The 230,686-nt window shown below is 46.6% G+C and carries 182 protein-coding genes, 8 tRNA genes, 6 rRNA genes and 5 pseudogenes (2 of these 201 cut by a window edge); 127 read left to right on the top strand and 74 right to left on the bottom strand.

Annotation, left to right across the window (positions count from 1 at the left end):
* Positions 1-691, top strand: the 3' end of a protein-coding gene (locus DBK98_RS01510) for a FimB/Mfa2 family fimbrial subunit (RefSeq protein WP_033572506.1). 968 nt of this gene lie to the left of the window's left edge; the window shows 691 of its 1,659 coding nt (coding positions 969-1,659); its start codon lies off the left edge, out of view; the stop codon is at positions 689-691.
* Positions 692-705: 14 nt separating this feature from the next.
* Entirely contained in the window at positions 706-1,089 is a 384-nt protein-coding gene (locus DBK98_RS01505) for a hypothetical protein (RefSeq protein WP_005782415.1), read from the top strand.
* Between the two features lie 194 nt (positions 1,090-1,283).
* Here the strand turns inward: DBK98_RS01505 and DBK98_RS01500 are convergent, their stop codons facing one another.
* Positions 1,284-3,503 carry a beta-N-acetylglucosaminidase gene (locus DBK98_RS01500; protein ID WP_005811185.1) on the bottom strand — a complete coding sequence of 740 codons (2,220 nt, stop codon included), beginning with the start codon at positions 3,501-3,503 and terminating at the stop codon, positions 1,284-1,286.
* Between the two features lie 121 nt (positions 3,504-3,624).
* Here DBK98_RS01500 and yaaA point away from each other — a divergent pair, with 121 nt between their 5' ends.
* The 10 genes from yaaA to DBK98_RS01450 all read left to right on the top strand — a co-directional run bounded on the left by yaaA (position 3,625) and on the right by DBK98_RS01450 (position 13,221).
* The gene (gene yaaA, locus DBK98_RS01495) at positions 3,625-4,398 is read left to right on the top strand and encodes a peroxide stress protein YaaA (RefSeq protein ID WP_005811183.1); all 774 of its coding nucleotides are present in this window, start codon (positions 3,625-3,627) and stop codon (positions 4,396-4,398) included.
* A gap of 5 nt (positions 4,399-4,403) precedes the next feature.
* Positions 4,404-4,964, top strand: coding sequence for a sugar O-acetyltransferase (locus tag DBK98_RS01490; protein ID WP_032536209.1), 561 nt, complete (start codon positions 4,404-4,406; stop codon positions 4,962-4,964).
* A 685-nt stretch (positions 4,965-5,649) separates the two neighbouring features.
* A tRNA-Val gene (locus DBK98_RS01485) sits at positions 5,650-5,724 on the top strand.
* 29 nt (positions 5,725-5,753) lie between these two features.
* Positions 5,754-5,828 (top strand) — tRNA-Val (locus DBK98_RS01480).
* Positions 5,829-5,878: 50 nt separating this feature from the next.
* Positions 5,879-5,953, top strand: a tRNA-Val gene (locus tag DBK98_RS01475).
* Positions 5,954-6,121: 168 nt separating this feature from the next.
* Positions 6,122-8,008 (top strand): beta-galactosidase family protein, encoded by a 1,887-nt coding sequence (locus DBK98_RS01470; protein ID WP_032536208.1) that lies wholly within the window; start codon positions 6,122-6,124, stop codon positions 8,006-8,008.
* Between the two features lie 227 nt (positions 8,009-8,235).
* Positions 8,236-9,582: an adenylosuccinate lyase gene (purB, locus tag DBK98_RS01465; protein ID WP_032536233.1), complete on the top strand. Its 1,347-nt coding sequence runs from the start codon at positions 8,236-8,238 to the stop codon at positions 9,580-9,582.
* An 81-nt stretch (positions 9,583-9,663) separates the two neighbouring features.
* On the top strand, positions 9,664-11,064 hold the full coding sequence (locus DBK98_RS01460) for a pseudouridine synthase (protein ID WP_032536207.1): 1,401 nt from the start codon (positions 9,664-9,666) through the stop codon (positions 11,062-11,064).
* A 107-nt stretch (positions 11,065-11,171) separates the two neighbouring features.
* Positions 11,172-12,575, top strand: coding sequence for an asparagine--tRNA ligase (gene asnS, locus DBK98_RS01455; RefSeq protein WP_005782430.1), 1,404 nt, complete (start codon positions 11,172-11,174; stop codon positions 12,573-12,575).
* 157 nt (positions 12,576-12,732) lie between these two features.
* A complete protein-coding gene (locus DBK98_RS01450) occupies positions 12,733-13,221 on the top strand; it encodes a DUF4488 domain-containing protein (protein ID WP_005782431.1) in 489 nt (162 codons plus the stop codon).
* Between the two features lie 82 nt (positions 13,222-13,303).
* Here the strand turns inward: DBK98_RS01450 and DBK98_RS01445 are convergent, their stop codons facing one another.
* The gene (locus DBK98_RS01445; protein WP_005811169.1) at positions 13,304-13,540 is read right to left on the bottom strand and encodes a hypothetical protein; all 237 of its coding nucleotides are present in this window, start codon (positions 13,538-13,540) and stop codon (positions 13,304-13,306) included.
* A gap of 18 nt (positions 13,541-13,558) precedes the next feature.
* Here DBK98_RS01445 and rplM point away from each other — a divergent pair, with 18 nt between their 5' ends.
* The 4 genes from rplM (at position 13,559) to tsf (ending at position 16,482) form a co-directional block, all read left to right on the top strand.
* Positions 13,559-14,020, top strand: coding sequence for a 50S ribosomal protein L13 (rplM, locus tag DBK98_RS01440; RefSeq protein WP_005782434.1), 462 nt, complete (start codon positions 13,559-13,561; stop codon positions 14,018-14,020).
* Positions 14,021-14,026: 6 nt separating this feature from the next.
* A complete protein-coding gene (gene rpsI, locus DBK98_RS01435; RefSeq protein ID WP_005782436.1) occupies positions 14,027-14,413 on the top strand; it encodes a 30S ribosomal protein S9 in 387 nt (128 codons plus the stop codon).
* 117 nt (positions 14,414-14,530) lie between these two features.
* Entirely contained in the window at positions 14,531-15,367 is an 837-nt protein-coding gene (gene rpsB / locus DBK98_RS01430; RefSeq protein ID WP_005782438.1) for a 30S ribosomal protein S2, read from the top strand.
* Positions 15,368-15,489: 122 nt separating this feature from the next.
* Complete coding sequence (gene tsf, locus DBK98_RS01425) at positions 15,490-16,482, top strand: translation elongation factor Ts (protein WP_005811164.1); 993 nt, start codon at positions 15,490-15,492, stop codon at positions 16,480-16,482.
* A gap of 136 nt (positions 16,483-16,618) precedes the next feature.
* On the opposite strand, the gene DBK98_RS01420 is transcribed toward tsf, so the two are convergent.
* Complete coding sequence (locus tag DBK98_RS01420) at positions 16,619-16,969, bottom strand: translation initiation factor (RefSeq protein ID WP_005782442.1); 351 nt, start codon at positions 16,967-16,969, stop codon at positions 16,619-16,621.
* A 176-nt stretch (positions 16,970-17,145) separates the two neighbouring features.
* Here DBK98_RS01420 and DBK98_RS01415 point away from each other — a divergent pair, with 176 nt between their 5' ends.
* The 4 genes from DBK98_RS01415 (at position 17,146) to DBK98_RS01400 (ending at position 19,985) form a co-directional block, all read left to right on the top strand.
* Positions 17,146-17,808 carry a redox-sensing transcriptional repressor Rex gene (locus DBK98_RS01415; RefSeq protein ID WP_005811161.1) on the top strand — a complete coding sequence of 221 codons (663 nt, stop codon included), beginning with the start codon at positions 17,146-17,148 and terminating at the stop codon, positions 17,806-17,808.
* Between the two features lie 3 nt (positions 17,809-17,811).
* Positions 17,812-18,426, top strand: a complete 615-nt coding sequence (locus tag DBK98_RS01410) for a fumarylacetoacetate hydrolase family protein (RefSeq protein ID WP_005821969.1) — start codon at positions 17,812-17,814, stop codon at positions 18,424-18,426.
* 39 nt (positions 18,427-18,465) lie between these two features.
* Positions 18,466-18,945 carry a 2-C-methyl-D-erythritol 2,4-cyclodiphosphate synthase gene (gene ispF / locus DBK98_RS01405; RefSeq protein ID WP_005782445.1) on the top strand — a complete coding sequence of 160 codons (480 nt, stop codon included), beginning with the start codon at positions 18,466-18,468 and terminating at the stop codon, positions 18,943-18,945.
* A gap of 74 nt (positions 18,946-19,019) precedes the next feature.
* Positions 19,020-19,985, top strand: a complete 966-nt coding sequence (locus tag DBK98_RS01400) for a metallophosphoesterase family protein (RefSeq protein ID WP_175413959.1) — start codon at positions 19,020-19,022, stop codon at positions 19,983-19,985.
* On the opposite strand, the gene DBK98_RS01395 is transcribed toward DBK98_RS01400, so the two are convergent.
* Entirely contained in the window at positions 19,982-20,842 is an 861-nt protein-coding gene (locus DBK98_RS01395; RefSeq protein ID WP_032536206.1) for a hypothetical protein, read from the bottom strand. The two genes, DBK98_RS01400 and DBK98_RS01395, sit on opposite strands and share 4 nt — an antisense overlap.
* Positions 20,843-21,872: 1,030 nt before the next feature.
* Here DBK98_RS01395 and mnmA point away from each other — a divergent pair.
* The 8 genes from mnmA to DBK98_RS01355 are packed head-to-tail and all read left to right on the top strand — an operon-like array spanning position 21,873 to position 29,575.
* A complete protein-coding gene (mnmA, locus tag DBK98_RS01390) occupies positions 21,873-22,961 on the top strand; it encodes a tRNA 2-thiouridine(34) synthase MnmA (protein ID WP_032536232.1) in 1,089 nt (362 codons plus the stop codon).
* Positions 22,962-22,984: 23 nt separating this feature from the next.
* Positions 22,985-24,340 (top strand): S8 family serine peptidase, encoded by a 1,356-nt coding sequence (locus DBK98_RS01385; RefSeq protein ID WP_005811149.1) that lies wholly within the window; start codon positions 22,985-22,987, stop codon positions 24,338-24,340.
* A 3-nt stretch (positions 24,341-24,343) separates the two neighbouring features.
* On the top strand, positions 24,344-25,588 hold the full coding sequence (xseA, locus tag DBK98_RS01380) for an exodeoxyribonuclease VII large subunit (protein ID WP_032536205.1): 1,245 nt from the start codon (positions 24,344-24,346) through the stop codon (positions 25,586-25,588).
* A gap of 8 nt (positions 25,589-25,596) precedes the next feature.
* Entirely contained in the window at positions 25,597-25,809 is a 213-nt protein-coding gene (gene xseB / locus DBK98_RS01375) for an exodeoxyribonuclease VII small subunit (protein ID WP_005782452.1), read from the top strand.
* Between the two features lie 45 nt (positions 25,810-25,854).
* Complete coding sequence (locus tag DBK98_RS01370) at positions 25,855-26,874, top strand: branched-chain amino acid aminotransferase (protein ID WP_005782453.1); 1,020 nt, start codon at positions 25,855-25,857, stop codon at positions 26,872-26,874.
* A gap of 11 nt (positions 26,875-26,885) precedes the next feature.
* Positions 26,886-27,692, top strand: coding sequence for an MBL fold metallo-hydrolase (locus tag DBK98_RS01365; protein WP_005811144.1), 807 nt, complete (start codon positions 26,886-26,888; stop codon positions 27,690-27,692).
* Between the two features lie 9 nt (positions 27,693-27,701).
* Positions 27,702-28,460: a tRNA (guanosine(46)-N7)-methyltransferase TrmB gene (gene trmB, locus DBK98_RS01360; protein ID WP_005782457.1), complete on the top strand. Its 759-nt coding sequence runs from the start codon at positions 27,702-27,704 to the stop codon at positions 28,458-28,460.
* Between the two features lie 8 nt (positions 28,461-28,468).
* Entirely contained in the window at positions 28,469-29,575 is a 1,107-nt protein-coding gene (locus tag DBK98_RS01355; protein ID WP_005782459.1) for an Mrp/NBP35 family ATP-binding protein, read from the top strand.
* Between the two features lie 90 nt (positions 29,576-29,665).
* On the opposite strand, the gene DBK98_RS01350 is transcribed toward DBK98_RS01355, so the two are convergent.
* The 7 genes from DBK98_RS01350 to DBK98_RS01320 all read right to left on the bottom strand — a co-directional run bounded on the left by DBK98_RS01350 (position 29,666) and on the right by DBK98_RS01320 (position 38,926).
* A complete protein-coding gene (locus tag DBK98_RS01350) occupies positions 29,666-31,567 on the bottom strand; it encodes a thioredoxin domain-containing protein (protein ID WP_032536204.1) in 1,902 nt (633 codons plus the stop codon).
* Positions 31,568-31,606: 39 nt separating this feature from the next.
* Positions 31,607-33,328 carry a M56 family metallopeptidase gene (locus DBK98_RS01345; RefSeq protein WP_032536203.1) on the bottom strand — a complete coding sequence of 574 codons (1,722 nt, stop codon included), beginning with the start codon at positions 33,326-33,328 and terminating at the stop codon, positions 31,607-31,609.
* 20 nt (positions 33,329-33,348) lie between these two features.
* The gene (locus DBK98_RS01340; protein ID WP_032536202.1) at positions 33,349-33,714 is read right to left on the bottom strand and encodes a BlaI/MecI/CopY family transcriptional regulator; all 366 of its coding nucleotides are present in this window, start codon (positions 33,712-33,714) and stop codon (positions 33,349-33,351) included.
* A gap of 275 nt (positions 33,715-33,989) precedes the next feature.
* A complete protein-coding gene (locus DBK98_RS01335; RefSeq protein WP_005782471.1) occupies positions 33,990-35,240 on the bottom strand; it encodes an ABC transporter permease in 1,251 nt (416 codons plus the stop codon).
* A complete protein-coding gene (locus tag DBK98_RS01330) occupies positions 35,240-36,421 on the bottom strand; it encodes an ABC transporter permease (protein ID WP_005782473.1) in 1,182 nt (393 codons plus the stop codon). The genes DBK98_RS01335 and DBK98_RS01330 overlap by 1 nt, the downstream gene beginning before the upstream one ends.
* Entirely contained in the window at positions 36,418-37,410 is a 993-nt protein-coding gene (locus tag DBK98_RS01325) for an HlyD family secretion protein (RefSeq protein WP_005782476.1), read from the bottom strand. Before DBK98_RS01325 ends, DBK98_RS01330 begins: the two co-directional genes overlap by 4 nt.
* Before the next feature lie 61 nt (positions 37,411-37,471).
* Positions 37,472-38,926, bottom strand: a complete 1,455-nt coding sequence (locus DBK98_RS01320) for a TolC family protein (RefSeq protein WP_005811132.1) — start codon at positions 38,924-38,926, stop codon at positions 37,472-37,474.
* A 583-nt stretch (positions 38,927-39,509) separates the two neighbouring features.
* On the opposite strand from DBK98_RS01320, the gene DBK98_RS01315 reads away from it, so the two are divergent.
* Genes DBK98_RS01315 through DBK98_RS01305 form a run of 3 tightly spaced genes read left to right on the top strand, consistent with a single transcriptional unit; the run spans position 39,510 to position 43,593 of the window.
* A complete protein-coding gene (locus tag DBK98_RS01315) occupies positions 39,510-42,077 on the top strand; it encodes an outer membrane beta-barrel family protein (protein WP_032531349.1) in 2,568 nt (855 codons plus the stop codon).
* Positions 42,078-42,116: 39 nt separating this feature from the next.
* Positions 42,117-42,671: an RNA polymerase sigma-70 factor gene (locus tag DBK98_RS01310; RefSeq protein ID WP_032531348.1), complete on the top strand. Its 555-nt coding sequence runs from the start codon at positions 42,117-42,119 to the stop codon at positions 42,669-42,671.
* The gene (locus DBK98_RS01305; RefSeq protein ID WP_032536201.1) at positions 42,652-43,593 is read left to right on the top strand and encodes a FecR family protein; all 942 of its coding nucleotides are present in this window, start codon (positions 42,652-42,654) and stop codon (positions 43,591-43,593) included. The genes DBK98_RS01310 and DBK98_RS01305 overlap by 20 nt, the downstream gene beginning before the upstream one ends.
* A 124-nt stretch (positions 43,594-43,717) precedes the next feature.
* On the opposite strand, the gene DBK98_RS01300 is transcribed toward DBK98_RS01305, so the two are convergent.
* Positions 43,718-44,590: a hypothetical protein gene (locus DBK98_RS01300; protein ID WP_005782494.1), complete on the bottom strand. Its 873-nt coding sequence runs from the start codon at positions 44,588-44,590 to the stop codon at positions 43,718-43,720.
* A 186-nt stretch (positions 44,591-44,776) separates the two neighbouring features.
* Here DBK98_RS01300 and mdh point away from each other — a divergent pair, with 186 nt between their 5' ends.
* From mdh to DBK98_RS01280, 4 genes are all read left to right on the top strand, one after another.
* Entirely contained in the window at positions 44,777-45,718 is a 942-nt protein-coding gene (gene mdh, locus DBK98_RS01295; RefSeq protein ID WP_005782497.1) for a malate dehydrogenase, read from the top strand.
* A 103-nt stretch (positions 45,719-45,821) separates the two neighbouring features.
* Positions 45,822-49,103: a S41 family peptidase gene (locus DBK98_RS01290; RefSeq protein ID WP_032536199.1), complete on the top strand. Its 3,282-nt coding sequence runs from the start codon at positions 45,822-45,824 to the stop codon at positions 49,101-49,103.
* A gap of 234 nt (positions 49,104-49,337) precedes the next feature.
* The gene (locus tag DBK98_RS01285) at positions 49,338-49,712 is read left to right on the top strand and encodes a BlaI/MecI/CopY family transcriptional regulator (protein ID WP_032536198.1); all 375 of its coding nucleotides are present in this window, start codon (positions 49,338-49,340) and stop codon (positions 49,710-49,712) included.
* Between the two features lie 3 nt (positions 49,713-49,715).
* Positions 49,716-51,905: a M56 family metallopeptidase gene (locus tag DBK98_RS01280; protein WP_033572503.1), complete on the top strand. Its 2,190-nt coding sequence runs from the start codon at positions 49,716-49,718 to the stop codon at positions 51,903-51,905.
* A gap of 95 nt (positions 51,906-52,000) precedes the next feature.
* Here the strand turns inward: DBK98_RS01280 and DBK98_RS01275 are convergent, their stop codons facing one another.
* The 6 genes and pseudogenes from DBK98_RS01275 to DBK98_RS01250 form a co-directional block, all read right to left on the bottom strand.
* Positions 52,001-54,037: a BNR-repeat neuraminidase N-terminal domain-containing protein gene (locus DBK98_RS01275; protein ID WP_032536196.1), complete on the bottom strand. Its 2,037-nt coding sequence runs from the start codon at positions 54,035-54,037 to the stop codon at positions 52,001-52,003.
* A 7-nt stretch (positions 54,038-54,044) separates the two neighbouring features.
* Positions 54,045-54,419, bottom strand: a complete 375-nt coding sequence (locus DBK98_RS01270; protein WP_005811122.1) for a hypothetical protein — start codon at positions 54,417-54,419, stop codon at positions 54,045-54,047.
* Positions 54,420-54,455: 36 nt separating this feature from the next.
* Positions 54,456-56,075, bottom strand: a pseudogene (locus tag DBK98_RS01265) (RagB/SusD family nutrient uptake outer membrane protein).
* Between the two features lie 22 nt (positions 56,076-56,097).
* Positions 56,098-59,538: a TonB-dependent receptor gene (locus tag DBK98_RS01260; RefSeq protein WP_005811117.1), complete on the bottom strand. Its 3,441-nt coding sequence runs from the start codon at positions 59,536-59,538 to the stop codon at positions 56,098-56,100.
* Between the two features lie 184 nt (positions 59,539-59,722).
* Positions 59,723-60,691: a FecR family protein gene (locus tag DBK98_RS01255; RefSeq protein ID WP_032536195.1), complete on the bottom strand. Its 969-nt coding sequence runs from the start codon at positions 60,689-60,691 to the stop codon at positions 59,723-59,725.
* A 73-nt stretch (positions 60,692-60,764) separates the two neighbouring features.
* Complete coding sequence (locus tag DBK98_RS01250; RefSeq protein WP_032536194.1) at positions 60,765-61,331, bottom strand: RNA polymerase sigma-70 factor; 567 nt, start codon at positions 61,329-61,331, stop codon at positions 60,765-60,767.
* A gap of 1,397 nt (positions 61,332-62,728) precedes the next feature.
* Here DBK98_RS01250 and DBK98_RS01245 point away from each other — a divergent pair.
* Positions 62,729-64,024: a site-specific integrase gene (locus DBK98_RS01245; protein WP_014299601.1), complete on the top strand. Its 1,296-nt coding sequence runs from the start codon at positions 62,729-62,731 to the stop codon at positions 64,022-64,024.
* Positions 64,025-64,115: 91 nt separating this feature from the next.
* Here the strand turns inward: DBK98_RS01245 and DBK98_RS01240 are convergent, their stop codons facing one another.
* From DBK98_RS01240 to DBK98_RS01220, 5 genes are all read right to left on the bottom strand, one after another.
* Positions 64,116-64,433 (bottom strand): helix-turn-helix domain-containing protein, encoded by a 318-nt coding sequence (locus DBK98_RS01240; protein WP_008640967.1) that lies wholly within the window; start codon positions 64,431-64,433, stop codon positions 64,116-64,118.
* A 1-nt stretch (position 64,434) separates the two neighbouring features.
* Positions 64,435-64,728: a helix-turn-helix domain-containing protein gene (locus tag DBK98_RS01235; protein WP_008640965.1), complete on the bottom strand. Its 294-nt coding sequence runs from the start codon at positions 64,726-64,728 to the stop codon at positions 64,435-64,437.
* An 80-nt stretch (positions 64,729-64,808) separates the two neighbouring features.
* A complete protein-coding gene (locus DBK98_RS01230) occupies positions 64,809-65,048 on the bottom strand; it encodes a hypothetical protein (protein WP_025813736.1) in 240 nt (79 codons plus the stop codon).
* A 25-nt stretch (positions 65,049-65,073) separates the two neighbouring features.
* Positions 65,074-66,954, bottom strand: coding sequence for a P-loop NTPase fold protein (locus DBK98_RS01225; protein WP_032535401.1), 1,881 nt, complete (start codon positions 66,952-66,954; stop codon positions 65,074-65,076).
* Between the two features lie 78 nt (positions 66,955-67,032).
* Positions 67,033-67,548: a hypothetical protein gene (locus DBK98_RS01220; protein ID WP_225481482.1), complete on the bottom strand. Its 516-nt coding sequence runs from the start codon at positions 67,546-67,548 to the stop codon at positions 67,033-67,035.
* 162 nt (positions 67,549-67,710) lie between these two features.
* Here DBK98_RS01220 and DBK98_RS01215 point away from each other — a divergent pair, with 162 nt between their 5' ends.
* From DBK98_RS01215 to DBK98_RS01175, 9 genes and pseudogenes are all read left to right on the top strand, one after another.
* Entirely contained in the window at positions 67,711-68,685 is a 975-nt protein-coding gene (locus DBK98_RS01215; RefSeq protein WP_014299604.1) for an ArdC family protein, read from the top strand.
* A gap of 71 nt (positions 68,686-68,756) precedes the next feature.
* Positions 68,757-69,407 carry a hypothetical protein gene (locus DBK98_RS01210; RefSeq protein WP_014299605.1) on the top strand — a complete coding sequence of 217 codons (651 nt, stop codon included), beginning with the start codon at positions 68,757-68,759 and terminating at the stop codon, positions 69,405-69,407.
* A 42-nt stretch (positions 69,408-69,449) separates the two neighbouring features.
* Entirely contained in the window at positions 69,450-69,659 is a 210-nt protein-coding gene (locus tag DBK98_RS01205) for a hypothetical protein (RefSeq protein ID WP_009041245.1), read from the top strand.
* Positions 69,660-69,662: 3 nt separating this feature from the next.
* Positions 69,663-69,857, top strand: a complete 195-nt coding sequence (locus DBK98_RS01200) for a hypothetical protein (RefSeq protein WP_008640960.1) — start codon at positions 69,663-69,665, stop codon at positions 69,855-69,857.
* A gap of 22 nt (positions 69,858-69,879) precedes the next feature.
* Entirely contained in the window at positions 69,880-70,428 is a 549-nt protein-coding gene (locus DBK98_RS01195; protein ID WP_009041244.1) for an SLOG family protein, read from the top strand.
* A 143-nt stretch (positions 70,429-70,571) separates the two neighbouring features.
* Positions 70,572-72,284 carry a ParB/RepB/Spo0J family partition protein gene (locus DBK98_RS01190; RefSeq protein WP_014299606.1) on the top strand — a complete coding sequence of 571 codons (1,713 nt, stop codon included), beginning with the start codon at positions 70,572-70,574 and terminating at the stop codon, positions 72,282-72,284.
* Positions 72,285-72,393: 109 nt separating this feature from the next.
* Positions 72,394-72,998 (top strand): annotated as a pseudogene (locus tag DBK98_RS01185) (hypothetical protein).
* The gene (locus DBK98_RS01180; protein ID WP_009041240.1) at positions 72,995-73,216 is read left to right on the top strand and encodes a hypothetical protein; all 222 of its coding nucleotides are present in this window, start codon (positions 72,995-72,997) and stop codon (positions 73,214-73,216) included. Before DBK98_RS01185 ends, DBK98_RS01180 begins: the two are co-directional and overlap by 4 nt.
* Positions 73,217-73,593: 377 nt before the next feature.
* Positions 73,594-74,037, top strand: coding sequence for a JAB domain-containing protein (locus DBK98_RS01175; protein WP_009041239.1), 444 nt, complete (start codon positions 73,594-73,596; stop codon positions 74,035-74,037).
* A gap of 149 nt (positions 74,038-74,186) precedes the next feature.
* Here the strand turns inward: DBK98_RS01175 and DBK98_RS01170 are convergent, their stop codons facing one another.
* From DBK98_RS01170 to DBK98_RS01085, 18 genes are all read right to left on the bottom strand, one after another.
* Entirely contained in the window at positions 74,187-75,035 is an 849-nt protein-coding gene (locus DBK98_RS01170; protein WP_025813742.1) for a hypothetical protein, read from the bottom strand.
* A 34-nt stretch (positions 75,036-75,069) separates the two neighbouring features.
* Positions 75,070-75,891 (bottom strand): hypothetical protein, encoded by an 822-nt coding sequence (locus tag DBK98_RS01165; protein ID WP_025813744.1) that lies wholly within the window; start codon positions 75,889-75,891, stop codon positions 75,070-75,072.
* Positions 75,866-76,327, bottom strand: a complete 462-nt coding sequence (locus DBK98_RS01160) for a DUF3872 domain-containing protein (RefSeq protein WP_009291495.1) — start codon at positions 76,325-76,327, stop codon at positions 75,866-75,868. The genes DBK98_RS01165 and DBK98_RS01160 overlap by 26 nt, the downstream gene beginning before the upstream one ends.
* A 22-nt stretch (positions 76,328-76,349) precedes the next feature.
* Positions 76,350-76,931 (bottom strand): conjugal transfer protein TraO, encoded by a 582-nt coding sequence (locus DBK98_RS01155; protein ID WP_009041276.1) that lies wholly within the window; start codon positions 76,929-76,931, stop codon positions 76,350-76,352.
* A 3-nt stretch (positions 76,932-76,934) separates the two neighbouring features.
* The gene (gene traN, locus DBK98_RS01150) at positions 76,935-77,873 is read right to left on the bottom strand and encodes a conjugative transposon protein TraN (protein WP_009041277.1); all 939 of its coding nucleotides are present in this window, start codon (positions 77,871-77,873) and stop codon (positions 76,935-76,937) included.
* Positions 77,874-77,910: 37 nt separating this feature from the next.
* The gene (gene traM / locus DBK98_RS01145) at positions 77,911-79,287 is read right to left on the bottom strand and encodes a conjugative transposon protein TraM (protein WP_009041278.1); all 1,377 of its coding nucleotides are present in this window, start codon (positions 79,285-79,287) and stop codon (positions 77,911-77,913) included.
* 9 nt (positions 79,288-79,296) lie between these two features.
* Entirely contained in the window at positions 79,297-79,467 is a 171-nt protein-coding gene (locus DBK98_RS01140; protein ID WP_162470352.1) for a hypothetical protein, read from the bottom strand.
* Positions 79,468-79,752, bottom strand: a complete 285-nt coding sequence (locus tag DBK98_RS01135; RefSeq protein WP_009041279.1) for a TraL conjugative transposon family protein — start codon at positions 79,750-79,752, stop codon at positions 79,468-79,470.
* A 5-nt stretch (positions 79,753-79,757) separates the two neighbouring features.
* Positions 79,758-80,381 (bottom strand): conjugative transposon protein TraK, encoded by a 624-nt coding sequence (gene traK, locus DBK98_RS01130; RefSeq protein WP_005647497.1) that lies wholly within the window; start codon positions 80,379-80,381, stop codon positions 79,758-79,760.
* A 49-nt stretch (positions 80,382-80,430) separates the two neighbouring features.
* On the bottom strand, positions 80,431-81,435 hold the full coding sequence (gene traJ / locus DBK98_RS01125; RefSeq protein WP_009041280.1) for a conjugative transposon protein TraJ: 1,005 nt from the start codon (positions 81,433-81,435) through the stop codon (positions 80,431-80,433).
* A gap of 49 nt (positions 81,436-81,484) precedes the next feature.
* Positions 81,485-82,114 carry a DUF4141 domain-containing protein gene (locus DBK98_RS01120; protein ID WP_009291497.1) on the bottom strand — a complete coding sequence of 210 codons (630 nt, stop codon included), beginning with the start codon at positions 82,112-82,114 and terminating at the stop codon, positions 81,485-81,487.
* A gap of 4 nt (positions 82,115-82,118) precedes the next feature.
* The gene (locus DBK98_RS01115; protein ID WP_009291498.1) at positions 82,119-82,481 is read right to left on the bottom strand and encodes a DUF3876 domain-containing protein; all 363 of its coding nucleotides are present in this window, start codon (positions 82,479-82,481) and stop codon (positions 82,119-82,121) included.
* Positions 82,482-82,697: 216 nt separating this feature from the next.
* Positions 82,698-85,199 (bottom strand): TraG family conjugative transposon ATPase, encoded by a 2,502-nt coding sequence (locus tag DBK98_RS01110; RefSeq protein WP_014299613.1) that lies wholly within the window; start codon positions 85,197-85,199, stop codon positions 82,698-82,700.
* Positions 85,196-85,519, bottom strand: a complete 324-nt coding sequence (locus DBK98_RS01105; RefSeq protein WP_005647508.1) for a DUF4133 domain-containing protein — start codon at positions 85,517-85,519, stop codon at positions 85,196-85,198. Before DBK98_RS01105 ends, DBK98_RS01110 begins: the two co-directional genes overlap by 4 nt.
* Positions 85,520-85,529: 10 nt before the next feature.
* Positions 85,530-85,829, bottom strand: coding sequence for a DUF4134 domain-containing protein (locus tag DBK98_RS01100; RefSeq protein ID WP_005647510.1), 300 nt, complete (start codon positions 85,827-85,829; stop codon positions 85,530-85,532).
* Positions 85,830-85,847: 18 nt separating this feature from the next.
* Complete coding sequence (locus tag DBK98_RS01095) at positions 85,848-86,435, bottom strand: DUF4122 family protein (RefSeq protein WP_009291501.1); 588 nt, start codon at positions 86,433-86,435, stop codon at positions 85,848-85,850.
* A 19-nt stretch (positions 86,436-86,454) separates the two neighbouring features.
* Positions 86,455-86,859, bottom strand: a complete 405-nt coding sequence (locus tag DBK98_RS01090; protein ID WP_032536711.1) for a DUF3408 domain-containing protein — start codon at positions 86,857-86,859, stop codon at positions 86,455-86,457.
* A complete protein-coding gene (locus tag DBK98_RS01085; RefSeq protein ID WP_014299615.1) occupies positions 86,840-87,619 on the bottom strand; it encodes a ParA family protein in 780 nt (259 codons plus the stop codon). The genes DBK98_RS01090 and DBK98_RS01085 overlap by 20 nt, the downstream gene beginning before the upstream one ends.
* 509 nt (positions 87,620-88,128) lie before the next feature.
* Between DBK98_RS01085 and DBK98_RS01080 the strand changes: the two genes are divergently transcribed.
* The 17 genes from DBK98_RS01080 to DBK98_RS00995 all read left to right on the top strand — a co-directional run bounded on the left by DBK98_RS01080 (position 88,129) and on the right by DBK98_RS00995 (position 108,420).
* Complete coding sequence (locus DBK98_RS01080) at positions 88,129-88,347, top strand: hypothetical protein (RefSeq protein WP_239650945.1); 219 nt, start codon at positions 88,129-88,131, stop codon at positions 88,345-88,347.
* Positions 88,348-88,394: 47 nt separating this feature from the next.
* Positions 88,395-88,823: a conjugal transfer protein MobA gene (gene mobA, locus DBK98_RS01075; protein WP_009291504.1), complete on the top strand. Its 429-nt coding sequence runs from the start codon at positions 88,395-88,397 to the stop codon at positions 88,821-88,823.
* A complete protein-coding gene (mobB, locus tag DBK98_RS01070; protein ID WP_009291505.1) occupies positions 88,820-90,115 on the top strand; it encodes a conjugal transfer protein MobB in 1,296 nt (431 codons plus the stop codon). The genes mobA and mobB overlap by 4 nt, the downstream gene beginning before the upstream one ends.
* A gap of 22 nt (positions 90,116-90,137) precedes the next feature.
* Positions 90,138-92,144, top strand: a complete 2,007-nt coding sequence (mobC, locus tag DBK98_RS01065; RefSeq protein ID WP_009040563.1) for a conjugal transfer protein MobC — start codon at positions 90,138-90,140, stop codon at positions 92,142-92,144.
* Positions 92,145-92,484: 340 nt separating this feature from the next.
* Positions 92,485-92,844, top strand: a complete 360-nt coding sequence (locus DBK98_RS23075) for a hypothetical protein (RefSeq protein ID WP_014299618.1) — start codon at positions 92,485-92,487, stop codon at positions 92,842-92,844.
* Positions 92,845-93,303: 459 nt separating this feature from the next.
* Positions 93,304-95,595 carry a hypothetical protein gene (locus DBK98_RS01055; protein ID WP_025813751.1) on the top strand — a complete coding sequence of 764 codons (2,292 nt, stop codon included), beginning with the start codon at positions 93,304-93,306 and terminating at the stop codon, positions 95,593-95,595.
* A gap of 22 nt (positions 95,596-95,617) precedes the next feature.
* Positions 95,618-96,856, top strand: coding sequence for an OmpA family protein (locus tag DBK98_RS01050; protein WP_025813753.1), 1,239 nt, complete (start codon positions 95,618-95,620; stop codon positions 96,854-96,856).
* Between the two features lie 564 nt (positions 96,857-97,420).
* Complete coding sequence (locus DBK98_RS01045; protein WP_025813754.1) at positions 97,421-98,581, top strand: OmpA family protein; 1,161 nt, start codon at positions 97,421-97,423, stop codon at positions 98,579-98,581.
* A gap of 85 nt (positions 98,582-98,666) precedes the next feature.
* Positions 98,667-99,359 carry an MIP family channel protein gene (locus DBK98_RS01040; protein ID WP_008766545.1) on the top strand — a complete coding sequence of 231 codons (693 nt, stop codon included), beginning with the start codon at positions 98,667-98,669 and terminating at the stop codon, positions 99,357-99,359.
* Positions 99,360-99,441: 82 nt separating this feature from the next.
* A complete protein-coding gene (gene mscL / locus DBK98_RS01035; protein WP_008760197.1) occupies positions 99,442-99,864 on the top strand; it encodes a large-conductance mechanosensitive channel protein MscL in 423 nt (140 codons plus the stop codon).
* 125 nt (positions 99,865-99,989) lie between these two features.
* Positions 99,990-100,277 (top strand): HU family DNA-binding protein, encoded by a 288-nt coding sequence (locus tag DBK98_RS01030; RefSeq protein WP_008760198.1) that lies wholly within the window; start codon positions 99,990-99,992, stop codon positions 100,275-100,277.
* A 176-nt stretch (positions 100,278-100,453) separates the two neighbouring features.
* Positions 100,454-101,146 (top strand): SIMPL domain-containing protein, encoded by a 693-nt coding sequence (locus tag DBK98_RS01025; RefSeq protein ID WP_008640895.1) that lies wholly within the window; start codon positions 100,454-100,456, stop codon positions 101,144-101,146.
* A gap of 125 nt (positions 101,147-101,271) precedes the next feature.
* Entirely contained in the window at positions 101,272-101,499 is a 228-nt protein-coding gene (locus DBK98_RS01020; protein WP_008766541.1) for a hypothetical protein, read from the top strand.
* Positions 101,500-101,804: 305 nt separating this feature from the next.
* Positions 101,805-102,992: a clostripain-related cysteine peptidase gene (locus DBK98_RS01010; RefSeq protein WP_025813761.1), complete on the top strand. Its 1,188-nt coding sequence runs from the start codon at positions 101,805-101,807 to the stop codon at positions 102,990-102,992.
* Positions 102,993-103,337: 345 nt separating this feature from the next.
* A complete protein-coding gene (locus DBK98_RS01005; RefSeq protein ID WP_009040569.1) occupies positions 103,338-104,858 on the top strand; it encodes a DUF4099 domain-containing protein in 1,521 nt (506 codons plus the stop codon).
* Positions 104,859-104,947: 89 nt separating this feature from the next.
* Entirely contained in the window at positions 104,948-107,050 is a 2,103-nt protein-coding gene (locus DBK98_RS01000) for a type IA DNA topoisomerase (RefSeq protein ID WP_128900035.1), read from the top strand.
* A gap of 239 nt (positions 107,051-107,289) precedes the next feature.
* Positions 107,290-108,420: a YhcG family protein gene (locus tag DBK98_RS00995; RefSeq protein WP_009040571.1), complete on the top strand. Its 1,131-nt coding sequence runs from the start codon at positions 107,290-107,292 to the stop codon at positions 108,418-108,420.
* A gap of 136 nt (positions 108,421-108,556) precedes the next feature.
* Here DBK98_RS00995 and DBK98_RS00990 read toward each other — a convergent pair whose 3' ends face one another.
* The 11 genes and pseudogenes from DBK98_RS00990 to DBK98_RS00940 form a co-directional block, all read right to left on the bottom strand.
* Positions 108,557-109,042 (bottom strand): dihydrofolate reductase family protein, encoded by a 486-nt coding sequence (locus tag DBK98_RS00990; RefSeq protein WP_009040572.1) that lies wholly within the window; start codon positions 109,040-109,042, stop codon positions 108,557-108,559.
* Positions 109,043-109,456: 414 nt separating this feature from the next.
* Positions 109,457-109,816 carry a helix-turn-helix domain-containing protein gene (locus DBK98_RS00985; RefSeq protein WP_008640871.1) on the bottom strand — a complete coding sequence of 120 codons (360 nt, stop codon included), beginning with the start codon at positions 109,814-109,816 and terminating at the stop codon, positions 109,457-109,459.
* On the bottom strand, positions 109,791-111,917 hold the full coding sequence (locus DBK98_RS00980; RefSeq protein ID WP_033572504.1) for a bifunctional DNA primase/helicase: 2,127 nt from the start codon (positions 111,915-111,917) through the stop codon (positions 109,791-109,793). The genes DBK98_RS00985 and DBK98_RS00980 overlap by 26 nt, the downstream gene beginning before the upstream one ends.
* Entirely contained in the window at positions 111,880-112,290 is a 411-nt protein-coding gene (locus tag DBK98_RS00975) for a helix-turn-helix domain-containing protein (RefSeq protein WP_008640869.1), read from the bottom strand. Before DBK98_RS00975 ends, DBK98_RS00980 begins: the two co-directional genes overlap by 38 nt.
* A gap of 234 nt (positions 112,291-112,524) precedes the next feature.
* Positions 112,525-113,358, bottom strand: a pseudogene (locus DBK98_RS00970) (RteC domain-containing protein).
* 211 nt (positions 113,359-113,569) lie between these two features.
* The gene (locus DBK98_RS00965; protein ID WP_033572505.1) at positions 113,570-116,824 is read right to left on the bottom strand and encodes a fimbrial protein; all 3,255 of its coding nucleotides are present in this window, start codon (positions 116,822-116,824) and stop codon (positions 113,570-113,572) included.
* Positions 116,825-116,860: 36 nt separating this feature from the next.
* Positions 116,861-118,273 carry a DUF5042 domain-containing protein gene (locus DBK98_RS00960; protein ID WP_032536714.1) on the bottom strand — a complete coding sequence of 471 codons (1,413 nt, stop codon included), beginning with the start codon at positions 118,271-118,273 and terminating at the stop codon, positions 116,861-116,863.
* Positions 118,273-119,187, bottom strand: a complete 915-nt coding sequence (locus DBK98_RS00955) for a FimB/Mfa2 family fimbrial subunit (protein WP_025813765.1) — start codon at positions 119,185-119,187, stop codon at positions 118,273-118,275. Before DBK98_RS00955 ends, DBK98_RS00960 begins: the two co-directional genes overlap by 1 nt.
* Before the next feature lie 194 nt (positions 119,188-119,381).
* Positions 119,382-120,815, bottom strand: coding sequence for a hypothetical protein (locus DBK98_RS00950; RefSeq protein ID WP_009040576.1), 1,434 nt, complete (start codon positions 120,813-120,815; stop codon positions 119,382-119,384).
* 55 nt (positions 120,816-120,870) lie between these two features.
* The gene (locus DBK98_RS00945) at positions 120,871-122,373 is read right to left on the bottom strand and encodes a hypothetical protein (RefSeq protein WP_009040577.1); all 1,503 of its coding nucleotides are present in this window, start codon (positions 122,371-122,373) and stop codon (positions 120,871-120,873) included.
* 55 nt (positions 122,374-122,428) lie between these two features.
* A complete protein-coding gene (locus tag DBK98_RS00940) occupies positions 122,429-123,040 on the bottom strand; it encodes a DUF3575 domain-containing protein (protein ID WP_005823195.1) in 612 nt (203 codons plus the stop codon).
* 493 nt (positions 123,041-123,533) lie between these two features.
* Between DBK98_RS00940 and DBK98_RS00935 the strand changes: the two genes are divergently transcribed.
* A complete protein-coding gene (locus DBK98_RS00935; RefSeq protein ID WP_025813768.1) occupies positions 123,534-124,379 on the top strand; it encodes an AraC family transcriptional regulator in 846 nt (281 codons plus the stop codon).
* 578 nt (positions 124,380-124,957) lie between these two features.
* On the opposite strand, the gene DBK98_RS00930 is transcribed toward DBK98_RS00935, so the two are convergent.
* The 10 genes from DBK98_RS00930 to DBK98_RS00885 form a co-directional block, all read right to left on the bottom strand.
* Positions 124,958-126,172 (bottom strand): site-specific integrase, encoded by a 1,215-nt coding sequence (locus DBK98_RS00930; RefSeq protein ID WP_014299629.1) that lies wholly within the window; start codon positions 126,170-126,172, stop codon positions 124,958-124,960.
* A gap of 373 nt (positions 126,173-126,545) precedes the next feature.
* On the bottom strand, positions 126,546-127,562 hold the full coding sequence (locus DBK98_RS00925) for a hypothetical protein (RefSeq protein ID WP_009291521.1): 1,017 nt from the start codon (positions 127,560-127,562) through the stop codon (positions 126,546-126,548).
* A gap of 41 nt (positions 127,563-127,603) precedes the next feature.
* Positions 127,604-129,940: a TonB-dependent receptor gene (locus tag DBK98_RS00920; RefSeq protein ID WP_032536716.1), complete on the bottom strand. Its 2,337-nt coding sequence runs from the start codon at positions 129,938-129,940 to the stop codon at positions 127,604-127,606.
* Between the two features lie 97 nt (positions 129,941-130,037).
* Positions 130,038-130,370 (bottom strand): hypothetical protein, encoded by a 333-nt coding sequence (locus tag DBK98_RS23070; protein ID WP_008640858.1) that lies wholly within the window; start codon positions 130,368-130,370, stop codon positions 130,038-130,040.
* Between the two features lie 106 nt (positions 130,371-130,476).
* Positions 130,477-130,998, bottom strand: coding sequence for a ParB/RepB/Spo0J family partition protein (locus DBK98_RS00910; RefSeq protein WP_005798034.1), 522 nt, complete (start codon positions 130,996-130,998; stop codon positions 130,477-130,479).
* Positions 130,999-131,003: 5 nt separating this feature from the next.
* Positions 131,004-132,284, bottom strand: coding sequence for a DUF3440 domain-containing protein (locus DBK98_RS00905; RefSeq protein ID WP_005798037.1), 1,281 nt, complete (start codon positions 132,282-132,284; stop codon positions 131,004-131,006).
* Positions 132,281-132,685 carry a hypothetical protein gene (locus DBK98_RS00900; RefSeq protein WP_005798039.1) on the bottom strand — a complete coding sequence of 135 codons (405 nt, stop codon included), beginning with the start codon at positions 132,683-132,685 and terminating at the stop codon, positions 132,281-132,283. The genes DBK98_RS00905 and DBK98_RS00900 overlap by 4 nt, the downstream gene beginning before the upstream one ends.
* 412 nt (positions 132,686-133,097) lie before the next feature.
* Positions 133,098-134,702 (bottom strand): RagB/SusD family nutrient uptake outer membrane protein, encoded by a 1,605-nt coding sequence (locus DBK98_RS00895; RefSeq protein WP_009291524.1) that lies wholly within the window; start codon positions 134,700-134,702, stop codon positions 133,098-133,100.
* A 19-nt stretch (positions 134,703-134,721) separates the two neighbouring features.
* Positions 134,722-137,718: a TonB-dependent receptor gene (locus DBK98_RS00890; protein ID WP_008766550.1), complete on the bottom strand. Its 2,997-nt coding sequence runs from the start codon at positions 137,716-137,718 to the stop codon at positions 134,722-134,724.
* Positions 137,719-137,805: 87 nt separating this feature from the next.
* The gene (locus DBK98_RS00885) at positions 137,806-138,270 is read right to left on the bottom strand and encodes a beta-barrel fold lipoprotein (protein ID WP_012055839.1); all 465 of its coding nucleotides are present in this window, start codon (positions 138,268-138,270) and stop codon (positions 137,806-137,808) included.
* Between the two features lie 1,249 nt (positions 138,271-139,519).
* On the opposite strand from DBK98_RS00885, the gene DBK98_RS00880 reads away from it, so the two are divergent.
* From DBK98_RS00880 to DBK98_RS00785, 20 genes are all read left to right on the top strand, one after another.
* Positions 139,520-141,048 (top strand): 16S ribosomal RNA (locus tag DBK98_RS00880).
* 155 nt (positions 141,049-141,203) lie between these two features.
* Positions 141,204-141,280 (top strand) — tRNA-Ile (locus tag DBK98_RS00875).
* Positions 141,281-141,306: 26 nt separating this feature from the next.
* A tRNA-Ala gene (locus tag DBK98_RS00870) sits at positions 141,307-141,383 on the top strand.
* A gap of 150 nt (positions 141,384-141,533) precedes the next feature.
* Positions 141,534-144,421: ribosomal RNA gene (locus DBK98_RS00865) — 23S ribosomal RNA — on the top strand.
* An 89-nt stretch (positions 144,422-144,510) separates the two neighbouring features.
* Positions 144,511-144,621 (top strand): 5S ribosomal RNA (gene rrf, locus DBK98_RS00860).
* Together the 16S, 23S and 5S rRNA genes with 2 tRNA genes alongside form the textbook arrangement of a ribosomal RNA operon.
* A 304-nt stretch (positions 144,622-144,925) precedes the next feature.
* Positions 144,926-145,372 carry a hypothetical protein gene (locus tag DBK98_RS00855; RefSeq protein WP_032538256.1) on the top strand — a complete coding sequence of 149 codons (447 nt, stop codon included), beginning with the start codon at positions 144,926-144,928 and terminating at the stop codon, positions 145,370-145,372.
* 139 nt (positions 145,373-145,511) lie between these two features.
* Positions 145,512-146,324, top strand: a complete 813-nt coding sequence (locus DBK98_RS00850; protein ID WP_005783005.1) for a MotA/TolQ/ExbB proton channel family protein — start codon at positions 145,512-145,514, stop codon at positions 146,322-146,324.
* Positions 146,325-146,351: 27 nt separating this feature from the next.
* Complete coding sequence (locus tag DBK98_RS00845) at positions 146,352-146,957, top strand: biopolymer transporter ExbD (RefSeq protein ID WP_005783007.1); 606 nt, start codon at positions 146,352-146,354, stop codon at positions 146,955-146,957.
* A gap of 12 nt (positions 146,958-146,969) precedes the next feature.
* Positions 146,970-147,620 carry a biopolymer transporter ExbD gene (locus DBK98_RS00840; RefSeq protein ID WP_005783009.1) on the top strand — a complete coding sequence of 217 codons (651 nt, stop codon included), beginning with the start codon at positions 146,970-146,972 and terminating at the stop codon, positions 147,618-147,620.
* Positions 147,621-147,649: 29 nt separating this feature from the next.
* Positions 147,650-148,465 carry an energy transducer TonB gene (locus DBK98_RS00835; protein WP_005783011.1) on the top strand — a complete coding sequence of 272 codons (816 nt, stop codon included), beginning with the start codon at positions 147,650-147,652 and terminating at the stop codon, positions 148,463-148,465.
* 2 nt (positions 148,466-148,467) lie between these two features.
* The gene (locus DBK98_RS00830; protein ID WP_022011258.1) at positions 148,468-149,415 is read left to right on the top strand and encodes a PstS family phosphate ABC transporter substrate-binding protein; all 948 of its coding nucleotides are present in this window, start codon (positions 148,468-148,470) and stop codon (positions 149,413-149,415) included.
* Positions 149,416-149,434: 19 nt separating this feature from the next.
* Positions 149,435-150,868, top strand: coding sequence for a lipopolysaccharide assembly protein LapB (locus DBK98_RS00825; protein WP_032535920.1), 1,434 nt, complete (start codon positions 149,435-149,437; stop codon positions 150,866-150,868).
* Positions 150,869-151,197: 329 nt separating this feature from the next.
* On the top strand, positions 151,198-152,052 hold the full coding sequence (locus DBK98_RS00820; RefSeq protein ID WP_032530226.1) for an ATP-binding cassette domain-containing protein: 855 nt from the start codon (positions 151,198-151,200) through the stop codon (positions 152,050-152,052).
* A complete protein-coding gene (locus DBK98_RS00815; protein ID WP_005811100.1) occupies positions 152,049-152,861 on the top strand; it encodes a hypothetical protein in 813 nt (270 codons plus the stop codon). The genes DBK98_RS00820 and DBK98_RS00815 overlap by 4 nt, the downstream gene beginning before the upstream one ends.
* A 15-nt stretch (positions 152,862-152,876) precedes the next feature.
* Positions 152,877-153,245 carry a GntR family transcriptional regulator gene (locus tag DBK98_RS00810; protein ID WP_005811098.1) on the top strand — a complete coding sequence of 123 codons (369 nt, stop codon included), beginning with the start codon at positions 152,877-152,879 and terminating at the stop codon, positions 153,243-153,245.
* A gap of 14 nt (positions 153,246-153,259) precedes the next feature.
* Positions 153,260-154,060: a hypothetical protein gene (locus DBK98_RS00805; RefSeq protein WP_005811096.1), complete on the top strand. Its 801-nt coding sequence runs from the start codon at positions 153,260-153,262 to the stop codon at positions 154,058-154,060.
* A 338-nt stretch (positions 154,061-154,398) separates the two neighbouring features.
* On the top strand, positions 154,399-155,922 hold the full coding sequence (locus DBK98_RS00800) for a hypothetical protein (RefSeq protein WP_005811094.1): 1,524 nt from the start codon (positions 154,399-154,401) through the stop codon (positions 155,920-155,922).
* A gap of 127 nt (positions 155,923-156,049) precedes the next feature.
* A complete protein-coding gene (locus DBK98_RS00795) occupies positions 156,050-156,391 on the top strand; it encodes a transposase family protein (protein ID WP_005811092.1) in 342 nt (113 codons plus the stop codon).
* 25 nt (positions 156,392-156,416) lie between these two features.
* Positions 156,417-157,370 carry a transposase gene (locus DBK98_RS00790; RefSeq protein WP_005811090.1) on the top strand — a complete coding sequence of 318 codons (954 nt, stop codon included), beginning with the start codon at positions 156,417-156,419 and terminating at the stop codon, positions 157,368-157,370.
* Between the two features lie 174 nt (positions 157,371-157,544).
* Positions 157,545-159,242, top strand: coding sequence for an IS1182 family transposase (locus DBK98_RS00785; protein ID WP_081977103.1), 1,698 nt, complete (start codon positions 157,545-157,547; stop codon positions 159,240-159,242).
* Here DBK98_RS00785 and DBK98_RS00780 read toward each other — a convergent pair.
* A tRNA-Met gene (locus tag DBK98_RS00780) sits at positions 159,229-159,301 on the bottom strand. The two genes, DBK98_RS00785 and DBK98_RS00780, sit on opposite strands and share 14 nt — an antisense overlap.
* A gap of 239 nt (positions 159,302-159,540) precedes the next feature.
* Between DBK98_RS00780 and DBK98_RS00775 the strand changes: the two genes are divergently transcribed.
* From DBK98_RS00775 to DBK98_RS00765, 3 genes are read left to right on the top strand one after another with little or no spacing between them, the layout of a single operon-like run.
* The gene (locus DBK98_RS00775; protein ID WP_005783024.1) at positions 159,541-160,137 is read left to right on the top strand and encodes a TetR/AcrR family transcriptional regulator; all 597 of its coding nucleotides are present in this window, start codon (positions 159,541-159,543) and stop codon (positions 160,135-160,137) included.
* Between the two features lie 12 nt (positions 160,138-160,149).
* Entirely contained in the window at positions 160,150-160,896 is a 747-nt protein-coding gene (fabG, locus tag DBK98_RS00770) for a 3-oxoacyl-[acyl-carrier-protein] reductase (protein WP_005783025.1), read from the top strand.
* Positions 160,897-160,904: 8 nt separating this feature from the next.
* Entirely contained in the window at positions 160,905-161,579 is a 675-nt protein-coding gene (locus tag DBK98_RS00765) for an RluA family pseudouridine synthase (protein WP_005783026.1), read from the top strand.
* Positions 161,580-161,642: 63 nt separating this feature from the next.
* Here DBK98_RS00765 and DBK98_RS00760 read toward each other — a convergent pair whose 3' ends face one another.
* From DBK98_RS00760 to DBK98_RS23530, 3 genes and pseudogenes are all read right to left on the bottom strand, one after another.
* Positions 161,643-161,840 carry a hypothetical protein gene (locus DBK98_RS00760; protein WP_005783028.1) on the bottom strand — a complete coding sequence of 66 codons (198 nt, stop codon included), beginning with the start codon at positions 161,838-161,840 and terminating at the stop codon, positions 161,643-161,645.
* A gap of 300 nt (positions 161,841-162,140) precedes the next feature.
* Positions 162,141-163,061, bottom strand: a pseudogene (locus tag DBK98_RS00755) (sigma-54 interaction domain-containing protein); the annotation flags it as partial.
* Between the two features lie 54 nt (positions 163,062-163,115).
* Positions 163,116-163,487, bottom strand: a pseudogene (locus DBK98_RS23530) (response regulator); the annotation flags it as partial.
* A 90-nt stretch (positions 163,488-163,577) separates the two neighbouring features.
* Here DBK98_RS23530 and DBK98_RS00750 point away from each other — a divergent pair.
* The 16 genes from DBK98_RS00750 to rodA all read left to right on the top strand — a co-directional run bounded on the left by DBK98_RS00750 (position 163,578) and on the right by rodA (position 192,307).
* The gene (locus DBK98_RS00750; protein ID WP_005783032.1) at positions 163,578-164,417 is read left to right on the top strand and encodes a peptidylprolyl isomerase; all 840 of its coding nucleotides are present in this window, start codon (positions 163,578-163,580) and stop codon (positions 164,415-164,417) included.
* Between the two features lie 5 nt (positions 164,418-164,422).
* Complete coding sequence (locus tag DBK98_RS00745; RefSeq protein ID WP_370539148.1) at positions 164,423-165,670, top strand: M16 family metallopeptidase; 1,248 nt, start codon at positions 164,423-164,425, stop codon at positions 165,668-165,670.
* On the top strand, positions 165,667-166,992 hold the full coding sequence (locus tag DBK98_RS00740; protein WP_005810956.1) for an MATE family efflux transporter: 1,326 nt from the start codon (positions 165,667-165,669) through the stop codon (positions 166,990-166,992). The genes DBK98_RS00745 and DBK98_RS00740 overlap by 4 nt, the downstream gene beginning before the upstream one ends.
* Before the next feature lie 3 nt (positions 166,993-166,995).
* A complete protein-coding gene (locus DBK98_RS00735; protein ID WP_005810954.1) occupies positions 166,996-169,305 on the top strand; it encodes an ATP-binding protein in 2,310 nt (769 codons plus the stop codon).
* 102 nt (positions 169,306-169,407) lie between these two features.
* Positions 169,408-173,952, top strand: coding sequence for a translocation/assembly module TamB domain-containing protein (locus DBK98_RS00730; RefSeq protein ID WP_032535410.1), 4,545 nt, complete (start codon positions 169,408-169,410; stop codon positions 173,950-173,952).
* Positions 173,953-173,979: 27 nt separating this feature from the next.
* On the top strand, positions 173,980-176,331 hold the full coding sequence (locus DBK98_RS00725) for an outer membrane protein assembly factor (protein WP_005810951.1): 2,352 nt from the start codon (positions 173,980-173,982) through the stop codon (positions 176,329-176,331).
* 126 nt (positions 176,332-176,457) lie between these two features.
* The gene (locus DBK98_RS00720; RefSeq protein ID WP_005783042.1) at positions 176,458-177,360 is read left to right on the top strand and encodes a hypothetical protein; all 903 of its coding nucleotides are present in this window, start codon (positions 176,458-176,460) and stop codon (positions 177,358-177,360) included.
* Between the two features lie 872 nt (positions 177,361-178,232).
* On the top strand, positions 178,233-180,626 hold the full coding sequence (locus DBK98_RS00715; protein WP_032535408.1) for a TonB-dependent receptor plug domain-containing protein: 2,394 nt from the start codon (positions 178,233-178,235) through the stop codon (positions 180,624-180,626).
* A gap of 166 nt (positions 180,627-180,792) precedes the next feature.
* Positions 180,793-182,748, top strand: coding sequence for an ABC-F family ATP-binding cassette domain-containing protein (locus DBK98_RS00710; protein WP_032535407.1), 1,956 nt, complete (start codon positions 180,793-180,795; stop codon positions 182,746-182,748).
* Positions 182,749-182,763: 15 nt separating this feature from the next.
* Positions 182,764-184,797 (top strand): M13 family metallopeptidase, encoded by a 2,034-nt coding sequence (locus DBK98_RS00705; protein ID WP_005810940.1) that lies wholly within the window; start codon positions 182,764-182,766, stop codon positions 184,795-184,797.
* A 151-nt stretch (positions 184,798-184,948) separates the two neighbouring features.
* Positions 184,949-186,472, top strand: a complete 1,524-nt coding sequence (purH, locus tag DBK98_RS00700) for a bifunctional phosphoribosylaminoimidazolecarboxamide formyltransferase/IMP cyclohydrolase (protein ID WP_005810937.1) — start codon at positions 184,949-184,951, stop codon at positions 186,470-186,472.
* A 73-nt stretch (positions 186,473-186,545) separates the two neighbouring features.
* Positions 186,546-187,568: a rod shape-determining protein gene (locus tag DBK98_RS00695; RefSeq protein ID WP_005792050.1), complete on the top strand. Its 1,023-nt coding sequence runs from the start codon at positions 186,546-186,548 to the stop codon at positions 187,566-187,568.
* A 102-nt stretch (positions 187,569-187,670) separates the two neighbouring features.
* The gene (mreC, locus tag DBK98_RS00690; RefSeq protein ID WP_005783073.1) at positions 187,671-188,516 is read left to right on the top strand and encodes a rod shape-determining protein MreC; all 846 of its coding nucleotides are present in this window, start codon (positions 187,671-187,673) and stop codon (positions 188,514-188,516) included.
* Positions 188,513-189,010, top strand: coding sequence for a rod shape-determining protein MreD (gene mreD, locus DBK98_RS00685; protein WP_032535406.1), 498 nt, complete (start codon positions 188,513-188,515; stop codon positions 189,008-189,010). The genes mreC and mreD overlap by 4 nt, the downstream gene beginning before the upstream one ends.
* Before the next feature lie 2 nt (positions 189,011-189,012).
* The gene (gene mrdA, locus DBK98_RS00680; RefSeq protein ID WP_032535405.1) at positions 189,013-190,869 is read left to right on the top strand and encodes a penicillin-binding protein 2; all 1,857 of its coding nucleotides are present in this window, start codon (positions 189,013-189,015) and stop codon (positions 190,867-190,869) included.
* A complete protein-coding gene (rodA, locus tag DBK98_RS00675) occupies positions 190,850-192,307 on the top strand; it encodes a rod shape-determining protein RodA (protein WP_022011752.1) in 1,458 nt (485 codons plus the stop codon). The genes mrdA and rodA overlap by 20 nt, the downstream gene beginning before the upstream one ends.
* Here the strand turns inward: rodA and gldH are convergent.
* From gldH to metF, 4 genes are read right to left on the bottom strand one after another with little or no spacing between them, the layout of a single operon-like run.
* Complete coding sequence (gene gldH, locus DBK98_RS00670) at positions 192,302-192,772, bottom strand: gliding motility lipoprotein GldH (RefSeq protein ID WP_005783084.1); 471 nt, start codon at positions 192,770-192,772, stop codon at positions 192,302-192,304. The two genes, rodA and gldH, sit on opposite strands and share 6 nt — an antisense overlap.
* On the bottom strand, positions 192,750-194,207 hold the full coding sequence (ricT, locus tag DBK98_RS00665; RefSeq protein WP_005810923.1) for a regulatory iron-sulfur-containing complex subunit RicT: 1,458 nt from the start codon (positions 194,205-194,207) through the stop codon (positions 192,750-192,752). The genes gldH and ricT overlap by 23 nt, the downstream gene beginning before the upstream one ends.
* 16 nt (positions 194,208-194,223) lie before the next feature.
* A complete protein-coding gene (locus DBK98_RS00660; RefSeq protein WP_005783087.1) occupies positions 194,224-195,333 on the bottom strand; it encodes a DNA polymerase III subunit delta' in 1,110 nt (369 codons plus the stop codon).
* A 3-nt stretch (positions 195,334-195,336) separates the two neighbouring features.
* Positions 195,337-196,290: a methylenetetrahydrofolate reductase [NAD(P)H] gene (metF, locus tag DBK98_RS00655; RefSeq protein WP_032535404.1), complete on the bottom strand. Its 954-nt coding sequence runs from the start codon at positions 196,288-196,290 to the stop codon at positions 195,337-195,339.
* A 724-nt stretch (positions 196,291-197,014) separates the two neighbouring features.
* Between metF and DBK98_RS00650 the strand changes: the two genes are divergently transcribed.
* The 6 genes from DBK98_RS00650 (at position 197,015) to rrf (DBK98_RS00625) (ending at position 204,692) form a co-directional block, all read left to right on the top strand.
* Positions 197,015-198,136 (top strand): ISAs1 family transposase, encoded by a 1,122-nt coding sequence (locus DBK98_RS00650; RefSeq protein WP_032535402.1) that lies wholly within the window; start codon positions 197,015-197,017, stop codon positions 198,134-198,136.
* A 1,450-nt stretch (positions 198,137-199,586) separates the two neighbouring features.
* Positions 199,587-201,117, top strand: a 16S ribosomal RNA gene (locus DBK98_RS00645).
* 155 nt (positions 201,118-201,272) lie between these two features.
* Positions 201,273-201,349: transfer RNA gene (locus DBK98_RS00640), tRNA-Ile, on the top strand.
* Positions 201,350-201,375: 26 nt separating this feature from the next.
* A tRNA-Ala gene (locus DBK98_RS00635) sits at positions 201,376-201,452 on the top strand.
* Between the two features lie 149 nt (positions 201,453-201,601).
* Positions 201,602-204,492: ribosomal RNA gene (locus tag DBK98_RS00630) — 23S ribosomal RNA — on the top strand.
* Positions 204,493-204,581: 89 nt separating this feature from the next.
* Positions 204,582-204,692 (top strand): 5S ribosomal RNA (rrf, locus tag DBK98_RS00625).
* A 276-nt stretch (positions 204,693-204,968) separates the two neighbouring features.
* On the opposite strand, the gene DBK98_RS00620 is transcribed toward rrf (DBK98_RS00625), so the two are convergent.
* Positions 204,969-205,841, bottom strand: a complete 873-nt coding sequence (locus DBK98_RS00620; protein ID WP_005781629.1) for an NAD kinase — start codon at positions 205,839-205,841, stop codon at positions 204,969-204,971.
* 132 nt (positions 205,842-205,973) lie between these two features.
* Here DBK98_RS00620 and DBK98_RS00615 point away from each other — a divergent pair, with 132 nt between their 5' ends.
* The 19 genes from DBK98_RS00615 (at position 205,974) to DBK98_RS00525 (ending at position 226,119) form a co-directional block, all read left to right on the top strand.
* Positions 205,974-206,687, top strand: a complete 714-nt coding sequence (locus DBK98_RS00615; RefSeq protein ID WP_005781628.1) for a pyridoxine 5'-phosphate synthase — start codon at positions 205,974-205,976, stop codon at positions 206,685-206,687.
* Positions 206,687-207,409 (top strand): MotA/TolQ/ExbB proton channel family protein, encoded by a 723-nt coding sequence (locus DBK98_RS00610; protein WP_005808670.1) that lies wholly within the window; start codon positions 206,687-206,689, stop codon positions 207,407-207,409. Before DBK98_RS00615 ends, DBK98_RS00610 begins: the two co-directional genes overlap by 1 nt.
* 70 nt (positions 207,410-207,479) lie before the next feature.
* The gene (locus tag DBK98_RS00605) at positions 207,480-207,902 is read left to right on the top strand and encodes a biopolymer transporter ExbD (protein WP_005808668.1); all 423 of its coding nucleotides are present in this window, start codon (positions 207,480-207,482) and stop codon (positions 207,900-207,902) included.
* Complete coding sequence (locus DBK98_RS00600) at positions 207,899-208,741, top strand: cell envelope integrity protein TolA (RefSeq protein WP_005808666.1); 843 nt, start codon at positions 207,899-207,901, stop codon at positions 208,739-208,741. The genes DBK98_RS00605 and DBK98_RS00600 overlap by 4 nt, the downstream gene beginning before the upstream one ends.
* 69 nt (positions 208,742-208,810) lie before the next feature.
* The gene (locus DBK98_RS00595; protein WP_005808664.1) at positions 208,811-209,362 is read left to right on the top strand and encodes a DJ-1 family glyoxalase III; all 552 of its coding nucleotides are present in this window, start codon (positions 208,811-208,813) and stop codon (positions 209,360-209,362) included.
* A gap of 4 nt (positions 209,363-209,366) precedes the next feature.
* Positions 209,367-210,029, top strand: coding sequence for a 2-C-methyl-D-erythritol 4-phosphate cytidylyltransferase (locus DBK98_RS00590; RefSeq protein ID WP_005808662.1), 663 nt, complete (start codon positions 209,367-209,369; stop codon positions 210,027-210,029).
* Positions 210,029-212,125: an ATP-dependent DNA helicase RecG gene (gene recG / locus DBK98_RS00585; protein WP_005808660.1), complete on the top strand. Its 2,097-nt coding sequence runs from the start codon at positions 210,029-210,031 to the stop codon at positions 212,123-212,125. Before DBK98_RS00590 ends, recG begins: the two co-directional genes overlap by 1 nt.
* A 218-nt stretch (positions 212,126-212,343) precedes the next feature.
* Positions 212,344-212,808, top strand: a complete 465-nt coding sequence (gene ndk, locus DBK98_RS00580; protein ID WP_005781616.1) for a nucleoside-diphosphate kinase — start codon at positions 212,344-212,346, stop codon at positions 212,806-212,808.
* A 23-nt stretch (positions 212,809-212,831) separates the two neighbouring features.
* Positions 212,832-213,713: a M23 family metallopeptidase gene (locus DBK98_RS00575; RefSeq protein WP_005781615.1), complete on the top strand. Its 882-nt coding sequence runs from the start codon at positions 212,832-212,834 to the stop codon at positions 213,711-213,713.
* Between the two features lie 104 nt (positions 213,714-213,817).
* Complete coding sequence (locus DBK98_RS00570) at positions 213,818-214,360, top strand: DUF1599 domain-containing protein (protein WP_032536753.1); 543 nt, start codon at positions 213,818-213,820, stop codon at positions 214,358-214,360.
* Positions 214,350-215,693: a BT_3928 family protein gene (locus tag DBK98_RS00565; RefSeq protein ID WP_005808654.1), complete on the top strand. Its 1,344-nt coding sequence runs from the start codon at positions 214,350-214,352 to the stop codon at positions 215,691-215,693. The genes DBK98_RS00570 and DBK98_RS00565 overlap by 11 nt, the downstream gene beginning before the upstream one ends.
* 40 nt (positions 215,694-215,733) lie before the next feature.
* Positions 215,734-216,489, top strand: a complete 756-nt coding sequence (tpiA, locus tag DBK98_RS00560) for a triose-phosphate isomerase (protein ID WP_032536754.1) — start codon at positions 215,734-215,736, stop codon at positions 216,487-216,489.
* Positions 216,490-216,581: 92 nt separating this feature from the next.
* Positions 216,582-217,031, top strand: a complete 450-nt coding sequence (locus tag DBK98_RS00555; protein ID WP_005781608.1) for an SPOR domain-containing protein — start codon at positions 216,582-216,584, stop codon at positions 217,029-217,031.
* A gap of 2 nt (positions 217,032-217,033) precedes the next feature.
* Positions 217,034-217,618: a GTP cyclohydrolase I FolE gene (gene folE / locus DBK98_RS00550; protein WP_005821937.1), complete on the top strand. Its 585-nt coding sequence runs from the start codon at positions 217,034-217,036 to the stop codon at positions 217,616-217,618.
* Between the two features lie 123 nt (positions 217,619-217,741).
* A complete protein-coding gene (locus DBK98_RS00545; protein ID WP_005781604.1) occupies positions 217,742-218,314 on the top strand; it encodes an RNA polymerase sigma-70 factor in 573 nt (190 codons plus the stop codon).
* A gap of 125 nt (positions 218,315-218,439) precedes the next feature.
* Complete coding sequence (locus tag DBK98_RS00540) at positions 218,440-219,375, top strand: FecR family protein (protein ID WP_032536755.1); 936 nt, start codon at positions 218,440-218,442, stop codon at positions 219,373-219,375.
* Positions 219,376-219,536: 161 nt separating this feature from the next.
* On the top strand, positions 219,537-222,917 hold the full coding sequence (locus DBK98_RS00535) for a TonB-dependent receptor (protein WP_032536756.1): 3,381 nt from the start codon (positions 219,537-219,539) through the stop codon (positions 222,915-222,917).
* 16 nt (positions 222,918-222,933) lie between these two features.
* Positions 222,934-224,541, top strand: a complete 1,608-nt coding sequence (locus tag DBK98_RS00530; RefSeq protein ID WP_032536764.1) for a RagB/SusD family nutrient uptake outer membrane protein — start codon at positions 222,934-222,936, stop codon at positions 224,539-224,541.
* 51 nt (positions 224,542-224,592) lie between these two features.
* Positions 224,593-226,119, top strand: coding sequence for a sulfatase (locus tag DBK98_RS00525; protein WP_005808646.1), 1,527 nt, complete (start codon positions 224,593-224,595; stop codon positions 226,117-226,119).
* A 135-nt stretch (positions 226,120-226,254) separates the two neighbouring features.
* Here DBK98_RS00525 and dnaG read toward each other — a convergent pair whose 3' ends face one another.
* The 3 genes from dnaG to DBK98_RS00510 form a co-directional block, all read right to left on the bottom strand.
* Positions 226,255-228,258 carry a DNA primase gene (gene dnaG / locus DBK98_RS00520; protein WP_032531406.1) on the bottom strand — a complete coding sequence of 668 codons (2,004 nt, stop codon included), beginning with the start codon at positions 228,256-228,258 and terminating at the stop codon, positions 226,255-226,257.
* Positions 228,259-229,000: 742 nt separating this feature from the next.
* Positions 229,001-229,774, bottom strand: coding sequence for a prephenate dehydrogenase/arogenate dehydrogenase family protein (locus DBK98_RS00515; RefSeq protein WP_005781592.1), 774 nt, complete (start codon positions 229,772-229,774; stop codon positions 229,001-229,003).
* A gap of 15 nt (positions 229,775-229,789) precedes the next feature.
* A protein-coding gene (locus tag DBK98_RS00510) for a bifunctional 3-deoxy-7-phosphoheptulonate synthase/chorismate mutase type II (protein ID WP_005808636.1) crosses the window boundary here: on the bottom strand, positions 229,790-230,686 show its 3' portion. The gene runs 165 nt beyond the window's last position; 897 of the gene's 1,062 nt are visible here — the last part of the coding sequence; its start codon lies beyond the right edge, outside the window; it ends in the stop codon at positions 229,790-229,792.

The following is a 230,686-nucleotide window of genomic DNA, read 5'->3' as shown; positions in this document are numbered from 1 at the left end:
TGAAAATCCGGATATTGCTGTGGCTTCTGCACCTTCGAATGCTCTGAAAGTGGAGTTGACGGATGAAGACACGGATTTGCCCTGTATTGTGGCCGACGGTGAATACCGTATGGCATCGTCTAATAATGTATTCAGCCTATATGGAAAAACAGGTGTGACTACATCGGCGACGGGCGTAGATATTTGTACCGTATATTCCAGCCGTGGTGTTCAGCCGGTTCTGACCCTACCTGCCGATTGTAATTGGCTGGCCAATCTGTCTGCACAAGCTTTAGGAAGTAATAAGTATAAAATAACAGGGGATTTTACCTCACTGGCCAATAGTGCCGTATCTACAACCTTGACTATGACGTGTGATAATCTGTCTCAGCCGGTTCGTGTCAGTTGGAATCCCATTATATCGGACCAGAAAGATACCGATTCGTTTGTTTTCGATTTGGTTGGTTCAACCGACCGTAACTGGACGGTCCGGGTATTGAATCCGACGTCTGCCGGCTGGCTCTTTCTGCACCCATCCGCCGCATCTCCCGGAGCATTTCCGGGAGACGGTATGGTGTCGGAACTCAGTAGCAAATATAGTTCGCATGCTTATTTGCACGTAGCTTTCGGAGCGAACAGGAGAGGGACTGTACTGATGACTTCCGCCTCCGGCGGGGAAACTGTAGCCCGTAAGATAGTAGTTATTCAATAGAACGTTGCGGTAGTATGACCCTGGAAGAGATATTGCAAATAGAAGCACAGAATGTTGATTGTATTTTCCTGTATCAGGAAGAAGGAGCATGGTATGCCTATGAACATTCTGCCTTTTATTGTTATTCTCTTCTGGGCATACTTGATATAGACTGGTTGCCCTGTCCGGACGGAACTACTTCCGGACGAAAAACAATCAGGGTGCGTGTTTCCGAACCGGATAAGTTTTTATGTACACCTCTATTGCGTCTGATGCGGAAGCGTAAAACTGAATATGTTGTTTTATGCAAAATTTCGTGTGGAGGTTTTTACTACTGGCGGGAACAGCAGCAAATGAAATTTCGTGTATTACAGGAAAGAGAAAGCTCTTGTACGAAGGTAAATGAACATGCTGAATGATTAATCTTATCCTCTGTAGCCTTGAAAAGGCAGCTTTTTCACGAGCATACTCTTTGTATGCTATCTTTAGTGATATTCATCGGTATAGCCTGTGAAGGCTGTTGATGAATTATTGTTTGTTTTGTTTGTGTGCGCCCCTTCCGTATTTTAGCGAAAATACCGGAAGGGGCTTTTTACACAGATTGAATAAGTTTTTATTTGTCCAGAGTAATGATAAAACGGCGAAGATAAACTTCTTGTTCCGTATTGCCGGTATTGCTGAAACGGACAGCTTTCACCGGAGCTTGTTTCAGGTTAAGCGTGATCCGGTTCTTTTCCTGTTTGAAGTCAGCTTTTTGCCATTCTTTGCCATCGGCTGAAACTTCAAGTCGTCCCCAGGCGGCTACATCCGGTTTGCCGAAATCTATATCCAGGCTCTGTCCCGGATAGGCTTGATCCAGTTCGATGGTCAACGTACGTCCCGCTCCCCATTTGATTACTTCGTTGGCAGGCGATACCAATATACGGTTTGTTTTGATCTGTAACGGCTGATTGCGTAGTTGCTCTACGTCACTCGTCAGTTTGTGAGGCATATAGTCCGTTGCGGCATCCAGCTGCGTACCGTTTTGCTTGTTATAGCGTTCGGTCACCGTAGTGAACGTTTGGTCGATCAGTGGTTTGATCACTTTAGTTGCTGTTTTTACACCCGGCTGGTAAGGGTTTTGGTTATAAGTCTGGTCCACTTGGAACATCTGTTGTTGCAGTGCTTTCACATGGCGGTACTTCCGGATAAAAAGTGAGTTGTCGCCTTCTTTGTAAGCTTTGACCATAGACAATACTTCTTGTCCGGTTTCACCCAATAATTTGAATTGACGGAGCCAAGGCATCATTTCTGCAATCAAAGGTTGGTTTTCGGTGTTGGTCATCAGAATATCACCGGACTCTGTCATCTTGCCGAAGGTTGCTTTCAAGGAGTTGAAGTCTGCTTCGGTATACGAGCCGTTTTTCAGATAGCTGTCGAGAAAAAGCTTAGCTACAGGCTGTAATTCAACCGATTCGTCCCGGCGGTATTTATGTCCGTTCGGACCCAGGTCAGAGTTGTGTGCGGCGAAGAATTCCAGTTCCTCCGCAGCACTCGGCAAAATGGTGCGTATGGCATCTTTCCATGTCTGTTCGCTGTCATATTTTTCCGGATTCCATGCATAACTGGCTACACTGTAAATTGCTATTTTAGATGCTTCGGCATGTTCCATCGGGTTGGTGACGAAGCCTGACATCTGATCGGCAATCTGGGTGTCGTTGCCGTAAACCGGTCCGAGCAGCAAATGGTCGCGTACGTAATCGGATACCGGAAAATTCCACCAGATATACGCCGGGCGCTTGATGCGCTTGTTGATCCAGGCAATACCATCTTTGGTTATGTCGGAAATCACACGGTCGCCCGTCCACATAATCTGGATAGAAGGGTTCAGTTTTTCACCCAAAGTAGTCAGGTAATTACCTTTCGGGTTCGACCAGCTTTTGTTATATTCGGTAGGGCACATGACCAGCGGGGTAACGTCCGGTTTGGCCTTTACAAATTTCTCGTCAATGTAGTTCAGTAGTTCAGCCTGTTTGTTCGGGTTGGTTCCTTCCCCCGAAATATCATCGAAGAATACTGCGAACGAACGTACTCCCAGATCATACATCTTCTCGAATTTAGCCAGCAGCAGATCACGGTCTTCCTGATTCCATTTGATATCTTGTCCCGGGTGAATGGCCCATACAAAGTCCACTTCGTTTTCATTGGCCACTTTTACTAACTCCTGTAACTGAAGCGCCTCTTTTTCCGGATAAGGCAAACGCCAGTTGGGGGAACTGTGATACGGGTCGTCTTTAGGACCATAGATATAGGTATTCATCTTATTTTCTCCGTAGAATTTCAACTGACGGAGACGGGCTTCGTGGCTCCATGGAGTTCCATAGAATCCTTCGACTACACCGCGGAAGCGGATGGAAGGATAGTCCTTGATTTCAACTACAGGCAATTGGTTATTGTTCAGCAGTTGTGATAGGGTTTGCAAAGCATAGAAGGTTCCCCGTTCGTCTTGTCCGGCCAATACGATTTCTTTGTCGTTGACAGCTAAATAATATCCTTCTTTCTGATTGGGAATTTGCCGGGCGAATTTACGGATAGCTTTATCCCCTTTTTCACCGATATAGATGCGAATTCCGTCCTTATCTGTCTTTTTTCCGGCAAGTAAAGCTTTCAGTGCACTGACGGCATGCGGGTTTGCTTCTGTTTCTCCGACAATCAGATAGGTATCCGGCAGACTCAGAGCCTGCGTTTCCGAAAGAATCTGTTGTGGTTGTGGTTGAATACTTGTGTTCTGGGCCGAAGCACTGACGCCCAAAAGGAGCCAGGCTCCCAGTAAGTAGAGTCGTTTAATCTTCATTTTAGGTAAAATGTTAGTTTTTCAGGTTTTAGTGACAGTACAAAAGTAAGAAAAAAAGTGTATACTCCCGTTTTTCTATTAATTTTGTTCCTTTGAAACATTGAAATAAGGAAAGAAGTCTATGCTGATACTTTTATCTTGCGCCAAAACCATGAGTGACGTTTCGAAAGTGAAAACGCCTCTCACCACATTTCCCCGCTTCCGGAAGGAGGCAGCGGAGGTCGCTTTGCAAATGTCTCAATTCTCTGTCGGAGAGTTGGAGCGCCTGTTGCGGGTAAATGCTAAGATTGCTGTTGAGAATTATAAGCGCTATCAGGACTTTCATTCCGAAGCGACTCGGGAGCTGCCTGCGCTGTTGGCTTATACCGGGATTGTTTTTAAAAGACTTTCTCCCAAAGATTTTTCGGATGAAGATTTCCGATATGCTCAGGACCATTTGAGGTTGACTTCGTTTTGCTATGGGCTGCTGCGTCCTCTCGACGTGATTCGACCTTACAGGCTCGAAGGAGATGTCCGATTGCCCGAACCCGGTACCCGAACCATGTTTGAGTATTGGAAGCCGGTTCTTACCGACTTGTTTATAGAAGATATTAAAAAAGCCGGTGGGATACTTTGTAATCTGGCGAGTGACGAGATGCGGGGACTTTTTGATTGGAAACGGGTGGAGAGAGAGGTCCGTGTGGTGACTCCTGAGTTTCACGTCTGGAAAAACGGGAAACTGGCTACAGTAGTGGTCTACACTAAAATGTCGAGGGGAGAGATGACCCGTTACATCCTGAAAAACCGGATAGAATCCGTTGACCAGTTGAAAACATTTGCTTGGGAAGGATTTGAGTTCAACGAACAGCTTTCGGATGAAAAGAAATATGTATTTACGAACGGAAAAACAGAATAATCCAAATGACTGAAATAGAAAAAATGCGTAGTGGCGAACTGGCTGATATGTCAGCACCCGAGTTGCAGGTACGGTTTGAGCATGCTAAAAAGTTATTGGCACAGATGTGGGGACTGAGTACGTATGACGATACTTACAGGGAGTTACTTGAGGAGCTGGTGCCCGACCTTCCGCCTACCTCTGTTATTTGCCCGCCTTTTCATTGTGACCATGGTGACGGCATCCGTCTGGGCGAACATGTATTTGTTAATGCCAATTGTATCTTCCTTGACGGAGCATTCATCACTATCGGAAGTCATACACTGATAGGTCCGTGTGTGCAAATCTATACTCCACATCATCCGATGGACTATCTGGAACGCCGTAATCCCAAGGAATATGCTTATCCGGTTACTATTGGTGAAGATTGCTGGATTGGGGGCGGAGCGGTCATTTGCCCTGGGGTGACGATAGGTGACCGTTGCGTGATTGGAGCCGGTAGCGTGGTTACAAAAGATATACCGGATGATTGTGTGGCGGTAGGCAATCCCGCACGTGTTATTCGGCGGCAGGCATCGGACGGATAACCTAAGTTAGGTTCTTCTTCAAAATTTGGTAGTAAGTTTTCTTTTACTCATGGAAATCTAATTCAGTTTTCGGAAGTGTAAGCCCTCGTTTATAGTTGATAAAAAAGCAAGTATCCCGGCTTTCCTCCGAAGAGTCCATCCGTGAGATGAAGAAGCGAATTTTAGAATAAACCATCTGAAAATCAATATCTTTAAAAAGTAAGATTTCTATCCTCAAAACTTTGTTTTAACACAGAGTTAAAGCTTGTTCTTTGGATGTGAATAACAAGTTCTTTAAATGCAAAAGACTTGTTATTTACGCATAAGAACCTGACAACCTGCAAAAGGCGTTAACAATGTTAATTGAAGAAAGGTATAAGGATGAAGATACCGGTCCGGACGGCGTAAATTCACTTCCGAGACTTGAGCAATCTTATTCAGCCGGTGTCTGTTTTTTCCTATTAAAGCAAGCAAAAAGGACAATTATCAACTTGAAAATAAAGAAATAAAGAATTTACCACCTAATTTGAAGAAGAATCCTATAGTTACTGAGAAAACAAACGAAGTAAAACAAAATGGATTCTATTGTTTGAAAAACAGAGACTTACTGATGATGTTGGAAACTTTTTGAAAAAAAAGATCGTAAATAATTTGTAGATTTCGAGAAAAGCGATACCTTTGCATCGCTTTTAAAAGGAAAGTGTACGGGCGTTTAGCTCAGCTGGTTCAGAGCATCTGCCTTACAAGCAGAGGGTCGGCGGTTCGAATCCGTCAACGCCCACAGCCGAACACTTTCGAAGAAGAATATATGGGCGTTTAGCTCAGCTGGTTCAGAGCATCTGCCTTACAAGCAGAGGGTCGGCGGTTCGAATCCGTCAACGCCCACATTGAAAAGAGATTCAATTTTGCTATATATTCTTTGAGAAAGATACATCGGGCGTTTAGCTCAGCTGGTTCAGAGCATCTGCCTTACAAGCAGAGGGTCGGCGGTTCGAATCCGTCAACGCCCACAACATAGAGTCCTTGCAGAATATTTCTGTGAGGACTTTCTTTTTTATGGCTGATCTGGTTGCGGTGTATTAATTCAAGTTATTTTTTATAAGAAAACGACGGGAAAGTTGGTGAAAAAGTGATTTATTTCTTTACTTTGCTTCATCAACAAACCTATTAATGCTACCATGCGAACAAAATCTATTTATTTACTTTTGCTATTGGCTATCATGCCATTATGTGCATTCTCGCAGTCAAAGTCTGCGTTTGAAATCAAAGACGGACATTTCTATCGTAATGGAAAAGTGACACCTGTTCTTTCTGGTGAAATGCACTATGCCCGTATCCCTCATCAATATTGGCGTCATCGTTTACAGATGATGAAAGGTATGGGGTTGAATACGGTTGCGACTTATGTTTTCTGGAATCTTCATGAACCGGAGCCGGGGAAGTGGGATTTTACCGGTGACAAGAATTTGGCCGAGTTTATAAAAACAGCCGGTGAAGAGGGAATGATGGTTATTTTACGCCCCGGCCCTTATGTTTGTGCCGAGTGGGAATTTGGCGGCTATCCCTGGTGGCTGCAGAATGTGAAAGGAATGGAAGTCAGGAGAGATAATCCGGAGTTTCTGAAATATACAAAGGCATATATTGACCGGCTTTATAAGGAAGTGGGCGATTTGCAGTGCACAAAAGGTGGCCCGATCGTGATGGTGCAGTGTGAGAACGAGTTTGGTTCGTACGTTGCCCAACGAAAAGATATACCTTTGGAAGAGCATCGTGCTTATAATGCCAAAATTAAACAGCAATTGGCTGACGCAGGATTTAATGTACCCTTGTTTACCTCTGATGGCAGCTGGCTTTTTGAAGGCGGAGCTACACCGGGTGCCTTGCCTACAGCGAATGGCGAAAGTGATATTGAGAACTTGAAAAAGGTGGTTAATCAATATCATGATGGTAAGGGACCGTATATGGTTGCTGAGTTCTATCCGGGTTGGTTGTCGCATTGGGCGGAACCGTTTCCACAGGTGGGTGCTTCCGGAATTGCACGTCAGACCGAGAAATATCTGCAGAATGACGTATCTTTCAATTTCTATATGGTGCATGGAGGAACTAATTTCGGCTTTACAAGTGGTGCTAATTATGATAAGAAACGTGATATTCAGCCGGATCTGACCAGTTATGATTATGATGCTCCTATCAGTGAAGCTGGTTGGGTGACTCCGAAGTATGATTCAATCCGTAACGTGATCAGAAAATACGTTAAATACACGGTCCCCGAGGCTCCGGCTCCAAATCCGGTTATTGAGATCCCCTCTATCAAATTGACCAAAGTTGCTGATGTATTGGCATTCGCCGAAAAGCAAAAGCCGGTGTCGGCCGATACTCCTTTGACTTTTGAGCAGTTGAATCAAGGGTATGGATATGTGTTATATACCCGTCATTTTAATCAACCTATCAGTGGAACGCTTGAGATACCGGGACTGCGTGACTATGCGGTTGTGTATGTGGATGGAGAGCAGGTAGGTGTGTTGAACCGGAATACCAAGACTTATTCAATGGAGATTGAGGTGCCGTTTAATGCTACTTTGCAGATACTGGTTGAAAATATGGGACGTATTAATTATGGTAGTGAAATTGTGCATAATACCAAGGGTATCATTAGTCCGGTCAAGATAGCGGGTAAGGAAATTACAGGTGAGTGGGATATGTATCAGTTGCCGATGAGCGAAATGCCCGACCTGGCAAAACTGAAAGCTGATGCACATGCGAATGTGCCTGCTGAGGCCGCAAAACTGAAAGGTTGTCCGGTGCTTTATGAAGGGACCTTTACGTTGGATAACGTCGGAGATACATTTATCGATATGGAAAATTGGGGAAAAGGTATCATCTTTGTAAATGGTGTCAACATCGGGCGCTATTGGAAGGTGGGACCGCAGCAAACCCTTTATATCCCGGGAGTGTGGTTGAAGAAAGGAACAAATAAGATTGTTATTTTTGAACAATTGAATGAAGTTCCTCAGGCCGAGGTGAAGACGGTGAAGACACCGGTGCTGATGAAACTGAATAATTGATGATGAATGATTGACGGACTGTGATCGACACGGAATAATAAGTGATCAGCGATAAATGAGGAACGGTGAACTGCTTGCGGCAATATTATAATGCGGGCTGTTCACCGTTTGTCATAGATCACTCATCGTTATTTTAGTCTCTTTTATACAAACTTTCTCACTCCTTATGCCTTATAACTCAGGAAAAAGAGTTAATTTTGCAACCTGATAATTATCTAAACGACAATATGAAACTTGATTTACTTACGGCCATATCTCCGATTGACGGCCGATATAGAGGCAAGGCTGAAGCTTTAGCGGCATATTTTTCCGAATATGCGTTGATTAAATACCGCGTGCAGGTAGAAGTAGAGTATTTTATTACTTTGTGTGAACTTCCGTTGCCGCAACTGAAAGGAATTGATAAGAGTGTGTTCGAGTCATTACGCAATATCTATCGTAATTTTACGGAAGCCGATGCACAGCGCATTAAAGAGATTGAAAGTGTGACTAATCACGATGTAAAGGCCGTAGAGTATTTCCTGAAAGAAGAGTTTGATAAGTTAGGCGGGTTGGACAAATACAAGGAATTTATCCATTTCGGACTGACCTCGCAGGATATTAACAATACTTCAATTCCTCTCTCTATCAAAGAGGCGTTGGAGCAGGTTTATTATCCGCTGATTGAGGAACTGATTGCTCAGTTGAAGACATATGCTGCCGAATGGGAAACTATTCCGATGCTTGCCAAAACTCACGGTCAGCCGGCATCTCCGACACGCTTGGGTAAAGAAGTCATGGTTTTTGTTTACCGATTGGAACGCCAGTTGGCAACTCTGAAGGCATGTCCTGTAACAGCTAAGTTCGGTGGTGCAACCGGAAATTATAATGCACACCATGTGGCTTATCCCGAATATGATTGGAAAGCATTCGGAAATCGCTTTGTTGCAGAGAAACTGGGATTGGAACGCGAAGAATATACAACACAGATTTCAAATTATGATAACCTGTCGGCTATCTTCGATGCCATGAAACGTATTAATACGGTAATGATTGATATGAACCGTGACTTCTGGCAGTATATCTCAATGGAATATTTCAAGCAGAAAATCAAGGCCGGAGAGGTAGGATCGAGCGCAATGCCGCATAAGGTGAATCCGATTGACTTTGAAAATGCGGAGGGTAACTTGGGTATGGCTAATGCTATTCTGGAACACCTCGCAGTGAAACTTCCCGTATCACGTTTGCAGCGTGACTTGACGGATTCTACCGTATTGCGTAATGTAGGTACTCCGTTCGGACATATTGTGATCGCTATCCAGAGTTCGTTGAAGGGATTGCGCAAGCTGTTGCTGAACGAGACCGCAATCTGCCGTGACCTCGATAACTGTTGGAGTGTAGTGGCTGAGGCTATTCAGACTATTCTTCGTCGTGAGGCTTACCCGCATCCGTACGAAGCCCTGAAGGCATTGACTCGTACCAATCAGGCTATTACAGAAGCTTCGATCAAGGAGTTTATCGAAGGACTGGATGTCAGTGAAGAAATAAAAAAAGAATTAAGAGTAATCACTCCCCATTCGTATACGGGAATTTAAGGGTGATTATTGTTATATATAATATAAGTGTTTGAAATCAGGCCGTGAGGCCAAAAGTTTAATTTTTATTCGAATAAGAAAATGAGCACAGAAAACGAAGAATGGCGCGAAGACTCCAAGAGCGAGAATACAGACGCCGGCCGTGATGGTAACAGAAGTTATAACAGAGAAGGTGGATACAATCGTCCTTCATACAATCGTGAAGGTGGCGACCGTCCTTATCGTCCGAGATTTAATAGTAATAGTGAAGATCGTCCGCAGCGTTCTTATGGCGACCGCCCTCAACGTCCTTCATATAACCGTGAAGGTGGCGACCGTCCTTACCGCCCGCGCTTTAACAGCGAAGGTGGTGATCGTCCGCAGCGTTCTTATGGCGACCGTCCGCAACGTCCTTCATACAACCGTGAAGGTGGCGACCGTCCTTATCGCCCGCGCTTTAACAGCGAAGGTGGTGACCGTCCGCAGCGTTCTTATGGCGACCGTCCGCAACGTCCTTCATACAACCGTGAAGGTGGCGACCGTCCTTACCGCCCGCGCTTTAACAGCGAAGGTGGCGACCGTCCGCAGCGTTCTTATGGCGACCGTCCCCAACGTCCTTCATACAACCGTGAAGGCGGTGACCGTCCCTATCGCCCGAGATTCAATAGCGATAACAGATCGCAAGGGTTCTCACGTCCGGTGCGCCGTACGGGAGATTACGATCCGAATGCTAAATACAGTAAGAAGAAACAGATTGAATACAAAGAACAGTTTGTTGATCCGAATGAGCCGATTCGTCTGAATAAATTCTTGGCCAATGCGGGAGTTTGCTCTCGTCGTGAAGCAGATGAATTTATCACAGCAGGTGTGGTTTCTGTTAATGGTGAGGTTGTTACAGAATTGGGTACAAAGATCAAACGTGCCGATGTGGTGAAGTTCCATGACGAAACAGTCAGTATTGAACGCAAAGTGTACGTGTTGCTGAACAAACCGAAAGATTGTGTGACTACTTCGGATGATCCTCAGGCTCGTCTGACTGTTATGGATCTGGTGAAAGGAGCTTGTGCTGAACGTATTTACCCGGTAGGACGTCTGGACCGTAACACAACAGGTGTATTGCTGCTGACCAATGACGGTGATTTGGCATCGAAGTTGACACATCCGAAATACTTGAAGAAGAAGATTTATCATGTATATCTGGACAAGAACCTGACAAAGGCGGATATGGATCAGATTGCAGCCGGTATCCAGTTGGAAGACGGCGAGATTCATGCAGATGCTATCAGCTATTCCGATGAAGTGAAACGCGATCAGGTGGGTATCGAGATCCACTCGGGAAAGAACCGTATTGTACGCCGTATATTTGAATCATTAGGCTACAAGGTGGTGAAACTCGACCGTGTATTCTTTGCCGGACTGACTAAGAAAGGATTGCGTCGCGGTGAGTGGCGTTACCTTACGGAACAGGAAGTAAACTTCCTCCGGATGGGATCTTTTGAATAATAAAGGAATTTAAAAGATGGTAGTCGGAAGCCGATAGTCTGGTGTTTGTTGTTCTCCAGCTACTGGCTTCTGACTACTATATATAATAATGTATATAAAATAGTTTTATGGAAAAGATTAGTAGAACAAAAATTGTCGACCTGATAAAGCGTGAAGATTTTGGCGCTATGGTCAATGTGAAAGGATGGGTTCGCACCCGCAGAGGTAGCAAACAAGTTAACTTTATCGCACTGAATGACGGTTCTACAATAAATAATGTGCAGGTCGTAGTCGATCTGGCAAACTTTAATGAAGAGATGCTGAAGCAAATCACTACCGGCGCTTGTCTGAGCGTGAACGGTGTATTGACGGAGTCGGTAGGTTCCGGTCAGAAGGCTGAAGTGCAAGCTCGTGAGATTGAAGTGCTGGGTGCTTGTGACAATACATATCCGCTACAGAAGAAAGGTCACTCAATGGAGTTCTTGCGTGAGATTGCTCATTTGCGTCCACGTACCAATACTTTTGGAGCAGTATTCCGTATTCGTCATAATATGGCTATTGCCATCCATAAATTCTTTCATGAAAAGGGATTCTTCTATTTTCATACCCCCATCATTACGGGATCTGACTGTGAAGGTGCAGGACAGATGTTCCAAGTGACTACCATGAACTTGTATGACCTGAAAAAAGATGAGAACGGCTCTATCATATACGATGACGACTTCTTTGGCAAACAGGCCAGCTTGACTGTTTCCGGTCAGCTTGAAGGCGAATTGGCTGCCACTGCTCTCGGAGCTATCTATACGTTCGGTCCTACTTTCCGTGCAGAAAATTCTAACACTCCGCGCCATTTGGCCGAGTTCTGGATGATCGAACCGGAAGTGGCTTTCAATGAAATTCAGGAGAATATGGATTTAGCTGAAGAGTTCATTAAATATTGTGTGAAGTGGGCTTTGGATAACTGTGCCGACGATGTGAAGTTCCTGAACGACATGTTCGACAAGGGGCTGATAGAACGTCTGGAAGGTGTACTGAAAGAAGACTTTGTGCGTTTGCCATATACGGAAGGTATCAAGATCCTGGAAGAAGCTGTTGCCAAAGGACATAAGTTTGAGTTCCCGGTTTATTGGGGAGTTGACCTGGCTTCTGAACATGAACGTTATCTGGTGGAAGACCACTTTAAACGTCCGGTGATCTTGACCGACTATCCAAAGGAAATAAAGGCATTCTATATGAAACAGAATGAAGACGGCAAAACTGTACGCGCCATGGATGTGCTTTTCCCGAAGATCGGGGAGATTATCGGTGGTTCGGAGCGTGAGTCGGATTACAATAAGTTGATGACACGTATCGAAGAGATGCATATTCCGATGAAGGATATGTGGTGGTATCTGGATACCCGTAAGTTCGGTACTTGTCCGCACTCCGGATTCGGACTGGGATTTGAGCGCTTATTGCTCTTTGTAACCGGGATGTCTAATATCCGTGATGTAATTCCATTCCCGCGTACTCCGCGTAATGCCGATTTTTGATGAATCATACCTGAATATTCATACAAATGATAAGAAACTCGCATATTCTTTTGATTATGCGAGTTTTTTTATGTCTTAAGATTGCTTATTTTATAAAAGAAATCTTTATATTTGTGACAGACAGACGAATTAAAGTGTTAACTAAAATCGTACAGATATGAAAAAACTTTATTTTTTTACCATGCTGGCGGCAATGCTGTTTGCGGTAACGAATGTGATGGCACAAAAGGGTAACTTTAAACCTGCTAATCTGAAAGGAATCTGGCAATTGTGCCATTATGTTTCAGAGAGTCCGGATGCTCCGGGAGTGCTTAAACCGAGTAACACTTTCAAAGTGCTGAGTGATGATGGAAGAATTGTGAACTTTACGATTCGTCCGGGATCGGATGCTATTATAACCGGCTATGGCAACTATGAACAGTTGTCAGACCATACTTATGCTGAAAGTATTGAAAAGAATATTCATTTGCCGATGCTCGATAATCAGGATAACGTTCTTACTTTTGAACTTATCGATGATAAAATCTTGCATCTTAAATACTTTATAGAGAAGGACCTGAATGGCAATGAATTGAACTGCTGGTATAATGAAACCTGGAAACGCATTGAGATGCCTGATAAATTCCCGGATGATATTGTAAGATAATTCAGATTATAACAACGGATTTACGGACTGCAGGTAGCAAGCTGCCGATTATGCCTTGTGGCGTTGATTGAGTGGTGAATTGTTACTTGCAGTCTCTTTTTTTGTCTGCCGGCTGCTGTTCATAGTCGATAGCTTGGTGCTCGTTATCAATCGGATAAATCCAAAAAAAGGCAGAAATAGTTTGCCAATTCAAAGAAAAGCCGTACTTTTGCAAGCCGATTATTATCTCAAAAGGATAAGAGATTAATTCATAGCAAGTTAATCTTCCTTTGTCCGGGGAAGGTTGATAAGTGGTGAAGAAAATTTTTAGTAGTAACATTTAAAAAACAAATTAAGAGTGGATACTTTAAGTTACAAGACCATTTCTGCAAACAAGGCAACTGTAACCAAAGAATGGGTTATCGTTGATGCTACAGACCAAACATTAGGTCGTCTGGGAGCAAAAGTTGCGAAACTGTTGAGAGGAAAGTATAAACCAAACTTTACTCCTCATGTAGACTGCGGTGATAACGTTATTATCATCAATGCAGACAAAGTAAAATTAAGTGGTAATAAATGGAATGACAGAGTTTATTTGTCTTACACTGGCTATCCCGGTGGTCAGAGAGAAATGACTCCTGCTCGTTTGATTGCCAAACCTAACGGTGAAGACAGATTACTGAGAAAAGTAGTGAAGGGCATGCTTCCTAAAAACAGATTGGGAGCTAAGTTGCTGAGCAATATGTATGTATACGCTGGTAGCGAACACAAGCACGACGCTCAGAACCCGAAAGCAATTGATATAAACTCACTTAAATAAGATATAATGGAAGTAGTAAATGCATTAGGCAGACGTAAACGTGCGATTGCACGCGTATTCGTAAGCGAAGGTACAGGAAAGATTACTATTAACAAGAGAGACCTTGCAGAGTACTTTCCATCAACTATTCTTCAGTATGTTGTTAAACAACCATTGAACAAACTTGGTGTTGCTGAGAAGTATGACATTAAGGTTAATCTGTGTGGTGGTGGTTTCACTGGTCAGTCTCAGGCTTTGCGTTTAGCTATTGCCCGTGCGCTGGTTAAGATCAACGCTGAAGATAAGTCAGCTCTTCGTTCGGAAGGCTTCATGACACGTGATCCGCGTTCTGTTGAACGTAAGAAACCGGGTCAGCCGAAAGCTCGTAGAAGATTCCAGTTCAGCAAGCGTTAATGGGCTGTCTGACGGAATATGTTTAGTATCTAAACTACCGGGACTCTTAAACAGGCTACCCGGCGGTTGGTTTAGAAAAAACAAAAAAGAAAGTAAACGATTTAAAGAAAAAACAAGATGTCAAGAACAAATTTTGATACATTACTGGAAGCCGGTTGCCACTTCGGACACCTTAAAAGAAAGTGGAACCCTGCAATGGCTCCTTATATTTTCATGGAACGCAATGGTATCCATATCATTGACCTCCACAAAACTGTTGCAAAAGTTGACGAAGCCGCAGAAGCTTTGAAACAGATTGCAAAATCAGGCAAGAAAGTCCTTTTTGTTGCTACTAAAAAACAAGCTAAACAGGTGGTTGCTGAAAAAGCTGCATCTGTAAACATGCCTTATGTTATCGAACGTTGGCCGGGTGGTATGTTGACTAACTTCCCTACTATCCGTAAGGCAGTGAAGAAGATGACTACAATCGACAAGCTGACAGCTGATGGTACTTACTCAAATTTGTCTAAGAGAGAAGTTCTTCAGATTTCTCGTCAGCGTGCTAAGTTGGACAAGACTTTGGGTTCTATCGCTGACCTGACTCGTCTGCCGTCTGCGCTGTTCGTTATCGACGTAATGAAAGAAAATATCGCTGTTCGCGAAGCTAACCGTTTGGGTATCCCTGTATTTGGTATCGTTGATACTAACTCAGATCCTACAAACATCGACTTCGTTATTCCGGCAAATGATGACGCTACTAAATCAGTAGAAGTTATTCTCGATGCTTGCTGCGCTGCAATGATCGAAGGTCTGGAAGAAAGAAAAGCTGAGAAGATCGATATGGAAGCTGCCGGTGAAGCCCCTGCTAACAAAGGCAAGAAGAAATCAGCTAAGGCAAGACTCGATAAATCTGACGAAGAAGCAATTAATGCAGCTAAAGCTGCTGCTTTCCTGAAGGAAGACGAAGAGGCTTAATATAATAATGTGCCAATTTGCTAATGTGCCGGTGCACCTGTAAGGGTGTTGGCATTTTGATTGGCAGATTGGCACATTTTGTTTATTCAAACGATTATTCATTTTAAAATATAAAAGATATTATGGCTGTAACAATGGCTGATATAACCAAGCTCCGTAAAATGACCGGTGCTGGTATGATGGACTGCAAGAACGCGTTGACTGAAGCTGAGGGCGATTTCGACAAAGCAATGAAGATTATTCGCGAAAAAGGACAGGCAGTTGCTGCAAAACGTTCTGACCGTGAAGCTTCTGAAGGTTGTGTTCTGGTAAAAGTTGAAAATGGCTTTGGTGCTATCATCGCTTTGAAGTGCGAAACCGACTTCGTTGCTCAGAATGCTGATTTCGTGAAACTTACTCAGGATATTCTGGACGCTGCTGTAGCTAACAAGTGCAAAACTCTGGAAGAAGTTTTGGCTCTTCCGATGGGTGACGCTACTGTTGCTCAGGCTGTAACGGACAGAAGCGGTATTACCGGTGAAAAGATGGAACTGGATGGCTACATGGTTTTGGAAGGTGCTACAATTTCTGCTTACAACCATATGAACAGAAACGGCCTTTGCACTATGGTTGCTTTCAATAAGAATGTTGACGAACAGCTGGCTAAGCAAGTGGCTATGCAGGTTGCCGCTATGAATCCGATTGCAGTTGACGAGGATGGTGTTTCTGAAGAAGTGAAGCAGAAGGAAATCGAAGTTGCCATTGAGAAGACAAAAGTTGAACAGGTACAGAAGGCTGTAGAAGCTGCTTTGAAGAAAGCCAATATCAATCCGGCTCATGTGGACAGCGAAGACCACATGGAAAGCAATATGGCTAAAGGCTGGATTACAGCCGAAGATGTTGCGAAGGCAAAAGAAATCATTGCTACTGTTTCTGCTGAAAAGGCTGCAAATATGCCTGAACAAATGATTCAGAACATTGCTAAAGGACGTTTGGGCAAGTTCTTAAAGGAAGTTTGCTTGCTGAACCAGGAAGATATCATGGATGCCAAGAAGACAGTGAGAGAAGTGTTGAAAGAAGCTGATCCTGAATTGAAAGTCGTTGACTTCAAACGTTTCACTTTGAGAGCTGAATAATCTCAAGGAATCAAGTATATAGAAACGGCCGCACAGAAACTCTGTAGCGGCCGTTTTTTTGTGGCTGTCCATAATGTTGCGGTTCTCTGTTTATACAGAATCCGGGACAGTGCTTTTGTGCATAAAGTGAATGGATTTATCCTCCTACTGCTTTTGTTTTCGTATACCCTTCTTTCTTCAGTAGTTCTACTATTTTTTGTTTGAAGTCTCCCTGTATGATCATCTCTCCGTCTTTGGCCGATCCGCCTACTCCGCATTTCGTCTTGAGGAGTTTTCCCAAATCTTTCAGATCGTTCTCGGTGCCGACAAAGCCGGTAATCAGGGTTACGACTTTACCGCCCCGGTTCTTCCGGTCCAACTGTACCCGTAAGTTCTGTTGTGGCGGTTCCAGGGTTACTTGCTCTTCGTCATCATCCATTTCGTAATTATAATCCGGGTTAGTGGAGTAAACCACGTTCAGCCGGTCTTTCCAATCGCTGTTCTTCATTTTTCCAGTCTATTAATTAAGCTCAAAAATAATATATTGTTCCGAACCTTGCAAACTCTTAAGTGTCCCCGGGCGTTTTTGTATGTAGAAATTATGTTAAGCTTCTATGACATCCTTATGGCATTTCGGAAAAAATAGTGTAATTTTGTCAATCGCTAATGTAAAAGCAGAATGAAGTGACTATGAATAATCAGATACAGCATAAAGACAGTACAAAGGTCCCGGAGCCTACTTTACGTAGGTTGCCTTGGTATCTTTCGAATGTAAAGTTGCTGAAGCAGAAAGGCGAACGCTATGTCTCTTCCACTCAGATATCTAAAGAAATAAACATCGATGCTTCACAGATTGCGAAAGATTTGTCGTATGTTAATATTTCCGGCCGTACTCGTGTGGGTTATGAGGTAGATGCGCTGATTGCTGTTCTGGAAGATTTTCTTGGCTTTACGAATATGCACAAGGCTTTCCTTTTCGGTGTGGGTAGTCTGGGAGGAGCGTTGCTACGTGACTCCGGTCTTAGCCATTTCGGTCTGGAGATTGTGGCAGCTTTTGATGTGAACCCGACATTGGTAGGTACTACGCTTAATGGCATTCCGATTTTCCATTCCGATGATTTTCTGGAGAAGATGAAAGAGTATGGTGTACACATCGGTGTGCTGACTGTGCCCATCGAGATTGCCCAATGCATTACGGATACGATGGTAGCCGGTGGTATTAAAGCCGTCTGGAATTTTACTCCCTTCCGTATTCGCGTCCCGGAAGATATTGTGGTGCAGAATACGTCACTTTATGCCCATCTTGCTGTCATGTTTAACCGTTTGAACTTTAATGAAACAGAATAGATCATGAAGATTATAGCTGTTGGAATGAATTATGCCCGGCACAACGAAGAGTTGGGACATACGTTGGAGAATAAAGAGCCGGTAATCTTTATGAAACCCGATTCGGCTATCCTCAAAGACGGGAAGCCTTTCTTTATTCCCGATTTCTCAAATGAAGTGCATTATGAAACCGAGCTGGTGGTACGTATCAACCGCTTGGGGAAGAATATTGCTCCGCGCTTCGCTCATCGTTACTACGATGCACTAACGGTCGGTATCGACTTCACTGCGAGGGATTTGCAGCGTCAGTTCCGTGCAGCCGGCAATCCTTGGGAGTTGTGCAAAGGTTTTGATAGTTCCGCTGCGATTGGTACATTTGTACCGGTAGAACGCTTTGCCGATGTGCAGAATCTCCGTTTTCATCTGGATATAGACGGAAACACCGTGCAGCAGGGGTATACGGCTGATATGCTGTTTAAGATAGATGATATTATTGCTTATGTCAGTCGTTTTGTGACCCTGAAAATCGGCGATCTGCTCTTTACCGGGACTCCTGTGGGAGTGGGTCCGGTCAGTATCGGCCAGCACTTGGAGGGGTATCTTGAAGCAGAGAAGTTGCTCGATTTCTATATCCGGTAAATCCGGGAATTCCTTTATTCATCTATAAAAATAACTCTTATGAAAATAAAAGTAGGTTTTGGTTTCGACGTCCACCAACTGGTAGAAGGGCGTGAACTTTGGTTGGGGGGCATTCTTTTGGAACATGAAAAAGGGTTGTTAGGACACTCGGATGCCGATGTACTGGTACATGCTATTTGCGATGCTTTGCTGGGTGCTGCCAATATGCGCGATATCGGCTATCACTTCCCCGACAATGCCGGTGAGTATAAGAATATAGACAGCAAGATTTTATTGAAGAAAACAGTGGAACTGATCGCCACCAAGGGGTACCAAATAGGTAATATCGACGCAACGATCTGTGCGGAGCGTCCTAAACTAAAAGCCCATATCCCTTCTATGCAGCAGGTGCTTGCCGAAGTGATGGGCATTGATGCGGATGATATCTCGATTAAAGCCACTACTACCGAGAAGCTCGGTTTTACCGGGCGGGAAGAAGGCATCTCCGCTTATGCAACCGTGCTGATCAATCGCGTGTGATTAAATTCAACTCCTAAACGTAATATAGTATGAAAAAGATTCTTGGGACCTTATTGGCCGTTTTGTTTTCTTTCATGGCAATAAATGATGGTGTTGCCCAAAGTTCCGTCTTACGATTCAATAAAGACGGTAAATTTAAAATCGTCCAGTTTACCGATGTACATTTTAAGTATGGCAACCCGGCCTCAGATATAGCCCTTGAGCGTATAGGGGAAGTGTTGGATGCCGAACATCCCGATCTCGTAATTTTCACCGGTGATGTTGTTTATTCTTCTCCTGCCGATAAAGGTATGCTCCAGGTACTTGAACAAGTGGAACGTCGTAAGCTTCCATTCGTTGTTACTTTTGGCAACCATGATAATGAACAGGGAAAGACCCGTGCCGAACTCTATGACCTGATTCGTGGTGTACCCGGCAATTTGTTGCCCGATCGTGGCGCTTCTCCTTCGCCCGACTATGTACTGACAGTGAAATCCTCTGCCGATGCCGTAAAGGATGCCGCATTGCTCTATTGTATGGACTCACATTCTTACTCTTCACTCAAGGATGTAGACGGATATGCATGGCTGACTTTCGGTCAGATCTCGTGGTATCGTGATCAAAGCGCCGCTTATACAGCGCAGAACGGTGGCAAACCTTATCCGGCACTGGCCTTTTTCCATATTCCCCTTCCGGAGTATAATGAAGCTGCTGCCAATGAAAATGCCATTCTTCGTGGTACCCGTATGGAGAAAGCCTGCGCACCGAAATTGAATACCGGTATGTTTGCTGCCATGAAAGAGGCGGGCGATGTGATGGGTGTTTTCGTAGGACATGATCACGATAACGATTATGCTGTGATGTGGAAGAACATCCTTTTGGCCTACGGTCGTTTTACCGGTGGTAATACAGAGTACAATCATTTGCCTAATGGTGCGCGCATTATTGTGTTGAACGAAGGTAGCCGTACGTTTGATACCTGGATTCGTCAGAAAGGCGGGATAGTAGACTCTACTTCCTATCCGTCCAGTTATGTAAAAGACGACTGGACAAAGCGTTAACTTACCTGACGAAACTTCACATGGCTCAAACGTGTATACTTTGAGCCGTAACTTTCGTAAGTGCGCGCTACCCTTGCCGAGGCGATGTGGACTATTTCACCCGGACGGAACTCATGTTCCAGGGCCGGGAGCTGACAAGATACAGGACTGGGTGTCTTTGAGGAAATCTTCATGATCACCAGATTTCCCGATGGGTCGGTCAGTGTCACTATCTGCCGTACAAAGAACTGAACGGCGCTTCCCACGACCCTTGTTTTATATGGATCGTCTTCAAGCCGTACCTTCACTACTTTGAGATTCAGACTCTCTAACTTTTCCCCTTCGTTACCCAGAAAGCGGCTGGCTTCGCGTTTTTGGCGTGCTTTTCGTTGCATGATGTCCAGATGCACCGAGTGGTATACTTGTGCGATTGCAACAAAACGCTCCTGTTTCGGGATTTTAGGAGTGTATTTGTAGGCTATCCAACTCAGGTAAGCCGGATCGATTTTCAGGATTTCGTGTAAATAATGTCCGTGATATCTGCCGAACGATATAATGTCGTCTCCATTGTTTTGCATTCTTTTTTCATTGTATTCCACGATCAGCAGACAGCGTCTGGAGAAGAAAAACAGCGTACTTGCCATCCGTAATGATTCGTTGATGTCGGCGGAAAGCTCGTGGATAAACAGAAGTCTGTTCTTTTCAAGTGAGGGAGAGTAAACCCAAACCGAATAGGTGGGATGTCCCGGTCTCGGCAGAACCACAAAGTAGGCTCCTGCCTCTTTGTAGGACATGCGGCCCCGGTTGTATTCATTCAGTTTGGCATACAACAGAGCTTGTTCAGCTTCGGGTATTCCCGGTAGTTTTGGGTTTGCCATATCTGAGTTTCTTATTACTCAAATATACAGATTCTTTTTGAAGAAAGCAAATGGTTTTAGCTGTTTTTTTTATTCTTCGTATTTCTTGTATCTCTTTTATTATTGCGGAAAGAGTGAAGACGATGTAATAACATTTTGGAGCTTCCCGGCAGTGACAGATGGAAATGACGGAGAAGAAGACCATTGTCTGCGCTGATTAAATGAAATTGTGATTTTGATATATCTCATCCTGTTTTGTGTGCAAAAAGTAATGATAATGCTGTTTTTGCTAACAGCCCTTTCCTTCCGGAACTGCAAACTGGAGGGGACGGGGCGGAAGAACGGTGCTTTTGATGACGGAAAGCCGGGGTTTTGAAAGATTAGAGCCGGGGTTTGGGGGTAAAAGACGGTTGGTTTTCCGGAAAAGAAGGAAGCATTTCTTCCAAAAGACGGTTACATTTTCCGAAAATGCTTATATGTTTTCCAAATATCTCTATATGTTTTTCCTAATAACTCCTATTGTGCCGGAATCTGGCCTCCGAAGTGTTTGAATCTTCTCTGGTTGTCAGTGGAAAAGAGAGCTTACTGAAGTAATAAAAAGAACCTGTATCTCTTGTTACACTGTCCTTATGTTCCGGTTTTATTTCTTTTTCTGTCTCAGGGCTTATCTCTTTCCTGATTCCCTGCCAAAAGGATAATCTCCTAACCGGAAATAAGCCGTTTTTCTCCATGAACCTTGCCGGAGCTTCGAAAAACTGAAACGTGGAGAGGTTCTGTTATCAATTTGACAAACAGACAAAAGGGGACTGTGTCAAAACTCACCACAGAGTACACAGAGTAACACAGAGACGATTTTAGGTTGTTGATTATCAATAAAAAGACTCTGTGATACTCTGTGTTACTCCGTGGTGAAAGAAGTTTCGACACACCCTCATGGTATTGCATTGATCATACATCCTTTAGTTTTAAAGTTTGTATACTAACTTGTCCAATTGATTGTATTCTGCCGGGAATCTCGTACATTTGCATTCTTCGTAAAAAGAGAATGAATATGAAAGAATTCAATAAACGTGTTCTTGTCGGCATGAGCGGGGGAATAGACAGTACCGCCACTTGCCTGATGCTGCAAGAGCAGGGATACGAGATAGTAGGTGTCACCATGCGTGTCTGGGGCGATGAGCCGCAGGACGCCAGAGAGTTGGCAGTACGTATGGGGATAGAACATTATGTGGCCGACGAACGTGTTCCTTTTAAAGATACTATTGTCAAAAACTTTATAGACGAGTACCGGCAGGGACGTACGCCGAACCCTTGCGTGATGTGCAATCCGTTATTTAAGTTCCGCATGTTGATAGAATGGGCTGACAAACTGGGCTGTGATTGGATAGCCACCGGACATTACTCCCGGTTGGAAGAACGGAACGGGTACATCTATATTGTTGCCGGTGATGATGAAAAGAAAGACCAGTCCTATTTCCTCTGGCGATTGGGGCAGGACGTCCTGCGACGCTGTATCTTTCCTTTGGGCAACTACACCAAGCAGACTGTGCGCGACTATCTGCGTGAGAAAGGTTACGAAGCCAAGTCGAAAGAGGGGGAAAGCATGGAAGTCTGCTTCATTAAAGGTGATTATCGGGACTTTCTTCGTGAACAGTGCCCGGAACTTGATGCGGAGATCGGTCCGGGATGGTTTGTCAGTTCCGAAGGCGTGAAGCTGGGGCAACATAGGGGTTTTCCTTATTATACCATCGGCCAGCGTAAAGGACTCGAGATCGCACTGGGCAAACCGGCTTATGTCTTGAAAATTAATCCGCAGAAGAACACTGTAATGCTGGGGGATGCCGAACAGTTGAAAGCCGGATATATGGTGGCGGAACAAGATAATATTGTGGATGAGGACGAACTGTTTTCGTGCCCGGAACTCGCAGTACGTATCCGTTACCGTAGCCGTCCGATTCCTTGCCGGGTGAAAAGGCTTGAAGACGGACGCCTTTTGGTTCGTTTTCTTGCAGAAGCCTCGGCGATTGCTCCGGGACAGTCGGCCGTGTTCTATGACGGACGGCGAGTGATAGGTGGAGCATTTATCGCTTCGCAACGCGGCATCGGATTGGTGATAGAACAAAACAAAAACTGGGAATAAAAACGGAAAAATAAAAATACGAAATGAAAAAATTAGCACTTATTGCCTTAGCCTTCGTAGCCTTGGAGGCATCGGCACAACAGGATACGTTGAAGTATCGCATCAGCCTGAAAGATAAGGCTGCCACAACCTACTCACTGAAGCATCCCGAGAAGTTTCTGTCAGAAAAGGCGATTGCCCGCCGCCAACGTCAACAGCTGCCCATCGATTCGACCGATTTGCCCGTATGCCGTCAGTATGTGGATGCCATTCGCGACAAGGGAGTGAAGATCGTAGTCACCGGAAAATGGGATAATTTCGTCACCGTATCTTGCAACGACAGTACTGTGATAAGCGAAATAGCTGCGCTGCCTTTTGTGCGCGCTACGGAGAAGGTGTGGGTTGCCCCGTCGAAACCTGCTGCGGAAGATAAACGCGACTCTCTGGTGAACAGTCCGGCCAGGAGCGAAGCCTATTATGGTCCCGCTTTCCGGCAAATAGAGACCAGCAATGGCGAGAAACTGCATGAAGCCGGATTCAAGGGGCAAGGCATGACCATCGCTGTGATCGATGCCGGATACCATAACGTAGACAAGATTGATGCGATGAAGAATATCCGCATCCTGGGTACAAAGGACTTTGTCGAACCGGGAAGCGATATCTATGCCAAAGGCTCGCATGGGATGGCCGTTTTGTCTTGCATGGCAATGAACGAACCTTACGTGATGGTGGGTACGGCTCCCGAAGCTTCCTACTGGCTGCTTCGCAGTGAAGATGAAGCGTCCGAACATCTGGTAGAGCAAGACTATTGGGCGGCGGCCGTAGAGTTTGCCGATAGTGTGGGAGTGGATGTGGTGAATACTTCGCTGGGATATTTCACTTTCGATGATTCTACCAAGAACTATAAATATCGTGACCTGGACGGACACCATGCACTGATGTCCCGCCAGGCGTCGAAAATGGCAGATAAAGGAATCGTACTGGTATGCAGTGCCGGTAACTCGGGCGCCTCCTCCTGGAAGAAGATCACGGCACCGGGTGATGCGGAGAATGTGCTGACGGTAGGTGCTATCGACCGTAGAGGTGTGTTGGCTTCGTTTTCTTCTATCGGCAACACAGCCGATAATCGCGTGAAACCCGATGTGGTTGCCGTGGGACTGAACTCGGATGTGATGGGGACAAACGGTAATTTGCGCAAAGCGAGCGGCACTTCGTTTGCTTCACCGATCCTGTGCGGCATGGTGGCTTGCCTGTGGCAAGCTTGTCCGCAACTGACTGCTAAGGAAATCATCGAACTGGTGCGTCAATCCGGCGACCGGGTGGATTTCCCCGATAACATCTATGGATACGGAGTGCCCGATCTGTGGAAGGCCTATCAATCTGCTTCTAAGAAAAAATAAAGTATGCAAGACACCCTTTCTCTTCACGAACTGAATGCTTTGGTCCGGCGGAGCCTGGAACAGTGCCTGCCCGATGAATACTGGGTACAGGCGGAGTTGAGCGATGTCCGTACAAACAGTACGGGACATTGCTATCTGGAGTTTGTCCAGAAAGATCCCCGCAGCAATAATCTGATAGCCAAAGCGAGGGGAACGATCTGGGCCAATATCTACCGGCTGCTGAAGCCCTATTTCGAAGAAGCCACCGGGCAGTCGTTTACTTCCGGCATTAAGGTGCTGGTTAAAGTGACCGTTGCTTTCCATGAATTGTACGGTTACAGTCTGACTGTGCAGGACATCGATCCTACCTATACATTGGGGGATATGGCACGCCGGCGCCGGGAAATACTCAGGCAACTTGCAGAAGAAGGAGTGTTGACGCTGAACAAAGAACTGGAAATGCCTTTGCTGCCGCAACGCATTGCGGTCATCTCTTCGGCTACGGCTGCGGGGTATAGTGACTTCTGCCATCAATTGCAGCACAACTCCCGTGGATTTTACTTCAATACGGAACTTTTCCCCGCTCTGATGCAGGGCAATCAGGTGGAAGAGTCCGTATTGGCCGCTCTCGATGCAGTAAATGCCCGGATGGAAGAGTTCGACGTAGTTGTCATTATTCGTGGAGGAGGGGCAACTTCCGACCTTTCCGGATTCGACACCTACCTGCTGGCCGCTGCCTGTGCCCAATTTCCGCTGCCTGTTATAACGGGAATCGGGCACGAACGGGACGATACCGTGCTCGATTCCGTAGCACATACCCGGGTGAAAACTCCGACAGCTGCGGCCGAATTGTTAATCAACCGGATGGAAGAGGCCGCGGATCGGCTTGAAGAGTTGGCCGGAGAATTGCATGCCCGCATCTATCACCGTCTGGAGCAAGAGCGAAAGAGACTTTCACTGTTACAGTCGCGCATTCCTTCACAAGTGATGCGCAAGCTTTCGGAATCGCGGATAAAGTTGCAAATGGCAAAGAGCAACCTCTCTCATGCTGCTGAGACCTTATTGGCCCGTCAGCATCATCGGTTGGAACTTTTACAAAACCGCATTGCGGATGCTTCACCACAAAAACTACTGAAACGGGGATACAGCATAACGCTGAAAGAGGGGAAGGCGGTGAAAAATGCTGCCTGTCTGCGACCGGGAGACGAGTTGATTACCCGTCTTTACGAAGGTGAAGTGAAATCGAAAGTAGAAAGTATTCCTTTATAATGATAAATATGCCAGCAAAGAAAAAAGAAACCTATTCACAGGCCATGGAACGTCTGGAAAAGATCGTTCGCCAGATTGACAGTAACGAACTGGAGATTGACGAACTGAGTGAAAAAATAAAAGAAGCCAATGAAATAATAGCTTTCTGCGCCGGAAAGCTGACAAAGGCGGATCGGGAAATTGAAAAATTACTGCAAGAAAGGAGGCTATCTGAAGAATAAAGGTTATTTTTGTTGCTCAATCGAAAATAACTAATAACTAACGATATGAAAGAGATAGACTGGGCCAATCTGTCATTCGGCTATATGAAGACAGATTACAATGTGAGAATCAATTTCCGTAACGGCAAATGGGGCGAACTTGAGATAAGCAGCAGCGAAGTGCTGAATCTGCATATGGCTGCCACTTGTCTTCACTATGGCCAGGAGGCTTTCGAGGGCTTGAAAGCTTTCCGTGGTAAAGACGGTAAGGTACGTATTTTCCGTCTGGAAGAGAATGCCGCACGTCTGCAATCCACCTGTCAGGGCATCATGATGGCAGAATTGCCGACCGAACGTTTTAAGGAAGCTATTCTGAAAGTAGTGAAATTAAACGAACGCTTCATCCCGCCTTATGAGAGTGGGGCGTCCTTGTACATTCGCCCGTTGCTTATCGGAACCAGTGCCCAGGTAGGGGTTCATCCGGCAGATGAATACATGTTTGTCGTGTTTGTCACACCGGTAGGCCCTTATTTCAAAGGTGGTTTTTCTACCAATCCTTATGTCATTATCCGCGAGTACGACCGTGCCGCTCCTCACGGAACCGGTATCTACAAAGTTGGTGGTAACTATGCAGCCAGCCTGCGTGCCAACAAAAAAGCGCACGATCTGGGCTACTCCTGTGAGTTCTACCTGGATGCCAAAGAAAAGAAATACATTGATGAATGCGGAGCAGCCAACTTCTTTGGTATTAAAGACAATACATACATTACACCGAAGTCTACTTCTATCCTTCCTTCCATCACCAATAAGAGCCTGATGCAGTTGGCAGAAGATATGGGCATGAAAGTAGAGCGGCGTCCTGTACCGGAAGAAGAACTGAGCACTTTCGAAGAAGCAGGAGCTTGCGGTACTGCTGCTGTCATCAGTCCGATCGAACGTATCGATGACCTTGAGAATGGTAAATCATACGTAATTTCGAAAGACGGAAAGCCGGGTCCTGTTTGTGAGAAACTCTACAACAAGCTGCGTGGTATCCAGTACGGTGACGAGCCCGACACTCACGGATGGGTGACCATTGTAGAATAAACGTTCGATAAATGAACTACAAAATAACAACCCTCGCAGAAAACAGTGTTTACGGTAAGGGATTACAGGGAGAGCATGGGCTTTCCCTGCTTGTTGAAGCGGGGGAACACAAGGTGCTGTTTGATACCGGTGCTTCGGATTTGTTTATCCGGAATGCCCGTTTGATGGGAGTCGATCTGACCGATGTGGAATTTGTAATACTGTCCCACGGACATCGTGACCATACAGGTGGATTGCATACTTTCCTGAAAATGAACAGCAGGGCAAAGGTGGTATGTAAACAAGAAGTGTTCCGCAGGAAGTTCAAGAATGAACGTGAAAACGGAATGTTGCATCCCGAAGCATTGGATAAGTCCCGCTTTTGGCTGATCGACGAAACTACGGAGATTGTACCGGGTGTATTTGCGTTTGCGGATGTCAGGATAGTAGACAGGAACGACACGCACTTTGAGCATTTCTTCGTGGAGATAGGAGGCGAGATGCGTCCCGATACCTTTGAAGATGAACTGGCATTGATATTGAAGAGTGAAAAATCCCTTTCAGTGCTGAGTGCCTGTTCGCACCGGGGGATTACCAATATTATTCGTGCCGTGCAGACTGCATTTCCGGGATTGGGACTGAAACTGGTGATGGGAGGCTTTCATATCCATAACGCAGGCATAGAAAAGTTCAATGTGATTTCCGCTTTTCTGGGCATGAAGCTTCCCAAACGTCTGGGAGTCTGCCATTGTACGGGCATTGACAAATATGCGTTGTTCCGCCAGCAATTTAACGACCGGGTGTTTTATAACTATACCGGCTGGGTAGAAACGATTTAACTTTTTTGAATGGGAAAAAATAAATTAGAGAAGTTTGCCGATATGGCAAGTTATCCGCATGTTTTTGAGTATCCTTACTCGGCAGTGGACAATGTGCCTTTTGACATGAAGGGAAAATGGCACAAAGAGTTTTTTAAGAACGATAACCCGATTGTACTTGAGTTGGGTTGCGGGCGCGGCGAATATACCGTCGGACTGGGACGGATGTTCCCTGATAAGAATTTTATTGCGGTAGACATTAAGGGAGCCCGCATGTGGACGGGAGCCACCGAATCTCTTCAGGCAGGCATGAAGAATGTTGCTTTTCTGCGTACCAACATTGAGATCATCGACCGTTTTTTTGCGGAAGGCGAAGTGAGTGAGATCTGGCTGACTTTCTCTGATCCGCAAATGAAGAAAGCGACCAAACGCCTGACTTCTACCTATTTTATGGAACGTTATCGTAAGTTTTTGGTGTCCAACGGTATTATCCATCTGAAGACAGACAGTAACTTTATGTTCACCTATACCAAATATATGATTGAGGAGAACAAACTGCCGGTGGAGTTTATCACCGAAGATCTTTATCACTCCGATCTCGTTGATGACATTCTGGGCATCAAGACCTATTATGAACAACAATGGCTCGATCGTGGTTTAAGCATTAAATACATCAAATTCCTGTTACCGCAGGAAGGAGAATTGAGAGAACCGGATATTGAAATTGAACTCGATTCGTACCGGAGCTATAACCGTAGCAAGCGGAGCGGATTGCAGACATCTAAATAATACAAACTATGACAATCTATCCTAAATTGATACTCGATGCACTGGCTACAGTGCGTTATCCCGGAACCGGAAAGAATCTTGTGGAGGCCGGTATGGTGGAGGATAACATTCGTATAGAGGGAATGAAGGTTTCATTCTCCCTGATTTTTGAAAAACCGACCGATCCGTTTATGAAGTCGGTGATAAAGGCTGCTGAAACAGCTATTCTTACCCATGTGAGCAAAGACGTGGAGATAGCAGGAAATATCAGTGTGAAAACAGTACAGGCTGCACGTCCCGAAGTCGGTAAATTGTTACCCCGGGTAAAGAATATCATAGGTATCTCTTCCGGTAAAGGAGGGGTGGGCAAATCTACCGTGTCGGCCAATCTGGCTGTAGCGTTGGCTAAGTTGGGTTATAAAGTCGGTTTACTGGATGCCGACGTTTTCGGTCCTTCCATGCCGAAAATGTTTCAGGTAGAAGATGCCCGTCCGTACGCTGAAAAAATAGACGGACGCGATATGATTATTCCTGTTGAGAAGTATGGTGTAAAATTACTTTCTATCGGTTTCTTTGTCGATCCTGACCAAGCTACTTTATGGCGTGGGGGGATGGCGAGCAATGCGCTGAAGCAGTTGATCGGAGATGCTGCCTGGGGAGATCTGGACTATTTCCTGATCGATCTGCCACCGGGAACAAGTGACATTCACCTGACCGTAGTTCAGACATTGGCCTTGACCGGTGCCGTTGTTGTTAGTACTCCGCAGGCTGTGGCTTTGGCCGATGCACGTAAAGGGATCAACATGTTCACTAATGATAAGGTGAATGTTCCTATTCTTGGTCTGGTGGAAAATATGGCTTGGTTCACTCCGGCAGAACTTCCGGAGAACAAGTATTATCTTTTCGGGAAAGAAGGTGCCAAGAAGCTGGCTGAAGAGATGAATGTTCCGTTGTTGGGACAGATTCCGATTGTACAGAGTATCTGCGAGGGCGGCGATAACGGTACCCCTGTTGCTTTGGATGAGAATACGGTTACCGGCCGTGCATTTCTTTCGTTGGCTGCCAGTGTAGTACGACAGGTGGACAAACGGAATGTGGAAATGGCTCCCACAAAGATTGTAGAGTTACATAAGTAACGATAAGCGCTTTTAAATGATGAACGATCGGTTCCTTGTCCCATAGGCAGGAGCCGATCGTTCTTTGTTTATTGTTTGTTGTCCGGAGGGTTAATCATATACTTTCATCAATTCCTCTTTTATTTGGGCTACACCCGGGAATCCTGTCTTTTGGTGTTTGACATTTCCTTCCCGATCGATGATGAGATAGGTGGGTACGCCTCTTATGTCGAATTTATCACCTAAGAAACTCCATTGGGCATCCGTTAAACGGAAATGCTCACCATGGATATCCGGAATCATGTTCTCCCATGTTTTCAGGGGTGAAGTTTCGCCGGTAATGTAAAGGTAAACGATATCCTTTCCTTTCAACTCTTCCTTTAGCGGCAGCATTGCTTTATTGGCCATGCGACACGGGCCACACCAGGTTGCCCAGAAATCGGCCAGGATTACTTTACCCCGGAATTTAGAGATAATGGATGTAAACAGGTTTTCATCACTGACTTCCCCTACTTCATGAATAGTATATCCGGTTTTCTTTTTATTGGCTTCAATGGTTTTCAGAAGTTGTTCATTGCCCTCCCGCAGTTCATTTTGGCAAGCGGATGGAAGAGTGGCAAGCAGGACTTCCTGTTCGGCGGTCAGGGGGGTAAAGTCTTTGATAGATGAATAGAGTTCGTTTGCTTTATTAATATCGAAATAAACCCCTTTGTCGGTTCCCCATGCTTTAACCAGTTCATCTCTCCAATGACGCAGGTAATACGGAACCAGTTCGGTCAACCGGGGATTGTAAAGTAATGCCATGGTGTTGAGAGAGCCAAGTGGTCTGAAAGCATCCGCGTAATAGTTTTCAGGCAGTTTTATTTGAGTCGTTTTAAAGTATTCCCTAACTTCTTCGTTTTTCATTTTATGCTCCATGGCATAAGCCTGCTTGATGGCCATTTCCGTTAAAGAGATAGCCTGGGCAGTACCGGCGTCTACCTGATTGATTAATACCGTTTTGAGCGCTTGACTGATTGAGGCTTTCTGTATGGATTCAAGAATAGTAGCCCGTTTGCCATAAATAAAGTCTTTATAGGCTTGGGCGTCCATTCCTGCTATGTCACGGAATAGTTGACGGTAATTATCCATAACGGAAGGATTTAGGTTACATTTAAAAGATTCCTGTGACAGCCCGGCTAATGCGCCGCCAAAGTAAACAGCTTCGCCATAAGGTTTGTCGTCCTTATGGAACTTGGATTGTTGCCGGCATAGTTCGCGGGTATTGATAATGATACTGCTCTCTTCGCCCGGTACCACGTAGGAAGAAATCATTTTACCGAAAATACGGAGGGCGACCGAAGTAGTGGCAGGTACTTTTATTTGAGTGGCAAATGTGCCGTCATTGTTTATTTTTACTTCCGCTCCTTCGTAGGCACCTTTTACCGGGTCAAATACAATCGGTGCTATTTTGGAGATGAGCCCCGGGCGATAATCCAGAATCTTTCCTTTGAAAGTGGCTTCTTTGTATTCGAATTTCGGTTCGGGCAATGTATTGTTTATGTCTACTTTCTGCACAATGGCTTCTTGGGGTAACAAAAGTTCGGGGAGAGCTTTACCTTTAAGTTGAATCCCCCATATCTTGAATGCCCCTTGAACATTGTCCCCTTCGGAGAAATCGATAGAAGTGGCTGAAGGCGGTATTGGCGGAAAAACTAAACGGAATTCCGCTTCACCGGATTCGGGCATCCAGAATTCCGTGTCGGGTTTAATACCGATCCCCGAACGTAAAACGTAGGTTTCCCCGTTATTGTCTTTCAGGAAACTTTGTCCGGAAATCCGGATCCATTGTTTGGGTTGATAGAATGCTTTGATATAAAGTACTGTAGCCGTGTCGCTGAGGACGACTTTATCTATTTGAATCGAGGTACTGCTCCAAGCTATGAATGGCGGCTGTTCTATGACTTTTTCTTTGGTTTTGGCAAGGTTGCAGATGCACAACAAGAGAATGGCAATAAATGTGATTTTTCTCATACTATTTTTATTAAAGTGATTTTCAGGTTGGGAGTACGGTTAGGCCAGACGGAACCGGATGGGGAGTGTGAATCGGGTCGCTACGTTCTTGCCTTTTTGTTTCCCGGGTATCCATTGGGGCATACTGTTTACTATACGGAGTGCCTCGGCATTCAGTTCCGGTGATACCCCCCGAACTATTTTGGGATTGCTTATTTTTCCGTTCTTATCAATAACCATTTGTATGACAACCTGTCCTTGTATTCCCGCTTCCATTGCGACTGTAGGATATTTTATATTTTTGTACATATATGCTAAGCAAGCTTTCATTCCACCGGGGAATTCGGCAGCTTGTTCAACTACATCAAAAACTTTATTTTCAAGATTCTTATCGGAACTACTTGTCGTTTCGGACGCTTCACCTATCAGTCGAAACTGTACCGGGACGGTCATTCTGGTTGCTACGGCTATTCCTCTTTGTCTTCCGGGATGCCACTTAGGCATCTCTTTTATTACACGTAATGCTTCGGCGTCCAGCGTTGGATGTGCACTTTTCACTACTGTGCAGTCGGTAATCGTTCCGTTTGCCCGGATTATAAACTGGACAACGACTTGTCCGTGTATTCCGTTTTCCTGAGCGATAGGGGGGTAGCGGAGGTGACTGTTGATGAACCTATTCATTTCTGTCAATCCTCCTGGAAACTCCGGCATCTTCTCAACTACTTCAAAAACAGTTTGTTCTTCCGGATTTCTTTGGGTTGTTTGTCGGGCTGCGTTGTCCGCTTGAGATTGCGGAGCATCTGCCGTATGGGATGGGGCGTTTTCTTCAATCGGAGATTTCGGTTCAATCTGTTCTTCTACTGTTTGTATCACTTCCTGTGCGATACTTTTAGTAGTACGTGCCACGGCTTCGATGTTGCTGACTATCATTAGGGCGAGAGCCAACGGGAGAAATAACAGATATTTGGTCCGTCCTATCTCTTTGGTTCTTTTTTTGTTCATCATGGTGATGCGATTCTTCAATGGCAGCACATTGAAACTGTTGGAGAGAGTGATTGTACTTTTCTGATGGGCCAATCCCAATAAGTGATACTGATAAGATTTTGAATCATGTCCGGCTTCCAGTACACGGTTGTCGGCCATGTACTCCAGGTTGTTCCGTACTTCCCGTTTCATCAACCATGCAAACGGGTTGAACCAACAGGCGATACACATCAGTTCGCTGATGATAACATCTATGGAGTGCTTTTGCCGGGCATGCGTTCCTTCGTGAGTAAGGATCTCGCTTAACTCATTGTGCGGATGTGCTTGCGGATGAATGAAGATCCAATGGAAAAAAGAGAACGGACCACTTTCTTTGTCAAGCAAATAGACAGGAATTCCTTCTATCTGATCTTTCTGACAATGAAAACGCAACCGCAAAATACTGGCAAACTGGGCAACGAAGCGTATTAAAAGTAATACGACTCCTGCCCAATAGATGATATTCACTGTAGATAAAATGATGTTTTGCCAATCCGTAGTCGCAACTTCAGGAGTTATTTCAATTTCGGGCAATACAATGGTTGCGTATAAATCGGCCATTGCTACCATAGGTTCGTGCGATCTGATCCACTCCTGAATATTCAGCACCGGGTAGAGTGGAGAAATGATAAAGAAGCAAAGCAAAACAATCCTTCGCCACTGAAAAAAGGTGTCTCTGTAGAAAAACAACCGATAGAAGGCGTAGAATAAAGCAATTGCTATGTTTATCTTCAGGAAGTATGCCAGTTCGGGAGTCATGTTTTTCAGGGTATTAGCGATTAGTTTTCTTTTCCTTTCTCGATCATGTCGATGATTTCTTTCAAGTCGTTGGTCGATATCTTCTGATCTTTGGCGAAGAAAGAAACCATTTCTTTGTAAGAGTTCTCAAAGTAGTTCCTTACGACTCCACTCATGAAACTTCGTTTATATTCGCTTTCTTTAATAGCCGGAGTGTACAGGTACGTATTTCCTACGCGCTGTGCCTTTACATATTTTTTCCGTTCGAGATTCTTCACGATGGAGGCCACCGTGGTGTAGGGAGGAGTAGGTTGCTCAAATTTAGCAACGATGTCTTTCACGTAGCAACTTTCCAGTTCCCAGATGTAAATCATCACTTCTTCTTCTTGCATTGTCAACTTTTCCATGGAGTATGTTTAATTACGTTTATCTTACAAATTTACGAAACGGTCGTAACTAAACAAAGCGAAGTGTGTTAAATGATGTAAATGAACAGGTTGCGTATAGGGGAAAGTCGTGAGGAGGGAAGAAAAGCAAATAACTGGTCAGTAACCTGTGTTGTCTGTATAAATCTGCGGGTGCAGATAAAACGTACCTGCATTTTCATTCTCTGTTGTGAAATAGCTCTGATAATTGTCATGAAAAGAAGATTTCTTTTCATGACACGTGTCTTAGCATGTGATTATGAAAGAATAGGTTTTCCTTTACCTTTCATTTCTTTGTATTTATCAATGACATGCTTACGGCTCTTGATGATCTGCCAGCGATATACCCAGCAGGTAGTCAGGAAGTAGAATCCCGTTTGTATCCATAACGCTTTATATTCAAATGGGATCTCACTCAGTGTCGCCCCCATGTTATTGATCCGCACAAATCCGTTAATGCCGAAAGTAGACGGGAATATATAAGAGAAATATTTCCAGAACGGCGGTATGGCTGCTCCCGGCCAGGAGATTCCCGAAATAAACAGTAACGGAACAGACGTGAAGACGAATATCAGCATGCACGTTTCCCGGTTACGGATGGCAATGGACGCAGTCATGGCAAAGAAGATGCAAGCCATCAGATAGGGAAGGATAAATAACGCTAATGTACCCGGTTGTCCGATCTGGTTGAGGCTGAACATGCGGGGAACCGCACAAAGTACGTAAACAGATACGAGCGAATAGACCATGAAATAGCTTAGTCCTTTACCCATTACAATACGCAGCGTGCCGTTGTAATGCCGGTTGATGGGCACCAGATCTTTGAAGCGGTTGTTTTCGCGGGCGGTGCCGGCAGAAAGTCCGATACCCAACAGTAAAGTCTGCTGAATAATCAGGATTAGTACTGCCGGTATCAGGAAAGCGGCAAAACCGTTAGTCGGATTGAACATTGCCACGTCTTCATATTCGATGGGGTAGGCTGTGATCTCATCCTGGCGGTCGGTGGTATTGCCCGAACGGGTTATTTTGATATCTTCGTTCATGTCTAAAGATACGGCTGTGTTAGCCAGAAGCATACTTTTGTAATATAGCAGTCCGCTCATATCACAATAAATACTTACCTGAGTCTGTTTACCTTGTGCTATGTTATCACTAAATTCTTTCGGAATATAAATGATGCCATAAGCCAGACGGTCTTTCAGCATTTGTTTGGCTTCTTCCATATCTGCACAATACGCTACGATTTCTATATCGGGAGTGGCGTCCACTTTGCGCAGATATTCGCGGCTGAGTGAAGAGCGTGAATCGTCTACTACCACTGCGGGCACTTCGCGCACCACTTCGTTGGTATAGATGAAGCTATAAATCAACGGATATACCAATGGCACGAGTACGAAGAAAATCAATACTCCCTGGTCACGGAAGGTGGTTCCAAACTCCCGTTTCCAGATATAAAACAGGTCGTTGACTCCTTGTGCTATTTTATCTTTTAATTTTATATCTTTCATTAGGGCATGTATTTATAGTATATCAAAGCTTCCTTCAACCGGTGAACCACGAAGAAAGGAAGTAACATAAAAATCAATAACGCCATATAATTGGACCAGGAATAAGCCATACTGTATCCGTTGAGTGCCTGGTCTACGTAAATGAGAAAGTAATGCCGTAGTGGGAACAGGTTGCTCAATGCCTGCAATACCGGATTCATAGCCATTACCGGGAAAGAGAACCCCGATATGGAGAAAGAGATGACTCCCCATAATGATGCAAAACTCAATCCGAGGCGGAGTGTAGGCAAAGTGCCTATCATCACGATGCCACAACATTGTGAAGCCAGTACAAGGCACAAAGTGGCCAGCAGCATAGGGAGGATGCCACTGTTGCATGGGAAATGCAGGAATCCGTACAGGTATACATTATAAAATATACCCATGATGAAGAACACTACCGTTTGTGGAAGAAGTTTACCTGCCAATGCGATATAAATGGAGTTATTGCTCAGACGCAACCACTCACGTGCGGTACGGTCTTTGATTTCCACGCCGATGGAGAATACCGTTACCATGAATATCATCAGCATAAGTACTCCCGGTACAAGGGTGTTGCACAAGTAGACCGAGTAGTTCAACCATGGATTCTGTATCGGGTGTGTATCGATGACTATTGGTTGGAGGTATCCCATGGCTTGGTCCTCTGTTGCACCTTTAGCGTACAGTACCGAACGGCTGACTGCCCCTGATGCAAGCTCGGACATCATCTTCATGTCTTTGAAAAGCAGTGAGCCGGCAATCAGGTACGAGTTGTTGGTATAGAAAGATATTTTGGGTTGTCGTTGGCTTTGAGCATCGGCCGACAACCCTTTGGGAATATAGAAGAACCCATAAATTTTGCCTTCCTGCATTGCAGTGCGGGCTTCATTCACACTTCCATAACGGGCCACGATAGCCGTTTGCCCGAAGGCATCCAAATTGCGGAGGATATTTCTCGAACTGGTTGAGTTGTCCAGATCGACAGCGCCGACAGGCATGTCGGTGGGTAGCCCCGAGTCCATCAGCGTGGTGAAGAAAATATAGCAGAATAACGGGGCTATCACCATGCAGAAGAGATAGAGCGGACGGGACACAAGACGGCGACATTCGCGCTTCATGACCAGCCAGAGGGCTATATATTTCTTTTCTCTTTCTTTCATTTTTTAAGGATGACTGACATTCCCGGACGCAGATTGTCTACTTTTTCAACCGGAGTAGCTTTTACTTCGAAAGTTTTCAGATCGAACTGTCCTGTAGTTTTAGTTGCTTTCCAGGCAGCGTAAGTACCCAGATCCTTCATGTAGTATACTTTCAGGCGAATCGTTTTGTTGTCCAGTGCGGGCACGATAGCGTCAAATTCAGATCCCATTGTCAGGTTTTTCAATAAATCCTCGCGCACATTGAATGTCACCCACATGTCATCCATCACTGCAATGTTCATAATCGGTGCACCTGTGCCTACCAACTCGCCCACTTTGGGAAATATCTCAGAAACCTCTCCGGCTGTCTGAGCAATCAAATAAGTCTCTTTGATGTACGATTCCACTTCGGCAACAGCTCCTTTGGCACGGTCTACCAAAGCGGCGGCAGCCATTTTGTCCTCACGTTCGGCACCGTTCTTAGCCATGGTATATTGGGCCTTTGCTGCTTTTTCTGTAGCGATGGCTGCATTACGTTGCGCAGTGACTTCGTCCAGCTTTTGCGCAGGCATGACTCCCTGGTCGAACAGATTTTTAACACGCTTGTATGATTTCTCTGCTATATCGACACCGGCTATCGCCTTTTGCCACATTTCATAAGCTGCCTGGATCTGTTCCTGACGTGCCCCTTTGATTGCTTTTTCGTTTTGTGCCTGAGCAGCGGCTTCAGCTGCACGTGCCTGTTCCATTTTTGCCATTACGTCCGGAGCTTCCAGTATGGCGAGAGTGTCTCCCGCTTGTACTGTTTGTCCCTCTTTCACACGGAATTCCAGAATGCGTCCGGGAACTTTGCTCGAAACGCGGTATTCGGTCACCTCGGCCTGTCCCTGAATAATTTCCGGACCTTTGCGGAGCATGAAGAAACCGACAACTGCAACCAGTACAATAACTCCCAGCAGAGTGAGGAATGCAAGCAGCATATTGCTGTTCTGTGATTTTTGTGATGTCATCTTATTTACGATTTTACGATTTACGATTGAGATTGGCTTTCTCTAAATTTACTTATTCATTTTATTTCAGTGTTCCCAATGACTTCTGCAGGTAGATCTCTGTTAACTTCACATCAATCTGTGCATCGATCTTTTCCGATTGGGCCGACAACCAGGCAGTATGGGCTTCAAGTACGTTGCTTGGAGCAATTACTCCTTCTTCGAATCCAAGGGTGGCGTAGCGCAGGTTTTCGTCAGCTTTCTCAAGGTTCTTTTTCGCCATGGTCAGTTTCTTTGCTGCCTCGTTCACTTTGAAAGCCGATTGGTTGACCTGCAACTCTATTTTTTCTTTGGCATCTTCCAGTTGATACTGGGCGATGCGTGCTTCTGCTTTGGCTGCCTTTACTTTATAGAGGCCCTCTCCCCAGTGCCAGATGGGTAATTGGAGCATGATGCCTACATTCCACATTCCTTTGAATTTATTTTCAAAGCTGTTGAATACGGAAGGGTTAGTAACCATATAGTTTCCCATCAGTGCTAAAGACGGAAGATGCTCGGAGCGGGTTACGTTTATTTTTTGTTGATAAATTTTGGTTGCCAGTTCCAGGCTCCGTATTTCAGGCCGGTTGGCATAGGCTGTTTCAACCTCAAAGTCGGTAGTAACAGGCATTAAAGGAATGTCGTCGATGTCTTCGTCGGCCAATACGACGGGGGTACTCAGGTCGATGCCGCACAGTTGGCACAGTAGCATCCGCGAAAGGCTTAGCCCGTCTTCAACCTTTGTCAGTGTCATTTCGGCTTCGTTTACCTTCACCCGAACCGAGAGTCCGTCCGCTTTAGTGGCTACCCCTTCGGCAATCATCTTTTCTACATCACTGTCCAGTTTCTGCAATAGCTTCAGGTAGCTTTCCGCGAGTTTTTTCTTGTTGACCAACGAGATAACCTGCCAATAGGCCTGATCCGTGCTGAGAATCACCTCTTGCATACCCGAATTGTGCTGTTGGCGAGCCAACTCTTCAGCGTATTTAGTGATTTTGTTGTATGCCCGAATTTTGCCGCCCATGTATAATGGCTGTGTCAGGGTGATGACTCCTGCATATACATTGCGGGTATCGGTACGGAATGCGTCTACAATAGAACTTCCGGCTTCGTTCAAGGCCGGTACGATAGCCCCTCCCAGTTGCGACAAAGCCGGGGCCAGTTCAGGATGGAGCTGTCCGATGACTTGTGCAGCCTGCTGCAGTGGTCCGCTTATACTGTTTCCTAAGCCCGATAGGGCAGCTTTCTGATCACTGTTGAGCAGCGAGAATTCTTTTTGGTTACGCATATAGGCCCCTGTAGCAGAGAAGTTGGGTAAGTAGTTCGTAAAAGCTGCTTTGTTTTGATAGTGTGCAGCATTTATTTTCTCTCCGCTTATCAACAACTCTTTGTTGTTGGCAATGGCCAATGCACGGCAACTATCTAAGGATAGGATTCCCTGTGATTTCAGAGAGAAAGTAGTTGTCAGGAGAAAAAACAGAAACAGGATTTTTTTCATCGCATCTTATACATTATAAAGGTAATACTTCATTTTAAAGAACAATGCTTGCGGGTTGTTTGTTTATCCGGTTTTGTTCTTGTTATCCTTGTTAGGACAAGAAACAATAATTGCATAAACAACGATGCAAATATAAAGGGTTAATCTTAAAAAGCAAAACGATTTAATTTTTTTTGTTATTTAGGCCTGATGTTTGAATACCGGGCGATGTATTCTCGCTTTTTCAATTAACATTGTTAATCGCATTCTGGGGCTTCTTCTTTTCCAAATGCAAATAACAAGCCTTTTGCATTTAAATGACTTGTTATTTGAATCTAAAGAGCAAGCTTTAACACTGTGTTAAAGCAAGTCTTTTCCCAGCAAGAGTTTAGTGCTTTGAATGTCTTGTCTTTCATCTGTTTAAGTATCATCGTGTCTTTTTCTATCCAATAAGACTTAGCAGGCTGAAAGCCTGTATACTTGCTTATTTATCAACTATGGATTGATCCTGTCTTCCCGAATCATTTTTTTTCGTAATATTGCGTACCCGATTGCATACTTTGGTTGTAGTATAATAAACAACTAATTAAAAAATAGAAAAACAATGAATTGGGGAATACACGACAGAAGAGGCTGGATGGTTGTGATATTATTATTGTGCGCATATCCTTTTTCGGCTCAGAATGCCGGTCAAATCACGTTGGAGCTTAGAGACAAGCCACTGCCTGCTGTTTTGAAATTGATTGAGAAAGCAGGGGAGAAGCATATTATTTTTTCCTATAACGAGACTGAGACTTACCATGTTACTGCCTCTATTCATCAAAAAAACGAATCGGAAGCACTTTCCATCGTTCTGGAAAGTACCCCGTTCATCTATAAAGAACGAGAAAACTATTTTGTCATTCAGAAAGCAGGGATAGACAAACGTCTGGTAATTATTCAAGGTACGGTTAATGACGAGGAACATAACCCCTTGGTTTGCGCCAATGTGCTACTGCTGAATAGAATTGATTCCACATTTGTGAGCGGAGTAGTTACGAATCAGGATGGTTCGTTCCGGATACCGGGTGAAGAAGGGAAAGATTATCTTTTGAAAACGTCTTATATAGGTTATCAGACCAAAGTCCAACCTTGCGGTGCAATGAATAAAGTATGTTTGTTTTCCGATGCCCAATTAATGAAAGAAGTGGTTATTAGTGTCGATCATCCTTTAATAGTACATAAAGATAATGGTTTATTGGCTAATGTCGTTGGTACTCCTTTAGCTAAAATGGGCTCTGCTGCGGAAATGATATCCCATCTCCCTTTTGTAACGGGAGGGGTGGGGGAATACATGGTTCTGGGACATGGAGTTCCTGTTATCTATATCAATGGCCGTAAGGTACGTGATCAGGGAGAATTGGAACGTTTGCGTGCTGACGATATTTTATCGGCGGAAGTGATTACTACACCAGGAGTAGAATATGGTTCGGATGTATCTTCAGTCATTCGTATCCGTACGATCCGTCAGCGAGGACAAGGGATAAGCGGCGGCTTTCGAGGTGTTTTTTCTCAGGGACATGACTATAATGCCAGTGAGAATCTATATTTGAATTACCGTACGGGTGGATTGGATCTATTTGTGAAAGGTGACTTGAAACATGGAAATTATTACCAGGAATCAATTTTAAATCAGGAAACTGACGCTTCTTCCCGATGGGAGGTCCGAGGAGGAACTACCAGTTTTCGTAAAGCCGTTTATTTCTCCGGTGAGGTAGGTTTCAACTATGAGTTAGATGACAAGAATTCTTTGGGTGCTCGTTATATGCCGGGTACGAATGTACGTTCTGTGAATCAGACTAACCTTGGCAACAATTTTGTGTATAAGGATGGTGAAAAGACAGAAGAAATATCTTCTTCGCAGTATGCACATACTTATCCTACCTGGACTCATTCGGTGAATGGATACTATAATGGAGCGTTCGGTCAATGGAATGTGGATTTCAATGCTGATTATTTATTGGGAAAGAATAATTCCACAAATGAAGTTCTCAACAACGATGATAAAGCTGCCCAATCAGAAAATGAAGTCCGAAACTATTTGTATGCTATGCGTATGGTTGTAAAACGCTCTTTCAGAAAAGGGACATTGTCGTTGGGTACGGAGGAAACGTTTACGAACAGACACGACATATTTGTTCAAAGTGGTTTTTCTGACAACGCCGATGATCATATCAAACAGTCTATTTATTCTGTGTTTGCCGATTACTCGCTGCACTTGGATAAATTCAATTTTGATGTGGGGCTGCGTTATGAACATCAAAAAACGGATTATTATGAATATGGGGTTCATCAAGATGAACAAAGTCCGGTGTATAATGATATAGTTCCTGTCGCTTTAGTAGGATATGAGGATAAAGGCTGGCATGCATCCCTTTCTTATCGCTTAATAAGGAATAATCCCGACTATCACATGCTTTCAAGCTCAATTACATATTCAAGTAAATATATGTATCGTAGCGGAGATCCCTTACTGGTTCCACAAAAACACCATGTCTTTATATTGGATGCCGGATCGAGATGGGCGTTTGTAAATCTCTTTTTTGATAGGACATTGGATTTATATACGAGGTTCCTCAAACCTTATAATGATGAAACCCATCCGGGGGTGTTGTTATTTACCATGGCCTCCATACCTACTACAGATACTTATGGAATGAATTTTAATGTTTCTCCTAAAATCGGGTGTTGGCAGCCGCAATTGAATGGAGGCATGTATTTTTATGATGCCGATGTTCGTTCTTTGGGGATAACCCAGCATTGGAACGAACCTCAGTTTTATTTTGAGCTTGACAATAGTTTTACTTTTCCTGATGGTTGGTTTTTGAATGTGAACGGGAATATTTCGACAGCAGCCAAACAAAGTTATTCTTTGAGCCACAGAGAGGGTACGGTAAATGCCCGTCTGTCGAAATCATTTCTGGAAGATGCTCTGATGATAACACTTACAGCCGATGATATTTTTCATACCCGTTATCATTATATGGATGGATATGGAGTCAGAAGTCATATACTGACCCGTTCATATAATGATAATCAACGTTTGGGTATTCAGATATCTTATAAATTTAATGCAACCAAGAGTAAGTATAAAGGTACCGGTGCGGGACAGAGTGAAAAGCAGCGCCTTTAATCTGCCTGATAAAAGAATTATTGCTAATTTTGTCGGCTTATGGCAAAATTAACGATATTCCGGTTTCGTGGACATGTTTCACGGGAAGAACGCTTCAGGCAATTGTTTGTGGAGATATATCCTCGTCTGGTGCGTTATGCCATTCAGTTAATGGGCGATCGGGAAGAAGCGAAGGACATTGTTGGCGAAGTGATGGAAGAGGCTTGGAAATGTTTTGATAGACTGGAAGCAGAAACGCAGAATGCTTATTTCTATACAGCTACACGTAATACGTGCTTGAATCGGTTAAAGCATCTGCGCGTGGAACAACAGCATTTGGATGCTTTACGTGAGGTTACCCGGATGGATGTGAATACCGGATATCGACAGCATGAGGCACAGTTACGGCAAGCGGAAACTATTGCTTGCAGCCTGCCCGAACCGACGCGTACCATTTTGAGACTTTGTTATTGGGAGAAACTGACCTATAGGCAAGTGGCAGAACGGTTGGAAATAAGTCCGGATACGGTGAAGAAACATATATCGAAAGCTTTACGGATTTTACGTAATGAAATGAACGGAAAGGAGGAAACAAATGGAACAGAGAGAGGATAATAAAAACGATGTAGCCCCCCGTAGGCTCGAAAATCTTTTCGGAGAGGCTCTTGGTGACCTGCCTTCTGTCGAAGAGACAGAAATCGCTTGGCAGGCATTTGCCTCTCGCCGACGGCAGAAGAGAGTCCGAACTTTGTTATTCGGCTTTGCAGCAGTTGCTTCCGTGGCATTACTTTTGTTTTTGGGTTTGTCCCGGGAAAACTTTTTATCACAAGAAGTCGAAGTGTTTGCTTCTGTAAATTCGCCTGATAAATTGATGATGACAGAGGCTAAAGGGATCATTGCAGTCAGAACACCACCCGCTACCACTGTTACCATTTATTTGCCCGACAGTACTGAAGTGCTGTTGAACGCCAATAGCCGCCTGGAATACTCGAAAGTGTTTACCGGTGATCTTCGGCAGGTAATGTTGGAAGGTGCTGCGAGATTTAATGTTCAAAGAGATGCTCTACATCCCTTTATTGTAGAGACCGGGAGTTTACAGACGCGTGTATTGGGTACGGTATTTGATGTTGATTCTTATGGATGTGGTACTACTTCTAAAGTTGTCCTGTATGAAGGTTCGGTGCAAGTCAGTGATAAAGCCTGCACACAAGTCTGTAAGATAAAGCCGGGTGAACAGGTTTATCTGGATAGAGTAGGTGATATCTGTATTTCTCAGGCTGATATCTGTATGCAAAAGAGTTGGACAGAAGGTCTATTTATCTTTGATAATGTCACTCTGAGATATGTTATGCAGGAAATTGGGGCATGGTATAACACAAATATTGTTTTCCGTTCCCATTCTTTGCTGGAGGAACGGATTTATTTTTCTGCCAGTCGTCATCTTCCTGTCGGGGAAATATTAAATGTTTTGAATGATTTGCAAATTGCGAGATTCATAGTGGAAGGGAACAAAATAATCGTATCACCACTATCATGAGTTATTGAAATGGAAAACATTCAATAAGATAGAATTGAAGTAATAAAAAAGAGGATGTGCCAGAAGCCGGTTACTTAGTAACCATTCTGGCGCATCCTCTTTTAAAGTATATGGTTTTAAAGTTTTAGTCCAATGTGAACTTCTGCGATCCAATCATCGTTCCGTCAGCAAAGATGTCTACCCGATAGTCGCCGGCATACAGAAACTCTTCCACATCCCAGAATACGTTAATAGTTTGTTCTTCCCCATTGTATTCGATGTACTTTTTGATAGAGTAGCCTAATGTACGGTTTTCATAAGGGAATGTGTTTGACGGGCTTTTGGTCAATACATCGTTATCCGGTTTCGTTATCCGGATGTAGAGTGTCCGTTCTCCGGTTTCGGCAGTGATATTTTTGACAATCGTAAAACCGATGGCCAGTTTTACGATATCCTTTACTTTTTTAGCTTTTTTGCCACGTTTGTTGCGAGGTTCAATCCAGATATTGGTTGCATCCAACTGAGCAGCTAATGTAACTTTTTGATTAAGGTTCTTCTTTTCTTCAGACAAATTATTGATCTGGCGTGAAGCCGCATTGTATTTCTGCGTTACTTCTGCTATCACTTGTTTTTGCTGGGCGGTCAGTTTATTCAGCGAGTCAATCTGATTGATGTAACCGATCATTACTTTTCTCAGTGTTGCCAATTCTTTTTTCAGGCGTCTTATCTCTGTGGCGTTACTGCTCTTTACCGTACGGAGTTCTTCAAGCAGGCGTTGCGTCTTGACCTGCTCCTGAGCCAGCAAGTCTGCCAAAGAGTCGTTCGATACAGTCAGTTTCAGTTCGTCATATTGCTGTGCAAAGCGAGTGTACTCATTTTCAAGATCTTCTTTGTCCAATTGGAATTCCTGAACCAGTTCACGGTTAGTCTGTTTTTCGGAGAATAACAGATAAGTAAGACCGATGAGCGCGAGCACCAAAACAGATACGGCAATGATCAGCAGATTCTTTTTATTCATATTCTATAAGGTTGAATGATAAAACGCTGCAAAAGTAATCATTTCAATACAGAGTAACACAGTCTATTCACTTTTCTTTAACTAAAATTATTATGGAAAAATTTCTTTAATTTCGATTATCGTTGTACTTTTGCCGTCACGAAAACGATACGAACTAATTATCAACTTTATTAAAATATAAGTATTATGTCAAAAGTAACCGTAGTAGGCGCAGGTAACGTAGGTGCTACATGTGCAAATGTACTGGCCTTCAATGAAGTGGCAGACGAAGTAGTAATGCTGGACGTAAAAGAAGGCGTTTCAGAAGGTAAAGCAATGGATATGATGCAGACTGCTCAGTTGTTGGGTTTCGACACAACAATCGTTGGTTGCACAAATGATTATGCTCAGACTGCTAACTCTGACGTGGTTGTGATCACTTCTGGTATTCCTCGTAAACCGGGCATGACTCGTGAAGAACTGATCGGGGTAAATGCCGGTATCGTGAAATCAGTAGCAGAAAATCTTTTGAAATACTCTCCGAATGCTATTATCGTAGTTATCTCTAACCCGATGGATACAATGACTTATCTGGCATTGAAATCACTCGGATTGCCGAAAAACCGTGTTATCGGTATGGGCGGTGCTTTGGATAGCTCACGTTTTAAATATTTCTTGTCTCAGGCTTTGGGTTGCAACGCAAACGAAGTAGAAGGTATGGTGATCGGTGGTCATGGTGACACTACTATGATTCCGTTGGCTCGTCTGGCCACTTACAAAGGACAGCCGGTCAGCACATTGCTGAGCGAAGAAAAGCTGAACGAAGTAGTTGCTTCTACTATGGTAGGTGGTGCTACTCTGACTAAGTTGCTGGGTACTTCTGCATGGTATGCACCGGGTGCGGCAGGAGCTTATGTCGTAGAATCTATCATCCACAACCAGAAGAAGATGATTCCTTGCTCAGTAATGCTTGAAGGTGAATACGGTGAATCTGATCTTTGTATCGGTGTTCCTGTAATCCTGGGTAAGAACGGTATCGAGAAAATCGTTGAACTGGAATTGACTGCTGACGAAAAAGCAAAATTTGCGGCAAGCGCAAAGGCTGTTCATGGAACTAACGCAGCTCTGAAAGAAGTTGGTGCTCTCTAATTTGAATGCCGGATTCTTAATCTGAAAATAGAATATGCGGACCTCACAACTCTTTTCAAAAGGGCTGTGAGGTTTGCTTTTTAATATACTTAAATAATACATTATGAGAAAACTCTTCATGAGTGCTGCGGCTCTTTTGTTTGCCGGAGCACTTTGGGCACAAGAGGGTCCGTTGTGGATGCGTCATTGTGCTATCTCTCCCGATGGAACTACCATTGCTTTCACCTATAAAGGTGATATTTTCACAGTACCGGTGTCCGGTGGCAAAGCTACACAGATCACTACCAATCCGGCTTTTGATACAACCCCGATTTGGAGTCCCGATAGTAAACAGATTGCATTTGCGTCCGACCGTATGGGAAGTCTGGATGTATTCATTGTGTCGAAAGAAGGAGGCGAGCCTCGCCGCCTGACCACTTTCTCGGGCAGCGAAACTCCGGTAGCTTTCAGTGATGCGGGACAGCTCTTATTTACTGCCGACATCATGCCTTCTGCCGAAGATGCCGGTTTTCCTTCGAACGGACAATTCCAGCAGATATATCAGATTCCGGTTACAGGAGGACGTCCTGTGATATTTTCATCTATGCCAATGGAATGCATCTCCATTAATAAGGAAGGGGCTATTCTTTATCAAGATAAAAAAGGATATGAGGATTACTGGCGTAAGCACCAGAAGTCACCGATTGCCCGTGATATATGGATGCTTCAGCCTGGACAGACTCCACGCTATGAAAAACAGACCACTTTCATCGGTGAAGACCGTGAACCGGTATGGGCACCGGACGGAAAGTCGTTCTACTATTTGAGTGAAGAGAATGGTTCGTTCAATATCTACCAGCGTATTCCGGGATCGAATGCATCCAAGCAGGTGACGCATCACACGCAGCATCCGGTACGTTTCCTCAGTATGGCCTCCAATGGTAATCTTTGTTATGGTTTTGATGGTGAGATTTATACGTTGACTCCCGGTGGTAAGTCGCAGAAAGTATCTGTGAAAATTCTGTCAGACAGAAATGATAAAGATTTGATTCGCCAGATAAAGACCAGTGGGGCTACTGAAATGGCTGTATCTCCTGATGGTAAAGAGGTTGCTTTCATTTTGAGAGGAGATGTGTATGTGACTTCGGTAGAATATAAAACGACAAAACAGATAACGAATACTCCTTGTCAGGAACGTGGAATCGATTTTGCACCCGACGGGCGTAGCTTGGTGTATGCTTCGGAACGTGGCGGACTCTGGCAGCTCTATACTTCAAGTATCGTGCGGAAAGATGAGAAACAGTTCACGTATGCTACAGAGTTAAAAGAAGAACGTCTGACCAATTCGGATATAGCTTCGTTCAATCCGAAGTATAGCCCGGACGGAAAAGAAGTTGCTTTCCTTGAAAACCGTACGGCAATTCGCGTCATCAATCTCAAAACTAAGAAGGTACGTACGGTAATGGATGCCCAATATCAGTATTCGTACAGTGATGGTGACCAGTGGTTTGAGTGGAGTCCGGATAGTAAATGGATTCTTTCCGAATTTATTGGTATCGGTGGCTGGAACAATAAAGATATTGTGCTGCTGAACGCCGATGGTAAGGGAGAAATGCATAATCTGACCGAAAGCGGTTACTCAGACGGAAATGCGAAATGGGTTCTGGGTGGCAAAGCAATGGTCTGGTTCAGTGACCGTGCCGGATACCGTAGTCATGGCAGCTGGGGTGCTCAATATGACGCTTACATCATGTTTTTTGATGTAGATGCTTACGATCGTTTCCGCATGAATAAGGAAGACCTTGCTTTGCTTGAAGAAGCCGAGAAAGCGGAAAAGGCTGAGAAAGAAAAAGCTGAGAAGAAAAAGAAAGAGGATAAAAAAGGTGATAAGAAAAAAGACGCCAAAGGTAAGAAAGATGGAGAGGCAGAAAAGAAGGAGGAAGTGAAGCCACTGAAATTCGATCTTGATAATCGATTCGATCGTATTGTGCGTCTGACTGTCAACTCTTCTTTCATGGGTGATGCTGTTTTGACTCCGAAAGGTGATAAGCTCTATTATCTGGCAGCGTTTGAAAGCGGTTATGATTTGTGGGAACACGATTTGAAAGAGAATTCAACAAAGATTCTGTTGAAAGGTGTCGGAGGCGGTTCGCTGTTGCCCGATAAGAAAGGTGAGAATATCTTTATGTGTACCGGTGGAGGTATGAAGAAAATTGAAATAGCCGGTAGCAAGACAACGCCTATTGCATTTGAATCTTTCTTCGACTATCAGCCGGGTGGTGAACGTGCTTACATTTTTGATCATGTTTGGCAGCAGGTAGACGATAAGTTCTATGTGAAGGATTTGCAGGGAGTAGACTGGCCTTTGTATAAGAAGACTTATGAAAAGTTCCTGCCACATATCAACAATAATTATGACTTTGCCGAACTGCTGAGCGAGATGCTCGGAGAGTTGAATGCTTCACATACCGGAGCTCGGTACTCTGGTGTAGGAGGGGCGTTACCTACAGCTTCATTGGGAGTATTTTATGACGATACTTATACCGGTGACGGGTTGAAAATAAAGGAAATCATAGAGCAGAGTCCTTTCACTTTGAAGAAAACAGATGTAAAGCCGGGTTGTATCATTGAAAAAGTAGATGGTACTCCAATCAAAAAAGGAGAAGATTATTTCCCGTTATTTGAAGGAAAAGTAGGACGTAAAGTGCTGCTTTCTGTTTACGATCCTGCTACAAAGAAGCATTTTGAAGAGACAGTGAAGGCGATCAGTTACGGTGCGCAGCGCGAATTGCTATATAAACGATGGGTAGAGCGCAATCGCAAGAAAGTAGAAGAGTTATCAGGCGGTCGTTTGGGATATGTACATATCAAGGGCATGGATAGTCAGAGTTTCCGTAAGATGTACTCCGAACTGTTGGGGCGTTACCGTAACAAAGAAGCCGTAGTTGTAGACGTTCGCCACAATGGTGGTGGTTGGTTGCACGACGATGTGGTGACTCTCCTTAGTGGCAAAGAATATCAGCGTTTTGTTCCTCGCGGACAATATATAGGTAGCGATCCGTTCAATAAGTGGCTGAAGCCCTCATGTATGCTTGTTTGTGAAGACAATTACAGTAATGCGCATGGTACTCCTTATGTATATAAGACATTAGGTATCGGTAAACTGGTAGGTACTCCTGTAGCCGGAACTATGACAGCTGTATGGTGGGAACGCCAGATTGATCCGAATCTTGTATTTGGTATTCCGCAGGTAGGCTGCATGGATATGCAGGGTAACTATCTGGAAAATCAGACACTCGAACCGGATGTGCTGATTTATAATGAACCTTCTGCTTCGTTGAAGGGAGAAGATGCACAATTGAAAGCTGCGGTAGATTGCTTGTTGAAGGAGCTGCCGAAGAAATGATGGGGTAATTGCGTTTTATGCTCGATTAAAATGGAAAGGTCACCTTTGTTTAAAGGTGGCCTTTTCTCATTATGTGGATAAAATGATCTATTTATTGTTAAATACTTGCTTTTTAATGTGAAATACTATAAATATAGTTTTGCGTCTATATTTATAGTTATATATTTGTGCCATTCCATTCAGGTTGTATCCCAAATACTTGATGAATAGAAGTATAATCTAAAATTACTTGGTATGAGTGAACAGAAAGAATTGACAAAAGCAGAACTCCAGATCATGCAGGTGCTTTGGCGGAAAGAAAATGCTTTTGTGAATGAAATCTTACAGGATTTGGAAGAGCCGCGTCCGGCGTATAATACAGTTTCTACCGTACTACGTGTATTGCAAAACAAAGGCTTTGTAGCTTATCGTAGTTTCGGAAAGAATTATCAGTATTATCCGTTGGTTTCAAAAGAGAGCTATACGAATCGTTTTATGAGCCGGGTCGTAGATAACTTTTTCAGTGGTTCGGTGAAGGCGATGGTTTCGTTCTTTACCAAAAAAGAAAAGATGTCGGTACAGGAGATCGACGAACTGATTGAAATGTTGAAGGAAAACAAAAAGGAATAAGGTATGATCGATATTGATTGTAGCGAATGGGCTATTCTTCGTTTCATAGGAGCTTCATTTGTGTTATGGCTGTGCTATTACTTGTTGTTCGATCGAAAAGCCCCGTTTAACCAGTGCCGGAATTATTTGCTTTTTTCGGTACTGCTGGCCGGAGCTGTATCGGTGGTACGCATCCCGGTTTATCCGGTGAAGGTGGTGCGGCCGATAAAGATGGAACGGGTGGTTGTAAAGCAAGAAACACAAATGGATAAGACTTCATTGGTACAAGTAGAAAATGATGGGATACAACCGGATACGCTCGCAGCAGTGCAGGCGGAGGTTAGTGAAGCAATTGTACCCCGAGTGGAAGAAGAAATAGCGAAAGAACCTTTTTATGCTTCGTGGGATTACTGGCAAATAGTCTGGATCGTATATGGATTGGGAGTATTTGTCCTTTTGATGCATTTATTGGTCGAAATGGCACGTATCTGGCGTTTGAAGCGTTGGGGAAGTTGTACGATGGAGGCTGATGGGATTTGTATCGTGCGTAACAATGAAGTCGTTTCACCATTCTCGTTTTACCGGATGATCTTTATCAATCGGAAGTTAGAAGGAGAAGTGTTGCGTATAGTTCTGCTCCATGAAAAGGCACATATTCGTAATCATCATTATCGGGACACTTTATTTATTGAAGGTTTATCCATCTTATGTTGGTTTAATCCGTTTGTCTGGCTGGTAAAGCGTGAACTGCGGGCTCTCCATGAATTTCAAGTGGACCGTTGTTTGCTTTCCGGTGAGATTGAATTATTTGAATATCAAAGCATCTTATTCGAAGAGTTGATGGGATACAGCCCGAAGGTTGCAAATGGTTTTCATAATTCATTAATTAAAAAACGATTTATTATGATGAAACATCAATATAAAGAACGTTTCGCCGGAGTGCGCAAAATAGCGTTGCTTCCTTTGTGTGCGGGTGTATTGGCTTTATTTTCTTTTACGGAAAAGCCGGTTCTGATTGAACCTGTATTGCCGATGGTATCTGTTTCGATGAAAGTAGAAACTCCCGAAGTCGTATCTAACGAAAAAAAGATGGATAGCGTAGGTGATGAAAAGTGTTTTCTGCTTTTGGACTCCCCAAAGATAGTTCATTACATACAGTCGGGAGAGGCGCATTTAGTTAAATCCGGATCCAGTCAACTACTTGCTAAGGTTACAACTCCTGTATCGAAAGTGCTGGATACGCTCTCGGAAGAGAAACCGAATCAGACTTCTCTGCACGGAAAAGAGGCTGATTATACTGTTGGCGTCGATTTACCTGCAGATCAGGTTGTATTGTCGCGTGCACCGTATAAACGAAGTATATATGTACGCTTTATTGAACGGACGAAAGAAGATACACGCGTTACTTTGGCCATACCGATATATTATGACCGGCACTGGTTACAGTTCGAAAAGGGATTGTCCATAGTAGACGAAGATACGAAAGATGTTTATAAGATTCGTTCACTTACCCGCGGAATTGAACTAAATCAGACTTATTGGGTTGTGGGACAAGAAAAGCAAATGCTGGAATTTACACTGGTCTTTCCTCCTCTTGACCGAAAGGTAAAAAAGATTAGTATCCGCGATTGTTTCCCGGAAGAAAGGGGATTGACACCTCCCAATGGCAGTTCATGGAGGTTGGAGAATCTGAAAGTTGACGATTTCCTTCCGACTGCCGCCCGAATAGCTGAGTATGATAGAGAGGGGCGTCCACTGCGTTCCGATAAATTGGAAGAAGTAACTCTTAATGCAAGTCAATTAGCCGTTTCTTCACGCCGGGGTGACGGAAGGTCTCGAATTCAGAAAATTGAAACTTTACCGGAGAAGACGTTGGTTGTCTTGAATATACCTATTCATTTTGACCGTCATTGGTTGGTCATAGGTAAGGGATTGTGTCTTGTTGATTCCAGAACAGGTGATGAATATCCGATTCTGGAAGAGGCGCATGGCATTGAAATGAATAAATTACTGTGGGTAGAAGGCTGTGAAGGACGTTCTGTGTTGTTGACACTCGTTTTCCCGAAGTTGCCAAAGAAAGTAAAAACAATCGATCTTTATAATAAATATCCGGATGCCGGAGTTATTTCACCAAGCAATGGAAGCAGCTGGGATTGGCGGAAAGTAAAGATTAAAGATTATCAGAAGGAACCCTATAAACGCATTATATTGTAGCCTGCTCTACAGCATTGATCTATTTTAGGCACGGATGTGGCAGATAAACAGATACTCTTGATTCTGTGGAATCTGCACGATCCGTGCCTGTCATTTTATTCAACCTCAAAGACGGTAAGCACCGCTGCATGGTCTGATGCCCACACATAATCTATCTCGGGAGCCGTACGTACTATTTTGGATGATAATACTTTCAGCCCTCCTTTATAATAGATGAAATCGATACGGGACATTTGCATTTGCCCGTAGATGGCGGCAACAGTGCCTCCCTGATATGCAACTTCGTCCGGATTCTTCTCACGGAAACTATCTTTGAAACCATTTTCCAACATATAGCGGGAAGCGGGGAAAGCCACCGGACCGTATCCGTGATGCAATGGTTTGGCTCGTTCTGTCCAGTCAAGATGGCTACATGAGTTGAAGTCACCGGTGATAATGACCGGCATGTCTGTTTCCTGGTTCGGTACAATATCCTTTGTATAGATATTGCGGATATCGGGCAGTGCCAATATGGAATCTTCACCGACCCAGACAGAAGGATCCAGTCCTTTCTCAGCGTAACCACTTGTATATTCCGGGCGGTAGGCATAACGGAGCCAACAGTCTACAAGCATTATCCGCTTACCGTTTGGTAAGGTTATTTTGGCTGGGTTCGATTTGAAGGGTTCCCGCCATGCTATGGGTTCCAACGGAAAGCGGCTGTACATGGCCAGGTTGTCTTTAAGAGAATGGGTTTTGAGATGATACCCTAATGAATCTGCCAGCATTTGTTGGATGCCATATGCTTCTTGCATCATGACCACGTCTGCATGGGTGCTTCGGATCAGGTCGAATACTCGCTGCTGCCCCTCGTTACCCAGATGAATACCTCCATGCCAGATGTTCCATTGAAGCACTTTTACTATATTGGAATGTGTTTGGTTGTTGCAAGTCACTTGTTTACGGACCTCTTCGGTAGCTGTTTCGGGAATATACTGTTTTCCGTTTAGGCGGAAAGAAGGTACGGAGGCATATAATGTATGTCCGGGAGTTGCCTCTTTTCTGACGTCGAATGTAAGAAGGAAATAGTTGATCCCCGGTTGTAACAGGATCTCTTCTCCCTGCTCCGGGCAGAGAGTCATTGACTGTTCGGGGGTATGCCCGTTGCCAAACAGTTCTTTGCGTTGCACGGATTGTGCCTCACTCCCGGTAGAATAAATATGGATTTGCTCAATATCTGCAAGAGTGGTCGTGCCGGTGAAATCGAGTTTCAGCTCTGTCAGTTTCAGTGGTTTCCGGGAACCTTGTACGGCTATTCTCAGTTTTAGTGCCTGGTCGTCTTTGCTTCCTTGATCAACATCCCATTCACTTTGGATGACTACTGCATTGAATAACTGTTGTTTTCCGTCATACTCTTTAAATGCTGTATTATCGTTAGGGACTGCATAAGCCAGCGGAGCTTTTCCATTGTATTTGTTGCGCCCATTGCGGATATGGTAAGCCTGATGTCCTTTGCCTACCCAATTGATGGATGTTTCTTCTTTCAGGTCGTCGAAGTTATAATATCCCCACAAGGATTTAAAAGCGGGATGACTGGCTTCTACGGGGCGATTCATCCATTGACGGATCGTTTGTTCCGGTAAAGCTTTGCGCCAAATGCGTACTTCATCAATCAATCCGCCGAAAGTATAATATACATCGTGAACTCCGATAGCACCGGGAAGGATGGAAATTGCCGTATCGGCTTTGGCCACTTGTTTTCCATCAAGATAAAGTATGGTCTGCTTTCCGTCACAAGTCAGTGCCACATGGTGCCATTGGTCATCCAATGCTTCCGGTGCCGAAAGATTAGCACGGGTAGAGTGAAGTTTGCCTTCTTTTACGACCAAAGGCAGATAGTCCACCCAGTTCAATTCACTGTATTCACCTCCTCCGATGATAACTTCAAGACTGTCCCATTTACAGTCGTTACCTTTAATCCAGGACTCCAAGGTCCACGAAGGTTCCAGAATTCCCATACCTGTCCGTACGTTATTGTCTTTCCCGTCGAGGCAGAGGGCGAGATTAGACTTCCCGCCTTTTGAGGCAGGAAGTTTACCCTGCATCTGCAGGGAGCAGCAGATGCAGAGGATGAATATTATTACATATTTCATTATGAATTTATTTGGTTTTGAAAGTCACGGTCCATGGTTTTGAACGTTTACCACTGGCCGAAATTACAGTAAACTCTTTGCTCAGTCCACTCCAGTCCTGATAGCCTCCGAGTGAAGGAGACAGGGTGGCTCCGGAAGAGAGTGTGCAGGTGGCAAAGACGTTGGACAGGTCAGTGCCGTTTTCTACGGTAATGGAGACGATACCTTCATCCGAAAGAATAACAGGGGTACCGATCTCTTCTTTATCCTGGTTATACACTTTAAAAGTCAATATTTCCGTTTTGTCATAATTCGGTACGTCCGGTATGTCGGGTTGTTCACACGAGACAAAGAGGCAGCCGGCAACAAAGCAGCAAATCAGTATAGAAATTATTTTATTCATAATCATGCTATATTTAAAATGTGATGAAATCAATCGTTAATATCCCGGGTTTTGTGTCAGTACGCTGGAGCGGACAATCTCGTCGTGAGGAATCGGTGTCAGGTACAAACGGTCATTCCAGGTACGGATGTCTGTTTTGGTTATCTTAAATTCCGTCGGTGAGACAAAGCGCACTCCATGCAGGGTCGTTTGGGTTTCGGGACCGACTTTCCAGCGGCGTACGTCGTAGAAGCGTTGTTCCTCGAAAGCAAACTCGATGCGGCGCTCTTTCCGAATCAGTTCACGCAATTTTGCCGGATCGGATTCGGTAAGCGCAGGTAAGCCTACTCGTTGACGAATCACATTGACAGCTTTCCGGGCACCTTCTACATCACCGGTCTCAAGGCGCGCTTCTGCATCATTCAGATAAATCTCTGCGTAACGGAGGATGATCCAGTTGGTACTGAAGTCCGGACTGCTGGCGCCTGCGTACGGATAGTTATAGTTATCATAATCGATCCATTTCCAAACATTGTATCCGGTAAGTGAACCATCGCCTTTATCAGGAGTATCCATCAGATAGCGGTCTACAGTTACAGCACCTTTATCTGCATTGAAGAAAATCTGGGAACCATGGAAAACGATGTTAGCATAGAATCTTGGTTCACGTCCTTCATAGATGCCACAAGTATTGATGTCGAATACCTGATCGGCGGAAGCCTGTGAGTATTGCGTGGCAGGTGAGCCATCTGCCATTTCAAATGCGTCAACCAGTTCTTGGGTCGGGCCGAGGCCACCCCATCCGCGATCACCATATTTATCGTTGATATACGTCACCATGTTGCACACCATCATGTTGTTGTAGACATCCGGGCTTTTGTATTGGATGTCGAAGATGATTTCTTTGTTATCTTTGTTGGTAGTCCATCAGATAGAGCGGTATTTTTCCGGAGTAGTGCCATCTACCAGTTCATATCCCAGTTTGTATACTTCGGCACAACTCTTGATCACGTCTTCGTAGCGTTTGTCATACAGTTCCACTCTTGATTTCAGTGCATAAGCAGCACCTTTGGTGGCACGTCCCTTTTCTCTTGAACCATAAGACGCCGGCAACATTTCGGTTGCCTTTTTGAGGTCGTCCAGAATGAAGTCATAACATTCTTTCTCGGACGAACGGGGAATTTCCCAGTTATCCTCCATGGTGAGTACTTTATCCAGTAGAATGACACCGCCATATCGCTTTACCATTTCGAAATAGAACATGGCACGCAAGAAGTGAACTTCTCCCGTAAGTCTTGACTTCTCGCTTTCTTCGATGGTAGACGTACCGATTCGTTCGAAAAAACGGTTGCATTTACGTACCTTTACGTAATAATCTTCCCATACATCGTCATCCTGAGGGTCGGAAGCGCTGACCATATCATAGTTGAATTTGAACCAGCTTGCACGATATTTATCCCGTTGTGCTGAGACAGAATTGTCACTTCGGTTTTCCTGTAATTGCAGTCCGTCTACGGAAATTTCACTATATAGATCGTTTACGTAATATTTCACCAGTGTTTCGTCCGACCAGAAAGAATCGTCGGCGATTTCGTCCAGTGGAGCTTTGTTCAATACATCGCACGAACAGAAGAGCAATACAAATATGCAGAACAGGGCTGTATTTATCTTTTTCATAATCACGTTTCAATTTTTAAGTTTAGAATGTAATGTTAGCACCAAACACAAAGGTTTTCATTTGAGGATAAGCACTTCCGTCAGTAGAGCGCAACTCAGGATCGAAATATTTTATTTGCGACCAGGTCAGCAGGTTAGAACCGCTGAAGTAAAGACGCAATCCTTGAATTTCGGATACCTTGGACAGTAGCAGTTTCTTGAAGTCGTAACCTATTTCTACATTCTTCAGGCGGAGGTATGAACCATTACGCATCCAGAAAGAAGAAAACAACTGGTTATTGGAGTTGCCTCCGTAATACAGGCGTGGAAATTCCGCTTTCGGATTCTCTGGTGTCCAGGTGTTACCGATGTGATGTTCAAGCAAAGCTCCTCCGCGTCCCTCTATGTATGGGAAGGCCAGGTAACCATTGTAGTAAAAGTCTGCCAACGCTGCCCCCTGGAAGAAGAAGGTTACATCAAAACCTTTCCATTCGGCATTCAGGTTTAGTCCGTATACCAATTCCGGATAATTGCTGCGTCCGATAGCTATTTTATCTTCTGCGTCGATGATGCCATCTCCGTTTTGGTCTTTGTATTTAATGTCGCCTGCCTTGGCTTTGCCGAATTGCGGTTGAGGCCAGTTATTGGCTTCCTCGTCAGATTGGAACAGTCCCAGTGCTTCGTAACCGAAGTACTGACTCATGGAGTGTCCGGTACTGCGCTGTCTCGGGTTGTTTTTCTCTCCGGCAGGTTCCAGCAGGTCAATCACTTTGTTTCTGGCCCAGGTCAGGTTACCTGCAACGGAATAATTGAAATCGCGCAGATGATTGCGATGCGTAATGTTCAGGTCGATACCTCTGTTGTCTACTTTACCTACATTGGCAGCCGGTAATTTATATCCCAGGATAGCCGGCATATCTGTACGTTCACGCAGGATGTCGTTTGTCTTTTTATAGAACCAATCCGCTTCCAGATTGAGTTTTCCGTTGAAGAACGAGGCATCTATACCGATATTGAACATTTCAGAAGTTTCCCATGTAATGTTAGGATTCGGGAAACGGGTCTCAGTATATCCCGGAGCGATTTCCGGATTCTGACCGCCGAATACGGCATCGCCGCCTGTACCATAAGCAGACATATATTGGAACTGTCCGATGTTGTCTGTGCCGGCACGTCCCCATGAAGTTCTTAGTTTCAGATTGCTAAGCACTTCCGAGAAGGGTTCCATAAAAGGTTCTGCCGATATACGCCAGGCAGCCGATACAGAAGGGAAGAAGCCATAACGTTTGTTTTTCGGGAATTTTTCCGAACCATCGAGGCGTCCGTTCGCTTCCAGCATGTATTTCTCTTTATAGTTGTAGGTCAGACGGAATACCGAACCGATTTTACCGGTTTCGGAAGCACTGCCGCTATTATCCTTGTCTTTGTCTGGTCCGGCAAACAGTTGCTGGATGGAATAAATACGATATTTGGTACGTGAGGCCCAGAAGTTTTCGTCGGCTCCTTCCGAACGTGAGAATACAAATAATGCTCCCAATTGATGATCCTGCGCAATGGTTTTATTATAGGCTGCCTGGAACTCAAACGTCATGGCCTGACTTGTAGAGTACGTTTGTTTCAGTTCCGCACCTTCGCGGTTCGGTGAGTGTCCGTCATATTCTCCTGTAATCTTGTTCCACACATAGAAGTCTACCGGAGTGGTCCATCTCTTGATGCTGTTGAATATTTTGTCGTAGGAGAAAATACCCTTCAGATTCAGGCCTTCGAGTCCCGGGACATTGAAATCCAACATGAAGCGTGTGTTTAATACACTTTTACGATCTTTGACCCAACCTCCTTCGGTAGCCAGACCGATAGGGTTGACACCCAGTGACACTTTACCTAAGTTGCCGTCCGGAAAGCGTCCCGGATCTGTCTGCGGGTTACGGTGCATATTATTGAATACATCGGAAGTACTGCCGGCAATACTGTTTCTGTCTTCCTGGCGATAGGCCATATCTGCCGATAGATTCAGGTATTTGTCCACAATGTTGGCGTCTATATTCACACGTGCGTTATATCGGTTGAAACCGGAGGTCGATTCATTGGTACGTGTGTCACCATAGAGGGCATCCTGTTTCACATAGCCGAATCCTGCAAAATATTTCACCTTATCAGAACCGCCGCTTGCCGTCAGGCTGTGCATCTGTTGCCAGGCGCGAGGGAGCAATACCTCTTTGTTCCAGTCCGTGTTAGGATAACCGTAGGGGTCGGAACCATCTCTGAACTTCTGTAACTCCTCTTCATTATAAATGCCATACATACCCGGGTCTTCGCCCAAATCCATTTCTTTGTTGCGCCAAGCCTCATTCATGAAGCGTGCATGATCATAAGAACTGGCAATCTCAGGCATACGGGTGGGGGTACCAAAACCTACTTTGAAGTTATAGTCTACTTGTGCTTTACCACTTTTACCACGCTTTGTAGTGATAAGGATTACACCGTTTGCTCCGCGTGCACCGTAAGGGGCTACGGCAGAGGCGTCCTTTAATACCGTCATGCTCTCGATTTCACTGGGGTCGAGTTGAGCCATACTGCGTCCGATGATACCATCCACTACAATCAAGGGAGAAGAGGAGGTAGGTGAGCTGGAACCACGGATAATGATGGTCGGGTCATCGTATCCGGCTTCACCGCCGGTTTGCTGGATCAACACCCCGCTGACACGTCCTCCGAGTGAGGAGGCCAGATTGGCAGTAGGTACATTCTTGAGCGAAGATACCTTTAGCGTAGAGGCTGAAGCAGTCACAGTCTGTTTTTTCTGTGAGCCATAGCCTACTACCACTACTTCGTCCAGGGTTTTAGTGTCTTCTTTCATTTGGATATTGAAAGACGATTTGCCATTCACCGGTATTTCCTGAGTCAGGTAGCCGATGTATGAAATCACTAATACTGATTTCTCTGGCACTTCCAGCGTGAAGTTTCCTTCAATGTTTGTAATATCTCCTGTTCCCGGTTGCCCTTTCAGCGAAATGTTGGCTCCGATAATCGGGTCACCGATCTGATCGATCACCACACCTTTGATTTTGATTCTGCGCTCTTGCTGGGTGATTGTCGTTTCGGACGCTTTTTCTTTGTCTACATACAGAGAAATGTAGTTATTGGAGAACTTATACGTCAGTTTTTTGTTTCTGAGTGCCGTTTTCAGGATTTCCGTTACAGTGGCATGGGTGTTTTTTACCTCGACTTCCTGTGAAAGGTCAATTTCGGCATCACGATACATGAACAGATAATTAGTCTGTTTCTCGATTTCACGCATTAACTCACCGAAAGTCAGACTACTCTTGGAGAGAGTTACACGAGCCTCCTGCGATTTTACGTTACCAGCCTGGAGCTGAAAGAGAAAAACGAATATAAAGAACACGGACAGTTTCATAATTCGTATAATATGTGTTAATTCAAGTTGTTGATGGACATACCATTTCTGCAACAAGTTTTTTTTCATAACTTTGTCGTACGTTTAAAGATTAATACTATAGGTCTATTTCGAGATGGATAAAAGATAGTATTGACTCTTTCGGGGGTGAGTGTTGGTAGCGCTCACCCTTTTTTGTCACACTATCCATTGTTGGGGTGAAAAATATCTAAGTCATAGTGCTGATTTGTTTTTAAAGGTTAGACATTGGTATTTAATAAATCTCATAATGCTCGTCATCTGTTTTTTTGAATTTGAAGTGGTATACTCCTTGCAGGGCTATCAGGATATTGTCCACATCCTCGCTTTGCCGGATTTTACCGGAGATTCGTTCATCCAGCTTCACATCTCCGGTGAATTTGAACAGTACGTTGTACCACAGGGTCAGGTAATTCAGAATCTCTCCGAAGGGTTTTGAACGGAAACTAAAGATGCCGCTTTTCAGGTATTCTTCATTATCGAAGTTAGAGGTCGACACTATCATGCGGTTGTTTACCAACGATACTTTCTCGTGAGGATTCAGGTATACCTTCTCGTTCCTGTTGTTTTTGTTATAGACCAACACACGGCCTTCTACGAGGCAGGTCTCAAACTTATTCTCTTTTCCGGCATAGGCGAACACGTTGAATCGGGTACCCAATACTTGTATGTTGAACCGTTGCGTTTTTACGATAAAAGGTTTTTTGGCATTTTTGGTCACCTCAAAATACCCTTCGCCATTTAGCTCTACCGTACGGCTCTTCCGGTTGAATGCATTGGGGATTTTGATTTTACTCTGAGGGCTTAGCCATACGGAAGTACCGTCCGGAAGAGTCATGTTGACTCGCTGCCCTTTAGGGACATTGATTTCTGTATATAAGTCTTTTTGTCCGATCTGTGCATATCTGTTGCTAATGAACCAGGTAGTGGTGACCAGCAGACAGATTGCGGCTGCATACTTTAGAAGCCCGATACGGAAGCGGCGTATAGAACGTCGTTTCAGTCGTTTGTCGAATTCAGCTATACCTGTTGCGGTCTTTTCCCGGTCTCCTTCCTGTGATGTGAGTCCGGAGATGGCCCATACAGCTTTCATGCGTGCAAATTCTTTTTTAGCTTCCGGATTATTCCGGAGTCTATTCAAAAAATCCGCTTTTTCGGTGGCTGACATGGCACCTGTGAAGTATTTTTTTAGTTCATCATTCATGGTTCCTTGAGTGGTTTTACAGTAAAGACAATCGGGGATGCATTTGCCACCAAAGGAAATATAAAAAAATCTTCTAAATAATAAAAACAAGTAAGGGAAGATAGTCTTTAAGTTCTGATCTGAGTTTACGTAATGCGATAGATATTTGATTTTCAACAGTATTGATGGATATGTTCAGACGCTCGGCTATCTCTTTATATTTTAATCCTTCTATCCGGCTGAGGAGAAAAATTTCTCTGCAACGTTCAGGCAACTTTTGCATTGTCTGGCTTAATAGATTTTCTACTTCCGGAATGGAGGAGACAGCTTCGTCGAACTGTTCCAAAGCATATAGGTTCAGTTGATATTCCAACTCTTCGTCTGCTTTCAGTGAACAGGTTTTAGCCTGAATATACGACTGGTGTTTCAGAAAGTTTAAACATCTGTTTTTGATCAGTGTGAAAAGAAAGGCATCCAGATGTTCTATGTCTTTCAGTAGGTCCAGATGTTCCCACAGATAAAGAAAGGTATCCTGCACTATGTTTTCTGCATCCTCTTCTGCAATGACATAGGTTTGTGAGAAGCGGAGCATTCTTACATAATATATAGAATATATGTCTGAAAAGCTTTTCTGTGTTTCCAGTAGATGATTAGGCTGCATTCTTTTTAGCGGACTTATTTCTTTTGTCTATAGTATAAGATATGTTTAGATTGCAAATATAACTAAATAGTTTGCAATGTAGGAGAGCAGGTTTATTTTTTATTTTGCTATTGTGAAGCATCTTTCTTTAATATGTTTTTTCGGAAAATGCTCTTTTTTATTGGAACACGGTTGAATAGGGGTAAAATCGTGGACAGTGCCTTTTCCGTCCTCTCATTCGCAAAATGCACTTCTATCTTCCATCTTCCACCTTTTTCCATCTTTTTATCTGATTATCATTTAGTTAATACGGTGGAAGATCGCGTTTTCAGCCCGTTTATCTTCCACCTTCATCTTCCATCTTCCACCCTCTGCCATCGCTTGAAAAACTTCCATAATTCCCTCGTATTCAGAATTATACTTTCTGTTTCTTGTCAGTTTTCCCTTTAAAAAGCATTTTCATTCCCTCGCTTGTTTGTTTGAAAATGCTCTGCTTTTTTCCGGAAGTCCTTTGTTATTTGCCGCTTGGGATATTCTTTGCCCCCGTCCGCCCCATTCCCTGTCCGCTATTCCCTTTCTCCCGCCTTCCTGAATAGACGGCGCTTACCCTTTACCTTGTCCTCCTCCTTTCCTTTCACCGGCGCTTTCCCTCAAGCATGGTCTGTCCGAAGCATACGTTGCCTTGACGCTGCCTTTACGTGCGTCCCCCCGTAACCTTGAATGCCGGTTCCATTTACCAACCGGGGTAAACGCTTTTACATGCCGAGGTAAATGGCTTTACATGCTGAGGTAAATGCTTTTACATGCCCGGGTAAATGGCTTTACATCAAGAATAAAATTCAGGTAAATATACTCTTCTGATTATCAATGATATTTAACTGCTGACCCAGTTACACATTTATCCGGGTGCCCCCTGAGAATCCCTTTCCCATATCCCCCCCCGGAGAAATTTGAAACCGCCTGGCGGTTCGTTCCCAACACAGAGATTCCCCTCCCTCCCCAATCAATCCCCCCTCCTTGTTTTCCAAGTATTCCCCCTTATATATTATAATAATGTGTCCCCCTTGGCCCTCCCTTTTCCCTTCTTTTTAAAGTATGCTCTAAAACCTACCTCTCCTTCAGTCTTTTACATATAAATTTATATTTTTTCATAAAAAATCGGCATAAGACGCAAAGAAAAGCAAAGTTCTACTTGAATAATTGGAGGTCAGTATTTTATATGCAGGGCGGATTGAAACAAACTTTGGCATAAAACGCTTGAAAATACCCCTTTCGGACAAAGTTCGGCTACTAAGCAGCTACCAGTCCTAAAGAGGATATATGGGATATAACAAGTTCTGTTTCATAACTATGCGTTGTTTTGCATAACTCTTGGTAACAAATAATTAACTACCTTTAGAAACGAAAATTTTAGAGTTATGAAAACAAAGAGAAGTACGTTTGCAACCTCGTTCTACATCAAGAGATCGGCAGTGAGAAACCGGGACGGAAAAGCCCCCATCATGGTGAAGATCTCCATTGATGGGGATGACAAAGTATTGGGAACCAAACTATTCGTTACGCCGGATTTATGGGAGAATGGTAAGGCAAAAGGCAAGTCTGCCGAGGCGACAGAGATAAACGGGCAGCTCAAAGAAGTCAGTGCCCGGCTTACCAACCACTATCACCGCATCCTCCGGGAAGAGGATTTTGTCACCGCCGAAAAGCTGCGTAACGCCTTTCTGGGTATCGGTGTGATGGAAAACTGTATCCTGAAAGATTTCGAGAACATGAACCGGGAATTTGAGGCGATGGTGGAGAAAGGACAGCGTGCCAAATCCACTTACAACAAGTACTTGGCCGTGTACAACCATTTTGCCACCTTCCTTTGGGAGAAGAAGAAACGAACCGATATGGCTTACAAGGAACTGACAAAGGAGATTATCACCGATTTCGACAAGTACCTGCGCGTGGAAAAGGGATTGAGTGACAACACTCTTTGGATATACACCATGCCACTGCTCAGCCTGACAGACAAGGCATGGCGGCGTGGTATCGTCCGTTCCGACCCTTTCGGCGAGTACAGCCTTGAAATGCAGGAGACAGACCGGGGCTACCTCACGGAAGAGGAACTGCGCACCCTGGCTAACGCCGTGTTCGTGAAAAAACAGACCAACCTCGTACGTGACATGTTCCTCTTCGGGTGCTTCACCGGACTTAGCTACATTGATATAAAGACACTCACCCATGACAAGATCCAGCGCATGGACTTCGACGGCGAGGATTGGATCATAACCCGACGCACCAAGACCCGTGTGTCGAGCAACGTTCCCCTTATGGAAATAGCCAAGGAACTGATAGAAAGGTACAAGGGACTTGCCGGAGGCGATTTCGTATTTCCCATGCCCTCTAACGGTACATGCAACAAGCACCTCAAACAGATTGCCAAAGCCTGCGGCATCAGCAAGGAGATCGGATTCCACCTGAGCAGGCACACCTTCGCCACGACCGTCTATCTCTGCAACGGCGGCACGATAGAGGCGCTCTCCAAGATACTCGGTCACAAGCACATCAGCACCACGCAGATCTACGCTGAAGTAACCAACAAGATGGTAAGTTCAGATTTCCGTGCAATCTCCGGCAACCTCGCCGCCATGCAGCGGAGCGTACTGGAGAAAAGGGACAGGAAGCAAGGTAGGAAAAAGGTGCACCGGTCCCTCCGGGAAACGGCTTGACACCTTTCTCCATGCGAAACACGGCAAAGGCAGGAACCCCGATACAGTGCTCCTGCCTTTGCTGCATTTTCCGATGTATATCCCCGTGCGTTTATGTTGGACTTTTCCCCCGTTTGCGCTTTTGTCTCATGTCCACGTAATTTTCTTCCAGCATACGCAGCAGATCCGACTGGCGGTAAAGCGTCTTGCCTGGCAGCGATATGTACGGGATCAACCGTTGTGTGCGGTAGCCCTGCAACGTCCTTGACGTGATATGTAACATTCTGCACACATCCTCACCCGTGAAATAGACCTCGCCGTTCATCGCCGGACGGAAATGCGCCGTCACCGTATCAATATACCTCATGCCCTCTTCCAGAGCCTCGAAGTACGCACGTACCTCTTCCGTGTCTTTTGTTATCACTTCCATGTCACTCGTCCTCCATTATTTCCCGGCTCATGGACTCCACGAATACCTCCACGTCCTCCGTCCGGTAGTAAATCTTATGGTTGATCTGGCTGTACGGCAGCAGTCCCCGGTCACGGTAGGTCTGCAACGTCCGTTTACTGATCCCCAGTTTCTCGCACACGTCCGCCCCGTCCATCCAGTTCATCTTCCCGGGCGGGCGGTAACGGGCGCAAAGTTCCTTCACGTGCCGTGAGAAGCAGCCGAACCGCTCCTTCATCTCCTCAAAGGTCTTCTTTTCAATACTTACTATTTCCATCGTTCTGATACATTTTTCATTATACTTCCCTGCAAATATATGGATTCATATAAAACTATGTATCAAAACCGTATAGCTTGTCACCGTTTTGCTTCACGTTCGTAGCCTTGTCGTACCCCAAACGATGAAAGGCGGGGAAAAGTCCTACATAAACGTACCCAGTTCAAGGGTACGCACGAGAACGGAATCCATAGTACCAATTCCGGATGGTTCAAAGGAAAATGTGTACTACGCACCGACTTCACCCTCATCCAGCCACGATGCAAGTTGATGGGGCACGGGGCAAATTTCGTCACCGGCTTGCCCCTTGTCAAAGCCATCTCTTTCGAAAACGGACTGGAATAGTTATTTTACTTTTGCGGTAATTTCATCTATCAGGTTCGTGATCTTCTCAATGGAATACTTTTCTATCAATCTCCTGTTTGCCGCTTCTGCCTTTAGTCTTTCATTGATTAATTTTAGTTGTGGCAAATCTGATTGACAATATTTGCTCAAGTGTTCTATTTCACTGCCCCAAGAGGTATATTTATAACGGAACTGTAAAAAATGCAGAAAGGTGTTACGTGATTCGTTGGACAATCCCAAAATACTTTTTGAAACCTTATCCGCATCAGCCTCTTGGAATATTGAAGTATCCCTATAAAGACGCTGTTTGACCGGGACTACATCATTCAATGCCGGATTCAGGCGTTCGCAAGTTTCATCCGTCAGATTTTCCAGCATGACAGACACTTTATTAGGGCATTTCTTCAATCTTTGCCCGAATAGTTTTTGAAAATACGCAACCAGTCCATTCAAAATTCGATCTGAACCAATATTAGAATGATTCCTTCTTGTACCCGCATGTACCTTTGAGTTACAATTCAACAAACCCTCCATGTCGCTGATACCTTCCATCAGCCTGTCTATGGAGTGCTTGCCTTGGGCTATGATGTCTTCCTCGGATACGTGAACAAGGTTGTCGCTATATAAAACCGATAGTACAGATATAATGACAAACAATTCTTTTAGATCAACGCTTTCATCCGCAAAGTAATATCGTACCGTTTCCCCGTAGTGTTTCTCGTATTCCCCGTTATCCAGTCTCCAATAGTCGTACAGGTAATCCCAACTGTTCAAACTTGCGTCTTCGGCTGCAAAATATTGTTGCAGGTAGGTCGTGTCAAAATACCCGCTTTCCAGATAGCAGACAATTTCATTAACGATGAATCTATCAAAAATATCCAACTGTTTACCTATCTCTATAAAACGGTATTTGGAGAGGATTTTTTCACGCTCCTCATCTTTCTCTTTATCCGGGAACATGTCATACAGGCTGTTGAATAGGCTTCCGATCCGAGTATTCCCACCCTTATACTCGCAGTAAACGGCGACAAAATTTGCCAACAACGATGTTATGACAAGTTTGTACTTGGGAGATTTATGATAATGCTCCGGCAAAGCCATGGCTATCCTGTGATAATCGTTCAGACATTGCCGCAGGACTCTTAAATTATCGAATTTAGAGGCATGGAATATCTTGATGATAAGCTCTTTGTTCTCAGACAAGAGGTTCCTGTTGTTGGTGGATATCTCGCCAATGAAGAAATCGAGTGTCTCCCCTATATTTAATTTGATCTCAAAAGTGCGCCCGATAGTCTTTTCCTTGAAATCCTTGAATTTCAACTTGCACTTATCGTCCTCTTTTTCGGAAATCTTGTTCTCATCGCCAATGATGATGACCTTGCATTTACAATGTTCCGAAAAGTAATTGATGTATCCCAACAAGGTTTCCAGTTTTACATCACATCTTTCAAGGTCGTCAAAAATCAGAATCTTGTTTCCTTTTATTTCGGAATTTTCTTCTTTCAACAACAAAATGGAGTCCAAGTCACAGGTTACACTCCCTTCATCCTTTCCGTCACCGTCGATGTCATATTTCAAAGCGATTTTCGAGGCGGCTTTTAATATATTCTTGGCCAGTTTCATTCCCTTGCTGTACAGCCACGGGGATATTTCCTTGTTGATTTGTTCTGTGATTTGCTGGGTAGTGGTCAAACCATATAAAGACACATATATGGGCCGCCATTTTAACTTGTCTGCATCTTTATCGTTTTTCAGTTGCTTTATCCATTGGCGGATAAAAAACGTTTTGCCGCATCCCCAGGCACCTCGCAGCATGATGGCATATTGCGGATCGGGTATTTCCGCATATTCATTTAAAAAGGTGAGTATGTTTCTATTCATAGCCATGTTCATTAGAGGTTTCAAAATTACGGAAAAGAGTCATAATTCTGATAACTTTTAAGAAATAAGTTATTACGGTCAATTCGTGTTTCCGGATGATTGTCGGAGCGTTCCCCTTCGGGTCGGGCTTTCCCCTGCAATCCCTAACGTGGGTGAAAGGGTTTTCACTGTCTTGCGCTTACACCTTGGCGCACGGGTTGTCCCGTCCCGGCGTCCGCTGCCGACCACTCCGGCAGGCTGCATGGCCGAAACCGGACATCGGGGCGGAAGGACAAACGGAACACGTCCGTCCGTGCCGTCACACGGGGCTTCGGCTATCGCCGAAACTTCCCGTGCCCCCTCCCGTCCGAAAGAGTTCCCCCGTGCTTGTCCGGAAGCCGGAAGCTGACAGTCCTCCCATATACTTCTCCCGCACGTATGTCCTTGCCTTGGGAAACGGGCGTTCCCGGCTCTCCGGAAGGCTTCTTTTTCCCGCACCCGGCAAGTAACCGACCATTGACAGGAATGACTGACAGGGCATTTTTTCCCTAAGCTGATTGGAAAAACATTGACGAAGGTAGGCGGAGGTGAAAGCAAATCTGCAAAAAATGCCAAATCTCCACCCTGCGGGTAGTATTTACCATTTTTTCAGATGGTTGCCATTCACCTTTTCCGCTATCAATGATTGTCAATGTTCTTCCCAATCAGCCAAGGGAAAAAAATGGTTGGGGCGACAAGCGATGAAAACAGAGTAATAACGATTAAAATTTGTGAGTTATGGCAACAACGAACAGCACCATCGAAAAAATTGCACCGATGTTCACCGAGTTATTGATAAAGAAAATCGAGTGCCTGAAAACGGATTGGCAAAAACCGTGGATAACGAGCCTTGAACAAGGTTTGCCCCGCAACATCAGAGGGACGCTCTATAATGGCGGCAATGTCTTGATGTTATTGTTCTACACCGAGTTCATGAAATTCACTTTGCCCGTGTTCCTCACGTTCAACCAAGCGAAGGAAGAGGACTTGAGCGTCAGCAAGGGCGCACGCTCGTTTCCCGTCTATTATTGGTTCAAGTTCGTGGTACACAAGGAGACGAAAAAGACAATCAAGTACGAGGAATACCGCAAGCTGCCCGCAACCGAGCAGGAAAATTACAAGGTCATCCCGCAGATGAAGTATTACAACGTCTTCAACATCGACCAGACCGATTTTGCAGGGAAATACCCCGAACGCTACGAGCGCATGAAAAAGGGAGAGCAGCCCGAAGACTATTCGGACGGGATGATTTACGAGGCGTTGGACGAGCTTGTCTATCTGCAAAATTGGTATTGCCCTATCAAGGTGCAGTATTCGGACAGTGCCTACTATTCGCCCTCTTCCGACCATATCGTTTGCCCGCAGCGTGAGCAGTTCCCGCAGGGAGCGGAGTTTTACGGCACGCTCCTGCACGAGATGGCGCACAGCACGGGAAGCCCCCAGCGGCTGAACCGCACGTTCGGCTGCTTCTTCGGGGATGCGCTCTATGCCCGTGAGGAACTTGTCGCCGAACTTACCGCAGCCCTTTGCGGTGCGTTCTTCGGCTACGCAACCGCACCGCAGGAGAACAACGCCGCCTATCTGAAACACTGGCTCACCAAGCTAAGGGAGGAACCCGCCTTTTTGGTGGAGATATTGGGGGACGTGAACAAGGCGGCGAAGATGATTGCCGACAAGGTAACCGAACCGGTAAACGAACCCGCAGCAGCCTAAGCGGGACAACAAAGGAACAAGAGTATAAACCAACGGGCGGAGCAATCCGCCCCACTTAAAGACATAAGACGATGAAAACATTATCAGAAAAGGAATTTAACGGCTTTAACGTTAATGCGATGTTTACCGAAAGAGCGGAACGGGCGAAAAAAGAGCTGTCTCCACTCATGCAGGAGATAAGGAAGTACATACCCCAAGCGGAATACGGCTACCACGTGGAGAGCGGTGAATATCCCGCATTTTACGGCGTGCGCATAGAGTTCACGTATAACGGCATCCGTTTCCATGTGTGCAAGATATACAAAGAGAACAAATACAGGATAGCCGCCGACATGGAGCATTTTGAATATGTCAACCGCTACGACATCGAAAGAGCGGGCAACCAATACGAAAAGCCGTGCAATATCGGCGTGTTCACCGCCAAGAAAATAAACGATTGGATAAACTACTACACGCAGATATACAGGCAGGTGGAGCAAGAAAATGTGGAGAACTCGAAAAAGGTCGCCGATTTCTTGAAAAGTATCGAGAATGAACCCGTAAGATGGGAAGGGAACAACCATTCAAAAGGGACGATAATCCGCAACGGCTTGCGCTTCACTTTCTACATAGAGGAAGGACACCTCTATTTTGAACTGTCCCTAAGTTATCGGGGAACGGCTGATTACGACACGTTCCGGCTGATAGCCGATAACCGCTATATCCCGAAAGGAAACTATTAAACAACCACGGGCGGATTCCTCCGCCCGACAATACCCGAGAACATGAAAACGACATTCATTTACAGACTGGTTTACCGCCTAATCCTTTGGGCTTCGGCGGTGTACTTCCTCACCACCACCGCAGGGCAGTTTTTTGCCCTATCCGCTACTTTGCTTCTGTTAGGCTTCGTGGCACGGCTTGTTTTCGCCCTTGCGTGGCGGTTGTTTGTCGGCTTCATGTTCATCTTGATAATCATTCTTTTAATCATCTGAATCATGGAAGGAAAGAAGTTTAAACACAAGTATCTGCCGTACCTCACTTGCGTGGTCGTGGCAGCCACCCGAAAAGGGTACAAGGTTTTGGAAACCCAAGTTTTGGGCGGGCGCAGGAAGCCCAAAACAAAGACAGCCTACTACTACGACATTGATTTTGATAAAGAGCGTGGTTTGTGGCAGGAAGAAGGCAAGTAATAACCGATAAAAAAATATCAATATGGAAACAAGGACATTGGCAGAAAACGGAACACCCGTTACGAAAGAAAAGACGGTAGCCTTTTCGGGACACCGCACCAACCGTATAGCCAAGTTCACGGCAGACCGTGAGAAACTCTTTAGAGAGGTGGCGTTCGATACATTTGTAGCCATCGAGAGTTATTGTATCAAAAAAGGCTACCATACCTTTTTGTCGGGAATGTGCGAGGGCTTCGACCTTATCGCAGCAGAGGAAGTCTTGAACCTCAAAAAGGAATACCCGCATATCCATTTGAAATGCGTTCTCCCCTTCAAGGGACAAGCCGAGCGGTACACCCAGGCCGACAAGCGGCGTTATGACACCATTTTGGCGCAAGCCGATGAAGTGGTAACCTTGCAGGACGGATATACCGAGGGCTGTTTCCTACGCCGTAACGACTACCTTTTGGAAAACTCCGCTTTTCTGATGGTCTATTACGATTCGGTAGCCGTGGGCGGCACGTTCTACATCCTCAAACGGGCGGTAGAGCAGAAAAAGAAGTTCGCGAACGTGTGCTATAACCGCAGGTAAGCCGCAAGGGCGGACTTTCCGCCCGCTACTGTCTTTCGTGAGCCGGAGCGGGGAAAGAAAGATAGCAAAGAAACCGATTTCCCGACCGGAAAAAATTATCAAAAAGAACAAGAATAAACAATCAACTTAAAAACAAACGGATTATGAAGACAAAAGCAAATCAATCAGCAGCAGAGAGAAACATCACGATGGTAGCATTGGCAAACATTCAGCCGAGCGGTTTCAACCCACGCAAGCGTTTCGATGAAACGAGCCTTTACGAGCTTGCCGAGAGCATCAAGCGGCAGGGTGTGTTGCAGCCCATCACCGTGCGCCCCGTTGACGGGACAGACCGTTACGGGATTGTTTTCGGGGAACGCCGTTACCGTGCGTCCGTCATTGCGGGCAGGGACGAAATTCCCGCAATCGTTTCCGAGTTGTCGGACGAGGAAGCCGAGGAAATGGCGATTACTGAGAACTTGCAGCGCAAGGACGTGACACCCGTGGAGGAAGCCGCAGCCTATCAGCGGCTTATCGAGAGCGGACGCCACACCGTGCAGACCTTGGCGGTACTCTTCGGAAAGAACGAGAACTACATCCGCACACGGCTGAAATTCACCGCCCTTATCCCCGAAATCGCCGCCCTCTTGGATGCGGATGAAATCACCATCAGCGTGGCGGCTGAAATCTGCCGATACGGGGAGGACATTCAGCGTGAGGTGTACGAGAAACATTTGCAGGACGAGGGAACGTATAACAGTTGGCGGGGACTGAAAGCCGCCGATGTTGCAAGGCGCATTGAACAGAACTTCACCACCGACCTGCAATACTACCACTTCGACAAGGCCGAGTGCGCCACGTGCGCACACAACACCAATAACTTGCTGTTGTTCCATGACGGCGGGTGCGGGCATTGCGCCAACCGCACGTGTCTTGCCGAGATGAACGCCTCTTTCCTTATGGAGCGAGCCGTGCAAATCATGCGGAACCAGCCGGAGGTGTCGCTCTGCCGTGACTGCTACACCGCCAACGAGACGGTAGTAGAACGGCTAACCGCTTCGGGCTACGAGGTGGAGACCCTTGACAGGTACACCGCCTTTCCAAGCTGCCCCAAAGAACCCAAAGCCGAAAATTTCAACGACCCCGAACGCTACGGGGAAGCCCGCACCCGCTACGAGCAGCAATGGGCGGACTACATGGAGCAGGAGGAGGAAATCACCCGCAGGAGCGGAGCGGGGGAAATCACCGTCTATGCCAAAATCGGGCAGAAGGAGATTACATTCTGTTACGTGGAGAACGTGACAGAGACCGAGACAGCGGACGGAACGCCCGCACCCGCACCGCTCTCTCCCGTGGAGAAATTGGAGAAGCAGGACAAGCGCAATAAGGAAATCGCACTCGAACGCACGGTGGAGGACACCAAGAAACAGATTCTCGAAGCCGACATCACGGGCGGCAAGTTCAGTGCCGATGAAGACACGATGCTGTACTTCTTCCTTCTGTCCTCGCTCCGGAAGGAACACTTCGCAGCCGTGGGGATTGCGGAAGACAAGCCGTATATCACGGACGAGGACAAGATGGGGATTATCGGAAACCTCACGGTAAAGATGAAGACCATCATCCGCAGGGACTTCCTTGTAGCCAACTTCAAGGGAGCGTACGGGAACAACACCGTGGCGACCCTCTTGCTTGACTTCGCACGCAGGCACATGCCGGAGGAACTCGCCAACATCGAAAGGGAGTACAACGGGGTGTACGAGAAACGTCACCAGCGGATCGAGGAAAAGAAAGCCGTCCTATTAGTGCAGGAACGGGCAAGGGAGCGCAAGGTAACGCAACCCGAGGAACAACCGCAACCCGAAGAGATTGCAGCCTAAAGACAAAGGGCAGGGCGGAGAAATCCGCCCGCTACTTTCTTTCGTGAGCCGTAGCGGAAAAGAAAGATCGCAAAGAAACCGATTTTTAAACTTTCAAATTTTCAAACTTATGCGAACCGTACAGAGAACCTATACACTATTCGGCATTACGGAACTGGAGGACGAAGCCCGTCAAAAAGCCTATACCGACTGGCTTGCCAAGGGAAACGATTACCCGTATGCTTCCGAGAACTGCGACACACTCGAAGCCTTCTGCAACCTTTTCCGCATTGCCTGCACCAACTACTGTTACGACAGTTGCACATACGCTTACCGTTTCCATACCGGACACGAGGAGGAGACCGAAAGGCTTTCGAGCGTCCGCTTGCTGGCTTACCTCTATAACAACTTCCATGCGGAGCTGTACAAGCCCAAGGTCTATTGGACGAAAGACCGCAAGAAAAGACGCAGGAGCCGTATCTCCGTCACTTGCGAATGCCCCTTCACGGGGGGGGGGTGTCGGACGAAATCATCTTGCAGCCCCTCATGGACTTCATGCGCTCGCCCGACACACGGAATTTCAAGGAACTCATGCGTGACTGTCTGGAAAACTTCTTCCGCTCGTGCCGTGACGATTGCGAGTATTGCGAGAGCGAGGAATATTTCACGGACGAGAGCCACAAGAATAATTGGGAGTACCTTATCGACGGGACACTTTTCATAGAAACGGCATGAAGCAGGAAATCAGACAGAACGGGAAAACCGTCCTTTACAGCGAGGACGGTTGCAGCATCCCCATGATATTCAACAACCTTGTCGGGAAGAACCTCAAAGGCAGGGAGTATTCGGACTATATCGCTTTCGTAGCCATTCCCGACATGGGATTTACCTACGGGAAGATAGCGTATTATTCGGACGGGAATTTAATCGCAACGGGGGAAATCAAGCCATAACATTCCCCCTCTATGTTTCATCGCCGGAAGTCCGGGACGGGTAGCGATCCGCCCGGACTTCTTTTTTTACCCGCCCGTGGGAAAGGATTGACCCATTTTCGGACGCACTTCTTTTTCTTTCGGTGAGCCGTGGGCGGGAAAAGACAAAGAAGCAAAAAGAACCCCCTCGACTCACCGGATTTTTTAGCCAAGCTCCACACTCATTTTTTAGCAAACCTACAGGGAAAAACGGACAAGTAGCAAGGCTGAACCTGCTGGTTTTGCGCACAATCTCCACACCTTCGGGTCGTATTCCACGCAAAAGCCTTGCATGAAGTCCGTTCTTTCCCCGTGCCCCAAAGCAAAAAATAAATGTTTCACTTTTAATTTTTTGCATTATGAATACACTGTCTTTCCCTCAAATCACCGTAAGTTACAAGGACGCTGACGCATCCAAGAGAGTTAGAATCCACTCTTCCAAGGAGTCTTACGACATCCTCAAGACTTTCTACGAGGACTGTATGCAGCACCACGAGGAGTGCTGGGCGATGTACCTGAACGGCGCAGGCAGACTGCTGGGCGTTTCGTGCGTCTCACGCAGCGGCATGAACAGTACGGTGGTGGACATACGCATCGTCCTCCAGACGGCTCTCGTCTCTCATGCCTCGGGAATCATCCTCTCGCACAACCACCCTTCCGGATCGACCGTGGCGAGCACGCCGGACAACAACCTGACCAGCCAGTTGAAGAAAGGCTGCGAGGCAATCGGCATACAGCTTTTAGACCACATCATACTGACCGAGGACGCCTACCTTAGCTACATGGACGAGGGGATGCTTTAAGCGTCCCTTTTTTTGTTCGCTATCCGTTTCGCACTTCTTTTCTTTCGTGAGCGGGGCGGGAAAAGAACAAGAAGCAAAAGAAACCGGAAGGCGGCAGGGCGGATATGGAAAGCATCCTGAATGATGCTTTCCATTTCGTCCGGCTCACGCTACATCTTCAATCCCCGTTTTCGCTCCTGCCGGATGTCGGAGAAGGAGAAGCCTCCCGTCTCCTTGTCGAACTTCACCGACTTGTCCTTCTGCACGCCGCCCGGCGTTTCCATCCGTTTCACATTCAGCGGCTTCCCGTTGTAGAAGTCCGTCATTTGCCGGTAGTTGAACTTTTCCCCCGTCAGGCTTTCCATCAGGCTGTTCAGCGTGTAGATGCTGTCTTGGTTATGCACGCTCTCCGGCACGAACTCCGGGTGATTCTTCACTATGTCCGGGTACAGCGTCTTCGCCATTAGGCAGACCTCCGGCGAGCGTTCCGCCCACGGGATCATCATCAGCGACTCCCGACTGTGGGCGGCGCACCTGACATACACATCGGGCGTGAGCAGGCTTTTCGGCACTCCGCCACGCCCGACGGCGGACATCCCCGACGTTTCCACCGCCACCCGCACCCGCTCCGGTGTTTGCAGGTGCACGGGCAGGATGCTGATACACCTGCCGTCCAGCGGCAGCAGGAAGTCCGCCATTTCGCCATTCATCACCTCCGGGCGGATAGCCACCGCCACCCCGTAGAGTTCTTCCGGGTTATTCTCCCGGCACTCCTTCAGCACCTCCATGCACACCTCCGCAAAAGGGATATGCTGAACCAGCCCCCGGTGGAAGTCGTTCCCGAATCCCGCTTCCGTTTCCAGCGCCTTCCGGCACAGTTCCGGTGTCTTCATCTCTTCGGGCACGTTCTCCAGCTGCCAGCCGTCCTCTTCAACGGCGGCACGGCACACCTCCGCCGTGCGGTCGTGCCTGCATATCATCTCCAGAGGTACCTGATACATTCTTTCTTCTTGTTCCATGTTTCTGTTTTTTTAGATAGGTTGTCTCATATTTTCATTCCGTTGCGCCTCTTGGGTGCGTCGTTCCGTTCCGGCTCTTGCTGTTCCTGCTGCCTCTGCTCCTGCCGCTGGCTGAGAGGGGCGATGCGGAACGTCTCTTTCTGCCGGTCGAAAGTACCTCACGGTCTTTCAGGAAACCATCGGGCACCTCGATGCACTTGACCGCCATCCGCTTTCCCCCGTAGAAGTCCGCCATCTGCCCGCAGGTGAATTTCTCGCCCGTCATCTGCTCCATCAGGCGGCACAGCGAGTACACGTTGTAATAGCTGTCCACCGGTTGCGGCACGACATGGGGATGGGCATGGATCATCCCGGGATAGTTCAGGTACGCCGTCAGGCACGCTTCCAGCGACCGTTCCCTCCACGGAATCATCACGAATGACATCCAGTTATGTTCGGCGCATTTCCGCCACAGCTCCGGCGTTTGCAGGTGGACGAGCAGCAGGGACAGGCACCTGCCGTCCTCCGCCACCAGAAAATCCGCCATCTTCCCGTCGAACACCTCCGGTCGGATTGCCGAAGCCACCTCGTAAAGATCGGCTCTGCCCTCGCCGTACCAGTCCCGTATGGCTTCCATGCAGACCTCTGCGAACGGGATATGGTGCAGCAATGCCAGATGCCCGTAACCGAGTTCCGCACTCGCTTCCAGCGCACGGCGGCACATCTCCGGGGTTTTCATGTCCTCCAGCACATGTTCCAGCGACCATCCGAACTCCCTGACGGTATCGGCGTACCGCTCTGCGGTGCACTCGTGCCGGCACAGGTCTTTCAATTCCGCCAAAGCCGGCACCTCACTCTTTCCCAGTTCCACTTCCATCCCCGTCCTCCTTGTCGTTGTCCGCATTGAAGTCGTATTCCAGCTCGACCGCCTGACCGTCCGAGTCCTCCACCCAGACGGTGAAGCTGCTCTGCTCGTCCGACAGCCGGGTGTAATAGAGCCGGAACGTCTCTTTCTCCAGCGGGTAGCGGTCATTGGGCAGCAGCACCGTGCCGTCATCCAGTTTGAGCGTGCCTTCCCCGTCGAAGAGGAACCAGCGGATCGTGTACCGGGCGTCCTCCCAGCGTCCTTCCCGTTTCAGCTCGCACCGTATCTCCGCCGTCTCGTTCACTTTCAGCTCCTTCGGGACGGGCATCGTCTCCACCGTGAACAGGTATTTCGTCTGAATATCCAGCCCGTCATTACAGGCTGCGACCAGCACGAGGGCGGCCACGATGTAGCAGCCCGTGAATATTCTATAAATCATTGTCCTCATATACAATTATATTATATAGCAGTTATCGAATCATGAAGCGGATTCCCACGCCGACCTGCGTGTGGAATTTCCCGCAGTCGCCGCCGAACAGCACCCGTTGGCGACCGTTTACCAGCAAGACAATCTTGTCCGTCACGTAGGCGGACAGCTCCAGCGTGAGCGCACCCCCGTAGATGAAATTGTCCTCATCCGTGAGCCGGGAGCCGTCCGGCAGCAGGCTCTCGCCCCAGTTCACCGTCTCGTACCCGGCAAGGGCGGACAGTCCCAGTGCGGCGAAGAACGTCTTCTTCCGGTCGGAAAGGAAGTTCAGGTAATAGCCGCCCTCGCCCGTGAACTGGCTCGCCGGATAGAGGCAGTCCCGGTAGCCGTACCGCTTCTCCAAGTATTCCACACCGACCACCCAATGGTGGGCGTTCTTCGTGTAGGTGCTCACCGCTATCCCGGCGTGGTAGCCGAAGCCGTCGCCGTTTTTCCAGCGCATGTTGTCCGACAGCCCGCCCGTGAGCTGTATGCCCCTCATTCCGGGCAGGCACCGTTGGGCGTGTGCCCGGTTCACATGCAGGCACACCCCGAAAAGCAGGATAATGAACAGTAACCTTTTCATCGCTTACTTGATTTTCAGTTCGTTAATCTGTTTTGCCGCCACGAGGTCGGCGTTCTCCACCCGGATGGTCTGGTGCCTACCGCCGTCCTTCTCGAACAGTTCGATGACCAGCAGCTTGTCGTCCGGTATGGTGAACTGCGGGACGGCATACACCGTGCGCACGTCGCTTTTCCCCTCCGTCACCAGCACCTCGTTGTAGCTGCGCACCGGGTCGATCACCCGTTCCTGAATGGCGGTGCGCTTCGGCACTTTCTTGTCCACGACCTTGAACCGGATAAAGTCCGTCCGGAAAGCCACGTTCGACCTGTTCCTCGTTTCCGTGTGGAAATAGAACAGCCCGTTGTGCGAGTGGACGGATTTCAGGAGGAACTGCACCCCGAAGCGTTTGCAGCCCAAGTGCCGGATCTCCCGCCTGTCCTCCTTGTAGATGCTCTGCATGATCAGCTTCACCAAGAGCGGGCTTTCGCCTGCCAGTTCCCGGAAATGGAGGTTCATGCGGGTATGCGAAAAGTCCGTCGTGTTCCCGTTCTCCAAAAAATCCTTCATCTCGATGTTCAGCATCTCCGGCTCATGCGCATACCGGGCATTGAACGAATAGAAACTTCCGTCCTCGCAGATAACGGAAAAGTTCGTTTCCCCCGGAAACCCCTCGGTGGTCGCCTTCACCCGGATCACGTTCTCCGCACCGTCCGCTTTCCCGGCGATAATCCAATTGCTTCCCAAGTCCACGTACCGCACCGCCGAGGGGAAGATGATATGCACCGTCTTGGCGAACGTCACCTGCACCCCGTGGGGCGTAACCATCTGCCGGTAGGGTAGCTTCCGTGTAATCCCCTGATACAGGTCGTTGCCCGTAACCCGCTGTATCGTATCATTCACTTGTGCGTTCGCACCCGTCACCATGCCCATAAGCAGGGCGACCCATCCAAAAATCTTTTTCATTTGTCCTTTCTTTTTAATGGTTTTATAATCTGTCGATCTATTGTTGTTTGGCGTAAAGCATCAGCTCATACCCCGCTTTCAGGTGCACCTTTACCGTGCGGAACTTCTTGGCAAGGTACTGGCTGCCGCCCTGCATCAGCCCACGGGTGATGTCCATCGCCACCTGCTGTCCGGCGCTCCGTGCGAACGAGATGCTCGTTCCCAACCCGCCGCCGATGTTCGCCATCGCCTCCTTTGCCGCTTCCTGTTCCAGTGATGAAGGGACAGACAAGCCTTTCTGCCCGTCACTGTCATACACCGCCAGCTCCACGGGCAGCAAGTTCCCCCGGTATTCGATGGACGACACCACAATATCCAGCCGTTCTCCCTGTACCTTTCCCGTACCCGCAACGAGCGTGTTCTGCGGAATCACAAGGTTTCCCGCTTGCAGCGGTTCGAGCAGCCTGAGCTTCACCGTCTGTCCGTCCATAATCGTCTGATCTCCGTGGATGCACGCCCGTATCGTGTTCTTCCCCATAGTGTACCCGCTGCCTACCGCCGTGTTGAAGCCGTAGTTCCTCGGCTGGCTGTACCGCCGCATGAACTCCGCATCGCTCAGGGGCTGTTGCAGCCCCGATACCGTCCGCTCCCGTGCCACCTGCACCGCCACGGCGGGCTGTCTTGGACTGTTGTCGTTCTGCACGGCTGCGCCGTCCTTCCCGTTCTGTCCCATGTACTTGGCGGCAAGCTCGTAGCTCTTCTCCATCAGCGCCACCTGATCATCGATTCCGCCCGCCTGCCGTTCCCTTTCTTCCAGCTTGGCGGTCAACTCCTCCACCTGCCTTTTCAGCTCCTCCTTTTCCCCGTCCACCTTCGGTTCCTCGTAGAACGAGCCGAGCTGACGGTTGATGTCCCGGTAGGCGGTAACGGAAGAACGGCTGCCGCCGCCATTGTCCGAATAGTCCCTGAACGGTTCCCGTTCCGGCTCGCTGTCCGGCAGTTCCATTTCCACCCCGTCCATATCGCTCTCTTCGGAGAAGGCGAAGTCCTCCAGCGAGCGCACCTTCTCCGCCTGCTGTTTCTCCGCCTGCGCCTGCTCGTAGGCTTTCCGCTTGTCGCCGATGATCCCGTCATTCTCCGGCAGGGGGATGTCGGCGTTGAACGCCCCCACGGTGTCCCGGTTCACGTCCCGCTCCTCCGAAGGTGCGAATATCAGCCACATCGAGCCGAGGAACAGCAAGCCCATCAGCGGATATACCATCAGCTTCTTCCGTTGCTGCAACTGTTTCGGCGTGAGCGGCTTGGCTGTCTTCTTCTCCTTTTTCCCGCCGCCCTTGTCCTCCTTCTTTCCGTTCCCCGTCTCCGGGGCTGCGGCATCCGCCACCGTCACGTGCTGCGTTGCCGTTGCTTTTTCTTGGTTCTGTTCTTCCATCATGTCAAAAATTTATGGTTGTCCTACATTCTGATTCTCCTCCCCGGAGGCTTCCTTCTGCCTGTCTCCCCGGTTTGCCGCTTGCCAGGCGGTTCCTTCCGTTCCCGTTTGAGCGATGCCGTGGGACTTGCCCGGTTGTCCGCCCGCAGGTGCGCAGCCTTCCGTTCCCGGCGGAGCAGCCACTCACTCAACTTCTCCACCAGTCCCATACCGTCCGCTTTCAAAAGGGTTGATAATACTGTCATTGGGTAATTGCAGGCGCCTAATATGCTCTATCCCCAGTTCCTTCCCGTCGTTCCTGCCGATGCGGTAGATGGAGGAGACGGTCATATAGACCGACAGTGAGCCGAACGCCACCAGCGTCACGAGGATGATTGCCACACGCATGTCGGGCGAGATACGCCCGGCGAGGCGGCGGAGCTTCCCGTCCGCCCAATCCTGCGCCTTTGTGATGAATTTCCTTATCATAGCCGTCAGCGTTTGAGGGTCTGCAAATCCTTGTTCTCCGTGATCTCGAACCCCTCGATGATGAAGCCCTGCGGGTTGTTGTCGCTCCTGACCGCATCCAGCAGGCGGCAGCGGGTCACAAGGCTGCGCTCCGTAACAGAGCTTTCCCGCAGGATGATCTGCCGGGCGAACGTCCGCACGCTGTACGGGTACTTGTCGAAGTCGCACCGCAGGCTGTCTATCTCTATCATCTGGTTGATGTTCCCCGAGATTATCCGGTTGTAATACCCCTTTTCCGAGAGGTCCTTGTAGTAGTTGAAGGCGCTCTTGTCCGCCAGCAGCAGCGAGCGTTTGATATTGCCCTCGATAGCCGACTTGTCGGGCGAGAGCGTGAAGAACAGCTCGTGGAAGCGGCGCACGTGCTCCCGTGCCTCCACCGGGCGGTTCTGCCGCACGTCCTGCGAGAGCGCCAGCATCAGGCTCTTGCCGTTGTCCAGCACGTAGATCTTCTGCCGCTGCGCCTCGGCGAAGCTGTACGACTTCCACAGGGCGAAGCCCGTCACCACGGCGCACAGGCAGGCGAATACCAGCGTGAAGAGCCGTATCTGCCTGAAGCTCGTTTCGATATTTTTCAAACTCTTAAATTCCATGTTTCCGGTTTTTTATTCGTTATGACTCATTTTCTTGGGGCATCCGCCGCTACTTGATGATTTTTCCGGCGATGTTCCCCACGGCGGCACCCGCACCCGCTGCGGCGACGTTGCCGACCTTGTTTGCGGTTTGGTTCATCGCACGGTTGGCTTGGCTCACCCCGCCCGCCATGATGATCCAGTTGGCGACCGTCGGGATGGTGAAGTACCCGAATATCCCGATGATTAAAAAGATGATGTACACCGTGTTCGAGCTGTCCGGGATGAAGGTCGGGTCGCTCATCGCCTCGATGTCACGGGTGAGCATCAGCACTTGGATGCGTGCCAGCACCGAGCTGAACAGGTCGCTCACGGGCAGCCACATGTAGATGGAGATGTACCTCGTTATCCACTGCGTGAGCGTGCTCTGGAACCCGTCATAGACCGAGAGGGCGAACGCTATCGGACCGAGGATGGAAAGGGCGATCAGGAAGAACGTCCGTATCGTGTCGATCACCAGCGCAGCCGACTGGAACAGCAGTTCGAGCAGTTCTTGGAACCACAGCCGGATGTTCCGCTTCATGTTGTATTCCGTCCGGTCGATGTACATCACCGCCATCGTCTTCAAGTCCTTGGGCGACCAGCCCAGCTCGTCGAGCTTCTTGTCGAAGTCCTCCTTGCTCGCCAGATATGCCTTCTCCGGGTCACGGCGGAACGCCTCCCTCTCCAGCGTCTCCTTCTGCTCCCGGTATCGGTTCATGTCGAAGGTCTGTGATTCGAGCATCCCGTGGCAGCCCTTCACCACGGGCGAGAGCACCGTGTTGATCGTGCCGATGACGAAGGTGGGGAAGAAGAGGATGCACAGCCCGATGGCGAACGGGCGGAGCAGCGGGTACACGTCGATGGGTTCGGCACGGGCGAGCGCCTGCCACACCTTGGCGGCTACGTAGAACAGCGCACCCAGCCCGGCAATTCCCTTGGCTACCCCCGTCAGCTTCTCGCAGAGCGGCATCATGTCCTGATACAATACCTGCAATATCTCATGCAGGTTCGTGAAGTCTATCGCTAACAACATAGTCCTATATTATATTTATGTACGTGAACATTATTATATATTGCCACTCTCACCAGTAACGGTCTTCCGCATCCCCGTAGAGAGCCACCACCCGGTCGGCGTCCTTTTTCTTCTTCGCCCGCAGGTAGCTCACCGAGATGTTCTTGTCCGTATAATACTGCACGAGGTTGCGGTACTCCAGCAGCCGCTTGTAGCTCTGGTCGATGATAGCCAGCCGTTCGGCATCCGAGAGCGACATCCCCGTCACGTTCACCACGTTCTTCAGATCTTGCAGGATGTCCGCACTCTCGCTCAACAGCTTGGCGTACCCGAACGAGATGGTTTCCAGCTCGTCCGGCGTGTAGTTCGGGTCGCCCAGCATCTTCTGGTAGTTGCGCACGTAGATTTCCGAGATGTCCGCCACCAGCCCGATGGACTTCTTCACCTTCACTCCGCCTTTCACCACGTCATGCACCGCCTTTAGCGCATTGTAATACTTCCGCCCCTGCTCGAATATCTTCGCCGTTTCCCTGAAGCCGTCCAGCGTGTGCTGTGCGGTGGCGGAGGTCTCCACGATCTCCTTAGCTGTGTTGATGATGCCCTGCGCCAGATTGCCGGGGTCGTGTACGACCCATTGGGCGTTGGCCGCACCTGCCGTCAGGCACGCCACGCCCAGAATGATTGCCTTTATTGTTCTCATGTCCTTACTGTTTTAGGGTTCCGTCACTCTTTCTCCTGTACTCTCCGCCCGGCGACAGCCGGATGTGGTCTTTCTCCCGGTCATAGTCCATCATCACGGCGAAGCCCGTCTCGATGAACAGCACCCCTTCCGTTTCCCGGACGAGGTAGGTCTCCGCTTCACTGTCGCCCTTGTGGTTTCTGTGCATGACCGTTACACGGTACTTGCCGTCCTCTTCCCAGAGGGTGAAGGGCGGCTTGCCGCCCGTGCTGACCCACTCGCCGCACATCTTTTCCAACCGTTCCGCATTTGTCTCCTTGCAGGAAATGACAAACGCCAGCGCCACCGTCACCGCCGACAGCAGCAGGATTAAATTCAATCGTCTCATCTTGATTCCGTTTTTTTTAAGTTTTACAAAATTTTATTCTCTCCATTCCGTTTAGCCGTTTGTACATCCAGCCGTTCAGCCAGCCAGCCGTTTAACTGTTTAACCGTTTGACCGTTTAGCCGTTTGGTTAATCGTCCGACCCTTTAGCCGTTCGTCCGGTCAATCAACCACCCGTCCGGCAGCCTGTCCGCCGCTCCCAGTTAGCACATCGGTACATTATTTATACTTCGTCTCCGCCAGTCGCTTGATGGCAAGCTCCAAATCCCCGCCCAGCTCTTCCGCCAGTGCGAACACCTCCGTCTTCTCGCTCTCTTCGGTGGTATAGGTCAGGTACTCGGCAGCCGATACCTCCGTGGCATACACCGCCGACTGCACCCCGTTCAGACCGATCCACACCTCCTTGTACTTCCGTCCGGGATGGTTGGCGAGGTTGATGGAGAGTATCTGCGACTTCTCCTTGTCCGTCAGACCGAGCATCGACTGGATGCCGTCGAACTTGTTCATGTACTTCTTCTGGTCGAGCAGGATTTTGCAGTCCGAGTTGGTGATGATAGCCTCCTTCACGATGGGGGACGAGATGATGTCGTCCACCTCCTGCGTGACGACAATCGCCTCGCCGAAATATTTCCTGACGGTCTTGTACATGTATTTCAAATACTCACTCATACTCGGCGAGGAAAGGGCTTTCCAAGCCTCCTCGCAGATCAGCATCTTCCGCACCCCTTTCAGGCGGCGCAGCTTGTTGATGAAGGCTTCCATGATGATGATCGTAACCACGGGGAACAGCTCGGCATTATCTTTTATACTGTCAATTTCAAATACGATAAACCGCTTGTGCAGCAGGTCGATGTTCTCGTTCGAGTTCAGCAGGAAGTCATAGCGTCCGCCCTTGTAATACTGCCTGAGTGTGGTCAGGAAGTTGTCGATGTTGAAGTCCTTCCGGCTCACCTTGATGTCCCTTGCAGCCAGCTCCTTCCGGTAATCGTTCAGCATGTACTCGTAGAAGGTGTCGAACGAGGGGACGATGTCCCGGTTCTGCTGTATCCGGCGGATGTACGCCGACACCGCACTGCCCAGCTCGCCGCTCTCCGTCTTCGTGATTTTCTCGTCCTCGCCCTTCCACAGCGCCAGCAGCAACGTCTTGATGCTGTCCTTCTTCTCCACGCTGAACTTGTAGTCGTCCGTGAAGAAGGGGTTGAAGCTGATGGGCTTCTCCTCCGTGTACGTGTAGTAAATCCCGTCCTCGCCCTTGGTCTTGCGGTGTATCAGCTCGCACAGCCCTTGGTACGAGTTGCCCGTGTCGATCAGCACGATGTGGCTGTTCTGCTCGTAATACTGGCGCACGAGGTGGTTCATGAAGAACGACTTGCCGCTTCCGCTCGGACCGAGGACAAACTTGTTGCGGTTCGAGATCACCCCTTTCTTCATCGGCAGGTCGCTGATGTCCAGATGCAGCGGTCTGCCCGTCATCCTGTCCGCCATCTTGATGCCGAAGGGTGAGAGCGAGTCCTTGTAGTTCGTCTCTTCGGTGAAGAAGCACAGGGCTTGCGGGATGAACGTGTAGAAGCTCTCCTCGAAGGGGAAGTCCCCCTCGTTGCCCGGTATCGCCGCCCAAAAGAGCGTGGGCACGTCCACCGTGTTGTGCCTCGGCTTGCACTCCATCAGGGCGAGCTGGCTGCCCACCTCGTTCTTGATGCGCCTGAGTTCCTCCCTGTCGTCGCTCCATGCCATCACGTTGCAGTGGCAGCGCACCGAGGTCAGCCCTTTCGAGTGCGCCTCGTTCAGGTATTCCTCGATCCAAGCCTTGTTGATCTGGTTGGAGCGGGAGTAGCGGGAGAGCGAGTGCATGTTCCGGGCGGTCTGCTCGAAGCGTTTCAGGTTCTCCCCGTGGTCGTCGATGAAGATGTACTGGTTGTAGCAGTGGTTGCAGTCCAGCAGCAAGCCCACCGGGGCGGCGAACGACAGCCGGCAGTCCGAGCGGTCGGTCGAGAGCCGCTCGTAACGGCTGTCCGTCGCCACCTTGCCCGGCAGGTCTTCCGTGTCCGAGAGGGTGTGCAGGCAGAGGATGTCGTCGCCGATGCGCATCTCCTCCGGGTTCAACTGGATGTCCTTCAGCACCGTCGTGTCGTGCTGCGAGAGCGAGAGGTACTTCTCCACGATGCCCGCCGCCGCTTCCGTCCCAGTGATCTCGTCCGTCGTGAGGCGGCGCAGCGTAACAAAACCGCTGTCGTTCATGATCTTCTCGAACTGCCCGACGGCTTCGAGGAACCTCGTAACCGTCTCCCGGTCCTCTATCTCCTTGGGGACAAGCCTGCCCTTGCAGAGGGTGGAGAACGTGCTTTCCTGACGGCTCCGCACCTTCGTGGTCTTTGTCAGGAACAGGTAGCAGGTGTGCGAGAGGAACGGGCGTTCGTTGAAGTGCCTCTCAAAGCTCCGGCTCAGGAAGCTCAGGTCGTCCCTGTCCGTTTCCGGCCGGTACTTCTCCTCGATGAAGAAGTCCTGCTTGTGTACGATGGAATACTCCGGCAGCACCTTCACCGCCTTGTGCCAAGCCGAGTGGATCGCCTCGTACTCGCTCCCTGTAACGGAGAACAGTTCCGGAAGTTCCACCCTGAAGGCGACCGTCACGTCCGCCTCCTTGCTCACGACGCAGCCGTTCTCCACCGCCAGCAGCGGGAACTTGCTTTCGAGCGTCGCCGCTTTCATTACGTTTTTCATTCTTGCCAGTGTTTAAAAATAAATAATCGGGGGATTTTCAGCCGGTTCACCACGTATCTCGGATGCCTCCTGCGGGCGGCTGCCTTCATCAGCCCGTGCGTGCCGTACCGGGCGTTCAGCCGGAAGGTCAGCCATACCAGCAGCGTAGCCGCAGCCACGCCGAAGCCGATGCATACCCACTGGTTCACGCCCGCCATGTACAGGATGACGAACACCACGAAAACGGCGAGCAGACCGCCGCAGAAGATGAAGAGGTACTGGCTTTCCAGCCCCTTGAACTCCACGTTCCTGCCGATCCCCTTGTTGATTTCCATGTCCATAGTCGCTGTTTTACAGGAAGAACGAACGCAGGATAGTGGCAGCTACTATCAAGAAGATGCAGGCTCCGAACCAGCTCGCCGCCGTCTTCGACGTGTCGGGGTCGCCGGAGCTGAACTTCCCATATACTTTCACCCCTCCGATCAAGCCGACCACCGCACCGATGGCGTAAATCAGTTTCGTCCCCGGTTCAAAATACGAGGTGACCATCTGCGTGGCTTCGGTGATACCCGCCTGCCCGTTTCCCTGCGCCATTGCGCCCACGGCAGCGAGTATGCAGGCCGCCGTGAATAAGATTCTCTTTTGTCTCATTTGTCTTTAAAATTTTAATTAAACATTATGGTTGTCCATCAGCCGGGCGACACGCTTACGTGCGCCCTCGAACTCGTCCAGCATCGCCTCCCAGATGTCCGATCCCATCACGGACGGCAGCACCTCACGGGCTTCCCGCTCCGCCTTTTCGTCCGCATTGTCCGACACCAGTACCCGGCGCACCTTTTTCAGGTCATCGAAGGAGTACCCCGTGGCGAAGTCAGGGTTGCCGTCCGGGTAATAAGCCCCTAATTCCTCTTCCTCCTCCAGTTCCCGGATCTCCTCCGGCGTGGGTTCATAGTCCGTTTCCTCCTCGTCCTCCTCCGGCTCGATGTCGGAGTAGTCCGCCCCGTCGTCCTCCGCTGCGAGTTCGTCCACGGCTCCGGCTACCGCTTCCTCCCCGTCCTCCGCTCCGAAGGGCAGGTAGGTGCTTTCTCCCATGACCGTGTACGGCTCACCCGGTTGCCCCGGTTCCTTTCCCGTTCCGTCCGTGTCTTCGTCCGTCTCCGCTGTCCCGAATATCCCGGCGATGTCCTGCCGGTAGTATTTCCACAGCACGGCGAGGTAATAGAGCAGCAGGACGGTGAGCGATAATTTCAGTATCATGCCGTTTCCTCCTTCCTTTTTAAAAGAGGTTCTCCAGTTTCCCGGCGTATGCCGCCTCGATCTCCTCCCGGTATTGCTCGAAGTGCTGTGCCAGCACGTTGTCGATGTATCCCGAGAGCGACACCTTGCCGCCCGTCAGCATCACCGAAATTTTGGCGATGCGCTCGTGGTACTCACGGCGCACATAGACCGGCTTGCCGTAACGGGCGGGGATGTCCATGCCTTTAAAGAAGGTCGTCTCGTAGTCCGCCTGCCTTCCCTTGCGCTGTCTTGTGTCCGCCGCCTTCCCTTCCTGCGCCTTTTCCACCGGCACGGCAGTTTCCCCCTTTCCGGTTCCCGGTTCTCCCGTTCCCGCCGCCTCGCCCGCCATCATCCGCATCAGCAGCTCCTCGTCGATGGGCTTCTCATTCCGCTGCTTCTTCATAGCCTTCCAGTTTGAGGATGGTTGCTATCTCACGGGTCAGTTCGGGGATGCCGCTGCCTGCCAGCATCCGCCTGTCGGGAGCCAGCAGCGTGGAGCGGAACACCGTCCGTCCCGTACTGTCCGCCTCCTTGCGGAAGCGTTTCGTGTCGGGGATGCGGGTTTGCAGCATCGGCAGCCTCATGTCGGCGACTACCTGCCCGTACTTCTCGTACAGCCCGCTCGTTTCCCGCTTATCGACTTGGTTCCAGAAAAGGTAAAGCCCCTTCAGGCGGCTCGTCTCTTTGCCCAGCATCATCCGTTGCAGCACGTCGAGGAAGGAGAGCGTGCTCTCCAATACCGCCTTGTCCGCACTCACCGGGGCGAAGATGTAGTCCATCTGTGCGATCGTGCGCAGGATGCCCGCCGAGTTCACCGTGCCCGGCAGGTCGAAGAAGAGCAGGTCGTAGCAGCCTTCCGCCGCCAGCTCCCTTGCCGTGTCGGGGGCTTGCTCCACCCGGCACTTGCGCACCGGATAGGCGGCACGCCCCGGCTGCCGCATCTGTTCGTAAGCCGCCCGTTTCAGGTATTCGTTCTCCAGTACCGCCCGGCTGTCCCGTTCCCGCATCTCGTACAGGCTGTACTGCGGGAAGTCGCAGTCGATCACCGCCAGCGGACACCCCAAGCGGTAGTGCAGGTAGCCCGCCACCAACACCGTGATAGCCGTCTTGCCGCTGCCGCCTTTCTGTGTGGCGAAAGCCACGTTCAATGTCTGTCTGTCCATATCGTCATTCTGTTGGTTATTCATCCGGCCGCCCGTGCAGCCGCTTCTCTGTTCACTCAATCAGTCAGCTTTTCAGCCACTCTGCCGTTCATTCATTCGTCCGTTCATTCGTTCAGGCATCCGGTCATACATTCAGCCCGGCATCCGGCTGTCCATTCAATCATCCGGCTGTCCAACCGTTTGACCGTTTAGCCGTTTAGTTATTTAGCCGTTTGGTTGTTTAGCCAATCGTCCGGCTGGTTATCCGGTTGTCCGTCCTTTTGTCCAGCAAGACCGTCAGCCGTTCGGCTGTCCGTCCGGTCGGCTATCCGGTTGTTTCCTTGTCTATCCGGACAGTCGTTTCACCGCTTCCACGGCGCAAAGGAATATCAAAATACCGGTAGTTTATCCGTTTGATTATCAGTGTGTCGTGCATTGTCTTTCCACCCGTAGGTTTGTCGCATCCGGGCATGGTGTCCGGACGGGAAAAGGGCTGTTACTTTGCAGGCGGAAACCAAAATAGAGTAAGAATGAAAAAGAGCGGCAACCGCCCGAGGGAGTGCCCCGGCACTCCGCAGCAGGCAAGGGCATCCTCAATCTGTCCGGCAGGACGGATTTTATTTTCAAACGAAAATGGCAAGTTGTGTGCTGCGGCACTCGAAATGAATTTCGTGCCTCACCACCACCTTGCCCCCTCGATGTGGCATTCCCCTCCGGAGTCGGGGGATGCTCACGGGGGAGAGCCGTAGGCATACGGCGTTTTCAGACCATGTTTCACTTAAAATTTTACAGGATGATGGACAATCAGAAGAAGTATGCGGGCAACCACGGGCGAAAACCCAAGCCCGACAAGATGCGCCACCGCTACGTATTCCGTCTGGATGACGGGGACAACGCCCGTTTCCTCGCGCTTTTCGACGAGTCGGGCAAGGCGACCAAGGCGGAGTTTATCGTTTCCGCACTTTTCGGCAAGGAGATTAAGGTTATTAAACTGGATAAGGGGACGCAGGATTTCTACATGCGCCTGACCACTTTCCACTCGCAGTTCCGTGCCATAGGCACGAACTACAACCAATGCGTGCGTGCGCTCAAATCCAATTTCTCGGAGAAGAAAGCCCTCGCTTTCCTCTACAAGCTGGAGCGGCACACCCTCGAACTGGTCGAGTTAAGCAAGCGGATTTCCGCACTGGTGGAGGAGTTCCAGAGCAAATACCCCGTCCGATGATAGCCAAGATCTCGCACGGCAGCAGCCTGTACGGGGTGCTTGCCTACAACCAGTTGAAGGTGGACGAACGGCACGCCGACGTGCTTTTCACCAGCCGGATTATCGAGCCGCAGGGCGATAACCCCTACACGATAGGGCATCTTTCCCGCTCGTTCGGTGACTACCTCACAGCCAACCGCAAGACCGAGAAGCCCGTCCTGCACATCTCCCTCAATCCCGACCCGAAGGATTGCTTGAGTGAAGAGCGGTTTGTCAGCTTGGCGGAGGAGTATATGCGGCGCATGGGCTTCGGCGACCAGCCCTATATCGTCTATCGCCACAACGACATCGGGCGGGAGCACCTGCACATCGTTTCCGTCCGGGTGGACGAAACCGGGCGGGCGATTTCCGACAGCTACGAACACGGGAGTTCGATGAAGGTCTGCCGGGAGCTGGAACGGCAGTTCGGTCTTGTCCCGGCTACGCCCAAGCAGTGGAAGGAGGGACTACCCTTGTCGCCCGTCGGTTACGGGGACGGCAATCTCAAGGGACAGTTGGCAGGAGTCATCCGCCCGCTCGCCCGGGAGTGGCGTTTCCGTACATTGGGCGAATACCGTGCCGTGCTTTCCCTTTACGGCATCACGGTGGACGAGGTAAAGGGGGAATACGGCGGGCGGGAGTATCACGGCTTGACCTATTCGGCAACTGACAGGGAGGGCAACAAGGTCGGCAAGCCCTTCAAGTCCTCCGTGTTCGGCAAGGAGGCGGGCATCGCTGCCCTCGAAAGGCGGATGCACAACGCTGCCGCATGGGAAAAGACCCACAAGGAGGTCGCCGCCGCCACCGCCGGAAAGGTTGCAGCCGCCATGCAGACCGCAGGGCATGACCGGGCGCAGTTCGAGCGGGAACTCATGCGGCAGGGAATCGGCGTGGTATTCCGTCAGAATGAAGCCGGGCGCATCTATGGGGCGACCTTCATCGACCATGCCGCCAAAGCCGTCTTCAACGGCTCCCGTCTGGGCAAGGAGTTTTCCGCAGGCGTGTTCAACGACCTTTTCGCCGGGCAGGAAGGCATTCACCTGCCGCAACCCTCCGCCGGAGTGGAACATCCCACCCGGCAGCAGGAGCATACGGGCGCATCCCAATGGGACGGACATACCGGCTATCGTCCTGACCACAAGGACGGCACTACCCAAAACGTGGCGGCCTCCTTCAACCTCTTTGCCCTCGTACCCGGCGGAGCGTCCGGTGACCAGCCCGTACCGCCGCAGCGCAAAAAGAAAAAGAGGCGCAAGTACGGCAGGCAACAATAATCAACTTAAAATTCAACGAATTATGCAAAACGAAGACGATTTGCGTGGACTCGCCAAAGTCATGGAGTTCATGCGTGCGATAAGCATTTTATTTGTAGTCATCAATATTTATTGGTTCTGTTACCAGTCCGTCCGGGAATGGGGCATCGACATCGGCGTGGTCGATAGGATATTGCTCGGCTTCCAGCGTACCGCCGGGCTGTTCTCCAATATCCTCTGGACGAAGCTCTTCGCCGTGCTGTTCCTCGCCCTTAGCTGCCTCGGCACAAAGGGCGTGAAGGAGCAGAAAATCACGTGGCGCAGGATCATCCTTTGCGGCGTGTCCGGCTTGCTGCTCTTTTTCGGCAACTGGTGGCTGCTCGCCCTTCCTCTGTCGCTTCCGGCAGACACCGTGCTGTATATCGCCACCCTTACCGTCGGGTATATCTGCCTGCTCATGGCAGGGCTGTGGATGTCACGCCTGCTGAAGACCGACCTGCTCGAAGACGTGTTCAACGTCGAGAACGAATCCTTCATGCAGGAAACCAAACTGAAGGAGAACGAGTATTCTGTCAATCTCCGCACCCGCTTCCGGTTCAGGGGAAGGGCGTATGACGGATGGATTAACCTTGTCAATCCCTTCCGTGCGACGATGGTCTTGGGTACGCCCGGTTCGGGCAAGTCCTATGCGATAATCAACCAGTACATCAAACAGATCATCGAGAAGGGCTATTCGCTCTTCCTGTATGATTTCAAGTACCCCGACCTCGCCGAGATAGCCTACAACCACCTACTCGCCCACTTGGACGGCTACAAGGTCAAGCCCAAGTTCTACGTGATAAACTTCGACAATCCGAGGGAAAGCCACCGCTGCAACCCCATCCATCCCGACTTCATGACCGACATCAGCGATGCCTACGAGAGTGCCTACACGATAATGTTAAATTTGAACCGCACATGGATTTCCAAGCAGGGCGATTTCTTCGTGGAATCGCCTATCATTCTGTTAGCCAGTATTATATGGTATCTCAAAATCTACAAGAACGGCAAGTATTGCACCTTCCCCCATGCCATCGAGTTCCTGAACCGCAAGTATGCCGACATTTTCCCCATCCTGACCTCGTACCCGGAGCTTGAGAACTACCTTTCTCCCTTCATGGACGCATGGGAAAGCTCGGCGGTGGAGCAGTTGCAGGGGCAGATTGCCAGTGCCAAGATACCGCTTTCCCGCATGATCTCCCCGGCTCTCTACTGGGTGATGACGGCGGACGATTTCACCCTCGACATCAACAATCCCGAAGAGCCGAAAGTGCTGGTAGTCGGCAACAATCCCGACCGTCAGGGCATCTACGGGGCGGCTTTGGGATTGTACAACTCCCGCATTGTCAAGCTCATCAATAAGAAGAAACGTCTCAAATCCTCCGTGATTATCGACGAGCTGCCCACCATTTACATACGTGGGCTGGATAACCTCATTGCCACCGCTCGAAGCAACAAGGTAGCCGTCATGCTCGGCTTTCAGGATTTCTCTCAGTTGAAGCGTGACTACGGTGACAAGGAAAGCGCCGTAATCTGTAACACGGTCGGCAATGTATTTGCAGGTCAGGTAGTTGCGGAAACCGCCAAGACGCTCTCCGAACGCTTCGGAAAGGTCCTGCAGAAACGGCAGAACATGACCATCAACCGGAACGAGACTTCCGTCTCCATCAACACCCAGATGGACAGCCTTATTCCGGCAAGCAAGATTTCCAACCTCACGCAGGGCATGTTCGTGGGGGCGGTAGCCGACAACTTCGACGAGCGCATCGAGCAGAAGATTTTCCATGCCGAGATTGTAGTGGATAACGAGAAGGTCAGGCGGGAGACCGCCCGCTACGTGAAGATACCGCAGATCATCGACTTCACCGACAAGGATGGCAACGACACCATGCAGCAGCAGATTGATGCCAACTACTACCGCATCAAGAGCGAGGTTAAGCAGATTGTCGCTGACGAGATCGAGCGCATCAAGGCGGATCCGAAACTCTCACACCTGATCAAAAACGGATAATAAGCGTAAATTTCTACCTTAGTAGTAAAACAGTTGTTTTTATATAGTTTTACCAAGTTGGTTGAACAGCGCAAATTGTTGAATAATAGCGAATTTAAGCAATTTTTCGCCAAGAGCGCAAACCGAAAATTACGCAGCCATGGAAAATAGCAGGGAAAAGGATAACTGACCAAGGAGCAACTTGATATAATGTGGCAGGCTGTCTGCATCTGTCTAGGAAAGACACCGCAGGCGGTCAGGACGTGCTGGAAATGCATAAAACACTCCAGGCGAACAAAGTCCTGTTCAGGATGACGGATGAAAGAACAAGGGTGCAGCAACGGACGAGTACCTGCAACAGTTGAGCCGACAGATAGACCGGTTGGAAGGGTTGAAAGTAAACCACAGCCATAGTTTCAACGTGACATATTCCAGGTCGTATCTTGTTCAAGTCACCATCGTGGAATTGTTTCTTTTTTCGCTGGTGCATAACGCATGGCAGCTTAAAAGGGGCTGGCGGCTCAAATACCGCTACGTTCTGATGTCGGGAAATGCGGACGCCAAGACACTTGACAGGCTGGAGAACTGCTTCGAGTGGAACAGGGACAGGAAGCTAATATGGAAGATCAGGAAAGAGGTGGAGGACTTCGAGCGTTGGACGGAAAAGAAAGTGGCAGAAATGCTGCGTGCTAAAAGACAACAGCCGGGAGTGGGGAAATAACATACAAGAAAGAAAAAGGTCCAAAATATACCGTACTTCCTGATTTTTAAACGCTTCAAGTTATTGATTACAAGAACGGATTGTCTGAAGACGAAATTGTTAGATGATCAAAGTGACCATAACAACCGTATGGTATTTCTTGTTATAGTCGGTTGCATCTGATTATGCAGGAATTTTAATGTACATATTCAAATATAAATATTGATATAGGCCAAAAATACGGTTTATTTATTAATAAAATCATGATTACTGAACAAATTGTTAAAAAATAGAGCTAAATTGATAAGTTAAAAATCAAAACATTCATCTTATTTTGCAAAAAATATATTATTAATATTAATAACTATAACAAGTATGGTTAATTTTTACTGCTCGTTTTTCCGTAAATCAAGGAATTATTTTAGGTATTGATTATATTGATTTATTCCTCATTTTATATATTTAAAATTAAACAATTACATGAATTTATTCAAATCATCAGTTCTGTGCGGCATGGTCATAGTGTCATTCATGACATCCTGTACAGACGTGGATATCACCATGCCCAAGGGGCCCAAAGGTGATACGGGGCTTTCAGCCTACGAGTTTTGGAAGGAAAAAGTTGCGGATGGAACCGTCAACTGGCCGAAGGATCAGACAGAAGTCGCTGACTTCTTCAAGTTTCTCAAGGGAAAAGATGGCAAAGACGGGAAGGATGGTCAGAGTGCTTTCGAGCAGTGGAAAGACATGATTGCCAGCGGTAGCGTGGACGACCCGCATAATCCCGGCGAGAAATGGCCCTCCGAAAACAACACGGTACAGGATTTCTGGCGTTTCCTGACCGGAGCCAGCGGAGAGGACGGACAGACACCGCATATAGGTGATAACGGCAACTGGTTCATTGGGAAAGAGGATACCGGTATCGGCGCACGTGGGCGTGACGGTCAGGATGGTAAAGACGGTAAAGACGGAACGAATGGTCGTGATGCTATACCGCCGACAGTCACCATTGGCGATAACGGCAACTGGTATATTAACGGAACGGATACAGGCAAGCCTGCTTTCGGTAAGGATGGCAAAGATGGAAAGGACGGAAAGGATGCCGTGCCTCCTACGGTCACCATCGGCGATAACGGCAACTGGTTTGTGGACGGAACGGATACCGGGAAAAAGGCCGTTGGGCAGGACGGGAAATCTCCCGAGGTTGCCATTGGCGATAACGGCAACTGGTATATAAATGGAACGGATACAGGCAAGCCCGCTTTCGGTAAGGATGGCAAAGATGGAAAGGACGGAAAGGATGGAGCTAACGGAGCCAACGGTAAAAGTGCCTACGAGCTTTGGAAAGAGTATATCTCGTCCGGTGATGTGGACAACCCGCATAATCCTGACCAAAAATGGCCGGCGGACCGGAACAAGCAGACTGATTTCTGGGATTTCCTGACCGGAAAATCCTCTGTTATCGAGATAGAAGTTGGAAAATACAATGTTATTCCTGAATACTGGAACTCTTCCCTGAAAGAGTATGTTGTACCTTCGGACGGTTCGGTTCTATTTACCGTGTATGACAAGACCGGCAAAAAGGTCACAGCCGGAGTAAAGGTGAGCGACTTACCCGGTGTATCTTCTACGGATGCATTTATCACAAACGAGGAAGGGCAGTTCAAGGTCACATGGGATAAATTGCCAGACAATAAGGGTTTATCAGAAAGGAAAGGAAGTGTGACTGTAACGGTTGATGGAACGCAGGAAACGAGTGCGGGCAACACGTTGGTGCCGAATAGGATCAATGTTAGAGCTATCATTACAAGCGCATATCTGTCTAATTATTCTAATACGTCGATAGATATTTATAGGACACTAAATGTATATTACAGCTTCGAGCGTCAAGTGGATGGAGAATGGGATAAGTATCCGACGTCCATTACTACTCCTTATAATAGTATGAAATCGGCCAGGGTTAAAGATATAAACCGGCCTGTCAACGAAGGAAATGTGGACAAAGATCAGTTAGTCCGCTATAGCAATGGAAACTCATATCTCTACATCATTCGTCCGTTGGTTTTGACAGAGACGGAGAAGGCAAATGTGGCGAAGAATGATACTGTCGGCAAGTTGGCGAAATATGAATGGGACCAAACAGACAATTATGCGGCACTGTATTTTGGTGATGGTACGGGAAGTTATAATGACTATGGACAGACTGTATATTTGCAGGACAAGATACATGTCCCGGAAGTGTATCCGGCCCCATCTTTTAAAGAAAACAGTGTGTTTATTGAAATCAAGCAGGGTATTACCACCATGTGGGGAGAGATTGACACGGATAATTTACAGGATTTTTATAAAACATACGCTTACCCGATAGGGCAAGATAAATTTACAAAAGAGGAAGGAACCAATGTTTGGAAACATCCGGAAGGCAAGTTGCCGGCATCAGAGCTGGAAGAAAATCGGGCTGTATTTATAGAAATGCGTACTTTCATCAATGGAACGGGAGGAACTGTACATACCGGATCCAAGCCGTTGTCAACGGGAGGCAAGCGCTTTAAACTGACAAGCACTTATCCCAATAACTGGATTGGTCTGGATATCAGACGACGGACAGAAAGCACTGATAAAATAACATATAATATATCTAACGAGTACCGTGGGCGTTACGCTTACTATCTGTTAAAAGAGGAAGATAAGTACTATTTAGTTGATTTTGCGGACTGGTCCAAGCGGATGCCCTTGCCAATCAAGGATTGTCCTGTCGACTGGATGAATTGATTTATTTATTGGATAATTGAATATGAAGAAAAAAATAACGATATGCTTTGTGTGTCTCTCCTTGCTGTTGGTCTCTCTGGCGGTGAGAGGACAGGACACGAAAACGACCCGTCGTGTGCCTCTCCAGGCAGAGGTGACGCATGACGGACTGTCAGAAAAGGAATCAAAAGCCTGGGAGATCGGTCTCGGCGGTTCGCTGATAAACTGGAGTCGGGTGTCAGTCACTGGTTTCCGGAGTACGCCGGACAACTACTTTTATAACCTGAAAGCGAATCATCTGATGGGAGGGGCAAACTTGTACATCGCACGGGAATTGAACCGGTGGTTTTACCTGGATTTGCAGGGAAGCGTCGGTTTGACGAAAAACAACAACCGTACCGCAGGTGATGACAGGAAACGTGATTTACTGTACATGGGGGGACTGGGGCTACAATTCCGCTTTACTCCCCTGCTCAGATCCCAATGGGTTGAACCTTATCTCAGGGTAGGTGTGAACTATCTGCATAAAGACTTTGCTTCCGTATATGGCGGCAACTTTGAGGATGATCCAACCGGACAGGCATATTGGGAGTCTTCCGACATCTGGAATCCTGACGGGCGTTCATCCGACAAAAACTCGTTTGTTCCCCTGTCTTTCGGGGCGGGTGTGAAAGCCTGGTTAAGCAACTCGTTCGGGCTGGGGTTACAAGGTGAATACCTTCTGCCCGTGCAGAAGGGGCTTCCCCACTTCGTTCAGGTTTCTGCCAGTGTCATCTGGCGTATTGGCGGAAAGAGCAAACATGCGGCTCCGGTGGTACGATATGTGGAGATAGAGAAACCCGTGGAAAGAATCGTCGAGCGGGTGGTTGAGAAAAAGGTGGAGGTTCCGGCCATTATTGACACTATGGCGTGTGATCTCTTGGAGAATATCCATTTTGAATTTGACAGGGATGTCATAACAGCCACTTCGGAAAGAACGCTTGACAGGCTGGCAGAGCTACTGAAAAGCTATCCGGACAGCCGTTTCCTTATCACGGGCTACACGGACGCCAAAGGAAGCGACTCCTATAACTTGACCCTTTCCGCACGGCGTGCTGAAAAGGTGCATGCCGCCCTGATCGGGCGTGGAGTTCCCGCCCGGATGATTAAATGGCGTGGCGTGGGTAAGCGTGCGGCCATTATCTCCGCCACTGCTGCGGACAATATCCGTGAAGGGGACAGAAAAGTCCTGCTGGAACGGGTTACCAACATGGATTATTGGAATGCCCTGGATAGCAAATAACCCGAATGTTCAGATAGTGATGAAAATGGATTGAAACAGTGCGGGAATCTCATCCGCATCATTCTATTCCCAGGTCAGGAGGAGTAATACGGGGCATTTCTCCGCCAGGCCTGGGAATTTTACTTTACATGACTGGATGGACGTGCAACAGGTTTAGATGATTATCGAGAATGATTAATAAGCATAAAACCGCTTATGCTATGATTGTATTGCTGCAAAATTATAAATATAATTGTCCATGTTTTTGCATTGCTAATAAACAGATCGACACTGTTTTTCATGGGGAAGCAGGCAGAATGATCGCTCATGATAATACTTGTGATTCACATGAATGGAAAAAACTTGTGTCTTTGTAGTTTAACAATCAAAATATTAAAACTTATGAATACTCTTCTTTTGAATGCCACTTCTTCCAAAAGAAAAAGAATCACTTCTGAAGGTCATCCATACAGCCAGTTTCTTTGCATTAAAGAGCTAAAATGACAAAAAAAAGAGCTGGAATGAAAACATGTGTTTTTGAATAAATTTCGATTTTTGCAAAATAATTAAAAATTAAACCTTATGATGAAGAAAATTTTTATCAGTTTGTTTTTGTCTGGTGTTTTTATGTATCACACAAATGCCCAGACTGCAGTAGAGGGTAACAAGTTTCTGGACAACTGGTCCATCGGGATCAGTGCGGGAGGAACAACCCCGTTAACACATCATTCTTTCTTTGGAAACATGCGCCCGATCACGGGGATAGAACTGAATAAACAATTGACACCGGTTTTCGGTTTCGGTCTGGAGGCGGTCGGAAGCTTTAACACCTCACAAAGCAGGACCATTTTCGACCGCTCCAATGTCAGTCTGTTGGGGTTGGTGAACCTGAACAATCTCCTTGGGACCTATACCGGGGTTCCCAGACCTTTTGAAATCGAAGCGGTGGCCGGAATCGGGTGGTTGCATTATTATATGAACCGGGAAACGGGTTCCGATCAGAACAGCATGTCAACAAAACTGGGCCTGAACTTTAATTTCAACCTGGGAGAGAGCAAGGCATGGACATTGGCACTGAAACCTGCCCTGGTCTATGACATGAATGCTATGGGTTCCGAAGCCGTACGTTTCCATTCCGGACGGGCCGTATGGGAAATATCCGTTGGTCTGAAGTATCATTTCGGATGCAGTAACGGGAAACACCACTTTACAAAAGTGAGAGCTTACGACCAGCAGGAGGTGGATGTCTTGAACGCAAAAATTAATGAACTTCATACACAGGCCGGTAAAGATGCCAAGGCATTGCAGGAGGCAGTGCGAAAGGTAACGGAACTGGAGGCCGCACTGGACAAATGCCGCAACCAGGAACCAAAAATTGTGAAAGACACCATTGACAACACTAAAAAGACGCTGGAATCCGTCATAACTTTCCGCCAGGGCAGGACGACAGTTGACAACTCCCAACTCCCGAATGTCGAACGTATCGCTACTTATTTAAAGAACCATAAGGGAGCAAGTGTGCTCATCAAGGGTTATGCCTCTCCTGAGGGAAGCGTGGAAGTTAACGAGCGGATCGCCCGACAAAGAGCGGAGGCCGTGAAAAAAATCCTGGTGGGCAAGTATGGAATTGCAGAAGAACGGATTGTAGCCGAGGGCCAGGGAGTAGGGAACATGTTCGAGGAGCCCGACTGGAACCGGGTAAGCATCTGTACGATCAACGCGGGAACGGAATCCAGTAGCCGTTAAATGCGATCCGGAAAATACCGGAAAGATGCATTCACTTGAACAGAATGTATTAACTATATTTATTCTACACGTAATTTGAAATGCTATGAACAGGTATGTATCTGAAATGATCGGGACAATGGTCCTTGTTTTGATGGGATGCGGAAGTGCTGTTTTTGCCGGGGATATGCCCGGTGCGGTCACCACCGGGGTGGGTACCCTGGGAGTTGCCATAGCCTTCGGGCTGTCGGTGGTCGCCATGGCATACGCTATTGGCGGAATATCCGGATGCCATATAAATCCGGCGATCACACTGGGCATGTACTGCTCGGGAGGAATGGGGGGCAAGGATGCCCTGTTATACATTATTTTCCAGATAATCGGGGGGATTCTCGGATCAGCCGTACTTTTCATACTGGTATCTACGGGGCCACATGCCGGCCCTACCATGACAGGGAGCAACGGCTTTGTTGAGGGGGAAATGTTGCAGGCCTTTATCGCTGAGGCCGTCTTTACGTTTATTTTCGTTCTTGTGGCGCTGGGAGCCACGGATAAAAAGAAAGGGGCCGGTAAACTGGCGGGCCTGGTCATCGGGCTGACGCTTGTCCTGGTGCATATCGTATGTATTCCCATCACCGGAACATCAGTAAATCCCGCGCGCAGCATAGGACCCGCACTTTTCGAGGGAGGAGGCGCGATCTCACAGCTTTGGCTATTTATCGTCGCTCCACTGACAGGAGGTCTGGCCAGTGCCATAGTGTGGAAAGCCATTTCTCAGCATAGCGACAGACAACGATGAAGGGAAGGTGGATGACCCCGAGACACGTTTCTCTGTTATCCACCTTTGTTTGATACATTATTATCAACTAAAATAAAAAAAGATGTCAAAAAGTAGTTTTTTACTGGATTTTAAGGCGTTTGTCATGCGTGGAAACGTAGTAGACATGGCCGTGGGTGTGATTATTGGCGGTGCCTTCGGGAAAATAATATCTTCAGTGGTGGCAGACATCATCATGCCACCGATAGGGTTGCTGGTAGGCGGAACCAACTTCTCGGAACTGAGATGGGAATTGGAACCCGCCAGGGTAGTTGATGGAGTCGAACAGGCGGCCGTCACGATAAACTATGGAAACTTCATACAGACCATGCTGGATTTTGTGATCATCGCTTTTGCCATTTTCTTGTTCATCCGCCTGCTCTCCAATCTCAGGCGCAAAAAAGAAGAGACACCCTTGCCCCCACCTGTCCCGAGCAACGAGGAAAAGTTACTTTCAGAAATACGTGACTTGCTGAAGAAACAATGACGTTTATTCAAACGGTATGGACGGTATCGGGCAGGAACATATCTGAGGAACAGGCTACTCCTTGGCGGTGGAAATTTTCCTTTGTCCCTGAATGATAAAAATAGTGTGAACATTAAAATTCAGATATGACTAAAGCAGATATTATAAACCGGGTCTCTGAGGAGCTTGGAATCGATCGCAGGACCGTTGGCCTGGTAATCGAGAGTTTCATGAAATGCGTGAAGGATGCACTCGGCAGAGAGAGAATTGTATTCCTGCGCGGATTCGGGACCTTTTCTTTGAAGAAAAGGGCGGCAAAGAAGGCACAGAATATCCAACAGCACACAACCATATGCATCCCGGCTCGCAAGGTCCCTCATTTTAAACCCTCGGAGTCTTTCTTGGTTCTCCGGAAAGAAGATAATCGAAAATAGACCGGGAGTGAATCTACCCCTTCCATTGTCAGGGAGGGGTGGATTTTAATGTGTTTTATGGAAATTTATCAATCATGTTTTACTCCTGTTTTCCAGCCCCGTTCAGATATGGACTACAGGATCATAGATGACCGGACGATCATGTAGATTCCCGGTAAACCTGTAAATAGACTGTTATGCGTGTTTTCAATCTTTTATTGTTGATCTCCATGTTCATTCCCTTTCCGCTGCCCGCTCAGGTGGGCGAACGTTATATAGAGGTAACCGGTACTTCCGAGATAGAGGTAGTTCCTGACAGGATTCATTACGTTATCGAAATAAGGGAGTACTTCGAAGAAGAGTTTGATGGCGTATCCAAACCGGAAGAATATCGGACGAAGGTTCCTCTTACCAGGATAGAGGAGGAATTGAAGCAGGTTTTGAAAATAGTCGGAGTGCCACGGGAGGCAATCCGCACAAAGGATGTGGGCGATAATTGGCGTAAGCCGGGACAGGATTTTCTGGTTTCCAAATCATTTGATGTCACGTTACGTGACTTCACACTGATTGATGAAATTTTAAAACGGGTGGACACAAAAGGAATTCATACGATGTATATAGATAAACTGGAACATAGGGATATCCTGTCCTATCACAGGAAGGGCAAGATAGAAGCACTGAAAGCGGCACGGGAAAAGGCGGTTTACCTGCTGGAGGCAATAGGTAAGAGGCCGGGTGAGATCATCCGCATCGTGGAAGGAGGGGATGCTGGAAAAGAGATGTTTGCACAAGGTCATATCTTATCGGTTGCCCCGCCCCCATTTGAGAGAAGCCGCACGATAAAAAAGAGATATTCGATGCTGGTCCGGTTCGGGATCGTGGATCGATGAACCGTTATTATAACAAATCCCGGAATGGACTTGCAAGAGAAGATAACGGGCATTCGGGTTTGCGGTGAAATATCCGGCCTTTTCTCTGACCGGTAAATAGATTAATAGATTCAACTCACGATAAGATGAAAGATTATTACTTTATTATGAATGCCGGGGTAAAAGCCGGAGGGGAGATCACCCATGCGGTATTAGAAGGGAAAATTGTATCCGCACCGAAAGGATACGATGCCTTCACGGGGATTGAAGCGGCCAGGGAGAAACTGGCTTGCGGGAATATCCGTCAGCAGATGGAAGAATTCGGTATCGAACTTGAGATCGTGCCGGTAAATACTGATTTTTTACTACGATGAAGGAATATTGCGTTTATTGGTTTGAAAACGGAGAACCGAGGCACGAGGTATTTTCCTGTCTGGACGGGGCGGAGATGTTTTCCTGCATGATAAGAGGACAGGACGGCGTGGAACACGTGGAAATATCCGAGGAAGATATTTCCGCTCCGGAGGAATTCCGGGAAATATGCCCCGGAGATTTCTCTTGAACATATGACATGGATCCGGGGTCCTTTTTTGCCGTAGCCTGGCGGTAAAGGGACCTTATCTGGTTGTAAAATCGGGCAGTGTCAACCATTTTTTCACCGATTAATCGCATACGCAAGATGAAAGCTCCACGGAAAATTTATACATGGACCAGTATCCTGCTTTTCGTGTGCTGTTCCCTTATTTTTCTTTCATGTGAAAAGGAAGAGCTCGGGGAAGCCATGGAAAATCGGAAAACGTTATTCATGTTTCTGCCGTGGTCCACTGACCTGACAGGCTATTTTTACACCAATATCGCGGATATGGAGGCGTGTGTAAGCAGAAGGGGGCTGGAGCATGAAAGAATTCTCGTGTTTATGTCCACGAGCTCTACGGAAGCCACGATGTTTGAGATCATACATTCCAAAGGAAAGTGCGATCGTAAAACGCTGAAAAGGTATGGCACTTCGGGGTTTACTACGGTGGAGGGCATAACGGGGATATTGAACGACGTGCAGGAATTTGCTCCTGCTCCGGTTTACGCTATGATCATAGGTTCCCATGGCATGGGATGGCTTCCCGTGGACGGTACACAGGCGGATTCCCTTTTCCGGATGAAAAAGCATTGGGAGTATCAGGAGCAGCCGCTGACACGCTATTTCGGGGGACTGACCCGGGAGTTCCAAACGGACGTGGGTACCCTGGCCCGGGGGATTGTAGGCGCGGGCGTCAAAATGGAGTATATCCTGTTTGACGATTGCTATATGTCATCCGTAGAGGTTGCCTATGAACTGAAAGAAGCCACAAGATTTCTTATAGCCTCTACCAGTGAAATGATGGCATACGGAATGTCTTACGCCACTGTGGGGGAGTTCCTGCTGGGAAATCCTGATTACGGATCCCTTTGCGAAGGATTCCACGACTTTTATTCAACCTATGAAATGATGCCCTGCGGGACACTGGCTGTGACAGATTGCTCTGAATTAGATAATATGGCTGCTATCATGAAAAGTATCAATGACAGGTATGTTTTCGATGATTCCCTACAAGGAGAACTCCAGGGACTGGACGGATACACCCCCGTCATCTTTTATGACTTTGCCGATTATGTCCTCACCCTCTGCTCTGACCCTGTCCTGACAGCCCGCTTCAGGGAACAGCTGGAGCGGCTTGTTCCCTATAAAACCCATACGGGTAAATTTTATTCCAGGACCAAAGGGCCCCTTCCCATACATACTTTCTCGGGTATAACGATCTCGGACCCGAGCACCAATCCCATGGCCTTACTGAAAGGTACGACCTCTTGGTACAAGGCCACACACGAATAACCCCGTGGAAAACGGACAGATGAAAATACCCGCGTATGACGCAAATATTCCCCTTTCTTCATAAAATTTCCGATAAGTTCGGACAGCATCGAAAATAATTCTACACGTATGTACCATATATAATTTTGCAGTGATATTTTTATTTACAGTTTATTCGGGGTAAAAAGGTCACGAGAAAATCAAAACTTCAATTACTCTCGAACCGGAATGTGACAAATCTACGAACAGGAGGACAAACGAGGATACCTAAGCCGTAAATTGCACGTTTCCAGCATTCATCCCATATCTTTACGTCCGGTTTCAATCGGAACCTTAAAAATATTCACCATTTAATTTTTTCAGATTATGGACGAACAACCGGACAGCAGCCAGCAGTTAATGGACATCCTGCTCGTCATGGACGAGAAAGGCACGCTCCAAGCCGTCAGCGGAGTAAAGGACGGCGAGTTACAGACCAAGAACCCACTGGAGGACAACAACGACCTCCTGCGGGTGGATCGCCACGGCGATATGTTTTCAAATTTCTTTTCCAACCTCTGGAGCCAGTTGAAAGATCCGACCCGCTTCCATTTCTTCCGTGTGCCGGAAGAGGAGGTGCAGCGGGTAGCCGCCGATTTCCGGCAGCGGGAGAGCCGGTCGGTCAAGACAGGTGAGCCGCTCCTCGCACAGTACGAGGTGCAGCCGCCCGTGCAGGCACAGCAGCAGACCCAAGCCGGGCAGCAGCAACAGCCGGAGGATGCGCCGCAGCAGTCCGCCGGGCAGACCGAACAGAACCCGCAGTACAAGTACCGCCCGGAGGACATCGACTGGAACAGCCTCGCTGCCCTCGGCGTGCAGCGGGAACAGATTGAGGGCAACGGGATGCTCGACCAGATGCTCCGGGGCTTCCAGACCGACAAGACCGTCCGGGTGCATTTCCACTTCGAGGGCATCTCGCACAGCAACGATAGCCAGCTCTCGCTCAAACCCGGCACGGACGGCAGGCTGACCGTTTGCAGCCACGGCATCCTCGACCCGGAGAAGATGCAGAAGCAGTTCTTCGGTTACGACATCACCGACTCCGACAAGCAGGTGCTCCGGCAGACGGGCAACATGGGGCACCCGGCGACCGTCACCAACCGGGCGGGCGAGCAGGTCGAAGCCCTTGTCAGCCGCAACCTCAAGACCAACGAGCTGGTCGCTTTCCCGCTCTCCAAGGTCAATATCCCGGCGGAGAAGAACGGGCATACCTTCACCCCGGACGAAATAGCCCGGCTCAAACAGGGCGAGGCGGTGGTCTGCCAGTTCCTTTCCAGAGCCAAGGAGGGGGAGCAACCCAAGATCTACCCGGCTCCCGTACAGTTCAGCGCAGCCAAGATGCAGCTCGAATTTCTCTTCGGCGACCGGGGCAAGCTGGCGATGGATGCGTACAAGACGAACCTGAAACAGACCGCCAATCAGGAGGTGCCGAAGACTTTCCGCAAGCAGGAGCTTACCGAGAAGTCCCGCCTCGAACTCGAAGCCGGGGGAACGGTCAAGGTCTCCGGTCTGGTGGACAAGAAAGGAAAAGCCTACCAAGGCTACATCACATGGAAGCCCGGCGAGAAGCCCGCCTTCATGTTTCCCAAGGACTACAAGGCGGCACTCGAAGAGGGGCGTGTCAAGCCCGCCGTGGAGAACGAGGTGCAGGTGGCGGTCAATTCCGAGGGCAAGACCGTAGAGGCGACCCGCAACCTGAAAGAAGCCCTGCAATCCGCACAGCAGCGCCCCACCGGGGAGCAGAAACAGCAGCAGGAGCGCAAGCAGGAGCAGAAAGAGGAACGGAAACAGTCACAGAAGCAGGAACAGCCCGACAAGCCCAAGCGCAGCCGGGGTGTCCGCCGCTGATTTCCCCCGCCACTCTGTAAATGAATTACACGGTTATCCCGTCCGGACGACGGGATAACTTTTGTCAAACCGTTAAATTTTAAAGAAATATGATTACAGCAGTTATCGCTGAAAAGCCTTCCGTAGCGAAGGATATAGCAAACGTGTTGAATGTCCGAGAGCGGCACGATGGCTACCTCTCAGGTAACGGCTACCTCGTTACCTGGGCGTTCGGCCATCTCGTCCAGCTTGCCATGCCCGAAGCATACGGCTATGCGGGCTTCCGGCGTGAGAACCTGCCCATTCTGCCGCAGGAGTTCAAGTACATCCCCCGCCAGATACGGGAGGGCAAGGAGTACAAGCCCGACCCCGGCGTACTCAAACAGTTGAAGGTCATCAGGGAGGTTTTCGACCGTTCCGATCGTATCGTCGTGTCGACCGATGCCGGGCGTGAGGGTGAAGCCATTCATCGGTACATCTACAATTACCTTGGCTGCCGCAAACCCTGCCTGCGCCTCTGGATCTCCTCGCTGACCGACCGTGCCATCCGGGAAGGGCTGGACAACCTCAAAATCGGAAGCGACTACGACAACCTCTACCGTGCCGCCGAAGCCCGTGCTATCGCCGACTGGGAGATTGGATTAAACGCCACCCAAGCTCTCAGTATCGCCGCCGGGCAGGGCATCTACTCCCTCGGACGGGTACAGACACCCACCTTGATGATGATCTGCTCCCGTTATCTGGAGAACAGGGATTTCACCCCGCAGACCTATTACCGGCTGAAGGTCACGGCTGAAAAGGACGGCACGCCCTTCGCCGCCATCTCTGAATTGCGTTACGAAACCCTTCCGGCGGCAAATGCCGCTCTCGGCGCTGTAACCGCAACGGGGACGGTGGAGGTTGCCGACTTGCAGCGCAGGGAGGTGAGCCAAGAACCTCCCTTGCTCTATGACCTGACCGCCTTGCAGAAAGAGGCGAACGGCAGGTACGGCTTCTCGGCAGACAAGACCCTCTCCATCGCCCAGTCGCTTTACGAGAAGAAGGTGTTGAGCTACCCCCGTACCGGCTCCCGCTACCTATCGGACGATGTGTTCGACGAGATACCCGATCGTATCGCCCTGCTGGAGCGGTACCCGGCTTTCGCCGCCCATGCCGCCGCCCTGAAAGGAGCTTCGCTCAACCGCCGCAGTGTGGACGCAGGGAAAGTCACCGACCACCATGCGCTCATCATCACCGAGTGTCTGCCCGGCGAGCTGTCCGCCGACGAACGCACGGTATATGACATGGTAGCCGCCCGCCTGCTCGAAGCCTTCTCCGCCCGTTGCCTCAAGGACGCTACCACCGTCTCTTTCACGGCAGGGAACAGCGTGTTCACCGCCAAGGGGACGGTCGTCAGATCCGCCGGATGGCGTGCCGTGCGGAACGAGCGGGAGGAGGACGACGAGGGAACAGCCGCTTTGCCGACTTTGCAGACCGACGAGGCTTTCCCCCTGCAATCGGCGGAGTGTGTGGAGAAACAGACCAAGCCCCGTCCCCTGCACACCGAGAGCAGCCTCCTTTCGGCGATGGAGCATTGCGGCAGGGAGTTGCAGGACGACGAGCTTCGAGACAGTTTGAAAGGGAACGGTATCGGCACGCCCGCCACCCGTGCCTCCATCATCGAGACCCTCTTTGCCCGTGACTACGTGCGCCGGGAGAAGAAGAGCCTCGTGCCGACGGACAAGGGGCTTGCCGTGTATCAGATAGTGAAGGACAAGCGCATCGCCGATGTCGAGATGACCGGGCAGTGGGAGACCGCCCTCGCCAAGATCGAGAGCGGGGAGATGAATCCCGACAGCTTCCGCAAGGCCATCGAGGTCTATGCCGCCCAGATTACCGAAGAACTCCTGCAAGTGCAGGTATCGGTGGCGGACGGCGGACATATCCCGTGCCCCAAGTGCCGTTCCGGTCGCATCCTCCTTTACCCGAAGGTCGCCAAGTGCAGCAACGTCGATTGTTCCCTTACCGTCTTCCGCAACAAGGGGGAGAAGCAGCTCACCGACAGCCAGATTACCGACCTCGTGACCAAAGGCAGGACTGCCCTGATCAAAGGATTCAGGAGTAGGGAGGATAAGCCCTTCGATGCATACCTCACTTTCGACAAGGACTTCCGCATCGTATACGGGTTCCCGCCTCACACGGACAAGTCCAAAGGAAAGGAGCACAGGCGATGAACGGCATCGGTTGGATCTCCGTAGCGGAAGCCGCCCGGCTCTGCAGCACGAACGGCTCTTGATAGACAATGGTAGCCCACAGGAATTCAAGTTTTTATATCCGTAATCCCGGCAATAATCCCTATATTTGCCAATCGGTCACATAGAAAAGGCGGGATTGCTCTTTTCTGTGGCCGGATGGCAACCGTTCCGGGCACAATACCCGAACGGCTTTAATCAACATTCAACAATAGCATAACATGAATTTTGAACAATTAGCAACCATCATAGCCGACACGCACCAACGATTACAACAGAGTGCGGTCAAAGCCGTAAACCAGTGCCAGACCATGCGTAACTGGCTTATCGGTTTTTATATCGTGGAGTTCGAGCAGAACGGAGAAGACCGTGCCAAATATGGGGAATTCTTATTGAAAAACTTGGAACAAAAAGTTAATTTAAAAGGATTGAATATTACATTATTCAAGCGTTCACGAGTCTTCTATATGGTATATCCCCAGTTGGCAACTGTAATAAAAACGATATTGCCTCCAACAGGTGCATCAACGATGCACTTATTGGAAATGCAGGGTCTTGGAAAAAGTGCATCACTGATGCACTTATTACAAAATGCTGAAAACAAACAAGATATAGTTAATACGATAGAGCCTCAGAAACTACTCAGCTCTATTTCTTTTACCCACTTTATCGAACTGGTAAAAATCGACAATCCTATCAAGCGGATGTATTACGAAATGCTCACCATCCAAACCGGGCTTTCTGTCCGTGAACTCAAACGGCAGATAGGAGCGTTGAGTTATGAACGTGTCGGCTTATCCGGCAACATGGAAAATGCACTTGCTGCCATTCAGCAGAAGATTCACCCACAAACTGTAACCGATGCCGTCAAGGATGACTATTTCTTCGAGTTCCTGAACATTCCGCAGCAACGGGCTTCTTTGCTAAAGGAGAAGGAACTCGAAACACTTCTGCTCGACCATTTGCGAGACTTCATTATCGAACTCGGAAACGGCTTCTGTTTCGAAGCCAGACAAAAAAGAATCCTTATCGGTGACGAATTTTATTTCATTGATATGGTCTTCTACCACCGGATTTTGAAATGTCATATTTTGTGCGAATTGAAAGTTGATACTTTCAACCACGCTCATGTGTCACAACTTTATTCATACCTGAATTATTATAAAGCCGAAGTGATGGAGCCGGGCGATAACCCGCCTATCGGCATTTTGCTGGTAACGGACAAGAACGATGCGTTGGTGCGGTACACCACAACCGGATTGGATGAACAGATATTCGTTTCCAAATACCAGTTGCAACTTCCGACTGAACAACAATTAAAAGAGTTGATTTTAAAGACAATCCGGCAATAATAACAAATGCGCAACACATAGTTGCGCATTTGTAGTATTCTAATATTTGTCGTTCCAACTATTTCCGTTATCTTTGCAATCAATAGAACCTGCCAAGCCTCTTTAATAATGCCCAAATCGGCGGGTTGCTTTTTTATTACATCCTCCCGTACACCGTTCGGATTTTCCCGTCCTCCAGCACTTCGCTCGACCGTACAGCCCATATCCTGCCGTCGTTCGGTCCGCACTCCAGCCCCTTCTCACTGTTACCGACCAGCACCGGCACGGTTGTCATCACGATTTCATCTGCCAGCCCGTTGTCCAAGAGTAAAACTCCGGTTTCTCCTCCGTAAGCCACCACCATACCGTCGCCATTCTCCTTTATCCGTTGCAGTTCCGTTACCACATTCCCCCTGACAAAACGTACCCGTTCTGTCTCTGTCAAGTCTATACAGCCGTTCGTCACGACCAAGGTCTCCTTTGCCTCAAGCGGCCAGTCAAGATCATTCAGGTAAATACGCAGGTAAGTTTCCTCGTCAATCAGCACGTAGGCACAGGCGTCCACTACCGCATTGAAACACTTGTCCGCTATGACCGGACAGCCGTCGATGGATTGGTACACGTGCAAGGTAATCTGTTCCATAACAATGTGTTTTTAAGGATTATGCCCGCCTCGCACCAAAAAGAACAGCGTGAACTCACACTATTCCGGAATAGAGGTACTGGCATACCTAAAAGACAGAATAGGCAAACTCACGCCGTATAAGCATACAGCATGAACATTGCGCTATACATCTTGTCTTTTTTGAAAAGTGCCAGTTTTCTATTCCAAGACGTTCAGCGAACGTACAATATGTATATCAATCCCTGCTTGCTTCCAAGCCGGGTATGAATCTTTCATGTCATGACAGCAACCGTACCCCGGTAGAGTACCACCTGCCGTACTTTGTCACAAAGGTACGGGAAACTTCCCGAATAACAAAACAATAGCCCTGCCTAATCTCACGATCCGGCAAGTCCCCGTCCACTAACAGAAATCATAAAGGAAATATCACTTTTACGGAAACAAGCCTTTTTTCCTGCGCCTTTCCTCTTTCCGGACTTCCTTCTCCTTCCGTTTTGCAGCCCGTTCCTCCACAGCGGCAAACTGGTTGCGGAGGAACTCGTGCACATCTTTCACCCGATAGAAGACCTTGCCACTGATAGTGAAGTACGGCAGTATCCCAATGGCACGGTAACGTTGCAATGTGCGAATACCGACCTTCAGCAGCAGGCACAGGTCCTGGTTATCCAGTACCTCCTCTCCATCCAGCGCGTTGCTCTTCTTCAGTACTCTCTCCAACAACTTCTCCGTCCGGTCGAAACGTTCCATGATACGCTCCATCCAATTCTCAAATTTTTCGCTGTCCATATACATAGCAGTCGCCCTCCTTTTCAATAATTTCCTTTTCCCGCATGTAACGGATGTACCCCTTCGCCGTCCGTTCCTTCACGTCCAGGGTTTCCTGTATCAGTTCGCATAGCTCGATATAGCCATACTTTTTTTGCGTGACGAACGCTGCCCGTGCCATTTCAGACAGTTCCTTCTCCTTGCGCCTTTCTTTCTCCACCCTCGGTTTCTCTCCCATATAGACAGGCATCCCGGCCTGTTTGTCCCAGCGGAACTGCATCAGCGGGATATCCAGCGGGCTTCCATCCCTGACCTTCAATGCCTTCACCACCGACACCTCCGGGTTCTCGTCCTTCTCGATGGAGAGGATAGCCGCCGACTTCCGCTGCAACTCGCTGCCCAAGTGTCCCCGCAACTTCAACCCGTTCGGCACGAAATGTACCACGGCGGTGATGCACGTGCGGTAAATTCCCGCCAGGCGGTAAATTTCGTCAACCAGCGCCACGCTCTCCGCCTCGTCGTTGGCGCAACGGATCAGGTCGGCAACTCCGTCGATGACGACCAGATGGATGCCCCCGTGCAGGTAGTGGTACTTGTCCATGCTTTGGATGATGGCGGTCAGCCGCTCGTTCCTCGACATCCCCGTCAGGCAGTACACGTGCAGGTAAGGCGGCATTTTCTCCCGACCGGCACGCCGCAGCAGCCGCCCCGTGTTCTTGTAGAGCTGTTGCTCGCTCTGTTCCGTGTCGTACAGCAGCACCGCACGCCCCTTTCGGTTCGGTTCCACCTTCACCCCAAGAAGGTTCGCGTCCTCATCCCGTTCCATAATTGCCCCGGCGACCAACGCGGCGGTATAGTTACTCTTGCCCGTCCCTTCTCCGCCCGTGATGCAGAGTATGTTCTCTTCCGAGCCTAACGGCACGTCCCCGGCGGTCACGATAGCGACTGCCTGCTCCGGCGGGCAGTCGTAATCGATCTCACACGATTTCAGTACCGCCATCGTGTCCCCGTACAGCGTGTCGAGCAGTTTCAGGAACAGCCCCATCAAATCCTCCCGTGTGTGTCCGGCTTTAAAATAGTCCGTCACGTCTTTCTCTGATTTCGTCCCCGGCAGCGGTAGTACCAGCCGTTTAACACCGTACTCCGACAGTTGTACCCGGTGCTTCTCCGAGCATTCCAGCCCCGTCTTGTCCGTGTCGTACAGCAGTACGATGTGCTTGAAGCGATAGACGAGCTTCCGGACGGTCTTCGCCGGGATTACCGAGGTTTCCGAGTTGAAGCAGATGGCTTGGAAACCGTGAGCCGCAAGCGTCATCACGTCCTTCTCGCCACCCGTGAGGAAGAGCAGGTCGCCCTTCGAGGGCAGTTGTTCCAGACCGAAACAGTAGTTGTCGCCCGTATGACCGCCATAGACGAAACGCACTTCCGATAACGGGCGGTACACCTTCACGCCCCATTTCCCCCTGTAGCCGAACATCGGTTCCGCCGGGGTTGAAGTAAAGCCGAACGTCTTGCCTTCCCTTGTCTCGCTCCGGTACTCGGCGAGCGACACCACCCCGTAACGGTGCAGCACCTCTACCGTGATGCCCGATATGCCCCAGTAGGCGAGCTCTCTCTCTGTGAAAGACTTTTCAGCTACTTGGTAGGGGCTTGGTCCAGGACGCTCGCGGGATAAATCTTTCCCTTCCGTGCCCGTGACAGTATCCCCGGGAATGCTCTCCCCGGTATTTTCCCCCTCACTTTTCTCTCGTGCACCCGTTACGGGCCGTGTCGTCCGGCAGCTTCCCTCCCGATTGTTGGTACCGGAAGGGATGGCCCCATCCAACCCCAGGCACAACTCCCGGTCAATGGTGTGCAGCACTTCCACGAAATCAGCGGCACTCCGGCAGTCCAGTCCTTTCAGTTTCGCCACAAGGAAGAAACAGTCTCCCGAATACTCACCGTTACCAAAGTCCTTCATCCTGTACATCCCGCTGTGGCGATCATAATAAACGTTACACGAGGCCCTGCCATCAGCGTACAGCGGATTCAGGAAATTTCGACCCACCCGCCATTTTACGGGCAGATAATGACGGAACACCTCCAGCCCGTTACCTGTTTTTGCCAGTATTTCCTCTTTTCTTACCATATGATCTGCTTTTGCATTGGTGTAAAGGGTACGCTTCAATCATTCGGTCCACCAGCTTGTCAGGCGTTTCCCGTATCCAACGCTCATGGAACTGTTCCACGTCCGTACGGCGGTAACGTATCTTCCTCCCGCAGATAGAGTAAGCGATGATACGGTTCGTGCGGTAACGCTGCAAAGTACGGGGACTGATTTCAAGTTGTTCACACACTTCCTTTCCCGTCATCCATAGCCCTGCCTTCCTCGTACCCTTCTTATCCGCTACCGGCCATTGCTCCCGCTCCTTTGTTCCGGACGCCTCCACGTATGCCGCTATCCCCTCTATCTTCTCCACGAGGGTAGCAAACGCTTTGCTTTCGATTGCTATTATTTCCATAATCTTTTAATAATTTGGTTTCCGGTTACAAAGGTCAGTCTGTTCGACCGTTTTTCTTTTCACGTTCGTAGCAAGCTGCCAAAGTTTTTTTTCTGGTACAAAAAAACCGCCGCGGAGCCTTATTCGGGCTCTCTACGGTGGCTATATACTGTATTTTCACCAAATGGCGTATCGGGAAAGGTGATTTGGCAACTTGCTATGAACCTGCCAGTCTCTTCCTTGTTTTACAAAAGGTTATCCGTCCGTTTCGTCCATTCGTTTCAACAAACGTTCCTTCATTTGATCAAGGTAAGCTGTCCGGCTGTTCTTCCGGTTACGCATGGAGATAAACGTGTGGTACACGTCTCCCAGGTCAATATGGAACATTTGTTCGAACAGCATCACGAGCTCGACAATGCTCACCCTCCCGTTATCCACGCTACCCATCGCCCAAATGCCATATATCAGTTCCACGGCAGCCGCCTTCCGGTCCGTCCAATGGTGCTCCTTTTCCTGCACGGCATACGCCCCCTCCATTGCCAGCAGCACTTTCCGGTTCAGATAACCAAGTAACATTTCCGCCGCTATCAGTCTTGCGGCCAACAAGTCATAACCGGTTGACATCACCGAATCCTCCTACAGCATAAAACTTCCGCTTTCCGGGCTCAGCTCCTTTTTGGCACGGCGGAAATAGTAATGGTCCCGGTAAGTCGCCCCGCTCCGGTAATACTGGTAAAAGGGAAGGTATCGTTCCAGTTTCCGCTGGTATTCTTTCATAGCCTTGCGGTAATGCATCCGGGCAATCTCCGGGCAACATGAACAACCGCTCTCGATCTGGTATACCCGGTAATAATACAGCAGGCGTCCCGTCAGGGCAGGCTTGTAATACTTGAAAAAGCAGATTTCCTCTTCCACGTTGGAGAATGGGTGGTTTAGGACATAGTCCTTCAACTCACGGGATCGCTCCCTCAAAAAAGAAACCATCTCCTGACAAGTCCGTATCACTTGCTCTCCCTCCATACGGGAAGATTCAATGCCCATCTTACGTTCGACCTCCTGCATCAAGTTGTTAAAGTACGTTTCTATCATGTTATTCCTTAATTATGGGGCACGTGAGTACCTTCACGCTACCCGATTTATTTTTATGCCTCGCTTGATTCGATCGCAGGTTTTCCTTTCGGCCCTTTACGATGAAAAAACTTTTCCTCATATCGAAAAGACCGGAGAAAAGCCATGATACGGCTTCCTCCGGTCACACCTGCAAAACTGGGAAATTCCTTCCCCAATCCCCGGGACCAGACTATTCAAGGTCCCTCACGCAACGCACGTATCCCTTCCTGTTATTCACAAGCCTGTCATTGTCACCCGCCCACTGGGTATCCACGGTCGTGACCCATCGGAGATAACCATGGAGATACATCTGGTAGCCGGCACTGAACGATCTTGCCCCGTTCATGCTACGCTTGGAAAATCCCGTCCGAGAATGGAGAACTTCAGATTCTACTACTCCCAGAGAAGGAAGGTCATTACCGAATTCGTAAACCTCCTTTTTCTCAGGGTTATGCCAGTCGAACAGGCTCCCGCACATGATGATCAATTCCACCTCGTTGGGCACCCGCCAGGTTCCCAGGTCGCTCTTGTCCGCCTCCTGGTAATAATAGGCGCACGGGCTGTTTCCCTGTTCGATGTCCGCCATCAGCGTGCTCCAATCCTGTAAGTAATACTCGCTCTTCCTGTCAGGATTATTCAAATCCTTGGGCTTATCTATCTTATTGGCGATATACTTGGCCACCTCAAACCCGTTCTTGTAAATGGTGTTGCTCTGGGAGTCCTCATCATGCGCGGGCAACTCGTAAATGGCTCTTACTCCACGCGTCATGCTGTATGGCAGGTTATCTGCCCTAAAGACCAGATATTCCTCTTTCGTCCTGTTATTGACAAGAGACTTGTTCAGTTCCTTGCCCAACTCCTCGATGTGATAGCTTTCTTCCCCAGACTCCAGCATCCCCAGATCCCTGATCAACCTCACTTCCGAGTAGGGGGTGCGGTCCCCGGGTGAGTTCCCTCCCTTGTAATAATCAAAGTTTGCGATGGGAGTCACGCTGCGGGACTCCAAGATACAAATATAGGGGTTGGAAGAGTATAAAGAAAGGTTTGTACTTGCCATAAAGGCTCTTGACATATAAAATGCTGTGGCGTTGTCCGAGGGGGCGTGCCCGTGCAGCCTGGAATGTAACGGCAACGCCCGTTCCCCCACGAGAAGCATACCGCTCTCGCTCACCGAAGGAATATACCACTTCATCTCGGCGGCCTGCATCCGGCCATCACGGTTATCATCCCGGTTCCGTAAAAACGGGGTGAAACAGGCATATTCGGCGTGGTAATTCTTGGCTGCCAAATTATAATGGTCTCTGCTGAGAGTCAGCTTCGCGTTGTCCACCTTCGTCATGACCTGCCATAACTGGTCTTGTTTACTTCTTCTCATCGGGTCAATCATGACCTCTTGACTGAAGTCGCCCGACCTTGCCATCACCTTCCAGGTATTCGACCAGCCGTTGGATGTATATTTATTATAAAAAGCATCCGGTTCTCCCGGAGCCTTCACCATAAAGTCCAGGTCCGGTGTCTCGTTCACGTTTTCCACCCCCCAGACACGCATGCCTTCGGGTCCCTCCGTAAACACCGTCTTGATGGACATCTGACGGATGGAAACGACAGCCTGGTGATAACGTGACTGCCCGTCGGGGGAGATTTCATGCGACGTGTTCACCAGCAGGTCGAAAGTCCGATCCGGGGCGTTGGCAAAGGTTTTCCACAAGTTCTTGTCCTCGGGGGCGCCATCCCGCATGGGGTTCCGCTCGTAGAAATACTCGTTGGCGTAAACCGTCACCTTGCAAAGCCCCGTGGAGGCATTAAATACATAATCGGGCTCTTTGACAAGTCGGTAAAGAAACTGTTCCAGCGAAAGCAGATGCGCCCCCGTGTTGGAGTAATATTCCATGGTTTCGTTTCCATTGTCAGACAGGGTGCTCGGGTGGATGAAGAACGCGAGCCAACCAGTGTCTGCCTTCTTCTCCCCTGAAGGAACGTATCCGTTATCCTCCAGCTGTTCCAGCTCCGCCCTCGTGTAAGAGACTATCTTGTCACAGAACGGGGTGCGTATGGCAAAGGAGATCATCGCGTCGTCCTTCAAACTGCCATCCGGATTGAAGATGGCAAGCTCGTCCTTGTTGAAACGCATCAGGCTCTGTTCATAATGGCAGTCAAAACTGAAGGAGCGGTGAGCGTCATATACAAGGCCTTCCACCCCGGGAGCGGGCTCCTCTTCCCGGTCCTTGTCGGACATCGCCTCCACTACCAGGTCGTTCATCCCCTTGATCGTCACGTTATAGGTATAGTGCACGTTACGTTCTATATCATAATCGTTGACCGGATCATTCTCCGCCGTGTATCCCAGATAAACGCGGTAGGTCACCCTCCCGAAACGCTCCGTTGAGACTTCACCGGTTGTCATATCCTGGCGTAACTCACCCGTGAACTCGATGTAGGGAGCCAGATCCGGAGCGTATTCTGTAGCTCCGTTCTGCACGTTCGGCTTCTCCGTAGCATCGGGAACGGGAGACTTCACTTGTTTCTGCCGCAGGTCATACCCCTTCCTCTCCGCATTGTAACCGGGAGAGGCGGGAGTTATCATTTTTTTTGCCAATTTCCGGTTCTCCGGAAGGTAAAACGTAGTAGTAGTAGTAGTAGTAGCGTCGCCCTCGAACTGGAATAATTCGGACAACCAGTACGAATCCATCTCCATCCCGCCGGCATCCCAGGGAGCCCCGGCGTCACTGCCCTTGACATGCTCGGTGACAAAGGTCGAAGCCGGCACGTTACCGACTCTCCATGTCCCGGGCACGAACGTGAGCCCCTCTCCGGTTTTCAGGTTGATCGTGATTTTCGCCTCCGCACGTTTCAGGGAGACCTCGAGGCGCCTGGTGTCGGGACTGATCTCCTCCGTCTTGGTAACTGACATCAGCAGGTTCCCGTTCGGTCGGAACAGGGTACGGGCGGTCATCTCCGCCTTGACCCTCTGAATGTCCGAAAGGGACGACACGCCAGCCAGGATCCCGGGCTCTACCTGAAACAGCCCGTCACCATCCGATTTATAGTTCGCCAGCAGGACCAGCGTCTTCTCTCCCGAGGTAATGGGGATGTTTTTCAGCAATCCCATGCTCGTGGGTGCATCCGTGTCCTTCTCGCCGGTTGCCGTTTCCAAGGCAGCAGCGGCCTGATAAAGCTCCGCACGGGGATACTCCCGGGAGAACTCCACGCCGCCGCGGGAATCGAAAACCCACAGGTAAAGGTCGTATATCTTTCTCTCCTCGCCTTCCGGCAGGCCCGAACGTGTCTTGGCCCTGTTGGCTGCCGTACCCACGCTGATATCTACCGTCGTGGGCACGCCTTCCGGGACACCGCTGCCCCGAAGCAGCTCCTCGTCCGTACAGCAGGTAAGAACGGGCAGTAACAAAAGAATGAAACAAGTTATTTTCAGCCTATATGCTTTCATATATAATAAAAATTTATAATGACAAAATCGTGAACATCACTGAAAAGGAGGGAACTCCACATCCTTCCGCTCCCAGGATTCGACCCGGTAGATAATCTCTCTGTCCGCGGCTTCCGGCAAGACCATGAATACCTTATAATCCCGGTTCGGGTAAATGGGGCCGGAATACACCCCGGGAGAACTTTCCTCGCCAATGTCAAGCAAAAAGGTCCTTGTCCTGGTCTGTGAGATGTCTCCTCCTGTATAATACTCCACTGTCAGCTGTATCTTCGGGTGAGGGTGTCCTTCCTGCCAGGAATTGGCTTCCGGAATATACGGGGCCAGGTACTGGGGAAGGAAGAACTGCTCGTATTTTTGGGCGTCCATTTTCGTATAGTCAATCTCTCCGCCGGCATTGAGGGGGGCCTCGTAGATGGTCAGTTGCGCTTCATTTTTTATTCCATAGGAATACGTGCCCGTATGCTCCGTGTTCTTTCCCGCTCCCGGGGTGGATCCTGCAAGCTGGCCGCCGTCCGAGTCATTCTCCCTGAAAGAGGGAGACATCAGTACCGGAAAGTTCAAAAAGGCAATCCTTTTATAATTATAAATGATCTGCTCAAAGGGTGCAATGCTTGCGATGTATATCCTGACACGGGAGAAATCACGGAACAGCGGGATTGTGATATCCTGCACCTGCTCCCCGGAAGCGGGCTGGACGGCCGTGGACAGCTTTCCCGAAAGCATGCCCATATGCAACCTGTTGGATATTCCGGGAGCGTCATCCCAAGAGATATTGGAAGTTGTTGTCCAATCTATAATCTTCTCATCCGACGGGGAAGGAGTCACACCATCATACGGGTTGTCCACCGGAATGCCGAGACTGCCATCATCCTGCTCCCTGATGATGGCAGGGAATGCGGCTTCGACAATATCCTCCCTGTCCACCTCCTCCATGCCTTCCCCGAGGAAGTCCCATGGAACCGCGTTCTGCAGGATTCCTCCGGGCGTATAATAGGGCAGGTCCTTTCCTGTCTGGTTGGGGGCATAGAAAGCATAGAATTCACTCTCGCCTTTGGGGATGCGTATCTTGGTTTGATATTCCCCCTCCGCGTTGCCCGAACTGAAAGGAAGCAGGCGACTGTACACATACCGGTTCTGCTCCTTGTTGAAAACCATAAGTGCTATTCTGGGCTGTGCGGGGGCTTGGGGAAACAGTGTGCCGGTTTTATACCAGTTGGCCGGATCGGAGGAATAAAGGTCCAGCATCTCACTTCCCCCGGCTGTTACGCCACGGGTTGACAGGTTCAGCCTGACGGTCACGTCATCCTCTCCGGAAAGCCGTTCCGGGATATCTTCTTCGTTCCGGCATCCTGTCAGGGCAAGGAAAAAGAGCGGCAACACCGTCATCACAAAGTTCCTCAAGGCCCTTACCGTGCGAGTATATTTAGTATCTTTCAGCATAATATTCATCAATCGGTTATGGGAACCACGTCAACGGCTTCCCAGGGTTTTACACTTACTGTCAGAGAACGGGGATTCTGGCGGAAGAACAGTGGAAGCACCGCTTCCTGCCGCCCCGTTATCCGTATCTGGTCGGGATACAGAGCGATATATTCCGCGATATCTACCGTGCAGAGAACCTTATCTCCCTGCATAAGACGGATCGTCAGCGGGTCCCCGTCCTTGAAGCGCAGGGTATTGAAATCAAGCACGAAACGGTCGTTTTTTCCTCCCGTGTAAAACGGAAGGTCGAAGGATGTTTCTCCGGAACGCTGCCCGGAAAAGGAGAAACGGGCTGAGAGCGTTTCCATCGTCAGGCGGAAGCCCGTCCCCTTGTTCTGTTCGTACCAGGTCCCGGCGTTCTCATCGTCGTCGGGAAGGACTACCGCATGGATTTTCACGTGCTGGGAATAAAGTCTTACCACGTCACGGGAGTCGTTCATGACCTTCGACGTGATGGTGGTTTCCCCAAGGTATAGCCTGTCAAACGTGCCGGCCGCCGATCCGTCCTTTTCCGCCAGTTCGGGCCGGGAAACCGACGCTTCACCGTAAGCACCATCCCCGATAACCGTCTCGTTCAACGCGTTGCCCACGGCCACTACTTTATAATCACCTTCCGGGAGCCTGACCTCCAGCGGTGAAAGCAGCTGTTCTCCCTCCAGGTGGTGTTTCTCCACCAAGGCCCCGTTCCCGACGTCAAAGATGAAGACGTCAATGTCATCCACGTATTCCTGCAGATGTTCCTGGTTGTCATCGGCCAGGTAGGAGAAGACGATCGTGTTGCCAAGGCAGCCGCTCAGGTCGTCATACACCCGGTCACATGCGGTCACGAGGTATAAAGCGGCCAACAGGCCCAGCCAGGTCGGTATGTTTCTTATGTTCATACTTTACACTAATTATTATAAATCAATACTGTAATTTTCCCGAAAGAGAGGACACGTTTCCCTCCCGCGGGTAATAAAAAAGGGAGGGGACAAACTTTCCCCTCCCCGAGAGTGCGGGGCGGATTCCGGTACCGGCCTGTCAGGGCCGATACGGGAAAAGCGCTCCGGCAAGCGGCTATTACTCTCTATCTGTATCAGTCAAGGATGGGGAATACGTTCACAGCGGTCCAAGGCTGCACCTCGACACGGACGATGACGTTCACGTTCTCGTCCTCCAAATCCCCCTGTCCGCCCGGTTCGGGAGTCACACCTTCAGGAATGCTCGGGTCAACATCCACGAGGATACCCTGGCCCCCGTTCAGCGCAGCGAGATCCAGATTGATCAGGTAACCGCCCTTGCCGGCTTCCAGATCCGTCGTGCCTGCAGTTTCACCTTCTGCCTTCGCGTAACCGGATATAACGACAAAACGTCTGTCGGCGGATACGCCGTCGTCACCTGTCTTGAAAACGAAAGCAAGTTTTGGAGCGTTGTTTTCCTTACCGTAACCCGTAATGCCGTTCACGAAGAAGTTAAACGCTGCGGCCTTTGCCCCCTGTGCGAAATCGAAACCCGCTGCATTGAAATAGGAGGCCACTTCCGACAAGTCCGTGTTACCGTCGGGTTTGAACGTGCCGTCTTCGAATTTATAGCGGTCTCCGGCGTAGGTCTTGGCCCAGAACCAGTTTGCCTCTTCTTCCACTGTAAGTTGAGGAACAGAGAGCGTTCTGCTGAAACGGTTCATCAGGATACCTTGGTTTGCAGTGGTCACTTCGACAACCTGCAGCCATTGACTCAGGCTGGCCTGTTGGGCAATGTCGGACTTGCCGTCCCATGTCTGGCCGTTGAAGCCTGCGGCATCAGCCTTGAAAGCGGCCCACGCTTCGGCACTGCTCTTTCCCTTATTTTCATCCTTGGCCAGCCAAGTCGTGCACCATTGTTCAGCCTCGGTCTTTTTCCCGTCTTTCCAGATAACCTTGACAAACTTGGTACCGGTCACCTGGAAGCGGTTCATGCTGGCGGTCAAGGTGAGCTCGGCCTTCTTCACGGTACGTTTGTCTTCCTGAGGATTGACGCCATAAGGCTCGGCGCCAACAGTGGTAAGTGTTTCAGAACCGGCATAAATCACTTCATTAATTTGGGCTTTCAGCTGTTGTTTGCTGATTTCAGCAACAGTCTTTCCCTCACCGTCAACCAACGCTCCCTGAGGGTTAGCGATAACAAGTGCCTTTGTCACGCCATTGTCCACGTCAAGGAATTTATAACCTCCCGTCGTTGCCTCTGCACCCACGGCAGTAGCCGAAGTCAGCTTGGTAAAATCATCAGTATCTTTTGTAAATTCCTTCGACAGGACAATGTCTTCCCCAGCCACCAAGTACACATGCAGTTTTTCAACCGATGCCGCATCCTGGTCGTTGGCGGTGTTCTGCAATTCGCCCATGGCGGCACGTGTGCCCGGACCGGGTAATGCCACTGACATCACCACATCAACCGGTTGGTTGCCACTCTCCGGCGCTACCGGATTCTCTTCGTTGTTACATGCAGCGAACAACGCCAACGAGGCCACTGCAAAATACTTCATTACTTTCATAATTCGAATTGTTTTTAAATTAAGATTACTAATACTATATATAACTATGTCTGAGTTACATCTCTATCTGCTGATTGTTTCCACCGTCCCCGGGCTCCCCTGAGAGTTTTTGTTTGCCCTGGGCCATACCGGCTTTCTTGATCAATTCTTCCGCCTTCCTCCAGTCACCTTTCATGTTATAGGCAACGGCCATGGGAAAGAAAGCACGGCTGTCATTCGTTACCGGTTCCAACACCCGCAACGCGCCGTCCGCATCCTGCCCGTATTTCAACAGGGCGTTGGCGTAATTCAGGATTGCCACGGCGTCATCCGGGAACTGCCCGTAGGCCCTCTCGTACACCGGAAGGGGAGACATCCCCCGGGAAGCGTACAGTCCGGCCAGCTGGTACATCTCGTGCTGACTGAGACACTCGGGTTTCGTTTCAAAAATTTCGGGAAGTTCCTCCACCGTGTAAGGTCTCACGTCAAAACTGAGACCGAAAGTCGTGCGCCGCAGTCCCGGGTAGAACTCTTCGAGGAGGAGGCGATAGCTCCTGCCGTCATCCAAGGCACGGATGGCCTCCTCGCGTTCCGTGTCACGCTCGTTATGTCCGATGATAAAAAGAATTTCGTCCCTGTTGACGAGGGTGGAGCCGCTGACCATCGATTTAAGACCCTCCCAGTCCTCCCCGATACCCTCGGTACGATAAACCGGTGCATTTTTCAAGGCGGGGTATTGACGCGAAATATAATCTGAAAGGGTTTGGGTGCGTCGTTGCGCGAGGGACCTGTTGTAATCGAAGCTCCCCTCGGGAGAGGCATAGCCTTTTATATGTACCTCCTTGAGTGACGTTCCTTGAATATTCAGGTTCTCCGAGAGAAACTTCTTCAGCCTGTCAAGCTCCTGAGCATTGCCTGCAAAATCTTCCTGCAGGTCGTGGCGTGCAACAGGAAAGACCACCTTACAGTCGAAGGAATCCTTGTAGCATTTGATCATGACCTTTTCCGGTTCGATGAAACTGTAAGCATAATCCTTTTCCCCGAAGAGGGGGATACCGGCCTGAAAGGCAATATCCTCGCTCTCGTTCGTGCCGCACTCGGCACAGCCGTACGACACCTCCCTGACAACGAGACGCCCGTCAGCCATCCACCGTTCAAAAGGGACGCTCCTTTTCACAGTCAGGCCCGAACTTTCCAGCACCTTGGCGGAACGGACCTCGCCGGATCCGGGGTTACCGGGTTTCAGGTTGCCCAACGCCTTTCGACGCTTGATCACCTTATATCTTCTCTTGCCGGCCACGCAGACCGGTTCGAGGCGGACGCTGTCACGCCCGTCAGCCGAGACATAGACGGGGAACAGGTAAGCGACTTCCTGGCTTCCAAGCCCTGCCAGAGGGAAGACACTGAAAGTAATATCCAACGCATCTCTACCCGGTTCACGCTCCACACGGCTGTTTGAATAATCCCAACGCGAGGTACCTGACGTTGATAAAATGTCCTGGGCGGAAGAAAACAAGGGAAACATTCCCAGGCAGCCCATGATAAGGATTTGCTTCTTGTTAATATGGTAAGGTTTCATTGATATACATTTTTAGCATGATAGAATAAAAAATTGTGTCCCCGGATTCAGGGAGTTATTTCAACATGTAAATAATTGAAATGGCGGCCCTGGTGGGACCTATGTAGTCCGCATCCCCCTTGCCCAGCTTCTGCCCGCAGGTGGTACACTTGTACTTGTCATAACGGGCGTGCACGTAACCGATACCCAAGGAGGCCTCGATATTGAAACGGTTGGAAAGCACCCACTGGTAACCGGCGCTCAACCCGCCTCCCCAGAAATAACCCTCGTAACGGTGGTCCTTCATGTTTCCGTCCCCTTTCTGAAGCACGAAGGGGACATCGACACCTCCGATATTCATCTGGCCGCCATGGGCATGCAACCCGAAGAACCAGCCGTTGAAAACGTCACAGGTCCAATAACGGAGCTCCGGCTGGACAAGCCAGTGACTGAACTTCTTTGCCTTGTACCGGGAAGACGTGGCGTCCCGCGTGTAGAAAAAGAAATTCATACCCACCTGTGTGTCAAGGGTCCATTTACGCCCCATGGAGAACTCCAAGGAGAGGTTGGGAGTTTTCAAGGCATCGTAGGCCAGATTGTTCTTCAAGGCAACCTTTTGAGAGAAGGCACCAGCCGAACAAAGCAAAAACACCAGAAGAAAAAACGGTTTCATCATACTGTTATTCATTGTTTCGTTACTTTATTTTATAAGAGGACAAGCCAAAGTTATCCTTATGTAATAATCATTAATAAAAATGCAGCTTCCCGGAAAAAACTCCAGAATCTTTCTTGCACGTATAGAGTGGACGGCCGGAAACTCCTGCCCGCACCAGAAGGACCTGCAGGGACGCAACCCGCCCACGAGACTTAAAAGTCTTTCAGCCGATCCGGCGAAAGCCGAATAGAGGACACCGTCCCGAGTATGCAGGTAAATCGAATCCCTGTTGGACCATTCCATGTTGAATATCTCATGACTCATTCGCATAATGTAAACCTTTATTCGATGACTTTCTTATTTTCCACTCTCTCCCGTAGAGAGTGGAAAATTTTTCAAAATCCGCTCTGGAAAGCGGTTATAGATACTAAAAAGAAATAAAAGATGAAACATGGACAGATTTTATCATATAACTAACTGAAAATAAGATTACTAATATTTTCATTAGGCAACAAAAACAGAAACAATGGAACTTTTTTATTTGAACGAGCACACGTCTTGTTATAATTACTCAAAATCTATGCAGGAGGGATTCCGGTATTATAAATTTGACGAAGGATTGAACCACGAGGAGAAATTGGTAAAAGATTGTATCCTGTTCGTACTCAAGGGGAGTCTGCAATTCTCCTGCAACGGTTTTCAGTTCACTGTTTCATCAGGAGAGATGGTCTTTTTTTGCCGTGATAGCCTGTTTAACACCCAATCACTGGAAAAATGTGAAATCGTGGCTGCCCTGTTCGAGGGGGGAGTATGGCCCTGTCAAAGGGCCTCCTTTTCAGAGTTATACCACCTGAGGGAAATTGTCGAATATCGTATGGAACCTCTTGAAATCAGGGATCGGTTATGCAAATTTCTTGAACTACTGGTGTGTTATCTGGAAGATGGAGCGAACTGTATCCATTTTCACGAAATAAAACTCAAGGAACTTTTCTGGAACATTCGCTTTTACTATTCCAGACAGGAACTTGCGAATTTTTTCTATATGATTATAGGCCGTTCGCAAGACTTCAAAAATAAGGTCTTGAACAATTACAAAAGTTGCAGGACCGTAAAAGAACTCGCATCGGCCTGTGATATCTCCCTTTCCGCCTTCAAAAGACAGTTTTCCGCGGAGTTTGGAGAGGCTCCAGCCGAATGGATGCAGAAACAGTTGTTGGGAGAAATCAAATACAAACTTTCAGTTACAGACCTGCCGTTGGGAACCATTGCCAATGAACTGGAGTTTTCCTCTCTTGCACACTTCTCCAGATTTTGCAAAAGATGTCTGGGATGTTCTCCCAAAGAGTTAAGACAGCAGATAAAAGGCGGTTAAACAATCTCTGAATGGGGGAGATAAGAAATTGATAAATAATAGAGCCAAAACGGAAACAGCCAACAAAATTATTGTCTTTAAATTTGCAGCGTAATCCAAATAAAAAAAGGATTACGCTATTTTTTAACACATACTGTAAGTTTTTTTTGATTTTCCACTCTCTACGGGAGAGAGTGAAGAAACAGGAACAAATATACGTATATTATGATAATATACTATAATTAAAGTGAAAAAATATCTTATATAATAGAATTTAACTAATGTAGAAAAATATTATTATTCCATTAAATCATCTGTTTACCCAACAGATGCCGGTCCAAAACGTAGATACCATAACATGTAAATCCCTCTCGTAGCCATCTTTCAATTGAAGACGGTATAAGATAAATTAGCTAAATAAGGTGTTCCTTTTTTTTCCTGTATAATCCCGCCACGTGCACCAAGGCGGGATTTACAGAAACATCCGGGAATGGTAAAATTATCGGTGGTAAAAGCCTCTTTGGGAGTGCTTAACCGCCGTCCATCGTCCAGACGGGAACTGAAGAATTTGAGCTGATATCTTTCGCGGTCGGGCCCGGTCAATCATCCACCGCTAAAATGAAGTCAGCCACTTGATTATTAACCGCATCCAGTGCGGAATGATCCAGTTCTTTCAGATAGATTCGGGTCGTTTTTTCCGACGTATGCCCCAGACACTCACCAATAACATGAACCGAGGCACCGTTCACCTTGGCTATCGTGGCCCATGAATGGCGGGCCGCGTGAAGTCTCAGCGGGAATTCCAAACCAATGACCCGGGAAATCTTTCCCAGGGAGTAACGAATCCTATGGTAGGCACTTCTATAACCAGCGTACGGATCCCGTTCTGCCGGAAACAACGGGAAGATGTATTCTCCCGGTACATTCTTGTATCTTTCCAGGATACGACTGATCTCCTTGTTTATACCTACCCGCATCAATTGATCGGTCTTGTGACGCCTGTAACAGATTTCACCCGGGAAAACATGCCTCTTTTTTAGCAATGCAATATCGACGAATGACATTCCACGCGTGTAAAAGCTGAACATGAAAATGTCCCGGGCAAGAGATAACGGGCTGTCCTTTTCCAGTTCAATTGCGGATAGTGTTTTAATCACAACCGGATCAAGGGAGCGTTTGAGAGTTTTTTCCGTTTTAATGCTTATATCGCGAAATGGGCAAGGAAGTTCCAGGCCCATCTCCCGACATCCCTTCCTGAAAAGAGCCTTGATATTATGCAGATAAAAACCAATGGTGTTATCGCATATACCCGAAGCGAGTAGTTTCCCCTGGTAGTCGGAAATGATCCGGGAAGAGAGTTTTATGAAAGGAAAATCCTTTTTTCCCAGGTACCTCTGCATGGAACGCAGGCTGGAGGCGTATGCCCGGGCTGTTCCCTCATGACCGCTTTCACGAAGCTCTCGGATTTTCCGTGAAAAATAGAAATAAAAACCGGCTTCGCGGGTTAACACGCCGTAAGTCCTGAATACGTCCTCTATTTCGTATTCCCGGGATTTCTTCTCTATCATTGAAATACACTTTAACAGTACCCTTGAGATACTTTCGCACCTGTTGTTGATCCTCCGAATCGACTCCGGGGTGTTTTCCCCGCCGTCGATAACCCTCCCTTTTACGGGATCAAACAGGGTATCCGGGATACTGAATCCTGTATAAACAACCTTTTTCCTTCGCTTGTGAAGAACCTGCACGACTAACGGGAATTTGCCGGACCGGTTGCTCCTTCCTTTTACCAATACTGTTTTAACTGTTGCCATAAGTTTTTTATTAGTTAGACATTTGACGCTTCCTTGTTTCCTGGAAAGGAAGCATAAACTTATATGCATCAAATCGGAAAAAGACCAAAAAAGTTCAGTAACCAAGCGGGAAAATTGCACGAAAGACGGGAAGTCGGTTCCAGACCCGTCGGTAAGGGAACGGTACGTCTTGTATGTATAGGATTTTTTTCAACTTGCCAAACATGAAAAATGGAACAGGGTGAGATGGTAAAGCATGTCCCAATACATCCCCAAGTAAACCACGGGGATTAAGCATGGCAGATGGGATTTTTTCGTTGCACAAGACAAAAAAGGCGGCCCCACCTGCCGCCTGTAGATTGATAAAGAGAGAATTCCATCCTACGCAAGATGATCAAAGCCATATGGATCCAGCTTCCACATCCCCCGCCTGGTAGGTATAGGAAATGAACTCCTCAAGCGCCTCCTTCCATGTAAGACTGAAGGTTTTCATGATGGAGTGTAGCGTGCGGTTGCTGTCTTCATCCAGGCTATCCTCCCCGATCAGGTTCACATCTGCCTCCGGGTCCACATCAACAAACTCCTCGCGGCTCCAAAACACCACTACCGGGATGCTCAGGTTAATATCCCATGTTCCACGCTGGATCAATACCCCGGAGGGCTTGTAGAACGGGTCAAAGCCGTTTGTCTGCGGGTTCTTTTTAGAATTGTAGCCGTGATACAGGCGGAGTTTCAGGTCAAACTCCTTGCGGTCCTTCAGGAACCGGATAACTCCTTTTAATCCTACCGGGTTAGTGCTTCCCGTAATTTCCGCCTCGTTGTCATGTTTGGTCTTGTCCCAGGGCGTGGTATCCACATAGAGATAATCCACCAGTGCCTCCGGATCATTGTCGTCAGCTTCCGGTTTCCCGTCAAAGGTAGGTCTCACGTTCTCCGGGGTGAAGAAATGCTGGTGGATATTCTCCTGCCCGTTCTCCACGAACTGGCCGTTCATCAACTCTCCTTTGGAATTGTAGTAATAGATAAACATCAGGTAAACCGGGGCCGGGGTAAAGTTGTTTCCATTTTTATATTCGCCGTTTTTCTGAACGTAAAACTTGCCCTGGCTTCCTTCAGCAAGGGTCCATCCACTGCCGGTCTTCAGTTCATAAGTGATCTCCTGGACACGTTTCATATACCTGGCCGGGGATTCCGGATTTTGGTGGGGACCTCCGGCCTTCTGTATCTCGTTCCAGTCAGCGTGCAGGTGGCATTCAACGAGGCGGACGGTCATTTTTGCCGGGTCCTCATGCAGTTTGTTCTTCGTCTCGTCTTCTGGTATTACAGGATCCTTGCTGCAAGAGTTCAGCGACAGGACAAGGGACACTCCTATCAGAAGTGCCCACACGGTTTTACATGCAATTGTTCTCATTTTTCTTTTTATTTATTAGTGTTGATTATAGTTGTTATAAATTAAAAAATCCAGTTTACACCGCAACGCACATCACGTCCCATATCATGCGCATAGTAACGCGAGCGGTTGGTGTATTCCTTGTACTCACGATTCAGGAGGTTGTCTGCCGACAGCATGAACCGGACCTGGTGTCCCCGTTTCACGGGAAGTTCAAGAGCAGCGTCGAACCCGAGGAGATGGTACGCCGGGGGAGTATACGGGATAAGATCCGTGTCCGGATCAAACCGCCTCTGTTTTGCGGTGAAACGGTGCCTGATGTTCAGACGCAGCCTGAGATGCGATTTCGTCTCGTGTATCCACGCAAGTTCATGGCTGAAACGGAAGGAGGGAATATAAGGAAGATAATTACCCTTTGTCCGTTCGTTTGCCCGTATAAAGGAGACGACGGCATGGTAGTCCCATGAACCGCCCGGAGTGAAACGCAGGTCAAAGTCCATACCGCGGAAGAAAGCCGGGGTCTGCCTGTACTGGAAGACCGGGTATGCTCCCGAAATCACGGTGACTGTCTCTTTCTCCGGCCCGTCATAGATATAGCCGTCCACCCATTGCAGGTAACCGTCCAGACAGACGCTGAACATCCCGTCGCCGTAACGGAGGGAAGATATCCATTTGTAGCTTCTTTCCGAGTGCATCGCAGAGTCTCCCCTGACAAACATCCCAGACCCGAGCTCGTTCCCGTTGCTGTACAGTTCATACACGTGAGGGGCACGCCAAGCCAGACCGAAGTTGGAGGTGAGCCTCCAGCGTCTGGAAAGTTGATAGTGTCCTCCCAGGCTGTAGGACACGTTGTTAAACTTTCTTGTCCCGCCATAGGGGCTTCCCGTCCAGTCATAACCACTGGCACGGGTTTCCTGCATATCCAGGCGGAGGCCTGCTTCAACGCCTCCCCTGGCCAGGTGATATTTCCCGATTCCGTATATCCCTGCCTGTGTCTCCGTGTAGTTCGGGATAACGGGCACGAATCCGGTACCCGCGCGGCTGTGGTTCTCGATGAACATGACCTGACCTCCCGCCTCGACTTGCCAGGAGCGGTAATCCCGCTTCCAACGCAGAAGATGCTGGAATGAATTCAGGTGCAGGGAAACCGCCGGAATGTTAGAATCCAGCCGCCGGACACGGTTTTCCTGCCTATCGTCCTTCTGCCAGGTACTTTGCCAGTGAATACTTCCCCCCTTCTTCATGCCGAGCCGCATCCTGCCGAATGTGATCTGATGGGTGACCTCCTGGCAGGGAGCCCTGATACCACGGGAGAAGGGATCCGTGTGCAGGGGGCGACCAAGCCGGATACGTTCCGCCAGCAGGTCCTCGCTCCCCATCTGGGCGCTGAGCATCACCCCTGTCCGGCTGTAGAAGCGGCTGTAGAAACCTTCCACTCTCAGACGTCCGCGGTCATAGCCCAGAGAGGCGGAAGCGTGATACTCTCTGGTTCCCGTGTTGTTCAGAAGATAGTGCGCAGTGGAACGGTCCCCGGAATTTGACCAGGTTCCCTGCAGACGCCAGGCGAAATCACCGGGAAAAGCACCTTCGAGCTGTCCGGTAGCCACGTAGCGACGCCCGTTACTTCCGTAAAGTGCGGAGATTCCCCCTTGAAGGGAGCGTTTTCTGAAAGGAAGCGGAGACTGCTCCATGACGATAATCCCTCCAAGGGCATCCGAACCGTATCTTACCGCATCGGAGCCCTTGATTACCGAAACAGAGGAGCTGCCGTTCATGTCCACTTCGGGAGCGTGGTCGGCCCCCCATTGCTGCCCGGTCTGGCGGGCACCGTTATGGATGATCAGTATCCGGTTCCCGTACATTCCTTGGATAACGGGTTTGGATACAGTGGTTCCCGTGCTGATGGAACTTACCCCGCTGACACGTTCGAGCAGGGTGGCAAGCGAGGTTCCCAGCGCGTTCCTGATCTCGGGAGATGAAAGGCGCCGGCTCACCACGTTGGGTGACGCCCCGGCACGTTCACCGGTCACGACCACTTCCCCGAGTTTTTGTATGTCCGGGGAGAGACATACGGTATGTATGCTGCTTTCTTTGAATACCTCGTTCAAAGGCACACGCCGGGAACCGTAACCCAGGCACTGCACGAGGACCGTATCCATGAAACACGTTCCATGACCGAAAACAATCATTCCACGGGGGGAGCTGACAAGTAACCGTTCCCTGGTCAGGATATAGGCCCCTTCAATGGGAAGCCCGCTTTCCCGGTCAATGACCAGCAGAGTATCGCGTGTACCCGTCGATTGCCGGTCAGCCTGTACCCGTGCTTCCATGGGAGAAGGGAGGGTACATAGGCAGACAACAAGCAGGCACACATACTGGAGATATGCATGAAATGTCATACTTGAAAAAATATAAACGGGTTATAATCTGTTAAGACAGGACATGAAAAGCCCCTGCACGCAATCACAGTGATGGCATGCGAATCCCTCAAGGGAGTTATGACAAACACACAGGGGGTGCACGGAGGAAATGCGGGAAAAGAATGACGATGACATCTGTTTCCCCGGAGATAAGATACCTTACAGGCCTGCCAGTCGGAATATAATCGTATATAAAAATCCCTGCCTCGACAAACGGGGAGAGCGTAAAGAGACAGATGGTACAATTTTCAGGAGAATCGTGACGGGAGTGTCCCTGTTCGTTATGGGATACGCACGAATGTTCCCCGTGAACATGAAAAGCTTTCACGAGGAAAAAGGGCATCAATGTCAGCAACAACATACATGCTATGACAGCCCGCTGTCTCTGTCTTTTTTTCGTACGATCCATTAGTTTGCAAAATTAACGGTTTTAATCATCACTCGCAATACCTACAAATAATGATTTGCAAGCATAAACACCATGTATATTTGTTACGGATACCAGACAGACCGTTTTATTCCTCCAACCAGTCGTCCGAGAGCCCGAAACTCCTGTCACGAAACAATTCAGCCAGACCTGAGATTTGTTTGAAACGGAGTAACTCGTTCTTGTCCATGCCTATGTTGCGCATGATCCAGCTGTCGGACATACCCGATTTTGACAGTTCCGCCACAATACCTGTCATAAGTTCCAGCGAGTGCATTCCCCTGGCCCTGTTATGACGGATAGTCGAGGCCATCCTGTTCGAGATGTCTTTGTTTATGACCGTTACAGGCAGCAATCCGTTCTCGCGCTTGTAAATCCTGACGGATGTTTTCATAACCAGATAGCGGTGGTAACCGTCAACCAGCTCGTAGATATCCTCTTCTTCCCGGTAATAACACACGAGGGGCATCGTGTAACCGTCTTCCCAGATGGACAGTTCCAACAGCTTCATCTCCGGGGGAGCAACGACATTCGGGTTATAGCTGTTGGCCACGATTTTCTCGACTGGCACGGCCTTGACGTTATACGCCGGACTTTTAAAACTTGACATGACAATCACAATTTATATCTTTTCAAAACTCTCTCTTTCATCTCCCTCTCCCGTTTGGTCTGCGTGAAACCCATATACTTGCAGGTATGATCGTTTTTCAGGATGCAGACGCACATTCGTTTGTAAGTGGGTATTTCACGAAATTCAGGGATATCTATCTCGTCTATATACTCCATGCGGACGGGCCTCTTGTCAGTCCGGTATGTCGTGCATTCTTCCACCGTGAACGGTACACCGGCCGCACGCAGCTTCCCGATCGTTTCCTCTCCCAGGCAGCCTCCTTTTTCTCTCCAGAATTTCTGGCTCACCCTCAGTTTCTCCAGGTAGTTCTCCCTTGTCGCCCGGGGAAGCGTGTCAAGGAGGAAGTACATGTACTCTTTCCACGTGAACCCGTCCGGACAACTGATGGAGCGCCAGCCCATCGCAACCGTGTTCCCGTACATTCCGGCGAAACTGACGCCGTTGACCCGGCTGACCATGCGTCCCCAGGTATCCGGATCAATAACTTTATAAAGATGTAGGGTCGAAACGGCCTGTGAGATAAACGGGCTGGCCACCCTCTGGCGGGACAAGGGAATCCCGGCCTGGTAATACAAGTCATACAAACGGTTATAATCCCAACCATACCGGGCATACCCCGTCCACACGTCCGTTGTCTTCCAGTCGTATATCGGGTAGGCGTTATAAGTGTAATATCCTACACGGTGAGTCCACTTGTAGTTGGCCAGCTTACGGTAATTCTTGTCGGAATGAATCGCCCGCCACCGGTTGAAGCTCTCCTGCGTGCGGATCCCCACGAGGCAGCAAACACGCTTGCATCCCTTCTTACGACGTATCCAGGAAGGGAAAAGAGACTGGAAGTCGTAATCCCACAGGCTGTCGTTCCAGAAATCAAAATCTTTCACGGTAAGAGCGGTGCCCGGCATCTGGCGAACCCAGATATTCTGGTACCCCTCTTGCCAGGGACGCCAGTACTGCTGGTACATGGAAGTACATGTGGGTACCTTGAAGGGGACACAACAGTGGAACACTTCAAGGATATCCCGGTTGTTGGAAAACATCCTTTCCACGTACTCCGTGCTCTGGCGGTACTGCACCTCGTAATCCATGTGGAACACACCCAGTTTTCTACCGGGTGCATGCATGCGGATATAATCCATGCACAAATGGAGAAGGATACCGCTATCCTTGCCACCGGAAAAAGAGACATACACGTAATCAAAATAGTCAAAGATGATCTTCAATCTCCGGTTGGCGGCCTCGTGGACATCCATCCGGCGCATCATGCCCCACCTCCTTCATGATAACGCATCTTGACATACTTCTTCCACTCGACACAGGGGATAAAATTCTTCATTGAAAAGTCTTCCACGTGGCGTTCGTGTACAACGGCCACAAGGGAACCATCAGAAGAAAAATCATGGATAATACGGTCCAATAACACCTCTATTACAGAGGAGTTATCCCCGCTAATATAGTAGTTATCTATGCAATTGTTTGTCAAGGTCATTTTCACGGGCATGAATCCCAACACCCTTTGCTCATCCATGGCAATGTACCAGACATGGTTACGCGTCGTTTTGAAAGGGTAATTATTATTTTGCCGCAATACGGCCGGGTTCATTACCAAAGGCGCGACAAGGTCAAAAAGCCGACCGTCCAATCCTTGTAACTTCAGAATGTTCATGATTCCAATCCGTTATTACTAAAAATCGAATGTGTACCTATTATGCGTTTGTCCATGATTTCCGGCATTATCATGCCGCAAGCACGTTACAAATGACTATCCGCAAACATGGATATCAATGGGGACGGGAATGATACCTCCTGAGTTTCCAAAAGGGAGAAAAACATAAGAATGAACAATAATGCCACGGGAACGATCTCCACACCCCATTCCCCTATCAGCTCAAAAGTCACGTGCAGGTCACATACCCTTCTTTCCGAAAACATATGACCGGAAAGGCAGGAGCAGAGAACACGGAAAAAACAATTCAAAATTTAGTACATGATATTAAAAAATTATACATTGAAAATCAGAGGAGCGACCCGCCAATCAACTGGTGATTGGCGGGTGCCCTCTGGCTTAAAATAAAAAATCACCTTACCAGATTCGGGTTTTTCTGGGAATCCATATCAGGATATGGAAGATACATCAGATTGTCACTCCATGTCCTGTTCGTATATTCTACAGACTCCTTTACCAGGATCCCGTCGGCGACTTCAACAGCCGTGTTCTCCGCTCTTTCCTTAAAGGTGTCTTTCAGTCTGTTCATACGGAACTGGTCCGCACGGCGTGTGACAAGGGCCACCCAGTAGCCTGCCACCTCCCAACCATGCTCCTTATAAGCCGCTTCGGCAAGGTCATCTGCAGAAAGTCCGGTGAGCGGTTCCAGTCCGGCACGCTCGCGGACATCATTCAGACACTTGAATGCCAACTCGTCCGTCTGCCCCGTCCTGGCCTTGGCTTCCGCATACCACAACAAAACCTCCGAATAACGAATGATTCTATGCCGATGGTCATTACACATGTTCTGACTGGCCGGTTTTGTATAATCATACGGGGCACTGGTATTCACTTTTGACGCAGGATCCCAGTTGACGGAGAATATACTGAACATGGGGTGATGTTCCGGAACGACAGGGGTACCGTCCTCCTTCAACTCCCACCAGTCAACCAACGTTCCGTCTTTCAGACGAATCTTGGGATCATAAGTCGCATCTTTTCTCGGACCGTCAGGAAACTCCTTCCAGAAACGAATTTCACCCCAGGCGTCTCCCCAGCCGCCCAGCGATTCAAACTGGTTACATGAAGTAAGCTCCGAATCCTGTGCCCAATCCACGAACGGTGAATAATTTATGCCGAGCACCGTCTCATTATTATAGTTATTGCTCATAGCATACACATCTTTGTAATCCTTATCGAGCTTATACTCGTATTCACCTCTGTTCACACCCTCAATGACCTCCTTCGCCTTTTCAGCAGCCTTTGCGTAATATTCCGTTTTGTTCATCGGCCAGCCGGCCATAGCCATATACACTGCTGCCAAAGTAGATTTGGCTGCCTGCCGGGTTACATACACATTCACTCCGTTCAGAAAGCGGGGGCTGCCACTGTAACCCGTAGGCAATACGGCCTCAGCTTCGGTCAGGTCCTGCACAATATGACCATACACTTCTTCCACGGGGGATAGAGGTTTGGTATAATCATCGTTGACATTGTCCAGATTCATCGGCAGCGGTCCCCAAAGTCGCACCAGGGTAAAATAAGCGTATGCCCTCCAGAATTTAGCCTGCCCGAGGGCGATATTTATCTCATCTTGAGTGGTAGGTGTTTTAGAAGCCCCCTGTATGATCAAATTGGCAGCCTTTACAATGGCATAATGCATGTTCCACGCATCTTTGACACCCTTGTTGTTGTTTGCTGCGGCAAACTTGTCCATTTCTGCGGCAGGCTGTTTGTTGCTCCCCGGATTGGTCGTTATATCATCCCCCTGCCACTGGGGCAGCTGCATGTTCGTATATACCTGTGAAAGATTGACTTTCTGGTAAAGGGCATATATGCTCATGTTCAATTCATCCTGGGTAGAGAAGAAGTTTTCCGGAGTGAGTTTTCCCCTGGGATCTTCCGTTAAGAAATCACTGCACGACATCAGTGAAAATGACAGGGCAACCATAGTGCCTGCTATTATTTTTATTTTCATAAGTTCTTCTATTTTAGATTTAAAAATTCATCCGGAGACCGAATGTGAATGTTCTTGGGGAAGGATAGGCTCCCATGTCAATACCCGCGTCAACGTCAACGCTGCTGTTCGAGAAGGTAGTACCGGCCGGATCCATCCCCTTGTACCCGGTTATTGTAAAAAGGTTCTGACAGCTGAAAGTAAGCCGCAAATCAGCGAATCCCGTTGTCTTTTTGGGGAAAGTGTATGAAAGACTGATATTCTCCAGACGAAGGAAGTCCGCGTTCTCCAGCCATTTGGTTGAAACCGGCTGCAGATTATTTCCACCTTCGGTCAGGCTCGGGTATGTTGCCGAAGAGCCAATCTTGTCGAATCCCTTCAGATAGGCGTCTGCCAGAGTTACAAAGCGGGAATTCCCTTCGGCCGAAGCCATCGTATATCTTACAAGATTCAAACGTTTGGCTCCGAAAGATCCGTTGAAGAACAGGTTCAGATCCCAGTTTTTATAAGACAGGGAGTTATTCCATCCCAGGGTGAAATCGGGATTGGCCTTGCCGATGACCTTGCGGTCGCCACCGTCTATCATCTGATTTCCATCTACATCCGTGTAAGTGTCATGTCCGTTTTCATCCAAGCCGGTCCATTCATATCCCCAAAAAGTACCGATGGCCTCACCCGGCTTGATAATGGTGGCATAATCAACCATACCGGCAGCCGGACTGGAGCCGTTGATGAAATCATTCTCACCACCGGAAAGGCGTTCCACGCGGTTCTTCAAATAAGTACCGTTCAAGGTGGAGGTCCATTGGAACCGGTCATTCTGCATAATCCGGGCGGTCACGCTCAAATCAATACCACGATTACTGATTTCGCCGTCATTCACCCAAAAAGAGTTACCGCCGACATATCCGGGGATACTTCTTTTAAGCAACGCATCTGTAGTACGCTTATAGAAATAGTCCACACTGAAATTCAGCCGCCTGTCGAACAGGGAGAACTCCAGACCCAGGTCGAACTGCTTGGTCTTCTCCCACGTAAGCTCGGGAGTCGCTATGTCATTTGCCCAATAACCGGTAAAATTACTGTTGGTTCCAAAATTGTATGCAGTAGCACTCATAAGGCCCATGGTCGCGTAAGGACTGATGGCCTGGCTACCCACAATACCATAACTGGCGCGAAGTTTAATGTCCTGAACCGAGGAAACATCCTTCATGAAATCCTCATTGCTCAACGTCCAAGCTGCGGCAATAGAAGGAAAGTACCCCCATTTCTTTTTGGCAAAGCGAGAAGAACCGTCGGCACGAAATGTTCCGGTAAGCATATAACGATCCTTAAAATTGTACATGACACGGGCCACTCCCGACATCAGCGCCCATTGCTCGTAACCATTGTTTGCATCACGAGAGGAAGCCATACCCACATTCCACCAGCCCACACCCTCGGTCAGCAGGTTGTTACCGGTTATACCCATTGTCCTGGTTTCGGAGGAGGTCACCTCATATACAGCCGTGGCTGTCAGATGATGGTCATTCCAGGAACCTGTATATGTCAGATTGTTGGAGCTTTGCAGCATCAGACGATAAGTATCGTTATTGCCCATACCACTCTTGGTCCCCACTCGTTTGGAGCTGAAACTATAACTTTTCCCGTCATAATAGTCCACGCCATTGGTTGTGGTGAATGTCAGCCCCTTCATTATATCAAGGCGCAAATCAACACGTCCGTTGAAAACATTGGTCATTGTCTCTCCCGACTGCAACTTTAGGATACCGACCGGGTTGGAAGCTATGGAATTATAAGTATCGGTGTTATAGTTCCCGTTTTCGGCCATCATCGTCATGGTAGGCGAATAGTTCAAAGCAATCCAGATCGGATTATCCTTACCGGAGGCAAAAGATCCCCCGCGACGCACACCGTGGGAAGCATTGATGTCAGCCGTGATATGCAGCCAGTCGGTAAGCTGTGAGGAAAGATTCGCCTTCGCCTGATAACGCTCGTTCTTCGATTCAATGACCACACCTTCCTGGCTCATGTAGTTGGCGGAAATGTAATATTGGGTCTTCTCGCTACCATTGGAAAGAGCCAACTTGTAATTCTGGGTGATCCCCGTACGGAAAATCTCATCCTGCCAGTCGATGCCCCCCGTTCCGTTCTGATAGGATTGCATCTCTTCGTTTGAGAAATCAATACCTTTGACCTCCTTGAGCGCCAGAGCATAATCGTATGCTCCAAGGATATCGTATCTCTTATATACATTGGAAACTCCCACTGATGCGTCGAACATAATTTCACGCACACCGGCCTTACCAATCTTGGTAGTGATCAGAACGACCCCGTTCGAACCCCTGGAACCGTATATGGCAGTGGACGATGCATCTTTGAGAACCTGCATCGAACGGATGTCCTCGGGATTGATACCGTCCAAACCGCTTTCGCGGACGATTCCGTCAACCACATACAAAGGGTCGTTGCTTTTGCTGATGGAGTTAGCACCGCGGATGCGGATTTTCACGCTTCCCCCGGGGACGCCGCTGTTCTCAACATGAACGCCACTGACACGCCCCTGAAGAGCGTCTGCAACCTGGGTTATAGGCTGGTCCTTGAAATTTTTGTTGTCCAGCACGGCTACGGAACCGGCCATATCCGCTTTTCTTACAGCACCATAGCCAATAACAACCACCTCGTCAAGGACTTCGGCATCTTCCTTCAAAACGATGTTTAACGGTTCACCTGTCCAGGCTATTTCCTGGCTCTGATAGCCGACATAAGAAACAACAATTATATCCCCTTTTTTTACGTTCCTAAGGGAAAAATCACCGTCAAGTCCCGTAATGCTGCCGTTTGTCGTCCCTTTGACAAGTACGGATGCGCCGATAATGCTTTCGCCATTGGCATCTTTGACAACTCCTTGACAGATATCACTCTGTTCGATAATTTGTCCCCTCAGGGAAGGGTAGTCAGGGAACGCATAAACCTGCATCCCACACAATAGCGAGAGCGACAGAATTGCTCCCGCTGTTTTTTGAAGTGTATTCATAAATTATTTAGTTAGGAAAAAAAGTTCGATAAGAAACATGTTCAGGCGTTATGCTCTTTTCAATACAAGTTCTGTATTCTACCCGGATCATATCTCCTTGGTTGAAACGCTGAAAGTTTCAATAAGGGTATTACCATCTGTTATATATTCTTTTTCCAAACGGTTAACCTCCTTGTCGTCAATGTAGCCTATTACTGTTATATGAAGCCGTTTACCCGCCTCCGAGATACTGGAAACCGAACCGGCACAGGTCATGAAAAACGCATTCCCATTTGTACAACAGGACATAGTTGCCGTCCTTATTTGGGCAGAATAGGAATCACCAATGTATTCTCCCTTGTCATTGTACAACTTGGCGGGACCACCCTTGTCAGCACCACCGATACTTACACTCACTTCAAATGAATCTGTGTCACCGGACTGTTGGATTACAATTTTATGAATTCCTGTCTGAAAATCAGATGCGTTTTCCGTTCGTTCATTGTCACATCCTACAAATATAAATCCGGCCAAGAGCAATACAACACTCCATAATGTGAATTTACTTTTCATATTTATATTTACAACAATAATTGATAAAAATAATATATCTATAAATCTTGCCAAGAAGAATATTAATCATCTAAGGCAAACAAATTATCTAATTAACAACAATATATTTATTGAATATAATACGCAGCCCATTATTTATTGTGCAAAGAAAAAACAAGATAAAATATTATTGATTATCATTTTAGCCCTATAATTTATCAATATGGCCTAATAGTTTGGAATATATAAACAAAATATTATACAATAAGATAAATACATCAAATAAAAATACCTTAGATTTATATTACAAAGGAGATGATTATGGCAAATTTCTATGTTTCATGTAATGTGTCAAAGTATAATAAGAGAAATAGAGAGGAGCTGTAAGGTTATTTTAGGACAAGTCAATTCATTGGTGCAAGGTGCAGCTATATCTGTATATAGCTGCACCTTGCACCAATGAATTACATCCTAAAAATCAATGATTTACATTTTTAGTAACAAGAATAGGTGCAAATCCTTTTTTGCACTTATTCTGTTACTTACACTTTTCTTGTTTTTCCGTTTACACAGAAAACTAAAAATCTCCTGTTTTTTTCTTTTTCGGTCAAAATTAGTATATTTGTATCAGTTCTAAAAGTGAAGCAAAGCAATGCACTGAAATTAGCACCGCTACCAAATCGCTACCAATTACCAGGCTTATCGCTCTTTACGCTTTATCAATCAGCCGATTAAAAGAAAATCTTAGTTTTTATTCAAAAAAACTTCCTTATATATTTGCCTTGTATTGGTAAATCGCGTACTTTTGCACCCGCTTTCCAAGAGACGGAGAGCCGATTGAAATTGACATGTTGCAGGCGCGTATTGATTGCCTTAACGGATAACTAAAATAATCTCCTTTTTCTTTGGAGTTTAATATTAAAATTCGTTATCTTTGCAGTCCGATTCGCGATAAAAGGCGTTTTATTCCGGTGCCTTTCCCCTTTCGCTAAGAGAGCCAGAGAGCAGACCGGGAAAACATTTTAAAAAAAAAACTTCCAAAACATTTGGTGTTTTAAAATAAACCTTTTACCTTTGCACCCGCTTTTAAAACGAAGCGCAATCGAAAGAAGAGTTCTTTGAAAAATTGATAAACAATACAAGTAGTACAAGTAAATTTAGAACCGTCAATACTTATTATATAGGTATATGAAAAATGACCGTCAATAAATTTTCGACATCCTGAACAGAGCTAATATTGTCCCTTATTGGGATATATAACAATACTTTTACAATGAAGAGTTTGATCCTGGCTCAGGATGAACGCTAGCTACAGGCTTAACACATGCAAGTCGAGGGGCATCAGGAAGAAAGCTTGCTTTCTTTGCTGGCGACCGGCGCACGGGTGAGTAACACGTATCCAACCTGCCCTTTACTCGGGGATAGCCTTTCGAAAGAAAGATTAATACCCGATGGGATAATCATTCCGCATGGTTTGATTATTAAAGGATTCCGGTAAAGGATGGGGATGCGTTCCATTAGGTTGTTGGTGAGGTAACGGCCCACCAAGCCTTCGATGGATAGGGGTTCTGAGAGGAAGGTCCCCCACATTGGAACTGAGACACGGTCCAAACTCCTACGGGAGGCAGCAGTGAGGAATATTGGTCAATGGGCGCGAGCCTGAACCAGCCAAGTAGCGTGAAGGATGACTGCCCTATGGGTTGTAAACTTCTTTTATATTAGAATAAAGTGCAGTATGTATACTGTTTTGTATGTATAATATGAATAAGGATCGGCTAACTCCGTGCCAGCAGCCGCGGTAATACGGAGGATCCGAGCGTTATCCGGATTTATTGGGTTTAAAGGGAGCGTAGGTGGACTGGTAAGTCAGTTGTGAAAGTTTGCGGCTCAACCGTAAAATTGCAGTTGATACTGTCAGTCTTGAGTACAGTAGAGGTGGGCGGAATTCGTGGTGTAGCGGTGAAATGCTTAGATATCACGAAGAACTCCGATTGCGAAGGCAGCTCACTGGACTGCAACTGACACTGATGCTCGAAAGTGTGGGTATCAAACAGGATTAGATACCCTGGTAGTCCACACAGTAAACGATGAATACTCGCTGTTTGCGATATACAGTAAGCGGCCAAGCGAAAGCATTAAGTATTCCACCTGGGGAGTACGCCGGCAACGGTGAAACTCAAAGGAATTGACGGGGGCCCGCACAAGCGGAGGAACATGTGGTTTAATTCGATGATACGCGAGGAACCTTACCCGGGCTTAAATTGCAGTGGAATGATGTGGAAACATGTCAGTGAGCAATCACCACTGTGAAGGTGCTGCATGGTTGTCGTCAGCTCGTGCCGTGAGGTGTCGGCTTAAGTGCCATAACGAGCGCAACCCTTATCTTCAGTTACTAACAGGTCATGCTGAGGACTCTGGAGAGACTGCCGTCGTAAGATGTGAGGAAGGTGGGGATGACGTCAAATCAGCACGGCCCTTACGTCCGGGGCTACACACGTGTTACAATGGGGGGTACAGAAGGCAGCTACCTGGTGACAGGATGCTAATCCCAAAAGCCTCTCTCAGTTCGGATCGAAGTCTGCAACCCGACTTCGTGAAGCTGGATTCGCTAGTAATCGCGCATCAGCCACGGCGCGGTGAATACGTTCCCGGGCCTTGTACACACCGCCCGTCAAGCCATGGGAGCCGGGGGTACCTGAAGTACGTAACCGCAAGGAGCGTCCTAGGGTAAAACTGGTGACTGGGGCTAAGTCGTAACAAGGTAGCCGTACCGGAAGGTGCGGCTGGAACACCTCCTTTCTGGAGCGATGTTGAAAACGACGTTCATCGGTTCTAAAATTGTACTACTGGTACTTGTTTATTTATAGAATATAGATCGACCGTCTATAGCAATATAGATAGAGATAAACAAGAGAAAAACAGAAGCCGAGTCTAAGACAGGACACGGTTGAACTAGTCCTATAGCTCAGTTGGTTAGAGCGCTACACTGATAATGTAGAGGTCGGCAGTTCAACTCTGCCTGGGACTACCAAGACGAGATTGATATCTTGTATGATTGGGGGATTAGCTCAGCTGGCTAGAGCATCTGCCTTGCACGCAGAGGGTCAACGGTTCGAATCCGTTATTCTCCACCATTGATACGCTGGCAACACAAGTTGCCGAATGTTATCATACGATCTTTGACATGATGTACAAAAAAAAGTAAATTTAGTAAGAGCTAAAAGTATATATCGAACCATTTGGTTCAGATCCTTTTTAAGAAAAGGAGATGAACCTGGCGATAAAAGAAAGTAAATAAGGGCGCATGGCGGATGCCTTGGCTCTCGGAGGCGATGAAGGACGTGATAAGCTGCGATAAGCTTCGGGTAGGTGCAAATAACCTTTGATCCGAAGATTTCCGAATGGGACAACCCGGCATTCTGAAGGAATGTCATCCAACCAAGTTGGAGGCTAACGCAGGGAACTGAAACATCTTAGTACCTGCAGGAAAAGAAAATAAATAATGATTCCCCTAGTAGTGGCGAGCGAACGGGGAATAGCCCAAACCACCCGTGTTACGGCATGTGTGGGGTTGTAGGACCACGCTCTCGCAAGAAAGTTATTGAGAAGAAGCGGCTGGAAAGCCGCGCCATAGACGGTGATAGCCCGGTATTCTAAGGTAACTGAAGCGTAGTGGTATCCTGAGTAGCGCGGAGCACGAGGAATTCTGCGTGAACCAGCCGGGACCATCCGGTAAGGCTAAATACTCCCGAGAGACCGATAGCGAACCAGTACTGTGAAGGAAAGGTGAAAAGCACTTCGAATAGAAGAGTGAAATAGTCCCTGAAACCATGCGCCTACAAGCGGTCGGAGCAGCGTAAGTTGTGACGGCGTGCCTTTTGCATAATGAACCTACGAGTTACTTTTTCCGGCAAGGTTAAGCATCTTGAGATGTGGATCCGAAGCGAAAGCGAGTCTGAACAGGGCGGATAGTCGGAAGGAGTAGACGCGAAACCAAGTGATCTACCCTTGGGCAGGTTGAAGGTTAGGTAACACTAACTGGAGGACCGAACCGATAAGCGTTGAAAAGCTTCCGGATGACCTGAGGGTGGGGGTGAAAGGCTAATCAAACTTGGAGATAGCTCGTACTCCCCGAAATGCATTTAGGTGCAGCCTTGAGAATTACTAATGTGAGGTAGAGCGACTGATAAGATGCGAGGGCTTCACCGCCTATCAAGTCTTGATAAACTCCGAATGCGCATTAGTTCGATCTCAGGAGTGAGGGCATGGGTGCTAAGGTCCATGTCCTAAAGGAGAAGAATCCAGACCATCAGCTAAGGTCCCCAAATAAACACTAAGTTGAACTAACGAAGTCAGATTGCTAAGACAGCTAGGATGTTGGCTTGGAAGCAGCCATTCATTTAAAGAGTGCGTAACAGCTCACTAGTCGAGGAGTTTGGCGTGGATAATAATCGGGCATTAAGTGTTTTACCGAAGCTATGGGATACGTAAGTATCGGTAGGGGAGCATTCCACTCTGCGTTGAAGGCTAAGCGTGAGCTTTACTGGAGCGTGTGGAAAAGCAAATGTAGGTATAAGTAACGATAAAGGGGGTGAGAAACCCCCTCGCCGCAAGACTAAGGTTTCCTGATCAACGCTAATCGGATCAGGGTTAGTCGGGTCCTAAGGCTCAGCCGAACGGTGATGCCGATGGCAGAACAGGTTAATATTCCTGTACTAGCATTAAGAGTGACGTGGAGACGGAGGAGTGACAACGCCGCGGACTGACGGAATAGTCCGTTAAAGGGTGTAGATGTTGATTATCCCAGGCAAATCCGGGATAAGAGTCGAACCTGACAGTATACCAATTTCCTCGGAAAACGGTAATAGTGCGTGTAAACATACTCCCAAGAAAATCCGCTAAACTTAATCTTAATGGTACCCGTACCGCAAACGGACACACGTAGTCGGGTTGAATATACTCAGGCGCTTGAGTGAATCACGGTTAAGGAACTAGGCAAATTGACCCTGTAACTTCGGGATAAAGGGTCCCTACCCGGTGACGGGAGGGCGCAGAGAATAGGTCCAGGCAACTGTTTAACAAAAACACAGGGCTGTGCAAAATTGAAAGATCACGTATACAGCCTGACACCTGCCCGGTGCTGGAAGGTTAAGAGGAGATGTCATCGCAAGAGAAGCATTGAATTGAAGCCCCAGTAAACGGCGGCCGTAACTATAACGGTCCTAAGGTAGCGAAATTCCTTGTCGGGTAAGTTCCGACCTGCACGAATGGTGTAATGATCTGGACACTGTCTCAACCGTGAGCTCAGTGAAATTGTAGTATCGGTGAAGATGCCGATTACCCGCGATGGGACGAAAAGACCCCGTGAACCTTTACTATAGCTTAACATTGAATTTGGGTAATTGATGTGTAGGATAGGCCGGAGACTTTGAAGCAGGTACGCCAGTATTTGTGGAGTCGCTGTTGAAATACGGCCCTTTGATTATTTGAGTTCTAACTCGCATTTGCGAGGACACTGTTTGGTGGGTAGTTTGACTGGGGTGGTCGCCTCCAAAAGTGTAACGGAGGCTTCTAAAGGTGCCCTCACGCCGATTGGTAACCGGCGGCAGAGTGTAATGGCATAAGGGCGCTTGACTGGGAGACTTACAAGTCGATCAGGTAGGAAACTAGAGCATAGTGATCCGGTGTTTCCGTATGGAAGGGACATCGCTCAAAGGATAAAAGGTACTCCGGGGATAACAGGCTGATCCCTCCCAAGAGCTCATATCGACGGAGGGGTTTGGCACCTCGATGTCGGCTCGTCACATCCTGGGGCTGGAGAAGGTCCCAAGGGTTGGGCTGTTCGCCCATTAAAGTGGCACGCGAGCTGGGTTCAGAACGTCGTGAGACAGTTCGGTCTCTATCTATCGTGGGCGCATGAAATTTGCGTGGCTCTGACACTAGTACGAGAGGACCGTGTTGGACTGACCTCTGGTTTACCGGTTGTGCCGCCAGGTGCATTGCCGGGTATCTAAGTCGGGATTGGATAAGTGCTGAAAGCATCTAAGTACGAAGCCAGCCACAAGATTAGATTTCTTTTAGGGTCGTTGTAGACTACAACGTTGATAGGACGCAGGTGTACAGGTGGTAACATCACAGCCGAGCGTTACTAATTGCCCGATGACTTTCTTTTATTGTCCTTTATGGTTTATATATCCGTTTAGCTTTACTATCCGGGTGATAGACGGCTAAGTTTACTTTTGTACATTATGTCTGCCTTATTCAGGTGACTATAGCATCAGGGTTCCACCTCTTCCCATTCCGAACAGAGAAGTTAAGCCTGATCACGCCGATGGTACTGCGTAACAGTGGGAGAGTAGGTAGTCGCCGTTTTCAGAGAGTTCATCCCCTCGGGTCAGAAGACACGAGGGGATGCTTGTTTTTGGGGTATAGGCTAAGAGGGACATGCGCTTGGAGAAGCGGGGATCACTTATTTGCATTATACCTTTTTTACTTTGATTAATCTTTTATATAAAAGAAAGAATCTTTTAGTTAAAACAAAAACCGGCTGTGAGTGTTTTAATGGTAGAGTTCGATTTTTAGCAATTAAAAGATGTGAAATATGGTGACACTATACAATAAGTTACTATTTTTGCCACGAAAATCGAAAAGAGAGTTTATCCATAAAAATAGAACGATGAAAACTTCTGTAAAATTCATATTGATGTTTGTTCTACTGATGCTATCATTTAGCATAAGTGGCAATGCATTGAATATTATGGAATGCTCTCATAACCCGGTTACTTCTTGCCAGGTTTCATCCTCTTCTTTGGATGCTAATTACTCTTATCGGTGTGGTAGCGATTTTGCCGGTTTTGATAAATCGCAAACTTTGTCTGTCTCCGATGTTGAATTAGGTTTCAAACCCGTTTCTGAAACATATTCTTCTACTAATAATCTTCGTCTTCGTCGAATTCTTGAGGATTCTGACCTTTTTAATGACACAATGCGTAAATTGTGCCTGTTGAGAGAGAATTTGTTGGTATTAGACCAAAGTAAATCTTATTATTCGGATAAGGATCCACATTATGCGTCCATAAGCTGTCAATACTACATCTTTGCTTTAAGACGTATCCTTATTTAATTCCCAATCTTATATACTCGCTGTGTTTGACAATGCAGCCTCATTTTTAGCATGAGGCTGTAGGGGTCGGACTGCGGTGTGTCTAATCGTATTTACTTTAATTCTTAATAACAAATTCTTTAACAAAAAAAACTTTATTATGGAAACTACTCAAAAAAAGTCGACTAAGATTGTAGGTATCAAGAATGCCGGATTGGTTATTATCTGCTGTTTCATTATAGCAGTGTGTATCTATCATTTCATTTTGGGAAATCCCACGAACTTTATGAACAATGATCCTAACAATCACCCACTTCCGGGAAACTTTATGGGGACCATTTACAAAGGTGGAGTGATTGTGCCTGTTATTCAAACTTTATTGCTGACCGTATTGGCATTGAGCATTGAACGTTATTTTGCTCTTCGCTCTGCTTTCGGTAGAGGTTCTTTGGTTAAATTCGTTTCTAACATCAAGGATGCCCTATCGGCAGGAGATCTTCGTAAGGCGCAGGAAGTTTGTGACAAACAGCGTGGTTCTGTAGCAAACGTCGTTACTTCTACATTGCGGAAGTATGAAGAAATGGAGAATGATTCTTCTCTTTCGAAAGATCAGAAACTGCTTGCTATCCAAAAAGAACTGGAAGAAGCTACTGCGCTTGAACTTCCGATGATGGAACAGAATCTTCCGATTATCGGTACGATCACCACATTGGGTACTTTGATGGGATTGCTTGGTACGGTTATTGGTATGATCCGTTCGTTCGCCGCTTTGGCTGCCGGTGGTTCTGCCGACTCAATGGCTCTTTCACAAGGTATCTCTGAAGCTTTGATTAATACAGCTTTCGGTATCCTTACCGGTGCGTTGGCAGTTATCTCTTATAACTACTATACAAACAAAATCGATAAGTTGACTTACAGCCTTGACGAGGTAGGCTTCTCTATTGTGCAGACTTTTGCAGCTACTCATAAATAATCTGGAATCCACTAAATTCTGACAATAATGGGCAGAGCGAAAATTAAAAAGAAAAGTACGTTCATCGACATGACGGCGATGAGTGACGTTACGGTACTGTTGCTTACCTTCTTTATGTTAACTTCTACATTTGTGAAGAAAGAGCCGGTACAAGTGACTACACCCGCCTCAGTTTCGGAAATTAAGATTCCGGAAAAGAATATCCTTCAGATATTGGTCGATCCGAACGGAAAGATATTTATGAGTATGGACAAGCAGTCCGACTTGAAAGCGGTATTGGAGAGCATGGGACAGGAATATGGCGTCACATTCACTCCGGAACAGGAAAAGAAATTCATGTTGGCATCCACTTTCGGAGTGCCGATGAAAAACATGAAAACTTATCTTGACTTGCCGACTGAAAAGCAGGATGCAGTACTGAAGAACGAAGGTATTCCTTGCGATAGTCTTGATAATCAGTTTAAGTCATGGGTGCGTAATGCACGTGCTGTGAATTCTGATTTGCGTATTGCGATCAAGGCTGATGCGGATACTCCTTATTCTGTGATTAAAAATGTTATGAATTCACTTCAGGACCTCAGGGAGAATCGGTATAACCTGATTACTTCTCTGAAAACGACTTCTGAAAACTAAAAACGAACAACTATGAGTGCTGAAGTACAAGAAAGCGGTAAAAAGAAGGGGAATAGCAAACAGAAGAAGATGACGGTTCGCGTAGACTTTACGCCTATGGTGGATATGAATATGTTGTTGATCACTTTCTTTATGCTTTGTACCTCGTTGAGCAAACCTCAGACGATGGAGATAAGCATGCCGAGCAATGATAAAAACATCACCGAAGAACAGCAAAGCAAGGTGAAAGCTTCACAGGCAATCACGCTCTTGTTGGGACCCGATGACAAACTATATTATTATGAAGGAGAACCCAATTACAAGGATTATACTTCTCTGAAAGAGACGTCGTATAAACCGGATGGATTACGGGCAATACTTCTGAAGAAGAATGCTGCTGCTGTCAGACAGGTAAATGATCTGAAACAGAAGAAGCTGGAACTTAAGATATCAGACGATGAATTTACGAAGCAACTTTCCGAAATAAAGAGTGGAAAGGATACGCCTACAGTCATCATCAAGGCGATGGATAATGCATCGTATGCAAATCTGATTGACGCTCTCGATGAAATGCAGATATGTAATATTGGTAAGTATGTGATAACGGATATTGCCGAGGCTGACGAATTTCTGGTGAAGAATTTTGAAAGTAAGGGTGAGCTTTCACAGAATATTGCCGAATAAAATGTAACACCAAAAAATAGAAAATTAAAATGGCAAAAATAGATTTAACTTCTTTTGAATGGTGTGAGCTGATTTTTAAAGGCAAAAATAAAGCTTATGGTGCGTATAAAATGCGTGCTGATTCACCCAAACGTCACAATGTGGCAATGGTTATTGTGTTGATAATCGCCTTAGTGGGCTTTAGTCTTCCGACTTTAATCAAGATGGCCACTCCGAAGCAAAAAGAGGTAATGACGGAAGTCACCACCTTGTCGCAATTGGAGGAGCCTGAAATAAAGCAGGAAGAGATGAAGAGAGTAGAACCGGTGGCACCACCCCCGCCTGCTTTGAAGAGTTCTATCAAGTTTACCGCTCCAGTCATTAAAAAAGATGAGGAAGTACATGAGGATGATGAGATTAAAAGCCAGGAAGAACTCACACAAACCAAAGTCGCTATATCCATTGCCGACGTGAAGGGTAACGATGAAGCAAACGGTAAGGATATTGCCGATTTGAAACAAGTGGTTACTCAGGCAGAGCCGGCCGAAGAAAAAGTTTTCGATATGGTAGAACAGATGCCTACATTCCCCGGTGGAACCACAGAATTGATGAGGTATATCGGTGAACATCTGAAATACCCTACCATTGCTGCCGAGAATGGTACACAAGGAAAGGTGATCTGTCGTTTTGTGGTTGGTAAGGATGGACAGGTGCGGGATGTAACTATCGCACGTTCATTGGATCCATATTGCGACAAGGAAGCCATACGTGTTATCAAATCGATGCCTAAATGGATTCCCGGAAAACAGAACGGTAAGGCCGTGGCAGTAAATTTCACAGTTCCTATTGTCTTTAAACTACAGTAATTATGACTAAGAAACAATTCTGGCTAATCAGTGCCTGGTCTTTGATTGTATTATCTGCTTGTAATTCAAAACCCAGGGACGGACTGACGGATACTTATACGTCGGGAGTAATAGCTATTACCGCTGACGAAAGTTTTCAACCCATTGTTCAAGAGGAAATCGATGTATTCGAGGGATTATTTCCTTTGGCCGGAATTGTTCCCCGTTATACTACTGAGGTAGACGCTATCAATCAGCTTCTGAAGGATAGTGTGCGTCTGGCTATTACCACTCGTACATTGACTCCCGAAGAGATGAATTCTTTCCACAGCCGGAAATTCTTCCCTCGGGAAATAAAGCTGGCTACTGACGGATTAGCCCTGATTGTCAACAGGCAAAATACAGATACCCTGATTTCGGTGCGTGATATCCGGCGTATTCTGACAGGAAGGGTACATGCATGGAAAGAGCTTTATCCTACCTCAAAGCTGGGTGATATCCAACTCGTATTTGATAATAAGAACTCAAGCACGGTACGTTTTGCAGTTGACTCCATCTGCAAAGGAGCTCCTTTATCCGATAAAGATGTAAAGGCTCTGAGGACAAATCAGCAAGTGATTGATTACGTAGCACGTACACCCGATGCTATCGGAGTGATTGGCGTCAATTGGCTTGGAAACCGGAGTGATACCACAAACTTGTCTTTCCGTGATGAGATTAGAGTGATGTCAGTAAGTGCAGACGATATAGCTACCCCGCAGAACAGTTACAAGCCCTATCAAGCTTATCTGTATTACGGAAACTATCCGTTAGCACGCCCTATTTATGTATTACTGAATGATCCCCGTAATGCACTGCCCTGGGGATTCGCTTCTTTTCTCACTTCTGATAGAGGGCAGCGGATTATATTAAAGTCCGGACTCGTTCCGGCTACCCAGCCGGTTCGTATTGTGGACGTGAAAGACGAATAATAACTAAAATTGAATTACAATGAAACGATTTCAACTGTTTTTAGTAGGAGCATTTGTAGCAGCCGGTCCGCTTTTTGCGCAATCGGCGGATGCTGATTGGCACAGCGAGGTTGCCAAAGTAAAAGAATTGATTCAGACCAACCCGGCGCAGGCTTCCGAAGAAGCCGCACAGTTGCTGAAAGGGAAAAATAAAAAAAATACCGATCTCCTGACTGCCATTGGTCAGGCATATCTGGAAGCTGGTAAAATTAGTGAAGCGGAAACTTATGCCGCTCTTGGACAAAAGGCTGACAGCAAATCGGCTGCGATATCGGTGCTGCAAGGCGATATAGCCGTAGCTAAGAAAGAGGCCGGAAAAGCTTGTCAGCTTTACGAACAGGCTATCTATTTCGATCCTAATTATAAAGAGGCTTATTTGAAATTCGCTGATGTGTATAAGGCTGCCAGTCCACAACTTGCCATAGAGAAACTGGAACAGCTGAAGAGCATTGATCCTTCGAGTGTTGCTGCCGACAAGAAACTGGCTGAAATTTATTATTTGAATAATAAGTTTGATAAAGCGGCTGAAGCTTATGCCCGATTCATCAATACTCCGGAAGCAACGGAAGATGATTTGACGAAGTATTCTTTTGTGCTTTTTTTGAACCATGATTTTGAGAAGTCGCTACAGATAGCTCTGGTGGGATTGCAGAAGAATCCGCGTGATGCCGCGTTCAACCGTTTGGCTATGTATAACTATACCGACTTGAAACGCTATGATGAAGCTATGAAAGTAGCAGATGCTTTCTTTAAAGAGTCTGATAAGGCCGATTTTTCTTATCTTGACTATATGTATTTCGGTCATTTGCTTAATGCTGTAAAAAAGTATGATCAAGCGGTGGATGCTTATATGCAGGCAATCACACTCGATCCGAGTAAAACAGATTTGTGGCGTGAAGTCTCTTCTTCTTATGAATTGAACAATGAATTTACAAAGGCGATAGAAGCCTATAAAAAATATAGCGAATCGTTGAGTGCCGATAAACGTACCCCTGACGTACAGTTCCAGATTGGAAAGCTTTATTACGAAAAGGGTACGCAATCGGATACATTGACGGTTTCTTTAGATGAGCGGAGGGCTGCTCTTCTCTCTGCCGATTCTATTTTTACTGAAATTGCTACAGTGGCTCCGGATAGTTATTTGGGTAACTTCTGGAGGGCACGCACCAATTCTGCGTTAGACCCGGAAACCACTCAGGGATTGGCTAAACCTTATTATGAAGAGGTAGCCACATTCCTGGTTGACAAAAACGATCCGAGATATAACTCTGCACTGATTGAGTGTTACAGTTATCTGGGATATTATTATCTGGTGGCTAACAAACTTCCTGAATCTAAGGAGTATTGGAATAAAATTCTGGCTATAGACCCCGCTAATGCTACTGCTAAACGTGCATTGGATGGCATCAAATAGTAATAATTTTAGTTGTTTGTCGTGTGGGAGGAGTGGAGAGTGATTCTTAGCTCCTCCTTTTTTATAGTGCTTTCCGCTACCTTTGCTTAATTATAAGTCTGCTTGTTTTTCACCTTATTATATTTAGTGAGACATATGCTTCTCAGTTTTTGCGTTGATCTTATTCTCTTCTTTGTATATATAAAATGTGTTTCTTTATAGTGTTGATTATAAGAATTGTATAAGAAAGTTTGAAAAAATATTGCTGAATTTGTTGTAGTATCCATATATTTGTCTACTTTTGCAGTGTACTATTATACTAATACACATAAACTCATAAATAAATGAAGATGATTACAGCAGAAAATCTTTCTTTTTTCTATCGTAAATCGAAGCGTGCCGTATTGCATGACTTCTCTCTATCACTTGAGAAGGGTAGAGTTTACGGATTGCTCGGCAAAAATGGTGCAGGTAAATCTACACTACTCTATCTCATGAGTGGCCTACTCACACCCAAAAGTGGCCGTGTGCTTTATCACGGTACTGATGTGCGCCGTCGCCTGCCGGTTACATTGCAGGATATGTTCCTGGTTCCTGAAGAGTTTGACCTTCCCCCTGTTTCGCTAATTAGCTATGTAGAGTTAAACAGTCCGTTTTACCCTCGTTTCAGTAAAGAGGATATGGTGAAATATCTGCACTATTTTGAGATGGATATCAATATTGATCTGGGGGCGCTCTCTATGGGGCAGAAGAAGAAAGTGTTCATGAGCTTTGCGCTTGCTACAAATACGTCTTTACTATTGATGGATGAGCCGACCAATGGACTGGACATTCCGGGTAAGAGCCAGTTCCGGAAGTTTATAGCTTCGGGTATGACAGATGATAAAACGATCTTGATTTCTACACATCAGGTGCGTGACATTGATAAGGTGTTGGACCATGTGCTGATTATGGACAATAGCCGGGTGCTACTGAACGAATCTGTAATGGGCATTTGTGATAAACTGCTTTTTACTGAGAGTGACGACCGGACATTGCTTCAATCTTCTTTATATTCCGCTCCGTCTATTCAAGGTAATTTCTTGCTTCTGCCTAATGAATCGGGCGATGATTCGGAGATCAATCTTGAATTACTTTTTAACGCTACCTTGGCAGTTCCCGAAAGGATATCTGCATTGTTCCACACTAAACAAACAGAATTATGATAAGAGATACTTTTTTCAGCCAAACACGTTTTATGAATCTCTGCCGTAAAGAGATGATCGAGAACTGGAAGTCAAATCTGCTCCGTGTCGCGTTGATGTATGGTGCCATGGCGGTGATAATGATATGGAATGGATATTTGAGTTATCGGGCCAGTCAGGATAGCGATATAACCTGGAGTTTTAATCTGATGATTTTTATATGGGGGCTTTGGGTGTTTGGTTGCCTGAGTGCTTCGTTTACGATGGAAAGGATGAAATCGAAAACAGGGCGGCTCTCTGTACTTATGACTCCTGCCACTTCGTTTGAAAAATTCTTTTCCCGCTGGCTGGTATTTACGGTTGTTTTCTTAATCGTTTTTCTGATTACCTATAAGCTGGCGGATTATACAAAGGTATTGGTGTATTCGTTAGCTTATCCGGAGAATGATGCGATTGCGGTTACTCCGCTGTCTCATTTGTTTGGTGATAATACAGGTTATTATACGGTGTTCAGGCATACCTATACGTTTGTATTGATGATAGCAGGCTATTTTTTCTTTCAGTCTTGTTTTGTATTAGGGAGTACTGTCTGGCCTAAGAATTCTTTTGTCAAAACATTTTCTGCAGGAATGATTGTTTTTATTGCCTATGTGTTAATTGTTGGCGGATTTGCTAAATTGATATGGTCGGATCACATAAATTTCAATCCGGATATTAGTGAGGAAGCAGCTTTTGATTGTCTTTCAGCAATAGCAATACTTTTTACACTGATCAATTGGACACTTTCGTATTTCCGTTTCAAGGAATCTGAGATTATTAATCGAATGTAACAAACTCTTACGTTTATGAATTTTAAAGAGAGTAAAGCCATTTATCTGCAAATAGCAGATCGAATCTGTGATGAGATACTTCTCGGGCAGTATCAGGAGGAGGAACGTATTCCTTCCGTAAGGGAGTATGCAGCTATAGTAGAGGTAAATGCCAATACGGCCATGCGCTCGTTCGACTATCTTCAGTCGCAGAATATCATTTACAATAAACGAGGTATCGGTTATTTTGTTTCTGCCGGTGCCAAAGATCTGATTCTTTCACTTCGCCGGGAGACCTTCTTGAAGGATGAACTTGAGCACGTATTTCGTCAACTCTACACACTGGGAGTTTCGGATGAAGAGCTGCTGGTTATGTATCGTAACTTTATGATGAAACAAAAATAAAAAAATAGAATCTTATGAAACGTACTACATATATATTTATTGGCATACTTGCTTCGGTACTCGTGATACTAATGGCAGGTGTCGTTTATATTTCTTTCCAAAAGTCTGATAGAGACTCATACATACTCACTTTTTCGGATAAGTTGCTTCAAACAGAGTTTTCCGGTGTTCGTGCCGTAAAAGTTTATGCAAGTGATACACGTCATGCGTGGCTGGAACAGGCTTGCGTGAATGTAGTGCCATCTACTGATGGGAAAACAAGATTATTTAGTCCGGAATCTGAATATCTGAAAATCAGTCAGGATGCGGATACTTTGGTGATTTGCCTGGATTTGACTAATTATGATCTTCCTGAACAGAAAAAGAAATATCTTATTCCGGGGTTGCAGGCTAAAGGATTACAGCTTACTATAGAAGCGGATGCTAATCTGGCTTTTCTGACCAATACTATTCGTGGATTGCGTACGAATATGAACGGGATAAAAACAGACTCTTTGGCTACGTATATCCAAAGTGGGGAAGTACGTTTAGATTCTTGTGAGATTCGCGCTCTCTATGTTGATGGTGATGGCGTGACATTTAATGCTCATCAATCGATAATTCCCTATCTTTATTTGGATCTGGATGGCGTCAGAAACTGGGGTGTCCATCAATGTACAATTGGTACTGAACACTTGACAGGTAGTGAGACTTATCATCGTAATGAGCTCCAGAAAGGGGAATGCAAGAAGATGATTTGGGCTCCTAAGAAGGAGGATGCCGTGCTGCATGTGACGATGAAGGAAAAAGGGTGTTTAGTACTTCAAGACGAATAAAAAAGGCATTGCTTCTCGGGCTTTGAGAAGTTTGAGTGGATAGATTGTATATCAGGAAGAAAAGGATGTAGCAAAAGAACTGTTTAGTTTATTGTTGCATCTTTTTTTGTTATCAGAAGTGGAAAGCTATACTTTCTGTTACATACTTACCATTTATGCAGTAGACTATTATGGTGCTAAATGCGATAGTAATGGCGTGTTTTTGGAGTGGTAAGGCATTGGAGTATTTTGCCGTTTTGGAGAGATTTAATGAAACGAATGAAATGATCTTGTCCGATAGATGAGAAGAATGATTATATTTGCAATATTTGTTTTTGTTAATCTAAAAAATATCCTATATGACACGACATAAAAACTTATTGATATTGTTTTTTTGTAGCATGTGTATTTCTGTTGCAGGTCAGCCATGTGCAGTAAAAAGCCTTGTGCCCGATACTCCATCTAAAGCTCCGGATTACTTTTGTACGTGGAATTTGCAAGGCTATGTGGTCAGCTATAAAAGTACTGAACTAACCAGAGCCGCCATGACTGAAGACTATTTATTTGGAGATGGACCCTATCAGAATTGGGTAGATTGTTATTCTGCTATCCGGAAAGATCTTTATTTTGTAATGGACGATTCATGGGATATACCGAAAGGCGTTAATGATTCACCAAATCCTTATTTAGGAACTGTAGAACTTAGTCCGGATCGCTTCCCGTCTTTTGGTGGAGATGACGTGGAACGTTTAAGGCAGCTATCCTTAAAAATCAAAGGCAAAGGCTGGAAAGGTGTTGGTGGATGGATTTGTGCCCAGAAGGCAGAAAAGTATGCCGATATTCCTGAGGAAGAATATTGGAAACGGAGGATAAAGGTAGCTAATGAAGCAGGTTTTGATTATTGGAAAGTGGATTGGGGGAAAGAGGATAGGAATGGAGAATGGAGGAGAAGATTAACTTCTATGGGCAAACGGTATGCTCCTCATTTATATATAGAACATGCTTTGCGAAATGAGTTTATTGAATTCAGCGATGTCTTTCGGACGTATGATGTAGAAAACATTATGGCGCAGCCGATTACTATTCAGCGTATTTGTGATCTATTACCTTATAAGACCGTTAATGGGGCAAAAGGAATTATCAACTGTGAAGATGAACCTTATATTGCAGTGGGGCTGGGTTGTGCTATTGGTGTGATGCGTCATTCGTTTGCAGGAACTTTGCCGGATGGGACACAGGATTTTGTATTTCCACCGACCGGGCGTGATATAAAGCGACGTTTGGATGAAGTAGTACGTGGAGTCAGATGGCATCGGATAGCAGTACCTTTCTCAGTAGGAAATACAGCTTATGCTATTGATAGCGTGAAGCTTACTGATCATTGGGCGCTATGGGAGAACGAAACCTGGAATAAAGGACGTAAGGTTGGTACGGACGTGATAGCTGTAGCACCGGCACGGGTCGCCCGGGGAATGGGATTGCCGGAAGTTTCCGGGGCTCCTCTGGAAGTTCGTCCATTTGTGCTGGCGTCCCGTTATCCCAATGGTGCTGTAGCTGTTGTTACAATAGGGCGTAATTTGGGGCGTGAATATGTAACAGAAGAAGTTGCAGTGACCGTATCTATTGATCGTTGGGATGTGCCTGTCGGTTTACTGGGGTATTTCAAAGAGGTGACGATGGTATTTCCTTCCTCAATAGAAAAGGAGAATCGTACGGTATATGCACAGGATTTGGCAGGAGAAACTCCGGTGGATATTACTTCCAAAATTGTAATTAAGGGGAATCGTTTGACAATACCGGGGGATGTAATCCGACAAATAGGACTCATGAATGCTTCTGAGGGAGATTGTTCTGATCCGGGGATGGTACTAAGAATAATGTAGCTATTGGTAACTGTCTTAAAGTTGGTACTTAATGATAAAACGGCAATCCCTAAGAATTTATGGATCAATGAATAACTCTGAGGGGTGAAATTATAAATTCTTATCTTTGCCTTCAAATTTATAGAAAATGGAGTTAAATGGTTATCGCCTTCTTCTTCCTGAAGGCACCTTGGATTACTTTGCTCTTGTTGATGTGAAGGAAAGCGTGAATGAGATTGTGATTTACCTTGAAGAGAATAATCTGGTTCCTGAGCAGTATGCCGGTGAGGGCACTGAGAGCAAAGGCTTTTATGATCCAGTGGTTGTCCAGGACTTTCCCCTTCGTGGCAAGAAAGTGTATCTGAACATTCGCCGTCGTCGCTGGATATTAAAGAAGAGCAATGAGTATATCTGCCGTAACTGGCGCATGTTAGCTGAGGGTACTCGTATGACGCAGGATTTTGCGTTTTTTTTAAAAGAACTATATTGATAATTATCCGATCAGCTGCAAGTTATTGGGTACTTTATATGGCGTTGACGGGGATTTATTTGAACGTCAATACCGTAACCATTTAAGTGGCTACCTCCACTGGGAGCAGCTTGCCCACGCAGAGAACTGGCTTTTGTTTGAAAAGAACATTGGTGCCTACGTCTGCATTGATGAAGTGGCTCTCTCTCGTGGAGAACTCTATACTGTGTTGATTAATAAAGAGGCTCACGGTGGTAAAGGCAGTATTATCGCTATCATTAAAGGTACGGCTGTTTGTACAGTCACCTCTGTCCTGCTTAAACTTTCCCGTCGTCGTCGCTACCAGGTACGTGAGATAACATTGGATATGGCCCCCAATATGGCACAGATTGCCCGGACTTGCTTCCCTGCCGCCAAACGCGTTACAGATCGTTTCCATGTACAGAAATTAGCCTATGAAGCTGTTCAGGAGATGCGCGTGAAAGCTCGCTGGGAGGCTTTGGACGAAGAGTCCATACAGATTGCTTACGCAAAGGCCTGCGGAAAGATGTATCATGCGCCCGTTTTCGCTAATGGAGATACAAGAAAACAGTTGCTGGCAAGGAGTATTTATCTGCTTTACAAAAAAGAATCGCTATGGACTCAGTCACAAAGGATACGGGCCGAGATTCTATTTAAAGAATATCCCGATATAAAGAAGGGATATTATCTGGCCATGCGGTTAGGCTCAATCTATCATCAGTGTAAGTTTAAAGATATTGCTTTGACAAGGCTTGCAAGGTGGTATGATGAAGTAGACAAATCGGAGTTCCTCACCTTTGGAAGGGTAGCGCGCTCTATACAAACGCACTATCTGAATATAATAAACTTCTTTGAAAGAAGGGCTACCAATGCAGCAGCAGAATCATTTAATGCTAAAATCAAAGCGTTTAGGGCACAGTTCAGAGGAGTAAGAGATAAAGCATTTTTCTTGTACAGACTCGCCAAATTATATGCATAAAAAGAAAAGCCCTCAGATTTTTACATTGATCCATCCTGAATCCATGATCCTTTTGGTTCTGATATAAAATGAAGAAGAGGGTGTCCGAAAAGGGTACCCTCTTTTTTTATGTAAAAGTCCGAACTTTCCCAAGCTCGGACTTTTTAATTTGCTCTAAAATGTTTATCTTAGAGCATGTTAATCGATAGTGCAAATATACAATTTAAGGAGTATTCTCAAGGTATGGATTCCTTATTTCCTTGCCGTCTTGATGAAAATATTTCTTCGGATGCTCCGGTCCGGCTTGTCAACCAGATTGTTGATAAGCTTGACATCAGTCCGTTGTTATCTACTTATAAGGGTGGTGGTTGTCCTGCTTATTATCCCCGCATGCTTTTGAAAGTGTTGTTCTTCGCCTACCTGAACAATGTGTACTCTTGTCGTAAGATAGCACGTCTACTTCAGGAGAACATCCTTTACATGTGGCTTTCGGGCAAGTCCACTCCCGACTTCCGTACCATCAATGATTTCCGCAGCAAGCGTTTGAAGAGTTGTATCCACAGTTTGTTCACTCAGATTGTGCTCATGCTTGTTGAGTTGGGATATATCAGCCTGGAAAAACAATATATCGACGGGACCAAGATGGAGTCGGCAGCCAACCGTTATACTTTCGTCTGGCGCAAAAGTGTGGAAAAGTATAAGGATCGTCTGGAAAATAAGATTCAATGTATACTTTCTCAAATTGATGAGGGTATTCTCGGTGACAACACCGCTCCTGGAGAATCAACTCTTCCTATTGACAGCCATGCTCTGAAAGAAAAAATAGATGCCATTAATCTGGAGAACCGCAATAAACGTGAACTTCGTCAGATTAAAAAGCTTAATGAGGAGTACTTACCTAAGCTGCAGGAATATGAGAAACACTTGGAAATAATGGGGGAAAGAAACAGCTATTCCAAAACAGATCCTGATGCGACTTTTATGCGCATGAAAGAAGACCACATGAGGAACGGTCAGCTTAAACCGGGATATAATCTACAGATATCCACGGAAAACCAGTTCATAACAAACTATGCTTTCTATCACAATCCGGGTGATACGTTGACGTTGATTTCATTTCTATTGTATGGCCGGATGAGATACTGCCGGTTCATGAAAGAGGTTTGTGCGGATGCCGGATATGGAAGTGAGGAAAATTATGAGTTTATGGAACGCTTCGGTATAAGCGCTTATGTGAAATATAATTATTTTCATATGGAACAAACAAAAAAATGGAAATGTGACATCTCCAAACAAGATAATTTGTATTATAACGAACCGGAAGATTACTTTGTATGTCCGATGGGACAGTATATGAAATTTGCCTACACGATAAAGGCTGTCAATGATAATGGATATGAAAGTGAAATAAGTGTTTACCGTGCTAAGAACTGTCAGGGATGTCCCCTACAAAATAAATGTCACAAAGGGAGAGGAAACAGGGAGATCAAGGTGAATCATAAATTAAGGCGGTACAAGCAACTGGCACGTGAGAAACTCACTTCATCAAAAGGGCTTGAACATAGGAGCAAAAGACCGGTGGAGGTGGAAGCGGTCTTCGGGCAAATAAAATGGAATAAAGAGTACAAGAGGTTCAGGCATAAAGGCTTGGAGAAGATTGTCATGGACTTTGGAATATTGGCTATTGCATTTAACATCGGAAAAATGATCTGCAAGCAGAAAAAGGCTAAGAAAGGGAGGGATGGAAAGGATTATAAGACTGATAAAGGGAGAAAATTGAGTTTCATGAGGGGCATTTTTATAAGTTGTTGGATAAATCACAAAAAAAGAAAAAAGTTAGAGGGTACCCTTTTCGGACACCCTCTTCTCTTCTATTTAGTTGCGGAGGCCTGACTCGAACAGACGACCTTTGGGTTATGAGCCCAACGAGCTACCAACTGCTCCACTCCGCGATGTTTCTGTTTTGTGAGTGCAAAGGTACGGCTTTTATTTGAACTACCAAATATTTTGATATTTATTTTTCGATAAAAATGTTGTTTTTATGCTATGTTGCTGGAAATCAGCGATGACCTGTTTTGCTTTTTTTCATAGTGCTTTCAGGTACAATTGTTAATAATTTATTTATTTTCTTGTGTGGACGAAAGAAAAGAATTACTTTTGCACAAATAATTCAGCAATGTGCAATTAACCTATGACCGTATCAAAAACAAAAGCCAAGTTAGTAGACGTTGCCCGTCAGCTTTTCGCCAAGATGGGCGTGGAGAATACTACAATGAATGATATCGCTCTTGCTTCTAAAAAGGGTAGGCGTACGCTCTATACCTATTTTAAAAGTAAGGATGAAATTTATTTGGCTGTTGTAGAGTCTGAACTGGATATTCTGTCGGATATGATGAAGCGTGTGGCAGATAAAGATATCTCTCCTGATAAAAAAATTATAGAGATGATCTACACGCGACTGGATGCAGTAAAAGAGGTGGTTTATCGTAACGGAACACTCCGTGCCAACTTCTTCAGAGATATTTGGCGGGTGGAGAAAGTCCGCAAAAGGTTTGATGCAAAAGAAATGCAACTTTTCAAAAGTGTGCTGAAGGAAGGACAAGACAAAGGGGTGTTCCATATAGACGATGTGGAAATGACCGCTGCGTTGGTACATTACTGCGTAAAAGGCATCGAGGTGCCATATATTCGAGGACATATCGGGGCGAACCTGGATATGGAAACCCGAAAAAGATATGTTGCCAACATCGTGTTTGGTGCACTACATAGAACAAAAATTAATCAATAATTTAAATTTAGTATGGGATTATTAGATGGAAAAACAGCCATTGTGACCGGTGCGGCTCGTGGTATTGGTAAAGCTATTGCTTTGAAGTTCGCTTCTGAAGGAGCAAATATCGCATTTACAGATCTTGTTATCGACGAAAATGCACAGAACACAGCGAGAGAAATCGAGGCAATGGGTGTAAAAGCTAAAGGATATGCTTCGAATGCTGCCAATTTTGAAGATACTGCAAAGGTGGTAGAAGAGATTCATAAAGATTTTGGACGTATTGATATTCTGGTTAACAATGCAGGCATTACTCGTGACGGATTGATGATGCGTATGAGTGAACAGCAGTGGGATATGGTTATCAACGTAAACCTGAAATCTGCTTTCAACTTTGTTCATGCTTGTACACCGATTATGATGCGTCAGAAAGCAGGAAGCATTATTAACATGGCGTCAGTGGTAGGAGTTCATGGTAATGCGGGACAGTCTAACTATTCAGCTTCAAAAGCCGGTATGATTGGTTTGGCTAAATCTATCGCACAGGAGCTTGGCTCTCGTGGTATTCGTGCCAATGCCATTGCTCCCGGATTTATAATCACTGATATGACAGCCGGCCTTTCGGAAGAAGTGAAAACTGAATGGGCTAAGAAAATTCCATTGCGCCGTGGCGGTACTCCTGAAGATGTGGCCAATGTGGCTACTTTCCTTGCTTCTGATATGTCTTCTTATGTATCAGGACAGGTGATCCAGGTTGATGGTGGTATGAATATGTAATATTCGGTATGACCGTTGTATACGAAGACAATCATATTATAGTAGTTAACAAGACCGCTTCCGAAATCGTTCAGGGAGACAAAACGGGGGATACTCCTCTTTCAGAAACAGTTAAGCAATATCTGAAAGATAAATATCAGAAGCCCGGAAATGTCTTTATCGGTGTAACCCATCGGCTGGACCGCCCCGTGAGCGGTCTTGTTATTTTTGCGAAAACCAGTAAGGCCTTATCCCGGCTGAATGAGATGTTCAAGAACAGTGAGGTCAGAAAGACCTATTGGGCTGTTGTGAAAAATTGCCCGAAGCAACCTGAAGGTGAACTGATACATTATCTGGTACGTAACGAAAAACAGAATAAGAGCTATGCTTATGATAAGGAGGTTCCCAATAGTAAGAAAGCAATTCTGAGCTATAAGCTTATCGGCCGTTCGGATAATTACTTCCTGCTTGAGGTTGACCTTAAGACCGGACGTCATCATCAGATCCGTTGCCAACTGGCAAAGATGGGATGCCCTATTAAAGGTGATTTGAAGTATGGCTCTCCACGTTCCAATCCGGATGGTAGTATCTGTCTGCATGCCAGGTATGTACGTTTTGTTCATCCGGTATCCAAAGAATTGATAGAACTCGATGCTCCTGTGCCGGATAGTAATTTGTGGCATGGGTTTGAAATAGATATATAGCAAAAAAGCCATTCCCTGAATAGACGAAGTAGGAATGGCTTTTTTGTTGTAGTGTGCTTACTATTATTCGGCAAACTGTGCAAATGCTCCTGGTGCTGCGAACGTTGTAGCAGTTGTATCAGCTACTTCTTTTTTAGGCTCGGTTTTCACAGTGTCTTTGACCTCTTTCTTTTGATCTTTTTTCACCGGATCCTGTGCCATGGCAAAGAATGATCCACAAGCAAACATAAACATAGCTACTACTAAAACTAACTTTTTCATAATTATTGCTTTTTAAAAGTTTTGATTGTCTGTTTTTTTAATTTCATGTTAAGGTCTAGGTTAAAAACCATCACAAACAAACATAAACATTGCTACTACTATAAAACTAACTCCTTAGTTTTATTTTCATTTGGTTAAACACTTGTACAGAGTATTTCCCAAATGCTGTGCCAGAAAGGAAGGCCTGATGTAACCGGTTGATTTGCAGTATGCTAAAAGAAAGATAAAGATGAAGGATAGTGTAGAACACTGTGGAAAGTGTGGAATGGGGTGTGGAAATATTCCACACCTTGCTGTTCGTTAAAGATCGATTCCGTATAGTTTCAATTTATTATATAATGTTTTGCGGTCAATGTCAAGTAATTGCGCGGCGCGACTTTTATTGTTGCCTGTCTGTCGCAACGCCTCCATTATATGCTCTTTTTCGGTATCTTCATCCCGCAATGCCATTTTGGGAGTTGAGGGTTGCGTCTCCTGTATCTCATTTCCCAGTTCTGTGAGACCAATAAAACTACCTTGTGCGAGCAGTGTGGCACGTTTGATTATATTCTTCATCTGTCTCAGGTTGCCGGGCCAGTGATATTCAAGAAGTGCTTTTGAAGCGTTGGCATCGAAGCCGATAAGTTGCTTGTCAAGTTCTTTATTAGCTTGGTCGAGGAAGAAGTTGGCAAAAAGAAGGATATCTTCTCCACGTTCTTTCAGCGTAGGCATTCGCAAAGTGAATTCATTAATCCGATGATATAGATCTTCACGGAATGTTCCTTTTTCGATAGCTTGTTCCAAATTTTCATTGGTTGCAGATACCAGACGGATATCGACTGTTATTTCTGTATTTGAACCAACAGGACGTATTTTACGTTCCTGTAATGCACGAAGAAGTTGAATTTGTATTTCGTAGCTGAGGTTACCTATTTCATCAAGAAAAATGGTACCTCCGTTTGCTGCTACAAATGCACCGGTTTTGTCAGAGAGTGCTCCGGTAAAAGAGCCTTTGATGTGTCCGAAAAACTCAGAAGCAGCCAATTCCTTGGGGATGGAGCCACAATCGATAGCGATAAACGGTTTGTCGCAACGTTTGCTTAACTGATGAATACGGTGAGCTACATATTCCTTACCGGTTCCGCTGGCACCGTTGATCAGGACTGACATGTTAGTGGGAGCTACCAGGCTGACATAATTATAAAGTTGTTTGGCTGCATCGCTTTCTCCCTCCAGATAGGAATGGGATTCCTGTTTGGTTTTGGGACTTTTACCATGTGGGGCTACCTGTGGAAGAGGGGATTCTTTAACTTGAAGGGCTTCAGTTATTTTTTTGAGTAGCTCTTCAGGATTAACCGGTTTGGCAATATAATCTTGCGCGCCCAATTTCATGGCTTGTACTGCTGATTGGATGTCTGCATATCCTGTCATGATAATCAATGGGATATGAAGTTCTTTCTCACCCATCCATTTCAATAGATGGATGCCATCGTGGTCGGGAAGTCGTAAGTCGGAAAGAATCAGATCTGTCGGTTGTGCATCGATGTGCTTTTGCGCACGTGCAATGTTACTTACCGATGATACATTAAACCCTTTTTTGCCTAACCAGGTTTTTAGCATCATTCCGAACGTAATATCATCTTCAACTATCAGTATGGATCTCATGATGTTAGCTTTTGCCTCTTTTTGTGAGCTACAAAGGTAAGAGGTTTTGAGGTAAAGTCGTATATTTGCAGACTTAAATTAAATAAAAGCGTTATGAGAAAGAATTTTTGGATATTATTAATTATACTGGTTTGCGGTGCAGTAGCTTGTAAACCGGGACAAAAGAAAAATGGAAACATGGAAAAAGAAACTGTATTGAAAATTGAGACCTCTTTAGGAGATATCAAAGTGAAATTGTATAATGAGACTCCAAAACACAGAGATAATTTTATTAAATTGGCTGAAGACGGAACATATAATGGGACGCTGTTTCATCGCGTAATAAAAGACTTTATGGTGCAAGCCGGTGATCCGGAATCGAAAAATGCTCCGAAGGGTAAGATGTTAGGTTCGGGTGATGTCGGCTATACAGTTCCGGCAGAGTTTGTATATCCTAAATATTTCCATAAGAAAGGTGCCTTGTCTGCTGCTCGTCAGGGCGATGAGGTAAATCCTAATAAGGAGTCATCCGGCTGTCAGTTCTATATTGTTACCGGAAAAGTGTTCAGTGATTCGACTCTTCTGAATATGGAACAGCAGAAGAATCAGAATAAAGTGACTGAGGCTTTTAATGCTTTGGCACAGAAACATATGAAGGAAATCTATAAAATGCGTAAGGCTAACGATCAGGATGGACTTTTCGCTTTACAAGATACTTTGTTTATACAGGCTGAGGCTGAAGCTGCCAAACAACCGGATTTTCATTTTACTCCTGAGCAGATAAAAGCTTATACTACCGTCGGAGGTACTCCGCATTTGGATGGTGAATATACAGTTTTTGGAGAAGTTATAGAAGGTATGGATGTTGTTGATAAAATTCAGCAGGTAAAAACGGACCGCAGTGACCGTCCGGAAGAAGATGTGAAGATTATCAACGTTTCTGTTATCGAATAAATATGCTGCAGATCAACAGGCATATTCTGAGCAATGGCTTGAGGCTGGTTCACTCACAGGATGCCAGCACGCAGATGGTTGCACTCAACGTTCTTTATAATGTGGGAGCCAGGGATGAAAACCCGGAACATACCGGGTTTGCTCACCTTTTTGAGCATCTGATGTTTGGGGGCTCGGTGAATATACCCGATTATGATGCACCGCTTCAATTAGCGGGAGGAGAAAATAATGCCTGGACCAATAATGATATTACCAACTATTATCTCACTGTACCCCGGCAGAATGTAGAAACTGGATTTTGGCTTGAATCTGATAGGATGCTGAGTCTTGATTTTAGTGAGCGCAGCCTGGAAGTGCAACGTGGAGTGGTAATGGAAGAGTTCAAGCAACGCTGTCTCAATCAGCCATATGGTGATGTCGGGCATTTGTTGCGCCCTTTGGCATATCGGGTTCATCCCTATCAGTGGCCTACCATTGGTAAAGAATTGTCCCACATAGCCAATGCAACATTGGAAGAGGTCAAAGATTTCTTTTTTCGTTTTTATGCGCCCAATAATGCTGTGCTTGCTGTCACCGGAAATATATCATTTGAAGAGGCCGTAAGTCTTACGGAAAAGTGGTTCGGCCCCATTCCCCGTCGGGAGGTTCCTTTACGACAGTTGCCCAAGGAGCCTGTCCAGACAGGAGAGCGCCGCCAGGTAGTCGAGCGAAATGTACCGCTTGATTCGCTTTTTATGGCTTATCACATGTGTGACCGTTTGAATGCCGATTATTATGCATTTGATATTTTATCGGATATTTTAAGTAACGGACGTTCCAGTCGCCTGAATCAGCATCTTGTACAAGAAAAACAATTGTTTTCGAGTATTGATGCCTATATATCAGGAACGATTGATGCCGGTTTGTTTCATATCAGTGGTAAACCAGCTGCCGGTGTATCATTGGAAGAGGCCGAGGCAGCCGTACGTGAAGAGTTGAACGAGTTGCAAACTGCTTTGGTACAGGAACATGAACTTGAGAAAGTGAAGAATAAATTTGAGTCTACCCAGATATTTGGAAATATCAATTATCTGAATGTAGCGACGAATCTTGCATGGTTTGAGTTGAACGGACAAGCAGAAGATATGGAGAAGGAAGTAGAACGTTATCGTGCTGTAACTGCCGACCGTCTGAAAGCAGTGGCACAAACCGCATTCCGTGAAGAAAATGGAGTGGTACTTTACTATAAGAGTAGCAAGGGAGAGCAGGAATGAGACTTATATATAAGAATCATTATAAAGCACTATTTTTTCTTGGCCTTCCTATTGTCATCGGGCAGGTGGGAGTGATTGTACTTGGTTTTGCCGATACCTTGATGATTGGGCATCACAGTACCAATGAACTGGGGGCGGCTTCCTTCGTCAATAATATGTTTACGTTGGCTATCATCTTCAGCACCGGATTCTCGTATGGGCTTACACCCATTGTTGGCGGTTTTTATGGTGTGCGTAAATTTGCTGCTGCAGGACAAGCTTTGCGTTGTAGTTTGCTTGCCAATCTTTTGGTGGGCATTTTGCTAACCGGAATTATGGCGATTCTTTATCTGAATGTGGAAAGGTTAGGGCAGCCGGAAGAATTGCTTTCTCTGATCAAACCCTACTATCTGATATTGCTTGCTTCATTAATTTTTGTGCTGTTATTTAACGGATTCAAACAGTTTACTGACGGAATAACCGATACCAAGACAGCTATGTGGATACTTCTGGGTGGTAATGTGCTGAATATTGTAGGAAATTATATACTGATTAATGGTAAACTGGGATTTCCTGAGTTGGGACTATTGGGAGCCGGGATCAGCACATTGTTTTCGCGCATTGTCATGGTGTTGGTTTTTGTATTGGTCTTTTTTAGTAGCCGTCGTTTTTTGCGTTATAAACTGGGATTTATCCGTTTAGGATGGTCGCGCGCGTTGTTTCGGCAGTTAAATGCTTTGGGGTGGCCTGTCGCTTTTCAGATGGGGATGGAGACTGCTTCATTTAGTTTGAGTACGGTGATGGTAGGATGGTTGGGCACTATTGCTCTGGCTTCCCATCAGGTGATGCTCACTATCTCACAGTTTACTTTTATGATGTTCTATGGGATGGGAGCGGCAGTGGCTGTACGGGTCAGCAATTTCAAAGGTCAAAACGATATCGTTAATGTGCGACGTACGGCTTATGCCGGCGCACATATCATATTGGCTATGGGAATCGTATTGTTATCCATTGTTTTCTTTTTCCGATATCAGGTGGGAGGATGGTTTACTGACAATACGGAAGTGTCAGCGATGGTAGTCGTTCTGATGGTGCCTTTTCTGGCTTATCAGTTTGGAGACGGAATGCAAATCAACTTTGCCAATGCACTGCGTGGCATTTCGGATGTAAAGCCTATGATGCTGATTGCTTTCATTGCCTATTTTATTATTTCTCTCCCGGCCGGGTATTTCTTTGGTTTTGTCATGGGGTGGGGATTGTTCGGAGTCTGGATGGCTTTCCCTTTCGGACTAAGTAGTGCGGCAATCATGTTATGGTTACGTTTCAGGTATAAAACAAGATAAGTTATGGCTATTCCTTCCCGTTTCACAAAAGTAAAGATCGCGGCGGGGTATACTTTGTTGCTGGTCGTGTTATTGTTCTCTCTGTTGTTCGTACATAGGGAGATGGAGAAATTGTCTGATACGGATGATGTACAAAGTTTACAGACGGACAGTTTACTTCTTCTGTTGAAAGAAAAGGATGAAAATACCATCCGGATGCTTCAGATCATCAATGAAGCGAATGAAAGCATGATTACTCCGGTTGAGTTGGATTCCATTATTGCCGAGCAGGATACGGTGATCACCCAGCAGCGTGTGCAGCACCGTATCATTACCAAACGCGATTCTGTTATTACCAAGCGAAAAAAGAAGGGTTTTTTTAGGAGGCTTGGTGAGGTTTTTGTGCCTTCAAAGGAAGATACTGCTGTATTGGTCAATACAGCAGTAGAGTTTGCCACGGACACTATTCTTGAGTCTTATAACCCGATTGACTCGTTACATCAGCGTATACGTACGGTAACCAAGCGGAAGGCAAAGCCGGCAGTACGCCCTAATTATAATGCCCGCCTCCGTCGGATGAACAGGGAACTGACCACTCGCATAGACAGTATGATTACAACTTATGAACAGGTAGTCACCCGGCGTGCTGTGGATAATGCGTCCGAACAGCAAGAGCTTCGCAATAGATCCACTCGAACTATCGGAGGAATTGCCGTTGCTGCTGTATTGTTGTCTGCTTGTTTCTTGATTATGATCTGGCGGGATATTACCCGTAGCAATCGTTACCGTAGAGAATTGGAAGAGGCCAATAAACGTGCAGAAGCATTACTTGAGGCCCGCGAAAAGTTAATGCTTGCCATTACTCATGACTTTAAAGCTCCTCTGGGTTCTATTATCGGATATACGGATTTGCTTTCAGGGTTGACAACGGACGAAAGGCAACGATTCTATCTGGACAATATGAAAAGTTCTTCGCAACATTTGCTTAAACTGGTAAGTGATTTGCTTGATTTCCATCGGTTGGATCTGAATAAAGCAGAAGTCAACCGGGTTACATTCAATCCGGCACAACTGTTCGAAGAGATTCGTGTAAGTTTCAAACCACTGACCGATGCCAAACACTTAGCTTTGGACTACAGTATAGATTCTGAGTTGGATGGACGTTTTATCAGCGATCCTTTACGCATCCGGCAAATTGTGAATAATTTGCTTTCGAATGCTGTGAAATTTACAGTAAAGGGCAATATCGCATTGAATGTCACCTACCATTCATCCAGTGTTCGCATTGAGGTTGCGGATACGGGTAAAGGAATGGCGCCCGGTGATCGTGAGAAGATTTTTCAGGAGTTTACCCGATTACCCGGAGCACAGGGGGAGGAAGGATTTGGGTTGGGACTTTCTATCGTTCACAAACTTGTGACGTTACTTGAAGGCTCGATTAGCGTGCAAAGTACGCTGGGGGAAGGAAGCCGTTTTATTGTCATTTTGCCACTGTATCCGGTAGGTCCTGTTGTCGGGGAGAAGCAGGAGGAGGCAGTTGTTTCAACCTCAGTTTCAGACCAGGCTGGTGATAGAGAAGAAATATCCTCCCAAAAGCTAAATCATGTTTTATTGATTGATGATGACCGGATTCAATTGGCACTGACCGCGGCTATGCTTGAGCAGCAGAATATTCGAGCTACTTGCTGTCAGCAGCCGGACGAGTTGATAGAACAACTTCGTACTTCTTCATTTGACGTATTGCTGACTGACGTTCAGATGCCTGCCATTAACGGGTTCGATTTGCTGAAGTTATTGCGTGCATCCAATATTCCTCAGGCACGTACTATCCCGGTTATTGCTGTTACTGCACGTAGTGAGATGGGCGAACAGGATTTCCGGGAATATGGATTTGCGGGATGTCTGCACAAACCTTTTACGGTGAAGGAATTGTTAGCGATAATAACGGGTGAAGTCCTTGAAAATTCGTCAATCAGACCGACGGAGACCTCTCTTGATTTTCGGGCGTTGACGGCTTTTTCCGAGGATGACTCGGAAGCAGCTTCAGCTATTATTCAAACTTTTATTGAAGAAACGGAGAAAAACCGGAGTCGGATGGAAGAATCTGTCCGGACCATGGATGTGGATGGGATAGCAGGGATAGCACATAAGCTGCTACCTCTGTTTACTTTACTTGGGGCTTCAGGAGTACTTCCCTTACTTTCGTGGTTGGAGCAGCGCCGTGGAGAAGCTATTTCGGACGAAATTGTACGAAAAGCAAAAGAAGCCCTTCAGCAAGTAGATATCGTGCTGACAGAAGCGCGCCGGTATGCGTCAGAGGATCAGTCCCGGTGATTGTTGTGAGTCTACTCATAATATAAAATCATCGTCACTTTAATCTTTTTCCGGATAATTTTGTTTTCTTTGTATCACTTTTTACATTGAGACACAAGCTTCATGAAACGAAAATGGATCAAATGGGTAAGCTGGATTTTGCTTACTCCTGTCATACTCTTTGTGATACTGATGGTATTACTCTATATTCCTCCCGTACAGAATTTTCTGAGAAAGGAGGCTGCTGCTTATGCTTCCAAAGCGACCGGTATGCAGATTAATGTCCGGCGTATCGATTTGCGGTTTCCTTTAAATTTGCTGGTAAGAGGGGTTGAGGTCATTCAGACTCCCGATACATTATTATCACTTGAAAGTTTCAATGTGCATGTGCAGGCACTTCCGCTTTTTCGTGGAAAAGTAGAAGTGGATGATATCACTCTTCGTCAGGTGACTGTTAACTCTGCTGACCTGATAGATGGTATGCGTCTGAAAGGTGTCTTAGGCAGCTTTAAACTCGAAAGCCATGGGGTGGATTTACCCAATGAAGTAGCTGTTATTAATCGGGCCGAATTATCCGATACCCATGTTCAGTTACTTCTGAATGATACTACTGCTACACCGAAAGATACTGCTCAGAGTGAGATTCGTTGGAAAGTTGATTTACGCCATTTGAAATTAAAGAATGTTTCCTTCAGCATGCAGTTACCGGCAGACAGTATGCGTTTGGCAGCCCATGTGGGAGACGCACAAATCAATGAGGCCGAAGCCGATTTGAAGAATCTGCGTTACGGGCTTCGCAGCTTTTTGTTGTCGGGTACTTCTGTGAATTATGATGTGGGTTCGATGGAACCAGCCGAAGGCTTTGATCCGTCACATATTGCTTTGCGTGATATACGTATCGGGCTCGATTCGATGTATTATCGCGGGCGTAATATGAATGCTGTCATCCGTGAGTTTTCGATGAACGACCGGTCCGGGTTAAGTGTCACTTCACTTACCGGGCGTGTGTTTGCCAATGATACTGTCATCCGGGTGCCGGACTTGAAACTGTTGACACCCCATTCTGAAATAAATTTTACGGCACAGACCTATTGGGAGTTGGTGAATATTCCTACGACCGGACGGCTGACCGCACGCTTTAATGCGATGATCGGGAAGCAGGATGTTCTGCTTCTTGCCGGTGGGTTGCCTGATAGCTTCAAGGAGGCCTATCCTTTCCGCCCTTTGGTGATACGTGCCGGTACGGAGGGCAATCTGAAAGAGATGCAGATCACTCGTTTCAGCGCTGAGCTACCCGGAGCTTTCTCACTTTCGGGAGGTGGGGAGTTGCTGAACCTGACTGATAGCGTGGAGCGGTCGGCTGTTATCGACCTGAGAATGCAGACCCAGAATCTTAATTTCCTGACAACTCTGGGTGGAACAAGGGCGGACAGTTCTCTTGTTATTCCCAATCAGATGTCGCTTGTCGCAAAAGCCCGGATGAAAGGTCCGCAATATATGGCGCAACTCTTGCTGAAAGAGGGTGAGGGATCACTGAATGTAGATGCGGCTTACAATGGAAGTACCGAGGCTTATCGGGCCGATCTGAAGGTGGAAGCCTTGCAGCTCCATCATTTCCTGCCTAAAGATTCGATTTATGAACTGACTACATCGGTAGCAGCAGCAGGCAGGGGAACGGACTTTACTTCTTATCGTACGGTTGCTTCACTGAAAGCTTCGTTGGAGTCACTCCATTACGGACGTTACCGTATTTCGGGAATTGAAGTGACCGGTGATGTTAAGAATGCACTTGCCACAGCCCATGTGGTTAGTGACAACCGGTTGTTGAAGATGAACGCCAATGCCGAATATCATCTTGCCAAACCCTACATGGACGGAAAGGCTGATTTGGATGTTACCCAACTCGACTTGTATGAACTGGGTATTGCTCCCAAACCCTTGAAGCATCCTTTAGCTTTTAATTTTACAGCAGAGGCTCGTCGTGACCGTATTTTCACCCATCTTACGGCTGGTGATATGAAACTTAACCTTTCGGCACGTTCCAGTCTGGACAAGTTGATTGAACAATCTATTCACTTTGCCGATGTGCTGATTGAGCAGATTGATAAAAAAGAGCTTGATCATGGAGAATTGCGTAAGGCGTTGCCTACTGCCATTTTTTCGATGTCTGCCGGTAAAGAAAATCCTCTGGCATATTATCTGGCAACAAAAGATATTGCTTTTCATGATATGGGTGTGAAGTTTGGCACCGCTCCCGATTGGGGTATCAACGGAAAAGCTGCTATTCACGCATTGAAGATGGATACCCTGCAATTGGATACGATTTACTTTACTGTCAAGCAAGATACGACTCGCATGAGTTTGCATGGAGGAGTCATCAACGGGCCCAAGAATCCGCAGATTGTATTTAAATCGAGTATTGCCGGAGAAATACGCAACGATGATGCCGAACTCACGTTGCGCTATGAAAATGATAAAGGAGAAATCGGTGTACTTTTCGGTGTGAATGTCCGTCCATTGGTTGAGGGAAGTGGAAAAGGGGAGGGACTTGCTTTCACGCTGATACCGGAGAACCCCATTATCGCTTTTCGGAAGTTCCACTTCGTAGACCGGCACAACTGGATATATCTTCATAAAAACATGCGTCTGTATGCCAATGTCGATATGGTAGATGATGAAGATATGGGATTCCGAATGAAATCAAACCAGAGTGACACCGTGTCATTGCAGAATATTGACGTGGAGTTGCAACGCATCCGGTTGGCTGAGATCAGTAAGGTACTTCCTTACCTTCCTGATTTGTCCGGTCTCTTCTCGGCTGAGGCCAATTATGTGCAGACAGCTACTTCTTTGCAGGTATCTGCCGAGGCCAGTATCGATGAACTGACTTATGAGCGCCAACGTATCGGAGACGTTGCACTTGGGGTAACGTGGCTTCCGGGTGAAAGAGGGAAACATTACATCAGTACTTATCTGACCCATGAGGGTGAGGAAATTCTGATGGCCGACGGTTCGCTTCATCCCTCGGTAACCGGTAAGGACAGTATCGAGGTAAATGCCACAATGGAGCATTTCCCGCTAAAGATAGCCAATGCTTTTGTACCGGATCAGGTTGTTAACCTTTCGGGTGATATGGATGGTGGACTGCACATAACCGGAGATACGGATCAGCCATTGGTCAATGGTGACCTGATTCTGGACAGCGTGTCGGTCTTCGCCCGTCAGGCGGGAGCAAGGTTTACGTTCGACAACCGTCCCGTACAGATTAAGAACAGTCGTTTGATGTTCGACAAATTTGCTATTTTTACCACCAGTAAGAATCCTTTCACGATTGATGGTACAGTCGATTTTCGCGATTTGAGCAGTCCTAAAGTGAATCTGTCGATGTTGGCGGAAAACTACATGCTGCTCAACGCTCCCCGTACTAAAGAGAGTCTGGTATATGGAAAAGTGTTTGTGGACTTTAATGCAACTTTGCGTGGTCCGGTGGATGCGTTGGTGATGCGTGGCAATATGAACCTGCTGGGCAATACGGATGTCACCTATGTCTTGATGGATTCGCCGCTCACTGTGCAAGACCGGTTGGGGGACCTGGTTACTTTTACTTCTTTCAGTGATACGACCACCGTACAGAAAGAAGAAGCTCCTGTCGTGTCACTTGGCGGACTCGATATGATTATGACTGTGCAGATTGATCCCGGAGTCCGGTTGAAAGCGGATTTGAGTGCTGACCGCAGCAGCCGGGTCGAATTGCAGGGAGGAGGTAATCTGAGCATGCAATATACTCCACAAGGAGACTTATCTCTTTCAGGACGATATACCCTTACGGGGGGAATGATGAAATATGCCCTTCCTGTGATTCCGTTGAAAGAATTCAATATAAACAATGGCAGCTATGTAGAATGGACGGGAAACCCGATGGACCCGATGCTAAACCTGAAAGCCACCGAGCGCCTTCGTGCTTCGGTAGGCAGCGAAAGCGGACAGTCGCGTATGGTTAACTTTGACGTGTCGATTGTCGTGAAGAATCGTTTGGATAACCTTTCGCTGGCTTTTGAAATTGATGCACCCGATGATGCAGAAGTGCAGAATCAGTTGGCTTCTATGAGTGCTGACGAACGTGGGAAGCAAGCCATTGCCATGCTGGCTACCGGACTCTATCTTGCAAATTCCGGAAGTTCCGGAGGTGGCGGACTGAATATGGGATCGGCACTAAACAGTATACTTTCCAGTCAGATCAACGCATTGGCGGGTAATTTGAAGAATGCCAGTTTCTCGATGGGGGTAGAAGACCATGATGCTGCCGATGCAGGAGGAAAGCGTACCGACTATAGTTTCCGTTATTCACAGCGTTTCTTCAACGATCGTTTCCAGATAGTGCTTGGCGGCAAGGTATCTACCGGTGCACAAGCTACAAATGATGTTGAATCGTTTATCGATAATATTTCTTTGGAATATCGTCTCGATACATCCGGAACCCGTTATATCCGTCTTTTCCATAATAAGAATTATGAAAGTGTGCTTGAAGGAGAAATTACGGAGACCGGTATCGGTCTGGTACTGCGTAAGCGTATCGACAGATTAAGTGAGTTGTTTATTTTCCGTAAAAAGAAGAAGACGTCTCCTGATACACAGAAGGCTTCATCAACCGGTGAATCACATCAGTAATTGATTAATAAAAGAGATTAAAATAGGATGATACGTAAAAAGATATTTCATATATTTCTTGGCACCATACAAGCCGGTTTGGTAATGCTGCTTTTGGGAGCTTGTTCTACGACCAAACATTTGCCCGAAGGAGAAGTGCTTTATACCGGATCGAAAACTATTATTGAAAACCGTCCGCAGGCACCTTTGACGGACGATGCCCTGACAGAACTGGATGCTGCGCTCGAAAAGGCTCCCAGTACAAAGGTGTTGGGATTCATTCCTATCCCTTTTAAAATGTGGGCTTACAATAGTCTGGTTCATTATAAGAAAGGATTCGGGCGCTGGCTCTTTAATCGATTTGCCGCCAATCCTCCCGTATTCATTTCTACTGTTAATCCGGAGATACGTGCCAAGGTGGGTACTAATTTGCTGCACGATTATGGATACTTTAATGGTACGGTCCGTTATCAGACTCTGCCGGACAAGAAAGACAGCCTGAAAGCAAGCATACGTTATACGGTCGACATGAAAGACCCTTATTATATTGATACGGTTTATTACACTCGTTTCAATCCGCGTACGTTGAGAATCATGGAGAGAGGGCGACGAGGTTCGCTGTTGACACCGGGCGAACAGTTCAATGTCAGTGATCTTGACGAAGAACGTAGCCGTATCAGTGCTTTGCTGCGTAACCGGGGATACTTCTATTTTCGTCCGGATTACATGAAATATCAGGCGGATACTCTGTTGAATCCCGGACATGTCAGTCTCCGGCTGATACCTGTACCCGGGCTTCCGGAAGCAGCACAACGCCCATACTATGTAGGGAAGACATCGGTTTATCTGTATGGAAAGGGTGGAGAAGTGCCTAACAGCACACTTGAATACCGTGGACTTGACATTCATTATTATAAGAAAATGCAGGTGCGTCCGAATATGCTTTACCGTTGGCTGAATTATCAGGCATATGTCCGCAATGATTCTTTACGTAACTCCGCCCATAGCCGCTTGTATAGCCAATACCGGCAGACACGTATTCAGGAACGTCTTTCACAATTGAGTATTTTCCGTTATCTCGATCTGCAATATATACCTCAGGACTCTACGGCAACATGTGACACACTGAACGTACGTTTACAGGCTACATTTGATAAACCGTATGATGCCGAACTGGAATTTAACCTGACGACCAAGAGTAACAACCAGACCGGGCCGGGGGCATCTTTCGGGCTGACTCGTTACAATGTATTCGGTGGGGGAGAAACGTGGAATGTAAAATTGAAAGGTTCTTATGAATGGCAGACCGGGCAGAATAAAGGAAGTTCATTGATGAATAGCTGGGAGATGGGAGTGTCTACGGCTTTGACTTTCCCCCGGGTGGTATTTCCTTCTTTCGGAGGACGTGAATATGACTTCCCGGCAACAACTACTTTCCGTTTGTATATCGACCAGCTGAACCGTGCCAAATATTATAAACTATTGGCGTTCGGGGGGAATGCCACTTATGATTTTCAGCCGACTCGTACCAGCCGTCACAGCCTGACACCCCTCCGGGTGACTTTCAATGTGCTGCAACATACAACAAAAGCTTTTGAAGAGATAGCCGAACAAAATAAGGCATTGTACCGCAGTTTACAGAATCAGTTTATTCCGGCCATGGAATATACTTATACGTTTGATAACGCAGCTTTGCGCGGGGTGCGTAATCCTATTTGGTGGCAGACTACGTTTACTTCTGCCGGAAATATCACTTCCGGCATTTACCGTATTTTCGGACGGAAGTTTAGCCAGAAAGACAAAAAGTTGTTTGGTGTTCCTTTTGCTCAATTTTTAAAGGTGAACAGTGATTTCCGTTATACTTGGAAGATCGACAAGAATCAGTCCATAGCCAGTCGTGTTGCAGGAGGAATTATCTGGGCTTATGGCAATACTAATACGGCCCCTTACAGCGAGCAGTTCTATATCGGAGGTGCCAATAGTGTACGTGCTTTTACTGCACGGAGCATTGGTCCGGGTGGATTTCGTCCCACGAAAACATCCAAGGGGCTTTATCTGGACCAGACCGGGGACATCCGTATGGAGGCTAATGTAGAATATCGTTTCCGCATTTATGGTGACTTGCATGGTGCTGTCTTTTTGGATGCAGGTAACGTCTGGATGTTGCGTAAAGATGATGAGGCGCCGGAGAAGCAATTGCGCTGGAAGACTTTCGGTAAACAGATTGCTTTGGGAACGGGTACCGGTTTGCGCTATGATCTCGATTTCCTTATTTTGCGTCTGGATTGTGGCGTACCTTTGCATGACCCATACGATACGGGAAAGAAGGGATATTACAATGTGACCGGTTCTTTCTGGAAAGGGCTGGGGGTACACTTTGCTGTAGGTTATCCGTTCTAAAATAGTCGATGGCGATGAACGGAGTAAGAAAATTCTTCATACTTCGTTCTTCATTCTTCATTCTATTTTGTACTTTTGCAACGATATCTGATGAGACACATCACTAACCTTTTAATATTCACAGTTATGAAACCAACATTATTTGTGCTTGCTGCCGGCATGGGCAGTCGTTACGGAGGATTGAAACAATTGGACGGACTGGGTCCTAACGGCGAAACTATCATGGATTACTCTATCTACGACGCTATTCGTGGTGGATTTGGTAAAGTTGTATTCGTTATCCGTAAAGATTTTGAGCAGGATTTCCGTGATAAGATTCTGAGCAAATACGAAAATCATATTCCGGTGGAACTTGTGTTCCAGGCATTGGATAACCTGCCCGAAGGCTTCACTTGTCCTGCCGACCGTGTAAAACCCTGGGGTACTAACCATGCTGTCCTGATGGGTAAAGATGTTATCAAGGAACCATTTGCCGTTATCAATGCCGATGACTTCTACGGACGTGACAGCTTTGCTGTATTGGGTGCCGAACTGTCTAAGATGGACGGTAAAAAGAACGACTACTGCATGGTAGGTTACCGTGTAGGAAATACGCTTTCAGAAAGCGGATCTGTAGCCCGTGGCGTTTGCGAGACAAATCCGGAAGGTTATCTGACTACTGTGGTAGAGCGTACTGCCATCGAACGTATCGACGGTAAAGTATCATTTAAGGACGAAAACGGTGAAATGCAGACAATCGGTGATAACACTCCGGTTTCAATGAATATGTGGGGATTCACTCCCGACTATTTTGCTTATTCGGAAGAGTACTTCAAAGAATTCCTGAAAGAAAACGAAGGAAACCTGAAATCAGAATATTTCATTCCGTTGATGGTAAACAAGTTGGTGAACGAAGGCACTGCTCGTGTGAAAGTTCTGGATACTACAAGCAAATGGTTCGGCGTGACTTATGCAGCCGATCGTCAAGGTGTAGTAGATAAGATCCAGGCATTGGTAGATGCAGGTGAATATCCTAACAAACTGTTCTAAAGCTAATTTGCTCATTTCTATAATGTAGATTTTGAAAGGGACGTCTTTGTGAAGATGTCCCTTTTTAATATCAAGCCGGATCACACCTCTTCTGTGTGATTCCTTCCGATGAACTTTAAATCACCATTCGGGTTATGATGGTAAAGATTGTCAATTTGTCAAAGTGTCAAATTGATAATATGATTTCTCTATATCTCGTTTTTTCGGACCGCAATCCGATAAGGTTCATAAAAACGGCTTACAGGCAAATATCCGTTTGCGCTTTTGATTTTGTTTCATTCATAATGGCGGTAAATGGAAAGGAAGTATGACCTTCCTGTTTCTAAATCTTTTCTTCGAGGAGTTTTGCCTACTCTTTTGATACTTTGTAAAGGGCGACCGAAGAAAGGCAAGCAGGAAAAAATCAGTTGCTCTCGCCACCCGATTATCGTTACAATATATGTAATCTGCCAAAACATATAGAGATATTCAGAAAAGAAGTAAGCATTTTCCGAAAATGCTTACTTCTTTTCACCCGAATGCTTACTTCTTTTGGGGTAAATGCTTCCTTCTTTCCGAGAAAACAAAGGCGCAATCGGCTAAAAAGCCCGGCTTTTCTGCAAAAAAAATCTTTTACTGGGCTCTGTTTCTTCTGCTTTGACCCGGAAACAAAAAGGGCTTGTAAGTGAAACCTGCAATTCGGTGTCTTTTTGATGTCTGTGTTTGCAAATGGGTGTCGATTCTTTATAAGGAAATAAAGTGTATGAAGCTCCGGAACGAATGAAAAAGGATGAATATTCAGGATGTGCCACATATTTGCACTCTTTTCGTTGCTTATTTCAAAATATGTGTTTATATTTGAAATATTCCTTGATACTTAATCCTGATTATGTATGAAAGAACTCCTTATTCTGATTGCCCTTTTTTTCTCTTTTATTCGGCTGTCTGCCCAGTCCGATTCTATCTGGCCTCATGAGAAACTTTATGTCCATACGGACCGTGCCAATTATGAGCGCGGCGACACGGTGCGGTTCCGTGCTTACCTGATGGATACCCGCCTCGAGGCAACGGCTTACAGCCGTTACGTTTATGCCGAACTGTTGGCTGACAGTCAGGTCATCTCCCGTGAGATGGTGAAGGATGATCACGGTGTCTTTTCCGGTTACATCTCTTTGGGTGATACGCTTCGTTCCGGCAATTATACGCTTCGTTTCTATACTCGTCATCTTTCCTCTTTGCCCGATCTCCGTTATTTCTATCGTCAGATTATTGTCGGCGGTCGTCCCTTTCAGGATTACCGCAAGGAGAGTGTGACTCGTATGGCGGCTTCCTATCACGTCTCTTTCTTTCCCGAAGGCGGACATCTTCCCTCGGGTTGTGTCAGTCGTGTCGCTTTCAAGGCTTTGAGTTCTGACGGTTTGGGGACAGATGTTCAAGGCTTTGTGCTCAATCAGCGTGGAGATACCGTCACCACACTGAGTTCGGTTCATCGGGGTATGGGCTTTTTCAATCTTGAACCGATTCCCGATGATAGTTATACAGCGGTATGTCGTAATCGTGAGGGTAAAGAGTTACGTTTCGCCCTTCCGAAGGTTGAACCGGTTTCTGCGGTAGCCCTCCGTGTCGATATTCGTAAGGATGACTTTTGGGTGCGTCTGAATTCAGGTACTGTCGTGTCTTCGGGTTATTCCCTTCGTGTCGAATATCGGGATAGTGTTCTTTTACATGCGGCTTTTTCCGGCTCCACCCCATTGCGTGTACCTCGCTCTCCGCTGCCTCCGGGTGTACTCCGTTTTGTTTTGTTGGATGGTTCGGGCGTCCCCTTAAGCGGCCGTACCGCTTTCAATTGGAACCCTTCCGTGCGTGCTGATGTTGATTTCTCCGCTTGCCTGAAAGAGGATAAAGGACGTTCATTTTGGGATATTACTATGGGGCTTCGTGATACTTCCGGTGAGCCGTTGAGCGGTACACTCTCTGTTTCAGTTACCGACGACCGTTATGCTCTTCAAGATACCACGGTCAATATTCTTTCCTCTTTTCTTCTGAGTTCCGATCTTCAGGGATATGTTGAGGATCCCTCTTTCTATTTTTCCAGTGATGACTCCCGTACCTCGTATCTGTTGGACTTGTTGATGCTGACTCAGGGTTGGGTGAAATACAGCCTTGTTCCGTCCCGCAGTACCTTTTTGGTAGAGAGTAGTCAGTGCATTAGTGGCAAGGTGGTTTCCGAATATTCCGAGAAGAAGTGCATCCCTGATGCGGTTGTCACTTTATTCTCTTTCGATAAAACGGTTATGCTTCAGACGAGGAGTGACGCTTCGGGCTGTTTCCGTTTCGACAGTCTTTCTTTTCCTCAAGGTACGCATTTCATTCTTCAGGCGCGTAAGGAAAAAGGGGGTACGGGTGTGGCGCTGTTAGTCGACCGGGATTCCATTCCGCCTGTGCATTCTTCTCTTCCCATTTATGCAGATTGGTTTCGTGCGGAGATGGACGAGCCGATTGTTGCCGAGCAATCCGGTGATGATCCTTCTCCGGCAAGCGTGGATATGTTTCAGCGGTCTTCTACCGATCCTTTTTCTATGGAGCAATATTTAGACGAAGTTGTTGTTTCCACCCAGAAGATTGAGAAAAAGAAACGGTATGCAATCGAGTCTTTAATGGCTCACTCCGATTGGAATAAAACTTATCATGTGGACGAAATGACCCTTTCACCTTATTCATCTATCAAAGATTTATTGATTAATACTCCCGGAGTGGGGCGGGCAGTCGATTCACAGGCAGGAGATTTCTTTTATATAACACGGTTATGCATGGGGATGAATTCTACTCCTCCTCCGGCTCTATTGATGGTAGATGGACTGGAAACTTCTTATTCCGAACTTGTTGCTATTCCTGTATCCATTGTCGAATCCGTCGAGTTGGTAAAAGATGCTGCCCAAATGGCATATATTGGATCTAAGGCATCGAATGGCGCTATTCTGATTAGTACAAAATCGGGTTTAGGTACTATTGGTAAGAAAGCATCTAATTTTAGGATGATTCGTCCCATGGGGTATCAGCTGAAACGTGAATTTTATTCGCCTTTCTACCCTATCGTGCAGAAGTCGGCAAATAACAGTGAAAATAATTGCAAAACGATATATTGGCTTCCTGCTCTTCCGTTAAATAAAACCGGCTCCCAGTTGGAATTCAGTGATCCGGGACAAAGCTGGTTAACTTTTGTTGTTCAGGGTATCGCTTCAAATGGTCAGTTGGTCAGTTTGATACGTTCTTTAAAAAAAGAATAGTGGTGCGGTAGCATTATTTCTTTGGGTAATGTCCGGAAGAATCGATTGAACTGTCATTCCGGATATTTATTGCTGTTTCCGAAGATGCATATTTATATAGATTCTTTTTCGCAGTCTGCATAATTGAGTATCTTTGTTGCCTCAATTCCCTTATTTATAGAAAGAAGTGATTTCAGTAGAAGGATTAACAGTAGAATTTAACGCCACACCATTGTTTGAGGACGTTAGTTATGTCATCAATAAGAAAGACCGCATAGCCCTGGTGGGTAAAAACGGTGCAGGAAAATCAACGATGTTAAAGATCCTGGCCGGACTGCAAAGTCCGACACGGGGTGTTATAGCTATTCCGCGTGATGTAACGATCGGCTATCTGCCGCAGGTGATGATTCTCGCCGATAACCACACTGTGATGGAAGAGGCAGAACTGGCATTTGAACATATTTTCGAGCTTCAAGCCGATTTGGAGAGGATGAATCAGGAGTTAGCCGACCGCACTGACTATGATTCGGAAGAGTATCATAAACTTATTGACCGTTTTACGCACGAGAACGACCGTTTTCTAATGATGGGAGGGACTAACTTTCATGCAGAGATAGAACGTACCCTCTTAGGATTGGGCTTCAGTCGGGATGACTTTAATCGTCCTACCAGTGAATTTTCCGGTGGATGGCGTATGCGGATCGAGTTGGCAAAACTTTTGCTCCGCAAACCGGATGTACTGCTGCTCGATGAACCTACCAATCATTTGGATATTGAGAGTATCCAATGGCTGGAGAATTTTTTATCTACCCGTGCCAATGCGGTAGTACTGGTCAGCCACGACCGGGCTTTCCTGAATAATGTAACTACCCGTACCATCGAAATAACCTGTGGACAGATATATGATTACAAGGTGAAGTACGATGAGTTTATTGTTCTGCGTCAGGAGCGTCGTGAACAGCAGCTGCGCGCTTACGAGAATCAGCAGAAGCAGATTGAAGATACAGAGGCTTTCATTGAGCGTTTCCGATATAAAGCAACTAAGGCCGTACAGGTTCAGAGTCGTATGAAGCAGCTGGAAAAGATAGAGCGGATCGAAGTGGACGAAGTGGATAACTCAGCGTTGAGGCTTAAGTTTGTCTGCTCCAGCCGTAGTGGCAACTATCCTGTGATCTGCGAAGATGTGAAAAAAGCTTACGGATCGCATGTTGTCTTCCATGATGTCAATCTGACCATCAATCGTGGTGAGAAGGTTGCTTTTGTGGGAAAGAACGGCGAAGGTAAGTCTACCCTTGTGAAATGTATCATGAGCGAGATTGATTATGAAGGCAAGCTTACCTTGGGACATAATGTACAGATAGGTTATTTTGCACAGAATCAGGCACAGATGCTTGACGAGAACCTGACTGTTTTCGATACGATCGACCGGGTGGCAGTGGGAGATATCCGTCTCAAAATACGCGATATACTGGGAGCCTTCATGTTTGGTGGTGAAGCCTCGGATAAGAAGGTAAAAGTGCTTTCGGGAGGTGAGCGCACCCGGCTGGCAATGATAAAATTATTGTTGGAACCTGTGAACTTCCTGATACTCGACGAGCCTACCAATCATTTGGATATGCGTTCGAAGGATGTATTGAAAGAGGCCATACGCGAATTTGACGGTACAGTAATTATTGTCAGTCATGACCGTGATTTCCTGGACGGACTTGCGACTAAAGTATATGAGTTCGGTGGTGGTGTAGTGAAAGAGCACTTGGGAGGTATCTATGATTTCCTTCAAAAGAAAAAAATAGAGAACCTGAACGAACTTCAGAAAAACAATCCTTTGTCTGCCTCACCTACAAGCGGTAAGAAAGAGGAAGGAGCTGAAGAGGGGCTATCCGAAAATAAACTGTCCTACGAAGCACAGAAAGAATTTAATAAGAAGATAAAGAAACTGGAGCGCCAGGTGGCAGACTGTGAAGCTGCCATCGAACAAACAGAATCGGCTATAGCTATCCTTGAAGAGAAGATGGCTACCCCCGATGGTGCTTCGGATATGTCACTTTACGAACAACACCAGAAGTTGAAACAACAACTTGACCACACGGTGGAAGAGTGGGAACGTGTTTCAATGGAGCTGGAGGAGATGAATGAAAAATAATAGTTTTTTAAGTGTATGAAAGTAATTAAGTATTTACCAATCCTTGCAATCTGTTGTATGGCAACAGGATGCAACAGTAAGAAAGAGGCCGTACTTACGTCCGGCATTGACCTTGCCAACCTTGACACAACTGCCCTGCCGGGCACCAGTTTCTATCAGTACGCTTGTGGCGGATGGATGAAAAACCATCCTCTGACAGACGAATATTCGCGTTTCGGTTCGTTTGATATGCTTGCCGAGAACAATCGTCGGCAATTGCGCGGGCTGATTGAAGGTTTGGCAGCGGGCAAACACGAAGCGGGCAGCATTGCACAGAAAGTAGGTGAACTTTATAATATTGCTATGGACAGCGTAAAGCTGAATAAGGAAGGCGTTGCTCCCATTAAACCCGAACTGGATAAAATAGGTGCTATCAAAAGTAAAACTGAGATTTATCCGTTGATCGTGGAAATGCAAAAGAATGGTATGTATCCCTATTTTATTTTTTATGTCAGCGCTGATGACATGAATAGCAATGAAAACATGGTACACACCATGCAGGGAGGCCTGGGTATGGGCGAACGGGATTATTATCTGGAGAATGATGCACAGACAAAAGAGATCCGTGATAAATATCAGCAGCATGTAGGTAAGATGTTCCGATTGGCAGGATATGATGAGACTACTGCCGGAAAAGCAGTGAAAGCTGTAATGAACATTGAAACCCGCCTGGCCCGGTCGGCACGTTCACAAGTAGAATTACGCGATCCGCATGCCAACTATAACAAGAAGACTTTGGAAACATTGCAAAAAGAATATCCCTCTTTCGCATGGGATGTATTTTTCTCGACTGCCGGACTGAATAACTTGAAAGAGATTAATATTGGGCAGCCTGATGCAATGAAAGAAGTGAATGCCATTATCGATACAGTACCGCTTGAGGACCAGATTCTGTACTTGCAGTGGAATCTGATCAATTCGGCCGCCAATTACCTGAGTGATGACTTCGTGGCTCAGAATTTTGACTTCTATGGTCGTACCATGTCGGGTAAGAAAGAAATGCAACCTCGTTGGAAGCGTGCTGTCAGCACAGTTGACAGTTCATTGGGCGAAGCTGTCGGACAGATGTATGTGGAGAAGTACTTCCCTGCTGCGGCCAAAGAAAGAATGGTGGCTCTGGTCAAGAATCTGCAAGAATCTCTGGGCGAACGTATCAGGGAACTGAGCTGGATGGGAGAAGAGACTAAAGAAAAGGCCATGGAAAAACTGGCAACTTTCCATGTAAAGATCGGATATCCGGATAAATGGAAAGACTACTCTTCACTTGAGATAAAGGATGATTCGTATTGGGCTAATATTGAGCGCGCCAGTCAGTGGGGCTACAATGAAATGATTGCCAAATACGGTAAGCCGGTAGATAAAGAGGAGTGGCACATGACTCCGCAGACAGTAAATGCATATTACAATCCGACGACGAATGAAATATGTTTCCCGGCCGGAATACTTCAATATCCTTTCTTTGATATGAATGCGGACGATGCTTTCAATTATGGAGCGATTGGTGTAGTTATCGGACATGAGATGACTCATGGATTTGATGATCAGGGCCGTCAGTATGATAAGGATGGTAACTTGAAAGACTGGTGGACGGCAGAGGATGCCAAGAACTTTGAAGCACGTGCAGCAGTGATGGTTAACTTCTTCGACAGCATTGAAGTAGCTCCCGGGGTTCATGCCAACGGAGAGTTTACTTTGGGTGAAAATATTGCCGATCACGGTGGACTTCAAGTGTCTTACCAGGCATTCAAAAAAGCAACGGCGGCTGCACCTTTGAAAAATGAAAATGGATTTACACCCGAACAACGTTTCTTCCTGTCTTACGCAAATGTGTGGGCTGGTAATATCCGTCCGGAAGAAATCCTGAAACTTACGAAGATTGATCCGCACTCATTAGGCAAATGGCGTGTAGATGGCGCACTACCTCAGATTGGTGCATGGTACGAGGCTTTCAATATTACTGAAAAAGATCCGATGTACTTGCCAGTGGATAAACGGGTATCTATTTGGTAATAGATTGTTGCAAATAAACTGATAATAAGAAAGGCGCTGACTCATTTAATTGTGAGTCAGCGCTTTTTTATTATTAATTCACACCTTATTTATAACGTGTGATAAACAATATTTTGTAACTTTGCGCACCAAATACTTAATAAGCAAATCAATGTCTGAGTCTAAAAGAATAAAAACCGCACTGGTATCGGTTTATCACAAAGAAGGTTTGGATGAAATCATTACCAAACTGCACGAAGAAGGAGTGGAGTTCTTATCAACGGGAGGAACTCGTCAGTTTATCGAATCACTGGGCTATCCCTGTAAGGCTGTCGAAGATTTGACTTCGTACCCTTCGATTTTGGGTGGCAGAGTGAAGACGCTGCATCCGAAGATTTTCGGAGGTATTCTTTGCCGTCGCGGACTGGAACAAGACATCCAGCAGATTGAAAAATATGAAATTCCTGAAATAGATCTTGTCATTGTAGATCTTTATCCATTTGAGGCTACGGTTGCTTCAGGTGCCGATGAAGCTGCTATTATCGAGAAAATTGATATAGGCGGAATCTCTTTGATTCGTGCCGCTGCTAAAAATTACAACGATGTGATTATTGTTGCTTCTCAGGCCCAGTATAAACCATTGCTCGATATGTTGATGGAGCATGGAGCTACTTCTTCCCTTGAAGAACGCCGCTGGATGGCAAAAGAGGCATTTGCAGTTTCATCACATTATGATTCGGCTATTTTCAATTACTTTGATGCCGAGGAGGGATCTGCTTTCCGTTGTTCTGCAAACAGCCAGAAGGCGCTGCGTTATGGTGAAAATCCGCATCAGAAAGGATATTTCTATGGAAACCTGGACGAGATGTTCGACCAGATTCATGGAAAAGAAATTTCTTACAACAATCTGCTCGACATTAATGCTGCTGTAGACTTGATTGATGAATTTGATGACGTTACATTTGCTATTCTGAAGCATAACAATGCTTGCGGACTGGCTTCCCGCCCGACTGTGCTTGAGGCATGGAAAGATGCTTTGGCCGGTGATCCGGTTTCTGCGTTTGGCGGCGTATTGATCACGAATGCCGTTATTGATAAAGAGACTGCGGAAGAGATTAATAAAATCTTCTTTGAAGTAGTGATTGCTCCTGATTATGATGTAGATGCACTTGAAATTCTTGGGCAGAAAAAGAACCGTATTATTTTGGTTCGTAAAGAAGCCAAATTGCCGAGAAAGCAATTCCGCTCTTTGCTCAATGGTGTACTGGTTCAGGATAGAGACTTGAATATTGAAACAACAGCAGACCTTAAAACGGTAACTGATAAAATTCCTACTCCCGAAGAGGTCGAAGATCTGTTGTTTGCTAATAAGATAGTGAAAAACAGTAAATCGAATGCCATCGTACTGGCAAAAGGTAAACAATTACTGGCAAGCGGTGTAGGACAGACTTCGCGTGTGGATGCATTGAAGCAGGCTATCGAGAAGGCTAAGTCATTTGGATTTGACCTGCAGGGGGCAGTGATGGCGTCGGATGCTTTCTTCCCTTTCCCCGACTGTGTGGAAATTGCGGATAAAGAAGGTGTGACAGCTGTTATTCAGCCGGGAGGTTCGGTGAAAGACCAGTTGACATTTGACTATTGCAACGAACATGGCATGGCAATGGTGACAACGGGTATCCGCCACTTTAAGCACTAATTAAAAACTTGTTGTATGCCGGACAACCCGTTAGGACACACTGGCATATCGACGCATTAGAAATTTATTCATTATGGGATTATTCTCTTTTACACAAGAAATAGCAATGGACCTCGGTACGGCCAATACTATCATAATTACCGGTGGTAAGATTGTAGTAGATGAGCCTTCGGTGGTGGCCCTTGACCGTCGGACAGACAAGATGATTGCTGTGGGGGAAAAGGCAAAACTGATGCACGAAAAGACCCACGAGAATATTCGTACCATCCGTCCGCTACGTGACGGAGTGATTGCCGACTTCTATGCTTGCGAGCAGATGATGCGCGGATTAATCAAACAGGTAAATACTCGCAACCGTCTTTTTTCTCCGTCGCTTCGTATGGTGATCGGAGTGCCTTCGGGTAGTACGGAAGTTGAACTTCGTGCTGTTCGTGACTCTGCCGAACATGCCGGTGGACGTGATGTTTATCTGGTATTTGAACCTATGGCCGCAGCTATTGGCATTGGTATCGATGTAGAGGCACCGGAAGGAAATATGATTGTCGATATAGGTGGTGGTTCTACCGAGATTGCCGTAATTTCATTGGGAGGTATTGTTTCGAATAACTCTATCCGCATTGCAGGTGACGATCTGACAGCAGATATTCAGGAATATATGAGCCGCCAACATAACGTTAAAGTCAGTGAACGTATGGCCGAGCGTATTAAAATCAATGTAGGTGCTGCTTTGACCGAACTGGGTGAGGATGCTCCGGAAGATTATATTGTTCACGGACCGAACCGTATTACTGCGCTTCCGATGGAAGTGCCGGTATGTTATCAGGAAGTAGCACACTGCCTTGAGAAATCAATTTCAAAAATTGAAACGGCTATTTTGAGCGCGTTGGAGAATACGCCTCCTGAACTGTATGCTGATATTGTACACAATGGAATCTATCTGGCCGGTGGTGGAGCGCTGCTTCGTGGCTTGGACAAACGTCTGACTGATAAGATTAATATTCCTTTCCACATTGCGGAAGATCCGTTGCATGCAGTGGCTAAAGGTACAGGTGTTGCATTGAAGAATGTAGACCGTTTCTCATTCTTGATGAGATAAATAATTAACTACGAATTACGAGCTATAAGTTACTGGCAGTGCATAAATGTAGCTGCATATACTTGTAGCTCGTAGTTCGTAGCTTGTAACTTATATGTCTTTATGCGGAATTTACTGAACTTTCTCTTGAAATATAATCACTGGTTCCTCTTCATTTTATTGGAGGTGATCAGTTTTGTTTTGTTATTTCGCTTTAATCACTATCAACACAGTGTTTATTTCAGTTCGGCTAATGCGGTTGCCGGCAAAGTGTATGAAGTATCCGGAGGGATTACTTCTTATTTCCATTTAAAATCGGTCAATGAAGATTTGCTGGATCGCATTATGGAACTGGAACAACAGAATCACAATCTGGAGGATGCTCTGGGAAGGCATTTATCAGACTCTACCGAATTAAATAGTATCCGCAATTTACCTAATACGGATTATCAGGTTTTTAAGGCGCGGGTCATCAATAACAGTCTCAATCTGGTAGATAATTACATCACTTTAAATCGTGGATCGAAAGATGGGATCCGTCCGGAAATGGGAGTTGTCGACGGAAACGGAGTCGTTGGTATCGTATACGATACTTCTTCTCATTATTCTCGGGTCATTTCGGTGCTGAACAGCAAGTCCAGTATTAGTTGTAAAATTGTGGGTAGTGAATATTTTGGTTATCTGAAATGGGAGTATGGAGATTCCCGATATGCTTATTTGAAAGATTTACCCCGTCATGCAGAGTTCAACTTAGGGGATACAGTGGTAACCAGTGGTTATTCTACCGTTTTTCCTGAAGGGATCATGATTGGTACTGTAGATGATATGGCCGATTCGAATGACGGGCTCTCTTATTTGTTGAAAGTAAAGCTGGCAACGGATTTTGGTAAAGTGAGTGAAGTGCGTGTGATTGCAAGGACCGGCCAGCATGAACAAAAAGAATTGGAACAAAAGAGTTTGGCGCAATGATTATCAACTATATACATAGAATAGGATGGTTTGTCGGTCTGATCTTGCTTCAGGTACTGATCCTGAATAATGTGCATATTGCCGGTGTGGCTACTCCTTTTTTATATGTCTACTTTATTTTAAAGTTTAATTCCGGTACTTCCCGAAACGAATTGATGTTATGGGGCTTTTGCATAGGTCTTGCCATTGATATCTTTTCTAACACATCGGGTATGAATGCGGCGGCGACAGTGTTACTGGCTTTTCTACGTCCGTTGTTTCTCCGTTTGTTTACTCCCCGCGATACTTTGGACAGCATTGTACCTTCGTTGAAAAGTATGGGGATTGCTTCTTTTCTCAAATATCTGGTGGTGAGTGTCTTTGTACATCATCTTATGTTGCTTACTCTTGAGTTCTTCTCATTTACCAGCATACCGTTATTGCTGTTAAGGGTGGTGTCGAGCACCATTTTGACTATAACTTGTATTATGGCTGTTGAAGGAGTGAGGAGATAGATATGGCAAAAGATTATGTGCTGGAGAAACGAAAATATGTGATCGGTGGAGTAGCGCTGGCTATTGTCCTGATCTACTTAGTGCGTTTATTTTCACTCCAGATAGCTACGGATGACTATAAGAAGAATGCCGACAGTAATGCTTTCTTAAATAAAATTCAGTATCCGTCACGTGGGGCGATGTACGATCGGAATGATAAATTGTTGGTGTTTAATCAGCCTGCTTATGATATTACAATGGTTCCAAAGGAAGTTGAGAACCTTGACACACTTGATTTGTGTCAGACGCTGAATATCACCCGTGCGCAGTTCCTGAGAATTATGAGTGATATGAAAGACCGCCGTAGAAATCCGGGATATTCACGTTATACTAATCAGGTATTTATGTCTCAGCTTTCGGCAGAAGAGTGTGGGGTGTTTCAGGAGAAACTATTTAAATTCCGGGGATTCTATATACAGCGTCGCACCATTCGACAATATAGTTATAACTCTGCTGCCCATGTGCTTGGTGATATCGGTGAGGTATCAATGAAAGACATAGAAAATGATGATTACTACATCCGTGGCGACTATATCGGTAAGCAAGGCATTGAAAAATCGTATGAATCTTTTTTGCGTGGTGAAAAGGGAGTGGAAGTATTGTTGCGTGATGCTCATGGGCGCATACAGGGGCATTATATGGATGGGAAGTATGATAAACGTCCGGTACCCGGGAAGAATCTGAAACTCGGAATTGATATTGATCTCCAGATGTTGGGAGAGCGTTTATTGAAAAACAAAATCGGTAGTATTGTAGCTATTGAGCCGGAAACGGGGGAAATACTTTGTATGGTTTCCTCGCCTGATTTTGATCCGAGACTGATGATTGGGCGTCAGCGTGGAAAGAATCACCTCATGCTTCAGAGAGATCCGATGAAACCTTTGCTAAACCGTTCGATTATGGGGGTATATCCTCCGGGATCAACGTTTAAGACAGCACAAGCACTGACTTTCTTACAGGAAGGAATTATTCAGACCAATACGCCGGCCTTTCCTTGTGCTCATGGATTCAATTACGGAAGCCTGCATGTAGGTTGCCATGCCCATGGTTCACCGCTGCCATTGATACCGGCCATTGCTACTTCATGTAACTCTTATTTTTGCTGGGGATTGTTCCGGATGTTTGGTGATCGGAAGTATGGCTCCTCGCAAAATGCCATTACTGTTTGGAAAGATCACATGGTTTCTCAAGGTTTTGGTTATAAACTTGGAGTAGACTTGCCGGGGGAGAAGCGCGGATTGATCCCTAATGCTCAGTTTTATGATAAAGCTTATCGTGGACGCTGGAATGGATTGACGGTAATCAGTATTGCCATCGGTCAGGGAGAGATTCTGGCAACTCCGCTGCAGATAGCCAATCTGGGTGCTACTATTGCCAATCGGGGACATTTTATCACTCCGCATATTGTGAAAGAAATACAAGACGAACAGCTTGACAGTATCTATCGGGTGCCCAGAAAGACCTCTATCGACCGAAAACATTATGAAGATGTGGTGACCGGTATGCGGGCTGCGGTTACGGGAGGAACTTGCCGGGTGGCTGGGGCCATTTTGCCGGATGTTGAAGTGTGTGGTAAGACCGGTACGGCGCAGAATCGTGGTCATGACCATTCTGTCTTTATGGGATTTGCTCCGATGAATAATCCCAAGATAGCCATTGCTGTATATGTTGAGAACGGTGGCTTTGGTGCGGTTTACGGAGTACCTATCGGGGCACTGATGATGGAACAATATTTAAAAGGAAAGCTGTCCCCCGAGAACGAGATACGTGCAGAAGAATATAGTAATAGAGTGATTATGTATGGAAACGAGGAGCGTTAGTTTATGGAAAACATTGGATTGGGTAACGATCGGTATTTACCTGCTCCTTATTATCGGCGGATGGTTCAGTGTGTGTGGAGCCAGTTATGATTATGGTGATCGTGACTTTCTGGATTTTTCTACCCGCGCCGGTAGGCAGTTTGTGTGGATTATCTGTTCTTTCGGGCTTGGCTTCATTCTTTTGATGCTTGAAGAACGGATGTACGATATGTTTGCATACCTTGTATATATAGGTCTGATTCTTCTGTTGATAGTGACTATCTTTATCGCACCTGATACAAAAGGCTCCCGTTCCTGGTTAATATTAGGTCCGGTCAGTCTCCAGCCGGCGGAATTCGCAAAGTTTGCAACGGCTTTGGCATTGGCGAAGTTTATGAATGCCTATTCTTTTAATATAAAGAAGTGGAAATGCTTTTTGCCTTTGGTTGCTTTTATTCTGTTGCCGATGTTGCTGATCGTGTTGCAGAAAGAAACCGGTTCGGCATTGGTCTATCTTGCTTTTTTCTTGATGCTGTATCGCGAAGGTATGCCCGGGGTTGTTTTGTTTTCAGGGGTATGTGCAGTAGTATATTTTGTGGTAGGTATTCGTTTTGATCAGGTGTTTATTGCCGACACACCTACACCGATCGGAGAATTTGCTGTTTTGATGATGATACTTTTGTTTGCAGGTTCCATGGTTTGGGTGTATAGAAAGAAATGGGAGCCTGTGCGGAATATTATAGGTGGTAGTTTGCTTGCATTGTCGATTGCCTATCTTGTTTCTGAGTATCTTGTTCCTTTTAATCTGGTTTGGGTAGAGTGGGGACTTTGTGTGGTGGTTATCTGCTATCTGCTTTACTTGTCTCTGAGCGAGCGGCAACGTGCTTATCTCCTGATAGCATTGTTTGCTTTGGGATCTATTGGTTTTCTCTACTCAAGCGATTATGTTTTCGACAATATCCTTGAACCTCATCAGCAGATTCGTATAAAGGTAGTGTTGGGAATGGAAGAGGATCTGGCTGGTGCCGGTTATAATGTTAACCAGTCTAAGATAGCGATTGGTTCTGGAGGATTGACCGGCAAGGGCTTTCTGAACGGTACGCAAACGAAGTTGAAATATGTGCCTGAACAAGATACAGACTTTATTTTCTGTACTGTAGGCGAAGAACAGGGATTTGTTGGTTCAGCTGCTGTCCTTTTACTTTTCCTGGCATTGATACTGCGTCTTATAGCGGTATCGGAGCGGCAGACCTCAACTTTTGGACGGGTTTATGGCTATTCGGTCGTGAGTATCTTCCTTTTCCATTTATTTATTAATGTCGGAATGGTGCTTGGTCTGACTCCTGTGATTGGTATTCCGTTACCTTTTTTTAGTTATGGGGGGTCGTCCTTATGGGGATTTACTATTCTGCTCTTTATTTTTCTGCGTATTGATGCAGGACGTAGCAGGAGGTTATAAGTGCTCGATTTTCAGTCCCACATCAATGATTCCGGTTATTTGTTCATCTTTCATTCCGTGTACAACTTTAAAAGTATAGTTACCGGGATGCTTGATGGAGCAGTCTTTTAAGGGAAGAGCCGATTGGTAAAGACTTCCCCAGCCGGTTCCTTTCCATTTACCTTCTTGGTCAGTCAGAGTAAACTTCAGAGTGTCTGTTTTCCATACAGTTGAATCTTCCAGATTGTAACTGATAAGGATGTCCAGATTCTGATAAGGATAATTACTGCTGTTGCGTACACCGGCAGACAATCGCAGATTGATCAGGGAGTCATTCAAAGGGACATTGAAAAAGAGTGTATCACTCTTTTTCCATCCACCTTGAGGGGTGGATTGATATGAGTGATACACAGTGTTATCGTCACATGCAGTCAGTATCCATGTCATGAGAAGCATGCAGATGCTATTCTTGAGCAGGTTTTTCATTTCCCTGGGGTTTCTCGGTGCGTTTAGGTTGTTCGTTGTTACGTGGTCCGCGGGGTTCGCGTGGAGGGCGCTGCTCACGGGGTTCATTCTTACGTGTTTCCCGATTTTCATTATTGCGCGGTTCACGAGCCTCATTATTTTTGCGCGGCTGATTGTTGCTGCGGTTATTGTTTTTGGGGCGTTCTCCTCGTGTGCGTTGTTGCCCTTGTACCGGTTGAGCTCCACTGTTCTCTTTGTTTTCTATAGCCGTCGGCGATGGGTTTTGTGTTTCAGCATTGGCGGCTTGTTGCGGACGGTTGTTATTGTTCTTTTTCTTCTTTTTGCGGTTTCCGTTTCCACCTTCTTCTTTTCCATTTCCATCTTTTCCGTTACGGCGACGGTCACGGTCAAAACGTGTCAGACTTTCTTGTTCCAACAGGTCAGTCGGCTTTTTAGGTTCCGGTTTGCGTTCAGCTTCCAATAGACTATCCGGTTTGATGCCCCTTTTGTTCAGTCCTATCACTTCGAATGCCCGTTTCCCGCTGATAGTGACTAAGTTTGCGGCGAAATTCTTGTCTGTTGAATACGAAATCTGGTTGCTGAGAATATCTGCTTTGAAGAAATAATAGGTTCCGTCTTTAGTTTCCAGTTCAATCTCTCTTGAAGGCAGGCGCTTCTGCGCTTCTACATAGCAATCTACTTCGTAGTTCAGGCAACATTTTAACTTAGCACACTGTCCTGCCAGTTTTTGAGGATTGAGTGAAATGTCCTGATACCTTGCTGCGCTGGTCGATACAGACACAAAACTTGTCATCCAGGTGGCGCAACACAATTCACGTCCGCAAGGACCGATACCTCCGATGCGCCCTGCCTCCTGGCGCGCACCGATCTGTTTCATTTCGATACGTACTCTGAAAGCTTCAGCCAACACTTTAATTAACTGCCGAAAGTCGACGCGTTCGTCAGCGATGTAGTAGAAGATAGCTTTGTTGCCGTCTCCCTGATATTCTACGTCGCCAATTTTCATGTCCAAATTCAGGCTGGCCGCTATCTGACGCGCACGAATCATTGTGGCGTGTTCTTTGGCTTTGGCTTCTTCATATTTCTCCATATCCACAGCTTTGGCTTTGCGGTAGATACGTTTGATTTCAGCATCTTGTTTAAAGTTTGCCTTTTTCATCTGGAGCGGCACTAATCGTCCCGTCAGGGTAACGGTGCCGATGTCATGTCCCGGTGTAGCTTCTACGGCTACGATGTCTCCCTTCTCTAATTTGATCTTGTTGCTGTTTCGGTAGTATCCCTTGCGGGTGTTCTTGAACTGAACCTCTACCATGTCACTCTCCTCCGCATTGCCCGGTATGTCGGCCAGCCAATCGTAGGTATTTAGTTTTTTATCTTGTCGGGAACAGCTCTTACAGCAAAGGCCTCCGCTCCCATTATGCAGTTTAAATTCCATATACTTTATTTTAAAGTTATTGCTTCAACAGTACGATCATCTTCAGTGAGAAGTCGAAAAATACCATTTTAGCGTTTACATTCTGTTCAATATGTTTTTGAGCTTCACTCAGTTCGTCCATGATGCCCATCACGTTTCGTTCGTTTACAAAAGGGGCAAACCGTGTAGCGAAGTTCTGTTCATCTAATGTCATATAAGTCAATTCTTTCCGATGCAGGTTGTAGATGAAATTCTCCCGGATCATCCGTTGGCAGTACTCCAGGAAGTTCTTCTGACGTTCACGTCCCATGCCTGACACTTGTTCGCTCCACAATTTCATTTCCCGGATTTTTCTTTGGTAAGAAAGGCGCATCAGGCTGACAAATAACTCAAAAAACAGTTGATTCTCTTCATTCAGATGAATGGTTTCAAGCGCTTTGATAAAGTTTCCGTTAGCCAGGTGGGCAATCGAAATACTGGTCGCCTGCTGCACTCCATATTTGTTTTGTAAAGCGTCGGCAATGCATTGTTCGTCTATTTTGCGTAGATTGAAACGTTGTGTGCGGCTCAGTATCGTTTGGAGAATTAATTCCGGATTCTCTGATACCAGTAAGAAAATCGTTTTCTGGGGTGGTTCTTCCAGCAGCTTTAATAACTTGTTGGCACAAGCTTGCTGCATCTTTTCGGGAAGCCAAAGAATGGTAATCTTAAATCCTCCTTCGCTGGATTTAAGGCTGAGCTTTTTCATGATCTCATCACTTTCTTTGGTGTAAATCACCGCCTGTGCATTTTCTGCGTTAATTTCGTTTAGCCAGTGGTTAATCGTAAAATAGGGATTATTCAGTACCAGTTTTCTCCATTCCACAATGTAATCATCACTTCTTCCGTTTTTTACTACCGGAAAAACGAAGTGAACATCGGGGTGAACCAGCTTATTGAACTTCACACACGACGGACAGACTCCACAAGCGTCTGTCTCACTGCGGTTCGTGCAACTCAGGTAGCGTGCATAGGCTAATGCCAATGGAAACTTGCCCACACCTTCAGGCCCGCAGAAAAGTTGGGCGTGTGGTATGCGTCCTTCGCTGACTTCTTGTATCAGTCGCTGCTTGGCTGCCTCTTGTCCGATGACGTCTCTGAAAAACATAGTTTAATAAATCGCTTTGGCTACTTCTTTTATACTGTCCACTGCTCCGATGGAGTAAAAGTGGATACTGGGTACACCGGCGGCCATCAGCTCTTTACATTGGTTGATACACCATTCGATACCCACTTTGCAGGCTTCCTCGTCTGTTTTGCACTTCAGTGCTTCCTGGGTTAGTTCTTCCGGAAGGTCTACCTTAAATGTTTTCGGAACCATGCTTAGTTGGGATAACTTCTTGAAAGGTTTGATGCCCGGAATAATCGGGATGTGTATTCCTGCCTGGTGTACTCTTTCTACGAAATCAAAGTATTTCTTGTTGTCATAGAACAATTGTGTCACAGCATATTCGGCTCCGGCCTCCACTTTCTTTTTCAGCCAATGGATATCCATGTCGATGTTAGGTGCTTCTTCATGTTTTTCCGGATAACAGGCCACTCCATAAGAGAAAGGAGTATTTGTTACTTTCATCTCCGAACCGTCTACAAAGATACCTTTATTGAAATTATTGATCTGTTCCTGTAACTCTAAAGCATGATGATGTCCGTCTCCTTCGGGGGTAAAAACCGATTCGTGCTTTGCTTTATCTCCACGGAGAACCAACAGATCGGTAATTCCCAGGAATTGTAGGTCGAGCAGTACGTATTCAGTTTCTTCCTGAGTAAAACCACTGCACAGAATGTGAGGTACTACCGTCATATTATACTTGTTCTGGATAGCAGCTGCTACAGCTACGGTTCCCGGACGTCTTCGTAGCCGATTGCGCTGATAAAGCCCATTCCCCAGATCTCTGTATACATATTCACTGCGGTGCGTAGTGATATTGATATACTTGGGGTCAAATTCTCGTAATGTATCTATGGTTTGATACAGCTTCTCAATACCCGTACCTTTCAGAGGAGGAAGTATTTCAAAAGAGAAGGCTGTTTTTTCGTTGCTATGTATTAAGTCAATTACTCTCATTGTTTCTTTATTCGTCGTTGCTCTCCTTATAATAAGGTGCATATTGGGACAAAAATACGAAAAAAAGATGAAATGAAATCGTTGTGGAACCCTAAAAGATTGCTATCTCTTCCGGTTATGAATCTTTTTTGGCTGTTAACCGATACTTTTAATGAATGAAAGGCAGGATTTACATGGACAGATGCTCCTTTGGGGATATTTTTAAAGTTCGGTTTTGTTGTCCCTTCTGTTGATTTTGCTGGTGTATTTGTTCTTTTATTCCTTATGACAGAAATCTTAGAACTACCTTATGACGGTACATCTTGTTTATTTTGAAAGACCTTTGCGCTTGAATTGCGAAAGAGTCATAATTAGCTGATTTTGCCCTGGAAAACGATGAAAGAAAGTTTTTGTCTGTTACTATAACTGCTTTCATATGCTTTGGTAGAACATGCCCTGCTTTTGGGCGGGAGAGAAATTATGGCAAAATATGCTTTTAACATTAGTCTTTTATCTTTTCTTTTCGTCCCGTTTCACTCTTTCCCGATCTCTTCCCTTTTTTCTTTTTGTATCTTTCATCTCCCACAGGGCGGACGCTCAATAAGTATAACATCTTATTAGGGTTGTATTATTTCCTAAATATGTAGTCCCTTCCCTGTATTTTTCAATATTTCCTGCTCCTTTTGTCTGTGTGTAATATAATTCATTACATTTGTTTTTTACTATATTAAATCCATATCGCAATATGACCATTCAAGCATTTTCAGCTATTATTCCTGATGTAAGAGATGATAAGAATAAAATATATCAGTCTAACGAAATAGTGTTCATCGCCCTAGTCGCTGTTATCTGCGGTGCTGATACGTGGAACGAAATAGAAACATTCGGAAAAACACATGAATCATATTTCAAGGCTCGTCTTCCGGGTTTGGTTTCTATTCCTTCTCATGATACCTTGAGCCGTTTCTTCTCCATATTGGATATCGATTGGTTTGAAGAATGTTTCAGGTTGTGGGTTGATGACATCTGCCGTAGAATCCCCGGAGTGGTAGCTATTGATGGAAAAGCCATTTGTGATAATCCCGATAAAAGTAGTAACTCAAAAAATGGAGTGAGAAGTAAACTCTACATGGTCAGTGCCTGGTCTGTATCTAACGGTATTTGCCTTGGGCAAAGAAAAGTAGAAGAAAAATCGAATGAAATAAAAGCTATCCCCGAGCTGATAAAGACACTGGAGCTTGAGAATTGTATCATAACCATTGATGCTATCGGCTGTCAGAAATCAATCACTAAACTAATAATAGAGAACAAGGCTGACTATATTTTATGTGCCAAAGATAATCACGAAGCACTCAGGGATATAATAGAGTTTAATCTTAGTGAGGAATCGAGATACTATTTATGTCACGCAAAAAGGTACTTTGAGGAAAACAAAGGGCATGGAAGAAGTGAATACAGAGAATGTGCATGCATAAGCGCTAAAAATCTTCAGTATTTTCTCAAAGGCTGGACGGGAATCAAGACATTGGCAATGATAAATTCTATTAGAAAAATGGGGGATAAAGAGGCTGTCATGGAAACAAGGTATTATATATCATCATTGGAACCTGACCCGATTATCATACTCAAATCGATTAGATCACACTGGGAGGTTGAAAATAACCTACATTGGGTACTTGATATAGGATTCAGAGAAGATGATGACAGGAAAACAGGAAATGCAGCTATCAACTTTTCTGCCATATCAAAGTTAGCACTCATGCTATTGAAACAGAGTGACATCAAACTGGGAATGGCAGGAAAGAGGAAAGCATGTGGATGGGATGAGAAAATAAGAGATAAAGTCATTGGTATTGAAAAAATATAGAAAATGATAAGATGTTATATTTATTGAGCGTCCGCCCTGCATCTCCCATTCGCTTTTCTCCTCTCCTCCGCGAAATGCATTTCTATCTTCCATCTTCCACCTTTTTCAATCTTTTTGTCTGATTATCATTTAGTTAATAGGGTGGAAGATCGCGTTTTCAGCCTGTTTGTCTTCCACCCTCATCTTCCATCTTCCACCCTCTGCCATCGCTTGAAAAACTTTCCTAATTCACTCGTATTCAGAAGTATACTTTCTGTTTCTTGTCAGTTTTTCCCTTAAAAAGCATTTTCATATCCCCGCTTGTTTGCTTGAAAATGCTTTGCTTTTTTCCGGAAGTCCTTTGTTATTTGCCGCTTGGGATATTCTTTGCTCCCCGTCCGCCCCATTTCCTGTCCGTTATTCCCTTTCTCCCGCCTTTCCTTTTTCACCGGCGCTTTCCCTCAAGCATGGTCTGTCCGAAGCATACGTTGCCTTGACGCTGCCTTTACGTGCGTCCCCCCGTAACCTCGAATGCGGGTTCCATTTACCAACCGGGGTAAACGCTTTTACATGCCGAGGTAAATGGCTTTACATGCTGAGGTAAATGCTTTTACATGCCCGGGTAAATGGCTTTACATCAAGAATAAAATTCAGGTAAATATACTCTTCTGATTATCAATGACATTTAACTGCTGACCCAGCTACGCATTTGTCCGGGTGCCCCCTGAGAATCCCTTTCCCATATCCCCCCCTGAGAAATTTGCAACCGCCTGGCGGTTCGTTCCCAACACAGATTCCCCTCCCTCCCCAATGAATCCCCTCCTTGTTTTCCAAGTATTCCCCCCCTCTATATATTATAATAATGTGTCCCCTTGGCCTCCCTTTTCCCCTTTTTTTAAAGTATGCTTTTAAAACCTACCTCTCCCTCAGCCCTTTACATATAAATTTATATTTTTATGAAAAAAAACTTCCTTATATATTTGCCTTGTATTGGTAAATCGCGTACTTTTGCACCCGCTTTCCAAGAGAGGGAGAGCCGATTGAAATTGACATGTTGCAGGCGCGTATTGATTGCCTTAACGAACAACCAAAATAATCTCCTTTTTCTTTGGAGTTTAATATTAAAATTCGTTATCTTTGCAGTCCGATTCGCGATAAAAGGCGTTTATTCCGGTGCCTTTCCCTTTCGCTAAGAGAGCCAGAGAACAGACCGGGAAAACATTTTAAAAAAAACTTCCAGAAACATTTGGTGTTTTAAAATAAACCTTTTACCTTTGCACCCGCTTTTAAAACGAAGCGCAATCGAAAAGAAGCGTTCTTTGAAAAATTGATAAACAATACAAGTAGTACAAGTAAATTTAGAACCGTCAATACTTATTATATAGGTATATGAAAAATGACCGTCAATAAATTTTCGACATCCTGAACAGAGCTAATATTGTCCCTTATTGGGATATATAACAATACTTTTACAATGAAGAGTTTGATCCTGGCTCAGGATGAACGCTAGCTACAGGCTTAACACATGCAAGTCGAGGGGCATCAGGAAGAAAGCTTGCTTTCTTTGCTGGCGACCGGCGCACGGGTGAGTAACACGTATCCAACCTGCCCTTTACTCGGGGATAGCCTTTCGAAAGAAAGATTAATACCCGATGGGATAATCATTCCGCATGGTTTGATTATTAAAGGATTCCGGTAAAGGATGGGGATGCGTTCCATTAGGTTGTTGGTGAGGTAACGGCCCACCAAGCCTTCGATGGATAGGGGTTCTGAGAGGAAGGTCCCCCACATTGGAACTGAGACACGGTCCAAACTCCTACAGGGGAGGCAGCAGTGAGGAATATTGGTCAATGGGCGCGAGCCTGAACCAGCCAAGTAGCGTGAAGGATGACTGCCCTATGGGTTGTAAACTTCTTTTTATATTAGAATAAAGTGCAGTATGTATACTGTTTTGTATGTATAATATGAATAAGGATCGGCTAACTCCGTGCCAGCAGCCGCGGTAATACGGAGGATCCGAGCGTTATCCGGATTTATTGGGTTTAAAGGGAGCGTAGGTGGACTGGTAAGTCAGTTGTGAAAGTTTGCGGCTCAACCGTAAAATTGCAGTTGATACTGTCAGTCTTGAGTACAGTAGAGGTGGGCGGAATTCGTGGTGTAGCGGTGAAATGCTTAGATATCACGAAGAACTCCGATTGCGAAGGCAGCTCACTGGACTGCAACTGACACTGATGCTCGAAAGTGTGGGTATCAAACAGGATTAGATACCCTGGTAGTCCACACAGTAAACGATGAATACTCGCTGTTTGCGATATACAGTAAGCGGCCAAGCGAAAGCATTAAGTATTCCACCTGGGGAGTACGCCGGCAACGGTGAAACTCAAAGGAATTGACGGGGGCCCGCACAAGCGGAGGAACATGTGGTTTAATTCGATGATACGCGAGGAACCTTACCCGGGCTTAAATTGCAGTGGAATGATGTGGAAACATGTCAGTGAGCAATCACCACTGTGAAGGTGCTGCATGGTTGTCGTCAGCTCGTGCCGTGAGGTGTCGGCTTAAGTGCCATAACGAGCGCAACCCTTATCTTCAGTTACTAACAGGTCATGCTGAGGACTCTGGAGAGACTGCCGTCGTAAGATGTGAGGAAGGTGGGGATGACGTCAAATCAGCACGGCCCTTACGTCCGGGGCTACACACGTGTTACAATGGGGGTACAGAAGGCAGCTACCTGGTGACAGGATGCTAATCCCAAAAGCCTCTCTCAGTTCGGATCGAAGTCTGCAACCCGACTTCGTGAAGCTGGATTCGCTAGTAATCGCGCATCAGCCACGGCGCGGTGAATACGTTCCCGGGCCTTGTACACACCGCCCGTCAAGCCATGGGAGCCGGGGGTACCTGAAGTACGTAACCGCAAGGAGCGTCCTAGGGTAAAACTGGTGACTGGGGCTAAGTCGTAACAAGGTAGCCGTACCGGAAGGTGCGGCTGGAACACCTCCTTTCTGGAGCGATGTTGAAAACGACGTTCATCGGTTCTAAAATTGTACTACTGGTACTTGTTTATTTATAGAATATAGATCGACCATCTATAGCAATATAGATAGAGATAAACAAGAGAAAAACAGAAGCCGAGTCTAAGACAGGACACGGTTGAACTAGTCCTATAGCTCAGTTGGTTAGAGCGCTACACTGATAATGTAGAGGTCGGCAGTTCAACTCTGCCTGGGACTACCAAGACGAGATTGATATCTTGTATGATTGGGGGATTAGCTCAGCTGGCTAGAGCATCTGCCTTGCACGCAGAGGGTCAACGGTTCGAATCCGTTATTCTCCACCATTGATACTCTGGCAACACAAGTTGCCGAATGTTATCATACGATCTTTGACATGATGTACAAAAAAAGTAAATTTAGTAAGAGCTAAAAGTATATATCGAACCATTTGGTTCAGATCCTTTTTAAGAAAAGGAGATGAACCTGGCGATAAAAGAAAGTAAATAAGGGCGCATGGCGGATGCCTTGGCTCTCGGAGGCGATGAAGGACGTGATAAGCTGCGATAAGCTTCGGGTAGGTGCAAATAACCTTTGATCCGAAGATTTCCGAATGGGACAACCCGGCATTCTGAAGGAATGTCATCCAACCAAGTTGGAGGCTAACGCAGGGAACTGAAACATCTTAGTACCTGCAGGAAAAGAAAATAAATAATGATTCCCCTAGTAGTGGCGAGCGAACGGGGAATAGCCCAAACCACCCATGTTACGGCATGTGTGGGGTTGTAGGACCACGCTCTCGCAAGAAAGTTATTGAGAAGAAGCGGCTGGAAAGTCGCGCCATAGACGGTGATAGCCCGGTATTCTAAGGTAACTGAAGCGTAGTGGTATCCTGAGTAGCGCGGAGCACGAGGAATTCTGCGTGAACCAGCCGGGACCATCCGGTAAGGCTAAATACTCCCGAGAGACCGATAGCGAACCAGTACTGTGAAGGAAAGGTGAAAAGCACTTCGAATAGAAGAGTGAAATAGTCCCTGAAACCATGCGCCTACAAGCGGTCGGAGCAGCGTAAGTTGTGACGGCGTGCCTTTTGCATAATGAACCTACGAGTTACTTTTTCCGGCAAGGTTAAGCATCTTGAGATGTGGATCCGAAGCGAAAGCGAGTCTGAACAGGGCGGATAGTCGGAAGGAGTAGACGCGAAACCAAGTGATCTACCCTTGGGCAGGTTGAAGGTTAGGTAACACTAACTGGAGGACCGAACCGATAAGCGTTGAAAAGCTTCCGGATGACCTGAGGGTGGGGGTGAAAGGCTAATCAAACTTGGAGATAGCTCGTACTCCCCGAAATGCATTTAGGTGCAGCCTTGAGAATTACTAATGTGAGGTAGAGCGACTGATAAGATGCGAGGGCTTCACCGCCTATCAAGTCTTGATAAACTCCGAATGCGCATTAGTTCGATCTCAGGAGTGAGGGCATGGGTGCTAAGGTCCATGTCCTAAAGGAGAAGAATCCAGACCATCAGCTAAGGTCCCCAAATAAACACTAAGTTGAACTAACGAAGTCAGATTGCTAAGACAGCTAGGATGTTGGCTTGGAAGCAGCCATTCATTTAAAGAGTGCGTAACAGCTCACTAGTCGAGGAGTTTGGCGTGGATAATAATCGGGCATTAAGTGTTTTACCGAAGCTATGGGATACGTAAGTATCGGTAGGGGAGCATTCCACTCTGCGTTGAAGGCTAAGCGTGAGCTTTACTGGAGCGTGTGGAAAAGCAAATGTAGGTATAAGTAACGATAAAGGGGGTGAGAAACCCCTCGCCGCAAGACTAAGGTTTCCTGATCAACGCTAATCGGATCAGGGTTAGTCGGGTCCTAAGGCTCAGCCGAACGGTGATGCCGATGGCAGAACAGGTTAATATTCCTGTACTAGCATTAAGAGTGACGTGGAGACGGAGGAGTGACAACGCCGCGGACTGACGGAATAGTCCGTTAAAGGGTGTAGATGTTGATTATCCCAGGCAAATCCGGGATAAGAGTCGAACCTGACAGTATACCAATTTCCTCGGAAAACGGTAATAGTGCGTGTAAACATACTCCCAAGAAAATCCGCTAAACTTAATCTTAATGGTACCCGTACCGCAAACGGACACACGTAGTCGGGTTGAATATACTCAGGCGCTTGAGTGAATCACGGTTAAGGAACTAGGCAAATTGACCCTGTAACTTCGGGATAAAGGGTCCCTACCCGGTGACGGGAGGGCGCAGAGAATAGGTCCAGGCAACTGTTTAACAAAAACACAGGGCTGTGCAAAATTGAAAGATCACGTATACAGCCTGACACCTGCCCGGTGCTGGAAGGTTAAGAGGAGATGTCATCGCAAGAGAAGCATTGAATTGAAGCCCCAGTAAACGGCGGCCGTAACTATAACGGTCCTAAGGTAGCGAAATTCCTTGTCGGGTAAGTTCCGACCTGCACGAATGGTGTAATGATCTGGACACTGTCTCAACCGTGAGCTCAGTGAAATTGTAGTATCGGTGAAGATGCCGATTACCCGCGATGGGACGAAAAGACCCCGTGAACCTTTACTATAGCTTAACATTGAATTTGGGTAATTGATGTGTAGGATAGGCCGGAGACTTTGAAGCAGGTACGCCAGTATTTGTGGAGTCGCTGTTGAAATACGGCCCTTTGATTATTTGAGTTCTAACTCGCATTTGCGAGGACACTGTTTGGTGGGTAGTTTGACTGGGGTGGTCGCCTCCAAAAGTGTAACGGAGGCTTCTAAAGGTGCCCTCACGCCGATTGGTAACCGGCGGCAGAGTGTAATGGCATAAGGGCGCTTGACTGGGGAGACTTACAAGTCGATCAGGTAGGAAACTAGAGCATAGTGATCCGGTGTTTCCGTATGGAAGGGACATCGCTCAAAGGATAAAAGGTACTCCGGGGATAACAGGCTGATCCCCTCCCAAGAGCTCATATCGACGACGGGGGGTTTGGCACCTCGATGTCGGCTCGTCACATCCTGGGGCTGGAGAAGGTCCCAAGGGTTGGGCTGTTCGCCCATTAAAGTGGCACGCGAGCTGGGTTCAGAACGTCGTGAGACAGTTCGGTCTCTATCTATCGTGGGCGCATGAAATTTGCGTGGCTCTGACACTAGTACGAGAGGACCGTGTTGGACTGACCTCTGGTTTACCGGTTGTGCCGCCAGGTGCATTGCCGGGTATCTAAGTCGGGATTGGATAAGTGCTGAAAGCATCTAAGTACGAAGCCAGCCACAAGATTAGATTTCTTTCAGGGTCGTTGTAGACTACAACGTTGATAGGACGCAGGTGTACAGGTGGTAACATCACAGCCGAGCGTTACTAATTGCCCGATGACTTTCTTTTATTGTCCTTTATGGTTTATATATCCGTTTAGCTTTACTATCCGGGTGATAGACGGCTAAGTTTACTTTTGTACATTATGTCTGCCTTATTCAGGTGACTATAGCATCAGGGTTCCACCTCTTCCCATTCCGAACAGAGAAGTTAAGCCTGATCACGCCGATGGTACTGCGTAACAGTGGGAGAGTAGGTAGTCGCCGTTTTTTCAGAGAGTTCATCCCCTCGGGTCAGAAGACACGAGGGGATGACTTGTTTATAGACGTAGGAAAAGAAGGAGGGAGGATAACAACCGAACTGATGCACTCGTTTATAAATAAAGAACTTTACTCTTCCGGATAAACAACATCCCCTGTCAATCATTTTATCAGCTTTATTCGGAATGTTTCTGGTTAAAAGAAGCTGTGTGGGACAGAACCCTAATGGCGAAAGTCAAGGAGGCTATGAGAAAAGCCTCCCTGCTATTAGTGATAAATGAAATATTATACTCTGCTGTCAGCTCCCCACATCATTTTAGTGCGAAGAGTGTCGAAAAAGATGTGATTAAAGCGTTTTACTACTTTAATGCTATAGTCAGCTCTCCGGATTGTGAGGCGGGTTGTTTCCTTACAGGTTTCGCTACTGCCGTCAATTGCAACCAGGAAATTGTGGCTACGACTTTCTACATCTAAAGTGATTTCCCAGTCATCACAGATCACTATAGGCCTTACGTTTAAACTGTGTGGAGCAACCGGAGTAATTGCGATGGTTTTGGAATGGGGAACAATGATAGGACCACCTACGCTTAATGAATATGCAGTGGAACCTGTTGGAGTGGCGATAATGAGCCCGTCAGCCTGGTAAGTCGTGAGGTGTGCTCCGTTAATAGCAGTACGGATACTGATCATGGATGAACTGTCCCGCTTTAATACGGCTATTTCATTGAGCGCATAAGGTGAATCTTGCAAATGTTTGTCGTCACAAAGCAATTGGAGTACACTCCGTTCTTCAACTGTATAATGGTTCTGGTAGATTTCTTCAATCGTTTCTTCCATTTCTTCCGGGGATACATCTGCTAAGAACCCTAATCGTCCGGTATTGATACCCAAAATAGGGATTCCTTTGTTACCTACCCGTCGTGCCGCTTTTAGAAAAGTACCATCTCCGCCAATACTGATCACCATGTCTGCATCAAAATAGTCTTCATCGAACAAATTATCCGCCTTGACGTTCAGTTTTAAGTCGGATTTCAGGAAACGATGAAATTCTCTGCATACACAGATTTCTGCTCCATGTTTTTCGAGCAAATTGAACAAAGTAGCAGCATGTGAAGACTTCTTGGCTTGGTATGTATTTCCGAAAATGGCAAATTTCATGTTGATAAAAGTTTCTAGTGTGTCGCAAATTTGGGATTTTTTTTCGGTATTGCTGTTATCTTATCGCTAATATTTGTACTTTTGCGCAAAACATATGGGTAAAAGGTCCGTATTATATTAAGACATAGAACTATGACTAAATTAAGTGTGAACATAAACAAAGTGGCTACCCTTCGGAATGCCCGTGGGGGAAATGTTCCGAACGTGGTTAAGGTGGCGTTGGATTGTGAGAGTTTCGGTGCTGACGGCATAACGGTTCACCCACGTCCGGATGAACGTCATATCCGTCGTTCGGATGTGTATGATTTGCGTCCGTTGCTTCGGACTGAATTTAATATTGAAGGATATCCTTCTCCGGAGTTTATTGATTTGGTGTTGAAGGTGAAACCTCATCAGGTGACTTTAGTGCCGGACGATCCTTCTCAGATAACTTCTAATTCAGGATGGGATACAAAGGCTAATTTTGATTTTCTGACGGAAGTTTTGGACGAGTTTAACGGGGCAGGTATCCGTACATCTGTATTTGTGGCAGCCGATGCGGAAATGATTGAGTATGCGGCAAAAGCAGGTGCCGACCGTGTAGAGCTATATACCGAACCTTATGCTACTGCTTATCCCAAAGATCCGGCAGCGGCTGTTGCTCCTTTTGTTGAAGCTGCTAAAGTGGCCCGCCGGTTGGGAATTGGTCTGAACGCCGGTCACGACTTGAGTTTATTGAATCTGAATTACTTTTATAAAAACATACCCTGGCTGGACGAGGTCTCTATCGGTCATGCTTTAATAAGTGATGCGCTGTATCTGGGATTGGAACGTACCATTCAGGAATATAAAAACTGTCTTCGCTAATGAATGCAATGCTACTATTAGCCCAAGTGGCTACCAACCTGGTTGATTCCGTTGCATCGGCCAACCCTGTACTGACTCCTGTATCTGCTCCGGCTGAAATGAATATGCTTGATATGGCTATTAAGGGTGGATGGATTATGATTGTTTTGGGAGTACTGTCTGTAGTTTGTTTCTACATCCTGTTTGAACGTAACTATGTGATCCGAAAAGCCGGTAAGGAAGATCCGATGTTTATGGATAAGATCAAAGACTATATCCATAGTGGTGAGATTAAGTCGGCAATTAATTATTGCCGAACGATGAATACCCCTTCCGCCCGTATGATCGAAAAAGGGATTAGCCGTCTGGGACGTCCGGTAAATGACGTACAGGTTGCTATTGAGAATGTGGGAAATATTGAGGTGGCTAAGTTGGAAAAAGGCCTGACTGTGATGGCTACTATTTCAGGTGGTGCTCCGATGCTCGGTTTCCTGGGTACAGTAACCGGTATGGTGCGGGCTTTTTATGAAATGGCAAATGCCGGAAGCGGTAATATTGATATCACACTGCTTTCAGGAGGTATTTATGAAGCTATGATTACTACCGTAGGTGGTCTGATTGTCGGTATTATTGCTATGTTTGCTTACAACTATCTGGTGATGCTGGTAGATAGAGTGGTCAATAAGATGGAGTCCAGAACCATGGAGTTTATGGACCTGCTTAATGAACCTGCACAGAAATAAGGTGCTGAGATAAAATAGAGTGCGTAGCCAATTGGCACATTGACATATTGGCATATTGAAGAATTATTTTATGGCATTAAAGCGTCGAGCAAAAATATCACCCAACTTTAGTATGGCATCTATGACGGACGTCATATTCCTGTTGCTTATCTTTTTTATGATAACTTCAACTGTTGTGTCGCCCAATGCGATTAAAGTGTTATTGCCACAAGGCAAACAGCAAACTTCGGCTAAACCGTTGACAAGAGTTATCATTGATAAGGACCTGAACTATTATGCAGCGTTCGGTAATGAAAAAGAGCATGCTTTAGGCTTGGAGGAATTGACTCCATTCCTGCAAAGCTGTGCGGATAAAGAACCTGAGATGTATGTTGCTCTCTATGCGGATGAAACTGTACCTTACCGTGAGATCGTTAAGGTGCTGAATATCGCGAATGAGAATCATTTTAAAATGGTGCTGGCTACCCGCCCGCCGGAAACAAGGAAGAAATGAACATAAAAAGAAAGAGTGAATATATAGGGGCGTTGGGTGCATTGTTGGTGCATGTGGCTATTATTGCTCTTTTGATTCTGGTAAGTTTTGCTGTTCCACGTCCGGACGAAGAAGCCGGCGGTGTACCGGTGATGATGGGAGATGTGGATGCGGCTTATGGAAATTATGATCCCTCCACTATGGTGGACGTGGAAGTAATGCCTGAAGAAGTGCCGGCTCCGCAACCCGTACCCGAAGTGGAAGCCGAACAGGAAATGATTACGCAGACCGAAGAAGAAACGGTTGCTATAAAACCCAAGGTCGAGCCTAAGAAGGAGAAGCCGAAAGTAGAGAAGAAGCCTGAAAAAACAGCCGAAGAAAAGGCTGCCGAAGCTAAAAAACTTGCTGAAGAAAGGGCAGAGCGTGAGCGCAAGGCCGCTGCAGAAGCTGCCAGTAAACGAGTAGCCGGTGCCTTTGGTAAAGGCTCGCAGATGGGGGGAAGCAAAGGTAGTGCTACTTCGGGTGAAGGAGTAGAAGGAAGTAAAGATGGCAATTCGTCGACCGGAGCAAAGTCCGGAGTCGGGGGATATGGAACATTTAATCTTGGCGGACGTTCTATAGGAGAGGGAGGTTTGCCCCGTCCCGTATACAACGTTCAGGAAGAGGGGCGAGTAGTTGTTTCTATTACCGTGAATCCAGCTGGTCATGTGATTGCTACCAGTATCAACCGATTGACTAACACGGTAAATTCGACTTTGCGTAAAGCTGCTGAAGATGCGGCTAAAAAAGCACGTTTTAATGCCGTAAACGGAGTGAACAACCAGACAGGAACGATTACTTATTATTTTAATTTGAAATAATTAATGCTTAAAGTACCGTGTTTTTAGAAAGGTGGGCTTTGAGTTTATAACATCTAAATGATATAGATTATGGGAACAGTTTATGCATTTTTCGCAGACGGATTTGAAGAAATTGAAGCGCTTACTACAATTGATACATTGAGACGCGCTGGTTTAGATGTAGAAATTGTATCTGTTACGCCAGACGAGATTGTAGTCGGTGCGCATGATGTATCTGTGCTTTGCGATAAGAATTTTGAGAATTGTGATTTCTTTGATGCTGAGTTGCTGTTTTTGCCGGGAGGAATGCCGGGTGCTGCCACTCTGGACAAACATGAAGGGTTGCGTAAGTTAATTCTTAGCTTTGCGGAGAAAAACAAGCCTATTGCCGCTATTTGTGCCGCCCCGATGGTACTTGGAAAACTGGGACTTCTGAGAGGTCGCAGAGTAACCTGTTATCCCAGCTTCGAACAGTACCTGGAAGGTGCGGAGTGTACTAACGAGCCGGTTGTCAGAGATGGTAACATCATTACCGGTATGGGACCGGGTGCTGCGATGGAATTTGCATTGACTATTGTAGATACATTGTTAGGCAAGGAAAAAGTAAACGAGCTGGTAGAGGCCATGTGCGTAAGACGTTAAGCCTATGTATCGGACTGCTTTGATTGTAGCCGGGGGGAAGGGACTCCGCATGGGAAGTGAACTTCCCAAACAGTTTCTTCCCATTGGCGGAAAGCCTGTATTGATGCATACGTTGGAAGCTTTTCATCGATTCGATAAGAGAATGCAGCTTATTCTCGTATTGCCCCGGGAACAGCAGGGGTTTTGGCGGGAACTGTGTGAAACGCATGGATTTAACATCAGGCATGAAATTGCCGATGGAGGTGAAACCCGTTTCCACTCGGTTAAAAACGGATTGGCTTTGATAAACGGTATCGGTGGTATGGTGGGGGTGCATGACGGTGTTCGTCCTTTCGTATCGCAGGAAGTGATTGCCCGTTGTTTCCGGGAAGCTGCTGTGCGAAAAGCCGTAATTCCTGTCATCGATGTTGTAGAAACCGTGCGCCATCTCACAGGATCAGGCAGTGAGACTGTAAACCGTAATGATTATAAACTGGTTCAAACTCCCCAGGTATTCGATGCCGATTTACTGAGAAGAGCTTATGAACAAGAGTTTACTCCCTTTTTTACTGATGATGCCTCCGTGGTAGAGGCTATGGGAGTTCCTGTCCATCTGGTGGAGGGAAACCGTGAAAATATAAAAATAACTACTCCATTTGATTTGAAAGTAGCTTCAGCCTTGTTGTAATGTTCGATTTAGCTACACGAGACATAAAGTACTTATCCGGTGTTGGTCCGCAAAAAGCTGCGGTTCTGAATAAAGAGTTGGAGATTTATTCATTGCATGATCTGCTCTATTATTTTCCTTATAAATATGTAGACCGGAGTCGCATCTATTACATTCATGAAATAGATGGTAATATGCCGTATATACAGTTGAAGGGAAAGATACTTGGCTTTGAAACTTTTGGTGAAGGGCGGCAGAGAAGATTATTAGCACATTTCTCGGATGGCACAGGAGTCGTTGACCTCGTGTGGTTTCAGGGTATAAAGTATGTCACAGGTAAGTATAAACTTCACGAAGAATATATTATCTTTGGTAAGCCGACCGTGTTTAACGGAAGAATTAACGTAGCCCATCCCGATATAGATAATCCCGCTGATTTGAAATTGTCATCAATGGGACTCCAACCTTATTATAATACAACGGAGAAGATGAAACGTAGCTTTCTCAACTCCCATGCCATTGAAAAGATGATGGCAACCATTATCGGACAGATTCAGGAGCCTTTGCCCGAGACACTTTCACCTAAACTGATTGCCGACCATCATCTGATGCCTTTGACGGAAGCTTTACGGAATATTCATTTTCCTTCTAATCCGGAGCTGTTGAGGAAGGCGGAATATCGTCTTAAGTTCGAAGAGCTCTTTTATGTACAGCTCAATATTCTGAGATATGCCAAAGATCGGCAACGTAAATACCGCGGTTATGTTTTCGAAACAGTCGGTAAAATCTTCAATACATTTTATTCTAAGAATCTTCCTTTCGAACTGACCGGGGCTCAAAAGCGGGTTTTGAGAGAAATCCGGCAGGACGTCGGTTGCGGAAAGCAAATGAATCGCCTGTTGCAGGGGGATGTGGGAAGTGGGAAAACACTGGTGGCCTTGATGAGTATGCTGATTGCCCTTGATAATGGTTTTCAGGCTTGTATGATGGCGCCTACTGAGATTTTGGCTAACCAACATTACGATACAATCAAAGAGTTGTTGTTTGGAATGGATGTGCGGGTGGAACTCCTGACAGGTTCGGTGAAAGGAAAGAAACGGGAAGCTATCCTTGCGGGACTCCTGACCGGAGATGTACATATATTGATCGGTACCCACGCCGTTATTGAAGATACTGTAAATTTTGCTTCTTTAGGATTGGCCGTAATTGACGAACAACACCGCTTTGGTGTGGCACAGCGTGCCAGACTGTGGAGCAAGAGTATTCAGCCGCCCCATGTATTGGTTATGACTGCTACTCCGATTCCACGTACGCTGGCAATGACACTTTATGGTGATTTGGATGTCTCTGTCATAGATGAATTGCCTCCCGGACGTAAGCCGATCTCTACTATTCACCAGTTTGATAACCGGAGAGAAAGTTTATATCGTTCGGTACGTAAACAAATTGAAGAAGGGCGCCAGATTTATATTGTATATCCCTTGATTAAGGAGAGTGAAAAGATTGATTTGAAAAATCTTGAAGAAGGGTATTTGCATATTTGTGAGGAGTTTCCCGACTGTAAGGTTTGTAAAGTGCATGGCAAAATGAAACCTGCCGAGAAAGATGCGCAGATGCAACTTTTTATTTCGGGTGAAGCGCAGATTATGGTAGCTACTACAGTGATTGAAGTAGGAGTGAATGTGCCTAACGCTTCGGTGATGATTATCGAAAATGCCGAACGCTTCGGACTTTCACAGTTACATCAGTTGCGTGGCCGGGTAGGGCGTGGAGCCGACCAATCATATTGCATTCTGGTCACTACCTATAAGCTGACTGAAGAGACCCGGAAACGTCTGGAAATAATGGTACGCACCAATGACGGATTTGAAATAGCTGAAGCCGATCTTAAACTCCGGGGACCAGGTGACCTGGAAGGTACACAGCAAAGTGGTATTGCTTTCGACTTAAAGATTGCGGATATTGCCCGTGACGGTCAACTCTTGCAATACGTGCGTAATATCGCAGAAGAAATAACGGATGCCGATCCGGGCGGCGTGTTGCCGGAGAATGAAATTCTATGGCGGCAGCTGAAAGCATTGCGCAAGACGAATGTTAACTGGGCTGCCATTAGCTGAAAAACGGTTAAACATGTAGCTTTTTTACATAAACATGTTGCATAACATATTTCTCTTTATTTCCTCTGTTTATGGAGGTTTAGAGAAATATTTCTTTAATTCTGCTATTTATCCTTATAAAAAATAGTTAAGAGGATACCTGCCGTTTCGCTTAGAAATGCTATCTTTGGGGGAATTTTAAAATAAATGAGCACTTTAACCTTTTGAAACTGTACGTTATGATGGAAAAAACATTGGTCATTCTGAAACCTTGTACTCTTCAGCGAGGACTGGTTGGCGAGATTACTCGTCGTTTTGAGCGTAAAGGATTGCGTTTGGCGGGAATGAAAATGATGCAGTTGACAGATGAAGTGTTAAGTGAGCATTATTCACACCTTAGTTCGAAACCATTCTTTCAGCGAGTGAAAGATTCTATGATGACGGCTCCCGTTATCGTTTGTTGTTTTGAAGGTGTGGATGCTATTCAAGCCGTTCGTGCATTGGCAGGACCAACTAACGGACGTCTGGCAGCCCCGGGGACCATTCGCGGAGATTATAGTATGAGCTTTCAAGAGAACATTGTTCATACCTCTGATTCGCCGGAAACCGCAGTTGTCGAATTAAACAGATTCTTTAAACCGGAAGAAATATTCGATTACAAACAGGCTACTTTTGACTACCTGTATGCAAATGACGAATATTGATTGAATTGAATTAAACAAGACGAATGAATTTCAATTGCATTAAAACAGTAATGATTGCCGCTGCGGCTATGATCAGCCTGAACTCTTTTTCTCAGGATTTGATTGCCCGTCAGGCACCGATTGACAGAAAATTAAAAAGTGTAGATTCATTAGCATTGCAGAAACAGATTCGCGCAGAACAGTCTGAATATCCTGCACTGAGTCTGTATCCTAATTGGAACAACCAGTACGTACATGCTTACGGAAAGGATGCTATAATTCCCGATTCTTATACAATCGATCTCACGGGTTTCCATATGCCTACTCCCAGTACCCGTATCACTTCTCCCTTCGGACCACGTTGGAGAAGAATGCATAATGGACTTGACATCAAAGTGAACATTGGAGATACCATTGTAGCTGCTTTCGACGGAAAGGTACGTATTGTGAAGTATGAACGTAGAGGTTATGGTAAATATGTCGTTATTCGTCACGACAATGGACTGGAAACCGTATACGGTCACTTATCCAAACAGCTTGTAGAAGAGAACCAATTGGTAAAAGCCGGTGAACCCATTGCCTTGGGAGGAAATACCGGACGTTCAACGGGATCTCACTTGCATTTTGAGACCCGTTTCCTGGGTATTGCCATCAATCCTGCATTAATGTTCGACTTCCCGAAACAGGATATCGTTGCCGATACATATACATTCAGAAAAACAAGAGGTTACGAACGTAACAAAGCCGGTTCACATGATACTAATATAGCATCGGACGGCGAAATCAGATATTACAAGGTTAAGAAAGGCGACAGTTTGTCCAGAATCGCTAAACTGCGCGGTGTTTCAGTTAGCACACTTTGCAAGTTGAATCGTATTACCACGAAGACAACACTTCGTCCGGGGCAAGTATTGCGCTGTTCATAATAGTTATACTACATAGACGGAAGAGGGCACTTTAATATTATTTAGAGTGCCCTCTTTTCATTTTTCTTTAATTATTGTTACCTTTGCACACTATTTGTAAGGAAATGAAAGATACCAGGCAACAATTTGAACATGTCATAGCATTATGCCGTGACCTATTCTCTAAGAAACTGCATGATTACGGTCCTGCATGGCGTATTCTGCGTCCTGCTTCCGTAACAGATCAGATATTTATCAAAGCCAACCGTATTCGTAGTATTGAAGTAAAAGGGGTGACTCTTGTCGACGAAGGAATCCGTTCCGAGTTTATTGCTATTGTCAACTATGGTATTATCGGGTTGATACAATTGGAACTCGGATATGCAGAGTCGGCTGATATAACAGTAGATGAAGCATTGGCTTTGTACGATAAGTATGCAAAGGAAGCATTGGAATTGATGCTTGCCAAGAATCATGATTATGATGAGGCATGGCGCAGTATGCGCGTTAGCTCGTATACTGATTTGATACTGATGAAGATTTATCGTACCAAGCAGATAGAGAGCCTTGCCGGTCAGACATTGGTATCAGAAGGCATTGACGCTAATTACATGGATATGATTAACTATTCTGTTTTCGGATTGATTAAGATAGAATTTGAAGGATAAGGAGCTACATATTATTCAGAAAGTATGGACCAATCTGTGCCGCTTCGTGCTGGCAGGGGTGTTCATCTTTTCAGGATTCGTGAAAGCAGTCGATCCGTTGGGATCGGAATATAAGATACAAGATTATCTGGATGCTTTCGGGATGGGAACGTGGTTTCCGGCCTTTTTCCCTTTGTTGGCGGGTATTGTTTTGTCAGCTGTCGAGTTTTCGGTAGGTGTGTTTCTGTTTTTTGGTATCCGGAAAACAACCGCTACCTGGTTGGCTTTGTTGCTGATGATCTGTATGACCCCTCTTACTCTGTATTTGGCATTGGCTAATCCGGTATCCGATTGTGGTTGTTTCGGTGACGCTTGGGTATTGACAAACTGGCAAACATTTTGGAAGAATGTTATTTTGCTGATTGCAGCAATTTCCGTTTTCCGGTGGAAGCATCAGATGATCCGTTTTATCAGTGCTAAGATGGAATGGCTCGTATCTCTATATACTTTCCTGTTTGTGTTTGCGCTTTCGTTCTATTGTCTGGGCAACTTGCCGATACTGGATTTTCGTCCTTATAAGATAGGGAAGAATATTCCGGAAAACATGAGTATCCCGGCAGGGGCAAAGCCGACGGTTTACGAGAGTGTTTTCGTGTTGGAGAAGAATGGTGAAAAGAAAGAGTTCTCGTTGGAAAATTATCCCGATAGTACCTGGAAATTCATTGAAGCGCGGACCGTTGTGAAAGAGAAAGGTTATGAGCCTTCTATCCATGATTTCTCAATGACTAATCTTGAAACAGGTGAAGATATTACAGATAAAGTACTGGCAGATAAAAACTATACATTCTTATTGGTAGCCCATCGGATTGAAGAGGCAGATGACAGTAACATCGATCTGATAAATGAGATTTATGATTATGCGGTAGAGCATGGTTATGGCTTTTACTGCCTGACCTCTTCGCTGGATTATCAGATAGAACAATGGAAAGATAAAACCGGAGCGGAATATCCGTTCTGCCTGATGGATGATATTACGTTGAAAACGATGATACGTTCCAATCCGGGACTGATGCTGATTAAAGAAGGTACCATTTTAAATAAATGGAGTGATAGTGAATTGCCTGATGAATATGCCCTGACTGACAAACTGGAAAATCTTGAACTGGGAAAACAGAAACAAGAGAGCGATGTGCATACGATCGGTTATGTGCTCCTTTGGTTTGCTATCCCTTTATTGATGGTTTTGGGAGTTGATATTCTGGTTGTGAAGCGTCTTGAAAAGAAACGTAAAAAGGCTGCTGACAAAGCTGCCGGAAATTCACAAGTCTCTTCTGAAACGCAGAAGAATGAATAATTGAATCGTAAATTTATTAACCCTTTTAATAAAAAACAAAATGAGAAAAAACATTGTTGCAGGAAACTGGAAAATGAACAAAACCCTCCAAGAGGGTATTGCTCTTGCAAAAGAACTGAATGAAGCATTGGCTAACGAAAAGCCTAACTGTGAGGTTATCATCTGTACTCCGTTTATCCACCTTGCTTCTGTAACTCCTCTTGTAGATGCTGCCAAGATTGGTGTTGGTGCTGAAAACTGCGCTGATAAAGAATCAGGTGCTTACACAGGTGAAGTTTCAGCCGCTATGGTTGCTTCTACAGGTGCTAAATATGTCATCCTGGGTCACTCAGAACGTCGTGCTTACTACGGTGAAACAGTTGAAATCCTGAAAGACAAAGTGAAATTGGCTTTGGCTAACGGTTTGACTCCTATTTTCTGTATCGGTGAAGTTCTGGAAGAACGCGAAGCTAACAAACAGAACGAAGTGGTTGCTGCTCAGTTAGAATCTGTATTCGATCTTTCTGCAGAAGACTTTGCTAAGATCGTTTTGGCTTACGAACCGGTTTGGGCTATCGGTACAGGTAAAACTGCTACTCCTGACCAGGCACAGGAAATCCATGCATTTATCCGTTCTGCTGTGGCCGGAAAATATGGAAAAGAAATTGCCGACAACACTTCTATCCTTTACGGTGGTAGCTGTAAACCTTCTAATGCAAAAGAACTGTTTGCCAACCCGGATGTTGACGGTGGCTTGATCGGTGGTGCTGCTTTGAAGGTTGCCGATTTCAAAGGTATCATTGATGCATTCAATTAATTAAAAGATTAAGAACTGGAAGTTGGGAATGTTGGTTATACCAATCAATCCATTCTCAATTTTCAGTTCTCCATTCCTCAATTGACAAGCTTATGAAGAAATTGAGCTTACTGTTTTTATTATTGGTTCTTGCGGCAGGCGTACAGGCTCAAAGCGATATTGTGAAGAGTCTGGAACGTAACGTGCCGGGGCAAGGGAAAGTGACCATTCATCAAGATCCACGCATTGCAGCTTTATTGGGTAGTGTTCCTCCCAGTACCGGTGAACAGAAGATACTCAAGTCTTCCGGATACCGGATACAGACTTATGCCGGCAATAATACTCGCCAGGCCAAGAACGAGGCGCATAACGTAGGCTCCCGGGTTAAGGAGTATTTTCCGGAACTTTCCGTTTATACCTCTTTCAATCCTCCCCGCTGGTTGTGCAGGGTAGGCGATTTTCGTAGTATCGAAGAAGCTGATGCCATGATGCGCAAGCTGAAAGCAACCGGTGTGTTTAAGGAAGTCTCTATTGTTAAAGATCAAATCAATATCCCCCTGTAATTATGTTAGAAAAAGAAGAAATCAACTCTCCGGCTTTGGAGGATTTAAAGAAGCATTATCGCAGTATTATCACTCTTTTAGGTGAGGATGCCGAACGGGAAGGTTTACTGAAGACCCCCGAACGTGTTGCTAAAGCTATGTTGACTCTGACTAAAGGTTATCACATGGATCCGCATGAAGTGCTTCGTTCGGCTAAGTTTCAGGAAGAATACAGCCAGATGGTGATTGTGAAAGATATCGATTTCTTCTCTCTTTGCGAACATCACATGCTGCCTTTCTACGGCAAAGCGCATGTGGCTTATATTCCTAACGGTTATATCACCGGACTTAGCAAGATAGCCCGGGTGGTAGATATTTTCTCTCACCGGTTGCAAGTGCAGGAGCGCATGACGCTCCAGATTAAAGAGTGCATCCAGGAAACCCTCAATCCATTGGGAGTGATGGTTGTCGTTGAAGCCAAACACATGTGTATGCAGATGCGTGGTGTTGAGAAACAAAATTCTGTAACTACTACTTCCGATTTTACAGGTGCTTTCAACCAGGCTAAAACCCGCGAAGAGTTTATGAATCTGATTCGTCAGAGATAAGTCTGGTGTAGTATATTATTGGTATATAGGGGCAATCGCGCTGAATTTATTAGTATTTAAGTTTGTTTATATAGCTTTTGTTTTTTATTTTTGTGCTAAATGAATTAACTTTTATTTTAGCGTATGCCCTCCAATTCCAGTGACTTAATCCGGTTCAACAAGTTCTTTTCCGAGAATCAGCAACGGTTTATCCGGTTTGCATGGACTTATACGCGTGACGAGATCGTAGCCGAAGATATCGTTATGGAGGCTTTAATGTCCTATTGGGAAAACCGTCTTAAGATCTCTTCTGAGATCAATCCTTCTGCCTATGTCCTTACAGTCGTAAAGAATAAGTGCCTTAATCATCTCCGCCATTTACAATTGGTCAATGAAGTGTCCGATCGCGTCAGTTCTCATTCAGAATGGGAGTTGTCCAATCGTATCGCCACTTTGGATGCCTGTGAACCCAGTGCTTTATTTGCCGGAGAGGTGCAGAACATTATCGATCATGTGATTTCCCGTCTGTCCGCCAATACCGCCCGGATTTTTGTTCTGAGCCGTTACGAAAATAAATCCCACAAAGAAATAGCCGAGATAATGGGAATGACTGTAAAAGGCGTTGAATTTCATATCTCCAAAGCCACCAAAGAGCTTCGTGTAGCTCTGAAGGACTATCTGGTCTTGTTCCCTTTCTTATATGACTTCCTCACTTAAAAAAACATTCAGAAAAATGTATTCCGGGTATCCGAAGAAGGTACTGCCCATAAAAAAAGAACTTTTTTACTAGGGAGGTAATCTGTTTGCGTGTTATTAAGATGAATGCAGATAAAAACAGACCTATGAAAATAGAAAAAGAAATATTATATCGCTACTTTAACGGGGATGCCGGTTCTGAAGAAGAAAAGAAGATCCGCCAGTATATTGAAGCTTCCGAAGAAAACTGGAAGGAATATCTTCGGGAGAGGAAATTCTTCGATACGATTATTCTGAAGGAGCGGGCCGTTTCTGTCCAAAAGCAGGCCGGGCGACGACGGATGATCCGTAGAATCGGTTTTGAATGCCTGAAGGTGGTGGCTGTTCTGCTGATTGCTTTAGGGACAACGTATTTCTGGCTTAACCGACCCTCCGAAACAGAATCGAGAAGTGTGGTCAGCACTTTGAAGGGACAGATGGCGAACATCACTCTTCCCGACGGCAGCCGTGTCTGGCTTAACTCCAATACCCGAATTGAGTATCCGCAAAACTTTGCAGATAAAAGACGTGACGTAGAGATAGACGGCGAAGCCTATTTTGAGGTAACGCATGATGCAAAGAAACCCTTTGTGGTACATACTTCCGAAAAAGAACAGATTGAAGTACTCGGCACCCGGTTTTATGTAGAAGCCTATTCGGGTACCAAGGAGTTTGAGACAGCCTTGATAGAGGGAAGTGTCCGTGTGAAAGCAGGCAATTCCCAGTTAACGCTGCGTCCTTCGTACAAAGCCGTACTTAAAGGGGGCAAAATGACTGTCGAAAAAATCACTGATTTTGATACTTACCGTTGGCGTGAAGGACTGATTTGTTTTAAGAGTAAACGGTTTACTGAAATACTGCGAGAGTTTGAAAAGTATTATGGTGTCGGGATAGGATTTGATGCCGCCAAAGTAGACAATCCGGTACTTACTGTCAAGTTCCGCTTGTCCGACGGAATAGAATATGCATTACGTGTTTTGCAGAGGGACGTGAACTTTAAGTACGTCCGGGATGATGAGAAGAATACATTTACCATTAAATAAATTGTTGAACCTTTAATAAGAATACTGCCTATGAAGAATACCGCTTAAATCTGATTGAAACAAAAGGCCGGTAAGTACTGCAATACCTACCAGCCTAAAGGAGAAACATTCTTCTTTTACCTGAAAAAGAAAAATATTAAATGAATTTATAAAGCAAAGATATGAAAAATACTCGTTGCACGGATTTTTATGTACCTAAAAATTCGTCAATCAAACCATTATTTAAAACTATGAGAGTCACTACATTCTTACTTTTCTTTTGTGTATTCGGTGCCATGGCAGGTACTGTCAATTCTCAGAATGCAAGAGTGTCCATTAAAAAAACGAATGTCCCTTTAGAGGAAATACTGAATGAGATAGAACGTCAGACAGATTACCTGTTTATGTACTCGAATGCTGTCGATGTGAAAAGACACGCATCAATCCATGTTTCAGAGAAACCCGTATCGGAGGTCCTGAATCAGTTGCTTGGAAATCAAGTCTTGTACGAAATGGAAGGAACACACATCATTTTGTCCGACAAGCACAGCCCCCGGAATACGATAATCGTACAGCAGGAAGACAAAATTCCGGTGAAAGGGAAGATTACCGACATGGCGGGTGAGCCCATCATAGGTGCCAGTATACTTGAGAAGGGCACTACCAACGGAATTATAACAGATCTCAACGGCGGCTTTTCGTTGGATGTATCTCCGGGAGCCATACTTGTCATCTCGTATATCGGATATGCCAAACAAGAAGTCAAAGTGATTCCCGGCAAGACTCTGAAGATAAAGATGAAAGAAGATGCCGAGTTGCTGGACGAAGTTGTTGTCGTGGGTTACGGTACGCAGAAGAAAGTAAACCTGACAGGTGCTGTTGAGACCATCGAGTCGGATGTCATTGAAAACCGTCCCATCCGTAGTGCCACGGATGCACTTCAGGGAACAGTATCGGGGCTGACAGTCAGTTCGGGTACCGGAAAGCCCGGAGAGTTTGCCTCTTTCAAGATACGTGGAAACACTTCCATCAATAGCGCCGGTGCTTTAGTGATTATCGACGGTATGCCGGGAGATATTAATGTGGTAAATCCACAGGATATTGAAACCATTTCAATATTGAAAGATGCCGCTTCTGCTGCTATTTATGGTGCACGTGCTGCCGAGGGAGTGGTATTGGTGACTACTAAGAAGGGGGCTTCGGAGAAGGTGAAGGTAGAGTATACCGGTAATTTTTCTTTTAATTCTCCTACGCGTTTACCTGAAAGCAATACGGGATTGGACCATGCATTATTATCCAACGTTGCATTTGCCAATGCCGGATTGGCCGCTCCTTTTTCACAGAAAGCAATTGATGCTATTAAAGATCCCAATACCATTGCTATTCCTAACGGTAAAGAGTGGATATATACTTCGGATGTGGACTGGATCGGTCTGATGATGGATCATAGTTTTCAGCAGACCCATAACCTAACTATTTCGAAAGCATCTGATCGTTTGAAGTATCTCTTTTCCATCGGCTGGCTTGATCAGAATGGAATGTTTTCTGAATATGGTCCTGACAATTATGACCGTATTAATCTCCGCTCAAATATCAGTGTTGAATTGATAAAGAACAAGCTGTCGTTTGATAGCCGTATCAGCTATTCACGGGGAGTAAACCTCTATCATGCTGCCGAAGGTTCGTGGTCAATTCCTTATATCACTTTTATACAGGCCGGTCCCAATATGCCTATTTATGATCCGAATGGAAATTATTCCCGCCACCGAATGCAGTTGAATCCGATTCAGGCCTTGAAAGAAGGCGGTGAAGGGCGTACCCGTAATCAACGGATTGAAGGAGTATTTACTTTAGAGTATAAACCGGTGAAAGGTCTTTCTCTACGGGCCGTCGGAGGTGCGAATATTCTTGACGGACAAAAAAAGGAATGGCGTAGAGCTTATGGAAAATATGGTGTGGAAGGTTTAATCTCGACTGCTTTTGGACAGAAAAGCCCGAACTCTGTAACGCAGAATAATTCCCATCGACAATATCTGACCGGGCAACTGATTGCCGAATACAAAGGTGTATTTGGAAAACACGATATTAATGTTCTTGGAGGATGGTCGGCAGAAGAGAATCTGTATGAAGATCTTCAGGGAAAACGTACCGATATCATAGGAAATGAACTGCCTGCGCTTAATCTGGGTGATACGGACGGATGGTCGAATGGTGCCGATGAAAATGAATGGGCATTGGTTTCAGGATTCATGCGTATGAATTATGCGTTTGCTTCCAAATATCTGGTTGAGGCCAACTTCCGTGCGGACGCTTCTTCACGTTTTTCAAAAAAGCACAGATGGGGTGTATTTCCTTCCGCTTCGGTCGGCTGGCGAATTACGGAAGAGAAGTTCATGAAGAATCAGCGCATTTTCGATAACCTGAAGCTCCGTATTTCCTGGGGACAGTTGGGAAACCAGAACGGGTTAGGAATGTATGACCATATTGCCAGTTATAATATTAAGGGGTACTATCCGTTTAAGTCGGAACTCGGACAGTGGGCCATCATTTCCAAACTGCCATCGGAAACAAGAACCTGGGAAACGGTAGAAATGAATAATTTTGCGGTAGACATGGCGTTTCTCAGAAACCGTCTGACAGTGACCGGAGAATATTTCATCAAACGGAACAAGGACATGCTGGTCAATGTCGAGGTTCCGAGTGTGATTGGAGTCGATGTGCCTACCGGCAATTATGGAGAACTTGAAGTGAAGGGCTGGGAAGTGACCGTAGGCTGGCAAGACCGGATTAAAGACTTTTCCTATAGTGCCCGTTTCAACTTATCCGATCAGAAAGATAAGCTCGTCGATTACGGAGTGGAGTATAACGGATTTGTGGCCGGTGTCAATCAGAAAGTTCAGGGATATTCTCTGGGGTCAATCTTCGGATACCGCACCGACGGATATTTCACGTCTGAAGAGGAAGTTAAGAATTCGGCTGCTTATAATAAATCTATTACCGGTGTAGGTGATATTAAGTATGTTGATAAAGACGGAGATGGAAAGATTTCAGCTCCTAACGATCTGGAATATCTGGGCACCACCACTCCGCGGTACACCTTTGGATTGAATCTGACTGCGGCATGGAAAGGGTTCGACCTGGGAATACTGTTCCAGGGCGTAGGCAAAAGAAATTTCTATTTGTCGAGTGAGGTGATGAATCCCTATTATGCTACCTGGAATAACTTCTCCTATAAGATGCACAATGACTATTGGACTCCGGAGAATCCGAATGCAGCCTTTCCGCGCTATTATGCCGGAGCCAATCATAACTATCAGATTTCCGACCACTGGTTGCAGAATGCGGCTTACGTACGTCTGAAAAATCTGCAACTGGGATATACGATAGACCCGAAACTGACCAAATCATGGGGCATCCAGCGCTTGAGAGTCTATTTTAGCGGCGATAACCTTTGTGAGTATAGCAAACTGAACGATAACTTCGATCCGGAGCTGTCTAATGTAGACGGATATGTATATCCTATCATGAGAAACTTTTCATTTGGACTAAACGTGACATTTTAATTCTTGAATTATGAAGATGAAAACTATATATCTTTGGTTGCTGACTGCAATCGTATTGTGTGGCTGTAGCGATTTCCTGGATCGGGAACCTAAAACCAATCTTTCACCTGCCAGCTTCTGGAAGTCGGAAAGCGATTTGAGACTGGCCACCAATGTGTTTTATCAGAATATGAATCGTTCGTATACATTAGATAACCAGAGTGCGGACGGTTTTGCTAACGTGAGCAATCAAGTCAGTTCGGGAACTCAGAGTCCGGGCAATACAGATGCTATCTGGACTGCGGCGTATAAGCAAATCCGGAATGCCAATAATTTTCTGGAGAATTATCAGAATGCCGAAGTTTCGGATGCCGTCAAGAACCGTTATGCCGGTGAAGCCCGGTTCTTCAGAGCCTATTTCTATTTTAATTTAGTGAAGCGTTTTGGCGATGTTCCCTATGTACTGAGCACGCTCGATATGGACTCGGAAGAATTGATGGGCCCCCGCACTCCTAAAGAACAAGTGATTGCAGGTATCATCGAAGACCTTGAATTTGCGGAGACCCACATTCCGCTGAAAAGCAAATTGTCTACCGACGTGGGACGACTGACCAAGGGAGCTGCCCAGGCAATGCTTGCCCGTGTGGCGCTCTATTGCGGCACGAGAAATAAGTTCCACGGTGACGGAGAGTATAAGAAATATCTTCAGATGGCCAAAGAAGCCAGTAAGCGGCTGATTGACACGAAAGAATATTCTTTGTATAAAGATTACCGCGATCTGTTCCTGCTGCCCGGAGAAGACTCGGACGAGCACATTCTTTCATATCGTTATTCTGCTGAGGCTGATACATACAATTCCCGTATCCGCGCTACGATAGCCGATCCCTCTCACACCCCTACCAAAGTGCTGGCCGATGCATTTCTCTGTAAAGACGGGCTTCCTGTGGAGAAGTCTGCTTATAAAGTAGAATATCTGCCTGCCGGTAAGGAGTTTGAGAACCGCGACCCGCGTATGGCACTTACTCTCTGGAAACCGGGAGATCCGTTCCTGGGAAAACCATTTGTACCCAACCTTTCGAGCCAGACACGTACCGGATACATGTTCAAGAAGTATGGTGACGAAGAATCTTACTCGAATATGAAGTCGCGGATTGATGAAATACTGATTCGTTATGCCGAAGTGTTGCTTATCTATGCTGAGGCCTGTTTTGAACTGGAAGATAAGATCTCGGATGCCGACCTGAACCTTTCCGTCAACCGGCTCCGTGCCCGTTTCGAAGGTCATCCCGACCAATTGCCTGCCTTGACCAATGCTTTTGTAGAACAGCATGGTTTGAGCATGCGCGAAGAGATCCGCCGGGAACGCAGGGTGGAACTGGCTGCCGAATCGTTCCGTTACGATGACATTATCCGCTGGAAAACAGCCGAATCGGAATTACCGGTAGCCATCTTGGGTGCGAAGTTTGACTCGGCGCTCTATCCGACAACTATACCGGGAAAAGACGTAACTTTGGATAAGAACGGATTTTTGTTGGTACAGAAAGCAGAAAGCCGTACATTTGATGTTTCGAAACACTATCTCTTCCCATTGCCGCTTCGTGAGGTATCGTTGAATCCGGCATTAGAGCAGAACCCCGGGTGGTGAGGCCGGATGACTGATATCGAGGATATATTCCATAAATAAAAAAAGTATGTAATGAAAACAAATCGAGCTTTTAAAGAAATTTGTGTGTTAGGCGGCTTGGCATATTCCGTTTGCGGAGTGGCTCAGGAGCGTCCGAATATTATTGTTTTTCTGGTTGATGATATGGGACTGATGGATACTTCCGTTCCCTTTCTGACAGATGAAAATGGTCAGCCGACGCGCCATCCCCTGAATGACTGGTATCATACTCCGAATATGGAAAGACTGGCTAAACAAGGTATTTGTTTTTCTACTTTTTATGCGCAAAGTGTAAGTTCCCCCTCCAGAGCTTCAATTATGACCGGACAAAATGCGACAAGGCACGGTGTCACCAACTGGATTAATGCCGAAAGCAATAACCGGACTCCTTTCGGGCCGCCCGAATGGAACTGGAAAGGTCTCAGGGAAGATATGCCCACTATGCCGAAAGTTTTGCAGCAGGCCGGGTATAAGACCATCCATGTCGGAAAGGCACATTTTGGTTGTATGGGTAGCGAAGGAGAGAATCCGCTGCATCTTGGTTTTGATGTAAATATCGCCGGTTCCGGCATAGGACATCCCGGCAGCTATTATGGCGAATGGGGATATGGGCATATCAAGGGGGAAAAGGCAAGGGCGGTTCCCGACCTGGAAAAGTATCATGGGACGGACATCTTTCTAAGTGAAGCTTTGACGATAGAAGCGAACCGGGAGATAACCAAGGCGGTAGAAGAAAAGCGTCCTTTTTATCTGAATATGGCTCATTATGCGGTCCATGCGCCTTTTCAGGCAGATAAACGCTTTTTGTCACGGTATACCGATCCGGATAAGAGCGAACAGGCAAGGGCGTTTGCTACTTTAATAGAAGGCATGGATAAATCCTTGGGGGATATTATGGACCAACTTGAGAAGTTGGGAATTGCCGAAAATACCTTGATCTTCTTTTTAGGAGATAATGGTGGCGACGCCCCTCTGGGCGATGAACGCGGATATGGCTCTTCTGCTCCGTTGAGAGGGAAAAAAGGTACGGAGTTCGAAGGAGGTATGCGTGTTCCTTTTATTGCGGGCTGGGCAAAGCCTGAGAAAGAGAGTAAAGTGCAGAAGCGTTTACCGATTGAAGCGGGAGGTATGCAGACACAGTTGGGGACAATAATGGATATTTATCCGACAGTGCTGGCCGTGGCCGGATGTAAAGCTCCTCAGGGCTATGCGATAGATGGATTCGACCTCAAAAAGCAATTAAGCGGTAAGGTAAACCGGAGGCGTCCCGAGTCTTTCTTGATGCACTTTCCGCATGCTCACCGTGGCAACTACTTTACGACATATCGTATGGGGGACTGGAAACTGATTTATTATTATCTTCCCGAGACCCCGCAACAACCGAAGGCTCTGCTTTACAATCTGAAGGATGATCCTGAAGAAAGGAACGAACTCTCTTCTGCGTATCCCGATAAGTGTAAAGAGATGATCCGGAAAATGTCTGACCAGTTGGTAAAGGAAGGAGCTCTTTATCCGGTAGATAAGCAAGGAAATGAACTGAAGCCCTTTGTCTACTTCTGACAAGTGAAGGTTTACTGATACATCAAGAGGGTGTGTCGAGACTCACATTTTTTTCGACGCACCCTCTTTTTTGTTACAAACTGTATGTGTATCCGCTTCTTTAAGAAAACGATGGCGGTGCATAACCGGATGTGGTCAGCGCAACACCACCCGGTCGCCCAGGCGTTTGGCCATCAGGTTCTGTATTTCCTTCATCTCCTTATACCGTTGCATGACGGCGTCACATTGAGCGTTGTCATTGGCTATCGCAGGATCTTGCAGCGCATACATGATGTGCTTCAGTTCTTCTGCCACGATGGCATTCTTGAAGTTGATCATCAGCATCGGAACCATTTCGTACAAACGCTCTTCGTCCGTTACCAGCTTTTGTGTTTTCGAGTGATATTTACTCAGTTGATACCGGTCGCTTGCCAGTTCGGTGGCTATTGTGCTGATAGCCGGATCGGGGTGCGCCACAAAGAAACGTTCGGAGGCGAACTCCTGTTCGCGGATATGTTCGGCGGCTTCCGAGAGGATACGGCGGTGCAGCGGGTTATGGAACGCCAGTTCGTCTTCTTTCAGGTCGTTGATGACATACTCCACCACTGTGACCGGTACTTCGTTCCCCTCTTCATCCGTCATGTTGCACATCACCCTTTCTCCGTAGCGGATGATCATCTGGATGATAAGGCGTTCGTATTTGTAGAACTCCTGTCCCTCTTTGCCCTCCTGGGGGATAAACGACTGGTAGGTATCGATTTCTGCCTCTTCCGGCGGAAATGGAGGAGGTATCTCGCCTGCTTCCGGTACCGGAGCATGGTTGGCGACGGCCGGTTTATTCCCTTTTTCGGCCTGAAGTTCACGGCGCTTGGCCACTTCCGAAACCAACAGTTTGTCTTCTATCCGCAATAACTGTCCGCACTCTTTGATATAAACATCCCTGACGATGGCTTCCGGAATGACCGCGATGCTGCGTACGATGTCGTTTATCAGTTCCGCCCGTTTCATCGGATCTTTGCCCGCATCCTCCATCAGGAGTTGTGCCTTGAAACGTATAAAGTCCGTTTCGTGTTCCTGTATAAAGTTCTGGAACTCCGTGGCGTTGTGTTTCCTTGCAAAAGAGTCCGGGTCGTCGCCGTCGGGCAAGAGGCATACTTTGATGTTCATTCCCTCTTCGAGCAACATGTCTATGCCTCGGATCGACGCTTTGATTCCCGCCATGTCGCCGTCATAGAGCACGGTGATATTGTTGGTGAAACGGTGAATCAGCCGGATCTGTCCCGGTGTCAAGGACGTACCGGAAGAGGCCACTACGTTTTCCACCCCCGATTGGTGCATCGAGATCACGTCCGTATATCCTTCCACAAGGAAGCAGCGGTCCTGCTTCACAATGGCCTGTTTGGCAAAGTAGATGCCGTAAAGTTCGTTGCTTTTATGATAAATTTCCGACTCCGGCGAGTTGACATACTTGGCGAGTTTCTTGTTTTCCGTACTGAGCACACGCCCGCCGAACGCAACCACTTTGCCCGAAAGCGTGTGGACCGGGAACATGACACGTCCCCAGAAGCGGTCACGCAGTTTATGGTCGTCCGTCTCATAGCAAAGCCCCGTCTTTACGAGAAACTCTTTTTTGAAGCCTTTGCGCATCGCCTCCTGTGCCAGAGCGTCACGCCCTTCGGTGCTGAACCCCAGTTGGAATTTGTCGATAATATCATCACGGAAGCCTCGCTGGCGGAAGTAAGCCAGTCCGATGCTACGTCCGTCTACGTGGTTTTTCAGGATGTTCTGGAAATAGTCGCGGGCGAAGTTGTTGACAATGAACATACTTTCTCGGTTGCTCTGCACCTCTTTCTCTTCATTGGTCAGCTCCCGTTCCTTGATTTCTATATTATATTTCTTGGCCAGATAGCGGAGTGCTTCGGGGTAGGACATCTGTTCGTGCTCCATGATAAAGTGCACTGCGTTACCGCCCTTACCACAACTGAAGCATTTGCAAAGTCCCTTTGAGGGAGACACGCTGAACGAGGGTGTTTTCTCGTTATGGAAAGGGCAAAGTCCCACGTAGTTCACACCGCGTTTGCGCAGCGTGACGAAATCCGAAACCACTTCTACGATTTGTGCGGCATCGAGTATACGGTCTATGGTTGCCTGGTCTATCATTGTTTTATCTCCTTGCGGATGCAAATGTACGTGATATTTCTTGGATAATCAAATGGCTTTTCAGTGGATTCGGCAGGCCGTGCCGATTTATCGGATATTTGCTTTATGTCGCAAATACGGATTGTTTTGCATTAAAAAGTCAGCCAATAAGGCTTTTGTCTGGCGGATACCCGATTGTTTTTGATCCAACGGGAGGAAGAAAAAGGAAATCGGCGGGCTTTTTCGGTTGGAGAGCCGGGCTTTTGAGTGGGCAGAGCCTTTGTCCGGGGTGAAAAGAGCCTTTGTTTTCCGAAAAAGACGGTTGCATTTCCACCGAAAGACGGTTACATTTTCCGAAAATGATTACTTCTTTTTCAAATATCTCTATATGTTTTTCATAATTACATATATTGTTCCGTTTAAGATCCGGATTTTCCCTGTTTTTCTCTCTGGTTGCTTGCCCGTCCCGGAGCTTCCTTTTCTGCCAGAAAGGTACTCTCGTCGCTTCTGAGTGGATAATATGATACAGGAAGAGCTCTTTTCTGCTCAATATGCTTCTTATATCGATAAATGCGATCAATCGGATCGGAGGAAAAATGAATTAGAGCCGTTTTTTCCTTCTTGCCTTTCCCTCGGGACTAAAGAATGAAAACTGAGCGTTTCTTATTATCATTTTGACATTTTGCTCATCCCGCAAATAATAAAAGAAAGGAGAGGGGTGTCTGTGGTGAATGACACCCCCTCATACTTATGATAAAGATTCTTATTTAATCTTTTCCCGTATCTTCGTCAGATACTTTTTCATTCCTTCCGCATCTTTGCTTGTGATAATTTCAAGCAACTGTTTCAGCTCTGTGCGGATGTTCTCTACCTGTGACGGCGTGCGCGGATTGAACAGGATTTCCTGCAATAAGTAATCATCTTCGCTCAAAAGCCCTTTTGCAATAGCCATGTGCTTCTTGAATGTAGTTCCCGGTGCCTCTTGGTGTTTCATGACAGCTGCGAAAACAAACGTCGAAACAAACGGGATGGACAAGGAGTAAGCCACTGTTTCATCATGCTCGTCGAAGGTATATTCAAAAATATTCAGGTTCAGGCTATTGTATAAGTCTTTAAAGAATACTTTCCCCAAATGATCGCTCTCACTGATGATGATGGCACTTTCGCTGCTCAGATTGCTCAGACTGGCAAAAGTAGGGCCAAACATCGGGTGAGTGGAGACATAACGGAATCCGCTTTCTTCGTAGAACTTCTTCAGTCCGGTTTTCACCGAAGCGATATCACTCAGGATACAGTCTTTGGGTAAAACAGGCAGAATTTTGCGGAAAGCGTCCAGCGTATACTTCACTGTGGCAGCATTGATCACCAGTTCCGGTTCGAACTCCTTGATCTCCTCCAATGTTGTGAAGCGATACGTGTTGTACACGAACCGAAGCTGATGCGGGTTGACGTCGAACACGGCCGTCTCGTGCTGGAAACTTAGTATGTCAGTAAAGAAGGAGCCCATCTTGCCGGCTCCCAAAATTAGAATTCGCATAATATGAATGATTTGCTATTTATTGATAATCTCCATCTGTTGACGAACCGATTCTTCGTGGATGGCTTCGAAGATCACTTTCACAAACTCTGCACTCATGCCGCACTGTTCGCCCTGGGCACCGCGTTTCTCAAGAATCTCGTTATAACGTCCGGTCTGAAGCACTGTGATGTCGTGTTCTTTTTTGTAAGTACCGATCTCACGTGCTACGCGCATGCGTTTTGACAGTTCCTGAATGATGTTATCATCGCATTCGTCAATCTGTTTACGCAGTACGTTCAGGTTCTCCGTTGTCTGTGTCTCTTTACGGATGACGAGCAGGTTGAGGATGTAGTCCAGTACGTCCGGAGTCACCTGTTGTGAAGCGTCGCTCCATGCACAGTCCGGGTTACAGTGACTTTCCACTATCAGTCCGTCGAAGTTCAGGTCCATGGCCTGCTGACAGAGAGGAGCTACCAGTTCGCGCTTTCCTCCGATGTGGCTCGGGTCGCAGAAGATAGGCAGTTCGGGGATGCGGCGGCGCAACTCGATAGGAATGTGCCATTGCGGCAGGTTGCGGTATAGCTTCTTGTCGTAGCTGCTGAAGCCGCGATGGATGGCTCCCAGACGTTTCAGTCCGGCGTTGTTGATACGCTCCAGAGCACCGATCCATAATTCCAGATCCGGATTTACCGGGTTCTTCACCAGCACAGGGATGTCTACACCTTTCAGTGCGTCTGCTATTTCCTGTACGGCAAACGGATTGGCGGTGGTACGGGCACCTACCCACAACACGTCGATGCCCGCTTTCAAGCATTCGTATACGTGCTTGGCTGTAGCCACTTCGGTAGATACGTACATGCCGGTCTCTTTCTTCACCTCTTTCAGCCAGGCGAGGCCTTCTACGCCGATACCTTCGAAACCTCCCGGTTT

It is taken from the genome of Bacteroides sp. PHL 2737 (assembly GCF_004115325.2).
Lineage (GTDB): Bacteria > Bacteroidota > Bacteroidia > Bacteroidales > Bacteroidaceae > Bacteroides > Bacteroides hominis.
Note: the sequence above shows the minus strand (reverse complement) of the source record. Positions and strands in the feature narration are given on the sequence as shown.

Bases quoted from the DNA above. Each gene is read 5' to 3' on its own strand.
- DBK98_RS01505 (WP_005782415.1), top strand. From the start codon at position 706: ATGACCCTGGAAGAGATATTGCAAATAGAAGCACAGAATGTTGATTGT.
- DBK98_RS01500 (WP_005811185.1), bottom strand. From the start codon at position 3,503: ATGAAGATTAAACGACTCTACTTACTGGGAGCCTGGCTCCTTTTGGGC.
- yaaA (WP_005811183.1), top strand. From the start codon at position 3,625: ATGCTGATACTTTTATCTTGCGCCAAAACCATGAGTGACGTTTCGAAA.
- DBK98_RS01490 (WP_032536209.1), top strand. From the start codon at position 4,404: ATGACTGAAATAGAAAAAATGCGTAGTGGCGAACTGGCTGATATGTCA.
- DBK98_RS01470 (WP_032536208.1), top strand. From the start codon at position 6,122: ATGCGAACAAAATCTATTTATTTACTTTTGCTATTGGCTATCATGCCA.
- purB (WP_032536233.1), top strand. From the start codon at position 8,236: ATGAAACTTGATTTACTTACGGCCATATCTCCGATTGACGGCCGATAT.
- DBK98_RS01460 (WP_032536207.1), top strand. From the start codon at position 9,664: ATGAGCACAGAAAACGAAGAATGGCGCGAAGACTCCAAGAGCGAGAAT.
- asnS (WP_005782430.1), top strand. From the start codon at position 11,172: ATGGAAAAGATTAGTAGAACAAAAATTGTCGACCTGATAAAGCGTGAA.
- DBK98_RS01450 (WP_005782431.1), top strand. From the start codon at position 12,733: ATGAAAAAACTTTATTTTTTTACCATGCTGGCGGCAATGCTGTTTGCG.
- DBK98_RS01445 (WP_005811169.1), bottom strand. From the start codon at position 13,540: ATGTTACTACTAAAAATTTTCTTCACCACTTATCAACCTTCCCCGGAC.
- rpsI (WP_005782436.1), top strand. From the start codon at position 14,027: ATGGAAGTAGTAAATGCATTAGGCAGACGTAAACGTGCGATTGCACGC.
- rpsB (WP_005782438.1), top strand. From the start codon at position 14,531: ATGTCAAGAACAAATTTTGATACATTACTGGAAGCCGGTTGCCACTTC.
- tsf (WP_005811164.1), top strand. From the start codon at position 15,490: ATGGCTGTAACAATGGCTGATATAACCAAGCTCCGTAAAATGACCGGT.
- DBK98_RS01420 (WP_005782442.1), bottom strand. From the start codon at position 16,969: ATGAAGAACAGCGATTGGAAAGACCGGCTGAACGTGGTTTACTCCACT.
- DBK98_RS01410 (WP_005821969.1), top strand. From the start codon at position 17,812: ATGAAGATTATAGCTGTTGGAATGAATTATGCCCGGCACAACGAAGAG.
- ispF (WP_005782445.1), top strand. From the start codon at position 18,466: ATGAAAATAAAAGTAGGTTTTGGTTTCGACGTCCACCAACTGGTAGAA.
- DBK98_RS01400 (WP_175413959.1), top strand. From the start codon at position 19,020: ATGGCAATAAATGATGGTGTTGCCCAAAGTTCCGTCTTACGATTCAAT.
- DBK98_RS01395 (WP_032536206.1), bottom strand. From the start codon at position 20,842: ATGGCAAACCCAAAACTACCGGGAATACCCGAAGCTGAACAAGCTCTG.
- mnmA (WP_032536232.1), top strand. From the start codon at position 21,873: ATGAAAGAATTCAATAAACGTGTTCTTGTCGGCATGAGCGGGGGAATA.
- DBK98_RS01385 (WP_005811149.1), top strand. From the start codon at position 22,985: ATGAAAAAATTAGCACTTATTGCCTTAGCCTTCGTAGCCTTGGAGGCA.
- xseA (WP_032536205.1), top strand. From the start codon at position 24,344: ATGCAAGACACCCTTTCTCTTCACGAACTGAATGCTTTGGTCCGGCGG.
- xseB (WP_005782452.1), top strand. From the start codon at position 25,597: ATGCCAGCAAAGAAAAAAGAAACCTATTCACAGGCCATGGAACGTCTG.
- DBK98_RS01370 (WP_005782453.1), top strand. From the start codon at position 25,855: ATGAAAGAGATAGACTGGGCCAATCTGTCATTCGGCTATATGAAGACA.
- DBK98_RS01365 (WP_005811144.1), top strand. From the start codon at position 26,886: ATGAACTACAAAATAACAACCCTCGCAGAAAACAGTGTTTACGGTAAG.
- trmB (WP_005782457.1), top strand. From the start codon at position 27,702: ATGGGAAAAAATAAATTAGAGAAGTTTGCCGATATGGCAAGTTATCCG.
- DBK98_RS01355 (WP_005782459.1), top strand. From the start codon at position 28,469: ATGACAATCTATCCTAAATTGATACTCGATGCACTGGCTACAGTGCGT.
- DBK98_RS01350 (WP_032536204.1), bottom strand. From the start codon at position 31,567: ATGAGAAAAATCACATTTATTGCCATTCTCTTGTTGTGCATCTGCAAC.
- DBK98_RS01345 (WP_032536203.1), bottom strand. From the start codon at position 33,328: ATGACTCCCGAACTGGCATACTTCCTGAAGATAAACATAGCAATTGCT.
- DBK98_RS01340 (WP_032536202.1), bottom strand. From the start codon at position 33,714: ATGGAAAAGTTGACAATGCAAGAAGAAGAAGTGATGATTTACATCTGG.
- DBK98_RS01335 (WP_005782471.1), bottom strand. From the start codon at position 35,240: ATGAAAGATATAAAATTAAAAGATAAAATAGCACAAGGAGTCAACGAC.
- DBK98_RS01330 (WP_005782473.1), bottom strand. From the start codon at position 36,421: ATGAAAGAAAGAGAAAAGAAATATATAGCCCTCTGGCTGGTCATGAAG.
- DBK98_RS01325 (WP_005782476.1), bottom strand. From the start codon at position 37,410: ATGACATCACAAAAATCACAGAACAGCAATATGCTGCTTGCATTCCTC.
- DBK98_RS01320 (WP_005811132.1), bottom strand. From the start codon at position 38,926: ATGAAAAAAATCCTGTTTCTGTTTTTTCTCCTGACAACTACTTTCTCT.
- DBK98_RS01315 (WP_032531349.1), top strand. From the start codon at position 39,510: ATGAATTGGGGAATACACGACAGAAGAGGCTGGATGGTTGTGATATTA.
- DBK98_RS01310 (WP_032531348.1), top strand. From the start codon at position 42,117: ATGGCAAAATTAACGATATTCCGGTTTCGTGGACATGTTTCACGGGAA.
- DBK98_RS01305 (WP_032536201.1), top strand. From the start codon at position 42,652: ATGGAACAGAGAGAGGATAATAAAAACGATGTAGCCCCCCGTAGGCTC.
- DBK98_RS01300 (WP_005782494.1), bottom strand. From the start codon at position 44,590: ATGAATAAAAAGAATCTGCTGATCATTGCCGTATCTGTTTTGGTGCTC.
- mdh (WP_005782497.1), top strand. From the start codon at position 44,777: ATGTCAAAAGTAACCGTAGTAGGCGCAGGTAACGTAGGTGCTACATGT.
- DBK98_RS01290 (WP_032536199.1), top strand. From the start codon at position 45,822: ATGAGAAAACTCTTCATGAGTGCTGCGGCTCTTTTGTTTGCCGGAGCA.
- DBK98_RS01285 (WP_032536198.1), top strand. From the start codon at position 49,338: ATGAGTGAACAGAAAGAATTGACAAAAGCAGAACTCCAGATCATGCAG.
- DBK98_RS01280 (WP_033572503.1), top strand. From the start codon at position 49,716: ATGATCGATATTGATTGTAGCGAATGGGCTATTCTTCGTTTCATAGGA.
- DBK98_RS01275 (WP_032536196.1), bottom strand. From the start codon at position 54,037: ATGAAATATGTAATAATATTCATCCTCTGCATCTGCTGCTCCCTGCAG.
- DBK98_RS01270 (WP_005811122.1), bottom strand. From the start codon at position 54,419: ATGAATAAAATAATTTCTATACTGATTTGCTGCTTTGTTGCCGGCTGC.
- DBK98_RS01260 (WP_005811117.1), bottom strand. From the start codon at position 59,538: ATGAAAAAAAACTTGTTGCAGAAATGGTATGTCCATCAACAACTTGAA.
- DBK98_RS01255 (WP_032536195.1), bottom strand. From the start codon at position 60,691: ATGAATGATGAACTAAAAAAATACTTCACAGGTGCCATGTCAGCCACC.
- DBK98_RS01250 (WP_032536194.1), bottom strand. From the start codon at position 61,331: ATGCAGCCTAATCATCTACTGGAAACACAGAAAAGCTTTTCAGACATA.
- DBK98_RS01245 (WP_014299601.1), top strand. From the start codon at position 62,729: ATGAAAACAAAGAGAAGTACGTTTGCAACCTCGTTCTACATCAAGAGA.
- DBK98_RS01240 (WP_008640967.1), bottom strand. From the start codon at position 64,433: ATGGAAGTGATAACAAAAGACACGGAAGAGGTACGTGCGTACTTCGAG.
- DBK98_RS01235 (WP_008640965.1), bottom strand. From the start codon at position 64,728: ATGGAAATAGTAAGTATTGAAAAGAAGACCTTTGAGGAGATGAAGGAG.
- DBK98_RS01230 (WP_025813736.1), bottom strand. From the start codon at position 65,048: ATGGCTTTGACAAGGGGCAAGCCGGTGACGAAATTTGCCCCGTGCCCC.
- DBK98_RS01225 (WP_032535401.1), bottom strand. From the start codon at position 66,954: ATGAATAGAAACATACTCACCTTTTTAAATGAATATGCGGAAATACCC.
- DBK98_RS01215 (WP_014299604.1), top strand. From the start codon at position 67,711: ATGGCAACAACGAACAGCACCATCGAAAAAATTGCACCGATGTTCACC.
- DBK98_RS01210 (WP_014299605.1), top strand. From the start codon at position 68,757: ATGAAAACATTATCAGAAAAGGAATTTAACGGCTTTAACGTTAATGCG.
- DBK98_RS01205 (WP_009041245.1), top strand. From the start codon at position 69,450: ATGAAAACGACATTCATTTACAGACTGGTTTACCGCCTAATCCTTTGG.
- DBK98_RS01200 (WP_008640960.1), top strand. From the start codon at position 69,663: ATGGAAGGAAAGAAGTTTAAACACAAGTATCTGCCGTACCTCACTTGC.
- DBK98_RS01195 (WP_009041244.1), top strand. From the start codon at position 69,880: ATGGAAACAAGGACATTGGCAGAAAACGGAACACCCGTTACGAAAGAA.
- DBK98_RS01190 (WP_014299606.1), top strand. From the start codon at position 70,572: ATGAAGACAAAAGCAAATCAATCAGCAGCAGAGAGAAACATCACGATG.
- DBK98_RS01180 (WP_009041240.1), top strand. From the start codon at position 72,995: ATGAAGCAGGAAATCAGACAGAACGGGAAAACCGTCCTTTACAGCGAG.
- DBK98_RS01175 (WP_009041239.1), top strand. From the start codon at position 73,594: ATGAATACACTGTCTTTCCCTCAAATCACCGTAAGTTACAAGGACGCT.
- DBK98_RS01170 (WP_025813742.1), bottom strand. From the start codon at position 75,035: ATGGAACAAGAAGAAAGAATGTATCAGGTACCTCTGGAGATGATATGC.
- DBK98_RS01165 (WP_025813744.1), bottom strand. From the start codon at position 75,891: ATGGAAGTGGAACTGGGAAAGAGTGAGGTGCCGGCTTTGGCGGAATTG.
- DBK98_RS01160 (WP_009291495.1), bottom strand. From the start codon at position 76,327: ATGAGGACAATGATTTATAGAATATTCACGGGCTGCTACATCGTGGCC.
- DBK98_RS01155 (WP_009041276.1), bottom strand. From the start codon at position 76,931: ATGAAAAGGTTACTGTTCATTATCCTGCTTTTCGGGGTGTGCCTGCAT.
- traN (WP_009041277.1), bottom strand. From the start codon at position 77,873: ATGAAAAAGATTTTTGGATGGGTCGCCCTGCTTATGGGCATGGTGACG.
- traM (WP_009041278.1), bottom strand. From the start codon at position 79,287: ATGATGGAAGAACAGAACCAAGAAAAAGCAACGGCAACGCAGCACGTG.
- DBK98_RS01135 (WP_009041279.1), bottom strand. From the start codon at position 79,752: ATGATAAGGAAATTCATCACAAAGGCGCAGGATTGGGCGGACGGGAAG.
- traK (WP_005647497.1), bottom strand. From the start codon at position 80,381: ATGGAATTTAAGAGTTTGAAAAATATCGAAACGAGCTTCAGGCAGATA.
- traJ (WP_009041280.1), bottom strand. From the start codon at position 81,435: ATGTTGTTAGCGATAGACTTCACGAACCTGCATGAGATATTGCAGGTA.
- DBK98_RS01120 (WP_009291497.1), bottom strand. From the start codon at position 82,114: ATGAGAACAATAAAGGCAATCATTCTGGGCGTGGCGTGCCTGACGGCA.
- DBK98_RS01115 (WP_009291498.1), bottom strand. From the start codon at position 82,481: ATGAGACGATTGAATTTAATCCTGCTGCTGTCGGCGGTGACGGTGGCG.
- DBK98_RS01110 (WP_014299613.1), bottom strand. From the start codon at position 85,199: ATGAAAAACGTAATGAAAGCGGCGACGCTCGAAAGCAAGTTCCCGCTG.
- DBK98_RS01105 (WP_005647508.1), bottom strand. From the start codon at position 85,519: ATGGACATGGAAATCAACAAGGGGATCGGCAGGAACGTGGAGTTCAAG.
- DBK98_RS01100 (WP_005647510.1), bottom strand. From the start codon at position 85,829: ATGAGACAAAAGAGAATCTTATTCACGGCGGCCTGCATACTCGCTGCC.
- DBK98_RS01095 (WP_009291501.1), bottom strand. From the start codon at position 86,435: ATGATACTGAAATTATCGCTCACCGTCCTGCTGCTCTATTACCTCGCC.
- DBK98_RS01090 (WP_032536711.1), bottom strand. From the start codon at position 86,859: ATGAAGAAGCAGCGGAATGAGAAGCCCATCGACGAGGAGCTGCTGATG.
- DBK98_RS01085 (WP_014299615.1), bottom strand. From the start codon at position 87,619: ATGGACAGACAGACATTGAACGTGGCTTTCGCCACACAGAAAGGCGGC.
- DBK98_RS01080 (WP_239650945.1), top strand. From the start codon at position 88,129: ATGAAAAAGAGCGGCAACCGCCCGAGGGAGTGCCCCGGCACTCCGCAG.
- mobA (WP_009291504.1), top strand. From the start codon at position 88,395: ATGGACAATCAGAAGAAGTATGCGGGCAACCACGGGCGAAAACCCAAG.
- mobB (WP_009291505.1), top strand. From the start codon at position 88,820: ATGATAGCCAAGATCTCGCACGGCAGCAGCCTGTACGGGGTGCTTGCC.
- mobC (WP_009040563.1), top strand. From the start codon at position 90,138: ATGCAAAACGAAGACGATTTGCGTGGACTCGCCAAAGTCATGGAGTTC.
- DBK98_RS01055 (WP_025813751.1), top strand. From the start codon at position 93,304: ATGAATTTATTCAAATCATCAGTTCTGTGCGGCATGGTCATAGTGTCA.
- DBK98_RS01050 (WP_025813753.1), top strand. From the start codon at position 95,618: ATGAAGAAAAAAATAACGATATGCTTTGTGTGTCTCTCCTTGCTGTTG.
- DBK98_RS01045 (WP_025813754.1), top strand. From the start codon at position 97,421: ATGAAGAAAATTTTTATCAGTTTGTTTTTGTCTGGTGTTTTTATGTAT.
- DBK98_RS01040 (WP_008766545.1), top strand. From the start codon at position 98,667: ATGAACAGGTATGTATCTGAAATGATCGGGACAATGGTCCTTGTTTTG.
- mscL (WP_008760197.1), top strand. From the start codon at position 99,442: ATGTCAAAAAGTAGTTTTTTACTGGATTTTAAGGCGTTTGTCATGCGT.
- DBK98_RS01030 (WP_008760198.1), top strand. From the start codon at position 99,990: ATGACTAAAGCAGATATTATAAACCGGGTCTCTGAGGAGCTTGGAATC.
- DBK98_RS01025 (WP_008640895.1), top strand. From the start codon at position 100,454: ATGCGTGTTTTCAATCTTTTATTGTTGATCTCCATGTTCATTCCCTTT.
- DBK98_RS01020 (WP_008766541.1), top strand. From the start codon at position 101,272: ATGAAAGATTATTACTTTATTATGAATGCCGGGGTAAAAGCCGGAGGG.
- DBK98_RS01010 (WP_025813761.1), top strand. From the start codon at position 101,805: ATGAAAGCTCCACGGAAAATTTATACATGGACCAGTATCCTGCTTTTC.
- DBK98_RS01005 (WP_009040569.1), top strand. From the start codon at position 103,338: ATGGACGAACAACCGGACAGCAGCCAGCAGTTAATGGACATCCTGCTC.
- DBK98_RS01000 (WP_128900035.1), top strand. From the start codon at position 104,948: ATGATTACAGCAGTTATCGCTGAAAAGCCTTCCGTAGCGAAGGATATA.
- DBK98_RS00995 (WP_009040571.1), top strand. From the start codon at position 107,290: ATGAATTTTGAACAATTAGCAACCATCATAGCCGACACGCACCAACGA.
- DBK98_RS00990 (WP_009040572.1), bottom strand. From the start codon at position 109,042: ATGGAACAGATTACCTTGCACGTGTACCAATCCATCGACGGCTGTCCG.
- DBK98_RS00985 (WP_008640871.1), bottom strand. From the start codon at position 109,816: ATGTATATGGACAGCGAAAAATTTGAGAATTGGATGGAGCGTATCATG.
- DBK98_RS00980 (WP_033572504.1), bottom strand. From the start codon at position 111,917: ATGGTAAGAAAAGAGGAAATACTGGCAAAAACAGGTAACGGGCTGGAG.
- DBK98_RS00975 (WP_008640869.1), bottom strand. From the start codon at position 112,290: ATGGAAATAATAGCAATCGAAAGCAAAGCGTTTGCTACCCTCGTGGAG.
- DBK98_RS00965 (WP_033572505.1), bottom strand. From the start codon at position 116,824: ATGAAAGCATATAGGCTGAAAATAACTTGTTTCATTCTTTTGTTACTG.
- DBK98_RS00960 (WP_032536714.1), bottom strand. From the start codon at position 118,273: ATGAATATTATGCTGAAAGATACTAAATATACTCGCACGGTAAGGGCC.
- DBK98_RS00955 (WP_025813765.1), bottom strand. From the start codon at position 119,187: ATGAACATAAGAAACATACCGACCTGGCTGGGCCTGTTGGCCGCTTTA.
- DBK98_RS00950 (WP_009040576.1), bottom strand. From the start codon at position 120,815: ATGAAAGTAATGAAGTATTTTGCAGTGGCCTCGTTGGCGTTGTTCGCT.
- DBK98_RS00945 (WP_009040577.1), bottom strand. From the start codon at position 122,373: ATGAAACCTTACCATATTAACAAGAAGCAAATCCTTATCATGGGCTGC.
- DBK98_RS00940 (WP_005823195.1), bottom strand. From the start codon at position 123,040: ATGAATAACAGTATGATGAAACCGTTTTTTCTTCTGGTGTTTTTGCTT.
- DBK98_RS00935 (WP_025813768.1), top strand. From the start codon at position 123,534: ATGGAACTTTTTTATTTGAACGAGCACACGTCTTGTTATAATTACTCA.
- DBK98_RS00930 (WP_014299629.1), bottom strand. From the start codon at position 126,172: ATGGCAACAGTTAAAACAGTATTGGTAAAAGGAAGGAGCAACCGGTCC.
- DBK98_RS00925 (WP_009291521.1), bottom strand. From the start codon at position 127,562: ATGAGAACAATTGCATGTAAAACCGTGTGGGCACTTCTGATAGGAGTG.
- DBK98_RS00920 (WP_032536716.1), bottom strand. From the start codon at position 129,940: ATGACATTTCATGCATATCTCCAGTATGTGTGCCTGCTTGTTGTCTGC.
- DBK98_RS23070 (WP_008640858.1), bottom strand. From the start codon at position 130,370: ATGGATCGTACGAAAAAAAGACAGAGACAGCGGGCTGTCATAGCATGT.
- DBK98_RS00910 (WP_005798034.1), bottom strand. From the start codon at position 130,998: ATGTCAAGTTTTAAAAGTCCGGCGTATAACGTCAAGGCCGTGCCAGTC.
- DBK98_RS00905 (WP_005798037.1), bottom strand. From the start codon at position 132,284: ATGATGCGCCGGATGGATGTCCACGAGGCCGCCAACCGGAGATTGAAG.
- DBK98_RS00900 (WP_005798039.1), bottom strand. From the start codon at position 132,685: ATGAACATTCTGAAGTTACAAGGATTGGACGGTCGGCTTTTTGACCTT.
- DBK98_RS00895 (WP_009291524.1), bottom strand. From the start codon at position 134,702: ATGAAAATAAAAATAATAGCAGGCACTATGGTTGCCCTGTCATTTTCA.
- DBK98_RS00890 (WP_008766550.1), bottom strand. From the start codon at position 137,718: ATGAATACACTTCAAAAAACAGCGGGAGCAATTCTGTCGCTCTCGCTA.
- DBK98_RS00885 (WP_012055839.1), bottom strand. From the start codon at position 138,270: ATGAAAAGTAAATTCACATTATGGAGTGTTGTATTGCTCTTGGCCGGA.
- DBK98_RS00855 (WP_032538256.1), top strand. From the start codon at position 144,926: ATGAAAACTTCTGTAAAATTCATATTGATGTTTGTTCTACTGATGCTA.
- DBK98_RS00850 (WP_005783005.1), top strand. From the start codon at position 145,512: ATGGAAACTACTCAAAAAAAGTCGACTAAGATTGTAGGTATCAAGAAT.
- DBK98_RS00845 (WP_005783007.1), top strand. From the start codon at position 146,352: ATGGGCAGAGCGAAAATTAAAAAGAAAAGTACGTTCATCGACATGACG.
- DBK98_RS00840 (WP_005783009.1), top strand. From the start codon at position 146,970: ATGAGTGCTGAAGTACAAGAAAGCGGTAAAAAGAAGGGGAATAGCAAA.
- DBK98_RS00835 (WP_005783011.1), top strand. From the start codon at position 147,650: ATGGCAAAAATAGATTTAACTTCTTTTGAATGGTGTGAGCTGATTTTT.
- DBK98_RS00830 (WP_022011258.1), top strand. From the start codon at position 148,468: ATGACTAAGAAACAATTCTGGCTAATCAGTGCCTGGTCTTTGATTGTA.
- DBK98_RS00825 (WP_032535920.1), top strand. From the start codon at position 149,435: ATGAAACGATTTCAACTGTTTTTAGTAGGAGCATTTGTAGCAGCCGGT.
- DBK98_RS00820 (WP_032530226.1), top strand. From the start codon at position 151,198: ATGATTACAGCAGAAAATCTTTCTTTTTTCTATCGTAAATCGAAGCGT.
- DBK98_RS00815 (WP_005811100.1), top strand. From the start codon at position 152,049: ATGATAAGAGATACTTTTTTCAGCCAAACACGTTTTATGAATCTCTGC.
- DBK98_RS00810 (WP_005811098.1), top strand. From the start codon at position 152,877: ATGAATTTTAAAGAGAGTAAAGCCATTTATCTGCAAATAGCAGATCGA.
- DBK98_RS00805 (WP_005811096.1), top strand. From the start codon at position 153,260: ATGAAACGTACTACATATATATTTATTGGCATACTTGCTTCGGTACTC.
- DBK98_RS00800 (WP_005811094.1), top strand. From the start codon at position 154,399: ATGACACGACATAAAAACTTATTGATATTGTTTTTTTGTAGCATGTGT.
- DBK98_RS00795 (WP_005811092.1), top strand. From the start codon at position 156,050: ATGGAGTTAAATGGTTATCGCCTTCTTCTTCCTGAAGGCACCTTGGAT.
- DBK98_RS00785 (WP_081977103.1), top strand. From the start codon at position 157,545: ATGTTAATCGATAGTGCAAATATACAATTTAAGGAGTATTCTCAAGGT.
- DBK98_RS00775 (WP_005783024.1), top strand. From the start codon at position 159,541: ATGACCGTATCAAAAACAAAAGCCAAGTTAGTAGACGTTGCCCGTCAG.
- fabG (WP_005783025.1), top strand. From the start codon at position 160,150: ATGGGATTATTAGATGGAAAAACAGCCATTGTGACCGGTGCGGCTCGT.
- DBK98_RS00765 (WP_005783026.1), top strand. From the start codon at position 160,905: ATGACCGTTGTATACGAAGACAATCATATTATAGTAGTTAACAAGACC.
- DBK98_RS00760 (WP_005783028.1), bottom strand. From the start codon at position 161,840: ATGAAAAAGTTAGTTTTAGTAGTAGCTATGTTTATGTTTGCTTGTGGA.
- DBK98_RS00750 (WP_005783032.1), top strand. From the start codon at position 163,578: ATGAGAAAGAATTTTTGGATATTATTAATTATACTGGTTTGCGGTGCA.
- DBK98_RS00740 (WP_005810956.1), top strand. From the start codon at position 165,667: ATGAGACTTATATATAAGAATCATTATAAAGCACTATTTTTTCTTGGC.
- DBK98_RS00735 (WP_005810954.1), top strand. From the start codon at position 166,996: ATGGCTATTCCTTCCCGTTTCACAAAAGTAAAGATCGCGGCGGGGTAT.
- DBK98_RS00730 (WP_032535410.1), top strand. From the start codon at position 169,408: ATGAAACGAAAATGGATCAAATGGGTAAGCTGGATTTTGCTTACTCCT.
- DBK98_RS00725 (WP_005810951.1), top strand. From the start codon at position 173,980: ATGATACGTAAAAAGATATTTCATATATTTCTTGGCACCATACAAGCC.
- DBK98_RS00720 (WP_005783042.1), top strand. From the start codon at position 176,458: ATGAAACCAACATTATTTGTGCTTGCTGCCGGCATGGGCAGTCGTTAC.
- DBK98_RS00715 (WP_032535408.1), top strand. From the start codon at position 178,233: ATGAAAGAACTCCTTATTCTGATTGCCCTTTTTTTCTCTTTTATTCGG.
- DBK98_RS00705 (WP_005810940.1), top strand. From the start codon at position 182,764: ATGAAAGTAATTAAGTATTTACCAATCCTTGCAATCTGTTGTATGGCA.
- purH (WP_005810937.1), top strand. From the start codon at position 184,949: ATGTCTGAGTCTAAAAGAATAAAAACCGCACTGGTATCGGTTTATCAC.
- DBK98_RS00695 (WP_005792050.1), top strand. From the start codon at position 186,546: ATGGGATTATTCTCTTTTACACAAGAAATAGCAATGGACCTCGGTACG.
- mreC (WP_005783073.1), top strand. From the start codon at position 187,671: ATGCGGAATTTACTGAACTTTCTCTTGAAATATAATCACTGGTTCCTC.
- mreD (WP_032535406.1), top strand. From the start codon at position 188,513: ATGATTATCAACTATATACATAGAATAGGATGGTTTGTCGGTCTGATC.
- mrdA (WP_032535405.1), top strand. From the start codon at position 189,013: ATGGCAAAAGATTATGTGCTGGAGAAACGAAAATATGTGATCGGTGGA.
- rodA (WP_022011752.1), top strand. From the start codon at position 190,850: ATGGAAACGAGGAGCGTTAGTTTATGGAAAACATTGGATTGGGTAACG.
- gldH (WP_005783084.1), bottom strand. From the start codon at position 192,772: ATGAAAAACCTGCTCAAGAATAGCATCTGCATGCTTCTCATGACATGG.
- ricT (WP_005810923.1), bottom strand. From the start codon at position 194,207: ATGGAATTTAAACTGCATAATGGGAGCGGAGGCCTTTGCTGTAAGAGC.
- DBK98_RS00660 (WP_005783087.1), bottom strand. From the start codon at position 195,333: ATGTTTTTCAGAGACGTCATCGGACAAGAGGCAGCCAAGCAGCGACTG.
- metF (WP_032535404.1), bottom strand. From the start codon at position 196,290: ATGAGAGTAATTGACTTAATACATAGCAACGAAAAAACAGCCTTCTCT.
- DBK98_RS00650 (WP_032535402.1), top strand. From the start codon at position 197,015: ATGACCATTCAAGCATTTTCAGCTATTATTCCTGATGTAAGAGATGAT.
- DBK98_RS00620 (WP_005781629.1), bottom strand. From the start codon at position 205,841: ATGAAATTTGCCATTTTCGGAAATACATACCAAGCCAAGAAGTCTTCA.
- DBK98_RS00615 (WP_005781628.1), top strand. From the start codon at position 205,974: ATGACTAAATTAAGTGTGAACATAAACAAAGTGGCTACCCTTCGGAAT.
- DBK98_RS00610 (WP_005808670.1), top strand. From the start codon at position 206,687: ATGAATGCAATGCTACTATTAGCCCAAGTGGCTACCAACCTGGTTGAT.
- DBK98_RS00605 (WP_005808668.1), top strand. From the start codon at position 207,480: ATGGCATTAAAGCGTCGAGCAAAAATATCACCCAACTTTAGTATGGCA.
- DBK98_RS00600 (WP_005808666.1), top strand. From the start codon at position 207,899: ATGAACATAAAAAGAAAGAGTGAATATATAGGGGCGTTGGGTGCATTG.
- DBK98_RS00595 (WP_005808664.1), top strand. From the start codon at position 208,811: ATGGGAACAGTTTATGCATTTTTCGCAGACGGATTTGAAGAAATTGAA.
- DBK98_RS00590 (WP_005808662.1), top strand. From the start codon at position 209,367: ATGTATCGGACTGCTTTGATTGTAGCCGGGGGGAAGGGACTCCGCATG.
- recG (WP_005808660.1), top strand. From the start codon at position 210,029: ATGTTCGATTTAGCTACACGAGACATAAAGTACTTATCCGGTGTTGGT.
- ndk (WP_005781616.1), top strand. From the start codon at position 212,344: ATGATGGAAAAAACATTGGTCATTCTGAAACCTTGTACTCTTCAGCGA.
- DBK98_RS00575 (WP_005781615.1), top strand. From the start codon at position 212,832: ATGAATTTCAATTGCATTAAAACAGTAATGATTGCCGCTGCGGCTATG.
- DBK98_RS00570 (WP_032536753.1), top strand. From the start codon at position 213,818: ATGAAAGATACCAGGCAACAATTTGAACATGTCATAGCATTATGCCGT.
- tpiA (WP_032536754.1), top strand. From the start codon at position 215,734: ATGAGAAAAAACATTGTTGCAGGAAACTGGAAAATGAACAAAACCCTC.
- DBK98_RS00555 (WP_005781608.1), top strand. From the start codon at position 216,582: ATGAAGAAATTGAGCTTACTGTTTTTATTATTGGTTCTTGCGGCAGGC.
- folE (WP_005821937.1), top strand. From the start codon at position 217,034: ATGTTAGAAAAAGAAGAAATCAACTCTCCGGCTTTGGAGGATTTAAAG.
- DBK98_RS00545 (WP_005781604.1), top strand. From the start codon at position 217,742: ATGCCCTCCAATTCCAGTGACTTAATCCGGTTCAACAAGTTCTTTTCC.
- DBK98_RS00540 (WP_032536755.1), top strand. From the start codon at position 218,440: ATGAAAATAGAAAAAGAAATATTATATCGCTACTTTAACGGGGATGCC.
- DBK98_RS00535 (WP_032536756.1), top strand. From the start codon at position 219,537: ATGAAAAATACTCGTTGCACGGATTTTTATGTACCTAAAAATTCGTCA.
- DBK98_RS00530 (WP_032536764.1), top strand. From the start codon at position 222,934: ATGAAAACTATATATCTTTGGTTGCTGACTGCAATCGTATTGTGTGGC.
- DBK98_RS00525 (WP_005808646.1), top strand. From the start codon at position 224,593: ATGAAAACAAATCGAGCTTTTAAAGAAATTTGTGTGTTAGGCGGCTTG.
- dnaG (WP_032531406.1), bottom strand. From the start codon at position 228,258: ATGATAGACCAGGCAACCATAGACCGTATACTCGATGCCGCACAAATC.
- DBK98_RS00515 (WP_005781592.1), bottom strand. From the start codon at position 229,774: ATGCGAATTCTAATTTTGGGAGCCGGCAAGATGGGCTCCTTCTTTACT.